A 230686-nucleotide genomic window follows, 5' to 3' on the forward strand; every position below is an offset into this window, starting at 1 on the left:
GTCCACCCGGCTTAAGGTGAAGGCCAGCATGGAGGCACTGACCAGTCCGAGCAGAGTCCCGATAACCGTGCGCAGTACCGAGATTTTGAAGCCGGTAATCAGGCCGGAGAAGGCGAAGATCGTCTCATAATTCTTGAAGGTGAACATCCGGGGATAGATCGTAATCCCACCCTTGATGCTGTCCGTCGAGTCATTGAAGGAGATCGCCAGTACATTCAGAAAAGGGTACAGCGTAGCAACGGTAACCACCGTAATCGCGAGATAGACAACCAAATCGAAGATGCGGTCCGACCAGGATGCCGCAGCCAGTTTTTTAATCATGAGCAGGGCCTCCTATATGATGCTTTCCTTGGTTATTTTTTTGAAGATGCCGTTGGCCGTAAAGAGCAGAATTACACTTACCACGGAATTGAAAATATTAATCGCCGTCCCGAAGGAGAACCGTCCCATTCCCAGCCCGTAATTCAGGGCATACAGGTCAAGGGTCTGCGAGTAGTCACGCACCAGATTGTTGCCGAGCAGGAACTGCTTCTCGAACCCGATGCTGATCAGATGGCCGATGGACATAATCAGCAGGATCACGATGGTACCCCGGATGCCCGGAAAAGTAATATGACGCACCTGCTGGAGCCGGCTGGCTCCGTCCACCCTGGCTGCTTCGTACAGCTCCGGCCCGATGCCCGAGATGGCGGCGAGATAGATAATGGTATTCCAGCCCGTCTCCTTCCAGACATCCGAGGCGGTGACAATGCCCCAGAACAGATTGCCCTTCGCCATGAACTGGATCGGCTCACTGATGATATGAAGACCCATCAGCAGGTCATTGACTGCGCCGTTGTCCGTGGAGAGCATCTTGGTAATGATCCCGGCGGCAACCACCCAGGACACAAAGTGCGGCAGATACGACACCGTCTGAACGAAGCGCTTCAGCACCTGCAGCCGGACCTCATTCAGCAGAATAGCGAAGATAATCGGAATGATAAAGCCTGCCAGCAGTCCCATAATACTCATGGCCAGCGTATTGCGCAGGGCGTTGAAGAATTGCTCATCCTGGAAGAGCTCCCGGAAGTACTGGAGGCCGACCCATTTTTGCTCGAAAAAGGATTTGCCCGGCTTATACTTCTGGAAGGCCATCATCCACCCCCATAACGGAAGATAGCTGAAGACAAAGGCCCAGAGGACAAAAGGAACAGCCATCATATAGAGGTATTTCTGCTGCCGGAATTTCCCCCAGAAGCTGGAGGAGGATTTCTTCGGCTCCGGCTTCATCGCGGTGGTAATCGCTTTCATTTATGTCCCTCCTTCGATATAGCTTTATCATAATCTGCCGCTAGGACGGGAAACACCCGAAGATTTAAGTGTAAAAACAGGGGGAAATCAGTCTTTTTCGTAAGCGCTTTCTGAAAAAACATTCTCCGGCTCCTTTCTCCGGTAAGCGGAGGGGGAGGTGCCTGTGATTTTTTTGAACTTCTCACGGAAATAATCGACATCGCTGAAGCCGACGCTGCTGGCTGCCTGATGGATTTTGCAGCCCTGGTCCAGCAGCTCCTTGGCCTTCTCGATGCGGATCGTATCCAGATAGGTATTGAAGGAGCAGCCCATGGTGCTCTTGAACAGCTTACCAAGATAGGCACTGCTATAGGTGAACACATCGGCCAGCGTCTCCAGCTTCAGATTCTCGTCATAGTGCCGGTGGATCAGATCGACCATCCGTTTCATCAGGACATCCATATCGTCGCGGATAATCCCGCCAGCATATTCCTCCAGCAGACCTGTGATATAGCGCTGGAGCTGGGGGAGGGAGGTATGCCTGTAGATCTGCTGAATCTGCTCCTCCATCCGGCTCTGCGCAGCGCTAAGCTCCTTATAATGAACGGAGAGCTTGCCAGACATGGAGGTGACGGCCCGGACATAATAGGATTTCACCGCCATCTCGGATAAGCCCGCAGCAGCCATAAGGTCCCCTGCTTCCTGGATCAGGGCAGAGATTACGCTGAGATTGCCGGTATCCAGGGCGAAGTACAGCCGGTCCATCACGGGAGCGAGCCTGCTCTCCGTATCCTGGGGGTTTGCAGGCAGCCCCTGCTTCAGCTTGAGCGAATCCGGTCCGATCATCCCCGGCTCATCATAGAAGAAATGATCCTTCATCCGCGCCAGCGCCGACTGATGCGAGACCGGCAGCTCCCTCAGACTGTCCACCATATCCCCGGCAGTGATGATGCACTCCAGTCCTTCTGCGGCAGCAGCCTCACGGATCTGCAGGGCCATCCGTTTGCTTACCAGCTCCTTCTGGAAAGAGGGCTGCAGCAGCACCCCGAGATAAGAATCGAGCGCGAAAACGATGCCCCGGCTATTGTCCTCGAAGCTTGACGTCAGCCGGGACTTGACGCTGCTGGAAGGTCCGTTGTCCGCATGATCCTGGAGCAGCAGCCGGATCAGCACGATCTGGTAGGAATCCCAGAGCAGCCCTGCTTCCAGCGCCGACTCCATCAGCGCCGGGGCGGGATGCAGACCGCTCTCCATCAGCAGGGATTGAACCAGCATCTCCCGGCTCCAGACCTTAACAGCCTCATTATTCTTGCGGTGCGTCAGCCGCGCATTCAGTACGGTGGACAGGCCGGTAAGATACAGCTGCAATTCCTCTTCATCGACCGGCTTAAGCAGATAGTTATCGATATTGTAAGACAGTGCACGCTTGGCATAGCTGAAGTCGGCATAGCCGCTCAGGATGAGAATATGCAGCTCCTCATGATCCTCCCGCAGCTCGCCGATCAGCTCCAACCCGTCCTTCCCGGGCATACGGATATCGACAATCATCAGATCCGGAGAGTACAGCTTAGCCTTATGCCTGGCTTCAACCGCGTTGGCAGCTGTATCCACTACCCGGTAGCCCAGACTCTCCCAATCCAACAGAGTAACAAGCCCTTCGCGGATAGACAATTCATCATCAACAATTAACACACTATACATAGGAATCACTCCTTATAGGGATGGCGAAGCTGATCTGTGTGCCGTATCCGCTCTGGCTGGACAGAACCAGGCCGCATTCCGGGCCGTAGGTCAGCTTCAGCCGCAGATGGATGTTACGCATTCCGATACTGTGGGTCTCATAGTCATCGTTGTTGTCCAGCATCTGTCGCAGCTCTGCGAGCCGGGCCGGCGGGATTCCGGTTCCGTTATCGGAGACCTGAACCTTAAAGCTGCCCTCCTCCACCCGGATATCTACCCGGACCATTCCGCCGTCCATCCGGTCCTCCAGGCCGTGAATGACACAATTCTCCACCAGCGGCTGAATAATAAGCGGCGGTATCCTAAGGGTATTCGCTGCCGGATCTACATACAGCTCGTAGGCCAGCCGGTCATTGTAGCGGAATTTCTGGATGACCAGGTAGCAGTTCACGGTCTCCAGCTCACTTTGCAGGGTGATTCTGCCTCCGCCGACCTCTAAGTTCTTGCGCATCATCTTGCCCAGCAGCCGGACTACCTGCGCAATATCGGTCTGGCCCCGGGTGTGGGCCTTCATCCGGATCGACTCCAGGGCATTGAACAGGAAATGGGGGTTGATCTGGCTGGCCATCATTTTGAATTTGATCTCATTCTGCTTCAGCAGGATGGCATTCTTCTGCTGGTTGGATTCCTGCACCTCGCTCATCAGGTCGTTGATATTGCGGACCATGTGGTTAAACTGCCGGGCCAGCTGGCCGATCTCATCTTTGCCGTCGATCACCAGCCGGGCTTCCAGATTCCCGGAAGCGACCTTGGAAATATGCTTGCTGAGGTGCAGCATACGTCCGGTGAGCAGCCGGGAGAAGTAGTAGATTAGGATGATTGCAAGAAATAGGGAGGAGATAATGACGGAAGAAGCCAGGGAAATAATCCGGTTAGGTTCACTTACAATGCTCTCAACGGAGAAAATAGAGATAATCCGCAGACTGTTCAGGCTACCCTCAGGATGCCAGTCTTCGATCAGCATTTTGAAGGATTGCCCGTCAATCGTGATATCCGCAGGCCCGTGCCCGGCAAGGGTGGACAGCGGCTTCAGGTTGATTTCGTGCAGCGACTTGCCGAGAGTGCCCGCCCGGTTGGAGGCCACAATATTATCGTTCTCATCGACGATAAAGGTCTCGAAGGTCTCCTGCTTCAGGATGCTGCTGAGCTGATCCGAATTGACATTCACGACCAGTACACCGGTTGTGCGCTGCTTGAGGAAGTCTACCTTGCGGATCAGGCTGAGATAATACTGGCCGTTCCGGCTGTCAGGAATATAACTCCAGAACGCCAGTCCCTTCTGGGCGAGGGCGAGCTGGTACCACGGCTCCCGGGTAACCGCTTCGTCAGCCTGGAGGAATTCCCAGTTGTTGAGCACCGTCGGGTTGTCGATATACAGCCGGATGCTGGAGATTTCTTTGTACAGGCGGACGAAATCCCGGAAGTCGGGATAATCCCAATAGGCCTGCACCACATCATAGACTGATTCGTACCGGTGATTCGCAGCCTCCTCCAGCCGGCTGTCATTGGACAGGCGGTAGACGATATCCACCGGAACGTTCAGCATCTCACTGGTCCGTTTTTTCACACGGTCGACATTCGCCGTAATCTGCTTCAGCGCATTGTTCATCGCCATATTCCGCAGTTCACTGGTCAGAAACACCCCCACAATGAGCACCGGAATCAGGACGACGCTGCCGAAGGAGAGGAAGAGCTTGGTCCTGAGCTTCAGGTTGTTCATGAAGGTGATGATACGGGTATACACGAATGAAATCGCCTCCGTAAGCACAATTATAATAACGCTTACAATAGAGTATAGCGCGAAACAGTCAGCCAATATATGTCATGAAAATATTTTTTTGATAAACTTTACGGCTCCGAATTCCGATGATAAAGGGATCTGAACATCAATATTGGATAAATATTGAATACTTATTGGGAATAGCAAAATTAAATCAGGAGATTGAATAATGTATGCTATTTTTCGCATACATTCAGGCCGGATTGCCTTGATGCTAGCAAATGTATGTTGTTTTCCGCATACATTTGGCCCGAGCACCTGTGCGCTAGCAAAAATATATGCTGTTTTTGGCATACATTCGGGCCGATTGCCTGTGCGTTAGCAAATGTATGCTGTTTTCCGCATACATTCGGGCCAGATTGCCCTGGTGCTAGCAAATGTATGCTGTTTTTGGCATACATTCGGCCGGAGCGCCTGTTGCTGAGATTTAGAATTCCGTATTTTTACAAGGGGTTGTAAATCTATGATTCAGTGAATTTGTATAACATAACTTACAATTAAGTAGTTTGTACGGCGGGAGGGTGAAGATGGCATCAACAAAGCTAGTATTTAACGAAGATGAAGTCCGGCGCCTGCAGACGAAGATAGGTCAGGTGAGCCAAGACACCAACCGGCTGTACCTGCAACTGAAGGGCCAGTCCAGCGGCTGGGGCGGCATTCCCATGGGTGATCATATGGTCAAGGCCCAGGTCCTGATCAATGAATTAACCGTCGAAGCGGAGAAATTAGAGGATATCATCCGGGTTGCCTTGAGAGGCGTCTCGGAGCTACAGGAAGAGAATAAACGGCAGGCGGACAAGCTGACGGGGCAATTTAATCTGTTGCTCGCAGCCTTCGGAAGCTTGGGGCTGCAATCAGCCGCCGGACGGGTCTCTATCCCTGAATTTGTGCAGCGAAGTGCGACGAATCTCATCACTTCGATTGCCGCTCTATCGGGAAAAGATGAACTCAGCAGAGACCCGGTGGTGCAGCAGCTCAGGAATGTCATTCAAACCTCCGGCCTCTTGACCGTAGAAAGTATCGCTGCACAAAGTAAGCTGAACGATATCTTCGCGGCGCGAAATGAGATCGCTAAGGCCCAGGTGGCATTCAAGGTGTATCAGGCGTTCGGCAATCAGGCGCAGATGGAGGCTGTTCACGCTCAGGCCGAAGAGTCCCGGTAGAAGCTGGCTTCTCTGGGCGTAGCTAAGATCTACTATGAAACGGGTAAGGATCTAAGCGGCTATTACCGGCAAGCGGCGGTCACCGCCTGCGCGTATGATCCGTCGATTACGGCGGATTCAGTCCCCTTACTACATAACGAAGAATATCTGCTGCTCCTTCGGCTGGCGATGGAGAAGACTGCCGCCGGAGCGTATGCGCGGAGTCAGCTCGCGGGGAAGCGGCAGGAGATCCAGCTTGCAGCGGCGCTTAAGCAGGTTCAAGAGCAGATCGAAGTGGATCGGCGATTGAACGGGCCGCCGTTCACCCTGCCGGATGGCACGCCAATTACCGCAGACAACAAGGAAAATGAGACTACGTGGGACTTTTATCAGGCGAAAGTCTATGTACCGAATGAATATCTCACCCCCATGTACACCAGTTATCTGGGGTGGCTGGATAACACGTATGGCCTCACGAAATGGGAGAGCAAGGTCCGTCAGTCGGGAGATGTAGTGCTGGCATTTACCGAAGGATTGGTAAAAGAAGTCGCCATGGGTGTGGCGGATACGGCAACCCTTGCCTTCAAGCTAGTGGTGGACCCGGTCAAAACCACCACAGAAATGAAGCGGCAAGCGCAATATCTCATCGAGCATCCGGAAGTGCTGGTGGAGGCGGCGAAGATGGCGTATCATCAGTTTGACGAAGGTACACCCGAAGAGAAGGCGAAAATGCTGGGCTCGGTCGCGTCGATTCTGGTCCCCGGATTCCAGGTCACGAAGGCTGGCAAAGTGGGGAAAGTTCTGGGCGAGGTAGAAGACGCCGTCAGCCAAGCGGCGAAGGAGGTTCTGCAAGGGATCAAGCAGAAGCTTCCGAATCTGGGTCCGGTGGTGCAGACGCCGGAAGGGTTTGTTTTCAAAATAGGAGAGATTCCCGATACTCCAGCCTTGCCGAAGACGCCGGTGCAGCAGCGGTATATGGATGGTTTGGAGGATGGGAGCGGTAAGATTGATGGGACGGGTAAAATTCATCCTAACGGGACGCCTAACCCAACGCACAATGCTAAGGGTGAACGAATTGATAATGTAGATGTTCCTAAAGCGAAATTCACTTCCGTAACTGAGTATATGAGACAAGAAGATGCGGCAATAAATATGTATAAAGATTTTAAAATTATGAAAAATGATACGAGTGACATAGCTAAGAACACAGGTTGGAAGGAAGCTGATATTCAGCAGATTAAGAATCATCTATTCATTGAAAAGCATAAATTTGATAATGGTGAAGTAAGGCTATTTGATCCAAATTATCAACAAGCTTTAGCGTGGGAACGATTAATGAAAGGGAACTATAATAAGAATGACATCTCATTGCTTAACCATGAATTGTTTGAATCTAAGTACATGAAAAAGCATGGAGCTTCCTACGAACAAGGACATGCAGAAGCTCAAAAGTATTATAATTGGTCAGATAGCGTATTCGAAGAATGAGGAGGAGATAAGCATGGCTACATACGTTTTATTGGTAAAGGAAGAAGAAACAGAAGATTTTGTAGTGTATAAATTTGGTCCTGATAAAGATAGATTGGGGAAGTTAAGGTTGGACAAAGTTAGTGGAGAACCTGAAGAGCTTGAGAAGGTTCCAGATACGAATACTAATTTTTATTATTTTTCTGCGGCTTCAAAACTAATTAGAATACTTAAACAAGGAGATGGAGTTTTTCCTGATACAACGTCATATGCTTCTTGAGTTAGGGTAATTTAATCAAAGTTATTGTCCTTACATGGGGCTACCCAGTGCCGAATGAATTCTTGATAAAAAAAGCCATCTATTTGCGTTTGAAATCATATAGAGGACTCAGATTTAGAACCCGCAACTTTTTTTACAAGTTATAGCTTGGAAGAGTTTCTAAATATGTTAACCGAATGAGTCCTGCAAAAATCCTGTAATACTATTGTCACAATACGAGCTAATGTTTCGTATTGTGGCTTTTTCATTCTGTGACATGGATGGCGGCGGTAAATGAAATAGACCCTACCCAGTGTCGAATGAATATCTTACTCCGATGTATACGAGCTACGTGGGGTGGTTTAATCAGACGTATGGGCACGAAATAGGAGACGACAGTGCAGACGCCGGAAGGGTTTGTTTTCAAGATAGGAGAGATCCCCGATACTCCAGCTTTGCCGAAGACGCCGGTGCAGCAGCGGTATTTGGATGGGTTGGATGGGAAGAGTGGTAGGGTTGAGGGGACGGGTGAAGGTAACAAACCTAACCTTTATGATAAGGCTGGAGATTATAAGGGCGGTAGAACTCAGAAGGAATTGGATGACTTAGCTCGAGATCCAGCAAGTAATGGGAAAATAGAACCTAAAAATATCAGGGAAAGGGAAGTTGGATTAGCAGTAGAAGAAAGAGGTCAATTGGGAAAGCTAGTACGTGATCCTCAAGCAGAAAATGGAGCAAAGTTTATTGATACTTCAGGTTTAAAGTGGGACGTGAAAAGCTTTGAATCATACCCAAGTGGTGACAATGGAATTCCTATAACAAATCCCCAAAAGGGTGCCTTTACTATCAAGCAAGGTATGAAAAAGTTGCAAAAAGAATTTGATAATGGGAACAACGTAATTATTGACACAAGAAAAATGGAGCCTGAGCATGTTGAACAACTCAAGAAAGCAATTGATGAAGAAGGAGTAACAGATAAAATAATATGGTATCCTTAAGGAGTGAGAAAATGGAAGGGAATCTTAATAGGAAGTTTGATTTGCATAAAAAGTGGGTTGAGACAATTGGTAAAGAAGGCGAAATGTTAAAGTTAGATGAAGTGGACTTAAGAAGTATTGATTTATCCGATGTATTGCTTGAACAAGCATATTTAATTGAGTGTACTTTTGATGATCTCAGACTGGAAAATATTGATTTTCACACATCATTATTAGCCTCGTCAACATTTAAAAATGCATATTTAGATAAATGTGATTTTTATAAATCAGATCTTAGATATACGGATTTTACCAACTGCGTCATTAAAAATAGTAGATTTAGTAAAGGTGATTGTTGGGAAGCAATATTTAGAAATGCATATTTACTAGATTGTAATTTGATTAATGTATCGTTTTACTTAACGGATTTTAGTTGGGCAAGACTAGAAAATATAGATATAAGTGTAGCGGCATTTGAAGAAACATTATTAAGCGGAGTGACTTTGAAAAATATTAAAGGTATAGAAGAAGCTCATATTAAAAGTATTAATATTGGTACGTTGGAGAAGCCAATTTTGTTGAAATCAGATGAAGCGAAGAAATGGATGTTAGAAAAATGTGAAGTAAGTGGCTAAGAGGAATTGGCTACCAGTGCCGAGTGAAATAGGTAGCAATGCTCAAACAGGTCATTATGGTCAGATGCTACCATGATTGACCTGTTTTTTATTTACCGCCACTCATGCGCATCAAGCACCACCGTTAAGCTAGAGAGAGAGAGAACAAAGTCAAGCAAATTCGACTTTTCATGCCTGTTTGAAGATCCCGTATCCCCCTAATCCGTTGGTCACATGCACAATACATTTCGTCCGTTCATCAATATTCTTTTCCTCCCCCCAGACCTTATAATGAGAGCGTGTTCAACAAGTTGTTAGGGGGAACTTTGAAATGGAAGGATTAATCATTGGTTGGTATGGGGCGCTTGCAGGGCTGGCAATAGCCATTATTCTGATCCTTAGAAAATTGAATCCGGTCTACGCTCTATTCCTGGGTGCCATTGCAGGGGCGCTGATCGGCGGAGCCAATCTCGAACAGATCGTGAGTGTTCTTGTAAGCGGTACACAAAGTGTAATGGGCACGGTGCTGCGGGTGCTGGCCGCCGGTGTGCTCGCTGGTGTGATGATGGAGTCGGGTGCGGCTGAAGCCATAGCCCAGGCTATTGTCCGAAAGTTCGGCGGAAGCAAGGCCATTCTGGCCCTCGCGCTGGCAACTATGGTCATTACGGCAATGGGCGTATTCATCCCGGTAGCGGTGCTGATTGTGGCTCCGATTGCTTTATCCGTAGGCAACAAAATGGAGATCTCGAAGCTGGCGCTGCTGCTGGCCTTGTCGGGCGGGGGGAAGGCAGGTAACATTATCTCACCGAATCCGAATACGATTGCTGCTGCGCGCGGCTTTGATCTTGATCTGAGTAATGTCATGCTGGCAGGCGTGATTCCGGCAATCTGCGGATTAATTGTAACCGTTATCTTAGCAACCCTGCTGAAGAAAAAAGGCGTCATGGTTACCACGGCAGAAGCTGCAAACGGTGCAGACAACGCGAATACGGACGCTTACCCGCCGCTCAGCAGAGCTATTGTGGCTCCGCTTGTAGCCATCGTTCTGCTTATGATTAATCCGATCGGCTCCATCTCCGGGATCGAACCGTTAACCAAGCTTAAGGTGGATGCGCTCTATATTCTGCCGCTGGCGGGGATTATCGGGATGCTGGCGATGGGACAAGGCAACAAGGTGCTGCAATATACATCCTCCGGCCTTAGCAAAATGACTGCAACCATCCTGATCCTGATCGGAGCAGGCGGCATCGCCGGTCTGATCTCCGCTTCCGATCTGTCCGCCCAGGTGGTGCATCTGATTGAGCTGTCCGGGATTTCCGGGACGTTCCTGGCACCGATCTCAGGGATATTGATGGCTGCGGCTACCGCTTCAACATCCACAGGTGTTATTGTTGCTACGGGCTCCTTCGGGCAGGCCATTCTGAATATGGGCACGGCTCCGCTGGCTGCTGCTGTGATGGTTCATACCGGAGCTACGGTCATCGACTCGCTGCCGCAGGGCACTTACTTCCATGTAACAGCGGACAGTATGAAAATGTCGATCAAAGAGCGCATGGGGCTCATCCCGTATGAGGCCATCGTTGGCGGCACGATGACGATTGTGGCTACGCTGGTTTACGGATTTTTACTTTAAGATCAATATTATAGATGAGGTGTGGAAATGAGAGAGAGAACCTTTGTACTGGCGCCGGATTCCTTCAAGGAGAGCATGACCGCAAAAGAAGTATGTACAGCGATGGAGGCCGGACTCCGTAAGATATACCCGGAAGCAACCTATATCCATGTTCCGATGGCGGACGGCGGGGAGGGAACCGTGCAGTCCCTTGTCGACGCTTCCGGCGGAGACATTCATTATCTGGAAGTTGCAGGACCGCTGGGACAGCCGGTGACGGCACAATTCGGGATTCTCGGTGACGGCCGGACGGCGGCAATCGAGATGGCTTCGGCCAGCGGCATTCAGCGGGTGAACAGGGCGGAGCGGAATCCGCTGATCACCACCACCTATGGGACGGGCGAGTTGATTCTGGAATGTCTGAACCGTGGTATTCGCAAAATCATCATCGGCATCGGCGGCAGCGCCACCAATGACGGCGGTGCCGGAATGGCCGAAGCGCTTGGCGCCCGATTCCTGGATGAAGCGGGGGACTTACTTCCGCGCGGCGGCGGCAGCCTGGGACGGCTGGCGAGTGTAGATGTTAGCGGGCTAGATGCGAGACTGCAGCAGGTTCAGCTCATCGTTGCCTGCGATGTGACCAATCCGCTCTGCGGAGAGCAGGGGGCTTCAGCCGTATTCGGTCCGCAAAAAGGGGCCACGCCCGATATGGTGCAGCAGCTTGACGCCAATCTGGCCCATTATGCGGCGGTGGTGAAGCAGCAGCTTCACAAGGATGTACGCGACCTTCCCGGAGCCGGTGCAGCGGGGGGATTGGGCGCGGGTCTGATGATCTTTACACGGGCCACGCTGCAGAAGGGAATCGAGATCGTGATTGAATACACAGGGCTTCAGCAGAAGCTGGAGCAGGCGGACTTCGTCTTCACCGGAGAAGGCGGGATTGACTTCCAGACCAAATTCGGCAAAACGCCGTACGGCGTAGCCCGCACCGCCAAAGCCAGCGGCAAAAAAGTCATCGCCCTGGCCGGGTATATCGGCGAGGGAATCGAGACGCTCTACGCCGAAGGGATCGACGCCGTCTTCGGCATCGTTCCCGGCGCTTCGAGCCTGGAGAAGCTGCTGGCTGACGGCCCCGCCAATGTCGAGCGGACCTGCGAGAATATCGCCAGGCTGCTGAAGCTGGCCGAATAGAATGTGAGAACAGTGCCCCGGGAATAAAATTTCCCCGGGGCCACTGTTTTGTGGTGGAGCAGCTGAAGGCTGCCTAGTTGTTGCATCGGCCTCTTGATTGGAACAAGTGGAAAAAGAGCATCTAATTCTCACTAATCCGCACATTGGAGGATTTTAGATGGAAAAAGTACAACTGCTGTGCCCGAAACCTGCGTTCGGTGGGGGGCTGGGCTGAATTAAATGCCTTTTTTCCAATTAAACTCCCCAGCCTGTCATTCAGCCGGAAATTAGATGTACTTAATCCACCTATGATCGTGCTGAAATTTTAGCTTATAGAAGAAGCACTTAAGAAATTAACAAAAAGCAAAAAGAAGCAGAGGGGAAATTTGGAACTGGAGGAGCGTTAGCGACCGCCTTTGTGTTTGGATTTCTACCGCGAGGAGCGTTTGAAATCAGGAAATCCAAACACAAGAGCGGCCGGAAGTCCAAATGTTCACCGCAGCGACGACCAGGCTTTGAGTTCTAATCGCAAGTGCTTCTTTTATAGTATCTACTTATACAGCGCCAGCAGCTCATGCGTAAGCTCGAAGAGCTGCAGCAGGTTCCTCGGGTCCTTGCCGGTGATGCTCTCGATCCGCTTCAGGCGGTATTGCAGTGTATTGCGGTGGATGTTCAGCTGCTCAGCCGTCTGCGAGACGCTGCAATTGTGATTGATGAAGCTGCGGAGCGTCTCCAGCAGATCGGCGGTATCCTCCAGCTTGATCGCCGTGCCGGGCTTGTCTGACAGGCTCGACTGGCTGAGCTTCACCAGGAATTCCGCGTCCTCGTAGCGGATCGATTGCGCAGCAGGGCGGAGCGCCAGAAGAACGCCGAGAGCAGCTTTGGCTTGGCGGTAGCCCTCCGCGATGCTGGTCTCCAGCCGGCTTGAGGCCAGCAGGAGCTGAGGCTGGTTATACAGCAACTGCGCAATCAGCGGGCTGCAGTCCGGCCGGTTCTGGACCAGGATTACCCACGTATCCCCGTCGAGCTGGAAGGACGGATGCAGGAACAAGAGCTTTGCCTCATCCAGCTCCGGCTGCACATGCTTGAGATAGAGTACGGTGGTCTTCAGCAGAAGATCGATCTGATAGGCCGCGGCTTCTTTTCGCAGCTTCTGGGAGTACGCTCCCTGATGGTCAAGAAGCATCTCCAACAGAGCCTTCTTGCGATTGGCTTCGCTGGCCAGATGCTCCAGCGTATTTCTTTGTTCAATGAGCAGCGATACCGTGGTTCTAACGATATTGCAGAAGGGCCGGACCTCTTCCGGGCTGCCGGAGATTCCGATTACACCTACGCGGGTGTTGCCGATGACAATCGGTTCGTTGGTGCCCTTTTTCTCATATCGCCCATCCTCCATGACTTCGACCCTCTGCCCGGTGGACAGCGCCTCGACAGCCCCCCGATGAACGGTGCCCACCCTTGCCTTATGCCCGCTGCCGATGATGATCCCCTCATGATTCATGATGTTGATATTATAGGGGATGTCCATCATCATCTTGTCTACAATCTCCTGCGCCTGCTTCTCGGATAGCTGAAACAACCGGAACGCCCTCCTCGTCTTGAGCGGGTAACCGCCTATATTGCATCTCAATCACTCATTGTGCATCTGAACAAAATTATAGACCATCCTTCACCGCGAAGAAAGGAGGAACCGCACTAAGAGCCTTGCAAGGAACCTCACGCGAAATTTTACGAGGGAAACGTACAAGCAGCCGCACTAGGAAAAGCACAAAGCACCGCCCAGCACCAAAAAAGCCAGCCCCAATGCGGGCTGACCTTAATAGAAGGGGGGATTGTGAAAAATAAGAATGGATGAGTCCGCGCTATAAATATCGCTTACCCTTGGGCAATACCCGCCTGGCTGAAAATCAGCTTCAGCTTTTCCTCATGCTCCGTACTCCATACCCCAGGCGAAGCCAGGCTGAAGGTGGATACCGGTACGCCAGACAAGCGGACGGCTTCCTTGATCGAAGCGATGAACGGGTCATCGATGGCATACAGCGCCGGAATCTCAATCAGCCGCTGCTGGAAGGACAGCACTCCGGCTAAGTCCCCCTGCTTGAAGCTGTCGTACACACCCAGCATCAGCTGCGGAGCGAAGTTGGCACTGGCAGCGATCGCCCCGTCTCCTCCGGCAGCCAGCGTAGGCAGCAAATATTCGTCGAAGCCGCAAAAGACGGAGAAGTCCGGACTAACCGCCTTAACCTGCATAATCATCTGGCGGATATGGCTAAGCTGATCCACGGTATCCTTGATGCCGAGTACATTCGGATAATGTGCGGCTAGACGGGCCACGAAGGCCGGAGTCAGATCCTGGCCGGTCATGGCCGGGAAGTTATACAGCATGAGCGGTACATCGACCGCTTCCAGCACAGCGGCATAATGCGCGAACAGGGCGTCCCCGTTCAGCTTGTAGTAATACGGATTCATAATGACGATGCCGGTAGCTCCATGCTCAGCAGCATGGCGGGAGAGCCGGAGGGTCTCAGGGGCCGTGTTGCTGCCGGTGCCGATCCAGGCCGGAAGACGGCCATTCGTATACTCCAGGCATAGCTCTGCGATCTCTTCACGCTGCTCTGCGGTGAACAGGGTGAATTCTCCGGCCGTTCCAAGGAAGAACAGTCCGTGAACCCCTTTGGCGATCAGGCTGTCGATCAGCAGCTTCATTCCGTCACGGTCGAATTTCCCGGCGGAATCCAGAATGGTCGGGACGGGAGGAATGACACCTGCATTCGGGTGGCTAAGTTTCATTTTATTTTTGCCTCCTGGTTTGGTATTATAAACATATGATTATTATAGTGAACTTGGAAGGCTTAATCAATGGATTTATGAGAGGGGAATGAAGGTGTGGACCAGAAGTACTGGGTTCCGGCATTAGAACGGGCTGATCTGATTCTTAAGGCCATCTCAAGACAGACCGGAGCGCTTAAGATGACAGACCTCTGCGAGGAGACCGGCATTAACAAAAGCTCGATGTTCTCGCTGCTGCGCACCATGGAGACTCTGGGGTGGGTGGTGAAGGATGCGGGCGAGAGGTATGTGCTTGGTGCCGGAATCTCCTATTATAATACCGTCTATAATGATTCGCTTAAGCAGAATATGAATCTGGTAGAGCGGTTCCTGGCAGAGTCGGTGCAGAGTGTCGGAGCGGTAGGGGAGACCTTTCAGCTGTCGGTGCTGGACCGCGATGAGATTATTTACCTGGCCAAGCAGGAGGGGCAGTCCCTGGTAAGGCTGGAGTCCAGCCCTGGGATGCGGTTTCCGGCCCATGCGACTGCAATGGGCAAGATGATGCTGGCACTGCTGCCGGAGGAGGAACTGGAGCGGCGTTATCCGGGTAAAATGCTGCCTGCGGTCACTTCCCGCACGCTGACAGACTGGTCTGAGTTCACCGCAGCCCTGGCTGAGATCCGCAAGACCGGCTATGCGCTGGATCAGGAGGAGATTATCCAGGGCATCAGTTGTGTGGCTGCACCGGTACTGGATGCCTCAGGCAAGGCTGTTGCCGCTGTCAGTACTTCGATGCTTCAGCATGCCTTCACCGCGAAGCAGGAAGCTGCGGTCCGGGAGGTAACCCTGCTTGCGGCGAAGCTCTCGTTGTCATAGACATCTGGGCATATTCATTCTGAGGGAGAGAAGGGATTCATATGAAATTGACCGTACAAGAGATTATGAAGGAAGACATCATTGAAGCTGTTCCGGTACATACCGCTGCGGAAGGTCCGGCAGGCCAGCTGCCGATCACCGGGGAGGTGCTGCGGAATGCACCGAGCGGAGAGATTTTTGGCATGACACAGAATGCCGGGATGGGCTGGAATCCGCTGCTGCTGAACCGGCCCCAGTACCTGATTCTCGGAACGATGGGCGGCATCCGGCGTGAGGACGGCACTCCGCTGGCGCTCGGATACCATACCGGACACTGGGAGATCGGCGTGATGATGGAAGAGATTGCGGAGGAGCTTACCGCGAATGAGGGGATTCCGTTCGCCGGTTATGTCAGCGATCCCTGTGACGGCCGTTCCCAGGGAACCACAGGCATGTTCGATTCCCTGCCTTACCGCAATGATGCGGCCATCGTGCTGCGGCGGCTAATTCGTTCACTTCCTACCCGCAAGGGTGTGCTTGGCGTAGCTACCTGCGACAAAGGCCTGCCCGCCATGCTGCTGGCCCTTGCCGGTATGCATAAGCTGCCGGGAATTATCGTTCCCGGCGGCGTGACTTTGCCCCCGATAGAGGGAGAGGACGCAGGCAAGGTGCAGAGCATCGGGGCACGGTACAGCAACGGGGAGCTGTCCCTTGAAGAAGCGGCGGATCTCGGCTGCCGGGCCTGCGCGACGCCGGGCGGCGGTTGTCAGTTCCTCGGTACGGCGGCTACCGCCCAGGTCATTGCAGAGGCGCTGGGTATGGCGCTGCCGCACTCGGCACTGTCCCCTTCGGGCCAGCCGATCTGGAAGAATATCGGCCGCCAGTCGGCCCGGGCTCTTCAGCATCTGGACCAGAACGGAATCGTCATGAGCGACATTCTGACAGATCAGTCGATCCAGAATGCGATGGTGCTGCACGCTGCCTTCGGCGGCTCCACGAATCTGCTGCTGCATCTGCCGGCCATCGCCCATGCCGCCGGATTGAAGGTTCCGACCGTCGAGGACTGGAACCGGGTGAACCGGATGGTTCCGCGCCTCGTCAGCGTACTGCCGAATGGTCCGGTACCGCATCCGACAATTCGGGTGTTCCTGGCAGGGGGCGTTCCTGAGGTGATGCTCCATCTGCGCAAGCTGGGACTGATTGACGAGTCCGTGCTGACGGTGACCGGGCGGACACTGGGCGAGAATCTGGATTGGTGGGAGAGCTCAGAGCGCCGGACGGAGCTGCGCCAGCGGCTGCTGGAAGCGGACGGCGTAGATCCGGATTCCGTGATCATGAGCCCGGAAGAAGCCAAGCGCCAGGGCATGGCGTCCACCATGACATTCCCGGTCGGGAATCTCTGCCCGGAAGGCGCAGTCATCAAATCGGCCGCGATCGATCCTGCCGTTCTGGACAGCGAGGGTGTATATCGCCATACCGGACGAGTGAAGGTGTTCACCACTGAGCGGGCCGCTATCCGCAGCATCAAGCTGGGCATGGTCCATGCCGGGGATATTCTGGCTGTCATCGGCCGCGGGCCGAGCGGGACCGGGATGGAGGAGACCTACCAGCTCACCTCGGCGCTCAAGCATCTGCCCTACGGCAAATATGTCACGCTGATCACGGATGCCCGTTTCTCCGGCGTATCCACCGGTGCCTGTATCGGCCACATGGGTCCGGAAGCGCTGGCTGGCGGCACGCTCGGAAAGCTGCGCGATAATGACTGGGTGGAAGTGCGGATCGATACGGTGACTCTGGAAGGAAGCGTGAATCTGGTGGGCGAGGGAGATGAGCCGCTGACCAAGGAAGCGGGAACGCTGATTCTGGCTTCGCGGACACCGCATCCGGGCCTGGCAGTAGACCCGGGTCTGCCGGAGGACACCCGGCTGTGGGCTGCGCTTCAAGCGGCCAGCGGCGGAACCTGGAAGGGCTGTATCTACGATACCGACAAAATCATTGCCTTACTGGAAGCGGGACGGCAAGCATTGGAGGAGAAACTATGAGCCGACATCTGATTCATAATCCGATTCTGCGCGGATTTCATCCGGACCCGTCGATCTGCCGGACTGGAGATGACTATTACATTGCTACTTCAACCTTTGAGTGGTTCCCCGGCGTGCGGATTCATCATTCGCGCGATCTGGTGAACTGGCGGCCGCTGACCTATGCGCTGACCCGCAGCTCGCAGCTCAATATGGAGGGGGACCCCGATTCCGGCGGTATCTGGGCACCTTGCCTCACGTACGACAATGGACTCTTTTATCTAATCTATACCGATGTCAAAAGCCGCCAGGGTGCCTTCAAGGATACACCTAACTATCTGGTGACTGCGGAGAATATCGAAGGCCCCTGGTCTGAGCCTGTATACCTGAACAGCAGCGGCTTCGACCCTTCACTATTCCATGATGAAGACGGGCGCAAATGGCTGGTCAATATGCTGTGGGATCACCGCACCGGCCGCAACAGCTTCGCAGGTATTGTGCTCCAGGAATATTCGGTGGAAGAGCAGTGCCTGGTCGGACCGGTTACTCCGATCTATAAGGGAACGGAGCTGGCCCTAACCGAAGGCCCGCATCTGTACCGCAAGGACGGCTGGTATTATCTGATTACGGCTGAGGGCGGTACGCAGTATGATCATGCGGTGACCGTAGCCCGCGCCAAGCAGATTGAAGGTCCCTATGAGACCGCTCCGGTTAATCCGCTGCTGACCTCGGCAGGCAACCCTGATCTGGCGCTGCAAAAAGCAGGCCATGCCAGCCTAGTAGAGACGCAGACCGGCGAATGGTACATGGTCCATCTGTGCGGCCGTCCAGTCAAGGACAACTACTGCAACCTGGGCCGGGAGACGGCGATTCAGCGCGTCGAATTCACCGCCGACGGCTGGCTGGCCTTGTCCGGGGGCGGAAACGCTCCATCGCTGACGGTGGAGGGACCGGATCTTCCGGCGCATCCTTTTGCCGCAGCCACTCCGCGTGACGACTTCGAGGCTCCGCAGCTGGATGTCCGCTGGAGCACGCTCCGCGTGCCGGCTGATGAATCCTGGCTCTCGCTTCAGGAGCGTCCGGGCTATCTGCGCCTGAAGGGCAGGGAGTCGATGAGCTCCATGCACCACCAGAGCCTGGTCGCCCTGCGCCAGCAGGCCTTCCGTTGCAGCGCCGAAACCTCGGTCGACTTCGAGCCGCAGCATTTCCAGCAGATGGCTGGTCTGATCGTCTATTACGACACGAAGGATTACCTCTATCTGCGGATCACACACGATGAAGTCCTCGGCAGAACCCTGGGACTCATCCGCTCCAAGGATGGAGTCTATGAAGACACCCTGACGCCTGAAGTGCCGCTGCCTGCCGGAGTAAGCGTGGCGCTTAAGGTCGTCATCGATGGCGAGTTCGCCCAGTTCTATTACAAGGTTAGCGAATCCACTTGGGAGCAGATCGGCCCGGCCCTGGAAATCTATCATCTGTCCGATGACTTCCCGGCCTACATCCGCTTCACCGGCACGTTCATCGGCATGTGTGCCCAGGACCTCAGCGGCACGCTGCATCCGGCGGATTTTGATTACTTTGAGTATCTGGAGCAGGAGTAGAACAGCGGAAACATTAAACACTAGAAAGACCAGGAGCCGTTCTCCTGGTCTTTTTGGTGTGATATAGGTATAGGCCACCATGCCGTGTAGCCAAACCGGTGAATTGAGTCAGACTGCGGAAATGAAGAGCATAAATACCGTTGAATTTCCCGAACTAAGCCAAGCCGCGAAAATGTAGTGCATTAATGCACTTGAATTTCCTGAATTCAGCCAAATGGTGGAAATGAAGAGCATTAATACCCTTGAATTCTCCAAATCTAGCTAAATCACAGAAATAAGGTGCATTAATACCCTTGAATTCTCCGAATGGACTCCAATCGGTGAAATTAGGAGTATTAGTGCACCTGAATCCCCCAGCGCGGGCCAGCTCCCACAGTCTATTGTAAGATGTACATTAGAACTCGATACTTAGCTATACAGGAGAATGCGGCACTTAGCTAAGCGCGCGGCTTGGAGTGTACGTTCCCCACCGGCCATCCTTACAACGCTCACCACCCAAAAAAAGGCCTGGCCCTCCTTGTTCAAGGATGGCCAGACTTTTTACTTATGTTCGCGCCCACGCGCCCACAACTCAGGCCGTGTACTTCTCCAGCGTAGCCCTTACCGCACCCGGACCAGCCAGCATCTCGGTGAACATGCCCTCGATAGTCCCGCCGAGTCCGGCGGCGTACAGGTCCACGCCGAAGATAGCCTGATCCTCCAGTACCGCGCGCACGCCAGCGGCCGTGGCAGCATCCGCGCCCAAGGCAACGCCTTCAAGCCGCGCTTGCAGCGATTCCAGCAGCGGGTCGGAACTGAGCATGAATGCAGCGCCTTCATCGTTCACGCCCAGCAGATACCGGCACCACGCGGCAATCGCCAGCGGGATGGCCGTTAACTGCGCGGGGTCAAGATCATCCCGCCGGATATACGACTTGATCGTCTCGCCGAAGCGAATGCCGACCTTCTGTGAAGTATCGGTGGCGATCCGCTGCGGAGTGTCAGGGATGAACGGGTTGGCGAACCGTTCCTGCAGCACCTCGTCCAGGAATTGCTTCGGACTCAGGATGCCGGGATCAACCACAACCGGCAGGCCTTCCTTGTAGCCGATGGTCTCCACGAGCTTGCGAAGCGTGGCGTCCTTCATCTCATCGGCAATGAGCGTGTAGCCGAGCAGACAGCCGGTTACCGCCAGCGCCGTATGCAGCGGGTTGAGGCAGGTGGTTACCTTCATCGTCTCCACGTTGTTAACCGTGTCGCGGTCCGTGAAGATCACACCGGCTTCTTCAAGCGCCGGACGTCCGTTCGTGAACTTATCCTCAATGACCAGATACTCGCTGATCTCCGCGTTAACGAAGGGAGCAGTGTACGTGTTCTTGGAGGTGACGATCACATCCATGCCGCCGATTCCCTGTTCCAGCAATGCTGCCTGGACGGATTCGGACGGGCGCGGGGTGATTTTGTCGATCATGGACAGCGGGAAGGTGATCTTCTGCTCATCCTCCAGGTAAGCCACGAACCCTTCCTCTACAAGACCTTTGGCGGCCCATTCCTTGGCGATGGTAACCATGCCGTTCTTCAGCTTGTCGCCGTTATGCGAGCAATTGTCCATGCTGACGAAGGTCATCGGGTACTGGCCCTTCAGGTAACGCTTGTAGGCGAAGGATGCCACGATGCTCATCGCATGAACCGGATGTTCCGGCCCGCCGGCGATGTCTTTCTGCACAATACCAAGGTACTGTCCATCAGGACCGGTCAGCGAATAGCCCTTCTCCGTAATCGTGAAGCTCGCCATCTGCAGGCTGGGATTCTCGAAAATCTCAGTCAGGCGGCTGTAATCCGCTTCCCGCGTCTTATCTGCAGTGATGCCTTCGACGATGCTGCTGACGATCCGCTTCTGGAAGTCGCCGGCTGCATTCATCAGTACCAGCAGAGTCAGATTGTCATAAGGCTGGTAGACCTTGTCGATCATCTCGAAGTCAAAAGTCTCGGCGGCGATAATGCCGGTGTCAGCCTTGCCGCTGTCCAGCAGCTTCTGGTGCGCATTCGCCACGAAGCCTCTGAAAATATTCCCCGCCCCGAAGTGAACCCACTCCGGCTTCGCAAGCGTATTCTGCGCTACCGCTGCGAAATCGAACTGCGGCAGCTCTACCCCTGCGGCTTCCCAGGCTTCCCGGTCCGCGATGCTGCTTCTGCTCAGACTCAGCATTTACTTGGCCCCCTTGACATTCTCCAGGCTGTCCCATACGCCGAGCAGATACATGATGCCCATCGCTCTGTCGTAGAGGCCATACCCCGGACGGCAGTTCTTTTCCTCGCCCCAGAGATGTCTGCCATGGTCCGGACGCACATAACCGGTGAAGCCGCTCTCATGATACGCCTTAACAACCTCTGCAACATCTACGCTGCCGTCACGGCCCCGGTGGGATACCTCAATGAAGTCGCCGTTCTCGAACACCTTCACATTACGGATATGGGCAAAATAAATCCGGTCACTGAACTCGCGGATCATCGCCGGAAGATCATTCTCCGGGTTCGTTCCAAGCGATCCGGTACAGAAGGTCAGGCCGTTATACGGGCTGTCCACCATGTCGAGGAAGCGGCGGATCGTATCGCGGCTGCGGATAATGCGCGGCAGTCCGAAGATCGGCCAGGCCGGATCATCCGGGTGAATCGCCATTTTGATATCCACTTCTTCACACACCGGAATGATGCGCTCCAGGAAATATTTCAGGTTGTCGAACAGCTTATCTTCGGTAACGTCAGAATAGGCCGCGAACAGCTCATCCAGCTTGGCCAGCCGCTCCGGCTCCCAGCCGGGCATCGTGAATTGTCCGGCACCCTTCAGGATGCGGTCTACCATCTCACGCGGATTGTCGGTAATGGCAGCCTTTTCATAAAAGAGGGCGTTCGAGCCGTCCGGCAGCTCCTTATACAGCTCAGTGCGGGTCCAGTCGAACACCGGCATGAAGTTGTAGCAGATGACCTTGACGCCAACCTTGGCCAGCTTGCGGATCGTATCGATATAGATGTCAATGTATTTGTCGCGGGACGGCAGTCCAATTTTGATATCATCATGAACGTTGACGCTTTCAACAACCGCTGTGCTGAAGCCCTTGGCTGTGATCTGATCGGCAACCTTCTGGATGTCTTCCATCTCCCAGACCTCACCTGCCACCTTGTGGTGCAGCGACCAGACGATGCCCATAACGCCCGGGATTTGACGAATGTGGTCAAGAGTGATGTTGTCATTGCCCTCGCCGTACCATCTCCAAGTCATATTCATTGTTATTTTCCTCCTTAAGTAAGATAAGCATAAATACAAATGATAACCTTCCGAAGCCTTGTGACAATTGACCTTACAGAACCAGCGTTACATGTGGCATAATCTTGTATACAAGACTCAATTCGTAATGATCATAGAATATGCGTTCATCTTTGTCAATGAAATTCATATCCCTTTTCTATATAATGGGGGGAAGAACAATCCCGAACAGAAAGTTGGTCTATTCCATGACTTCCAAAAAAGAAATAATAGCCTACCTCAAGCAAGAGATTCTCTCCCTTGAGCTGAAGCCGGGGGCGATGATCAGTGAGACGGCTCTGTCCGAGCGCTTCCAGCTGTCGCGGACGCCGATCCGTGATGTGCTGAAGCAGCTGTCCCTGGAGCAATATGTCGATATTTATCCCAAAAAAGGCAATCTCGTATCCTACATAGACCTGGAGTCCGTGGAACAGATTATCTATCTGCGCAATGTGCTGGAGAAGGAGATTATGAAATCGCTGGCCGGGAATATCCCGCTTAAAGGGCTGCATGAGCTGAGGGACAACCTTGCGCAGCAGCAGAAGTGTATTGAGCAGGCGGAGGGAGCAGAGGTGTTCCTGCAGCTTGATGACCAGTTCCACCGCACGATGTTCGGACTGGCCGGGCGCGAATTCCTGTGGGGTGTGCTCCAGCAGTTCAATGTGCACTACATCCGCTATCGCAAGCTGCATATGCTGAAGGACGAGAAGCTGGCGGCGATTCAGCAGGAGCATCAGCAGCTGCTGGATTATATTGTGAAGGGGGACACCGCCGGGATCAACGAGCTGCTGCACCACCATCTGCGGGCGGATATCGACTCCAAGAACCTCCAGGAGCATTTCGCCACGTATATCAAAAAATAGGGCTGGCCTTCATCAAGCACCGCCCGCAATAGCGCATAAAGCCCGCCCTCATCAACGATGAAGGCAGGCTTTTACTAAAAATATAAGAACTTATATGTTGCACACGATAACTTATCCTTCTATTTCTCGCTGAAACGGTACCGTCCTTTAAAAGGACGGCGAAGCCGCTTCTACTTGATATAAAGCCGTACAGGCTCCGCGCTCTGCCTAGCTCCTGCCCTCGCGGTATTCCCGCGGTGACTGGCCGCTCCAGCGCTTGAACTGTCTGCTGAAATGGGCGATATCGCGGTAGCCGAGCAAGCCGGAGATCTGGCTGACGCTCAGGCTGTGGTCACCCAGCAGCACCTTGGCTTCATGCAGCATCTGCTCCGACAGGTAGACGCGGGGGGAGAGGCCGAATACCTGACGGAAGACACGGTAGCAGTGCGAGGGGCTGATCCCCAGCTCAGCGGCGATGTCGTCAACGCCATAATGGCTGTCATAGGGCACCTCCTGCGTGAACTGCTGATAGACCAGGCTCTGGAGGCGGCTGCGGATCTGGTGGGCCAGCTCGATCCGCTCATAAGTGCCCGGGGAGGAATTGTCAGCCTCCAGGGAGAAGACCTCCCAGAGCTGGGCGAACAGCTCGAAGACGGCAGACTGCAGCCTCATGCGCTGGGAGATCGTGATGCTGCCGGAGCCGGAGGTGGAAATCTCCACCAGCCTGCTGAGGAGCGGTCCCAATCTGTGGGCAACATTGCTCTCTGAGGTGAATAATACATGATTCAGCCGGCTGAGAAGTGAAATGAACAGCTTGTCATCAATATCGAAATGGATGCAGAAATAGGTGAAGGCCCCGCCGTTTCCGCTGCGGCTGGAGTGGATGTCGCCCGGCCTCAAGAGGACCAGATCCCCGGCGTGTTGAAGGTAGCTGTGGTTGTTGACGGTGAGCAGCTGCTCTCCTTCAAGCACATAATTGAATTCATATTGGGGATGGGCGTGCTGCGGATAATCCCATTCCCCGCTCACCTTGCGCAGATGCATGCCGAACAGGTTGAGCGTGGTTTTCACATCCGGGATGATAGTTTCACTAAGGCTTTGCCCCGGGACCGGCGGTTCAAAAGCTGCAACCAATAGGATCGCCCCCTGATACTTTGCGTTCTCATGATAGGGATGTTCAGGCTGTGTGCCTGTTTTATCCGTTATTAGTATACAGGATTCTGCTTGATTTGGGTAAATATTAGCGTGATTTGACAATGTTCCGGGGCTGCGGCTGCGTGGTAGGATGAACCTGAATGAAATCTAGTATACAAGATGTATGCAGAGGAGATGTGGACATGAGACAACAATCCGGGAATGAGTATGCTGCACAATATGACAGCGGATACAATGCGTGGCTAAGCTATCCTAAGCTTCAGCAAGGCCCCCTATATAAGCAATATGCGAAATGGTGCGGGGCGGTATCCGTTACAGAAGCCGGGGAGACCATCCAGGCTGCACTTCAGGAATGGACAAGAGGCATTGCCTCGCTATTGGACCTTGAGGCTGTCTCCAAGCCGCAGCCGGAAGATTTCGGTGTGGCCTTCGGCACCTTCACGGGTGATCATCCACTGATCCAGGGTGTGTTCGAGGACAAGACCGTCCAAGCTGTAGGAGCAGAAGGGTTCGCCATCCGAACCAGCCAGTCCCTTAAATGCATCGCTGTAGGGGCTTCCTCCCAGGCAGGTGTGTTATACGGCGTCTTCCATCTTTTGCGCCTGATTGCCAGCGGCAAGGACATTGAGAATCTGGATGAAATAGTGAATCCTGTGAATTCGCTGCGGATGATTAATCACTGGGATAATTTCGACGGCAGTGTGGAGCGCGGCTATTCCGGCAGATCCTTCCTGTATGAGAATAACCAGTTCACGAAGGATATGGACAGAATTACAGACTATGCGCGGCTGATGTCTACCGCCGGCATCAACGCTATAGCGATCAACAACGTGAACGTTCATGCGCTGGAGACGCTGTTTATCTCTACTTATCTGCCGGATGTGGCCAGAATCGCTGATATCTTTCGCATCTATGGCATCCGCCTGTACCTGTGCGTGAACTTCGCCGGACCTATGCATGAAGGGGAAGTAGGCACCGCTGATCCGCTGGATGCCGGCGTGAGGGAATGGTGGAAGTCGAGAGCCGCAGACATCTATGCTGCTATTCCCGATTTCGGCGGCTTCGTGGTCAAGGCCGATTCGGAGAACCGTCCCGGCCCGTTCACTTACGGACGGAACCATGCAGACGGGGCCAACATGCTGGCGGAAGCCCTGGAGCCTTACGGCGGCATCGTGATTTGGCGCTGCTTTGTATACAACTGCAAGCAGGACTGGCGTGACCGCAAGACGGATCGGGCCAGAGCGGCCTACGATCATTTCAAGCCGCTTGACGGCCAGTTCCATGATAACGTCATTCTGCAGATCAAGAACGGCCCGATGGATTTCCAGGTCAGAGAGCCGGTATCTCCGCTCTTCGGTGCCCTGGAACGGACGAACCATGTGATCGAATTCCAGATCGCCCAGGAATATACCGGACAGCAGCGCCATGTCTGCTATCTCGTTCCGCAGTGGAAGGAGATTATGGAATTCGATACGCAGGCCAAGGGCGGTCCGGCCCCTGTTAAGCGGATCGTTGACGGATCGCTGTGGGGCAACCGCCTGAGCGGAATTGCGGCGGTATCCAATGTGGGCAATGACAAGAACTGGACCGGCCATCTGCTGTCCCAGGCGAATCTCTACGGCTTCGGCCGGCTGGCCTGGAATCCTGAGCTGAGTGCGGAGGAGATTGCGGCCGAATGGATCGCCTTGACATTCGGCACGGACACAGCGGTTGCCGGAGTGATCAGCCGGATTTTGCTGGACTCCTGGGAGATCTATGAGTCTTATACATCGCCGCTTGGCGTAGGCTGGATGATCAATCCCGAGCATCACTACGGCCCGAATGTGGACGGCTATGAATATTCAATGTGGGGCACCTACCACTATGCCGATCATCAGGGAATCGGCGTAGACCGGACCGTGGCGACAGGCACAGGGTACAGCGCCCAGTATATGGGCAGCAACGCCGTACGTTATGATTCCCTGGAGGAATGCCCGGATGAGCTGCTGCTGTTCTTCCATCATGTGCCGTACACTCATGTGCTGCATTCCGGCAAAACCGTGATCCAGCATATTTACGATACGCATTTCGAAGGTGCAGAGCGTGCCGAAGGGCTTCTGGACGCATGGGGCGGACTGAAGGGCAGCATCGCAGAAGGCCTGTACACTCAGGTGGAGGAACGCCTTAAGGGGCAGGCGGCTCATGCCAAGGAATGGCGTGACCAGATTAATACGTATTTCTACCGCAAGAGCGGAATTGCAGATGCATTAGGCCGGACCATCTACTAAGGGAGCGTCTGCATTCCGGACGGCCCTGGCCTGTCTTTTGACAGGCCAGGAACTCATTTGGCTAACATCGAGGAGGAGTAGATCTCATGACACTGACTTTCAGTGATGTGATGGAGCACTTGAATGCAGGGGTACAGCTGCCCGTGAATACGGTGGATAAGCTTACGCCGGACGCTGCGGGAACAGAAGTGCAGGGAATCGTGACTGCCTTCGCCGCTTCGCAATATGTGGTGGAGCAGGCGGCCCGGCTTGGCGCCAATCTGGTGATCACGCATGAAGGTGTATTTTATAGCCACCAAGGACAAGAGAGTGCGCTGGAGCAGGATTCCGTCTACCAGGAGAAGTCTGCACTGATTACAAGCAGCGGGGTAGGCATCTACCGCTTCCATGACACAATACACCGTTATACGCTGGACGGAATCGTGGAAGGACTGTTGAAGGAGCTGGAATGGGAAGCGTATGTGGAGCGGCATCTACCCGAGGTGTCGATCCTCTCCATTCCTGAGATGACCGTTTCCGGGGTTGCAGAGTATCTGAAGCAGAAGCTGAATATCCCTTATGTCCGCGTTGCCGGGAACCTCTCCGCCTCCTGCTCCAGAGCGGGAGTACTGGTCGGCTACCGGGGAAATGGCCATTCGGTCATCCCGATGTATGAGCAGGAGTCGCTTGATCTGGTCATCGCCGGTGAAGGCCCCGAATGGGAGGTGCCTGAGTATATCCGCGATGCGGTCCGGCAGGGCAAGGACAGGGCGCTCATCATGCTGGGCCATGCCGAGAGTGAAGCGCCGGGAATGAAGCTGCTGGCAGAGCGGCTGAGCCTGCAATTCCCGGAGGTGCCGGTGCATTACATTCAGGATCAGCCCGTGTTTCAAATCCTATAATTAGCGTAGCTTAGAGATATCCCGAACCGCCCGCCACGGCTGTTTGGGATATCTCTTTGTACTTGTTTCGGAAACTATGATTTCCTCCTATTGTAGATAAGATATGTATAGATTTGGGGATAAGTATTCTTTGAATAAATTGTAGAATGACTTTGGTGCTGAAGGTATGCTTAGAACTGAATAGCAATTGGCTGGTACAGCGACATACGGACCAAAGGTATGTGGAAAACAGTATACATTATGTTCGCAAGCAGGCACACGGACCGAATGCATGTGGAAAACAACATACATTTGCTCGCAAGCAGGCACACGGACCGAATGTATGTGGAAAACAGCATACATTATGCTCGCAAGCAGGCACACGGACCGAATGTATGTGGAAAACAGCATACATTATGCTCGCAAAGCAGGCACACGGACCGAATGTATGTGGAAAACAGCATACATTTGCTCGCAAGCAGGCACACGGACCGAATGTATGTGGAAAACAGTATACATTTGCTCGCAAGCAGGCACACGGACCAAAGGTATGTGGAAAACAGCATACATTATGCTCGCAAGCAGGCACACGGACCGAATGTATGTGGAAAACAGTATACAGCACAGGGTTCTATAAACGCGACTAATATAATAACGCTACTGACATAACGTTGTCAGTAGCGTTTTTTATATGTTTTGGGGTCCCCGCAAAGTACCTGAGTTATCATCGAAGCTAAATCCTCACTTTGTGGGGTTATTTCATCAGGGGCAGTCCTGCCTCCGCCGCTCATTCTCCGCCAGAATATCCTTGATGGTGTTAGCGTCCTTCTTATCTGCGATCAGTATGCCTTCGGGACCGGCTATGGCGACTATGCCGGAGACACCAATGACATGCAGCGGCACCTCCAGCTCGTTAATAATATGACTGTTCCCGCATTCTCCCCATAGCCCGCCTACTCCAATAACCTGCGATGGCAGCCGGTCTGTCAGCGTATCCCAGCTTCCCAGGTCGGACCATTCCCCTTCATGCCTTACGACAACCGCTTTGGTGCTGCGTTCTGCCACTTCCTTGTCGAAGCTGCGGACCGGAAGCCCTGGATACTGCGCGGTTAATGCTGTGATTTCCACAGGCAGCCCCAGCCGCTCCAGATGCTCCAGCAGGAAGCCGAGCCGCGCAGCGAACACCCCGCAATTCCATAAGGCCTTCTCCTGCATCAACTCCAGGGCTTTAACCTTATCCGGCTTCTCTGCAAAATTTAATACCGGAGCATACCCGCCAGAGTCCTCCTGTGCCGGGACAACATAGCCGTATTGCTCTGAGGGATACGAGGGCCTCGTTCCAAGCAGGAGGAGTTCGGCCTCAGATTCGGCCAGAATAGCCCCGAATTGATGGAACTGGCGGAAGAAATCATCATCCGCATACATGTCGGCCGGAGCGATACAGATGACGTCCTCCGGCTGTGCCTTTCCGGTGGCAAGCAAGTGCAGCGCGCCGAACGCGGCAGCAGTAAAGGTGCCGCGCTTGCACGGCTCACCGATTACCGGATATTTACTCCCGGTGTACCGCTGTAGGAGGGCTACCTGCTCCTGATGGGCCACAAGCAACAGGGATTCATCCAGTCCGGCCTGACTGAGCTGACGGCATACCCGCCCGATCATGGATTCTGTGCCCCCGCCCGGTGCAGGCAGGAGCTGCAGGAACATCTTGGAGCGGATGCTGCCGGACAGGGGCCACAGCCGCTGGCCGGAGCCGCCGCACAGAAGAATAGTATGCATCACGTTTCTTGCCTCCTTAAGGCTTGCCCGGAGTGGAGTATCCCTTGCGCTGGTGGAAGGAGAGCGAACGGTAAGACCCGGCGTACTTCCGGATTTGCGCCTCAGTCAGCGAGCCCGCCGGGGTCTTCAGGGCTTTATTATTGGCATTCTTGAGCAGCACAGAGGTACGGTTTGCGCTGTACACGTAGTTGGCATAAGTCTCGAATTCGGAGAAGCCGAACTGCCGCTTCTTGTTGATAGAGTGTAGAATAGCCGCGTGCCAGGACATGCCGTGGCGGGCTGCTATTTTTCGTTTGAGACTGGCCAGCTTCGCAGAATCAAACAGCATGTAGTGGGTCACGAACGACTTGGATGAAGGGGCAGGGGCACCGAGCAGCTTGCGGTAGGTGCGGAAATATTCCGGCTGGCTCCAGTTGCGGCAATAGAAGATGCTTTTCCCGCCGGAACGGAAGCGATGGGGACGGATGAGCACCGTATCTGCATCAATGACCAGGAAATACTTCTCACGGCACACCTGATCCCCATTCATCTTGAGCAGCTGCTGATACAGCCAGCCTGACCGGTTCCAGCGGGAGGAGGAATAGCGGATCGCTTTTTTGGTGAACGGGAGGACGGTGGTTTCATTGACGAAGACGCAAGCTTTCCGGGAGCACAGCTGTCTGATTCTACTATTCTCCGGCGAGACAATATAGATATTGCTGATAGAATGCTGGACATAACGGCGAAGACTATCAATCACATAAGGGAGGGTGGCGAGATCCTTTTCGATAGCAGGAATCAGGACATCAATCGGTGGAGCGCTTGAGGTTGCACTTACAGCAGCAAGGGACATAGATTCATCTCCATACATATATTGACATTTGATCGTCTTCACTAGCGTATGCCTGCTGAGCTGCTATGGAGAGGGCAATTATCCTGCACAAGTTAATCTTTCTATACGGGGCAAATGATATATTCCACGGCACCTCCGGCGGCATAGGATGCAGTGAATATGTAATTTTATGTTAAAACGGAGCGTTGGCTCCCAGCCCGGACAGGAGAGTGCATAAGTGACAGCCAAAAAGGTTCAGTCAGGTCAGAGCAAATGGTATAAGACACAACTGCTGCTTAAGAACGAGACAATCAAGGCTTTCATCCCCGATACCCGGAGATTTAACCGGCGTAATCTGGAGCAGATGATACACGGCTATGGAATGATCTATATCAAGCCGGAACGGGGAACGTATGGCATGGGTGTGATCCGCGCGGAGCGGAAGGACCGGCAGGGATATATGTATCAGTATGAGGAGACCGTGCGCCGGTTCGCTACGTTTGAGGCTTTTCATCACAGTCTGGCGACAAGAATCGGGAAGAGGAGCTATCTGCTGCAAAAAGGTATCCACCTGCTGAAGCATCACGGGCGCCGTTTCGATATCCGGGTGATGGTGCAGCTCAGTCCAAAGGGCGTATGGGAAGCTACGGGGATTATCGGCCGGCTCGGGCACCCGCGCAAAATTGTGACCAATTATCACAGCGGCGGCAAACCGACCGCAGTGGAGCATTTGCTCTCCACCCATCTGTCTGCGCAGCAGCTTGTGCAGCTTAAGGGGGAAATGAACCGGCTGGGCACACGCATAGCGCGGCAACTGAAAAAGACTTATCCGCACCACCGGCAATTCGGTGTAGATGTCGGACTAGACCACTCACTGAAGCCGTGGATCATTGAAGTGAATATGAATCCCGATCCCTATATTTTTAATCAGCTGAAGGATAAATCCATGTACCGCAGAGTGATGCGTTACCGGCGTTTGGGCTTGACCAAATAATACGATATGCCAAAGGAAGGCCTGCCAAGCTGTGCAAGGCCTTTCTTTGGCATAAGGCTGTGATGTGTAATCTTACTCCGGCATAGCTAAATCCCGCTGTCTTATAGTAAAATAAGATAAATTCAAATACATAGAAGTTATTGTATGCTGAACCAGCTTATGCTTGCGTCCGGCGGGCAATAATGAGCAGAAAAGGCGGCTGAATATAGCTAATGAGAAAAAGTGTTGTATTTAAAGCGGTTTCATGTTACTTTATAGTCAATAAAAACGTTTTTATCAAAAAGGAACATTGATATGGCTAAGATAACGATCAAAGATGTCGCACGGGAAGCCGGGGTCTCCATCTCCACGGTCTCCAACGCCCTGAATGATGTGGATGTGCTGAGCCCGGAGACCAAAGCCCATATTCTGAAGGTGGCCCAGCGCCTGAATTACGTGCCGAATCTGAACGGCAAGCTGCTGAAATCAGGGACCACGAAGATGCTGGGGTTCTTCACGACAAGTGTGTCCGGTCCGTACTTCTACAAGCTGGTAGAATCCATGTCCCGTCAGTGCGACCGCCTGGGCTATGGCCTGAATGTATTCGTCACCAAGGACAAACAAGTCATTATGAGCAATATCCTCGGACGGCGGGTGGATGGTGTCATTATCTATGAGGAGCTGGGCATCGACGAGCAGGACATTGCCGCTATGAAGAAAGACAAGATCAAGGCGGTGTTTCTGGACCGGGTGCTGGAGGATGAAGGCATGGGCAGCATTATCTTTGATTCCTACGAATCAGGCTATGAGGCTACGAAGTATTTAATTAGCCTGGGGCATAAGCGGATTGCCTATATCTCCGGCGTGGATACGATGTTCGACAGCGTGCAGCGGAAGGAAGGCTATCTGGCCGCGCTGCGTGAATACCAGCTTCCGGTGGAGGAGGATTTTATCCTTCAGGGGTATTTTGAGGAGGACAGCACCTATAATGCCGTGAAGTCTTACCTCCGTCTGCATCCCGCGAGAGTCCCTGACGCCTTCCTGGCCGGCAATGATATCAGTGCCATGGGCTGTATTCAAGCGCTCAAGAGCTATGGGTATGAAGTGCCGCAGGATGTCAGTGTGATGGGCTTCGATGATATTGATATCGCACCTTATTATTCGCCGCCGCTCACGACGGTAAGGAATCAGATTGCAAGACAGGGCATGCTGGCGATTGATCATCTGGTCCGCATGATTCAAGACAAGGAGCAGGGCGCAGCACAGAAGCTGCAGGGCGAGCTTGTCGTAAGAGGCTCAAGTCATGTGAAGCTGGAGCGGAAGGACCGCAGATAGAGGGTAGCGGGTGAAACTGATTTTACAGGAGGGGGATTTTTTGCGCCAAAATAAAAACGTTTTTATTGCCTTGAGCAACCAGTTGAGCACCAACGTGATATCTCAATGGATAGGGGGACAAGATCATGAATAAACCATCAGCGTCTACTGCATCAGCTTCCATCCCGCCAGTGATCCCGCCGTCCGCCAAGAAGCCTGTGGGGCAGCGGATCAAAGAATTTGTAACCGATTACAAGAGGCAGTGGGAGATTCAGTCGATGGTGCTGCCGGGCATTATTTTTATGATTATTTTCTGCTACATACCGATCTACGGGCTGACGATTGCCTTCAAGAACTACACGGTCATTGATACCTTGTCCACTGCACCCTGGGTGGGGCTGGACAACTTCCGGATCATTCTGTCGGACGAATACTTCTGGGATGCGGTCATCAATACGCTGGGCATCAGCTTCCTGAAGCTTGGGATCGGGTTCATCATTCCGATTATTCTCGCCATTATGATCTACGAGCTGAACATGGGCCGCTTCAAAAAATTCGTCCAAACGATCTCCTATCTGCCGCATTTCCTGTCGTGGATCGTCCTGGGCGGGATGCTGATCACCTGGTTCTCCACCTCGGGGCTGTTCAATGAGCTGCTGCTGAATCTCGGGCTGATCTCGAAGCCGTCCAACATCCTGCTGGATGCAGGCAAGTACTGGTGGATTGCCACGTTGTCCGATATCTGGAAGGAAGCCGGCTGGGGCACCATTCTGTATCTGGCGATTATGGCCAAGATTGACCCCACCTACTACGAAGCGGCCCGGATTGATGGAGCCGGCCGGCTGCGTCAGATCTGGAATATCACCCTTCCGAACATGAAGGCGATCATCAGCCTGAATCTGATTTTGACGGTAAGCGGCCTACTCGGCTCGAATCTGGATCAGACGCTGGTCTTGATGAACTCCCAGAACCGGGAGAAAGCAGAGGTCATCAACTCTTATGTCTACCGGATGGGGATGACGCAAGGCGATTTCTCTTATGCAACGGCTGTCGGCCTCGGTGTCTCCATTGTGTCGGTAATCCTGCTGCTTATGGCCAACAAGGTCACCAGTAAATTGAACGATAATCAATCCGTGTTGTAGAGGGGGCGTTAGAGTGAATCGGAAGGTCATACGGGAAGATCTCGACAGCCGGATCTTTGATGCGGTGAATAAGGTGCTGTTGGTCTGCTTCATGGTTATTATCCTCGTTCCCCTATGGAACGTAATTATCTCCTCCCTTAGTTCGGGCAGGGCGCTGGCCGAGGGCGGATTCATCTTCTGGTCCAAAGAATTCTCGCTGGAGAATTACCGGGCGGTCTTCAATGACAGCACGATCGGTCGATCCTTCGTTGTCTCGGTCGCCAAGACGTTCATAGGGGTGATCACCCACGTGTTCTTTTGCGCAATGATCGGCTACGGTCTCAGCAAAAGATACATCCGCGGCCGCAAGCTGTATGTGGCGATGGGCGTGATCACGATGTTTTTCTCCGGCGGAATGATTCCGACGTATCTGCTGATCAAATCGCTCGGGCTGCTGAACAGCTTCTGGGTGTATATTATCCCGGCATTATTCAGTTATTACGATGTGGTGATTCTGATGAACTTTTTCCGGAACGTGCCGGATTCGCTGGAGGAGTCGGCCAAGATTGACGGGGCGGGGGACTGGCATATTTTCCTCAAAATCTTCATTCCGCTGTCCATGCCTGCGATGGCTACCATCGCCCTGTTCAACGGGGTGGGACAATGGAACGACTTCATGACCACGAAGCTGTACATTACCGATCAGGCGCTCTACCCGCTGCAGATGAAGCTGTATGAGATTATTGTGCAGTCGCAGACCCAGTCCATGCAGAATATCGGAGGCTCCGTCGTCATTGAGACCACTACCAAAGGCGTTCAGCTGGCCACCATTGTCATTACCACACTGCCGATTGTTGCGATGTATCCCATTCTTCAGCGGTACTTCATCTCGGGCATGATGCTGGGGGCGGTCAAGGAGTAGAAGAGGTTCACTACATTATAGGAGGTCAAGAAGATGATCAAGATGACTAAAGTTCTCGGCACAAAAACGCTAAAACCCGCGCTGCTCCTGATGGCGGCTATGCTGGTGGCGGCAGGCTGCAGCTCGGGCGGCGGCTCCACTAAGGCGGTAGAGGTGTCCCTGGACAATCGGTATACGGTAGACCCGGAGACTCCGGCCTGGCAGCTCGATAAGAAAGAGGAGACTACGGACTTAACCTGGTATGTGAACGCAGACTGGTGGAATACGGACTTCGGCAAGGATGTAGTCACCAAGAAGATCAAAGAGGATCTGAACATCAATATCAAGTTCATTACCGGGGACGATACGAAGCTGAATACGTTCTTCGCGGGCGGCGATATGCCGGATCTGCTGACGATCTTCGACTCCAATTCCCCGGTTGTGCAAAAGGCCTCCACCTGGGCGCTTCCGCTCAATGAGCTGGCGGAGAAGTATGACCCGTATTTCAACAAGGTGGCCGCTGCCGACACGCTGAACTGGTTCCAGCTGAAGGACGGCAAAACCTACGGTTATCCGAACTATTCCAATACACAGGCGGATTATGACAGCGGCAATATTCCGGCAAAGACGGCTTTTGTCATCCGCAAGGATGTGTATGAAGCGCTGGGCAGCCCTGACTTCGGGACCCCGGAGGCCTTCCAGAAGACAATGAATGAAATTAAGAGCAAATTCCCGGACATGATCCCCTTCGGGTTCAATGCCATCGGGGAAGGGACCGGCTCGCTCGGGGATGCGCTGCAGGATTTCATCGGCGTTCCGCTGGAGACGGAGGACGGCAAGTTCTACAACCGCAATCTGGATGAGGATTATCTGACCTGGCTGCGGACGCTGAATGCCGTGTACCGGGACGGGGCGATCAGTGATGACAGCTTCGCAGATGACGGAACCGGCTTTGAGGAAAAGGTGAAGTCCGGCAAATACGCAACGATGCTGCTTGACGGTACTCCACAGCAGGGCGGCAATTTGCAGATTTTCATGAGTGCCAATCCCGGCAAGGAGTATATGGCTGTTGACGGGCCGCAGAGCACCGTAGGGCATCAGCCGACCCTCAATCAATCCGGGATTACCGGCTGGATGATCAATTACATCACCAAGAATTGCAAGGACCCGGCCAAAGCGATTCAGATCTTCACGTATCTGCTGAGCGAAGAAGGGCAGAAGCTGATGAACTACGGGATTGAAGGTGTAACTTATAAATCCAATCCCGACGGTACGGTTGAGCTGCTGCCGGAAGTGAAGGACCTGCAGCTGAATAATGCGGATAAGTTCAAGAAGGACTACCGGATGGGCGAATTCATGTTCTTCGGACATGACCGCCACAAAGCGCTGAGCAAGGATGCCTTCCCCGAGTCGATTAAGCAGATGCAGGAATGGGGCAAGGGCAAGCTGAAGCCGCATTTCATCCTGGAGAATATTAACCCCGATCAGGGGACGGCGGAGGCCCGCGGCCAGACGGCCATTAATACGAACTGGAACACCACGCTGGTCAGCATGATCCGTGCCAAGGACGAGGCAACCTTTGACAGCATTCTGGCGGAGCATAAGGCCTTCCTGGACAAGAACAACTGGAGCAAAATCGTAGAGGTGCGCAGCGAGAAGATGAAGGCCAATAAGGAAAAGCTGGGCATTAAGTAGGCAAGGCGCAAGGGAGGGCCCGTTTTGGGCCCTTTTATATAAGAAGATGGAGGGATAACACATGCGGGAAATGATCATGTACCAGTCCAGCGGAGAGAACGAGCTGTTTATAGAGCAGTCTGCAGCACAGCTGCCTCAGATTTCTGATGATGCAGTTACGGTCACCGTAGACATTGATGCGAGTAAGACCTATCAGGAGATGGATGGCTTCGGGGCTTCCTTCACCGACTCGGCCGCCTACCTGATCCATCAGGTGCTAGGCGCAGAGCAGCGGACGGAGGTGATGCGGAAGCTGTTCGATCCGCAGGCGGGGATCGGCTTGTCGTTCCTGCGTAATCCCATGGGCGCATCGGATTATGCCAGAACGGTCTACAGCTATAATGATCTGCCTGAAGGCGGGAGTGATCCAGAGTTGGCCGGATTCTCCATCGCCCACGATGAAGCGGACATCATTCCTCTGGTACAGGAGGCACTCAGGCTTAATCCTGAGCTGAAGCTGATGGCCTCACCCTGGAGTGCGCCGGGCTGGATGAAGACCAGCGGCTCGATGATCGCCGGGCGGCTGAAGCCGGAGCATTACGGAGTCTATGCGGATTATTTTGTCCGCTATATTCAGGCCTATGCCGCTCATAGCTTACCTATCTATGCTGTCACTGTGCAGAACGAGCCGCTCTATGAGCCGCAGCATTACCCCAGTATGCTGATGCTGCCGGAGGAGCAGCGGGAGTTCATCCGGGACTATCTGAAGCCTGCGTTCAGGCAGCACGGGCTGGCCGCCAAAATCTTCTGCTATGACCATAACTGGGACCGGCCGGATTATCCGCTGTCTGTGCTGGAGGCAGCCGGGGCAGAGGTGGACGGCGTAGCCTGGCACTGGTACGGCGGGGCGGCATCTGCACAGTCGGTGGTGCAGGCGGCCTACCCGGATCATGAGGTCCATTTCACCGAAGGCTCCGGCGGGGAATGGATTCCCCCGTTCGAGCAGGCCTTCTCCAATGTGATGCGTACGGGAATTGAGATTCTGCGGAATCACAGCAAATCGTTCGTGTTATGGAATATGGCCTTGGATGAACAGAACGGCCCTACGGTGCCGGGCTTCGGGGAGAGCACCTGCCGTGGGGTAGTTACGGTCAACCAGCAGACCCGGGAGCTGACGTACACCCTGGACTATTATACACTGGCACATTTCAGCAAAGTGATCCGCCCCGGGGCATTGCGCCTGGAGTCTGCGGCGAGCCGGGAGCATCTGCGTTCGGTTGCCTTCCGCAACGCGGACGGCTCGCTAGCGGTCGTCCTGTTCAACGACGGAGAGACCCCGGAGACCGTGGCTGTGCGGCTGGAGGGGGAAGAATTATTGACCCTAGATATCGCTGCGAAGGGTGCGGTTTCTGTTAGAGGGGGCAGGTAAGAGGAAGTAGCGGTTTAGTGTAGAAGAAGACTAAGGCTGCCGGGATTTTCCCAGGCAGCCTTAGTCTTTTTTGGAGAGAAGCAGGGAAATATCGCCCTGGCGGAATGTAATCGGAAAACCGATTACAATGCACTGTCGCGAGGTACATGGACCGAATGTAATCAAAAAACCGATTACAATGAGCACACACGGAGGACGTGGTCCAAATATAATCGGAAAACCGATTACAATGCGCTGTCGCGAGGCACATGGGCCGAATGTAATCGAAAAACCGATTACAATGAGCACAGGGGGTACGTGGTCCAAATGTATTCGGAAAACCGAATACATGCGGTCAACGCGATTTTTCTAATTACTGTTTACCTTTGAAAATGCCCGCGATCTCATCCAGCAGCCGGTCGAGGGTAATCGGGTCATCGAAGTTATATTTGCTGTCGAAGGTGTATACACGGCCTTCCTTGACGGCAGGGATCGCTTTCCATAAGCCGCTGTCCATCAGCGCGCTCTGTCTTGCAGCCGTCTTGCTGCTGGTGTCGGTAAGGAGGAACATATGCTTTCCAATATACTGTGGCAGCACCTCGTCAGAGATGGTTACGAACCGTTCTCCGGCATCGACCAGCTTCTGTACGCCTTCTGCCGGTTTGAAGCCAAGCTGTCCGTACAGCGTTTCATTCAGACCCTTGCCGCCCATAATGTACAACTCGGAGCCAAGCACCAGCAGGGAGGTAGCTGTATCGCCTTCAGTCAGATTGAGCTGCTTCTTCACGGAGGCAACCTTCGCCTGGTAATCATTGAACCAGCGGTCCGCAGCTTCCGTGCGGCCGAACAAGTCAGCGAGCTGCCGGACACGCTCCTCCGTCGGGAAGGTGCCGTCAAGGCCAACTACTACGGTTGGTGCGATTTGGCTTAACGCTTCAATCCCGGTCTCATCCCAGTCGTCGAAGATAATCAGGTCCGGTGACAAGGCAAGGATTTTCTCAGGGGAGAAAGGGTAGCCGATATCTTCAATCCCTTCGAGCAGATCGGGGTAAGCCACCTGAGTGCCGATGACGCTTAGCGAAGCTCCTGCAGGCTTAATCCCCAACGCCAGCAGGTCACCCGGATTACTGCCGACATATACAATGTGCTGCGGATCAGTTGGGATTTCAACCTCTCTTTTTTTGTAATCCGTGTACAATCTTGTTGTAGCCGCAGCTTCGGTTGCCGCCGGACTGGCCGCAGGGGACTCAGTTGCAGCAGCCGTAGATGAGGCGGCGTTATTCGTGTTGTCTGACTGGCCGCAGGCTGCCAGGATTAAGGTGAGGATCAGAAGGGTTAACGGAAGAAATATCTTTTTTGTGCTCAGCATAGGTGATGCTCCTTTATGATAAATTTTTCCATAAAACAACCTGTTTTCGCAGACAAATGGACACCAGTGCACTTATGTACCTTATGTACGGAGATTAAACAGGTAAATGCCTGCTGGAGAGGCAATAAAGAATCTATTCTAGATAATGATTATGATAATCATTATCATTTAATTATAATAGAGAGGAATAAGAGAGTTGTCAATCCTCAATATGACTCATCAACAGCCACCGCGCACAATCGGCTTACAGCACAAAGACGCCTCTACACCATCCATATGGTGTAAAGGCGTCCTTTTATATAAGTGTACCTAGAGTACAGGATGCGGATACAGATCTTTCTTATATTCATTCGGAAGGCTAACTTAGTAGGAAGTATTCCAAGAAGATTAAGGCCTAACCACCTCATCATACCCGGCAGTTCCAGGTTCGCCTGCATTTTGAGGGATTCCCTTCAAATGTTCGTTGAAGAAATCCAGTACCAGCCGGTTTACAATTTCGTTGCTTCGCGCACTATCAATGCTGCCCGTCATTCCGGTGAACTTCAGCAGGCTTGAATAGAGCTGCAGATCTGTAAAGTTGTAGTGTGCTGTGCCTTTGATATAGAGCCTGCCGCCCCCGTTCAGCCTGGCATCATTCATTATTTTCTCCTCGGCATCGATGTCAGGATCTGTATTCTGCTTCTTCACGTTATAGTATTCCTCTGACTCTATGAACAAAAACGGTTTGCTCATTTCCGGCCCGGTAAGGGTATACAAGGATCCATCCATGTCAATCCCGGCCTTCATTGCTGGAACTGAGAACATCGCCTCGTACGCAGCCGCTCCCCCGAAGGAGTGACCTATCACCCCGATTTGTTCTGCATTTATGTAATCTGCGAATTGCTGCTTCAGTTGGCCGAGGACAAAGCGGTTATCGCCGTTCCATATGTTGCCCAGTTGGGTGCCGGTTCCTGTGAAATTATCGGCGCTTAAAGAGTCATTAAACCCGGTAACTGTGCCGTCTGGAAACAAGGTCGCTGTTGAACTGTAGGTATGATCTACAGCTGCTACAATATAACCGTTTGATGCCAGATTCTCTGCAAGCGAGGTATGCAGAAGGCTGGAGGAACCGAGGCCATGATTGATCAGGATCAGCGGATAAGGTCCTTCAGAGCGAAGCCAGTCCGCATCAGGATAAGCATTCGTATGAATGTAACGCCAATAATCCAGGGCGAAGGAGGGGACTCTCAATGATCCGGCAAAAGCGGACATCAGCTTCCGGTTGCTTTGACGGTCACCAGGGAGCCAGGGAGCAGTGTGCATCCCGTGCTTCACAGCGGCTGGATACCAGACATAAACCATCAGCTCTCTTGAATCCCCCGGATCTGGCGTCTGAGGTTCTGGCCGGCTGCTGTCGGTGAGATGAAGAGTCTGCACACCAACGGCATAGGGCCCTTCCGGAGCGGGAAGCTCCACAACCGGGAGAATGGAAGACAGCACTGCCGAGCCGATCACCATGAGTAGACCTGCAGCTACAGAGCAGCGTTTCAGCAAGCGGAAAATAGATGTTCCGGAGGTTTTTCCACTAGACAACAGTTCCTGCGAACGGCCTCTAATGATTCCTGAAATGCGGATGAACATGCCAAGAAGTACAATTACATACACGCCCGCCATTTGCCAACGGTACCCTTCGAACCAGAGCTGTGCAGCACATAATGTAATACTAACCGCAGTTAATCCCATTTGTACCTTGAGAGGTAATTTGCGAAACACAAAGCTTAGCATAAATAATAGGGTTGACACGGTTAATATAATCTCTAATACTCTCATAATATAGCTCCTATCATTACACTCATAATAAGACCGTACGTTTCTTACATTCAGCCTATCTAAAAGCATAATAAAAATGTAGTACGCCAACTTACGTTCTAACGGTTACTTCTCTAGTTTAACATGGAGGAGCCGGCAGATTCTAATACAGTAGATTTCCGATCAGGTATAGCCAAATAGAATCATCGGCAAAGAGGCACGGACGGCTATAAAATGATAGAATAATAGTCATAGTCTTAAATACAGGGAGTGAATTTCTTATGAAAAAGATTGCTGCCGGAGTCATCGCCGGAGCGATATTGATGATGGGGGCGCAGGCGCTGGGCGCTTCTGCAACACTAGTAGGAAAGGCTATTCAGGCGGAGTATAGCGTGAAGGTGTACGGGAAGAAGCTGGCCGATCCGGCCATCGTAATTGACGGAAAAAGCTATGCTCCCGTTCGCGCAATCGGAGAATTAGCCGGGTTCAAAGTTACTGTAGAGGGCAAAACGATCAGCCTGGTGGAGAAGACGGGGACGGATTTGTTCTCATCCAGCGATAGACTTCCCACTGCGACTCCTGTGCCGGTTGCAACGCCGGATCCTGCATTGACCTTGACCAAGAGCAAGCTGGAAGTTATAGACGCTAAAATTGATATTGCAGTCAACAATATTCTGACGACCAGCAGCGAGCTGAAATCAAACCCCGGCAGCGCCGAGCTGAAGCTGAAGCTTGAGCAACACAAAGCGGAATACGCCGACCTGCTGAAGCAGAAGGATCTGGAGCTGCAGAAATAAACGGAAGCCGAGTGTAAGAAAAGAAGCAGGAACAGGGTGCCAAACAGCCGTGGAGAAAGTTGATCATGGCCGGCGGGTACCCTTTTTGGCGTCCATGGGCTTAAGAACAGACCGTGCAGCGTAGCGGAAGGAAGCCGGATACTTCACGGAAATTCTGATCCGACGGCAATATTCTCAGCACCGTATTGTCTGTCCGGATGCCGCATGCTATATTTTGACGGTAAAAGGAATCCAGCTTCGCGGAAAGGAAGCAGCCTATGATGAAGGGGACCAGTCTCCGAATCCGGCTCCTGGTCATTATGATGTGTCTGACCACATTGCCGGTGCTCACTGTCACCACCATTGCCACCTACAACACGCGGCAATCCGTTGAGAAGGAAATGATCAATGCGAATGATTCCCGGATGCAATGGGCCGACCAGTATCTGGAGGAGCTGATCGAACAGCTGGATACCCTGTTCTACACCCTGCAGATTAATCCGCAGCTTATGGCCGGACTTACGGATACAGACAGTCTGGACGCCGCTACCCAGTACCGTTCGCTGAACAATATCCGTGAAGCCATAACCTCGCAATTCTATACAAACTCCCGGAAGATAGATGAGCTGACGCTATACTTGCACGAGAAGCTGAAAGCCATTTCCGTTGACTTTGTCAATAGTGGAAGCGTTTCCCCGCTTAATATTCACACGGGTCCCTGGAGCCGGCTGTCGCGTGAGCCGGTCAATATGTATTTCAAACAGAACGGCAGCGGGATCTATGCGTATCACGGCATCAACAGGTTTGAGGATCACCGGTTACTCGGAGGCATAGGGGTGAGGATTAACGCAGAGGTGTGGGAGGAGGTCAGCCATATTCTCCAGTCCGAGGCCGAGAGCTCGGTCTTCCTGCTGAATGATGAAGGGGAGCTGCTCTCAGGTTCGACGATGTCCGAGAGCTCCGGTGATATCGGCAGGCGGCTGCAGGAGCTGAATATCTCTGAGCATGGACTGGAATTCCGGCAGAAGGACGGTTACTTCTTCTTCATGAAGACAGTGGCGGAAGGCCAGCTCACCCTTGTGAAGGCCATACCGTTGACTACTGTCGCCAGCAGCGCAAGGCCTACGATTGCTGCCGGCTTCCTGACCGGCGGGTTATTCGTCATCGCCTCTATTCTGCTGTCCATCCTGTTCTCGCTGCGGATTACCCGCCCCATTGTCGGTCTGGCGATGTCGATGCGCAAGGCGCATGTCAGCAACTTCGAACAGCATTCTGTGCAGAGCCGCGATGAGATCGGGCTGCTGGAACGCGGCTACAACTCGATGATGGAGCGGATCAGGGAGCTGATTGAGGTAGAGTACCGCCAGGAAATTGAGGTCAAGAATGCCCAGCTGCTTGCCCTTCAGGCGCAGATCAATCCGCATTTCCTGAATAACACGCTTCAGCTGATCGGGGGGATGGCACTGTCGAGGAATGCTGATGATATCTATAGCATTACCCGGGTGATTGGCGATCTGCTGCGGTATTCCATCAGCCATGAAGGCGGGCTGGTGAAGCTGGAGGAAGAGCTTAAGCATGTGCGCAATTATGTATTCATTCAGGAGAACCGTTTCCTCGGACGCTGCACCGTAGTGATGGAGGCAGACGAGTTCTCCCGGTTCAGCCTGCTGCCGCGATTTACGCTGCAGCCGTTGGTGGAGAATGCCTTTGAGCATGGCCTGCAGCCGCAGCGGGGACACTGGAAGCTGATCATCCGGATCAGGACCATCGGCAGCCGCACCGTGTTCATGGTGAAGGACGAAGGGGTCGGCATGGCGCCGGAGCGGCTCGGGGAGATCCGTGCTGCGCTTAGGGGCAATGTCACGATGGCGGCTGATCCCGCGGCACAGTCGGGGGAGCCTCCGAAGCGGAGAATGGGGATCGGACTGAGCAATGTCCATTCGCGGCTTGTGCTGCAATTTGGAGAGAACTATGGAATGAACATATACAGCAAGGCCGGAGCGGGAACACTGGTTGTGATCCGGTGGCCTGCGGCCGCAGAGGGGGAAGAGCGAAATGCTGAAGGTACTGATAATTGACGATGAGCCCTGGTCCAGACAGGTGGTGAAATCGCTGGGTGCCTGGGAGGAGCACGGAATGCAGGTGATCGGCGAGGCGGAGGACGGAATAGAAGGGCTTGAGCTGATCGAGGCATTGCATCCCGGGCTCGTCATCACCGATATGCGGATGCCCGGACTGGACGGGGTGGAGCTGTTGGAGAGGCTGAACCGCCAGTACCCGGAGGTGCAGATTATTGTAATGAGCGGGTATGACGATTTCGTCTATCTGAAGCAGGCCATCCGCTCGAAGGCGGCTGAATATTTGCTGAAGCCGGTGGACCGGACGGAGCTGAACCATGTTCTCTCAGAATGCGCGAAGGAACGGGAACGGCAGCGCTTAACCGGGTCGCCCTTAATGCTCATGGAGCAAGCGTTGATGGAGCATTATCTCGCCTACCGCCAGCGGATCTATGACCAGCTGCTGGCGCTGAACAAGCCGGCGGTGAGAGAGGAGCTGGAGAAGCTGGGACGGGAGCTGGAACGCTCGGTGCTGCAGCATCAGCTCGAAGCGATGCTTGAGCGGACCTCCCGTGATCTGCTGCTGCTTGCCGGGGAAGCCGCCAAGACAAGCGGGGTGGACCCGGCGGCGGATCCGGTTCCGACGGATAAACCGTGGCCGTCGGTCCAGGCCATGGTGACGGGGCTGGGCGATCACTTCACAGAGCTCGTCAACACGGCTCTGGAGCAGCGCAGGAACCGCATCAGGCTGGATCTGGCGGAGGTTGAGGATTATATCCGCGGCCACTTTCATGAGCCGCTGTCTCTGGAAGGAATCGCGGCGCATTTCCTGGTGACGAAGGAGCATCTGAGCCGGGCCTTCAAGGCCGCAACCGGAGACACTGTAATCGAGCATATCACCTCCTTGCGGATGGAACGGGCAAGGGAGCTGATTGCTGCGCGCGATATGCCGATCAAGGATGCCGCCGCACTCTGCGGTTATGAGGATCTGGCTTACTTTTACCGTGTCTTCAAGAAGCACTTCGGCATTACTCCCGGTGAGCTGCGGAGCGAGAAGTGAATTTTGCGGATGATAAATAAAAATGAAAGCGTATCAATATAATACAACTCCCGATGTTAATATCCTTAAAAGACGCTGCTCCCTGTATCCCCTACACTAAAGAGGCAAAGATAACAGAAGGGGGTAACAGAGATGAAGAAAGCGCTTAATACGGCAATGACACTGATGCTTGTTCTGGGAATTGTATCGGGGTGCAGCTCCGGTGCGAATGGAAATACGGCAAGTGACAGCCCGGATTCCACGCCGGCGGGGAGTGCGGCTGCGGCGACAGAAGGCCCGGCCCGGCAAGTCGAGCTGAAGGTATTTATGAGCTTCCCGCGCTTTAAGGATCAGTTCGATAAGTACTTCGAGCAATTCAAGGCCAAGGAGCTGGCGGAGAAAAATATTGATGTCACCGTGAAGCTGGAGATGCCGAACCCGGATCAGGCCAAGCAGATTCTGGAGACCCGCATGGCTTCGAATGATGCACCGGATGTATTCACCCTCCATGCGATCGCGGATGTGCCCCGGTATTACAAGGCCGGCTATCTGAGCGATCTGTCAGATCAGGCTTTCGTACCGAAGCTGTATGACAGTGTCCGGGATACCGTTACTTATGATGATAAAGTCGTAGCTCTGCCGCTGGAGAGCCTGTCCTGGGGCTATCTGTACAATAAGCAGATCTTCAGCGAGCTCGGCATTCAGCCGCCGCAGACGCTGGATGAGATGAAGGCGGCGATAGACAAGCTGAATGCAGCCGGGATTAAGCCGTTCGAGCTGAGCTTCCAGGAATCGTGGATTCCGCAGCTGATGATGGCGCTGTCTCTTGGCGGCATCGTCTCCTCCGAGCATCCGGACTGGGTGGACAAAATGAACAAAGGCGAAGCCTCTTACGCGGATGTGAAGGATGTCTTCAACATAATTGATCTGATTATGGCTAACGGCACGGATAAACCGTTCGAGGTGGGCAGTGCGGCCGGCTCTACAGATTTTGCAAACGGCAAAGCAGCGATGTGGGTGCAGGGACCCTGGCAGGCGGAATCCATCCTCAAGGCTAATCCTGACATGGAATTCGGGGTAGCTCCGCTTCCTGTAAGCAACGATCCGGCGGCTACACAGATTAATCTGGCGACCTCCACCTCACTGGCCGTATCCCCTAACAGCAAGAATAAGGAAGTGGCGCTGGATCTGTTAAATTATGTGCTTGATGACAAGGATTCTTCGGCGCTGTTCGAGGAACTGAAATTTAATCCGGTAGCGAAGCAGCATACCTACAATACCTACCCGTGGGTAACCGAAGCCAGCTCCTATGTCTCTGAAGGCAAGGCTTATCTGGATCTGTCGCTCCCGAATGGTGTTACCGATGAGACAGCCAAGCTGCTACAGAGCTATTACACCCAGGGGGTAACTCAGGAAGAATTCATCAAGACACTCGACAAGACCTGGGCTAATGCGGTAAAAGTAGGCAATTAAGGGATTCCCAGAAACAGCATAGGAGTGATTGAGATGAGTGGAAGCCGTGCAAGAAGACGTTCCTTCATCCTGCTGGCCTTCGTGTTTCCCGCGCTGCTGTTCTACGCCGTATTCATGCTCGCTCCCGCCTTCGGCGGGGCATGGTACAGCTTCACGGACTGGAACGGACTGAATCCCGCCTACCATCTGGTGGGATTCTCCAATTATATCGAAGCGCTGACGGATGATGCCTTTTTCATTGATTCAGTCTGGTTTACCCTGAAATTTGTAGTGGTAATGGTTGTAATGCAGAATGTGCTGGCGGTCCTGCTGGCGGTCCTGATCGAATCACGCAGCCGGAGCAAGGCCTGGTTCCGGACGATCTTCTTCATGCCCAACATGATCAGTATGATTATCGGCGGCTTCATGTGGCTGTTCATCTTCACCAAAGCTTTGCCTTATATCGCTGAGCATGCAGGACTCGCCTTTCTGGACCAGTCGTGGATCGGCGATCCGAAATATTCTTTTCTGGCGATTGTCATTGTCTCCCTGTGGGGCGGCGTTGGCTATCTGATGGTGATCTATATTGCAGCGCTGCAAGGGGTGCCGGACGCGCTTAAGGAGGCGGCAGCAATCGACGGTGCGAACAGCTGGCAGACCTTCCGCAGCATTACGCTGCCCATGGTCTATCCTGCGGTAACGATTGGAATATTCGTGACGCTGAATAGCTCCTTCAAGGCATTTGATGCCGTGTTCGTGCTCACGGGGGGCGGACCGGGGCGGGCGACGCAGGTCATTGCCCTGAATATTTTTGAAGAAGCGTTCAAGATGAGCAGCCGCTACGGCTACGCCAGTGCCAAGGCAATGATCCTGTTCCTGGTAGTTCTGGTAATCACGCTGATCCAGCTGAGCCTTATGAAACGAAGAGAGGTGGAGGCATGAGCACGGTCCGGGTGAATTCCACACTCAAGCCGGGTACGGCGGCACGGCGCAGAATCTCTTCGGTAATCATTATTCTGGTCCTGCTGGCCGGGGCAGTAATTACGCTCTTTCCGATCTATATGGGCGTACTGAACTCTCTGAAGACGGAAGGGGATATGATGAACAATATTCTCGCCATTCCAGGGCAGCTGGAATTCGGCAATTATAGCGATGCTTTTGAGAAAACCAATTTCCTGCGCAGTCTCAGCAACACCGTGGTGGTCGCGGTTACCGGCCTCACCGGCATCATTCTCTTCTCGTCCATGGCTGGCTACAAGCTGTCCAGAACACCCGGCAGACTGAGCACGTTCCTGTTCAATCTGTTCGTCCTGTCGATGCTGATTCCGTTTCATTCCATCATGATCTCGCTGAACCGGATCTCCATGAAGCTGGCAGTTCAGGGCTCAACGGTCGGTCTCGGCCTGATCTACATCGGGCTTGGAGTGTCGATGGCCATCTTCCTGTACCACGGGTTCGTCAAATCGATCCCCCGGGATCTGGATGAAGCGGCGGTGATCGACGGGTGCGGGGAGCTTAGGCTGTTCACTACGATTATTTTTCCGCTTCTGCTGCCGATTACGACAACTGTGGCGATTCTCAACCTCCTGTGGATGTGGAATGACTTCCTGCTGCCGCTCTTGATGCTCACGGATGCCGATCAATATACACTGCTGCTGTCCACCAATATGCTGTTCGGGCAGTACGGCAATAATGACTGGGCTGCGATTCTGTCTTCGCTTGTGCTGACCATGCTGCCCGTTGTTGTGCTGTATCTGCTGCTGCAAAAATATATTCTGAATGGCATCGCTGATGGCGCTGTCAAAGGGTAAAGAGGAGGAAATACAGATGATTCACCGGGAAGACCATGAAGTAAGCGGGTTCCTGTACGCAGACGGACACCGAATCCGAAACGGGGAAGGACGCGAGCTGCTGCTGCGCGGTGTAGGGCTTGGCAGCTGGCTGCTTCCGGAAGGCTACATGTGGCGTTTCCCGGAGCGGGGAGACCGTCCGCGCCGGATCGAGGCGATGATTACCGAGCTGATCGGTCCGGAGGACGCGGAGGTATTCTGGGAGACCTACTATGACCGTTACGTGGCCGAAGCGGATATCGCGCGGATTGCGGAAGAAGGCTTCAACTCCGTGCGGATTCCGATCAATGCGCGGTATATCCTGGGGGGAGAAGGGGACGGGGCCTGCTGGCACGAGGAGCATCTCCAGCGGCTGGATCGGGTTATCGGCTGGTGCAGGGATTATAGAATCTATGCGATTCTGGATCTGCACGGAGCACCCGGCGGCCAGACGGGAACGAATATTGACGACTCTGCACAGGATCTGCCGGAGCTGTTCACGGATGAGCGCAACAAGCAGCTGACCGTCGCCATCTGGCGGATGCTTGCGGAGCGGTACAAGGACGAATGGATCGTCGCAGGCTACGACCTGCTGAACGAGCCGCTGCCGGAGTGGTTCGCTGAGCATAACGATCAGGTGATGCCGCTGTACCGCGAGATTATTGCAGCCATCAGGGAAGTGGATGCCCGGCATATGATTATTCTCGAAGGTGTGCACTGGGCGACGGACTGGTCGATCTTCGAAGAGAAGCCGGGCAATGAACTGCCGGACCAGAATCTGATGCTGCAGTTTCATAAGTACTGGAACAACCCTGATACCGAGAGCATTCAGAAGTATCTGGACGCCAGAGAGCAGCTGAATGTTCCGCTGTTCATGGGGGAGGGCGGAGAGAACAACAAGGACTGGTACGCTGGCGCTTTCCGCCTGTTTGAGGATCACGGGATCTCCTGGAACTTCTGGACCTGGAAAAAACTCGACACGGATAATTCCCCCTGCTCCATCGTCCTTCCGCAAGGCTGGCACAAGCTGGTCAGCTATCTGGAGGGAGGCGCGAAGCCGGAGCGCGTGGAGGCTCAAGCGATACTGGACGAATATTTGCTCAATCTGAGCCTGGAGCACTGCATATACCATGCTGATGTGGTCCGCTCGCTGTTCCGGCGGCTGCCGGTGCGGATTCCCGCTATTTTTTATGGTTACAAGGGGAGCGGTGTCAGCTTCGGGCGCGCTCCCGGCAGGCAGGCGGCGGCAGGTATCAGCTACCGTGAAGGGGACGGCATGGATTTCCGCTTTGTGGAGGGAAATCGTACGGCCCCCAATTTCCAGCATGGACGCGGCGAATCCTGGCAGCCTGAGGAGAGGCTGTGCGTGGAGCTGGCGGAGGGGGACTGGGTGGCGTATACCTTCACTGTTCGGGATTCGGAGCGGCTGAGTCCGCAGGATTGGCGGGAGTCACTGGAGCCGGAGGGATCGAAGGACTGGCGAGAGTCGCGGGGCTCGCAGGACTCGCTGGCTCTGGAGTTGCGGGTGCTGATGGGCGGGCCGGAGAATGAGCTGCTGGTGAAGCTGGACGGTCAGGAGATCGGCCGGGTGAACGGCTGCGGGCAGGATTGGCAGACGAGGCGGATCATAAGCGGCGGACGGCTGGAGGCAGGAAGCCATGAGCTGACTGTCAGCACTGCGGCTGGCTCTGCGACTATCGAGTGGCTGGATTTGCGGTAGTGCGAATATGCAGCAGAGTGTTGGAGCAGTGGTCAAGCTTTCCGGACCGGACTAATGAAGAAGCTAATATAGCACCGATGACTTCACTCTTTTAATCCTTCAGGCCTCATCTTGCCCATCCACAATTTAAAGACTGATGCTCTACTAGCATCAATGATTGTAATAGTTACCGGGTCCGTAGATTGCGTTTTTGCAGTTTACGGGCCTGTTTCCTGTAGTAGATATTCATCTATGTTGAAGATGATTAATATGAAATTCTGCCCATAATACAAAATGTTCAACATTTACGTCTACAGTGCTTCATGTAAGTCTCCACGATAACGCAAACAGGATGTGGATTGATGAATAGCGTAGTGCGAACTGCGTTTGACGTATGGAGCAGGGCAGCAAGGGAAGAAGCCGGATATTAAAATTCAGGAGACTGGAATTCAGAGGACTAATTTGACTGGCACAAGGATTTGAGAAAACGCTATACATCTTTTAATAACACGTGTTATACTCTCGGTGAGGTGCTGATATGGGCAAAAAAAGAGTAACCAGCTTTGACGTAGCCAAGCGGGCTGGCGTGTCCCGCAGTGTAGTGTCTGCCGTACTGAATGATACTCCCGGCATCGGGGTTGGCGCGGAGACGCGCGAAGCCGTACTAGAAGCCATCCGCGAGCTGAATTACCATGTGGACGCCGGTGCACGCAGTATGAAGACAGGAAAGAGCATGACGCTTGCCGCCTTTGGAGATACGCGCCATCCGTTGTTTACCCGGCTGCTGGAGGGCATGCAGCGGGAGTGTGAGCTCAGCGGGTATCATATATTGCTCTGCTCTCCGCGTCATAAGGGAAACGCCAATGGTCGGGCCGAGCTGCTGGAGCTCTATCATCAGCGGAAGATTGACGGGATTGTGACGCTTGATCACACGAGTTATGGTGATCTGGAATGGGCAGCCAAGATCGAAGCTGCCGGGATTCCGTATGTTTCAGTGGAAGGGTACGCAGAGGTGCCGGGTGTATATTCGGTATTAGCCGATTATTCAGGCAGCGTGGAGACCGCGCTGAACTATTTGCTGCGGGAAGGTTCAGCGCAGCAGCCTGGTCCGGCCTACGCTGAGATATACCATGGGGATAGCGCGGATAACTGGGCGGAGCGGAACCGCCGCGATGCCTATACCGGCTGGTGCAAGGCACATGGACTGCAGCCCGTGATAATTCAACTGGATGAGCAGCAGGGAGACTGGGCCGGGTGCCTGCAGCAGCTGGCGGCGGATAACGGCCGGCCCTATGCGCCGCTGCTGGTCAACTGGTCGAGCGCCATACCCGATCTGTACCGGGCAGCGCACAAGCTTGGCCTGCGCATCGGCGAAGATGTACGGATCATGGCGGCAGACAATACGATTCAGGGCCACCGGCTTAGCCTGCCATCCCTAAGCTGCGTGGAAATCCCCTACGTCAGCATGGGCGAGGAGGCAGTCCGCTGCCTTCTGAAGCAGATGAACGGGGTCATGGAGAAGGAACAGGCGGACAAGATTTGGCTGCCTGCGATATTGCGTGCGGGAGAAAGCGCGTAAGTGCTTGTTTTGATGTTCTTTCTCTGCTGAAATGATGTATGAAAACTAGGATTGGGTTCTTTGGAGCTGAGGGATCAGAGGGATAAATCCCTCTCAATCCGCCAGATACAGACCGCAGGAGGAAATGAGGAGCAAAAGTGCACCTGAACTCACCAGGTGCAGGCCGGGGAGCGGCACCGTCAATTGGTGGCCGGCCGCCATAATGTTTGTTTAATAACACGTGTTATATAAGGGAGGAGAACGGAAATGAAGATGTTCTGGACAGAAGAGAAGCTTGGCGCGCGGTTGAGAGAGCTGGAGAGTTACAGGTACCGTGAGGGGATTACGCTTGAGGAGTGGCAGGTTACTGAGGATCTGGAGGGGGCTAATGGTGCCTATCCGCCTGTACTTGATGGTGACAGGAAGCTGCGAACCGGGGAGCATTGGACCGGCTATGATGCTTATCTGTGGCTGCACCGCAAGGTAACCGTTCCAGCCGAGTGGCAGGGTAAACGTGTTGTCGGGCTGTTCGACTTCGGCCGGACCGGCGGGGGCAATAACAGCGGGTTCGAGTCGCTGCTGTACCTGGACGGGAAGCCTTATCAGGGCGTGGACTCTAACCATCAGGAAGTGTTCCTGGAAGACGACGCGGCCGGCCGGGAGCTGGATTTCACCTTTCGCTTATGGTCGGGCCTGAACGGAGACGGTCAGCTGATTCCGCAGGAGCACAAGATCAAGCGGGCAGAGCTGGCCTATCTGGATGAGGCTGCCGACAATCTCTATTATACCGGCCGGGCTGCGCTTGGAACCATCAAGCAGCTTCCGGACAGCCAGATCGAGAAGCATGAGCTCTTAGCGGCCTTGAATAAGGCCTTCAACAGGCTGGACTGGTCCAGACCCGGCAGTGCGGAGTTCTATGCTTCAGTCCAGGAGGCAGAGTCAAGCCTGCTTGAAGACCTTTCCCACCTGGAACGGGAGCATCCGGTGACGGTAACTGCCATAGGCCATACACACATCGATGTGGCCTGGTTATGGCGCCTGACCCACACCCGCGAGAAAGCAGCCCGCTCCTTCTCCACCGTACTGCGGCTGATGAAGGAGTTCCCGGAGTATATTTTTCTGCAGACTCAACCTCAGCTCTATGCTTATATCAAGCAGGATTACCCGGAGATCTATCAGGAGATTAAGGAGCGTGTGGAAGAGGGACGCTGGGAAGCCGGAGGGGCGATGTGGCTGGAAGCGGACTGCAATCTGACGAGCGGTGAGTCGCTGGTGCGGCAGATTCTGTACGGGACAAAGTTTTTCCGCGAGGAGTTCGGGGTGGACTGCAAATACCTATGGCTGCCTGATGTGTTCGGCTATAGCTGGGCGCTGCCGCAGATTCTGCGCAAGTCAGGCATTGATACCTTCATGACCACCAAGATCAGCTGGAGCCAGTACAACCGGATGCCGCATGATACGTTCCAATGGAGAGGGATTGACGGCAGCGAGGTGCTGACCCACTTCATCACCACACCGGAGGGACCGGATTCGGGGGCCTGGTATTACACCTATAACGGCCTGATCGAGCCTTTCTCTGTGCAGGGCATCTGGGAACAGTACCGGGACAAGAACCTGAACCGTGAGCTGCTGTTGTCCTATGGTTACGGGGACGGGGGCGGCGGTGTGAACCGCGAGATGCTGGAGATGCGGCGGCGGCTGGATACGATGCCGGGTCTTCCACAGGTGAAGACGGGCCGGGCAGCGGAATACTTCGAGCGTCTCCATGAGACGATCGATGCTACGGAGGAGTATGTGCATACCTGGGACGGGGAGCTATATCTGGAGTACCACCGGGGAACTTATACCAGCCAGGCCTATAATAAAAAAATGAACCGCAAGCTGGAGCTGCTATACCGCGAAGCGGAATGGCTGCAGATGCTCTGGGCGGCGGAGAGCGGCGGATTCGGCCAGTATCCTGCGGACGCGCTCCTGGAAGGCTGGCAGATCATTCTGCGCAACCAGTTCCACGATATTATTCCCGGCTCCTCCATTCATGAGGTGTACCAGGATTCCCGGGTGGAATATGCCGAAGCAGAGCAGCTTGGCCTGGCAGCGCGGGAGGCTGCGGCAGCAGGGCTTGTCGGCCTGACGTCTGCGGGTTCGCCTGCAGCGCATGTTGGTCTTCCTACGGCGTCTGCTGAGGGTTCGCCTGCAGCATCTGCCGTTCTCTCTCCGGCGTCTGCCGAGGGTTCGCTTGCGGCGCAAGCTGACCTCACTCCGGCGGAAACCCCGGAGCAGACAGAATATACGCTGTTTAACAGCGCCTTCTTCACTGCTCCCCGGCTGGCAGCCGTGCCTCACGATGCAGAGAATGCTGTCTGGACGGACGCTGAGGGTAACCGGCTGACTGCACAGCGCTCAGGCGGGCAGTGGCTGGTGGAGACGTCGGCGGTCCCGGCAATGGGGAGCGCAGTGATTGTGGCCGCTGAGCCTGGCGGTTCCGAAGCCGCTCAGCCGGAACCTACCCTTCCTTTCCACTGGCAGGATTCCACACTAACCACTCCTTATTATATTCTGGAGTGGAATGCATCAGGACAGCTTAGCCGGATCTTCGACCGCAGCGCAGAACGCGAGGTACTGGCACCGGGCGAATGCGGCAATGTGCTTCAGGTCTTCGAGGATAAGCCAAAGATGTTCGATGCCTGGGATATTGATCTGTACTACCAGGAGAAGATGCGGACCATCAGCGATCTGCGCTCCGTCAAGCTGACCGAATGCGGCCCGCTCCAGGCTGTGCTGGAATTCGTCTGGAGTTATATGGATTCCACCATCATCCAGAAGGTCAAGGTGTATGCCGGAAGTGCGCGCATTGATTTTGAGACTTACGTAGACTGGCATGAGCAGCACCAGCTACTCAAAGCGGCCTTCTCTGTGGCCGTGCGGGCTACGGAAGCCACATACGATATCCAATTCGGTAATGTGAAACGGCCGACTCACTGGAATACAAGCTGGGATTACGCGCGGTTCGAGAGCGTGGGCCATCAGTGGGCGGATCTGTCGGAGCGGGGCTACGGGGTCAGTCTGCTGAACGATTGCAAATATGGCTATGACATCAAGGATCATACGATGCGGCTGTCGCTGATCAAATCGGCAACCAGCCCAGACCGGCTGGCGGACCAGGGAGAGCATAACTTCACGTATGCCCTGCTGCCGCATGAGGGGGACTGGGTGACTGCGGGCACGGTACAGGAAGCATGGGCGCTGAACCAGCCGCTCCTGGCCGTGGAAGGAGCCTACACCGCCGGAAGCGGTAAATCCTTGATTACCTGCGATGCCCCGAACATTGCCATCGATGCCGTGAAGCTGGCCGAAGACGGCAGCGGCTGTATCGTCCGGCTGCATGAGTTCACCGGAACGCGCTGCACAGCGGATGTCAGCAGCGATTATGCCGTCTCCTCCTGGCAGCTGCGCGATCTGATGGAGCGGCCGCTGGAGACTGAGACAGTGGACGGACCCGCGATACGGCTTGATTTCAAGCCCTATGAAATCCATACGGTTCATGTGGCTTTTGCCTAATACTTAAGCCGGGGCTGCCCGTCCAAGCAGGTTAATATACATTTAAAAGGCCGCCATTTCGGCAGGGGAGTTTTCACTACACCCTGCCGAAATTGGCGGCCTTTTTTGAACATATAACTGTTCTTGTCCGCTTACATCTGTTTAATCAGCTCTTCAAGCTCAGCAACCAGACTTTTGGCAAGCTCAAAATTATTATCCTTCAGCGCCAGTTCTACCCGGGTTTCGGCTGCTTTCTTCTTCTGCTCCAGCTCCAGATAATCTTTATCGAAATGCCGGGCATAAATCATCTTCTTGAATTTCTTGATCGTCATCTTGCGGACCGTCTTATCGTCAATGATCAGCACATAGTCCATCCCGTTGACTACGGAATAGAAGTCATGGGAGATCATGAGAATCGCGCCCTTGTACTCCTGGATGGCTTGGTCCAGAGCGATTTGCGTGTAGGTGTCCAGATGGCTAGTCGGCTCGTCTAGCAGCAGGACGTTGGCCTTCAGGGCAGACACCTTGGCCAGCTGTAACAAATTCTTTTCGCCGCCGGACAGGGCTGCTATTCTCTGGTTCACGATCTCGCCTTCAAAGCCGTAGCCTGCCAGATGGGAGCGGATCTCATCATACGTAGCCATCCCGGCCTCGATGAATTCTTCCAGCAGGGTGTTGGAATCGTTCAGCACTTCGCCTTGAAGCTGGGACAGATAAGCTACCGCAGCCTCCGGGCTGAGGGTTATAGAGTCGTGTTGGCCCCGCGCAATATCGCGCAGCAGGGTTGTTTTGCCGGTACCGTTCGGACCGATCAGGGCGACTTTATCACCAGCATTCAGCTCGAAGCTAACCTTGTCCAGCAGCAGCTCATCGAAGGCCGCCCGGTAATCCTGGACTGTCACTACAGGAGTGTCAGTGTCCTGCGGCTCATGCACCATCCCCAAATGAATCTGCGGCTGCTTAATGTCCACGAACGGCGCTTTGATTCTGCGGGCCTCCAGTCTTTCCTGGAACTTCACTCTCGCTTTCAGCGCCCTCCCTCTGGAGGCTTCTGAATTATACGTGGCGATCGCCCGGAGGTTGTCGATAATCACATCGTTGCGCTCAATCTCTTCCTGTTCAGCGAGGGCCAGCTCCTGCAGCTCTATTTTGGTCTGAAGGAGGGAGAGGTTGTATTCCAGGTAGCGGCCGTCAAACTCTTGGAGCTCCTTATTCTCAAGGTGAATGATTTTGTTAAAACAATGGTTAAGCAAATAACGGTTGTGCGTAACCACCAGCAGAATTCCCTTATGAGAGTTAATCAGCTGCCGGAGCGCATTCAGGTTCTCGAAGTCCAGGAAGACATCCGGCTCATCCATAATCAGGAAGTCGGGGCGGTTCAGCATTTCCTTCATTACCTGAACAAGCTTGAATTCCCCGCCGCTCAGCTCGGATACCTTGAGATCCCTGCGCTTCATGAGGTCTGCCAGATTCAGCTTTTTATGAATAAGACTCTCGTAATCATCTCCGCCCAAAGCCTCAAAAGCGTCCAGAGCCAGTTGATACTTCTCCAGCAGCGGCTCAATATCCGCCGAGGTCTCCATCTCAGTGCAGATGAGCTGTATTTCCTCCTGTAGCTTAATGAAAGGTCCGGCTATATATTCAAACACGGTGGTGTCTAGAGACTGGTCAGGCTTGGCGAACTGGCTCACATACCCGATGCTGCAATCAGGCTCCATCTCTATTGTACCGTCGAACAAATATCTGTTCCGGTCGATGAGGATATCGATCAGGGTGCTTTTTCCGCTGCCGCTGGTTCCGATAAAAGCGCAATGCTGCGCCTCTTCGAGCGTAAACGAAATGTCAGTGTAGAGCTCTTTTTGCGGGAAGGAGAAGGACAGGTGTTGAACTTTAATCATAGGACTACCTTTCTGTGTAGCTGGAATGGAGTTTACCGTTGATAGCCTAACACTATTTCCTAATAACATCAATGATTCCGCGTTAAAGTTGTTCCTCCGGGTTCACCGCTTCCATCTGTTTCCTTCCCGGTGTTTGCCGGTAGATCCCCGGTGTGGTACCGATAATCCGCTTGAACACCAGATTGAACGTTGACGGATCGCGGTAGCCTACCTGCTCTGCAATGAGGTGAACGGGCGAATTGGGCTGCTGGACCAGCAGCAGACAGCTTTTCTGAATCCGGACGTTCTGCAGGTACCGGTAGAAGGTCTGCCCGGTATGCGCCTTGAACAGCCGCTGAAGATGCCGTTCACTCCAGTCGAAGCTGCGTGAGAGATGCGTCAGGGTAATCTCCTGCACATAGTTCAGGTGGACATAATTCAGAATCTGCAAAAATTGCGTCTGCTTGCCCAGCGGAAACTGAATCTCATCATGCTCCAGCCTGTAGATACTGATCAGAAGCTGAATGAACAGGGTCAGCAAATAGCTGTCCGAGCCGCTCTGCGGCAGGTGAAGCTCACGGTGAAGCGCCAGAAACAGGTTCTCTATGGAACCATTCAGATCCGTCAGGGAGAAGGAAGGCAGCCGTTGTTCTCTGATCTGCTCCAGGTAGGAGGCAATCGGCGGGTCTTGAATCACGCAGGCAAGACGGTCCAGCAGCTCCGGCTTAAACAAACAATTGTACACGACGAGCGGCTCGCGCAGAGAGCTGGGTGAAGACGGACGGAAGACATGGGACACGCCGACAGGAATGAAGTGCAGCTGGCCCTTGCCGGTCGGGTGAGCCTTCTGGCCGATATAATGAAAGCCTTTGCCCTCGGCCACGAAGGTCAGCTCCATGAAGTCATGGGAGTGAAGCGGAAGATCATAGGTCTCGGTAGCGCGGTTCACATATAACTGGAGATTGCCCCGGAAGAAATACTCCCCTTTTAGCGTATGGTTGGCCGAATCCATCAGTTCCCTCCTCCAGATGGTATAAAGTCCTTTTTACCCCGGTGAAATGTCCATATTGCAGGTCATGCAAACCATGCGGAATCCTATAATTGTAATAGAAAGCGCATCATATATACAGGTATACAGGATTAATCCTATAAAAGGTGAGGTGTATTCAATGATAGCTATCCAAAAACCGCGAGTGGAGTACCAGGAGAATCCGCTGGGACTGGATATCCGTAACCCGAGAATCAGCTGGCAGCTGCATGCGGATGAGCGCGGTGTGAGGCAGCAGGCGTATCAACTACAGGTGGCAGGTGCGGCGGATTTCGGGAGCGTATGGTGGGACTCGGGCAGAGTGGAGTCTGGTGAATCTCTCCATATCGAGCTGAAGGGGCTGGAGCTGCAGTCCAGGCAGATTTATTATTACCGGGTGAAAATATGGGATCAGCACAACCGCCCTACGGAGTGGTCACAGGCGGCCTGGTGGGAGATGGGGCTGCTCTCGCCGGAGGAGTGGACCACAGAATGGATTACGGCTCCCTTGGCCTGCCTTGCGGAAGATGCGGAGCAAAGTCCGCTGCTGCGCGGCTGCTTCCAGGTGGACCGGCCGCTCGCCCGGGCCCGGATCTATGTGACCAGTCTCGGGCTGTACGAGCTGGAGCTGAACGGCGTGCGGGTCGGAGATACTTATCTCAATCCCGGGTGGACCAGTTACAGCCACCGCCTGCAATATCAGACGTATGATGTAACGGAACAACTGGTGGTTGGGGACAATGTGGCCGGAGCTTGGCTCGGAAACGGCTGGTACAAAGGGAATCTCGGCTGGGAGCACAGGAAGCATATCTATGGCAGCCGCACAGCGCTGCTGTTGCAGCTTCATCTCACCTATGAGGACGGCACGGAGCAGATCATAGGGAGCGGTCCGCAGTGGAAGGTGTTGCCCGGCCCGCTGCTGATGTCGGAGCTGTATCACGGGGAGACCTATGACGCCCGCATGGCGCAGCACGGCTTCAGCGCGCCGGGGTATGACGACACACTGTGGACACCGGCCGAGATTCTTCCGTATGCCAAGAATATTCTGCTTGCACAGGAGAATGATCCCGTCCGGGCGGTCCAGGAATTGGCACCTGTTGCTCTCATCCGCACTCCGGCGGGGGAGACGGTGCTCGATATGGGCCAGAATATGGTCGGCTGGCTGCGGTTCACCGTAGATGGCGCGGCGGGTCAGGAATATCAGCTGCGCCATTTCGAGGTGCTGGATCAGCAGGGAAATGTATATACCGAGAACCTGCGGACAGCCAGGCAGACCGTTACTTATATCGCCGGAGGCGGGGGCCGGGAGAGCTTCCAGCCGCGTTTTACCTTCCAGGGCTTCCGGTATGTCCAGCTGATCGGCTTCCCGGACCCGCTGGATCTGCAGGACTTCACAGGCGTGGTGCTGCATTCCGATATGGAGCCGACCGGCACCTTCACTTGCTCCGATGCACTGCTGAATCAGCTCCAGCACAACATCCTCTGGGGGCAAAAGGGCAATTTCGTCGATGTGCCGACCGACTGCCCGCAGCGGGATGAACGGCTGGGGTGGACCGGCGACGCACAGATGTTCATCCGCACGGCGGCGTATCTGATGAATGTGGCACCTTTTTTCAGCAAATGGCTGGGGGATCTGGCTGCGGATCAGCGGGAGGATGGCGGCGTTCCCTACGTGATTCCGCATGTGCTTGGGGAGGAGGCGCATTCCTCTGCAGCCTGGGGCGATGCGGCGGTCATCTGTCCGTGGACGGTCTACCAGTGTTACGGGGATAAGCGGATTCTGGAGCAGCAGTACAGCAGCATGAAGGGCTGGGTGGAGTATATCCGCCGCCAGGGTACGGATGAGTTCCTGTGGAATACCGGCGACCACTTCGGAGATTGGCTGGGTCTGGATGCCAAGGCCGACAGTCATGTGGGTGCAACGGACCGGAATTATATCGCAACGGCCTTCTATGCCTATTCGGTCCAGCTGATGGAGAAGACGGCGAAGGTGCTGGGCAGGATAGAAGATGCGCAGGAATACTCGCAGCTTCATAGCCGGGTCAAAGATGCGTTCAACCAAGCGTATATCCTGCCAGCGGGGGAGGAAGGGCCAGCTACCCAAACAGCCTGTGTGCTGGCATTAATGTTCGGACTAGTGGAGGGGAGTACGAAGGACCGTACGGTAGCGAGACTTATACAACTGCTGGAAGCGAGCGGGTATCACCTTACGACCGGCTTCGTCGGCACGCCTTATCTGAGTCTGGTGCTGGCGGATGCGGGACATTACGAGGCTGCCTACAAGCTGCTGCTCCAGACGGACTATCCATCCTGGCTGTATCCGATTACCCGCGGCGCAACTACGATCTGGGAGCACTGGGACGGAATGAAGGAGGACGGAAGCTTCTGGAGTGCGTCGATGAATTCCTTCAACCACTATGCTTATGGGGCGGTAGGGGATTTCCTGTACCGCTATGTGGCCGGGATCGAGCAGACAGAGGAGGGGCCGGGCTATAAGCAGTTCCTGATCCAGCCGTATCCGGGAGGCGGACTGACCTCGGCTGCTGCCAGTCTGGAATCCATGTACGGGACGATCCGCTCCGAATGGACGATAGATTCCGGGACAATCGAGCTGATCGCCGTGATTCCGCCGAATACCTCAGCTACGGTGCTGTTGCCGGATGCCTTGCTGGCCGAAGTGTCGGAGACAGGAATGGCGGCTGGGCAGCCGCTTCAGCAGGTCCCAGGCATTCATTCCGCTGAGCAGCTGGCACAGGTGGTGAAGGTTACACTTGGCTCCGGGGAATACAGATTCCAGTACCCTTTGCGGAAGTAAGTGCGTGTAGACGGGCTATTTCAGCCATACTAACAATGATAGGATGCAGAGCCTTCGGAGTATGGGGCTCTGTTTTTTTATTGTACTGGAAAGTGTGAACACATTGTGCCGGTGCGAGTTGCGTGTGGGCCAAATGTAATCGAAAAACCGACTACATTGCGCCGGATGATACTGTGCGGACCAAATGTAATCGAAAAACCGATCACATTGCGCCAGATGATACTGTGCGGACCGAATGTAATCGAAAAACCGACTACATTGCGCCGGATGGTGCTGTTCGGGCCAAATGTAATCGAAAAACCGACTACATTGCGCCGGAAGATACTGTGCGGACCAAATGTAGGCGAAAAACCGAATACATTGCGCCAGATGATGCTGTGCGGACCAAATGTAATCGAAAAACCGATCACATTGCGCCAGATGATGCTGTGCGGGCCAGATGTAATCGAAAAACCGATCACATTGCGCTGGATGGTACTGTGCGGGCCAAATGTAATCGAAAAACCGATCACATTGCGCTGGATGATACTGTGCGGACCAAATGTAATCGAAAAACCGACTACATTGCGCCGGATGATGCTTTGCGGGCCAAATGCAATCGAAAAACCGATCACATTGCGCTGGATGATACTGTGCGGGCCAAATGTAGGCGAAAAACCGAATACAATGTGCCGAGGCGGACGTAAGCGGGCTGCCTAAAGACAACATTGCTGTGTTCACTTGTTATCCTTCCCCCCGCCCCTTGCATTCCCTCCACATAAGGGTTATCATAGACAAATGAAGTCTGTAATTGCGGACATAGTCCATAGGTAAGGTGGAATAAGACATGAAGTACTCCAAAGCAACGAACTACGCCCTGCACACGATGCTGTTCCTGGTGGCGCACACTCCCGATAAGCCGATGGGCGTGCAGCAGCTTGCCGAGCGGCAGAATGTATCGCCAACGTATTTATCCAAGATTCTGACCAAGCTGGTCAAGGCTGGGCTTATCGAGTCTGCATCCGGTGCGAATGGCGGGTATCGTCTGCGGCGCAAGGGGAACGAAATCTCGTTCCTGGATATCATCCATGCCATTGAAGGCACAGCGTCGCTGTTTGACTGCGCCCTGGACCATCCCAGCGAGTGTCTGATTCAGCAGGAGATGGTCAAGGCCGAAGGGCAGATGGAAGACTATTTGCGTAACAAAATGATGTCCGAGCTTGCCGGGAAAATGCTGTCCATGCATTAAGCTATGGCATCTTGCTGCGTCAAACTGTGTGCTGCTATTTCCCGCTGCAACGGATACCGTCCCTTCAGGGGCGGTATAGCCGTTGCAACTTAGCGGGTATTATAGATATTCAAAATCTTTTAAGTCTGTGTAATTGTATTGCAGTTAAGACAATCAAGACACTCAGGAGAGGATGAATTAGTAATGAATAACGGATTATTCGATGCAAGCGTATGGGAGAAGGCCTGGAAGGAAGATCCCAAGGCAATGGCCAACAAGTTCAAGGCGATGGGCATGAACCCGCACACGAGCTTCGATCATAAAGCGCAGGTGTTCAATGAAGAGGTATTCAGCAGTGCCGGGCGGGACCGGAGTGAGCGGATTATCGGCTGGATGGAAGGCCAGGGTGTGGATTTTAACGGGTTGACTGTTCTCGATGTGGGGGCGGCTTCGGGCGGGTTCACGGTTCCTTTTATCGAGCGGGGGGCCAAGGTTACAGCAGTAGAGCCTAATGTTCCCTTGGCGGAGCTGTTCCTGAAGAACACGGCCGGAGCGGCTACGGGACAGGTGGAGCTGGTGCATGAAGCATTCGAGAATATCGACATTGCCGCGCGGGGCTGGCTGAATGCCTTCGATCTGGTCTTCGTGTCCATGTGTCCTGCGGTCTTCGACTGGGAGAGCACGGAGAAGGTGATCAGTTGTGCCCGGAAATACTGTTATATCAGCACCTCGGCAGGTGTGCAGGAGCATAGCCTGATGAATGAAGTATTGCCGCTGCTGACGGGCCGGGAGGTTCATGCAGAGTCCTCGGATATGGCTTATCTGACTCAATTATTATATTTGAAGGGCTATTCCTATGAGACGATCATTACCCGCGAAGCGAAAAGCAAGGAGCTATCACTGGAGGCAGCAGCCGCAGAGGTGATGGAGATGCTGCCGCTGCATCATCTGGACGGGGGAGAGGCTACCCGCAAGGCAGTTACGGATTATCTGCACACGGCATACCCGCAGCAGCAAGTCGTTGTCCGCCAAGGCGGACGGTTCGGCAAGGTGCTGATCAAGCTGCAGGACCTGAATATGTACAGCCGGGCCGTTGCCGGAACGTCCGGGAAATCTGCCGATTCTGTGAAGCGTTGAACCGGAGCACGCCATCCCCTGCACATGAGATTGTCTTTCCCGGGAAAGATGCTATCATAGAGAATAGGTCCCTGCGCGGGATCTATTTTCTTATATGGGAGGACTGAGGGCTATGAGCAGGAACAAGCGTATTTTCGAGCATGACCTGATGAAGAAGGTAGGTGAAATCTACTATGAGCCATAGTCTCAGAACAGTTTCCTTACGCGAGGAGCTGGTGCAGCAGCTGGTCTATCTCGATGAGCATAAATTCTCCATTCTGGACAGGGGAACATGGGAGTCCCCGGCTGAGCGGGCAGAGGTACAGGCGATGATCAAGCGTTATCAGGAGACGGTGGAGCGGATTCTGTCCGGTGACAACGATGCGCTAGAGCGTTCTATGGTGCTGGTCGGGTCCCGGGTGTCGCTGCGGATCGGCCAGGAGACGCTTGATGAGCCGTACCGGATTGTCATCCCCGGTGAAGCCGAGCTGGATGAATTCTGCATCTCACTCTGGTCGCCCATGGGCAGAGGGCTGATTCTGGCATGCCCGGGAGAGACGGTAACGATTCAGACTCCGTTCGGCAGCGATGAAGTCTTGATTCTTGATAATCGGTACGAGTGAAGCAGATTGCTGACAAAAGAGGCGTCCCTGATCATCCTGCGATGATGGGGGACGCCTCTTTGCCTTAGACCATGCTGCTGCGGCCAGGAGCTATAGTTCTTCGATTTCCTGCAGCCAGAGCGCGGCGGAAGCATCGCTTGGCATGCGCCAGTCGCCGCGCGGCGAGAGGCTGACCGTACCGACCTTCGGTCCGTCCGGCAGGCAGGAGCGCTTGAACTGCTGGGTGAAGAAGCGGGTGACGAACACCTTCAGCCAGGCGGTTAGCTGCTCCTTAGGATAGGCTTCGCCGAAGGCGTGCTGGGCGAGATAGAGCATTTTGCCGGGAGAAGCGCCTGTACGCAGCATGTAATACAGGAAGAAGTCATGCACAATGTAAGGGCCCAGAATATTCTCGGTCAGCTGGACAATCTCTCCGGTTGCCGAAGGCGGCAGCAGCTCCGGGCTGATTCCGGTCTCGATAATGCTGTAGAGATACTTGCTCACCGTCTCGTGTGCTTCGTGGTCCGCATACCAGGCGACAACATACTGGATCAGCGTCTTCGGAATGCCCGAATTCACGCTGTACATCGACATATGGTCGCCGTTATAGGTACACCAGCCCAGCGCCAGCTCGGACAGGTCGCCCGTGCCGATGACAATCCCGCCGTTCTTGTTGGCGAGGTCCATCAGAATCTGGGTACGCTCGCGGGCTTGTACGTTCTCGTATGTCAGGTCATGCACCTCGGGGTCGTGGCCGATGTCCGCGAAATGCTGGAGGCAGGCCGCCTTGATGTCAACGACCTTCATCGAGGCGCCGAGTGCCTTGATCAAGCCTACCGCGTTGTCGTACGTGCGGCTGGTCGTGCCGAAGCCCGGCATTGTGACCGCCAGCACATCACTGGCCGGACGCCCGAGCAGCTCCATAGCCCGCACGGCAACCAGCAGCGCAAGCGTAGAGTCGAGGCCGCCGGAGATGCCGATCACAGCCTGCTTGGTGCCGATGTGGCGGATGCGCTTCATCAGACCGGAGGTCTGGATCGAGAGAATCTCCTGGCAGCGTTCGTCCCGCTGGAGCGGATTGCCCGGCACGAACGGGTTGACGCCTACGCTTCGTTTCAGCTCCCGCCGGGTGCTGCTGCTGAGCGGCGCAGCGTAGAGAATCTCGCGGTAATTGCGTCCGCCCTTGCCGGCCCGGAACGTTCCCATCACGGTGCGGGAATACTGCAGCCGCGGCAGGTCAATGTCGGCGGTAATCATCCGGCTCTCGTGGGTGAAGCGTTCCGATTCGGCCAGCAGCTGGCCGTTCTCCGCGATCAGCGAATGTCCGCCGAAGACAACGTCTGTTGTCGACTCGCCGGTATTACAGCTGGCATAGACATAACCGGCCACACAGGAGGCAGACTGACTGCCGACCAGCTGGCGGCGGTAATCAGCCTTGCCGACCAGCTCGTTGCTGGCCGACGGGTTGAACAGCAGCGTGGCCCCGGCCTGGGCCAGCAGGCTGCTTGGCGGCACCGGCACCCAGAGATCCTCGCAGATCTCCACACCGAACGACAGGTTCCCGTCACTCTCACAGGCAAAAATCAGATCATTGCCCACCGGCACCGCCGATCCGCCGATCCGCAGCTCGGTCACCTCCAGCTCCTCGGCTCCGGCGAACCAGCGCGGCTCATAGAATTCGCTGTAGCCGGGAATGCAGGTCTTGACCACAATCCCGAGAATCCGGCCCTGCTGGAGGACAGCGGCACAGTTAAACAGCCTGCTCTTGATGGAGACCGGCAGACCGGCAATGACAATCATCCGGTGCTCTGCCGTTGCGGCTGTAATCCGCAGCAGCGCCTGCATCGCGGATTCCAGCAGCCGGGGCTGGAGGAACAGGTCCGCACAGCTGTAGCCGGTGATGCACAGCTCCGGGAGTACCAGGTACTCCACCTCCTGGGTGCTGGCTGTATTGATGGCTTCAATTATCTGGTCTGCATTGAATACGCAGTCGGCCACCCGGAGCTCCGGGGAAGCGGCGGCGACTCTTGCGAATCCGTAATTCTGCATTCATTTCACCTGTCCTTTACCTGTCCATTATAGAAGTAGACTATCTAATAATTGTACCCATGAAATGGCATTGGTAACAAGCAGGGATTATCACAAGCGCTTCCATTTGTCTTCTCGCGGGTATAAACTAAACAGGGATGAAACAGCCAGCTATGATGAATGAGCGATAGAAGAGGAAGGGAGCAACCCGCTATGCCATTAGCAGGACCAGAATTAGTCGAAGAAATCCGCAGCACAGAGGTGCCTTACGGCTGCCTGGCGGTCTGGTTTCTCGGACAAGCCAGCGTTATTGTCAAGGGCGCAGATGTAACCGTATATATTGACCCGTATGTATCACCGAATCCGGACCGCAGCTTCCCGCCGCCGGTTGCACCGGCAGATATTAAGAATATGGAGGTCTGCCTGATTACCCACGACCATTCGGATCATCTGGATGAGGAGGCCCTGCCCGTGCTTGCCGGGCTGAATCCGCAGGCGCAGTTCATGGCTCCGGCGGTCTGCCTGGAGCGTCTGCAGGAGCTGGGCATCGGCAAGGAGCGCCTCACCGCTGCCCTGCCCGGTCAGGAGGCAGAGCCCGCACAAGGCTTGAAGGTATATCCGGTGGCAGCGGCGCATGAGCAAATGGACCGCGATGAACAGGGCAATCCCAAGTATGTCGGCTACATTCTGGAGCTGAACGGGGTCACGCTGTATCATGCCGGGGACACCGTGCTGTTCCCTGAGCTGATTGAGGAGGTAGGCAGCCGGAAGATCGATCTGGCGCTGCTGCCAATTAATGGACGCGATTATTACCGGGGAAGCCGCAATATCGTCGGCAATATGAATTACCGGGAAGCGGCGGAGTTCGCGGCGACCTCAGGCTTTGAGACTGTGGTGCCGCTGCATTATGACCTGTTCGCCGGCAACGCCGAGAATCCGGGCTATTTCGTGGATCACCTCTACCGCCACTTCCCGGAGCAGAAGTTCCATATGATGGCCAGAGCGGAACGGTTCGTGTACGTGTCAGCGCAGGCTTTTAAGCGTGAACGTTAAGACTTATTGTGAATCCGCAGGGTAGAGCAGGGAGACCTGATACTTGGCAAGGAACTCGATCCATTCCTCAGACGGCCGCTGATCGGTGACGATATAATCGACCTTGTCGAAGCTGAAGAGCCGGATGAAGGCGATCCGGTCGAACTTGGAATGGTCAGCCAGCAGGACCACCTTGCTCGCCTGCTGCTGCATCAGCACCTTAAGCTCGGTCTCCGCCTCGTTGGAATCACAGAGTCCGCCGTTCATGGAGAGTGCCTTGCAGCTGAAAATAGCCACATCCACATTATATTTCAGGATGGTCTGCGAGGCCGTAGGCCCTACGAAAGAGCTGGTCTCCGGCCCGAGCAGGCCCCCCGTGGAGATGAGCTTTTGCCCGGAATGCTGGAATTCTGACAATACCGCCAGGGAATTGGTGATGATGGTCAGATTTTTTTTGTCCTCGACGATTCTCCGCAAGCCTTCAAAAGCCGTTGTGCTGGTGTCCGTCATCACACTGTCCCCGTCATTAATCAGCTCCAGCAGCCTTGCCGCAATCATCCGCTTCGCTTCAATGTTGACCTGATGCCTGTGCGAGTAAGAGGGGTCCTCGTTGGTGTGGACGTTCAGAATCGCCCCGCCGTAATTCTTCTTGGCAATGCCCTCCTTGTCCAGCCGGTCGAGATCGCGCCGGATCGTCTCCTCCGATACACCGAATTTCTGCGCCAGATCCGCAACGTGAACCTTCTTATGCCTGTAGAGCTCATTAATGACCAGATCCCGCCGTTCAAAAGCCTTCATATCATGCCCACCCTTACGTTATGTAGTTGTATACAGTTTACTATAATCTGCTGCCTAACATAAATCCCACAATCACAAACAATTCCACAGTTCATCGAAATTATATCACATAAAACCACACAAAAACCAAATTTGAAGTGTGGAATAGTGTTGACTTTGCAGGTAAGTGATTCTATGATGTAGAGGAAATGGAAAGCTTGCGGCGAAAGACAAGAGGGTGCAGACCGCAGAGGCTGTATTTGGTAGCGCTTACTAATCGGAGCTATAGCTCCAGTGTAATGTTCTCATACTATCAACTTACCATTCGGGGAGGAACAGCAGTGACAGCAAATTATCCGAAGATTGGAATCCGGCCGACAATTGATGGCAGAAGACGCGGGGTGCGCGAATCGCTGGAGGCGCAGACGATGGGCATGGCGCAGCGCGTGGCGGCATTTTTGCAGGAGAATGTAAGGTATCCTGATGGCTCTCAGGTGGAATGTATCATTGCCGATTCTACGATTGGCGGCGTGAAGGAGGCTGCGGCGGCGGCGCAGAAGTTCGCGGGTGCAGGTGTAGGCGTATCCATTACAGTCACCCCGTGCTGGTGCTATGGATCGGAAACGATGGATATGGATGCGACAATCCCGCATGCGGTATGGGGTTTCAACGGAACGGAGCGCCCCGGGGCGGTATATCTGGCGGCAGTTCTGTCTGCTTATGCGCAAAAAGGCATTCCGGCCTTCGGCATCTACGGAGAGGATGTCCAGGAATCCAGCAGCGAGGAGATCCCGGCGGATGTTCAGGTGAAGCTGCTGCAGTTCGCGAAGTCCGCGCTGGCGGCTGCTCTGATGAAGGGGAAGTCCTATCTGTCGATGGGCTCCGTGTCGATGGGAATCGCCGGTTCTATTGTGAACGAGCAGTTCTTCCAGGAATATCTCGGCATGCGCAATGAATATATCGATATGTCCGAATTTGTACGCAGATTTGAGGAAGGGATCTATGATCCCGAGGAGTTCACGCGGGCGCTGGCCTGGGTGAAGGATAACTGCCGTGTGGGGGCGGATAATAACCCGCAGCATCTGCAGCTCAGTGAGGACGTTAAGGAAGAGCAGTGGGAGACAGTTGTCAAAATGACGCTGATTGCCCGTGATCTCATGACCGGCAATCCGCAGCTTGCAAAGCTTGGCTTCGAAGAAGAAGCGAGTGGTCACAATGCCCTGCTGGGCGGCTTCCAGGGCCAGCGGCAATGGACCGACCATTTCCCGAACGGCGACTTCATGGAGACGATTCTGAACTCCTCGTTCGATTGGAACGGCAGACGGGCGCCTTATATCGTCGCCACTGAGAATGACAGCCTGAACGGGGTGACCATGCTGTTCAATTACCTGCTGACGAATACGGCGCAGATCTTTGCTGATGTGCGCACCTTCTGGAGTCCGGCTGCCGTGAAGCGTGTGACCGGGTATGAGCTGGAGGGAGCAGCGGCAGGCGGCCTGCTGCATCTGATTAATTCCGGTTCGGCAGCGCTGGATGGCACCGGCGAGCAGAGTATTGACGGCAAGCCGGCGATCAAGCCGTTCTGGGACATCACGGATGAAGAGGCGGCGGCCTGTATCGCGCAGACCCAGTTCCGTCCGGCTTCCCAGGAATATTTCCGAGGAGGCGGCTTCTCGACGGATTACCTCACCCGTGGCGGTATGCCGGTCACCATGGCCCGGCTCAATCTGGTCAAGGGTCTGGGACCTGTACTGCAGCTGGTGGAAGGCTACACGGTGGAGCTGCCGGGAGAGGTGCATGACACGCTCGACCAGCGGACGGACCCTACTTGGCCGACAACCTGGTTCGCACCTAAGCTGACCGGCAAGGGCTCGTTCCAGTCTGTCTACGATGTGATGAACAATTGGGGCGCCAATCACGGGGCGATCAGCTACGGGCATATCGGTGCGGATCTCATTACGCTGGCCTCGATCCTGCGGATTCCGGTCAGTATGCATAACGTGGAAGAATCGCGGATTTTCCGCCCGCGCGTCTGGTCGCTGTTCGGCACAGAGAATCTGGAGAGTGCCGATTACAGAGCCTGCCGCAACTTTGGCCCGCTCTACTAATCCTCCAGGTGAAGAGGTGGGAAGATGATAGAGACGAAGACGCAAGTGATGGAGGTAACCGGTAACCAAGGAATCCGGCTGCTGGCCATCGACCTGGGAGCCAGTTCCGGCAGAGTGCTGCTGGGAAGCTACAGGGACGGGAAGGTGACGGTGGAGGAGATTCACCGCTTCCCTAACGGACCGGTAGAGGTCAACGGACATTTGCACTGGGATGTGCAGCGGCTGCTTGAGGAGATCAAGCAAGGGATTGCAGCGGCTGCGGCAAAGTATGGCCCTCTGCGCTCTCTGAGCGTGGATACCTGGGGAGTCGACTATGGCCTGCTGGATGAGCAGGGCGGGCTGCTGGACGCTCCGCATCATTACAGGGATCAGCGGATGGCAGACATCGCTTCAGTGCTGGAGGCTGCGCTGCCTCCGGCAGAGCAATTCAAGCTGACGGGCAACCAGTCGAGCCCGATTAATACGGTGTATCAATTGTTTGCCGATCTTATGGCGAAGCCGGAGCTGCGGACAACTGCCAGACAGCTCCTGATGATGCCGGATCTGTTCCATTATATGCTCAGCGGCGTGGCCGTGGCCGAGCAGACCATCTGGAGCACCAGCGGCCTGCTGAATCCGCAGTCCACAGCGCCTTCAGCCGAAGTGCTGCGCAGGCTGGAGCTGCCGGTTACGCTTGTGCCCCGGCTGGTTCCGGCAGGCACGGTGCTGGGGGAGCTCCGGCCCGCGCTCCAGGAAGAGCTGGGCAGCGGTCCGCTTAAGATCATCGCCGGAGCCTCGCATGATACGGCTTCGGCCGTGGCGTCCATTCCTTACGGCGGCTTCGGCTCTAGCTACGCTGAGTCCAGCAATGCCGATTCTCGTTGCGCTGATCCTGGCATTAGCGATCCAGACCGGATCGACGGATTCAGCGATCCGCTGCCATCCGCTGCATTCATCAGCTGCGGAACCTGGTCGCTGGTCGGCCTGGAGACAGCGGAGCCCGTATTAAGCGATGCCGCCCGGGCCAGCGGCTTCACCAACGAGAGCTGCTTCGGCGGCACGAACCGGCTGCTGAAGAATATCACCGGCCTCTGGCTGCTCCAGGAGACCCAGCGGAGCTGGGCTGAAGCGGGGGAACCGCTGAGCCATCAGGAAGCCGCCGAGCTGGCCGGGCAGCTGGACCGGCCGGGTGCATGCATCGCCATGCTGGACCCGAACGATCCGCTCTTCAGCACGCCGGGCGATATGCCGCTGCGGATTGAATCCTACTGCATCCGCACCGGACAGCCGGTGCCGCAGACCCGGGCGGAGATCATCCGCTCGATTCTGGAGAGTCTGGCCCGGTCTTACGCGGATACGATCCGCGAGCTGGAGGCACTCACCGGCCGTCCGGTGCGCTGCATTCACATGGTCGGCGGCGGCATTCAGAACAAGCTGCTGTGCCAGCTGACGGCGGATGCCACCGGCAAAGAGGTTATTGCCGGACCGGTAGAAGCGAGCGCGATCGGCAACCTTTTGGTGCAATTGACGGCGCTCGGTGCTGTCGATCCCGCAGAGGTCCGAAGGGTGGCAGCCCGGTCCTGCTCAACGCTCCGGTACCAGCCGTCTTTAACACATCAGAACTGATAAGCTTCATACAGTAATCAACTAGCAATCAACTAGCAATCAACTAGCAATCAACTAGCAATCAACTAGCAATCAAGTAGCATTCAAGGGGGCAATTATGAATAATCACGAAGAAGAATTACGGCGCCTAATCTGTGATATCGGCCGGAATCTGTTCAACAAGGATTTCATCGCGGCCAATGACGGCAATATCTCCGCCCGCCTGTCGGCCACCGAGGTCATTACTTCGCCCACCGGAGTCAGCAAAGGCTATCTGCAGCCGCATATGCTGGTCAAAGTCAATCTGCAGGGAGAGATACTGAATGCAGCGGAGGGCTACCGGCCGTCCACGGAAGTGAAGATGCACCTGAAGATCTACAACGAGCTGCCGGAGATGGGCGGGGTGGTGCATGCGCATCCGCCGTATGCTACCGCTTTTGCCATCAAGGGTGAAGCGCTGGACAAAATGATGATGCCGGAATCCGTCATTGCCATGGGGGACATTCCACTGGCGGTATACGGGACGCCTTCGACCGATGAGATCCCGGATTCGCTGACTCCCTTCCTGGGCAAGAAGACCGCTGTGCTGCTGGAGAGCCACGGGGCCCTGACCTGGGGCAAGGATGTAATGGCTGCTTATATGAACATGGAGCGGCTTGAGTATACGGCGAAGCTGACCTTCCTGACCCGCATGATCGGGGGAGAGCGCGAGCTGCCGCCGCACCGGATTGAGGAGCTGGTGGCGCTGAGATCATTCTACGGGATGTAAGGAAGACGGGAGGAGATAAGAATATGCTCAAAAAAATACCCAAACTGCTCTCCCCCGAGCTCGTCCGCACCCTGATGGAGATGGGCCACGGGGATGAGCTGGTGCTGGCGGATGCTAATTATCCGGGACATGCGCTGCATTCCCGGGTGCTGCGGGCTGACGGGATCGGTATCCCCTTGCTGCTTGACGCCATCCTGGAGCTGCTACCGCTGGATCATTATGCTCCGGCTCAGGCGGCCTTCATGGCTGTAGTGGAGGGAGACCCCACAGTCCCTGTGATATGGGACACGTACAAGGAGATTCTCACCCGGCATGATCCTGCGGTGCAGGTGGAGTATGAAGAGCGTTTTGACTTCTATGACCGCTCCAAGCACAGCTACGCCATTCTGATTACAGGGGAAGAGGCGCTCTACGGGAATATTATTCTCAAAAAAGGTGTGATTTCCCCCGAGGCCGGGGAATAGCAGCCTCAAGCAACAGACCGCCCGGTTAACTATGGGCGGTCTTATTGCTATACCTAGAGCGCGCTGTTTAAGCGCGCTGCTTAGTGGAGCGCTCGTTTAGAGCAAATACCCTCAAATAACTCAAATGTTGCAAGTTATGCAACTTGGCTACCCCGAAACCGGGGCTTGCCAGAGGATTGTTGCAGGAAATGCAGGAATGTGCAGGCCAGGATGCTTAGTGAGAGGAGGATTCCTGCCTTTTGTGCAACAATTCCAGCTATGAGTGTGTAAGTTGGGGGAGAAGCTGCAATTTGTGCAAGATTACCCTCATCAAGTACCCAACATCCATCTGCAGAGCACTTTTGTTAAACCTCGTTATACATTCTCCGCAGGTATTGCGCGCTGGCCTTGAGATGTTCCTCTGGAGTGCTCTCCAGCAGGCCCTGGATATGCGGGCGCTTATATTTCATGTAGCGGAGCAGCGGGGCGAAGTTCAGCATCCCTTGTCCGGCAGGAACGATGTCGATGGTGCCGTTCTTGACTGTGAAATCCTTCAGATGCAGAACCGCGATCCGGTCTCCGAGGAGCTCCAGCGCTTCTGCCACAATCTGCTCCTGCTGAAGGTAATTCTCTGGGGTCATCAGATTCGCGGCATCCAGTATAATTTGCAGGTTATTGGACGCCACGGTATCCAGCAGACGCCGGGCTAACGGGGCCGTGTAGAGCGGGTGGTTGACGCCTGCCTCGATGCCTACAGTTACTCCGAAGCGTTCGGCCTCAGCAACCATGGCACTGACGGAGTCAATCACTTGTTCAAAAGCCTCCTCCGTGAAGTTATCCGGTGTATACCCCTGACCCACACTGCCGGTCTCTGTCCCTACCAGACTTGCGCCGAAGTCACGGGCCAGCCGCAGATGAGTGTTGAAGTCGCTCAGCGCCTGCGTGCGCTTGGCAGGGTCAGCATCAATAATGTTCACATAACAGCCAAGGACAGCAATCTTGATACCTGCTTGTCTGAAGGCATCGCCATAATAGGCAGCAGTCCCCGGACTCAGTGCGCCAAGCTCAGCCACACTCTCCGGAAAAGATTTATGTAACGCCAACTGAATCGCCGGGAAGCAATGCTCCTTCAGCTTATCTATTAATTGCGGCAGCGGACACCGCTTGAAGTCATGGGCACGGACGCCCAGGTGAAATGGAACGGTCATTAAAATAGGCCCCCTTGTGTTAAAGATACTGGTCTTTCCTGCAAAATGAACTCATCAGCACCAGTTTTATCCCAGTCTGTAAGCTATTTTGCGATAGCTAAACATCTATAGTATTTGGTTTATCTATGGATACAGTCACAAGCGAGCGAATCATTATAATCCCCGATAATGTAGTTAAGAGTAGCTGAATCTCCACTATTTCTAAAAATTCTATAAAGTATGACTGATGGCGTCCAAACCATATTCCCCAAAAGTAATAAGGAATAAATGTAATGACAGCAAGTGCGGTTCCAAATACAAATAAGCCGAAATTAATTTTGAGTTTTCTTTTAGTAAATATTGTATAGATGTGTTTCCATTCAATTATGATTCCAAACAAAAAAAACATGAGACTTCTTTTGATGAAGATTAATTCATTTCCAATATATATACCAGATAACTTATAAATCTTTTCACTATAAAACTTCATCATTACTATTGTTAAACACATCAAAATAAGCGAAGACAACTTAAGTATTTGATTTTTTTTCAATTTATGACCTCCAGTATTTTATAAAAAGAAGGAAAGGTTTATACCTTTCCTTCAATAGTTCACTTAATTAGGAACAAGGTCAAGTGCTTCTTCAAGTAGGACTTTATTTTTCTTGTAAGTTTCTGAATCTGTAGTATAGACAATTTCCCCTTCCTCGTTGGAAACGGTTACAGTATAATTTTCAGCTTTCCAAGTCCCTTGCTTTTTCTTTAGTTGAATTTCTTCCCATTCTTTAAAATCCTCTTTTTGCTCTTCTAAGTTTGCAGCATTATTCTCTGTAAATGTATTCTTGTTTGTTGATACGGAGCTACCTAATAATTGAACATTTCCAGTTGACCCTACCTCTGGACTTAGTCCGTTAAATAAATCTGAAGTTGGAGTGGATAGCCCCGAAATGAAATGATAATTCTTATTGATAAAATAATACTCAGGAGTCCAGTAATACCAGTTAGCTGGACTAGCTTTATATTTCCAGTCAAGATATACCCGTATTCTCTTATCGGGAGTCAGCCATCCCATTCCTAATTGAGAATTTCCAAAAATAATTGTAGTATCAATTGTTCCATCAGATTGATATGCATGATTGACTGTCATGTTAGCTTTAGTATCACTGTCGCTCCTATAATAAATATCATCGAGTGAAACATATGAATTTTTATACCCAATAGTATAATAATAAGCGTAAGTGTTTGAGTTATGATTGTTTTCAATATATAAGTATGATCCAGCAATAGAATTGGTACCAAGTCCTACCGTATTTCCAAAAGTCATGTTGACTAAAGTCCTGGGGCCAGAAACTTCTGTGTTAAATGTTTTTAATGAAGAGTTGTAGTTATAAGAGCTTGAATAATAAATTCCATTACTATCTTGAGGGCTGATAGCGCTTACATGACTTCCACCCAGCAATGACAAACTTAACAAAGAACTTAAAAATAAACGTTTCGGCTTAACTGACATTCAATTACCTCCTAGATATATATTTGGTTCAAATAAATAATATAATATTTTTATGTAATAATAATGGACCTAAAGTATTTATTTACCAAAAATGGGTGTCGAAAAATGTAAAATTAAATGTTTTTATAAATTTAAATGCATAAAATTATTTTATTTGAGCAGATGCTATCAAATTAACTATTTTTCCTCAGAGTTTTTGATGTGAGTTTTGTTTTCAGCTTAAAGATATCAATCTTAAGGCCAGTTTAAATTCACCAAAAAGGAGCATACTAGTGTCGTTTGAGGTTCCTATAAATTTAAGGTCCCTGATTATTTAGAGGGAAGGAAACCTCGTATTCTCCGCAAATCAGGCCGCCTGTGTCCGAAAGTGGTCACAGGCGGCCTGATCATGCTGACTGAGGATTGAAGCCGCATGTAAGAATGGCCAATTATGTGCGCTACGTTTGCAATGTACACAGGCTAATGCATAACCTAATCTGCGCGACACACTTGCCTGCTTCCCCTAGCTACACCCGCAGATACGGATGCAGCTGCTTCAGCTCCGCACACTGTGTGAGCGCTTCGGCTACCAGCGCTGCGATCTGCTGCGCTCCGGATTGGGAGAAATGCGTGTCATCGGTAATGCCGTCCGGGTAGTTGGGGCGGGCACCCGGCGGCAGGTGCATGAACAGCCCGGCTGATGCTTCGGTCCCAAGTCTGCGGTAGAGCTGCTGGGAGGCGGAAAAAATATCAAGCAGAGGTGTTCCAGTCTCCCCTGCAACCTCCCGCATAACCTGTGGATAGAGTCCGACAGCCTGCGGGTCCGGTTCCCCGTCCCTAGTGAAGCGGCGGCGGCTCACGGAGGTCAGCAGCACAGGGAAGCTGCCCCGGCTGCGGGCGGAATCAATGAATACCTGCAGATTCTCGCGGTATTCGGTATCCGGCTCCGTGTAACGGAGAGGGTCCTCCAGCTTCTGGTCATTATGGCCGAACTGGATCAGCAGGAAATCTCCGGGGATGAAGTCCCGTTCCATATCTGTCAGCCTTCCCTCAGCCAGGAAGGAGCGTGTGCTCCGTCCGTTGATAGCCCGGTTCTCAATCCGCACCTTCCGGCTGACATACTGCTGCAGGTATTCGCCCCATCCGGCCATCGGCCATTCCCCGCCGCCCTTCTGGGCGGCGGTAGAGTCTCCGGCGATATAGATAGTCGGCATCTTCAGCATGCCTCCATCTAGACGGTCACTCCGGCTTCGCTGCCGGCAATCTGGAAGCCGAAATACCCGGCTGCGTTATTGTAGGAGATATCCCGGACCATAGCCCCCAGGACGCCGAGGTCATCCGGCGCTTCCCCGCGTTCGGCGAGTTCACCGAGCAGTCCGCACAGGACCCGGCGGAAATATTCATGCCGGGTATACGACAGGAAGCTGCGCGAATCGGTCAGCATGCCGACGAAGTTGCCGAGCAGGCTGCCCTCAGCCAGCAGAGTCAGCTGCTGGCGCATGCCGCTGCGCGTATCGTTGTACCACCAGCCGGAGCCAAGCTGGAGCTTGCCGGGGGTATCCTTCTGGTAACAGCCCAGCAGAGCGAGCAGGGCAGGGTAGTCGCCGGGATTCAGCGAGTAGAGGATCGTCTTCGGCAAGCCGCTGCCGCTCTCGGCCCGGTCAAGCAACTGCGACAGCGCTGTGGTCAGCGGCAGATCGTTGATGCCGTCATAGCCGGTATCCGGTCCAAGCCGCTGGAACATCGGCGTGTTATTGTTGCGGTAAGCATGCAGGTGAAGCTGCATGGTCCAGCCCTTGTCATGATAGAAGCCGATCAGCGCGGTCAGCAGCTCTGTGCGGTAGCGGGTGATTTCCTCCGGTGACAGCGCAGCTCCCTGCATTCTTTTGGCAAAAATAGCTTCCACCACCTCAGGCGCAGCCGCTTCGTAACGCAGGACATCCAGCGCATGGTCCGACAGGCGGCAGCCCTGCTCGTGGAAGAAGGCAACCCGGTTACGCAGGGCATCCAGCAGTCCGGCATAGCTCTTGACCGGCAGGCCGGAGGCCGACTCCAGCTTAAGGGTCCAGGCGGCGAAGCCTTCGGCATCGATGTTCAGCGCCTTGTCAGGACGGAAGGTCGGGAACACCTGGAAGGCGGTCTCACTCCCCTGCAGCAGCTTGTGATACTCCAGGGAATCTGCCGGATCATCGGTGGTGCAGATCACCTTGACACCGCTGCTGCGGATTAGGCCGCGCCGGGTGAAGCCCGGTTCAGCCAGCTTCCGGTTGACCTTCTCCCAGATGGCCGGAGCCGTGGCTTCAGTCAGCAGCTCCTCTACACCGAAGAAACGGCGGAGCTCCAGATGAGTCCAGCTATACAGCGGGTTGCCTACTGCCTTAGGCAGCGTACGGGCCCAGGCCAGAAATTTATCATAATCAGAGGCGTCACCGGTAATATGCGATTCAGGCACGCCGTTCGCGCGCATCAGCCGCCACTTGTAATGATCGCCGTACAGCCAGGCTGCGGTCAGATTCTCAAAGGGCTGGTCCTCATAGATTTCGCGCGGGTCCAGATGGCAGTGGTAATCGATAATGGGCATGGTTTTGGCGTGATTATGAAAGAGTAGCCGTGCTGTTTCGCCGGACAACATGAAGTCCTCGTTTAGGAACATGAGTAGGATCTCCCTTTGAATGGATTGGAATAAGTTCTACAAGGTAACGCCTGTTTTGAAAATAGCCAGCTCACGCACTTCATTCTGCTCGTTCCGTGTTTTTTGGCCGCTGGCGACAGCAATAATATACGTGATGAATTCCTCCAGCACATCGGCCATCGGCGTTTCCAGCAGGGGACCTGCGTTGAAGTCCATCCAGTGGCCTTTTTTGGCAAAAAGGTCATTGTTCGTTGCTACCTTAACCGTAGGCACGAAGCTGCCGAAAGGCGTGCCTCGGCCGGTGGTGAACAGCACAAGCTGGCAATCGGAAGCGGCAAGCGCAGACGCAGCGACCAGATCGTTGCCGGGAGCCTGTAAGAGGCTCAACCCTTTTTTGCGCAGCTTCACGCCATACTGCAATACATCCACCACCGGTGACGATCCGGCCTTCTGGGTGCAGCCGAGCGATTTGTCCTCCAGCGTGCTGATGCCGCCGGCCTTGTTGCCCGGAGACGGATTCTCATAGACAGGCTCGCCGTAAGAGAGGAAATACTGCTTGAAGTTATTGATCAGCGAGACGATATCATCATAGACCTCCTTGCTCTCTGCACGGGCCATCAGCACCTTCTCCGCACCGAACATTTCCGGCACCTCCGTCAGCACTGAGGTTCCGCCCTGGGAGATGATGAAGTCGGAGAATGCGCCCAGCAGCGGGTTGGCCGTAATGCCGGAGAATCCGTCCGAGCCGCCGCATTTCAGCCCGATGTTCAGCTCACTGAGCGGAACCGGCTCACGGACGTCGTTCGCAGCGGCTTCATACAGCTCCTCCAGCAGCACAAGACCAGCTTCCAGCTCATTGCCTACCTCCTGGGCCACCAGGAACTTAACCCGGGACCCGTCATAATCGCCCAGCATGCTGCGGAACTCGGAGACGATATTGTTCTCGCAGCCAAGGCCGAAAACGAGTACACCGCCTGCATTGGGATGATTAACGGCATCAAGCAGAATACTGCGGGTCATGCGGTGATCATCGCCCAGCTGGGAGCAGCCGTAAGGATGCTTCAGCACGGTCAGGTTGTCGAATCCGCCAAGATCGGGATGCTCGGCCTTGAACTCCTGAAGCATCTGCTCGGCAACGCCGTTCACACAGCCCACGGTCGGAATAATGAACAGATCATTACGGATGCCCACCTTGCCGTTACTCCGCCGGTACCCCTGGAAGGTCAAATCACGGCGCGGATAAATCACCGGATGGACATCAGGCACATACTCGTATTCTTCCTCGCCGGACAGATTTGTTTTGATGTTATGCGTATGAATCCAGTCGCCTGCGGCAATCGGAGCCGTGGCATGGCCGATCGGGGAACCGTATTTGGTAATGATGTCTCCGCTGCTGAAACCGGTCAGGGCAATCTTATGACCCTGCGGAATCTCCTGGGCGGCCTGAAGCGTTAGTCCGTCTATCGTCAATTCTTCTCCGGCAGCAATCGACCGTAAGGCTACAGCTACCGTATCTCTCGGGTTCATTTTCATTAAGTTCTTCATGTTGGCCCTCCTAAAAGTTTGTAAGCTGCGCTTCCCTGTGCTTCTTGGTACAAACGCGCTGGTTCAGCGGACAAGTTCCTGTAATGCTGCGCGGGAATCTTCAAGCTCCAGCTGCTGCAAATGGGCGGCAACCGCATCAGCCAGTCCCGGCAGCAGGGTAAGATCCTGTCCCCACAGGCTGCTGTCGCCAAGAATGGTGTTCACGAAGCTGGCCGGCTGGCTCCAGGCCTGATCGAACACTGCCAGTACCTCTGCGCCGTCCTGCCGGGGAATACGGTCTCCCCGGTAGCTGAGCAGCAGGGCGGCGAAGGCGAGAGTCATCCGCTCCGGAAGCTTGCCGCGTTCCTGCTGGTAGCGAAGCAGAACCGGGAGCAGGCGAGCCTTGAATTTGGAAATGCTGTTGAGTGAGATGGAGGTCAGCTCATGGCGGATGAACGGATTGCGGAAGCGCTCCTGTACGGCATCGGCGTAGGACAATAGTTGCTCGGCAGGCAGATCCAGCATAGGGATCAGCTCCTCTTCAATCAACTGCTTCACGAAGCGGGAGAAGGTACCGTCATTCATGACGTCTTCAACCGTCTCAAGACCGGCAAGCAGGCCCAGAGGGACCATAGCGGTATGCGGTCCGTTCAGCAGATGAACCTTGCGTTCGCGGTAAGGCGTCATATCCGGTGTCACCACGACATTCAGTCCGGCCTTAGCCAGCGGCAGGCGCTCTGCCAGAGATTCCGGTCCTTCAATGACCCAGAAGAGGAACGGCTCTGCGGTTACCATTACGTTATCGAGATAGCCGAGCTCAGCTTCGAGAGCAGCAGCCTGGTCACGCGGATAACCAGGGACAATCCGGTCCACCAGACTGCAGCAGAAGGTATTCTCGGACTTCAGCCATTGCAGGAATTCTGCGCCAAGATTCCAGTCAGCCGCATAATGTTCTACGATCTCCTGTAATTTCTCGCCGTTGCGGTCAATCAGCTCGCAAGGAATAATAACGAAGCCTTTCTTGCCTAGCTCGAAGCGGCGGTGGAGCAGCGCTGTCAGCTTGCCCGGGAAGCTCTTAGGGGGGACATCGTCTGCGCGGTCGCCTGGAAGATAGGCAATGCCGGCTTCGGTAGTATTGGAGGTGATGAACTCCAGATCATCATTCTCGGCGAGCGCGAGATAAGCTTCATAATCCATGTATGGATTAATCACCCGGCTGACCGAGCTGATAATTTCGCGGGAATTGACGGTCTCGTTGTCCATGATGCCATTAAGCAGCACGGTGTAGAGGTTGTCTTGAGCGGCCATCAGATCAGCTACGCCTCCGGTTCCCTGAGCAATGGGCTGAATGAGGACAGCGCTTCCGTTGAACAGACCCTGATTGTTCATTTGCTGCAGCTGCCAGTCTACGAACGCACGCATGAAGTTGCCTTCGCCGAACTGAATCATCCGTTCCGGATGGAGGGTTAGCCCCGGGTGAGTGCTTCTGGATAAACGGTTTGTCATAGTGGTCATGATCTCCTTTAGAATACAGTGATAAATTGCACACGTTAACATTTTATTTTAAGCAAGATCCGGAATTCCCTCTCTTGTCCAGGAAGGCTCCGTATCTGCAGAAAATAGCGGGTGGGTTGAAATAGAGTTATACTCCTGCAACCGTATCCCTTACCACCAGCGAAGTCTTAACGAACAGCTGCTGCGGCGGGGTCTCCGGCTGCTGAAGCAGCTCGATCAGCATGGTAATGCCCAGCTCACTGATCTCGGCAATCGGCTTGCGGACCGTGGTCAGGGCAGGATTCGTATAGCGGGCGAACATCATATCATCGAAGCCGATCAGTGAGATCTGCTCCGGCACCTGCACCTTGTGGGCATAGCAGGCATTCATGGCGCCTATCGCCATATCATCATTGGAGCAGAACACAGCCGTAGGCCAGTCCTCCAGGCTAAGCAGCTTGCTCATTGCCGCATATCCGCTCTCAATGCTGTAATCTCCCGGGGCAAAATAATCAGGATTCAGCGGAAGCCGGCCTGCAATCAGACTGTCCAGGAAGCCCTGCTTACGTTCGCTTGAGGACTTGAAGCCGGGCTTGCCTTCAATAATAGCCAGCTTGCGGTGACCCTGCTGCACAGCATAATCAATCGCTTCCTTGACGCCTTCGCGGTCATTGGCGACCACGTTCATGATGCCGGGGTCCTCCAGCTGGCGGTTCAGCACCACTAGCGGAATGCCCGTCTTCTTCACATGATAGATGAAGGCATTGTCTTCATCGCTCTGGCTCATGACCAGAATGCCGTCGAAGCGCTGCGGCTGAATATTGCTGAAATGCTGCACACCGTCGATCCCGTTCACCGTCAGATTATAGTTCTCATCGAGAATATGCGTAATGCCTTTGATGGCATCCACCAGGAAGCTTGAGGAAGTCCCCTGCTCAATACTGGAGAAGAACAGGCCGATGATGAACGATCTCTTGGTGACCAAGCTCTTGGCACTGTAATTTGGCACATAATTCATTTCGGCGGCGATCCGTTCAATCTTATCCCGGGTGGCCTTCTTGATCAGCGGGTTGCCGTTCAGCGCCCTCGATACGGTAGTATGGGACACACCGGCAACACGGGCAATATCTTTGATGGTAATCATAGGTTCTCCCCGGGTACATGGAATTGTTAACGATTTCAGTTTAGTTCTCCAGCAGTGTCAAGTCAATAGTTTATTGGAATGCACACGTTAATATTTTGTGAAAAGTCAACGCAAAAACAGACCCGGATCAGGGTCCAGGGTCTGCGTTTGAAGAGGGGAGGAAGGATCACAGGCGAGCGCTGCTTCTCCTCTGATGAAGAGACCCCGAAGCCTTCTCAGGCATGGTTGTGCTGGAATTTCGTAATATCGCGGGCGTAATGCGAGGTGGTGCCGTCGAATCTTTTCAGCCGGACATACTCATCAGAGAATTTCTCAACGACTCCGCTGCCTACCTGGGAGTACATTCCGTCAGGGTCAAGCTGGAGGGCGGATACGAAGGTCTGTGACAGTGCGGCTACGAAAAAATCAATGTTTTTAACAAGTGTCTGTGGCAAAAGTCCCAGTCCTTTCATGAGGTAGTACATCGTCAGCGGGCAAAAAAACTTAAACCTTATTGTACGACAGGCTGCCGGATTTGAACATAGGCTATACTTGGTGTATATATATCCAGCCGAAAGTTGACACAGGGATGTCCGGTTCGTATGGTAAGCTCTCATTATAAGAGAATCCAATTACATCAGCAGGAGGAATTCAAGAATGGCCGAACCCCTGAAAGCAATGTACAACCAAGAATTCCTGCACAGCCTGGGAATGAAGATTAAAGCCGTCTACAGTTCGTTCGAGCTAGGCCGCTTCATGGCTGAGGCGATGAGGGAGCCGTGGGAGGAGCTGGAGCTGAAGGCACGGATGCGGAGGATTACAGAGACACTGGGCAGCTGCCTGCCCCCGGCCTATGAGGAAGCGCTGAAGATATTGTATGCGATAGATAAGGACTGTGTCGGCTTCCCGTATCTGATCTTCCCGGATTTCGTGGAGGTGTATGGCGGAAGTGAGGAGCACTGGGAGCTGTCGATGGAGGCGCTGGAGCGGTTCACCCAGAGGTCCTCGGCGGAATTTGCCGTCAGGCCGTTCCTGCTGCGTGATCCGCAAGCGATGATGGACCAGATGCTGGTCTGGGCGGAGCATCCGGGGGAGCATGTGCGGCGGCTCGCCAGCGAGGGCAGCCGTCCCCGCCTGCCCTGGGGCCAGGCATTGCCGATGTTCAAGCGCGATCCGTCTCCGCTATTGCCGCTGCTGGAGAAGCTGAAGGCTGACCCGTCACTCTATGTGCGCAAAAGTGTAGCCAACAACCTGAACGATATCGCGAAGGATCACCCTGATATCGTGATAGCTACCGCCCGCCGCTGGCTGGGCAGTAATGTAAATACGAACTGGATTGTGCGGCATGGCTGCCGCTCTCTGATCCGCAAGGCGGACCCTGAGATCATGGAGCTGTTCGGATATGCCCCGGAGGAGAGCGGCACCCCGCTGGTCAGCTCGGCTGTCCTAACGGCCGAACCGGCCGAGCTGCGGATTGGGGAGCACTGTGAGCTGCAATACACTCTGACGATCCGGGAGGGCGGTCCGGTGCGCATCCGCATTGAATACGGAATCAACTTCGTCAAGGCCGGGGGCAAGACCTCGCGCAAGCTGTTTCTGTTATCCGACAAAACCGTGCCCGGCGGTACCAGACTCTCCGGTACAAGGACCCACCGCTGGGCCAACCTGACTACACGGAAGCACTATCCCGGAGAGCATACCCTTGTGCTGCTTGTGAATGGGCGGGCTGTAGCCGATACCTTACTGCTGCTTGAGCCGGAGTTATAAGGCAGAGATCTTAGAAGTATCCATACCCAAACAAAGCGGATGTTCCGGCAGCCAGTTCATGGCTTCCGGGACATCCGCTTCTCTATGGGTGCTATTATCCGCTAGGCTTGGCTCTGGCTGCTAGTCATGAATATTCCCGGCCATTTTCAGCCGTTTGGCAATCTCCTTGAATTCCTCGGCAGAGATGCCCGGTGCGAATTCTTCCTTCACTTCCGGGGCCTCGGGGATAGGGAAGCCTTCCGGTACGCCCTGAATGACCTCAAGCGGAAGCCCGTCCTCGGGGTGAGTACCCTTCCAGATCTGGTCAATGGAGCTGAAATCCTTATCGCTCCAGGTGTACAGCTTCGTATGAACGCCTTTTTCCTCGTACTTTCTGGCTTCATTGAAAGCTTTGTTGTCCAAGGAAGGAATGGGCACCAGCTTGGTAACATTGACGCCTGTGGCAATCTCCAGCGCCTTGGCGTATGCGACCACGTGAACACCTCCACGGACAAGCAGGAAGCCGACTACCGCCCGGGCTGCAGGGTGGTCGGTCATTTCGTAGACCTTCATTTTATGGGTTCTGGCCCCGCACTCCAGGAAGAAGTTATGAAGCAGGTCCTCCACCAGATTACCGCTGTTGAACACATTGGCTCCGGTCCATGGATTGCCCATCGAATCGAACGGCATGGCCCCCTGTGCGCCTGCCAGGAAATGATAAGACAGCCGTGCGTCTTTGACATCCGCAAGCGGTGTGGAATCCGGTTTCTTATAAGCCGTGGAACCTCTTAGACATTTGTTCACGGCGTGGGAGACCAGCTCAACATGGCCCAGCTCTTCGGCGGTAATGCTCATTACCAGGTCGTAGAAGGGCTTCAGCTTGTCCTTGGAGCGGAAGTTGAAGGACTGGTACAAGTAGTTATTGAGTGTTGACATTTCACCGAATTTGCCTCCGAGCAGCTCTTGTACGGCTGCTGCAGCATTAGGATCTGGTTTCTCGACGTCCGGGATTTCAATCATAATCTCATCCATACGTGTGAACATGGTGATCATCATCTCCTCAGCAGTAGGTGTAAGCATACTTGTCTATTTTACACCTATTTCCATTTTTTCAAACATCACCGCTGAGGAAGCTGGACATGCAGTTCATGATTGTTCTTCGGCTGCTGCGAGGCCATCTCCAGAACATAGCTTCTCGTTCCGCTTGCCGGGGCGTCCTGCCAGAGCCGGTAGCCTGCTGTGGCGGTCACGGCGGCATTGCCCGCACTGGCAGAGCCTGCGAAGTAATTCTCGTTCAGCCTTCCGACAACGTCAGCCATTTGCTTCAGCTCAGTCTCCGTATAACTGGCGTAAGCGGGATCTTCAGCCAGACGGGAATAACTCCGGGTCGCAGACCGCTTGCGGAAATTGGCTTCACTGTAGGCCCTGAAGCCCAGCAGATTCGGATCGGTATTGCCGGTGGCTGCTGCCCATTGCTCCATCCCTAATCGCTGTGTGCTGTAATCCAGAGTCTGACGGGCGGAGGAATAGGTTAAGAGTCCGTATTGATGGGGAAAAACAGATAAAGCAATGCTGGCGATGTCATAGATACGCTCCCCGTCATGGCTATATTCACTGATGTCCTGAATGTGTATATGCCCGCTGAGAACCGTCCGTACACCACTCTGCATCAAGGCATCTGTAACCTTGGTATGGTCCTCTACAGTGAAGCCCTCCTGAATGAATTCACTGTGATTCAGCAGGCTGTGATGCATGACCGTCACGAGCTGCGCGCCTGCGGCAGCGGCCTTTGCGCCGCAGGCGGCGATCCATTCCAGGGTCTGGTCACTGACCCGGCCCTCCAGCTGGGGATGGCCCAGCGCTTTATTGTCCTCATACTGTGCAGTATCCAGCATGAGCAGCCATAGCTCCTCTGACGGGGCAGCCAGATAGCTGAGCGAATCCTCGTCTTTCAGCAGGGCCTCATCATAACCGAAGCTGCCATAGATTTGGCGGAATGCCTTGGCGCTCACGGAATCTGTGGCGTATTGGCGCTTATCGCGGAAGCTCCGGGCCCAGGGATTCCGGATGTCATGATTGCCCGGGATCACATAGATCCGGGTTCCGGTGTCTTGCTCAATGCGCTTCAGATGTCCGGCCAGCTCCTTATGGCTGGCTTCTTCCCCGTTGTTGCTGAGATCCCCGCTGATAATCACCACATCCGGCTTGCGGATTCCGATATCATAGCCCAGCGCCTCTAGCATTTCCTTGCTGTAGCCGAGCTGCTTGCCGTCACCGGCAGCCAGAAACTGCTGGAAGGCAGGCCCGAGGTCCCTAAGCTCCTGCGCTAAATAATGGGTGTCGCTCGTCGTCAGAATCCTCAGATCATGGCCGGACTGAATCCGGTATTGCGGCTCCGGCTCCGCTACATCCTGTCCGCCGCAGGATGAGAGCATCAGGAGCAGAAGAGGAAGAATAGCATACTTATGGATGAACTTCATTAGGCCAGCACCTCTTTTCGCGGGCAACAACAAGAAAAAGGGGTATTCTCCCCGGCCGCTTGCCCGAAGAGGAACCCCCCGCACCCTGCCGCATTATTTTTTCACTTCGGTGACGCCGGTTACCTTACCCTGATCAGCTGCCGTATAGGTAGCCTGGTACTTGGCATCGGAGAAATAGACATTGCCTTCAATGGTGGCATTCACGACGGCGAAGCCGTCAGCCTCCACATAGACATCACCCACAAAGGTCCCTCCCTGAATCCGGGCATTCTCGCTGCGGATCGTCAATTTGGGGGCGGTGAGCTTGAAGGAGTTCGTGATGTTGTGATCGGCATCCTGGGTATAGAGCGCGATTTTGCGGGCAGGTTCTTCCTTGTTAATGAATTGTCCGTCCACCACAAGCTCCTCCGAGAAGCTCAGGTCTTTCAGGGTGGCTGCAATCCAGGTGCCGTCCTTGCTGATCGCCTTCTTGAAGGCTTCGCCGTTGTCGACCACCGAAGCCGAAGTGACTGCATCCGGGGCAGCGGTAGCCGCCGTATTGCCCGTGTTTGCTGCTGTGCCGGTGTTGCCTGCATTTTTGTTTGCGTTGCCGCATCCGATAAGCAGGGTCAGGGTGAATGCTGCAAGTACTACTGCGAACTTTCTCATTGTGTTAACCTCCTTGGGGTGTGTAAGGGTGAGATATTTACCGATCGTTCTATAAATGGTAAAATAGACCGCGAAAGGAGCATGATCATGGCGCGAAGCAAAGAGTTTGACATTGATGATGTATTGCTCAAGGCAATGACGATTTTTTGGCAGCAGGGCTATGAGAAGACGTCCATGCAGGATCTTGTAGCCGGCATGGGAATTCACAAGCGAAGCATGTATGACACCTTTGGAGACAAGCATACCTTATATATAAAAGCGCTGGAGCGCTTTGCAGCCCTTCAAAGCTCCCGGCTGGAAAGCCGGATCGAGGGCATCACCTCTGCCAAGGCTGCCATCCGCCTCTTATTCGAAGCCACAGTTTACAGAAGTGAAGCGGAGCCGAAGGGCTGTATGCTGGTGAATACGGCAGTGGAGCTGTCGGCTCATGATCCGGAAGCTGCTGAGCGGGCCAATGAGGCTTTTTTGAATACCGAGAGATTAATGGAACAGCTGATCCTGCATGGACAGGAGACCGGAGAACTCTCCTCCCGGCATGCGGCTCCGGCGCTTGCTGCTTATCTGCACAATGCCCTGGTTGGACTGCGGGTTATGGTCAAGGCAACGAGGGATGCGGGCAAGCTCCAGACCATTATTAATACTACGCTGGCTGTGCTGGACTGAGCTGCCGTATTAGTATGAACGCGCCTGCCGGTATTTATCCAAATAGATATTCGGGCTGGCAGCAGGCGTGTGAGTGTGTTCAGGCTTCAATATGAACGCGGTATGCATTACAATAGGTTTCTGGATAAGGTTACACCGGCAGGAGGGAGCAACAGGAATGGCTAAGCAGAAATACTACGTTGTATGGGAAGGCAAGCAGCCCGGAGTCTACAATACATGGGCGGAATGCCAGGCGCAGACGGATCATTATACCGGAGCGAAATATAAGTCCTATGAGAGCAAGGCGGCGGCTGAGACAGCCTTCAAGGCAGGCTGGAAGGGCAACTGGGGAACCGGTGCGGCAGCTTCAGGGGCGTCCGGCACAAGCAAATCAGGCAAGTCCTGGAGCCGGAGTGCCGGCGTGGAGACATCTGAGGAGATTGATTATGACAGCATCTCCGTGGATGTAGGCACCCGGGGGAATCCCGGACCGGTCGAATACAAAGGCGTAGATACCCAGACCGGGGATGTGATTTTCTCCTGCGGTCCGATCCGTAAAGGGACTAATAACCTCGGAGAGTTCCTGGCGATTGTGCATGCTCTGGCTCATCTTAAGCAGGAAGGCAGCAGCAAGACGGTCTACAGTGATTCTGTCAATGCAATGAAATGGGTCAAACAGAAAAAGGTGGCGACGACCTTGCCCCGGGATGCCTCTACAGAGGAGATCTGGCAGCTGATTGACCGGGCGGAGAGCTGGCTGCGCAGCCATACTTATGACAACAAGGTGCTGAAATGGCAGACGAAGTCATGGGGCGAGATCAAGGCGGACTATGGCCGCAAATAAGTTCCTGTTATTCTGGTTAATAACAGGTAATGAAACAATACTAATAGCAGGGGAATTGGGAGGAGAACCGAATGTTTGGCAACGATTGGGATGAAGTGCTGCAGGAAGAGACGCAGAAGCCTTACTTTGAGGAATTGCGCTATGCCCTGGCACGCGAGTACAAGCAGTATACAGTCTATCCCCCGAAGGACAAGCTGTTCTCGGCGCTGAAGCTGACGCCTTACAGTAAGACCCGGGTAGTCATTCTCGGACAGGACCCTTATCACGGCGCAGGACAGGCCCATGGCCTTAGCTTCTCGGTAGAGCCGGGTGTAAGGATTCCGCCGTCTCTGCGCAATATCTACGCTGAGCTGCACAGTGATCTCGGGTTGGAGGTGCCGGGCCACGGATCGCTGCTGCACTGGGCGGAGGAGGGCGTGCTGATGCTCAATGCCGTACTGACAGTACGCGAGGGCCAGCCGAATTCGCATAAGGGGCTGGGCTGGGAGACCTTCACGGATGCCATTATGGAGAAGCTGAACGAACGGACGGAACCGATGGTCTTCATCCTGTGGGGCAGCCATGCCCAGCTTAAGGGCGCGGTAGTGGACCGCAGCAGACACAAGGTGATCCAGTCCCCGCACCCGAGCCCGTTCTCTGCACACCGCGGATTTCTCGGCAGCCGCCCGTTCTCTCAGGCCAACCAGTATCTGGAGCAGCATGGGCTTAAGGGCATAGACTGGTCCATACCGAAGGTATAAGTAGTTCAGGCACAGGGAAGGGCGTGGAGCCATGAAGCATTGGGTTGGCAGACCGGTCATTATGTACTGCGGCGAGCAGCCATATACGATCATGAAAGGCGTTCTGCGCAGATGGGATCTTGCAGCTTCGGTAGCCGTCATTGGGCATCAGGAGATTGCCGTCCCTTTCCGCGATATTGTGTACATCAAGGCTCTGGCTCCCAAAGAGAGGGCTTTGCCCCCGGTTCTCCATTCGGTCGGATATATTATGAGAGAACGTCTGCAGTTTGATAATGCCGTCTATTTCAAATCAGCGGTTACGGTCTGGAAAGGGGACCAGCTGGTTGCATTCAATGCGACGATCATCGCACATACCAAAGGCTCCGTGACGCTGCGTGACGGGCAGAACCTGCCTAAGGGCAACCACACTTTCGTGGTCCGCTCGCTGCGGGGATGAAGTCCAGATACATTCAAGCGTGTACATTGAAAAGCCCTCCGGCGCGGAGATCATCAGCGCCGGAGGGCTTTTTATTAAAAGATAAGAATTTATATGTTTTGGGGCCCCCGCAAAGTACCTGAGTTATCACCTACGCTAAAGGGGGCTGTCCCAAAAGCCATGAAATGGCTGCTTGGGATAGCTCTTTATTTTGTAGTAGGATCAACGTGAGCACTTGGGTGGACGCTGCGCGAACGGACCGTTGTTCCAATCGCTGTGGTCTCCAGATTTTTTTCATTCCCCTTAGCGGTGAAAATCCGGAGACCAAGGCGACCGCTGCCGCTTTTACACAATCGTTCCGTCCTCTCCGCTGTTTAAGTGGGAAAAGTTTCTTCAAATCTTTCTAAAATCACAAAAAGAAACCTCTCTTTTGTTAAAATGGAGTTACCACACAACCATTTCAAAGGAGAGGTTTCTTTGTACATTCAATATACCATGGACCAACTTTGCTTGCCAATGGATCTGGAAGAAGATATCCCGGGAAATCACCTCGTTCGCGTCGTGAATGCCGCCGTCAATCGGCTGGACAACGCCATTTTTGACGCGGCCTATCCCGGCGGCGGCCGTGACAGCTACCATCCTAAAATGCTCACCAAAGTCATCATCTACGCTTACACTCAGCGAATCTATTCGTCTCGCCAAATCGCCAAAGCGGTCCGGGAGAACATTCCCTTCATGTGGCTGGCCGGACGGCAGCGACCCGACTTCCGCACGCTGAATCGCTTCCGTTCCCAGCGGATGAGAAATGTCCTCGAAACGGTATTTACCGCCGTGCTTCAGTTTCTGGCTAACGAAAAATACGTGTCTCTGGAGCATTATTTTGTGGACGGAACTAAGATCGAGGCGAATGCCAATCGCTACACCTTTGTCTGGAGCAAAGCGGTCAGCAAACACAAAGCGAAACTGCAAGATAAGGTGCAGGCCCTATTCGCTGACATTGAAGCAGCCGAAGAGCAGGAAGAACAAGAGAATCAGGGCAAAGATCTGGCTGAACTCAGCACGGGTTCGGAAATGGACAGTGAGAAACTCGAACAAGCCGTGCAAAAGCTTGAAGCTCAGCTTGCCGAAAAACCGAAAGACAAGCCCCTAAACAAGACGGTTCGGTCGTTGCGTAAGGATTTGCTCCCTCGACTGCAGAAGTACGAACAATATCAAAAGCTGCTTGGGGACCGGAACAGTTTCAGCAAGACCGATCCCGAGGCAACGTTTATGCGGATGAAAGAAGATCACATGCGAAATGGCCAACTGAAGCCAGGTTACAATCTACAGATCGGGACCGAAAACCAATTTATTTTAACCTACAGTCTCCATCAAAGACCGGGTGACACCCGCTGTTTAGAACCACATCTGGAAAAAACAAAGCAATTCCTCGGGAAACTTCCAAAGACGGTCATTGCAGATGCCGGCTATGGAAGTGAAGAAAACTACGCCTATCTGGAAAAGAGCGAGCTACAGGCCGTCGTGAAATACAGCACCTACCACAAAGAAAAGAGCAAAGCCTGGAAAGCCCAGGTCGGAAAAATCGAGAACTGGACCTACGACGGATCCGAGGATCGCTGGACGTGTTTAGCTGGACACCCGCTGTATTTCCAACGAGAGAGCAAGGAAACCACAGAGAGTGGATACGAAATTAAGAAGCGTCATTACCAAAGTCAAAGCTGCGGAGGTTGTCCGTTAAAAGAAAACTGCACGAAGGGAAGCGGAAACCGGGAAATCGCAGTCAGTTTGGAGCGGCTTAGATACCAGAAACAGGCGAAAGAAATCCTCCGAAGCGAGGAAGGCTATCTATTGGCCGTACGTCGAATGACGGAGCCGGAAAGTGTATTTGGACAATTAAAGAATAACCGGGGCTTCCGGCGCTTTCTGCTTCGCGGCATGGAAAAAGTGACGCTAGAGGTCGGTTGGCTTTCGCTTGCTCACAACCTGCTGAAGCAAGCAGCGAATGACCAGAAACGCAAGGGAGCGATCCTCCAATAACGGAGAATCGCTCCCTTTCTTACAAATTAATCTTTTAAGAAGGCATGGGATTTTTCCCCACCAGTAGAGTATCTACTTTTGGGACAGCCCCTTGTTTTAAAATATAGAATTTATCCTGAATTTCGAAAGTAATCTTCTATAAAAACAAAAAAAGGGCTCGAACCTTTGGTAGAATGGTGTTTACGACAACAACATCACCCAAAGAGAGGAGCACCTTTTAGGTGAAGTCTACCACATCTATTTCTAAAATCAAGACCGAATTTTCTCTGGCTCAATCGACAAGCATCGGAGGAAGCAAAATCTTCCTCGAATATCTCGAAAAAATCAAACTGCGCCAGGTGCTGCACACCGTATCCGGAGGCAAAGCCCGCAATGCGCGGTTCCCCGTGCACCACATTCTGCTGTATCTCATCATCGGCTGGGTCTTAGGCTGTGAGCGTCTGTTTCACTTTCGGAGATGGCAAAAGGACTCCCTGCTTAAGCGTTTTCTCGGTGGACGCTGTCCGCACCACTCCCTGCTGTACAAGGAACTGGCTCGACTGGCCAAACGGAAGCCCTCTGTCCCCTTGGAACTCCGGCAAGTAAATCTCGAAGTGATTCGGCCGGTTCTGCCCTCCAAGCTCATTCTCGATTTGGATTCCACCGTGGAGACGGTCTATGGGAATCAGGCCAAGGCCGCCAAAGGAGTGAACTCGCATAAGCCGGGTCGCAAAAGCTACCATCCCTTGCTTGCTTTCGAGGGACAATCCCGCGTATGCCTGAATGCCGTATTACGCGGCGGAAACGTTCACTCCTCCACGGAGGCGTCTGTTTTTCTGGAAGAGACCTTTAGCCTCTTGGGCCAGCACTCCGTCCAGTATGCCCGGTTTGACAAAGGCTTTGGCGGCGAAGACTTTTATTCGCTCTGGGAAGAGCGGCAGATTGGCTATGTGGGCAAAATCAAGTGGACGAAGCGACTGGCCGCAGAAGTCGCTGCCTGTCCGTACTGGACACGCTACGTCGACGAAGACTGGATCCTGGAAGGGCTCACCCTTTGGTATCCTGCGACTTCTTGGACAAAATCCAGGCGAGTCGCCGTCATCCGCAAAGCGAAAGTCATTCAAGACGACCAAGCTTGTCTCCTCCTGGATACCGACTGGGAATACGAAGCGATGGTCACCAATTTAGACTGGGAATCCATCGATTTGTGGCGTTTTTACAACCAGCGGTGCTGCATGGAGAACTATATCAAGGAAGCCAAGCGCGGGTTTGCCATCGACAAAATTGCAACAAGCTCCTTCGACGCCAATGAAATCGATTTGCTCGTCAAATTGCTCGCATACAACCTGTATGAGCGCTTTAAACGAGATTGCTGTGAACCGGTTCATCACGGGTATACGATCGCAAGGTTTCGTCTGGAATTCTTTCAGTGTGCAGCGACGCTGGTGAGTCACAGTCGAACCACCGTCCTCAAATTGACGAAGGAATTTGCAAACCGCTACGCCTGGAAACGAATAGAATCTCGAATCGCCCAGCTCGAATGAAGGCTTCTAAAATTTAACATGGAAATTCAGATGCCTGGTCTTCTGGGGTGGGGGGAGTTGTATGCAGAACCATGATTTTGGAATATCCCCCCTGTTAACACACCCTGATTTTTACAGGTTTTTCGAACGGCCAGTCTTTGGTTTCCTTGCTATTACACACTTTCGAAATTCAGGTTTATATGTTGGACACGATAACTTATCTTTCTATTTCTCGCTGAAACGGTACCGTCCTTTAAAAGGACGGCAAAGCCGTTTCCACTTGCTATACCTTATCGTCCTTGACGATCTCAATCTCAATCCCCGGCGGAGCACCTGGCTCGGGTACGGGTTGATCCACCCGTTCGGCGACAATGATCTCGTAAATGCGCAGGAAGATGATTTTGATAATCATATAGACCGGAAGCGCAATGAGGACGCCGATCAGTCCATAGAAGTCGCCCCCCACGAGTACAAGCAGCACTGTTGTGAGCGGGTGAACATCCAGCGACTTGCCATAGATGACCGGTGACAGCACGTTATCCTGAATCTGCTGCGCGATCAGAATGACGACCGCTGACCAGATCGCGAGTGAAGGCGATTCGATGAACCCCACGATAACAACGGGAACCGCCGCCAGCAGCGAGCCCACATAGGGAATGAAATTCAGCGGGATGGAGATCACGGCGAGCAGCAGAGAATAAGGCAGGCCGATCAGCAAAAATCCGATGTATAGCAAGATGCCCAGCACCACATTAAGCAGGACACGTGTAACGATGAAGCCGCTGAGTGCAGAGTCGATATCCTTGAACATCTCCTGGCCTTCCTTGCGGTATTTCTTCGGAATCAGGCCCTGAAGAATCGGGGACAGCTTGTGCCCGTCTTTCAGCATGTAATAGAGAATAATTGGCAGGGTAGCGATAACCACGACAATACTGGAGATCACTGTGATCAGGTTGGACATCGAATTGGTCACCCAGTTAATGGCACTGTTCACATACTCCGTCAGGCGTGTGGTCACATCCGTGTCACCCTTGAAGAAGCGGGAGAACGACGGATCATTCTGGAGCTTGTTGAACTGGTTTTGTATACCCTCGACCAGATACGGCGTATTGTCGATGAAATTCTGGATTTGCTCGCGCAGTGTAGGCCAGACCAGCACCCAGAATAAGACGAACAGTCCGGTGAACACAAGATAAATCAGCAGGACGGACAGCCCGCGGTTAACATTTTTGGTCCCCAGATAGTTGACAATCGGCCGCAGAAGATAATACATAAAGCCCGACAGCATCATGGGTACGAGCAGCAGTTGAATGATAGATACCAGCGGTGTGAACAGAAAAATGACCTTCGAGCCCAGGTACAGAATCGTCAAAAAGGCGATAATGGCCAGGCAGGTCCGAAAATACTTGCTTTGAAGCACAGCAGCCCCCCCTATCTCTTAAGTTATGTTTATGTATACGTATCTTTATAACCCAAATAGAAGAGATTGATTCAGGCCAGACCGGGAGCCGCCGCCACATGCGGGATTCAAGCCACAGGCAGAGTGGTAATATCGCAGTAGCAGAGTGGTAATATTGCAGTAGCAGGAATTGGAGGGATGCCGCATGCCAACATTGGTATTGGGGATTTTTGGACACCGGAGTGATGCGGTGCTGGCGATCAAAGAATTGAAGAAGAATGGGATCAAGGCGAAGCATATCTCAGCTGTCACGAAGCAGAAGAATACGCTGGAGATCATCAGCAAGGATGCCGCGATTGGAGATGTGGAGACGGGGCAGGGGAATAATGGCTTGTACGGTACAGCCCGCGGGCTTGGGGTAGGCCTGGATATGGTCGCGGATTCTGCGGTCGCAGCAGGTCCGGCAGCCCGCAAGCTCGCGGGGGCGGATCTGGAGACAGACGGCCTTGCGGTCAGCCTGATCGGAATGGGGATTCCGCAAGATGACGCGGAGGCGTATGCGGAGCATGCTGATCTGGAGCATATTATTGTCATTGTCCTTCTGCCCGAAGAGGAGCTGCGGGAGAGAGTGCAGACCATATTTGCGAAGCATGATGTCATACCTTTGAAGTAAGTGATGGGTTCGGAAAAGATAAGGGATCAACGCAGCCGGCGGGACTTTCGTCTGGCTGCTTTTTTTTTGCGGTTCTGTACGAACAGCACCGGGTCGATGCCGGCCCCTACCTGTCCGCCTGTTTCCTTGGTCACCTGCTTGGCTTTTACCAGAGAGAAAAAAGCAAACAGTTCCCCGAGCACGCCGAAGCCGGCAGCAATAATCGCATAATCCTCTGCACTGAGCTCCTCGGTTTCTACTGGGCCGTCACTGCCGCCCCCTCCGTGGCCGTTAATGCCGCCGTTGCTGCCATTACCGCCGTTACCTCCCGCGCTGCCATATCCGTTGTTATTGTAATAGGCCATCTCCTGTTCACCCGCTTTTCCCCATATGTAATATAAATATGTCGCTCGCTGCCATTGTGAAATGGGCAATCGGGAGGTAATTTACCGCACTGGATCATATAGTTACAAGGTTGAAATGAGCATAAATGAGCAGAGCATACGCCAATTCTTACATCAGTAGTGTATCCGGCTGGAATAGTAGCCTCTTTACAGTTCATGAAAACGCTGTTACAATCATAAATGAGCACAAACGATCAACATCAGTCACGAGTGATTTGAATCCAGTCATCTTATCTTTCAATTCAGTAGTTACTGTATATATAGGAATCCGGCAGCGGGTAGCTGCACATCCTAAGGAGTGAGCTGCATGTTTGAAGAAGAACGCAAACGGATGATTCTGCTGTTTGTCGAGAAGCATACAAGAGCCTCGGTTCAGGAGCTGGGCCAGGAGCTGTCCGTCTCGGAATCGACCATCCGCCGGGACCTCAAGGAGCTGGAGGAAGCGCGGCTGCTGAAGCGTACGCATGGCGGGGCGGTATCCCTGCAGAGTGTGAACTTTGAAGCGGCGGTTCCTGACAAGGAAGACCGGTTCCTGGAAGAGAAGCTGCGGATTGCCGGGAAGGCTGTGGAGATGATTGAGGATGGTGATGCCATTCTCCTTGACGGAGGTACCACCACCCTACAGATTGCCCGGGCGCTAAAATCGTTCCGCAATCTCAAGGTCATTACCAACTCAATCATGGCGCTGAACGAGCTGAAGGACTGCCGCCATATTGAGGTGTCTATTACAGGTGGGATGCTAAGGCCGGACACCATGGCTTTTGTCGGACCGATGACCGAACGCTCGCTGGATATGGTTCGGGTAGATAAGGCATTCCTCGGCACCAACGGGCTGGATATCCGCGAAGGGATTACGACCCCGAATATGCTGGAAGCGGCCACCAAGCGCAAAATGATTGCTGTAGCGAAGCAGACGATCCTGCTGGCCGACCATAGCAAAATTGGGCAGATCTCCTTCTGTAAGGTCGCAGATCTGCAGGAGATGGACCACTGCATTCTGGATACGGGGATACCGGATAGCTTCCGGAGGCAGCTTGAGAAGCTGGATGTGGATTATACACTGGTGTGACGGGATGGGAAGACAAACATTATAAATGAGGGATGAATGATGATCTATACTGTGACACTCAATCCTTCCGTCGATTATATCGTGGAGGTAGAAGAGTTAACACTAGGCGGACTCAACCGGATGAAGCGCGATATGAAGCTGCCCGGCGGGAAGGGAATCAACGTATCCCGCGTTCTGAAGCAGCTGGGCGTTGAGAATACGGCAACCGGATTTCTGGGCGGCTTCACCGGCGGCTACATTGATACCTGGCTGGGCCAGGAGGGGATCTCCGGCGACTTCGTTCATATTGCGGACGATACCCGGATCAATATTAAGCTTAAAGCAGGCCAGGAGACGGAGATTAACGGGGCCGGTCCTGTCATTACGGAGACCGAGACGGCTTCGCTGCTGAACAAGCTGGAAGCCCTGAAGCCAGGTGACATAGTGATTCTGTCAGGCAGCACGCCACCTTCGCTGGGCGGAGATTTCTACAGCAGGCTGATTGCAGTATGCAAGCAGAAGGGTGCGGAGTTCGTTATTGATACGACCGGGCAGGCCTTGCAGGACGCCTTATCCCAGGGACCGCTGCTGGTCAAGCCGAATCACCATGAGCTGGCAGAGCTGTTCGGAGTTCAGATCAGCACCCGGGAGGAGATTATCACTTACGGACGCAAGCTGCTTACGGGCGGCGCCAAGCATGTACTGGTCTCCATGGCTGGCGAAGGCGCATTGTTCATTACTGGGCAAGAAGTCTTCCACGCCAGCGCTCCTAAGGGCCAGGTTAGGAATTCAGTAGGTGCGGGAGATTCGATGATTGCCGGATTCGTGGGCACCTTGTCGCTGACAGGGAATGTGCTGGAAGCATTCCGTGCCGGTGTGGCTTCAGGAAGTGCCACAGCGTTCTCCGATGATCTGGCAGACCGGGCATTAATTGAAGAGCTTCGTCCGCTTATTGCCATATCTCAGCTATGAATAAGAGAGGTTAACAGGTTCAAGTACATTCGGGGAGTTGAGAATTGATGAAAATTACAGATTTGATGATACAGGAAACGATGATTATGGAGCTGCAGGCTACAACGAAGGAAGGAGCCATTGACGAGCTGATTGCCAGTCTCGCGGCCAGCGGACGCATCACGGATGCGAAGCTGTTCAAGGAGAAGATTCTGGAACGGGAAGCCCAGTCCAGCACAGGCATCGGCGGAGGTATTGCCATGCCTCATGCCAAGACCAAGGCAGTTAGCGAAGCAACAGTAGTATTTGCGAAGAGCAGCGCCGGAATTGATTTCGCCTCCCTGGATGAAGCGCCGGCCCATATATTCTTCATGATCGCCGCGCCGGACGGAGCTGGAAATATGCACCTGCGAACACTTGCCGCACTGTCCAGGTTGCTCATTGAAAGCGAATTCATCGAACAGCTCATGGGTGCGAAGACACCTGCCGAGGTGTCCGCCTTATTCGATGCCAAGCAAGCGGAGGCGGAAGCCCAGGCAGAAGCGGAAGCTAAGGCAGCGGCGGTGAAGGATGCTGCACCGAAGGCAGCTGCGCCGCAAGCTGAACCGGCACGGATGATTACCGGGAACCCCGATTCACAGAGCTTCGTTGTTGCTGTAACAGCATGTCCTACTGGAATCGCCCATACCTTCATGGCTGAGGATGCTCTCAAGAAGAAGGCCAAGGAGATGGGGGTCAATATCCGTGTCGAAACCAATGGCTCAGAGGGTGCGCAGAATGTGCTGACCGCAGACGAGATCGCCCGGGCCAGCGGGGTCATTGTTGCCGCCGACAAGAACGTGGAGATGGAGCGCTTCAGCGGCAAGCCTGTGCTTCAGCGACCGGTTAGCGACGGTATCCGCAAGTCAGAGGAGCTGATCCGGATCGCAGTTGCAGGAGATGCACCTATCTACCGCGGCTCTGGACGCAATGAAGAAGGCTCAGCACCTGTGAAGTCCGGTTCTATTGGAAGCAAAATCTACAAAGACCTGATGAACGGCATCTCGCATATGCTGCCGTTCGTAGTCGGCGGAGGCATTCTGCTGGCGATCTCCTTCCTGATTGAACAGGTGGCCAGTCCCGACAATGCGCTGGTCAAGCTGCTGCAGAGCATCGGCGGCGGTGACGGAGCCTTCCACTTCCTGATTCCGATCCTTGCCGGATTTATCGCGATGAGCATCGGTGACCGGCCTGCGCTGATGCCGGGTATGGTTGGCGGTCTGATGGCCCTTAACTCCAATTCAGGCTTCCTCGGCGGTCTGGCTGCCGGGTTCCTGGCTGGTTATGTAGTGGTAATGCTCCGCAAAGCCTTCTCCGGCCTGCCGCGCACACTGGACGGTCTGAAGCCGATTCTGCTCTATCCCGTATTCAGTTTGCTAATTACCGGCGCGGTTATGTTCTTCCTGTTCGATCCGTTATTCAGCTGGATTAACGGAGGACTGACCGATGCGCTTAACAATCTGGGTACCGGCAACAAGATTCTGCTGGGCTTGGTGCTTGGCGGGATGATGGCCATTGATATGGGCGGTCCATTCAACAAGGCAGCCTACACCTTTGCCATCGGCGTGTTTACGTCCAGCGGCAATACAAACGGAATGATGATGGCAGCAGTGATGGCCGGAGGGATGGTGCCTCCGCTGGCGATTGCCTTGGCAACCTCGTTCTTCAAGAATAAATTCACGGAGACCGAACGCAAATCCGGTGTAACCAACTATGTGCTGGGCTTGTCGTTCATCACCGAAGGGGCCATTCCGTTCGCTGCGGCTGATCCGCTGCGGGTACTCACCTCTTGTATTCTGGGCTCTGCCGTAGCTGGCGGGCTTACCCAACTATGGAACCTCAACGTTCCCGCACCGCATGGCGGTGTGTTCGTAGCCTTCCTGTCCAGCAATGCCGCGCTGTTCCTGTTATCTGTGCTGATCGGTTCCGTGATTTCCGGTCTGATCCTGGGGCTCTGGAAGAAGCCGATCACAGCAAAATAACGTATCTTGCCTTTCCCTGAAACCGCTTGGGAGTAGAGACAGACCTCTGCTCCCAGGCGGTTTTTGCCATTTAGAGCCTAAAACAGGGCTGTTTTACGCTTGTCCCTCCAATTTGGTGTCTTATTTCGGTATAATTAACAATAGATATACAGAGAAGGCAAAGGAGAATGCGAAATGATTCTGCACAGAGGTGAGGTCTTATTCCGCCAGGGTGACGGCGGCCAGAACCTGTTCAAGGTGAAGAGCGGACTGTTCAAGGTCACGAGACTGCATGAGAACGGGAACATGGTATTGTTCAACCTGCTATATCCGGGTGAGACCGTTCCGCATCATTCCCTCATTTCGCCGAAGGAGGCGCATGGAACCGCAGTGGCAATGATGAAGAGTGAGGTTGAGCTGATTCCGGCTGCAGAATGGTACCGGGAGCTGAGGGAGAATCCAGAGAAGGTGATGGAGATCGCCCTTTTGCTTCAGGAGAAGGTGCGGTTCATGCAGACGAGGCTCGATCATCTCACCGTTGGAACGCCGGGGGAACGGATGGCTCTGCTGACCCGCTGGCTGACCGAATATACTCATGGCGCACAGCTTACAGATCTGCTGACACAGGAAGAGATCGGACAATTAATCGGTGTCCGCCGCGAGACCGTCAACCGTCTGCTGCGGAATCCGGGCTGATTGCTTATTTTTAATGGAAACTGTTTAGAGTGGCCCCTCCGCGTGGTATAATCTATTCAGAACATATCAAATTAAAGAAAGGATCAGGATACCATGTGTCCCCGAAGGACGATTCCCCAAAGGACGATTTGGAAACGTTATGATCTGTCTTATACTTAGCTTCCCTGTAGAATGTGCGCGAACCGTTGTTCATTGACGAAGCCGCTTCTGCGAAGGGAAGGGAGTATTGTATGCGAAGGAGCAACATCTCCTCCGGTATAACCCCTCGTAGAGGCTGGCACGAACGTCTAGCCGCCATATACGATAAGGGGAGACCGAGTAATGAGGAAACAAGACAGTGGCATGAGTTTGCCGCTCCGGTTAGCTATTATTTTGACCGGAACACTATTGCTTGCATTTACGTATTATCACATTAATTATCAGAACCACTTGACCGAAGGCGGATTCGTAGGCTTGTCGCTGCTCGGCAAGTATGTACTGGGGATTTCACCATCACTTAGCATCCTGATTTTGGACATTCCGGTACTCATCATCGCAATCATCTTCAAAGGAAAATCATTCGTAGTGAACACCTTCATATCCGTAGTGGCCTTCACGGTATTCTACGGGCTGATGGAACGCTATTCCGGCTGGGTTATTGACCTGCAGGATAACTTGCCGGTTGCGGCGCTGTTGTCCGGGGTATTGACAGGTCTGGGCGCAGGAATGGTCCTGCTGGGCGGCGGGGCGAGCGGCGGGGACGATATTTTGTCCGTGCTGATCAGTGAATGGAAAGGTATTAAGGTAGGAACCGTATTTATCCTGATGGATGTAATCGTTCTGGCTTTCTCCCTCTTCTATATGCCGTTAAGAGAAACCCTGTACACTGTGATGGCTGTAGTTGTAGCCGGTTATGTAATCACTTTTACAACCTCTCTGGGCAGACGGAAGCTGGTTCAGGCACCTAAGATTCCGTCCGCACTTGCCAAGACTCAGGAAGGTACAGTGAATGTGAATAATGCAATGTGAACTCCGTGAACCACGGGGATGATAAAAGGTCAGCGGACTATCGTCCGGCTGGTCTTTTTTTTGTTGATTAGGAAATTATGATTTTCGTCCGGCGTGGATAAGTTGTGCATAAAGTTATGGATAAGTGTCTTAGAATATCGGCAGGATGACTATATTCTGGATCAGTAATAGGAATGACTTCGCTGCTTTCACCGAACATATGGATAGCGCGTGGTCATCTGGGCCGAATATGGTCGAAAAACCGATTACATTCGGTGCGGCAGAGGCGTGTGGGCCGAATATGGTCGAAAAACCGACCACATTCGGTGCGGCAGAGGCGTGTGGGCCGAATATGGTCGAAAAACCGACCACATTCGGTGCGGCAGAGGCGTGTGGGCCGGATATGGTCGAAAAACCGACCACATTCGGTGCGGCAAAGGCGCGTGGGCCGGATATGGTCGAAAAACCGACCACAATGGGGATGCCGCAGGCATTTTGTTGTGCGGTAAGATTAGTCCGTAGACTGCTTCACCGCGGACAGCAGCAGGAACATCGGACGCCGCGTCTCCTCCTGCCAGGCCGGATTCTTCTCCAGCATCTCAGGGGTCGGCTGCAGCTCCGACATCTCCTTCAGGACGAAGCCTGATTCGAGCAGCGTACCCAGGTAGGTGGCTGTGGTCCGGTGGTATTTGGCAACCTCGTGTTCGAGAAAATCAGCCAGCCTTAGCCCTTCGAGATGGTAGTTGTCCACGGGCCAATGCTGCTTCTCCCCGTCCGGGCTGTAATGCCAATCCTGCGCGGCGAGGGCGGTGAAGATCGGATGCTCTACAGAGAAGACGAAGGCTCCCCCGGGCTTCAGGCAATGCCGGACCTGGCGGCAGAGACTGCCGAAATCTTCAATATAGTGGATCGCCAGCGAGCTGATCACGGTATCAAATTGCTCTGCCCCGAATGCGGCATCCTCAATCGCGAGCTGGAGATACTCAATCTTCGGGTCGTCTGTCATCGCGCGGGCACGCTCCAGCATATTGGCGGAGAGATCTATGCCTACGACGGAAGCCGCCCCCTGCTCCAGGGCATACCGGCAGTGCCAGCCGAACCCGCACCCCAGATCAAGCACCCGCTGGCCCGCCAGATCAGGCAGCAGGGTACGGAAGACCTCCCATTCTCCGGCAGCCTCCAGTCCGCCCGTAGAGCGGGGCATCTGGCTGTAATTCGCAAAAAAACCCGCGTCGTCATACTTATTTTGCTTCATTCATTGAACCTCCCACATCCTTTTATTACAGAAAGTATAACGCAGATGGGACGGGGGTGCAGCCTTGAGAATGCTTTATTACCCTTGGGTCCGGTAGCGGATAATCAGCAGGACTACCGTTGTTACAACGGCTAGTGATAAGGAATTGGTGATCAGAAAAGCAAATCCGACCCCCTGCGCGGCCAGGTTAACCGCATAAGCCTCCATAAGTGCGATGCCCAGCAGCATCAGCAGGTAAGCTTTCAGACTGAGATCTGCAACAGAACGGGTCCTGAGGATCTGCACAATCTGCGGAATCCAGCCTACAGAGAGAATAAGACCGCCAACCAGCTGCATAACTGTGAACACCATTCATACACCCCGCTATTCTTAATTTCGTATTAGTACGATGTATGCTCAGGGGGAGAGGGAGGTTCAGACAAAAAACCGCCATCCCTCGGGAGGGACGGCGGGTTCACCCGGCAGGCATCTGCCCGGGTCTAGGATTGCTTCAGCTGGATAAGCTGCTCCAGCAGCTGCTGCGTGTCGTCTACAGGAAAGGCTTCCTGCAGCACTTCATGAACGGTCTGCTTCGCCCGGTCAACCTTGTCCTGCCCAATGGCAGTCAGGGACGTATAGATGCTTCTGCGGTCTGCCTCGCAGGACTTGCGCTCCAGCGCTCCGCAGCCCTTGGCTTCGAAGCGGCTGACCAGCCGGGACACAGCACTCTGGCTAAGCCCGACCATCGATTCCAGCTGCTGGAGCTTCAGCTTTTGCTCAGGGGCTTCGGACAGAAACAGCAATACATAGAATTCCTTAAGCGATAACTCATAGTTCTCGGTCAGCTTCGCTTCAAGGACTGCGGCCACCTTCATCTGTATCAGAGAGAGCGATAACCAGCTGTTAATCAGATCATTTGAAGGGGGGTTAGTCATGTCTTCATCCTCCCGGTGTATACCTCTAATGAATAGTAGTTGTTATACAGTATACCATCACCATAGGCAAGCTGCTGACGAATTGTCCTTAACGCGGGAATCCTAATGCGTACTGCTTAGGTATATTTGCGTCTTTGCGCAGCGTCACACCGGCTTCCAGCGTCCAGTAAGGATTACGGAGCATTCCCCGGCCCACCGCCACCAAGTCAGCTTCTTCATTGCTAATGACGGCGTTGGCAAGAACCGCTTCATCCAAGCGGCCGACAGCAATCACCGGTACGTTCAGCTCCTGGCGGATCGTTCTGGCCAGCGGTAACTGATAGGCTGCATGGTTGCCCGGTCCATTCTCTGCGTCAACGGCTCCTTCACCGCCTGAACTGATATGGAAAATATCGGCCCCGGCTTCCTTATAGGCTCTGCTGATCTCCAGACCCTCTTGGAGGCCGTAGCCGCCTTTCACATATTCTTTGGCGGAAATCCGCATGATCAGCGGCATATCCTCAGGCATTACGCTCTTGGCGGCAGCGATCACCTCCCGGCCAAACAAGGTCAGATCCTGTCCGTATTCATCAGTCCGCTGGTTGGTCAGCGGCGAGTGGAACTGGTGAATCAGATAGCCGTGGGCGCCGTGCAGCTCAATAGTGTCGAACCCGGCCTGAACTGCACGCGCTACGCCCCGTTTGAATTTCCGGACCATGTCTTTAACTTCTTCTGTTGTCAGGGCATGAGGAGTCTTGGACTTGCCGTCAAAAGGTATAGCGGAAGAAGAGACAGGAACTTTGGCATCCTCCGCCTTGCGTCCGGCATGGGCCACCTGAATTCCGATTTTGGCTCCATGGGCATGGCTGGCTTCTACAATCCGCGCCAGCGCAGGAATCTGCTCATCAGACCAGAGGCCCAGATCATAATCGGTAATCCGGCCGTCCGGGTCCACATCAGCCATCTCGACAATGATCAGTCCGGTGCCGCCGACAGCGCGGCTTACATAGTGGTTGTAATGCCAGTCGTTAGCGATTCCATCTTTATTGGTAACTGAATATTGGCACATGGGCGGCATCACAACCCGGTTCTTAAGTTTTAAGCTTTTATACTCATAGGGGGTGAACAGATCTTTCGTCATCCTTCTCGCTCCTTCGGTTTGCATGGGATTGTTAATTATAAATGCATGCGCATGCATATAAATATAAAGTGTTCCTTCCGGACTGTCAAGTCAGCGTTATGAATTAAAATTTGCAATACTGCAAGGGGATTGTAAGATTCAGAAATAGCTGTGCGAGTTTACAATTATTATATTGAAAATAATAAAGGGGGATCGCCATGGAGCTGCTGACCATTGTCAAAGCAATCATTCTGGGCATTGTAGAAGGGCTGACCGAATTTGCTCCGGTATCCTCGACAGGCCATATGATCATCGTTGATGATATGTGGCTTAAATCGCAGGAGTTCCTGGGGAAATACACTGCCAACTCCTTCAAGGTAGTAATTCAATTAGGCTCCATTCTTGCAGTCGTCATTATTTTCCGTAACCGGTTCATTGATCTGCTGGGCCTGAGGAAGCTTAGCCGCCAGGATCTGGCCGTAGTGCCGGAAGGGCAGCGGCAGGCTCCGGTTGAAGGACGGCTGAAGCTGACGCATATCCTCGTTGGACTGCTGCCTGCCGGTATTTTCGGATTTCTGCTGGAGGATTACATCGATGAGCATCTGTTCTCTACCTTTACTGTGCTGATTGGACTTGTGGTAGGAGCGTTGTTCATGATCTGTGCTGACCGTTTTGCGCCTGCGAATGCCCGGACTGAGAGTGTGGACCAAATTACATATAGGCAGGCGCTATCAGTCGGATTGATTCAATGTATCTCCCTGTGGCCGGGCTTCTCGCGGTCGGGCTCGACGATATCCGGCGGGGTTCTGCTGGGCATGAGCCACCGTGCGGCAGCCGATTTCACCTTCATCATGGCGGTGCCCATTATGGCCGGTGCGAGCCTGATTTCACTGCTGAAGAACTGGCAGTATTTTACGCTGGATGCCTTGCCGTTCTTCATTGCCGGGTTCATCAGCGCCTTCATATTCGCACTGGTATCGATGCGTTTCTTCCTGAAGCTGATTAACCGGATCAGGCTGTTGCCCTTCGCAATCTACCGGATTGTACTTGCCGGTGTGGTCTATCTGATCTGGTTCTGATTTCGCCGGGACTCCATGTCTAAGCTGCTCCTCCTTAATGGGGGTGCAGCTTTTTTTGGCGTTTTGCTATAGGGAATCTGTATAGCCGGATTGCGTGGAATCTGTTGCGGGGCGCGGTAGGCGTGCAGTAAGATGGCATCAGATTAAGGCTTGCAGGCATAAGGGCAGACAATTATACAGAGGAGTGGACACCTATGAGTAAAGGAATCAAGACAAGCAGCCTCGGTTATCCGAGAATCGGCAAGAACCGTGAATGGAAGAAATTATTGGAGGCTTATTGGGCCGGCAAAATCGATGAGCAGAGCTTCCGCTCGCAGATGGAGGATATTCAGCTTCAGCATTTGCAGACCCAGCAGCAGGCCGGAATTGATCTGATACCGGTGGGCGATTTCACCTTCTATGACCATGTGCTGGATACCGCCGCTATGTTCGGGATCGTACCGGCGCGTTACGGATATAAGGGCGGAGAGATTCCGCTTGATCTGTATTTTGCAATGGCGCGCGGCAATGCAGAGGCCCCGGCCTGCGAGATGACCAAATGGTTCAATACGAATTATCATTACATTGTGCCTGAGATCGGCAGCCTGACTCCGGTATTGACAGCGAATAAACCGCTGGCTGCCTACCGCTTCGCCAAGGAGCGGGCAGGCATTGAGGGCAAGCCGGTTATAGTCGGACTGTATACCTTCCTGAAGCTGTCCAAGGGCTTCCCGGCAGCAGACATCGCTGCCGTTGCCGCACGCTTCCTCCCGCTGTATGTGCAGCTGCTGCAGGAGCTGAAGGCGGAAGGAGTGGCCTGGGTACAGATCGATGAACCTGCGATTGTTACCGGCTTAACGGCTGAGGATACCGCACTGCTCCAGAACATTTACAGTGAGATTGCTGCGGCCGTACCTGGTCTGAACCTGATGCTGCAGACGTACTTCGAAGCTGCGGAGCCGCTTGAAGCATTGCTAGCGCTGCCTGTGCAGGGTCTCGGTCTTGACTTCGTCCATGACGGCGGCAAGAATCTGGAGTCGGTTGCACGCCTCGGGTGGCCGCAGGATAAGACACTCGGAGCCGGTATCCTTGACGGACGCAACATCTGGCGCGCTGATACCGATGCCAAGCTGGAGCTGGTAGCTAAGCTGCTGACCTATGTGCCTCAGGAACAGTTAATTCTCCAGCCAGCGTCAAGTCTGCTGCATGTGCCTGTAACGGTTGAGGGCGAGGTCAAGCTGAAGGCTGCGGTCAAGAATGCCTTGGCGTTTGCCAATGAGAAGCTGGCCGAGCTGGTTCTCATTGCGGCAGCCGCGAACGAGGGAAGAGAGCGTTATGCCGCCGATCTGGAGCGCAGCCGTGAGGTGCTGGCCGTATTCCGTGCTCTGCCGGAGCGCGGGCGTGAGGATGTAGCCGAGCAGGTGCATGCCCTTGCCCAGCTTCCGGACCACCGCAGCCTTCCGTTCGCCGAGCGTGTGAAGGTTCAGCAGGAGAAGTGGCGTCTGCCGCTGCTGCCGACCACGACCATCGGCAGCTTCCCGCAGACGGCTGAAGTCCGCCAGGCCCGTCTGAAATGGCGCAAGGGAGTCTGGAACCAGGAGCGTTATGACTTGTTCATCAAGCGGCAGATCGCTGAAGCGATTACGCTTCAGGAGGAGCTTGGTCTGGATGTGCTGGTACACGGGGAATTCGAGCGTACGGATATGGTGGAATTCTTCGGAGAGAAGCTGGCCGGCTATCTGTTCACCGCAGGCGGCTGGGTTCAGTCCTATGGCTCACGCTGCGTGAAGCCTCCGGTAATCTATGCCGATGTTGCTTTTATTGAGCCAATGACCGTCAAAGAGAGCGTGTATGCCCAGTCACTGACGAAGCTGCCTGTTAAGGGAATGCTGACCGGTCCGGTCACGATCCTTAACTGGTCCTTTGTCCGCGATGATCTCAGCCGGGAGGCGGTGGCCGGACAGATCGCCCTCGCCCTGCGTCATGAAGTATCCGCACTCGAGGAGGCTGGTATCGAGATGATCCAGGTCGATGAGCCGGCGATCCGCGAAGGCCTGCCGCTGAAGGCGAGAGATCATGAGTATTACCTCAACTGGGCGGTGAAATCCTTCCGGACCGCCACGAACCATGTCAAAGACACCACGCAGGTGCATACGCATATGTGCTACAGTGAATTTAACGACATGATCGGTTCGATCTCGGCGATGGATGCGGATGTCATCTCCATTGAGACCTCGCGCAGCCATGGTGAGCTGATCGTCAGCTTTGAGGAGCAGGAATATGACAAGGGGATTGGACTGGGTGTGTATGATATCCACAGTCCGCGCGTACCGGTGGTAGAGGAGATGACTTCGGCCATCGAACGTGCGCTGCGCGTTCTGGATGTCCAGCAGTTCTGGATCAATCCTGACTGCGGACTGAAGACTCGGGGCTGGGAAGAGACCACAGGCGCACTGCGCAACATGGTGAAGGCCGCGGTCCTGGTAAGAGAGCAGCACGGCGCAGTGACCCGTTAACAGACGGCATTGTTCCGCCTAAGTTGCTTAGATTTGCACAACAAAACCACTGCAAGCCTGAGAGTATAGTCTCCGGCCCGCAGTGGTTTGTTTTTTGCAGGAAACACTTGATAATAATTCTCATTCTTGATAGAATGAGAAAAGAAAGAAGGAACCTGTGGAGGGCTCCTTCATATTCTGTAAAGATTCATTATTTGCTTTCGAAGGTTTTGCAATCTGTTTCCTCAGATTGTGTAGGCTGCTTGGAGCTGTGGTAAGCAACGAAGATGGACTCAGCGTTGCATTTGTTCTCTTCAGCCCAGTAGGTGCAAGAATTAACTGCGCACAATACGTCTTTTGCCATGAGGGTTCACCTCCTCTTGTAGTAGTAGGCATCATAAATCGGCAAGAAATCAATTACAGCTGCCCGGGCAAGGTGGAGCTTGTCCGAATAGCGCCATAACCTTATTCTATGCGAATAGGGTTTTTGGTGTTTTTTTGCCGTTTTATCATCGTAATTGTAACAAATAAAGAGGCAATACGCAAACAGGACCACACTTGGCTATCTATGGCTGAATGGTCTTATTTGTTATTTTCCGTAAATGGCTGCAACCTTCCAGCTTTTGGAACGTCAAGAGGGATAAGCGCGGAACGGACCGATACAGATAACGGCCTTTCGCCGCGGAAGCTGAAACACAGGAAGCAGTATACAATTACACTTGATGGAGGAATGAGCATGCGAAAATGGGGTCTGCATTACTTGTTGTATCTAGTGGTTGTAGCCGTGGTTCTAACGGGCTGCGGCGCGTCGAGTAGCAATTCAGATTCGGCAGCGAACTTAGAAAGCGGGTTCAGCAATCAATCTGCTTCAGACGGTTCAGCGGAGAGCGCGCCTGCTGCGGTGGAGGCCAAGGAGGATAGTCTAGCTAACACGGCGATGGCCGTTAATGATCAGTCTGCAGTTAAGGGCGGCGGCGGAAATTCGGCAGTCCCTGTGGCGGGGGCTGAGCAAGGGACAGATGCTTCTGCCGGATTCACCGGCACTGATGTGGTAGCAGGGCTGAACAAGAAGCTAATCTACAAGGCGAACCTCAATATGGAGGTAAGCGACTACGGGGCAGCGCAGACTGAAGTGCGGAACATGGTTACTCTGGCCGGGGGCTATATTATCGAATTCTCAGAGAACATGTCTGAATATGAACAGGGCGGAACCTTTATCCTAAAAGTGCCTGCGGCGGGCTTCTCTCCGTTCCTGAACAATCTGGAGAAGATTAAGCATGAGAAGCTCCAGAGAAGCATCCAGGGGCAGGATGTGTCGGAGGAATATGTGGACCTGGAGTCACGTCTTAAGGCGAAGCAGATGATGGAGGCGCAGTATATTGATTTTATGAAAAAAGCGACCAAACCGGCTGATCTCGTCCAGTTCGCCAACCAGCTTGGGGAAATTCAGGAGCAAATCGAACAGATCAAGGGCAGAATGCGGTATATCGATCAGAACGTATCTTTCTCTACAGTGGAGCTTCGCCTCTACCAGACGGAGAAGAGTCTTACCCTTACACAGACTAATTCCGAGGGGCCGCTGGGTGAACGGGCTTCGGAAGCGCTCAAGAGCAGCATGAAGGCGTTGTCTGTGATGTTCCAGTGGCTTGTTGTTGTACTGGCGGCTGCGCTCCCCGTCCTGCTGGTAGCTGGAGTGGTGGTGGCGCTGGTGCTCTGGTTACGGAAAAGCTTCAAGCGGCGGCAACCTGCACACCCTGAACAGGCACGGCTGGGCGGCAACCGTCTGCCGGGCCGGGAATCGCAGCCTCAACCTGAAGCGGCACCTGTAGTATCGGCCGCAGCGGATGAAGAGAATACGGATAAGCAGAACAAGTAGAGCGGGCTGTACGAATAAAGATAGGATCATTTATGTAAAGAATAAAGCCTCCCTACCCGTGAATCCGGGCTGGAGGCTTTGTTTTGTTCAGGAAATTATGATTTTTTTCTGTTGTGGATAAAGTATGTGCCCGAATGTATGTCAAAAACAGCATACATTCGAGCCACACGTAAGTTATGCAATTTATGAAGCTATAGCTTGAGGCAAGCCGGGATCTCCAGCCTTAAGCATGCTGGAAGAGCACACGGTACTCGCCATAGCCTTCCTTCTCCAGGTCTTCTTTGGGAACAAAGCGCAGAGCTGCCGAGTTGATACAGTACCGCAGTCCGTTCGCTCCGGGGCCGTCATTGAATACATGGCCCAAGTGGGAATCCGCTGTCTTGCTGCGTACCTCAGTGCGGACCATCAGGTGGCTGAGGTCGGTTTTCTCCTTGACCACATAGTCCCGGATCGGACGCGTGAAGCTCGGCCAGCCGCAGCCGGAATCGAACTTATCTTCTGAGCTGAACAGTGGCTCCCCGGAGACAATATCCACATAGATCCCGTCTCCGTGGTGATCCCAGAATTCGTTGCGGAATGGAGATTCCGTAGCGCTGTTCTGCGTTACTTCATATTGAAGCGGTGTCAGGCGCTCCTTCAGGCTCTGCGGGTCCTCTTTGTGCGTCCAGTGAGCTTCAATGAATGCTTCCCGGCCCGAACCCTTCCGGTAACGCTTGTAATGGCCGGGATTCTTGTGGTGATAGCCCTGATGATATTCTTCGGCTGGGTAGAAGGGCTTGGCCGGAAGAATAGGCGTCACAATGGGAGCGGAGAAGCGTCCGCTGGCCTGAAGAGCTGCCTTGGAAGCCTCTGCCTGCTGGCGCTGCTCCTCCGAATGGGTGAAGATTGCCGTTCCATAGGAAGTGCCGCGGTCATGGAATTGCCCTCCGGCATCGGTAGGGTCAATCTGTTGCCAGAACAGCTCAAGCAGCTTGCTATATGGGAAAATATCCGGATTGAACGTAATCTGCACCGCCTCAACATGTCCGGTAGTTTCCGAGCATACTTCCTCGTAGGTCGGATTCACGGTATGTCCGCCTGTATAACCGGAGATAATCTTGACAATGCCCGGAAGCTCTTCAAAAGGGGATACCATACACCAGAAGCATCCACCGGCGAAGGTGGCTTGTTCGGTCTTGAAATTTATAGAATCAGCTTGAAATTCACTCATTGTTATCCCTCCATCTGTAGAATGCAATTAAATAGATCACAATTTAATTATAAATCAAATAGAGGCTTACTGCCAGCATACCGGAAATTCTTGAAGCGTCAGCGGCCCGCAGAAGGACGGCGGCGCATGGATAATCCGGCTACAGCCAGTACGGCAATATACACGATTATAGCTACAGCTGCACTTCGCGGGTGCTGGAACATCTGTCCTCCGAGGAAGGCGTAGAGGGCGATGCCGGGAATTTTGCCAAGTGCGGTGGCTCCAAGATAGCTCCAGAAAGGCAGTCCGGCGGCACCGGCGTAGATATTCACAGCCATCTGCGGAATGAACGGTGCCAGCCGGGCAATCACTACGGATGCAAAGGGACGCTGCTCCACAGCGGACACAAATCTGTCCAGCGCCGAAATACTGCTTAGATAGGCCATAGATTTGCTCCGGAACATGGATGCAACGACTCCATAGACAAGGGCTGCCGCTATTGTGGTAGCACTCCAGCAGATTAACGCTCCTGCGAAGCTTCCATAGGCATACCCGAACAATCCGATAATCAGCTTGTAGGGCAGGACCGGAAATAAGGCCAGCACTGTGGCGGCGAGCATGGACAAATACAAAGGATGATCCTCTCTAAGCCAGGCCAGGAGTTCATACCTGTAGATAAACGCGAGGATTATGCACGAAACATACAGAACAACCGTTAGCCATTTTCTCATTATACTATGCCCCTTCTTCACTCCATCCATTTCATCATACTGAAAAAAAAGCAATTAAAGCAATTATTGAAGCAAAGATCATTGTTCCCGCAGCATGTCACGGTATAATACATCTATAAGGGAATAGAAATTCCCCCAACATGTAAGGGAGATGCTGCTGTAATGAAACTACCTGTCCGTAAAAGAGTGGCAATGATCGGCATAGGCGATATTGCCCGTAAAGTCTATTTGCCGCTGCTCTCCCGGCATGATCAGGCCGAGGTGGTGGGAGTGCTCAGCCATTCTTCTGCTACGGTCGAGCGGGCAGTCCAGGCTTATCGCCTTCAGCGGGGGACAACCGAGCTTACGGAGCTGCTGTCCTGGGATCTGGATGCTGTGTTCATACATAGTCCTACAACTACGCACTATGAGCTGGTTACCTCTTGCCTGGAGCATGGGGTGTCCGTGTATGTGGACAAGCCGCTCTCCTATGATCTGGAGGAATCCCGCCGGATGGCAGAGCTTGCTGAGAACAAGGGGCTGCTGCTGGGAGTGGGTTTCAACCGCCGCTATGCCCCGATGTATGCCGCCGCCAAATCCTGGCTGCATAAGGCCGGAGGCATCAGCCAATCCACCGCTGTCAAACACCGGACGAAGCTGCAGCAGGGCAGCAGCCATGAGACGATCCATGATGACCTGATTCATATGCTGGATCTGCTGCTCTGGCTGTCCGGCGGGGATTATGAGCTGCTGCACACCAGCCTGAGGGCTGATGCGGAGGGGCGGCTTCTGCACGCCTCGGGAATGCTGGGCTGGGAGAATGGGACCACCGGCCATTACAGCATGGTCCGGGATGCAGGGGCCGATCTGGAGAAGCTGGAGCTGCACGGACATGGCAGGTCGGTGGAGGTGACAGACATGGAACGGGTTATATTATATGAGCAGGGCTCGTTGCCGCGCACGCAGAACTTCGGCAGCTGGGATACCATGCTGGAGCGCAGAGGCTTCAGCGGAGCGGTCAGCCATTATCTCAGTAATATAGCGACACCGGAGCAATGCGGTATTTCCGCTTCGGCCGTATTGCCGAGCCATGAATTAGCAGCAAGATTAAGCCGCTGAGCGGTCAGCATCGCAGCAGAGAGGAGAACAACATGGAGGATTATGACAACAAGTCGATGGAAGAGAGGATTATCGAGAGCTACAAGCGGGACGAGGAAATGATGATTCTCGTATTTGCCCAGTGGTGTGTGAATAATAAGCTGGACCCGCATGCCCTGTATCTGCAGGCTTATCCGCAGCAGGAGGGCAATCAGGCGCTGGCCAATGCGCTGGCCCTGACGGTATCCGCGGAGGAGGCCGGGTTCATCTCCGATGATACGGTACTGGGTGTACTCTCCCTCTACAGCAACGATGATCTTGCCTATGTGGTTACAGAGGCCATCCAGCTAAGACGCAAGGCAGAAGACACCAAGGATTGAGAGCGTAAATATAATAATAGTGGTTAATGAACTTTTTTTTGGCAAACGATGTTCATTCCAGAATAAATGTGGTAAAATTATATATACTAACTAATTGTAAGCTTCATAAGTGAGAGGTGATAACCATGGAAGAACATCAACTGACGATGTGCCCGAGATTTGAGACGGCTTTTTCGTTTCTGGGCAAGCGTTGGAACGGACTCATTATTCAGACCTTGATGAGCGGCCCCAAGCGGTTCAAGGATATTTCCGGACTGATTCCGTCAATGAGCGATAAGATGCTGTCCGAGCGCATGAAGGATCTGGAATGCGAGGGCATTCTGGTACGTCATGTGTACCCGGAGACACCGGTGCGCATTGAGTATGAATTAACAGTGAAGGGCCGTGCGCTTGAGCCGGTCATGCAGCAAATCCAGTCCTGGGCCGAGAGCTGGGTGGAGTAGCAGTACCGTAATATATTTTTGATGACAGCCTCTTGCCGGGTATCCGGGTAAGGGGCTTTTCATATGCTGTTCTGCTTGAAATATAAGAATTTATAGGTTTCACACGATAACTTATCCTTCTATTTCTCGCTGAAACGGTACCGTCCTTTATAAGGACGGCAATGCCGTTTCCGCTTGTTTATGCAAATTTTGCCCAAATAAACCTTGCACTTAGGCCCTACCTGTGTAATATAATAGAACATACTAAATATTACGGATGTGTGGAAGCGTTAACAAAAGTAGGAAAAGCCCAGGGTTATGCGGCAGACGGATGCTTACGAGATGTGTTTTGGACGATGCTGATGGAAGGAAGCGGAGGGCTCACACAACTTTTAGGAGGCGAGGACCATGACCATCACCTTGTTTTCCCGGGAAATAACCTATGGAAAAAAGGATGTCGCCGAACTGGAGACTGCTTCGATTAAAGTACAGCTGATCTATGACAAGGTGCTGTTCATGCTTCATAACCATCTCCCGGATTCTCTGTGGGATGCGTGGATCGGTGTGCCGTATGAGATCATTTCTTCTCTATATAAAGGGGATAATGACAGCGGGAGCGTGTTTCAGAAATGGATTCAAGGCCCGTCCGGCTGGAAATGTATCGGTTGTGAGCGGCATTGCCTGGAGCCGGTAACGGCTAAGGGAGGGAGTGGCTCAAATGCTCAGCGCCGTTTTACTTTTCATAATGGAATTAGCCAGAGCATGGTACTTCAAGCTGTAATCTGGTCTATGTATGAGAACACGCGGCTGCTCCAGCCTTACTTGGGGGAGGAGGCTTTTCTGAGTGAGGAGGATATGGAGCTGATCTCTGTATATTTCGTGCCCACCTACCTTACCCCGGCACCGCTGAGCGAATTGAACAAACCGGCCAAAGAATACAAGGATAAGAACATCAGAGTGTATCAGGAATGGATCTCTGCCCCCGATCTGGTGTTGCAGTGGAACGGTGGCCTGACCGAAGGCAGATGGATGACGGGTGTATATGTGGATCATTCGCGGTTCGCCGGACTTGGCCCCTACCTAAAGGATGCGCAGGGCAAGCGGACTTATATGCAGGCGACGGTTCGATAGAAAAGGTGAAGCTCGAAAAAAGAGTGGAACTTGAAGCCAGGTCGTCGCTGCGGTGAACATTTGGACTTCCGGCCGCTATTGTGTTTGGATTTCCTGATACAAACCGCTCTTCGCGGTAGAAATCCAAACACAAAGGCGATCGCTCCGCTCCTCCAGTTCCAAATTTCCCCTCCGCTTCTTTTGCTTCAGCAGCACAAGCCACTCTACTCCGCCCGGTTATTCCTCCGTCGGATCAAGTACACGGTGCTTAAGATGACCAGTCCTGCTGTAACGGAAATGACCAGAATCACCTTCCCGTTCGCACCGCTGTTTGCTGCTGATTGAGCGGTTGGATTCACGAAGGTAACAACAAGGATGCAGGCTGCCACCACGGTCGCCAGCAGTGCACCCAGAACGTTTTTCCCTTTTGCTCCGCCCTGTGCTCCGCCCGGTCCCACATATGCACCGCTCCAGATCAGCCGTACGACATAGGAACCCACACCCAGCATGAAAATTGCGTAATTACTAAGCGGATATTCCAGCCACTTCATTCCGTAGTTTTGCAGCGCCATGTCTGCCAGCAATAAGAATGCCATCAAAAGAAATGCCTGATTCCCCGCCTTGTGCCGCTGCTGCAATTGTCTCTCATCCATGTTCGTTCTGCTCATCCTTCGTTCCCTCCCAAAATAATTGATCCAGCGTCTTCCCAAGGGTTACACAAATGTCAATGCACAACCTCAGGGTGGGGTTGTAATCACCATTCTCAATCGCGATAATTGTCTGTCTTGTGACCCCCACAGCATCTGCCAGCTGTTTTTGCGACATGTCTTTTGCTGCTCTGGAGGCTTTGAGCCTCAGATTCTTCCCCATTCCCTCACCTCACGCATATTGTAAAATATATAAAACAAAATGTCTAGTATATTTTACATAAGGTGGCTAGAAGTTCGCGTTCATTAAAATTTGTTATATTCAGTGCGTACAATCACAAGTTCCGCCTAAGGCCAGTGATAAGGTGTAGAAGTGAAAAGAAGCACAAACCTACTTCTAAACCTGAGGAGGGGCCAACATGGCGTCCAATCAATTAAACGATACAACAATTCATCCCGGGTTCACCCCGGAAGCAATGGTCAGAGATATTGTTCTGCAGTTCCCCAAAGCAGCTGATTATTTCAAGGCACAACGGATCGATTTCTGCTGCGGAGGTGCCAAGCCGCTGGCTGAAGCCGCTGCCGAGAAGGGTCTTGATCCGGCAGCAATGGTGCAGGAGCTGAACAAGCTGCAAGAGCAGCATCCGGTGCTCGAAGAGGATACCGCCTTGAACGAGGCTTCGTCTGAGGAGCTGGTGGATTATATTGTGAACAAGCATCACCGTTATCTGCGTGAAGAGCTTCCGCTAATCAGTCAAAATGTAACCAAGGTGTTCCGCGTTCACGGTGAGGATTCACCGCACCTCGGAGAGATGCACCGTCTGTTCAATATGCTGCGTGAAGAGCTGCTGCAGCATACAGCGAAGGAAGAAGAGAGCGAATTCCCTAAGATGCTGGCCTACACCCAGAACCCAACCGAAGAAGGACTTGCGGAGCTGCGCGGACTGCTGCATAATTTGGAAGCTGAGCATGACGGGGCCGGAGAGATTCTACGCGAGCTGCGCAGAGTTACTAATGACTACACACCGCCCGCACATGCCTGCACGACTTATCGCCTGACGTATGCCCGGCTTGAAGAGCTGGAAGGTATGACCTTCGAGCATGTGCATCTGGAGAACAATATTCTGTTCCTGCGTTATCAATAGGACCTGCTGCATTGGATAAGTCCCTTCGGGGACTTTTTACTTTTTCTTCCGGCAGAAATGATTTGAGAACCCTTCCTCTATGCGTTATCCTTAAAGAGTCCGGGAAAATACATATGAAGGCGGTGCCGTGGGATGTCCACGAAATGGATGCGCTTCATGCTGTGCCTTCTCTTGCTGGCCGCGGCAAGCGGTTGTGGCTTGGGATCAGAGAATGGCGGCAGCAGTAACGGAGGCCAGGGATTAACCTTTTCAGTCAAGGTGGGTGACAGTGAAATGGCCGGAAGCTCGGCCAGATTGCTTAACGAAGCTTACGTGGTTGGGAATTCAATAATAGAGCTGTTCAGAAAGAGCGGCGTTGTTACATTTTCAGCGGATGGAACTAGTATTCTTGAGGTGAATAAGGTCTCCCTGGGTGAGGACATGAACTGGGAGATTCAGGTGAACGGCAAGAAGGTTCAAGAGCTGAATACAACCCTGGAACCGGGTTCAGCCATTACGATGTCAGCAGGGCCTGCCGGAACCGGAAAGATGTTTCAGCCTGTCATCATCACTGTGAACGGGGGGAGCGAGCAGCCGGAGCTGACACATTCGCATGTGCTTTCTTTTATGCAGGATATGTCCGTCAAGGGACTGCTCAAGAACAGCGGTATGGTTCGGCTTGCCGAGGATAACCGGACGGTGCTTACTGTTATGGATTATACCCCGCTCAGCAGCGAGGAATGGAGACTGAAGGTCAACGATAAAGGCCTGCTCGGTAATGGAGTGGACATGAAGCTCAGTCCGCAGGACAAGCTGGAGATCTCTCTGGTACTGAAATAAGTGAATGAATGGATATCTGTGCGAAACTGCATGGGTATCCGTTTTTTTTGAATAAAATATCTCTGTGCTTCACGCCATAAGTTGTCCTATGAAAGAACGCGAGAAGTCATCTCCACTTGTGTGAAAAAATTCACATACCGTGTGACTGTGGTCACACTTGTCATGGAATTGGGGACAGTATAATTTCTCTATCAGGTAAAGTTATTGAAGAAATCAGAGTTTCTGAAGGAGGGTCTACCAGTGGCAGCGGAAAGAGAAAAGTTAGTGCTGATTGGGAATGGCATGGCGGGAGTAGGCACTATTGAGCAGATTCTGAAGCTGGGCGGCGCTTATGATATTACTGTCTTCGGCAGTGAGCCGCATCCCAACTATAACCGGATTATGTTGTCCTATGTACTTGAAGGCAGCAAAACGATTGAAGACATCATTCTTAATGATCTTGGGTGGTATGAGGATAATCATATTACACTGTATACTGGCACGACGGTTACCCGGATCGATGAACAGAACAAACTAATATTGACCGATAATGGACTGGCGGTTCCTTACGATAAAGCAATTATTGCCACAGGCTCGAATTCTTTCATTCTCCCCGTACCCGGCAGCACCAAGGATGGGGTAGTCGGCTTCCGCGATATCGCGGACTGTGATGCGATGCTGGCAGCAGCGAAGCAGTACCGCACGGCGGCTGTAATCGGCGGAGGATTGCTAGGTCTTGAAGCTGCGAAGGGCTTGGTCAATCTGGGCATGGAGGTTACCGTTGTGCATCTGCTGGAGGATCTGATGGAGCGTCAGCTGGACCGTACCGCTTCTTCCATGCTACAGGCAGAGCTTACGCGTCAAGGTGTGAAATTCGCCATGGGCAAGCAGACGGTAGAACTGACCGGCGAAGAACGGGTGACCGGACTGCGCTTCAGTGACGGCAGTGAGCTGCCCGCAGAGTTTGTAGTGATGGCTGTTGGAATCAAGCCGAATGTCCAGCTTGCGAAGGACAGCGGAATCACCGTTAACCGCGGGATTGTAGTTGACGATTATATGCAGACTTCTATGGCTGATGTGTATTCTGTCGGCGAATGTACAGAGCACCGGGGAACCTGCTACGGACTCGTCGCACCGTTATTCGAGCAGGGCATGGTTCTCGCCAAGCATCTGTCAGGTAGTCAGACTCCAGGCTATGAAGGTTCAGTTGTAGCAACCAAGCTCAAAATTTCCGGGGTAGATGTATTCTCCGCTGGTGAATTCACCGAAACACCGGAGCATACCGTCATTTCTGCCAAGGATGAATGGAAGCGAACCTACAAGAAGATTTTGCTTAAGGATAATGTGATTGTCGGTGCTGTTCTGTTCGGTGATGTAACGGAATCTGCCAACCTGCAGAAGCTTGTGAAAAACAGCACAGAGATGACCAATGAAATCTATGATGAAGTTATGGGCACGAGCTGCTGCGGCGGAGGCGGAGCCAAGAAAGGCATGTCTGTTGAAGCGATGGCCGATGAAGAAATCGTCTGCGGCTGCAACGGCGTAACCAAAAAAGCGATTGTGGATGCTGTTACGGAGAACGGCTTCACTACGGTGGATGAGATCAAAGCCTGCACGGGGGCAACCCGCTCCTGCGGCGGCTGTAAGCCGGTGGTAGAGCAGATTCTGCAATTCGTTCTCGGAGACAGCTTCCAGCAGAGCGCCAAGCAGGGAATCTGCAGCTGCACCTCGCTTAGCCGGGATGAGATCGTAGCCGAGATTACGGCTAAAGGCCTCCGGACCACCAAGGAAGTCATGCATGTCCTGGACTGGAAGCAGGCAGAAGGCTGTTCGAAATGCCGTCCTGCAGTGAACTATTATCTGGGTATGATCTACCCTGACACTCATGAGGATGAGAAGGAGTCACGGTTCGTCAATGAACGGATGAGCGCCAATATTCAGAAGGACGGAACCTATACAGTTATACCGCGGATGTATGGCGGGGTGACCACTCCTGAAGATTTGAAGCGGATTGCCGATGTGTCCCTGAAGTATGATGTGAAGGTTGTGAAGGTAACGGGCGGACAACGCCTGGACCTGATCGGTGTCAAAAAAGAAGATGTGCCTAAGGTATGGGAGGAGCTGGATATGCCATCCGGCTATGGATATGCGAAGTCCCTGCGTACGGTGAAGACCTGTGTGGGTTCGCAGTTCTGCCGCTTCGGCACACAGGATTCTATGGGGATGGGCGCTATGCTTGAGCGTAAATATGAGCGGTTGGATATGCCGGCCAAGTTCAAGATGGCGGTTAACGGCTGTCCGCGCAACTGTGCAGAATCCTGCACGAAGGATATCGGGATTGTCGGCAACGACGGCGGCTGGGAAGTATTCATTGGCGGCAACGGCGGGATTAAGCCACGGATCGCAGATGCCTTCTGCAAGGTGAAGACCGACGAGGAGCTGGTTGAGGTCTGCTCCGCTGTCATCCAGTACTACCGTGAGACCGGCAATTACCTGGAGAGAACCTCCGAATGGGTAGAGCGCATGGGTCTTGAGCATATCCAGACTGTGGTTATGGGCAATGACGACAACCGTAAAGAGCTGGCGGCACGTATTGACTTTGCCCTGGCCCAAGTGAGTGATCCTTGGCGGAAAATGCTGAATGATAAAAACACCCGCACCGCGCTGTTCGAAGAGACACAGGTATAGTCTAAAGGGAGAGGGAGAGAGCATAATGGAACGAAGCAATCGGGAGTATACGATAGGCGCAGTGGAAGAGTTCATGCTGCAGATCGGCCGGGTAGTTCATGCAGGAGAGGTGGAATTAGCCATATTCCGCACATCGGACGGCGCAGTCTATGCGGTCCGCAACCACAGTCCCCACCCGAAGGGCGGTCCGCTCGCGGAAGGCATCGTATCAGGCTATTATTTATATGATCCGCTGCATGACTGGAAGATCGACCTTCGTACCGGAGAGGTTCAGGCACCGGACCGGGGGCAGGCAGAAGTCTATCCGGTTACAGTAGAGGGCGGAGTTGTTAAGGTCACTCTGCCTGCGGCAGTAACAACCCTAAATTAAAGGAAGAGCAGGTGCGGATATGTTTACGCAGAGCGTAGAGAATATCGTTGAGACAGCCGTAGGGAAGCGCGACAAAATGAATGAGAGTCTGCCCAAATATTTTTTGGCGGCCCTCCTGGCAGGAGCATATGTGGGGATTGGAATTATTCTGATCTTCTCACTGGGGGCACCGCTGGCGGCGATTAAGTCACCGTTCCAGCCGCTGATTATGGGGGCATCCTTCGGGATTGCCTTGACCTTGGTTGTATTCGCAGGTTCAGAGCTGTTCACGGGAAATAATATGTTCTTCACGGTAAGCACGCTTGCCGGGAGAACTACGATCTGGGACACGGTGAAGAACTGGGTCCTGGTATTCCTCGGCAATGTGGCCGGTGCTGTGGTGTTGGCGCTGCTGATTCAGGGATCGGGCCTCTTCAAGGCAGCGCCTGCCGAGCATCTGATCTTCGCAGCCGCCGCCAAAAAGATGAGCCTACCGTTCTCGGAGCTGTTCTTCCGCGGCATCCTCTGTAATTGGCTGGTCTGCCTGGCGCTGTGGATGTCCTCCCGCACCAAGAGTGAAGCGGCGAAGCTGGTCCTGATCTGGTGGTGTCTGTTCGCCTTCATCGCGAGCGGCTATGAACACAGTGTAGCGAACATGACGCTGCTCAGCGTAGCCGTGCTGCTGCCGAATCATCCAGAGACAGTGAGCATCGCCGGCTGGCTGCATAATATGATTCCCGTTACACTTGGTAATATCATCGGCGGCGGTGTCTTCGTAGGGATGGCCTACTGGCTGATCTCGCCAGTACGGACTCCGCGTAACGTATCAGCTCCTCCTCAGACTAAGAAAGCAAGCTAGATCCAATATCAAGCCCCGCAGCTACTACACGGCTGCGGGGCTTTTTTGCCGCTCTATCCCTGCTATAATAGGGATAATTCTTACCAGGAGGTTATTTTCATATGAATATATTGATTCTAGGTGCCACCGGCCGGGTGGGGAGCCACATTGTTACCCATGCTCTTCAGGATGGACATCATGTTACAGTACTGGTCCGTAACCCGGAGAAGGTTCAGCCTCCCCATGCCAACCTGACGATCCTCCAAGGTAATGTTCTTAATCAAGAAGATGTCGCCCGGGCAGTGCAGGGAAATGATGTAGTGATTAGTGCATTGAACACCGATGGGACAACCACGCTTACAGACAGTATGCCTTTTATCATTGAAGCCATGTATCAGGAAGGGATAGAGCGTATTATAACCGTAGGAACTGCGGGCATTCTTCAAAGTGAGCTTTCCCCGGAACTCCTGCGTTACCAATCCAGCGAATCTAAACGCAGGTCTACCCGTGCCGCAGAAGACCATGAACAAGCCTATCGCTTGCTGGAGCGATCGAACCTTAAATGGACCATTGTGTGCCCAACCGCCCTGGTGGAAGGAGAACGTATGGGGACCTATCGTGTGAGACGAGATATTTTGCCCGGAGTCGGTTCTGAAATATCTATAGCGGATACAGCGGAATTCACTTATAGTCAAATTGATGCTAGCGATTACATAAGAGCCCGTGTGGGTATAGCTTACTGATAAGGGGAAGTGGGCAGAAAAAAAGACGCCGGTCAGGGCGTCATGACCACTCTATTAAATTTTTTGGGTCAGATATGTTTCAATGAGGTGAATAGAGGGTATTATTGATAGGAAATTAAATTCGGCAAATTTCATTGGGACATAATTCGCAGTGGCAGATTTCTTGAAGCATCGCCAGATCCTTGATGACGATCATGCCATTCTCATACTCCACCGCATCTTTTTTGCGCAGATCACTAAGCATCCGGTTAACGCTCTCACGGGTAGCGCCGATCATGTTGGACAGATCTGTATGCGTGATTTTTTTGTTGATTAGAATGCTGTCGCCCGTCTTCTCACCATAGGTGTTGCCAAGACGGATCAGTGTGGAGCAGAGTGCGCCCGGTTTGCCGTACATCATCAGATCGCGGAATTTGGTCTGTGTGAGACGGTGATGGATCCCCATCCATTTCATGAAGTCAATGGAGAAGTCGCAGTGCTGGCAGATCAGAATCTCCAGATCCTTCTGCTCGATCACGCCAACCTCACTCTCTTCAATGACTTCGGCCGTGAAGCTATGCTTCGTGCTGAAGAACGGGTCAGCCTGACCTACCATATCGCCAGCCTGATACATATACAGAATCAGTTCCTTGCCTTCGTCTGTAGATTTGGTCAATTTCACACGTCCACGCTTGATATAAAACAGTTTATCCGAGAAATCGCCTTCCCAGAACAGGTGTGATCCTTCAGGGACTACACGTTCCTTCATGGTGACCAACAGGCGGTTAAAGTTCTGCTCGGAGAAACAGTTTGTATTGCCGCGGGCTTCGATAACATTATAATGTTCCTTTATCATAATCGACATCCCCTTTATTCCCTCAGTTTTTCAGTAAATTTTAAATTAATTATACCTTGAAATTCCTCTTTATGGGTAAGTATTTTCGTATAAAAGTGTCGAATTTTTAACATTGTGATAAATTTCACTTCATTTGTGTGAGAAAGGTTATGTTTTTAGACGCACGATAGGCTTTCTTACATGATTTACAGAATATTATATCAGTTGCCACCTGTTCTGGATAGATGCAGAGGGGGGCGGCTTTTTTGCGTTTGTCGTCCGTATTCCATATGATCCGTACAAATGCACATAACTCGCTTACAGGCGGACCTTGGTCACGGGCGGGCTTAGCGATACTCTGGAACTAAAGTGTCTGTTGTTTCCGCTGTGTGAGCGGAGGAGCGGACCAAGCCTCACTTAGCGAAGGAGAGTTTCAATTATGGCAAAAGTAGCAGATCCCTATCTGAAGGTCGATCCCTGGGCAATTATTGAGGAAGGCTTTGATCCGGAACGCAACCGGACTTCGGAATCTATTTTTTCACTGGGCAATGAGTATATGGGGGTACGGGGGTATGCGGACGAGGGCTACAGCGGCGATTCCTTGCCGGGCAGCTATTTCAACGGGCTGAATGAGCAGATGGAGGTTGGCAATCATTATAAAGGCATTATCCGGTCGCTGCGCTACATGGTCAATGCCGTGGACTGGCTGCATATCCGGATCTCGGTGGACGGTGAAACCCTGGATCTGGCGCACTCCCGCATAGAGGCGTATACACGCAGACTGGATTTCCGGACGGGGACCTATACACGGGAGTTCATCTGGCTGATGGCGGACGGGAAAAAGCTGAAGCTCTGCTTCACACGCCTGGTCAGCATGACTCTGTCCCATCTGGGACTGCAGCAGATTAGCTTCACCGCGCTTAATTTCACGGGTAAGGTAGATATTAGTACTGGCCTTGACTTCGGCATGGTTCATGAGGAACATGGCCAGAGTATGTGGAAAGAGCAGCAGCGCGGCGGGGAAGGAGCAATAACTGCCATTATGGCCCGTACGCTGACAACCGGAAATCAGCTGTTCTCGGGCTTTGTCCTGAAGTCTTCGCAGGCGCTGCATACGGAGCTTGTGGAAGATGACCGGTATATCGGGCGGCAATTCTCACTTATGCTGGCTGAAGGGGAGCCTGCTTCCTTCACGAAGTTTGTGGTCAATGTGACAGGCACGGATGCTGCCCCAGCTGCAGACCGTCTCTGGACAAAAGGCATGGAGCTTGCAGCAGCGGCGGATCGGCTGGAGGAGGAAGAGGTGGTTGCTGACCAAGCCTCCTATTGGAGCAGCATCTGGGCAACCAGCGATATCCGGATTGAGGGCGACCCGGAGAATCAGCAGGGCATCCGTTTTTGTATTTTTCAGCTGTATCAGACATATCACGGGGACCATCCCGGGTATAACATCGGTGCCAAAGGGTTAACCGGCGAAGCTTACCGGGGGCTTGCCTTCTGGGATACCGAGTCCTACTGTCTGCCGTTCTATCTGTTCAATAACCCGAAGGCGGCCCGCAGTCTGCTGGAATTCCGCTACAAGACGCTGCCTCAGGCGCTCCAGCGCGGGAAGGATGTGGATTGCGCGGGCGCATTCTATCCGATCGCCACGATTGACGGGACAGAGAGCTGTGACCTGTGGCAGCATTCCAATCTGCAGCTTCATGTCGGGACGGCGGTCGCCTACGGCATCTGGCATTATGTGAAGAACACCGGCGACCTGGAATTCCTCTACAGCAAAGGCGCCGAGATGCTGATTCAGATCAGCCGTTTCTACGCAGCCCGCGGCCAGTGGGGTCAACGCACCGGGGAATACGGATATTTCGGCGTGATGGGGCCGGATGAATTCCAGCTTATGGTTAACAATAACTGCTACATCAATCTGTTGGCTCAGAAGTTATTCGAATATACGCTCGAAACAGTAGCTCTCATGAAGGTGGAGGCGCCCGAAGAATATGCGGCGGTTATAGCGGTTACTGCACTTCGCGAGGAGGAATTGGCTGACTGGGGCCACAAGCGTGCCCATATGAAAATCCCGTTCGATCCCGGCAGCGGCATCTACGAGGAGCATGACGGATTTTTTGATATGCCGCATATCGACATTCATTCGATTCCGGTTGCGGAATTCCCGCTGTACTCGAATTGGTCGTATGACCGCCTGTACCGTTACGATATGATCAAGCAGCCGGATGTGCTGATGTTCATGTTCCTGTACAACGGACAGTTCTCCCGCGAGACCAAGCTGGCGAATTATGAATATTATGAACCGAGATGTATTCATGAGTCCTCGCTCTCGCCGTCGATTCACTCGATTCTGGCCAGTGAGCTGGGCAAATCGGAGGAAGCGTACCGGTTCTTCGAGTTCGCCACGCGCCTGGATCTGGACAACTATAACCGCAATACCCGGGAAGGGCTGCACACCACATCGATCGCCGCAGCGTGGATGAACATCGTCTACGGCTTCGGGGGGATGCGCTCGGATGGAGATTGTCTGTCCTTCCGGCCGGTGCTGCCGCAGAAGTGGACCGCTTACAGCTTCCAGGTGATGTGCAGGGGCGTACTGCTGGGTATTACGGTAAATGCAGAGTCGGTTTCCTTCAGAGCAGTCAATGGCGGAAGCACAGAGGTGCTGATCTATGATCAGCGGGTGACCGTAGATAAAGCAGGAATCGAGCTTCCTCTCGCTGAAGGGATGACTGTGTAATGGACTGGACGGTAAGTGAGCGCAGCTTCGAGCCTGGGCGGATTACGGCGAACGGCAACAAATTTATGACCGGCAATGGCTATATGGGCTTCCGGGGAGTCCTTGAGGAGTTCGGGAAGGAGCAGCTTGCGGCGGTTACATTGGCCGGAGTGTATGACCGGGCGGGCGACAAATGGCGCGAGCCGGTGAACGCCCCGAATGGGCTGTATACGGTAGTCAGCGCCAACGGCTGCAAGCTAAATGTGTTGGATACCGAACCATTGGCTCATACTCAGAGCCTGGATCTCCGCTCAGCTATCCACCGGCGGGAGACAACGTTCAGCATCCCGGGAGGCGGGACGCTGACCCTGACCGCCGAGCGGTTCGTCAGCATGGATCAGCTCCATCTGCTGGCCGCCAGATGGACCCTTCACTGCACCGCCGACTGCCGGATAGAGATTACTACAGGAATCGATGCCGCAGTGTGGGATATCAACGGCCCCCATCTGCTGGAGCAGCAGAGCAGCTCTGCCGGTGGGGTGCTGCTGTCAACAGCAGTTACCGGGGAGCTGGGGCAGCAGGTGGCGGTGGCGGAGCTTATAACGTTCGGTACGGCTGAACAGGCGAAGCGGGTTGACGGTGTTATCGAGCTGGATGGAGGAACCGCACTGCGCCATATTTCTATAGAAGCTAAGGCAGGTGAGACTTATACATGGTGCAAATATGCAGCCGTGTTCACCGGTCTGGATGGCGAAGGCGATCCTGCGGAAGGCGGACCTGACGAGCAGGCGGTGCAGACCGTCCAGGCAGCGGTCGCTACAGGGTATCCCGGCCTGCTGGAGGCGCACCGGCGCAAGTGGGCGGAGCGATGGTCACGCAGCGATTGTGTCATTGAAGGCGATGAGGAGGCGCAGTTCGCGCTGCGGTACAGTATGTATCAGCTGCTGATCATTGCACCGACGAAGTCGGAGAAGGTCTCAATTCCCGCGCGCGGCTTGTCCGGGCAAGTCTATAAGGGCGCAGTATTCTGGGATACGGAGATGTTCATGCTGCCTTTTTTCCTGCACAGTGATCCTGGGATTGCCCGCAATCTGATGATGTACCGCATCCACACGCTGGACGGTGCGCGGCGGAAGGCGGCGGAGTACGGATATTTGGGCGCTTTTTATGCCTGGGAGAGTCAGGATACGGGGGATGATGCCTGCACTCTGTTCAATGTGAACGATGTATTTACCGGGCGCCCCATGCGGACCTATTTCCGCGATAAGCAGATTCATATCAGTGCAGATGTCGTGCATGGACTCTGGCAATACGTGACCTTCACGGGAGACGACAGCATCCTGGCGGACGGCGGGGCGGAGGTGATCTGGGAATGTGCGCGTTTCTTCTATTCCTATGCTTACTATAATCCTGTAAAGCGGCGTTATGAGCTGCTGGATGTTACCGGCCCGGATGAATATCATGAGCGGGTGAATAATAACGCATTTACGAGCGCCATGGTTCAGGAGACACTGAAGATTGCCTTGCAGACAGCAGAACGGTTGCAGGACAAATATCCGGCTGTGTATAACGGTCTTGCTGAATCGTATGCAGACGGGCCGTTACTGGATGAGTTCACAGCAATGCTGGCACAGCTCTATGTTCCTCAGCCGGACCCGGATACGCTGGTGATTGAACAATTCGACCGTTATCTGCAACTGGAGGATGTGTCTCTGGCTGAGCTGAAGGCACGGATCATTCACCCGAATGAGTACTGGGGCGGAGGCAACGGGCTGGCAACAACCACAAGAATCCTGAAGCAGGCCGATGTGGTGCTCATGCTTCATCTGTTCCGGGACAGATTCAGCAGGGAAGTGAAGCAGGCCAACTGGAAATTCTATGAGCCGCGAACCGAGCATGGCTCCAGCCTCAGTGCGTGTATCTATGCGCTGGCTGCAGCGGATATCGGCTTGCCGGATTGGGGATATCCGTATTTCATGCGCACTGCCACCGTAGATCTAACCGGTGAATCGAAGCAGTATGTTGGTGACCTCTATATTGGCGGGACGCATCCGGCGGCGAACGGGGGCGCATGGATGGCTGTGGTTCTTGGCTTCGCGGGTGTGCGATTTGATGGCCAGACCGTCACCCTTAAGCCTTCTCTGCCGGAGACCTGGAGTTCCATTGAGCTGCCGGTAATCCTGCGCGGAGGCAGCTTCCGGCTGCGGATCGGCCGCGAAGAGATCACGGTTACGGCAGCGCCGGGCAACAGCGAAGCGGTAAGCTTCGCCGGGTTCGGCGGTGAGGCGGTGCCGTGCCCTCCCGGTGCGATCCTGGAGTTAGCGTCTGAGTCCAATCAGAGAGGAGCATGACAATGATGCTGGAGCATATGAAGGGCGCTATCTTCGATCTGGATGGCGTGATTGTAGACACGGCGAAGTATCACTATCTGGCCTGGCGCTCGCTCGCCGGGGAGCTGGGCTTCCCGTTCACCGAACAGGACAATGAGCGGCTCAAGGGCGTCAGCCGGATGAGATCCCTGGATATTCTTCTTGAGATTGGCGGCCTTGAATACAGCGAAGCAGAGAAGCTGGCGATGGCGGAGAAGAAGAACCGCCTCTATGTGGAATATATCTCCGGTCTGGATGAATCAGAGCTGCTGCCCGGAGTCAGAGCCTATCTGAATGCGCTCAGAGCACGCGGCGTGGCTATTGCCCTTGGCTCTGCGAGTAAGAATGCGGAATTCATACTGGATAAGCTGAATATTGCGGGGCTGTTCGACGTTGTTATTGACGGCAATAAGGTAGCCCGGGCTAAGCCGGACCCTGAGGTGTTCCAGTCTGCCTGCCGGGAACTGGGGCTGCAGCCGCAGGACTGTGTGGTATTCGAGGATGCCGAGGCCGGAGTAGCCGCCGGCAAGGCGGCAGGAATGCAGGTGGTCGGCATCGGGAAGGCTGAAGTGCTGAAGGCAGCGGATCTGGTGATATCCGGATTGCATGAATTGTAAGACCTTGATAGAATGGCCCTTGAGGAACTTTTTTCCTCTATTATCTATTCTATTATAGAAGGAAAGCTTGAGGGATGATGATGGAAACGTTGTTGCTATGGCCTGAAGGTGCGCCTGGAGCGCTGGGAGCCAGTGAAGAGGATCAGCCTGCGATCACACCTTATTTAGTTGTAGGCAAAGGGAATGCCGTTGTTCTGGTCTGTCCGGGAGGCGGGTATGCGATGCGTGCCGACCATGAAGGCGGTCCGGTTGCGGAGTGGCTGAATACACTCGGAATCTCAGCATTCGTGCTGCGTTACCGTGTTGCGCCTTACCAATACCCAAGTGCGCTGCTGGATGCGCAGCGGGCGCTGCGTACGATCCGCTTCCGCGCGGACGAATTCGGCATTGACCCAGACCGTCTCGGTATTCTGGGCTTCTCGGCGGGCGGACATCTCGCTTCTACCGCCGGGGTATCTTATGATCTGGGCAATCCTGATCACCCGGAGCCATTGGAGCGGCTGTCCAGCCGTCCTGACCGCCTCATTCTATGCTACCCGGTTATCTCGATGACCGAAGGAGTCACACATCAAGGCTCGAAGGAGAATCTGCTGGGAGCCATTCCTGATGCGGAGCTGTCGCTTAAGCTCAGCAGCGAGTTCCAGGTAACCCCGGACACGCCGCCAACGTTCCTCTGGCATACCTCGGACGATGATTATGTTCCGGTGGAGAACAGCCTGCTGTTCGCCGCAGGTCTTAGCCGTCATAAGGTTCCATTTGATCTGCATATCTATGCGCACGGTGTACACGGTCTGGGCTTAGCCCCTGAAGAGCCGCACACCAAGACATGGACGGATGCCTGTGCTTCCTGGCTGCAATTGAACGGGTATACCAGAGCGTGAACTTCTGCTTCAATGTCCGTGTCCAAGGATAGGGTGATACGAGAGACTCAGGAAAGGCAGGTACATATTATGGAGCTTAGATTTCAACAAGTGAATACAGCGGAAGAGACCGCTGAGGTTGCCTTGTTGGCGGCAGAGATATGGCGCGAATATTATATCACCCTTATTACTTCCGAGCAGATCGAGTATATGCTTGGCAAGTACCAGTCGGTTCCAGCGATTACGCAGCAGATCCATGAGCAGGGTTACGAATATTACTTAATCCATAGCGGGGAAGGCTCCACGGTGGGGTATATGTCGGCCAGACAAGTGGAAGGGAAGCTCTTCCTGAGCAAGTTCTATATAGGCAAGGAGTACAGGGGGCGCAGCTATGCCAGCCAGGCGTTGGTCTTCCTGGAGAAGCTGTGTCAGGAGCGGAACCTGACTCATATTTGGCTAACGGTCAATCGTGATAATGAATCAAGTATTGCGGTCTATACAAGAAAGGGCTTTCGGACCCTTAGGGAACAAGTGGCAGATATCGGGAGCGGATTCGTCATGGATGATTACATTATGGAAAAAGAAATCCCGGTCCCCTGAGAGAGGAACAGCTTATTCATGAACAAGGATTCATCCTATAACCAATCGGTGACTTATTGGAAACAATACCAAAGATTTTTCCATGAAGAAATGCAGGTCCATGCAGGATATCTGCCGACAGAGGAATGGATGATCTGGAATAATGCCCATATTCATCTGGACCGTATGCCTGCTCCAGATGCACCATTAAAAATTATTTTCATTCATGGCGCTGGAGGCAATGGAAGATTGCTCGCGCCTTATGCGCGCATGCTGCAAACCTATGGTTATGAAGTTGTCTCTCCGGATCTGCCTCCCTATGGTCTAAGCTATACCGATTCAGGGGGATCATTGGATTATCAACTCTGGATTGACATCCTGAATGAACTGATCGAACAGGAGCTGAAACGGGACGGCAAGCCTGTTATTCTGCTGGGCTCCAGTATTGGCGGCATGTTGGCTTATCACACCGCAGTACAAAGTAAGCAGGTCAAAGGGTTGATTGCAACGACATTTGTGGATACGAGTGATGTGAAGGTTCGTGATCAGCTAGCTCCCAACAAACTCATTAGCCGGTTAGGGGGATTTTTAATGAACAAATTCCCTTTGGTGTTAGATTCCTTGCATATCTCTGTGAATAAAGTATCCCGGATGAAATGGATCACGAACAACGCTGAACTGACCAGACTCATTATGAATGATCCTCATGCGGCAGGAACAAAAATCCCTTTACGCTTATTAAGAACCTTTCTAAATATGAAACCGGTCCTGAAACCTCAGCAGTTTGACCTTTGTCCGGTATTACTCGTTCATCCTCAATTAGATCCTATGACGCCTTACCGTTTCAGCAGACCATTTTATGACCATCTTAAAGGCAGGAAAGAATCTGTGATTCTAGAGGGTGCAGGTCATTTTCCGATTGAACAACCGGGGCTGGAGCAGATGATTGCTGCTGTGCTTGCTTTTTTGAGAACAGTAAAGGAAGAATTACAGCTAGCATAAGCCGTCCGGCTCAATGTGATCAGGATGAGACACTATAAAACCAGTCCAACACGGGGTGTTCGTGTGTGGGCTGGTTTTCACTTGGCTGAAAAACTCCATACAAATAGACATAAACAACTTTGAAATAAACCTGTGTAAGCGCTTGTAGGTTTGTTAAAATATAAGAACTCATTTGTTTCACACGATAACTTATCCTTCTATTTCTCGCTGAAACGGTACCATCCTTTAAAGGGACGGCAACGTCGTTTCCACTTGTATTATTGAAACTGGAGGTGAATCCAGATGTTGTCCATGCTTGTAAAACCCATTGTCCGGCTCAGTGTTAAGCAGCAGTTGATTCTGCTGTTCCTGATCATGATTACGCCTATTCTGATTCTGAACAGCTACGGCAACTACAAGGCAGAGGAGATTCTGAAGCGTCATGTGACCAATGCCTATGTGGAGCTGAACAAGCAGAATTTCGCCATTATTAACAGGGACATCGATACGGTGAACAAAATCACGACCACCGTCATCCAGAATCCGGTCCTGCAGCAGCTCAATATGAGCGGGAATGATACGGTGCTGGAGCGGGTGGAACGTTATGAGACCATCGAGAAGCTGCTCGGCAGCTATTCGCAGGGAGCGGAACGGGGTGACGGGATTTACTACTCGCTGTATGTATATGATCCCGATAACTACTACTTTTTCGCTCCCAATTTTCCGCAGGTGAAGAAGGCGGGGGTTTATTTTTTCTCCAAGGAGGAACGGCCGTACTGGTTCGAACAGGTGGTGCAGCAGAAAGGCCGCGGTACCCTGATGTTCACCGAGAAGCTGAGTCCGCAGGCCGAAGATCTGAAGACGCTTACGTATGTCAGGGCTGTCAATAATATTTACCGCGGGGAAGGAACGCTCGGCGTGCTGGTGGTGACCAAGATGGAATCGAAGATCGGTGAATCGCTAAGGTCCATCTCACTGCCGGACGGGGAAATCTATCTGACGGACATGAGCAACCGTGTGCTGGCCTCCACCACGAATTCAACCGGAGAGGTGATCGTTCTGCCGGACGGTTCGGAGGCGGGAGATCCGGAGGGAACCGAGGATATTATCACTGATGACTTCATCTATGTGGTGAACAACAATCATGCCTTTGAGCAAAAGCTGGTCTACAAGGTACCCGTCAAATCCCTGCTCCAGCAGCAAAACGAAATGAAACGCGTCATTCAATACATAACAGTGGCCTATGCGCTGTTCGGATTGATCATCATTACCTACTTCTGGCGTTCGCTGATGACGCCTTTGCAGAAGCTGGCTTTTTTTGTGCGCAAGTATGAGCCGGGCAACCGTGTGCCTGAGACTCCCCGCAGAGGAAGCAACGATGAGGTCAGTGTGCTGATTAACGCCACGTATGATATGGCCCGCAGGCTCAACAGCCTGATTATGTACAAATACCAGATGGAGCTGAAGCAGAAGGAATCGCAGCTGCAGCTGCTCTATCAGCAGATCAACCCGCATCTGCTGTACAACACTCTAGAGAGTATTTATTGGAAAAGCTCGCTCGAAGGCAACGTGGAATCCGCGGAAATGATCAAGGAATTATCCAAGCTGATGAAGATCAGCTTAAGCCGGGGCCGGGAGCTGATCACGCTCGAAGAGGAGCTTGAACATGCCGGTGCCTACATCAAGCTCCAGCAGCACCGGCATGATTATGTGTTCGCCGTTATCTGGAATATCGCTCCCGGGACGACCAGGAATCTGATTCCCAAGATCACGCTGCAGCCCCTGATCGAGAATGCGATTATCCACGGGGTTAAGCATATGGAGGAGGACGGCGAAATCATTATTACCTCTGTGCTGGAGGATGGCCGGATTCGGATTACCATTGAGGATAACGGCTATAAGCAGGTCGATTATAAGGCTATCGAACAGATACTCAATGATGACAGCCCGAACCCGGTTAACGGCTACGGCATCCGCAATATCCATCAGCGTGTGCAGTTGCACTTCGGCGTGGATTACGGGATCAGCTATAGACCGCGCGAGTGCGGAGGCACGATAGTAAGTGTGATCCTTCCGAAGTCAGAGACTATAGAGTAGAGGAGAGAATACGGTGTTCAATATACTGGTTGTTGATGATGAGCCGCTCATTTGCAAAGGACTGAGCAGTCTGCTGGCTGCTTCCGGGCTGGATATTGACCATATCTATACGGCCGGCAGCGGGTATGAGGCACTGGATTGTATCCGCATGGAGGAGATTGATCTGCTTGTGACGGATATCCAGATGGGGGCGATGAGCGGGATCGAACTGATGCAGCATGCCAAAATGACCAGGCCCTGGATGCAGACGATCGTCATCTCTGCGCATGAGACCTTTCAGTACGCCCAGATGGCCGTCCGGCTGGGTGCGAGAGACTATCTGATCAAGCCGCTGAACAGTGAGCAGTTCCTGGATTCGGTGCGCAGTGTCGTCCTGAAGATGAATAGACCGTCGCCGGAGCTGGCCACATATATGGATGGGAATGGAGACCGCTTCCGCCTGGAGGAGCCGCTTCCCGAGTACAGTGAGCTGCTGAACAGTCTGCTTACGGAGACTGCGGCGGTGCTGGGGGCAGAGGAGAAGCGGCGCAAGCTGGATGAGCTGAGGCTGCAGGGTCCGTATTTTGCGGTGATCAAAATCAAGCTTCCCCTGCCGCAAGACCGGCCTGAGCAGAGGTACACTATCCGCGATCATAGCCTGCTGCGTTACGCTGCCTTGAATATTGCCAAGGAGCTGCTGGATCAGGAGTGGAATTCCACTGCCTTCTATTCGCCGGAGCAGGAGATTACGGTCATCATCCAGTGGGATGAGCAGAGCTACGAGGAGCCATCCACCGGCCAGCTGAGCCGCCTGGAGGTGCTGGGCCGCAGCCTCCATTACAATATTAACCGCTATTTGCAGCTCCGGGCTGTCATCGGCATCAGCCAGATTCTGAAGGGGCTGAGCTTCATGGATGTGCTGAACCGGCAGGCCTCGAAGGCGATCCTCTGGAACAACGAGCATGCCGATCATTATGTGTTCTATTATGGGGATTTCAACTGGAACAGCTATGCTGCTGATCCGTCACCCGAGGAACTGCATACGCATAGCAATCTGATCGTACAGAAGGCGAAGCAATACATTGACGGGAACTACGCCCAGAAGGGTCTGACGATCCATGAAGTAGCGAAGAAGAATCATGTCAGCCCTAATTACCTGAGTTATCTGTTCAAGAAGAATACAGGCTATAACCTGTGGGAATATGTCATTAAGCTGCGGATGGAGGACAGCCGGGAGATGATTCTGAACACTGATCTGCGGCGGTATGAGATTGCGGAGCGGGTGGGATACGAGTCGCCGGAGCATTTCAGCAAAATTTTCAAAAAATACTACGGGCTCAGCCCCAGCGAACTGAAGAAGTAAGAACGCTTACGATTGCCATAGATATAGACATGTTAAGTCTCTCCCTCATTTCCTACAATGAAGACAGGAGGCGCTTTCCCATAAAGTGCTGAAAGACGACAGGAATGAGGGAGCCGGAATGAATCAGTCTGCTGCGTTACATGATCACCTTCCAGCGGAGCTGGAGAGCAAGCCGTACAAGCAGAACCGCTGGAAAAAGAATTATTGGGGCGTGATGTTTCTTGTCCCCGCATTGATTATCTTCATTATGTTTATGTGGGTGCCTATCTTCAAAGGGTTCCTGTACAGCTTCTACACCGTTGATTTCGTCAAAGGGAATACCTTCGTCGGCCTGGACAATTATGCCAGGGCACTTACTGACCCCGATGTGCTGATTGCTGTCAAAAACACCTTGTACTATATGCTGCTCTGCCTGGTGATCGGCTTCTGGGTTCCGATTGCCTTTGCCATTGCCATCTCCGAGCTGCGGAAATTCGGCGGGTTCGTGCGCGTTGCTGCGTATTTGCCATATGTCATGCCTGCTGTAGTCCTATACGGGCTGTGGCGTTGGCTGTATGATCCCGTTGGACCGATAAATGCGGTAATCGGCAGCACCGGAGCGGAGCAGATCGCCTTCCTGACCGATACCCGGTGGTCGATGATCTCGCTGGTCTTCATGGAGACCTGGCAGCAGTTTGGCTCGGGGATGCTGATCTATCTTGCTGCGGTGCTTAGTATTCCCCGGGACTGGTATGAAGCCGCCGAGATTGACGGAGCCGGAGTCTGGGCCCGTATCCGCCACATCACACTGCCTTCGCTGCGCAATCTGATTCTGCTGATGCTGATTCTTCAGGTGATTGCCACCTCTCAGGGCTACCAGTCACAGATGGCCTTGCTGGACGGGGGGCCGAACAATGCTACCCTGACGTATGCGCTGCTTATTGTGAAGTATGCTTTTACCAGACTGGATTATGGTACGGCGACTGCGCTGGGGATGCTGATGTTTGTTGTTCTGGGCGGTTTGGGCATTCTTCAGTTCAAGCTTAACAAGGAGGACAACTAGCATGAAGAGCGCAGACAGAGGTATTCTCTCGGAGCATGACCTGAAAAAGACCAGCAACAGGGTGGTCTACGGAATTATGGTGCTGTTCATTGTCCTGATGATATTCAGCATGCTGTACCCCATCCTCATGACGATGTTCAACGGGCTGAAGTCGAATATCGAGGTCAATTCTTTTCCGCCGCATTTTTTTCCGCAGGAATGGCATTTCGGTAACCTGAAGGATGCGCTGGATTACATCGATCTGGCCATGTTTCTGCGGAACACGCTGTATATTTTTGCAGGGAATATGGTCGCCACTCTATTTGTACTGGGACTCGCGTCCTTCAGTATCTCACGGATGAATGTGCCTTACCGCAAGGCCTTCTATTTCTTCTTCCTGATGACGCTGTTCATTCCGGCCACGAGCTATATGATTCCGAACTTTGTCAATCTGAAGGAGCTGGGCCTGCTCAATCAATATGCGGCCTTCTGGCTGCCGGCAGGCGCGAACACGTTCTTCTTCCTGCTGCTTAAGAATTTCTTCGACGGGATTCATCCCGAGATTCTGGAAGCCGCACGGATGGACGGGGCTTCGGAGCCGAGAAGCTTCTTCACCATCGCGGTGCCGCTGTCGGTTCCGATTTTTGCAACACTGGCGATCTTCATCTTCTCCACAGCCTGGAATGACTGGTTCTGGCCGTCGCTGGTCATGCATAGTGAGGAGAAGTATACGCTCGCTACCGCCATCTATAAGTACGTTATCAATGTAAAAGCGCTGAACACGAACATCAAATTCGCAATTCTGTTCATTGTCTCTCTGCCGCCGATCCTGGTGTTCCTGGTCTTCCAGAAGTTCATTATGCGCGGAGTTTCATTGTCTGCGGTCAAAGGCTAAGCAGGAAGGATGAGGTCCGGTAGAGATCGTAAACCTGCACATGAAGGGGATATAAATACACCTCGTTTGTAAACGGTTTCTCTTTTAAGATGAATTTGTAAGCTCATTATGATATGGAAAAGGGGAGTTACCATGCGTAAAGTTTCCAGCGTATTCGCCTGTCTCCTGGTCACGGGGACCTTATTGTCCGCTTGCGGCGGCAATAATAACGGCAACAAGCCGGCGGCTGACGGGGGAGAAGCGACACCTGCACCAGCAGCGACCCAGGCGGCGGAAGAGTCAGCCACTCCGTCTGCAGCACCGGCTGACGATATCACCCAGAGAAAGGTAACAATCAAAATCCACTATCCTACGCCTGACCTGACCGAGGTGAGAGCGCAGGAGGATGACAAAATCAAGCGGTTCCAGGAAGTCTATCCGAACGTGGAGATCGTCAAGGACGACTGGCAGTATAATGTAAGCGAGATCGGAGTGAAGATGGCTGCGAACGAAGCGCCAACCTTCTTCAACACGTATGCCACCGAAGCCAAATTCCTGATTGAGAAGGGCTGGGTTGCCGACATCACCGATCTGTGGAACAACTATGAGTTCAAGGATCAGATCAATCCTGTGCTGCAGAACCAGTTCATCATTGACGGCAAGGTGTATGGGGTTACCCAGAAGGGTTACGTCACTACAACAATGATCAACAAGAAGATGCTGGATGACAAAGGTGTAGCCGTACCTCCAATGGATTGGACCTGGGACGACATGCTGAACACAGCCAAAGGAGTGGCCGATCCCAAGAAGGGGATCTCCGGGATTGCCCCGATGGGTAAAGGCAACGAAGCCGGCTGGAACTGGACCAACTTCCTGTTCGAAGCAGGCGGGGAGATTCAGAAGATTGAGGGCGGCAAGGTGGTGGCCACCTTCAATTCCGAAGCTGGTGTTAAAGCGCTGGACTTCTATAAAAAGCTGAGATGGGAAGCCAAAGCGGTTCCCCAGGATTGGGCGCTCGGCTGGGGCGATGCGGTAGGTGCCTTCCAGCAGGGCCGTACCGCGATGGTGATGGCCGGATCTGACGGTGTCATTGAACAGGCGCTTAATCAGGGCGGGTTCAAGCCTGAGGATGTGCTGACCTATCCAATGCCTGCGGCTGAGAAAGGCGGCAAGCATACCGGTGTTCTCGGCGGCGACTATCTGGTCATCAACCCTAATGCCAGCAAGGATGAGCAGGAGATGGCCTTCCGTTATATTACCTTCGACTATTTCTCGGATAAAGGCCTGGAAGCGCTCGATGCCATTCTGCAGCAGCGCAAGGCGGACGGCAAATACTTCATTCCGCCGCTTCTTGATTACTATGCTGCCGATTCCGACTTCGGCAAGAAGACCAAAGCAGTGTATGACAAATACTCTGATATTGTATATCAATACAATACAGATATTATGGCTCTGCTCGACGGCAAGCCTGAGGCGCAGTACAATACCCAGGACTACTATGCAACCATGTCCAATGTCATTCAGGAGCTGTTCGCCAAGGAAGGCACGGACTCCAAGGCCCAGCTTGATGCAGCAGCCGCAACCGTACAGAAGAAATTTTTCGATACCATTAAGGTAGAGTAGCCTGGGATGTCTCTTTCTAGACTTAGGGGAAGAGATGAATAAGGGGGGCAGCAGAGATGCTGTCTCTTTTTTTATAAAAATATAAGAATTTATAGGTTGCACACGATAACTTATCCTTCTATTTCTCGCTGAAACGGTACCGTCCTTTAAAAGGACGGCAAAGCCGTTTCCACTTGGCAGAAATTTATATTTATATTCACCGTCAGAGTGAGTCTGTAGAAAAGCGACGGATGAACCGAAGTGGAGGCTTGGCATTCATGAGCAAAATTCCCGAAGCCCAACCGGCATTTCAAGGCAAGATGGGCCATCAACGCTGCAGACTATCGTATTTCGTTCGCAGAATAGACAAATATTAATTAAATATTACATATAATGTGGAAAAAATACCGGTAAATGATCGAATGAAAGCGCTTTGAAAACAACTCAAAAAAAACTTTAAACTTTGTGAAAGATTTCACTATACAAGGTGAAAAGGATGTGCTAAGATAAATGTATAGAAAGAAACAACCTAAAAATTGACAGGAGGACGAGGGAGATGGCAGTTAAAAACGAAGTCGCCGCCCAAGTGAAACAAACCACCGCTGAAGAGTATATTCAGGTTTTGGTGGATAAAGCAAAGAAAGCCCACGAAGCGTTCATGGGCCTGGATCAAGAGCAGACAAACACAATCGTTCATGCAATGGCGCTGGCCGGACTCGACAAGCATATGTACCTGGCAAAACTGGCTGTTGAAGAAACAGGACGCGGAGTATACGAAGACAAAATTACAAAGAACATCTTCTCCACTGAATATATCTGGCACGGTATTAAGTACGACAAGACTGTAGGCGTTATTGAGGATAACGCTTATGACAGCTTCCAGAAGATTGCTGAACCAGTCGGAATCATTATGGGTATCACACCGGTAACCAATCCAACATCCACCACGATGTTTAAGGCTTTGATTTCCGCTAAGACACGTAACCCTATTATATTCGGTTTCCACCCGTCAGCGCAAGAGTGCAGTGCGGCAGCAGCCAAAATTCTGCATGATGCAGGCGTAGCAGCAGGCGCACCTGAGAACTTCATCCAATGGATTGAGCTTCCTACGATGGACAAAACAAACGCACTGATGAACAATCCGGACGTTGCACTGATTCTGGCAACCGGCGGATCGGCAATGGTCAAGGCAGCTTACAGCTGCGGCAAACCGGCACTCGGCGTAGGCCCTGGTAACGTGCCTGCCTTCATTGAGAAGAGTGCTGATATTGATCAGGCTGTAACAGACCTTATCCTGTCGAAGACTTTTGATAATGGTATGATCTGTGCTTCCGAGCAGGCAGTTATCATTGAAGAAGCCATCTTCGATCAAGTGAAAAAGAAAATGATTGCAAACGGCTGTTACTTTGTGAACAAAGAAGAAGCAGCTAAGCTGACCAGCGGCGCAATGAACGTAGAGAAATGTGCAGTTAACCCGGCTATCGTTGGCCAATCCGCTGTGAAGATCGCTGAAATGTGCGGCATTCAGGTTCCTGCCGGAACGAAGATCCTGGTAGCTGAGCTTGAAGGTGTAGGTACTAAATATCCATTGTCCGCTGAGAAGCTGAGCCCGGTTCTGGCTTGCTACAAAGTGAAGAATGCTGACCAGGGTATCGAGCGCGCAGCTCAAATCGTTGAATTTGGCGGCATGGGCCATAGCTCGGCTATCCATTCCAACAACGAAGAAGTAATCATGAAGTTCTCCAACCGTCTGCAGACCGGACGTATTCTCGTCAACTCGCCATCGACTCACGGCGCAATCGGCGACATTTACAACACTAATATCCCTTCATTGACACTGGGCTGCGGATCTTACGGACGCAACTCGGTATCGCAGAACGTCACTGCAATCAATCTGATCAACGTGAAAAGGGTGAATCGTCGTACCGTGAATATGCAATGGTTTAAAGTACCTGACAAGATTTACTTCGAAAAGGGAGCCACTCAGTACCTGGCCAAAATGCCTGATATCACACGCGTTGCTATCATCACTGACCCAGTAATGGTTAAACTGGGGTATGTTGAAAGAGTTGAGCACTATCTGCGTCAGCGCCAGACTCCTGTAGCGATCGAAGTGTTCTCGGAAGTTGAACCGGATCCATCGACTACTACTGTAGAAAAAGGTACAGCTATGATGAACAGATTCCAGCCGGACTGCATCATCGCACTCGGCGGTGGTTCCCCAATGGATGCTGCCAAGGGCATGTGGCTGTTCTACGAACATCCGGATGCAGACTTCAACGGCCTGAAACAGAAGTTCATGGATATCCGCAAACGGGTATACAAATTCCCTAAGCTCGGCAACAAAGCGAAATTCGTTGCCATTCCAACCACTTCGGGTACCGGTTCTGAAGTAACATCGTTCGCAGTTATCACAGACAAGACAACAGGCAATAATACCAAGTATCCGCTCGCTGACTATGAGCTGACTCCAGACGTAGCAATTATTGACCCTGAGTTTGTCTACAGCCTGCCTAAGACTGCAGTTGCCGATACAGGCATGGACGTATTGACACATGCTATCGAAGCTTATGTATCTGTAATGGCCAGTGACTATACCGATGGTCTGGCAATCAAAGCCATCCAACTGGTGTTCCAGTGGCTGGAGAAATCCGCACTGCAAGGTGACAAGCTGGCCCGTGAGAAAATGCACAATGCTTCGACGCTTGCCGGTATGGCCTTTGCCAACGCGTTCCTGGGGATTAACCACAGCTTGGCACACAAATGGGGCGGACAGTATCACACTGCACACGGCCGTACCAATGCGATCCTGATGCCGCATGTTATCCGTTACAATGCCAAGAAACCTACGAAGTTTGCTTCGTTCCCTAAATATTCGCACTTTGTAGCTGACGAACGGTACGCAGAAATCGCCCGTATTCTGGGATTGCCTGCACGCACTACCGAAGAAGGCGTAACCAGCCTGATCAATGCAATCCGCGACATGAACAAAAAACTCGGTATCGAAGAATCCTTCTCGGCTCTTGGTTTCGATCCTAAGGACTTCGAATCCCGTGTAGACTATCTGGCTGACCGTGCATTTGAAGACCAATGTACTACTGCCAATCCTAAAATGCCGCTGGTCTCCGAGCTTGCTGATGTATACCGCAACGCATTCTACGGCAAATTCGATAATTAATTAACGGTTGCCTGGCAAAGAATAAGGTTAAAGGTTAATATGGGACTGGATGGAAGTGACAAATATCACCGAAAGAGTGATATTTGTCACAGTCCTTTTTCAGAAAATAAACTAAAATGTTTATATAGACAACGATCCCCGTTATGAAGATGTGATTGTGAATTTTATAACAACTATTAGCCTCGGGATCACGAGACACGGGATTAACCTTCAAGCCCGCGATCTCTACAAATATAATAAATATAAATGGAGGGATTTAGCATGTCGGTGATTGAAAAAGAAGTATTAGAAGCAAAATCAGGTTGGAGAAATTTCACAAAAGGTGTCTGGGCCAAGAAAGTTGACGTTAACAACTTTATTGCCAAGAACATCAAGCCTTATGAAGGAACTGAAGATTTCCTGGTTGGACCTACCAGCAATACAACTGAACTGTGGAAGATTATCTCCCAGCTGAGCAAGGAAGAAAGAGAAAGAGGCGGCGTATGGGACGTTTCCCTCGATACTGTCTCCACCATCACTTCCCACGCTCCTGGCTACATTGACAAGGATAAGGAACAGATTGTCGGCGTTCAGACTGACGCGCCTTTCAGACGTTCCATTCAGCCGTTCGGCGGTATCAAGATGATGATCGATGCTACTAAGGCATACGGCTTCGAGCTTCCGCAGAATATCGTTGACATGTTCACGAACATCCGCAAAACGCATAACCAAGGCGTATTTGATGCATATACACCAGATATGAGAGCTGTGCGTAAATCCGGCGTAATCACAGGCCTTCCTGATGCTTATGGCCGCGGACGTATCATCGGCGACTATCGCCGTATTGCTCTGTATGGTATTGATTTCCTGATTAAAGACAAGAAGCAGCAACTGGCTGAGCTTGAAGTTGACTCCATGACAGAAGATGTTATCCGTCTGCGTGAAGAGCTGTCCGAGCAAATGCGTGCTCTTGGCGAACTGAAACAAATGGCTGCAGCTCATGGTATGGACATCTCCAAACCGGCTACGAACTTCAAAGAAGCTACACAATGGGTATACTTCGGTTATCTGGCAGCTGTTAAAGAACAGAATGGTGCGGCAATGTCCCTTGGACGCGTATCTTCCTTCCTTGATATCTATGTTCAACGCGACGTTGAAGAAGGTACTCTGACTGAAGAGCAAGCTCAAGAAATCGTTGACCATTTCGTAATGAAGCTGCGTATCGTGAAATTCCTGCGTACGCCTGACTATAACGACCTGTTCTCCGGCGACCCAACTTGGGTTACAGAATCCATCGGTGGTATGGCTGAAGACGGCACAACCCGCGTAACCAAGAACAGCTTCCGCTTCCTGCATACCCTGTACAATCTGGGACCTGCTCCAGAACCAAACCTGACTGTACTGTGGTCCGAGAAGCTTCCTGAAGGCTTTAAGAAATATTGTGCCAAAGTATCTATTGAGACCAGCGCTATCCAATATGAGAACGATGATGTAATGCGTCCATACTGGGGTGAAGATTATGCGATTGCCTGCTGCGTATCCCCAATGCGTATCGGTAAGCAAATGCAGTTCTTCGGTGCCCGTGCCAACCTGGCTAAGGCTCTGCTGTATGCGATCAATGGCGGTAAAGATGAGAAATCCGGTGCTCAGGTAGGTCCTGAATATCCTGCGATCACTTCTGAATACCTGGATTATGATGAAGTAATGAAACGCTTCAAACCAATGATGGAATGGCTGGCTAAGACTTATGTCAATACGCTGAACATCATTCACTATATGCATGACAAATATTCCTACGAACGTATCGAAATGGCGCTGCATGACCGCGACATTCTGCGTACTATGGCTTGTGGTATTGCCGGACTGTCCGTTGCTGCTGACTCCCTGAGCGCAATCAAATACGCTAAGGTTAAGCCAATCCGCAACGAAGAAGGCATTGCTATCGACTTTGAAACTGAGGGTGAATTCCCTTGCTACGGTAACAACGACGACGCTGTTGACGGCATTGCTGTTGAACTGGTTGAAACCTTCATGTCGATGATCCGCAAAAACAAAACGTATCGTGATGCTGTGCCGACTCAATCGGTACTGACTATCACTTCAAACGTTGTATATGGTAAAAAGACTGGTACTACTCCTGACGGACGTAAAAAAGGCGAACCATTCGCTCCTGGTGCTAACCCAATGCACGGACGCGACAAGAAGGGCGCACTGGCATCCCTGAACTCTGTTGCCAAACTTCCTTACTCCGATGCACAGGATGGTATCTCGAATACCTTCTCCATCGTTCCTAAGGCGCTGGGTAAAGACGAAGATTCCCGTAAGTCCAACCTGGTCTTCATGATGGACGGATATTTCCACAATAACGCTCAGCACTTGAACGTTAACGTATTTAACCGTGAGCAGCTGCTTGATGCTATGGATCACCCAGAGAACTATCCACAGTTGACCATTCGCGTATCCGGCTATGCTGTTAACTTCATCAAGCTGACCCGTGAACAACAGATGGATGTTATCAACCGTACATTCCACGATTCCATGTAAGAAGCATTCTTGTTCTACAAGAACTGAAATCAATCAAAGAGCTGCCGCCCTTGCAAGAGGGCGGTACACTCTTGTCTGAAAGTGGTTAAAATTTTAAGTTTTTTTTCGAAAGGATGACATCTCATGCTTAAAGGACATATCCACTCTTTGGAGACATTTGGAACGGTGGATGGCCCGGGTATCCGCTTCGTGCTTTTTATGCAGGGCTGCCTGCTCAAGTGTCAATACTGCCACAACCCGGATACATGGGAACTCAATGAAGGCAAGGAAATGACCGTCGAGGAAGTACTGGCGGAAATTGAGCCTTACCTGAATTATTATAAAACGTCCGGCGGCGGCCTGACCGTATCCGGCGGTGAACCAACCCTCCAGGCGCATTTCGTGAAGCAGCTGTTCACCGAGGTGAAGAAACGCTGGAATCTGCATACCACGCTTGATACCAATGGCTATAATGATGGATCGAAAATCAGCGACCTGCTGGATGTTACTGACCTGGTGCTCTTGGATCTGAAGCATATTGATGATGAAGCGCATATCAAGCTGACCGGTAAGTCCAACGACCGTACCTTGAAGCTGGCCCGCTGGTTATCCGATAATAACCGTAAAATGTGGATTCGCCATGTCTATGTTCCAGGCATTCACAACAAGGAAGAGGATCTACAGAATCTTGGACGGTTCATTGGCACACTTAATGGAGTAGAGAAGTTCGAAATCCTGCCTTATCACGTAATGGGCATCTACAAATGGAAGGAGCTTGGCCGTCCCTATGAGCTTGAAGGGGTAGAGTCACCTTCCGATGAAGAAGTGCAGCGTGCGTACCGGTTGATTGAAGAAGGCCGTATGCAGACCGCATTGGTCTAATTGCATATATTAATTATCGAAAGCGAAGCTTCTATTCTGAGGAGTTTCGCTTTTTTCTATGTCAGGAAACCTGACTGAATCCGCTTCCATTAGAGGATTTTATCCCTATTGAAGATGAATCTTAACCTTACGGTAACAAATCTGGTTTTCTATAATAAGAGTTGTAAGGGAAACCATTAAATAGGGAGGGTCACCCGTAATGAGAAAAAGTCTAACACTGCTGTTGTCCCTGATGTTCGTTAGCTCGGCGCTGCTGGCTGGCTGTGGAGGCAACAAGAATAATGCGTCTCCGACGACAGAGCCTGCTGCGACGGAAGAGGCTGCTGCTACCAATGCTGCCGCAACGGAAGAACCGGCTAATGCTGAGCCTTTTGAAATGACGATCCGTCATACCCAGGTTGGAGCGGACAAACAGAAACGACTGGCTATTCTGGAGGATGTGGTGGGCAAGGTGCAGGCGGATGTGCCTGGACTGACCTTCAAGCTTGATGGAGTAGATTCGGATGTGAACCGAAAGGAAAAGCTGCGCGGTGAAATGGCGGCTGGTAACCCTCCGGAGATTTTTGACCTGTTCGGCAGCCCGGACTCCAAAATCTATGCCAAAGAAGGCAAGCTGCTGGACCTGACCCCGATCCTTGATGAATTAGGCATCAAAGACAAGTTCTCCAATCTGGACCCGTTCACCTATGAAGGCAAAATCTACGGCTTGCCGATCGGCGGCTCTGGAGAAGGCTTCTTCTATAATAAAGAATACTATACCGGTAAGGGCTGGAAGGCTCCAACGACCTTCGCCGAACTGGAGAAGCAGCTGGCCGATATTAAAGCGGATGGTAAAGTGCCGATGGCCGGTGCCTCCAAAGCAGGCTGGGTACCGCTGATGCTGGCCAACCATCTCTGGTCGCGCTATGCCGGACCGGATGTGACCGCGAAGTTCGCTACCGGTGAAGCGAAGTGGAATGATCCGAATGTTATCAAGGGCTTGGCGAAATATAAGGAATGGGTGGATAAAGGCTACTTCAAGAAGGGAGAGCTGGGCTTCGAATATGCTGAATATACGACCCAGTTCACCAGCGGTGAAGCCATCCTGATGTATGACGGGACCTGGAAGTCTTCCGTGTTCAAAGCCGGCCAATCCGGCGAAGGTCTAATCGGCAAGGTCGGCTTCTTCAATATTCCGGCGGTTGAAGGCGGAGTGGGGGATCAGACGGCGCTGATGCGCGATGTGAACAATGGTTATGGCTTCTCGGCTTCGGCGGGTGAAGATGAGCGGCAGCTTGCAGCAGTGAAATCCTTCATTAAGAATATGTTTAATGAAGAGATGCAACTGCGCGGTCTGGTAGAGGACGGAGTCCTGCCTGCCATGAAGATTGATCAGGCTGTGCTGAACAAGAACATTACGGATGATCTGATGAGTGAGATTGTCGCGGTATTGAACAGCTCCCAGTCCTCCTTCCCGGCCTTTGACTCGTTGGTTCAGGCGGATGTCACCACTGAAATCAGTAATATCCAGATTCAGAGCCTGATCGGCGGGCAGACGACTCCTGAGAAGATGGGCGAAGCGCTTCAGAAGATACAGGAAGAGGCTAATGCAGCGGTGGAATAAGAGACGGTGAACTGTATGTGCCCTGGTGCTTGCTCCAGGGTGCATTTTTCAAAAGAAAGCAATATGGAGGTAGCTATGAATAAGGCACTGAGAAATCCTCTGGTGTTCATTCTGTTCGTTATTCCGGCACTGGTGCTGTTCATTATGTTCTTCATCTATCCGATCTTTAGTTCGATCTACTATAGCTTCACCAGCTGGAACGGTGTATCCGAGACGGTCAAATACGCCGGAGTGGATAACTTCAAGAAAGCGCTGGGAGATGAACGCTTCTGGATTTCTGTGAAAAATAACGGGTGGTTCATTCTCTTCTCCGTAGGCATACAGGTGCCGCTGATTGTGTTCTTCTCCTTACTGATTGCGAATGTGAAGAAGCTGAAGGGACTGTACAAGACGGCGGTATTCATGCCATCCATTATGTCTACCGCAGTAATCGGGATTCTCTGGGGCTTCATCTATGAGCCGAATATTGGCTTGTTCAACAAAGTGCTTGGCCTTGTCGGCATTGAGCCGGTCTACTGGCTGTCGGATGAGCGGTTCGCCATGCTGTCGATTCTGATTACAAATGCCTGGCAGTGGACCGGATTCTACATTGTGATGGTGCTGGCGGCGATTCTCTCCATTCCCGGTGAGCTGGATGAAGCAGCGGCCATCGATGGCGCTACAGGGTTCCAGCGGGCTACACGCATCACTCTGCCGCTGATCGTACCGATCATCTCGGTGGTGATTATGCTCTCGATTGCCGGAGCGATGAAGGCTGCAGATATCGTCATTGTTATGACCAAAGGCGGTCCGGCGGGCTCAACCGAGGTGATGGCCACCTATATGATTAAGTATGCGATTACCAATTTCAAATACGGGTACGGCAATACGATCGCTGTTCTGATCTTCTTGTTCACACTCGTGGTAACCGCCCTCTACCAGCTGGTGTTTGCCCGCCGTACGGAAAGGATTGAATACTGATGCCGCGCCCGCTGAAAAAAAGTCTGCCGCACATCGCCCTGCTGGGGTATCTGGTGATTGTGCTGTTTCCGTTCCTCTTCGTCCTTTTCTCTTCGGTGAAGAAGGATAATAATGCGATTGCCCTCAACCCCTTCGGCATTCCGAAGAGCTTCGAATGGTCAAACTACGTGGAAGCCTGGGTGAATGCCAAGATCAGTACTTATTTTTTCAACAGCTTATATATTTCGGTTCTGGCCTCTGTAGTGTCTATTCTGCTCGCGTCTATGTTCGCCTTCGCGGTCACGCGGATGCGTCAGGGGAAGTGGAACGGCATCCTCTTTTCGCTGGTCCTGATCGGGATGCTGATTCCAAATAATGCGCTGATGCTGCCCATCTATACGATTGTCCGCAAGCTGCATATTCTCAATACCCACTGGGCGCTGATTATTCCTTACATTGCTAATGCGATCCCGTTCACGATCATTATTCTGGCGGCCTTCATGCGTTCGCTGCCCAGTGAAATTGAAGAAGCGGCGGTCATGGATGGCTTGAAGGCCCCGGGTATATTTGCTAGAATTATTGTACCTTTGACAGTTCCGGCGATGGTTACGGTATTCATTGTTAATTTCCTGGGAAATTGGAATGAGTTCCTGCTGGCCAACTATTTCCTGTCTAATGACGAGCTTCGTACGCTCCCGGTGGGGATGGTCCAGTTCCGTGATCAGTATCAGATGAATTACGCACAGATGTCGGCGGGGATTGTCTACAGTGTGGTACCGGTTATAGTGATTTATGCGGTTCTGCAAGAGAAGATTATTGAAGGCGTCACCGCAGGCAGTGTAAAAGGATAATATCAATCATGTCAGGAGCAACAGCCGATGAATCTGCGCTACAAATTGTTTACGGCATTCTTAGGCCTGATTATCATTCCGCTGTTCATTCTTGGCATGATTATGTTCTTCGTGACTTATAATTCCATTGAGAAGAAATACAGCCAGCAGTCCGAATATTCGCTCAAAGCGATCAGTTACAGCATTTCTAATGTGTTCAAGGATATGGACAATGTGACTGACAACGGAATTGCCACCTCGGTCTTTCATATGGCACTCAGTGCGGATGATCCCTCCAAGCAGGATTTAACCGATGCCGAGCAGCTCAGCCTGAATGCCAGCCAGCGCAATTTCCGCAGTCTGCTCTATAATCATCCGTCAATCAGCTATGCTTTCCTGTATAATTTCAACGGAAAAGGGAGCTCGGAGATCGTGTCGGTCTTCAACAAGGAGAACTTCCGCACCCTGCCCTATGATAAGTTCAAAGGCAGCGAGCTGTACCTGGAGGTCATGAAGCTGAACGGGGTTCCGAAATGGCTGGCTCCGCATGAGTACCCTGAGCTGACCGGGACGGAGGCTGTATTTACGCAAATCCGGCTGATTAAGGAGCTTAGCTTCTTTCAGAATATCGGCATTCTGGTGGTGCAGATCAAGAACTGGGAGTTCGAGTCGATTTTTCGCAATCTTAAGATTGGCGGCACCGACCAGAAGGTGTCTTTCATGCTGGTTAACGATGGCGGGATGATTCTGCTGGACCCGGACAGGCAGCTGGACGGGCAGGATTTCCGCGGCTTCACCACGAAGGAGATTACGTTTAAGCCCGGCTTTCAGAGCTTCAAGACACAGTTCGGCGGCGAGAAAAGCATTCTGTCGGTCTACCATCTCAAGGAGTATCCCTGGAGTCTGGTCTCCATCACTTCTTGGGATACTTTGTCTCATGAGGTGACGGTGTTCGCCCGCTGGTTCGTCGTAGTGATGTTCCTGTGCCTTCTGGGCGCTGTCATCTTCAATCTGTTCTTCATGAACCGGATTACAGGCGGGATTGCTGTGATCGTGCGCTTCATGCGCCGGGTGGAGGACGGTGACCTTACTACCCGTGTCGAGGAGAAGGGCAACGACGAGATGACGCTGCTGGCCAGAGGCTTCAATGATCTGATGGACAAAATCAATACATTGTTCAGCCGGGTTCATGTGGAGCAGCTGCGCAAGAATCAGGCGGAAATGCGTGTGCTGCAGGCCCAGATCAAGCCGCATTTTCTGTTCAATACCCTGGAATCGATCAATGTGCTGGCTGTGCAGAATGAAGGCCGCAAGGTCAGTGAGATGGTCTACCGGCTGGCGAGTATTCTGCGGATCAGCATTCAGGACAGGGATGAGATTACGCTGGAGGAAGAGGTTAAGCATCTGCGCAATTATCTGGATATCCAGAAGTTCCGGTTCGAGGATCTGTTCGATTATGAGCTTGAAATTCCGCCAGAGCTGCTTGGCTGCGGGATTCTGAAGCTTACGCTCCAGCCGCTGGTGGAGAACAGCATTCAGCATGGTTTTGAAGGGATCGGGTATAAGGGTCTGGTGAGTGTCAAGGTGTGGGAGACCCATGGCAATCTGGTGCTGCGGATACAGGATAACGGAATCGGGATGACCCCGTCTCAGCTATCGATATTTCAATACATGGTGAATGACGCGGCAGAGCAGCAGCCGGAAGGCAAGCCTGGGCAGGGCATTCATCTGGAGCGGCGAGGGTTGGGTGTACGAAGTGTTGCGGACCGGATACGGATCGAATACGGCGACAGATATGGGATATTCATATGTGCAAGTCCTGGAGAAGGAACGATCATCCAGTGCGTCATTCCGAAATACGGGCAGGGGGAAGGCCATTATGCTAAAAGTATTATTGGTTGACGATGAAACGCCTATTCTGAGCAATCTCAACACTGTGCTGCCCTGGCAGGAGATGGGGATGGAGGTTGCGGGGATGGCCCGCAGCGGCATGGAGGCGCTGCGCCTTGCTGAGGAGCAGCCGCCGGATCTGGTGCTATGTGACATCCGTATGCCGGTAATGGACGGACTGACGTTCATCGGCAAGCTGCGCGAGATGGGGCTGGAGAGCGAAGTGCTGCTGCTCAGCGGCTACCAGGAATTCGATTATGCGCGTGAAGCCATCCGGCTGGGTGTGAAGGAGTATATCTGCAAGCCGATTCATTACGGGGAGCTTGGCGACAAGGTGCGGGAGATCGGTTCGCGGATTCGCAGCAGGCAGTATAAGGATAAGTTGTACAACAGCATCCCGTTGTTTCAGGAAGTGCCTGTGGCTGATGAGCCAGCCAAAAAAACACCGGAGCAGCTGATGAATCAAGCCGCACAGTTCGTTACAGAGCGGCTCCATGCGGATCTCGGCATTGATGAGGTGGCGAATACGATTGGCATCAGCAGCAGTTATTTCTGCCTGCTGTTCAAGAACCGCTTTGGGGTAACCTTCGTGGAGTATGTCACCCAGCAGCGGATTGAAGCTGCCAAATTCATGCTCGCCAGCAGTGATAAGAGCATCACGGCCATCAGCTCGGGCGTCGGTTATCAGGAGCGCCGTTATTTCACCAAGGTGTTCTTGAAGCAGACGGGAATGACCCCCAAGGAATATCGCAGCAGGTTCAGGACGGCTGAAGCACAGTAAGTCTGCTTTTCCAGTAATTAGGGCTGTCCCGCAAAGCCGTGAAATGGCCTTGCGGGACAGCCCTCTGTTTTTTTAAAGCAGGAACCGACCACGATCTCTTGTCAACAATTATCCGAATGATTGCCTTCTATAACTGTCAGCAAGTCTACAGCAGCAGTACGCGGTTTTGGAGCAGGCTTGTCTTGGGGATCGAAATATCCCATATGCAAGGTGCCAACGATTTTCTCGTTAGGAGTTACACCTGCTGCTGACCGAAATGAGGAATCTTCATTAAAAGCAGTGGTCTTCCATACCACGCCGATTCCTTGTTCCCAGGCCAGCAGCTGAATGTTCTGAATCAGAGCGGCAGTTGCTGCCAGGGCCTCCTCCCAGGCTTTTGGAGGAAGAGCGCTATGCATGATCACGATGAGGTGGACCGGAATCCGCCTGCAATACGTATCATGTATCTGTGCACCGAATTGTTGAACGAATGCTTCCGGGCGTGTCTTCAGAATAGCGTCGGCAAATATTGTCCGGCCCTCCCCTGTGAACAGGATGAATCGCCAAGGCTCTTTTTTGGAATGAAAAGGTGCCCATACCGCATTGTCCAGCAAGTTGAGCAGTGTGCTCCGGGCAATGGGCATTCCATTAAATTCCTGTATGGTTCTTCTGTCGCGTATCGTTCGTATGAGCAGGCTGTCAGGAGTGGGAGTCATGGCTCGTCCCTCACGATTCCGGCAGGTAGGCATTCGAGATTTCATCGATAACCTTGCTTAGTCCGATTGGGCCATAGCCGGCAAACCACAGATTTGCATCACCGATATACACATGTTTGTTCTTGACAGCTGTAAGGTTGGCCCAGATTGAAGTGCTCATAATATTATCCAGAGCCGTCTGATTACTGTCACCTGGGCGAAGAATGATGAACATACGGTCAGGATTCAGTTCGGGAAGTACTTCTTCGGAGATGGCTACATTCCATGAGTCCTTGAAATCTATACCTTCTGTGGAAGCGGGGGTTAGTCCCAGAGGGCCGAAGAGCGTAAAATTATCTCCCGGTTGAATCAGCTGCAATTGCTTGTCCTGTATTCGCATATAGGCGACAGTCTCAGTGGCAGCAGTGGCAGCCAATTCGTTCCTTACCGCAGCTATCTTTGATTCATAATCGGCGTGGACCTGATCAGCCACAGTTTCTTTTCCGAAGATTTCTGCCGTTTGCCGGAATCGGGTCCAATCATCTTCATTTTCATTGTCGAAAAGTATCGTTGGCGCAATCCTTGATAGCTGCTCATAGTTCGCTTCGTTCAGTGTCTTAGAAGCAAGAATGAGATCCGGCTCCGCTTCGAGCAGTGCTTCTAAGTTAGGTGCTTCTCCTGAGCCAATAACGATAGTATCCTTCATTTGGTCTGACAGGTATTGGGGGAATCCCAAATCGTTGTATGTAACCATTGCATGAGGTTCAATTCCAAGTGCCAGCAGATGGTCAGCAAAAACATAAAGCATGCCCGCAACCTTTTTCGGATGTGCCGGAATTTCTATATCTCCCTTAATGGTTGAGATGATACGGGTATCCGTATTTTCAGCCGTCTTGGCAGGTACTGGAGAGGTGGAACCGGCAACCGCCGAACCTCCATTATTCCCGCTGTTGCTGCATCCAACGACTAGCCCCAGCATAATTACTCCAAGCAGGCCGATGACTCCACGGCTAAATTTGTCTTTGAACTTTCGAGTATAAGGAAACACAAGCCACACACCTTTCGTAATTGATTTTGATAATCATTATCACAACTTAATTATAAGGAGTGGCATAGGTGGGTGCCATGGACAAAAATGCTCATCGCCTGGACATATGGCTCAGGAGCAACTCGCTTGAACGGCGCAGAAATAAATCGTGGGCTAGCGAGGTGTAACAGGAATAGAGACTTGAATCAGCGGCCTCGTAGACGTTTCCTTTTCGTACGGCATTTAACTCCCTCCATGCTTCTTGTGAAGCTAGCGAACGATGGATCAAATCACGCTGTGCGGAGTTACCCGATGTAAACAGAATCAGATGGTCAATGCTGCATTCCGAAAGCTGATCTGGAGTAAGAAGAATGGAATGCTCTACATTCAGTAATTGCCGGGGTCTCTCAAGCTGCAGATCTTTATACAGCACGGTACCCAAGTTACGGTTGCCGAACAGGCGGAAGCACCCGTTCTCATATTGCGCCACAGCAACTTTTTCGTCCTTCAGCTTTTCTCTGATACTGAGCCGAAGACTCTCAGCCAGCTCTTCGTATGCCTCAAGCCACTGCCGGGCGATCTCCAGACGGTTCACCGCTCTCGCAATTATCCGGAGATGCTCACGCCAATCCCCTTCAAATGGCACGGTACACGTTGGGGCAATATGGGGGAACAAGCCTGCTTTGTCCGGTTCCGCATAATCTGAATGTTCGAAGCTGATAATCAGCTCCGGCCGGGCATTTGCCAGTCTGCCGAGGTCGGGCTGATCATGCCCCAAGCTGATAACGTTATTCAAGCTATAGGCAGATCCGCGTGAATTATTAATCAATGCCGCATAAGGCGTTAAACCTAATGCCAGCAAATGAGAGGTGTAGGGATGGGCCATGGAGGCAATACGAGTGGACATACGGTGTTTTTTAACATATACAGATGGTGAAATGCCAATGGCTGATTTGAATTTACGGCTGAAATAGAACTCATCCTGATAGCCTACACGGTGCGCTGTGTCACGGAGCGTCATTTCAGAGCGGAGCAACAAATCACCCGCATGACGAATGCGGACAGAATTCAGATATTCCATCGGGCTCCGGCCCACCTGTTTTTTGAACAGCCGGGAATAATGGGCGACGCTCATTCCTGTCCTTTCGGCAAGCTGTTCTCTGGTCATGGGCTGCCCGAAATGACTTTCTATATAGGCTTTGGACTGGTCAATTATTGCAGTTGAGGGAGTGCGATGCTTAGCCTCCGAACTGTCTGGTCTCCATAACTGAAGCAGCAATTCCTGGAAACGGATAGACGACTCCATTCTTTCCCAGCTGCTGCCCTGCCAGCAAGAGCAGATCAGGTCAGTCTTAGCTAACGCTTCAGACCAATGGGCAGGCGGGAAAATATCGGCCTCCAGCTCTCCGCGCTGAAGCGTATGCTGTCCGTCCATAGTATACACATCAAAGGTAAAACAACAGTATTCCAGAGAGTGCTTCTCGTTCACTAACAAGCGCCACGGTGTATCAGGGAGCAGCAGCAGTACATCGCAAGAACCAAATTCAGAGCAATAGCCTTTAGCTTCAACTTCGCAGCTGCCCTTAATTCCTATGAGGAGGGTATGCCTGTCTGACTTATGTATTTCAGATTCAGATCCAGCCGGATTAACACAGCGGGCGTCGATAAGTTTGTATAACCCTTCAGATGGATTCATTTCAGCTTAAATACTCCTTTCACATGAAGTCTGCTACTATTATACTCTCCTGGTGACAGGTGGGGGCACCCCATTAATAATGGAGCTAATTGGATTTATATAGATCTTTCTTTACACAGAATGAAACTTTTCTCCGTTGCTTGCGTCTAATACTATGTTTTGTAAAATGAACGTGGCAAAATATGCTGACGTCCTGAAGAGGGCGGTTGCGTTTTTGCGGGGATTATAAGGTGGACAGAAAGCATTGAATATACTGCCTTATACACTACAATGGGAGCAGAAGGAGTCGTACAATGAATTTTAGGAAAATGTTCTTGGTAACAGTATTAGCTGTATCACAATTAGCAGCAGCCGTTCCGGCTTTTGCAGCTCCAGTCAGCACACAAACCGTAACAGGCCATGTTGCCGCAGCGGTGGATACTTCTGAAACACAGCTTCAGCCTGAGTCAACAGACCCGTTGCCTCCGTTAATGACTGAACCGCCTGCAGGTACAGTGGTACCCACACCAACACCTGTTCCTACAGCATCACCGGTTCAAGGCATTCCAGCAGTAACAGAGACTCCGGCTCCGGCTGCTACTGAGGTTCCAGGCGCAACAGCTGCTCCTGTGGACGGTACTGTGCCGACGGATGCCGTTGTGCCTACGGCTACTCCGTTAACGGATACGCCTGTAACCCCTAGCATGACTACTACCTCTGCTGCAGGGGCAGGCCAGCTTATTCTGATGATGAACAGCAACAAGATGTTCAGAAACGGAACGCCTTACACCGCCAATCAGCCGATGGCAGTCAAGAACGGCGTCTCCTACGTATCGATCCGCGCAATGGTGGAAATGGTCGGCGTTGCCTTTACCTATGACGCCAAAACCAAAGAGGTCATTGTGACCAAGGGTACCAGCATTATGCGGTTCAAGACCGACAGCAAAATCTATACCGTCAATGGTACCAAGTTCACTATGAAGGGACCGGCTTACCAGTTCAAAGGCACCTTCATGATTCCGTTAACGTCCATTACCTATGCACTTAATATTCCTTATACCGTGGACAATGTGCAGAAGCGGGTTATTCTTACGCTGAATACGAAGCCGACTGCCTCCTTCACAGTTCAGCCCAAAGAAATCTATGCCGGCGAGACTACTGTGAATTATGTTACCTACAGCTCTTCCCCGAACGGTACGCCGATTGTTGAAGAGCGTTGGAGCGACAACAAGCAGGATATCTATGATCAGCCGGGCTTCTATACGGTTATGTATTCGGTACGGGATGCCAACAACATGTGGAGTGACCCTTATCCGGTAACCATTCAGGTACTGCAGCCTAATCAGCCGCCAGTAGCCCAATTCACAACAGATAAAGAAGAATACAAAATGGGTGAGCCGGTAGTCCTGACCGATACCAGCTATGATCCTGAGAATGAAGAGCTGACCGCAACCTGGAACAATCGTTCCCTGGCGTACTTCACCCCGGGACCGCTGTCCATTCAGCTGACGGTTACGGACAAGCACGGTCTTAGCAGTACTTTTGAGAAGATGATTACAATCACCAATGAACAACTGTATACACAGGATGAAGTAACGAAGCTGTTCACCATTCCGGGGGATATCATCAGTATGGACGGCGGGATGATTCCGGCGCTCCCTAACCTACCGTATACGTTGTCGTCCGAAGGCTACACCCTGATCCGCAGTAACAGCCCGGAGACCGTTCAGACGGAAGGTGTACTGTACCGGGAGAGTTCAGTGGGCAATACGCGCTTCCTGGTGCATCATATGAACAATATGGCTACCAGACAGAAGCTCTATGTGATTGCAACGAATAACAACCTGTATCCGACAACTATTAATATTGAATATCTGGGAATTGCCGGACCGGTGACCTCACCGGAATATACTGGGAAAGTATCAATGGAGAAATACTTCAATTCCATGGTTACCGGCTTGGCCGAATCGCCAATTACCCTGCAGCCGGGGCAAAGTCTTCCGATTATGACAGACCTGAACAAAATCGCCATGAAGCCCAAAGACGTAATGTCGCTTAGCGCAGACCTGTCCAGTGATCTGCCGATTCAGTATAACGTAGTTATGGTGGAGCAGAGCAAAGATCCTGTCGCCGAGCTGCCTTATCTGCCGGTTCTTGACATTGACGGCGTGCATACCCGGGGAACATTCCCCGATTCTACCCGTATCATGAACGTGACGGAGCTGGTGGGTGCCACGCAAAGCAAGCTGCTTCTGGGCGACAATAAAATGGACAAAAACCTGGACGGCCTTGATCCAATGAATGGAACGTATGTTTCTAACGCCGGTAACTTCGGGGTACTGTACAAAATCGTATTGGATCGTGTTGCAGCAAACACGCTGATCACCTTCAATCCGCGCGGGGGTCCTTATCTGGGGCCGTTGATCGTAAACGGTACAATGGTGAACCTGCCCAATAAGGGCGTATTAGGCTTATCCTCAGACACGAATGCTGTCATCTACCGCACCGGAGAATATGAAGGGCGTGTGGAGATTGTGTTCTCCGTCGCCTCCGGCAGTAACCTGCCTGTGAACTTTGTCTTCACGCCGCTTCCGGCGAAAAAATAATTTCTTCTACAATACAAAACGGCAGCGCTCCTGATGGGGCGGCTGCCGTTTTGTAATCTGCCGGAAGTTCATGGATGTGGGCAGGCAACAGGCGCTTTTATTGACGGGGCAATGCTTTTGGGGCATTATAAAGAGAGTGCAACACAAACGATCTAATGTTATGGGAGATGAGCGAATGCTGTCGACAGATCAAATCCTGGAAGCCATGTCGGGGCAGGGGCTGCGAATCACCGATCAGCGCAAGACGCTTGCCAAATTATTCGGCGAGAATACGGGATATTTGTCTGCGAAGGATGTATATGAGCATATGGGCCGCAAGTATAGCGGGCTGAGCTTCGATACCGTCTACCGTAACCTGCGCGTTATGGAGGAGCTGGGGGTACTGGAGCAGATTGTATTTGAAGAAGGCGTCAAATTCAAGGCAAGCTGCAGTCAGGATCACCATCATCACCATATGATTTGTCTGCAGTGTATGAAGACGTACCCGATTCAATTCTGCCCGATGAATCTAACCGATCCGCCGGATCAGTTCCGGGTGGTCAAGCATAAATTCGAGGTCTTCGGCTACTGCAAGGATTGTGAGCAGGGAAGAGAAGAAGAGCCGGCAGGGGCCGCACGTAGCAAAGAGGGACGCTGAATATGGCTAACCTACGAAGAACGGTACAGGCTCCTATCCGGGTCTACCGCAAGTTCATTTCACCGCTCAAGCCCGCTACCTGTCGGTTCTACCCGACCTGTTCGGCTTACGCGCTGGAAGCGATTGAGGTCCACGGGCCGCTTAAGGGCTCATGGCTCGCTGCCAGGCGGATCGTCCGCTGTCATCCTTTCCATCCGGGAGGCCTTGACCCGGTGCCGCCGCGCAAAGAGCAGCCATCCGGGGACAAGCCGCTGCATACGACTTGACACAGGCCGCCGGGATGGGTATATTTTGAATAATAAGTGATATTCCGAGGAACGGATAAGTAGATGTGGACACCATTACAGAGAGCCGGGGCTGCTGGGAGCCGGTATGGGATGCCAGATTGAATATGGTCCGGGAGGAACTGTGTTCGAGCGGAAGGCCTGAAGCCGGGGTCTGCGTAAGCACACGGCGTGTTCCAGCGTTAATGGACAGTTCCGTTAAGGAACTGACGAAGCCTGCGCTCTGTGAGGAGCCGGGGAATGTTGGGTGGTATCGCGTGAGTTTACTCTCGCCCCATAGAGGGGCGGGAGTTTTTTGTGTGAAATGGACGATTAGGGATAACGAAGGGATGATGAAGTAATGAGTGAGAACAAAACCTTTTATCTGACAACACCGATCTATTATCCGAGCGACAAGCTGCATATCGGGCATGCGTATTCTACGGTAGCCGGTGATGCGATGGCCCGCTACAAGCGGCTGCGCGGCTATGAGGTGCGCTATCTGACCGGAACGGACGAGCATGGGCAGAAGATTGAAGAGAAGGCCGGGAATGCCGGGAAGACCCCTCAGGAGTTCGTGGACGGGATTGTAGTCGGCATTAAGGATCTGTGGAAGAAGCTGGACATCTCGAATGATGATTTCATCCGTACCACGGAGGAGCGCCATAAGAAGGTGGTTGCGGATATTTTTGACCGCCTGCTGAAGCAGGGGGATATCTACAAAGGGGAGTACGAAGGCTGGTACTGTATTTCTGATGAGACCTTCTACACGGAGACCCAGCTGGTGGATATTGAACGTGATGCTGACGGCAAGATTACCGGAGGAAAAAGTCCGGACAGCGGACATCCGGTGGAGCTGGTCAAGGAGGAGAGCTACTTCTTCCGCATGAGCAAGTATGCTGACCGCCTGCTGAAGTTCTACGAGGAGAACCCGGAGTTTATCCTGCCGGAATCCCGCAAGAATGAGATGATTAACAACTTCATCAAACCGGGTCTGGAGGATCTGGCTGTATCCCGTACGACTTTTGACTGGGGCGTTAAGGTAAAAGGCGACGAGAAGCATGTAGTGTATGTGTGGATTGATGCGCTTACTAACTACATTACGGCTCTCGGCTATGGCTCGGAGGACCGCAGCCTGTATGACAAGTACTGGCCTGCGGATGTGCACATCGTCGGGAAGGAAATTGTCCGCTTCCATACGATCTACTGGCCGATCATTCTGATGGCGCTCGGCGAACCGCTACCGAAGAAGGTCTTCGCACATGGCTGGTTGTTGATGAAGGACGGCAAGATGTCCAAATCCAAGGGCAATGTGGTCGATCCGGTGACGCTGATTGACCGCTATGGCCTGGATGCCCTGCGCTATTATCTGCTGCGCGAGGTTCCCTTCGGCTCGGATGGAACCTTCACGCCGGAGAGCTTCGTGGACCGGATTAACTACGATCTGGCCAATGATCTTGGTAACCTGTTGAACCGGACGGGGGCGATGGTGGAGAAATATTTCGGCGGCGAGCTTCCGGCTTATGCGGGTCAGGTGACCGCATTTGACGGTGAGCTTGAGGCAATGGTGCAGAGCACTTACGCCAAGGTGGAAGAAGCGATGGAGAAGATGGAATTCTCCGTAGCTCTGACTGCGATCGGCGCGTTGATCAGCCGGACGAATAAATACATTGACGAGACCCAGCCATGGGTACTCGCGAAGGAAGAGAGCCGCAGCGGGGAGCTGGCTTCGGTGATGAGACATCTGGTGGAGGGACTGCGCACCGCGTCCATTCTGCTCCAGCCGTTCCTGACCGGCGCTCCGGCGAAGATCTGGGAGCAGCTGGGCATTCAGCCGGGCGAGCTGACCACCTGGGAGAGCGGCAGGTCCTTCGGCCTGATTCCAGCAGGTACTAAGCTGGTGAAGGGCGACCCGATCTTCCCGCGCCTGGATGTGGCGCAGGAAGTAGCGTACATCGCCGAAGCGATGGGAGCCGGGAAGCCGGCCGCTGCAGAGGCGGCGCCGGGAGCGGTGACTCCGGAGGCGGCGGCTGCCGATCCGGAGGAAGAGGAGCATAAGGAAGAAATCGGCATCGACGATTTCGCCAAAGCAGAGCTGCGCGTAGCCCAGGTCATCGCCTGCGAGCCGGTGAAGAAAGCGGATAAGCTGCTGAAGCTGCAGCTGGATCTAGGTTATGAGCAGCGCCAGGTGGTATCCGGCATTGCGAAGTTCTACACACCGGAGGAGCTGGTGGGGCGCAAGGTGATCTGCATTGTGAACCTGAAGCCGGTGAAGCTGCGCGGTGAGCTGTCGCAGGGCATGATCCTGGCCGCCTCCAAGGGCGAGCAGCTGACCATTGCTACCGTGCCGGACAGCATGCCGAACGGAGCGATTGTGAAATAAGGCTGCCAAGAGCAACCGCATAATGACCGTACAGCAATCTCCGCAGGCCACAGGCAGCGGGGATTGCTTCTTTTTGCTCCAAGATAACCGGGTAGAAGGCAGCTTGCAGACTACGAAATGTAGATCGGAGTTGACTTATCGTAACGATTACTATTATAATTCTGATAGTAAATTTTACGATTTAAGGGGTCGATAGAGAAATGGTTACAAAAAGCTTGCAAAAAGGGCTGCTGCTCGCCACTGTCCTGTTGCTTACGCTGTCACTGGCCGCATGCGGACCGAAGAGCAACGGAAGCATTGTGGAAGGAAAAGTGAACGTTATAACTACTTTTTATCCAATATATGAATTCACTGCCGAAATCGGCGGCGAAGATGCCAATGTTATCAACCTGCTTCCTGTAGGGGTAGAGCCGCATGACTGGACCCCGCGCAGCCAGGATATCATAAGTACCTCCAAGGCGCAGCTGTTCCTCTATAATGGAGCTGGTCTGGAGGGCTGGGTACCTAATTTCCTCAAGAGCCTTGACCGTGACAGTAAGACTAAGGCTGTAGAGGTTAGCCAAGGGGTGAAGCTGATTACAACGGATGAAGACGATGGGCATGATCACGGCCATGAGCAGGAAGGTGAAGAGGCTGAAGCAGACGGGCATGGCGACAGCCTGCACACGGACCCGCATACCTGGGTAAGCCCGAAGTCGGCGCTTGTAATGGCCAAGAATATCAAGGATAGTCTTCAATCCGTTGATCCTGCGCATACTGAAGGCTATGAGGAGCGCTACCAGAAGCTGGCGGACCGCCTGAGCGCGCTGGATCTGAAGTTCACCGAAGAGCTGGGCAAGCTGCCTAACAAGGAGATTGTCGTATCTCATCAGGCATTCTCGTATCTGGCGCGTGATTATGGACTGTCGCAGCATGCCATAATGGGGCTGTCGCCGGATGCTGAGCCGCGCGGGCAGGATCTGGTGAAGCTGGCGGCGCTGGTTAAGGCAGAGGGCATCCGTTATATTTTCTTCGAGGAGCTTGTATCTGATAAGCTGGCTAAGACACTGGCAAGTGAGACCGGTGTATCCACGATGGTGCTGAATCCGGTAGAAGGGCTGACCGAGGCCCAGCAGAAGAACGGGGACAATTATTTCACCTTAATGGAGAAAAATTTGCAAAATCTCATTCTGGCCTTACAATAATAAGGAAAGTATAAGTGAAAGGCGGTACTTCACATGCAACCGGTATCCCTGGACTGCCATCAGCATATGATCGAAATACAGGATTTGTCCTTCTCCTACGGGGAACAGAAGGTGATCTCGAATCTGAATTATACGGTAAAAGAACGTGATTTCCTTGGTATCCTCGGCTCTAACGGTGCGGGAAAGACGACACTGCTTAAGATGATCGTCGGCCTTCTGCCTGCCACCAGCGGGGAAATCAAATTATTCGGCCAGCCGGTGCGGAGGTTCAAGGACTGGGAGCGGATCGGCTATGTGCCGCAGAAGAATGCGTTCAACCCGCTGTTCCCGGCAACCGTCCGTGAGGTCGTATTGTCCGGCCTGTACAACAACAAGAATCTGATCCGCCGCGTATCCAAGGCCCAGCACCGGCAATGTGAGGATGCGCTTGAAGTCATGCGGATTCAGGATATTGCCGAGAAAAGAGTCGGCCAGCTGTCCGGCGGCCAGCAGCAGCGTGTCTTCCTGGCCCGTGCGCTGATCAACCACCCGGATCTGCTGATTCTGGATGAGCCTACCGTCGGCATTGACGCCGAGACCCAGGCCGGATTCTTCGAGCTGATCATGCACATGCATGCCCATCACTATATGACCTTCCTGATGGTCTCGCATGATATCGACATGATGAAGAATTACCTGGGCAGCGAGCCCGTCCAGAAGAACGGTAAAATCAACTTCTACTGCCGCCACTCGCATGATGTGCAGGACTGCGCCGTCGATAATTTGCAGCACACCTTGTCTTGAATACGTCGAGCAGGTCGAATTAGTGCATCAATTGCATTTTGTACATTAGATTGCTCACTGTAGTGCTTAATTTCCGGTTCTATTGTAGTTTATACATTAGATTTTTGAGAATGGCCCTTTTCTATGCTGTTTTTCAAATTTCTAATGTACAAAATACAACAGAAATTAATTTTTGGCTTAAAAGTTAGAATTCTATTGTACATAGTGCAATAGATTTGCAGCAGCGTTCAGTTTATCATTTCTCAGGTCGTCCATTGTACAATATAGGACGGTCTATCACTTGGATTGTCCATTGTACAACATAGGACGATCCCTTAATCTTTTGACCTTAATCTACTGATCTTAATCTACTGATCTTAGTCTTGTGACGTATGTAGATCCCGCCTGCTGTGAAGCGTATCCCGCAGGGAGGCAAAGCGCTCTTTTCACCAACGTCCCTAAGCTGCGACAACCCCTCCTCCCACGCCAATTGCACTTCACGGGTGTCCAGAGGGCAGAGCCCTTGGGGCCCTCCCTTCCCGAAGGGAGGGTTTGGGAGGGATGGCTAAAAGCTTTTCCATTGAAAGGTTTCACATTTGAAAGGTAGGAGAACATCATCTTGGAAATCCTGTATAGTGATTTTTTCCAGCGGGCGCTGGCCGGCGGGCTGATGATTGGCATTACGGCGCCGCTGATCGGCGTTTTTCTGGTGCTGCGGCGTCTGTCTATGATCGGAGATACGCTGGCGCATGTTACGATTGCCGGGGTAGCGCTGGGCTTTCTGACGGGTTTTTATCCGCTCGGGGCGGGACTGGTCTTTGCGGTTGTGGCCTCATTTGCTATTGAGAAGCTGCGCAAAGCCTACAAAAGCTACGCCGAGCTGTCCATTGCCATCATCATGTCGGGCGGTGTAGCGCTGGCCTCCCTTTTTTTCACCCTGGGCAAAGGGTATAATGCAGATGTAATGAGCTATCTGTTCGGCAGCATCTATACGCTCAATACTACTGATCTTATCGTGGTGGGCATCGTAACGATTGCCGTTGTGGTCGTCGTAACCTTATTCTTCAAGGAATTCTTCCTGCTCAGCTTCGAGGAGGACGCGGCCAGTGTCAGCGGACTTCCGGTGAAGCTGCTCAATATGCTGATTACGGTGTTAACGGCTCTGGTAATCAGTACGGCGATCAAGATTGTCGGCTCGTTGCTGGTCTCTGCACTGTTGACCATTCCTGTGGCCATTAGTCTGCTGCTGTCACGGAGCTTCAAGTCTTCGGTTATTCTGTCCGTGGCGATTGCCGAGATTGCCGTGATTGGCGGACTGGTCATTGCTGGAGTATGGAATCTGGCTCCTGGAGCAACGATTGTTCTGTTGTTAATTGCACTATTGACCCTAACCCTCATCGGCAAAAAAGGGCTGCCAGCCTAACAAACAGGAGGATAACCGGCCGCCCTCAGCACCAACTACATAACTGTATCTGTACTGCTGCTACATGAAGTGACCCGAGTGACCCCGACTATGGAAGGAGATGCGCCCGTGTCCAACCTGAATGCAGGAATCGCTTTTGCCGCCGGAGTGGCGTCATTCATATCGCCTTGCTGCCTGCCGCTCTATCCTTCTTATCTATCTTATATTACCGGCTTATCGGTGCAGGAGCTGAAGAGCGGCAGCAACAGCAAAGAGGTCCGTCTCCGGACCCTCTCGCATACACTGGCGTTCATTCTGGGCTTCTCGGCAGTGTTCTATACGCTTGGCTTTGGAGCCGGCTTGTTCGGTGAATTCTTCAACGGCCAGCGGGATCTGATCCGTCAATTATCGGCGATCCTTATTATTGTCATGGGGCTCTTCCTGCTGGGCGTCTTCCAGCCGCAGTTCCTGCTCCGGGAACGCAAGCTGGAGCTGAGATGGAAGCCTGCCGGGTACCTGGGCTCCTTCATCTTCGGCATCGGGTTCTCGGCAGGCTGGTCACCGTGTATCGGACCGATTCTAACAGCCATTATCGCGTTGTCAGCCAGTGATCCGGGAACGTGGTTTACGATGATTACGGCGTACAGTATCGGCTTTGCACTGCCGTTCTTCGGACTGGCCTTTTTCCTGGGCGGGGCGCGCAAGATCCTGAAATACTCCAACCTGCTGATGAAGCTGGGCGGCGGTCTGATGGTATTCATGGGCATCCTGCTGTTCACCGACCAGATGTTCCGCATTACGATTTGGCTGCAGGGCATCACGCCGCGCTGGCTGATTTTCTAATTAGGGACTTAAGTGAAATAATCAATAGCCGCTTCCGGAAAATGTTCAAAAATCCGCTCTGTGATGAATTCGCGCAGGGCGGTTTGCTGTTCGTCCGGGTAGACATATTTATTCTGTCCCCATTTGCCCCATTTCTTCTTGCGCTTCTCGATGTCCATCTCCAGCTTCGACTTGGGATAACGCTTCTCGATGACGGTCTTGGCCGTCTTGGTGAAGCGGTGCTGGATCATCTCGAAGGTCAGCCCTTGGCCAATCCCCGGCGGCAGGGCATGCGCCAGCTTCTCCAATAGCTCGCTGTAGCCGTCTTCCCAGCCGTCATGCCAGATAATAGGGGCAATGATGAAGCCCAGCGGATACCCGGCACGGGCGATCTGTCCGGCAGCCTCAATGCGTTCCTCGAATCGTGAGGTGGCCGGCTCGAAGTTTTTGATCACATAGTCGGCGTTCACGCTGAAGCGTACACGGGTATGGCCGTTATGCTTCAGCTTAAGCAGCGGCTCGACATGCTGGTATTTGGTCACGAAGCGCAGCCGCCCGAGCGGCTCCTCCGCCATGAATTCGATCAGTTCCGTCAGCGAGCCGGTAATATGCTCAAGGCCGAGCGGATCGGAGGTACACGCCGCTTCAAAGGTCGTAATTTCGGGCGAACGTTCGACGATGTATTTTTTGGCTGCATCGATGATATCCCCGGTATTGACATAGACGCGGATGTAGGGCTTCGCTCCAAGCGTAGTCTGCAGGTAACAATAATGGCAGTGGCCCATGCACCCGGTGGCAATCGGAATCGCATAATCGGCAGACGGCTTCGACTGGTCAAAAGTGAGCGTTTTACGCAAGCCGACCACAAGCGTCCGTTTGGCGATTTTGTATTGCTCGACTTCTGTCTCGCCCGGCAGATTGGTAATCCGGTTATGCGAGGTCGTCATGCGGTAAGGAATATTCCGGGACTTGACCCATTCCATGATCCGCTCCCCTTTGGGATAATTGAGCGCATCGGGCTCGAAGAAAACCAGCTCCGGGATGAACAGTCCGGTGGGCTTGCGCTGTCTTTTGGCAGGAGGGCGTTCGGGTGTGATTAAGGTCATTATTTCACGCTCCTTCGGGATGAGGATACCGTTATTGTGCCAATCCGCAGGCGAATGGAATCATGGTAAACATCACTAAGCGGGGAAGCGGATGACCGGCAGGACTTGCCAAGGAGCGGCAGAAGCATGTATCATTGTTAGAGCAAGGCCCGGTCCCACCGTTACGCTCATTATAGAAAAGAGGTAAGCTAGAATGCCAACACCCAGCATGGAGGATTATTTGGAGCGCATATATAAGCTCATCGACGAGAAGGGTTATGCGCGGGTCTCGGATATTGCCGAGGGGCTGGAAGTCCATCCCTCCTCTGTGACCAAGATGATCCAAAAACTGGATAAGGACGAATATCTCATCTATGAGAAATATCGTGGGCTTGTCCTAACAAGCAAAGGAAAAAAAGTGGGGAAACGTCTTGTGGACCGCCATCAGCTGCTGGAGGAGTTCCTCGGGATTATTGGGGTACAGCAAGAGCATATTTATAAGGATGTTGAAGGCATTGAGCATCACTTGAGCTGGGATTCCATCACCCGGATCGAAACGCTGGTGGAGTATTTCCGCCGGGATGAAGCGCGTGTGCAGACCTTGTACGATATTCACCATGAGATAGCCAGCGATTCATAAACGTGGCTTTTTTTGTTTGATTAGCGCAACCTTTCCAGTTTTTTTACGTCAAAACGGATACCGTTCCTTTTTCACTAAGGAAGGATTCCGTTTACAAAAGAACGGCCTTCTCCCTGACCCAAGGACGAGAGGGCTATTTTTTTGTCTAATACAACTTCAAGACCTGGGAGGAATTATGAATTACCGTAAATGGATCGTAGGATTGCTCGTGATTATGCTATGTCTGCCTGTATGGACGCCGGGTGTGCGCGCAGCTTCTGTGCAAATCACCATTGAACTGGATGGGGAGACGCTGAATCCGGATGTGCCGCCGTATATTACACGTACCAACGTTACGATGGTGCCTGCCGGTGTGATTAGCCAGGGACTGGGGGCCGGTGTGAAATGGGATCAGGCCAGTAAGACAGCAACCATCAGCAAAGATAATAATATACTGCAGCTGACCAGCGGCAAAACAAGTGCCATCGTTAACGGGGCGTCTGTCCGTCTGGATACTTCTGTGCAGATCACACAGGGGCGGGTCATGGTACCGCTGCGGTTTGTAAGCGAGCAGCTTGGGCTTCAGGTACTCTGGGATCAGGCGACGAAGCATATTTCCTTATATTCCGGCAAGGAGATCGGCGGGCCTTCAACGCCTTCGGTGCCGTCAGTTCCGTCAGTGCCTACACCAACTGTACCACCTACGCCGTCTGTGCCAATACCAACGGTACCGTCACCAACCGTACCTTCTATTCCTGGTGCCAAGACCAGTAAGGCGATGAAGGGCGCCTGGGTATCCACTGTGTATAATCTGGATTGGCCCTCGACGTCTTCGGCAGGCAATCCCGACAAGCAGAAGAAGGAGTTCGACAGCCTGCTGGACAAGCTGAAGGCGGCCGGATTCAATAGTGTATTCGTCCAGGTCAGACCGTCTGGAGATGCACTTTATCCTTCACAGATCGTGCCCTGGTCCAAGGTGCTTAGCGGGACTCAGGGTAAGGAGCCCGGCTACGACCCGCTGGCCTATATGGTTAGCAGTGCCCACAGCCGGGGAATGCAGCTGCACGCCTGGTTCAATCCGTTCCGGGCTACGACAGACGCTTCTACCAGCAGTCTAGCCCCTAACCATGTAGCCAAGCTTCATCCGGATTGGATCGTCAAGGCGGAGAACAAGCTGTACATAAACCCGGGAATTCCGGAAGCTCGGCAGCATATTATTGACACGGTGATGGAGGTGGTCAGAGGGTATGATATCGACGGGGTACATCTGGATGATTATTTCTATCCGTCCAATGTAGCTTTTGCCGATGATACGGCCTTCAAGACCTTCAATTCACAAGGGATTAGCAGCAAAGGCAACTGGCGGCGGGATAATATCAACCAGTTCATCCGTCAGCTGGGGCAGGAGATTCATGCAGCGAAGCCGTCCGTTTCTTACGGGGTCAGCCCGTTCGGGGTATGGCGCAACAAAAAAGCGGACAGCACCGGCTCAGATACTACAGCAGGGGTGTCAGCCTATGATGACATGTATGCGGATGTGCGCACCTGGATTCAGAGCGGCTGGATCGATTATGTTGCCCCGCAGGTCTATTGGAGCCTCTCCTTCAGCGCTGCCCGTTATGATAAGCTGGTGGACTGGTGGGTGAACGAGGTTAAAGGAACGAAGGTTAAGCTGTATATCGGTCTTGCCTCCTACAAGGTAGGGGATACCAAGCAGACTGCGGAATGGCAGAGCGGAGATCAGATTATCAACCAGCTCAAATATAATGAGAAATACGATGAGGTGGCTGGCAGCATCCTTTTCCGGGCGAATGATATTGTGGTCCGTGACCCTTACGGGCTAGCCAGTCTGCTCAGCTTCTATTTCAAGAGTTAAGTCATGAATAGTCCCCCGTGCTCATAGATAACAATACATTCTATGGAACGGGGGTTTGCCATGTATGGAGATTAACGCGGTATTTGAAGGCGGGGGAGTCAAAGGAATTGCCCTGGCAGGTGCGGTGGAGGCGACGGAACGCGCGGGCCGTACCTTCGGGCGGGTAGCAGGAACCTCTTCCGGTTCGATCATTGCCTCGCTGCTGGCAGCGGGGTACAGCGGAGAGACCATGAGCCGGATTATCCGGCGGACACCGTTCACCTCCTTCCTGAAGCGGGGAGCGCTCTACAACACCGCCTTCGTTGGGCCGGCCTTGCGTGTGCTGCTCAAGAAGGGGCTGTACTCGGGCCAGGCGCTGGAAGCGTGGATTCGCGGCCTGCTGCTGGATAAGGGGGTAGTAAGATTCCGGGACCTGCCGCGCGGCAAGCTGCGGGTAATTACGTCAGACATCACCAACGGGCGGATTGTGGTGCTGCCAGATGATCTGGTGCTGTACGGGATCGAGCCTGACAGCTTCGAAGTTGCCAAGGCGGTGCGGATGAGCTGCAGCATTCCGTATTTCTTCGATCCGGTGATCCTGCGGCTGGCCGGAGAGGCGGCCCGGGGGAAATCGTTCAGCGGGCAGCTGGTCTATATGGTGGACGGCGGGGTGCTGAGTAATTTCCCGCTCTGGCTGTTCGATGAGAAGAAGGACGGCTTCCAGTCCCCCGGGCGCAGAACACCAACCATAGGCTACCAGCTGATCGGGAAGACGGCTCCACAGCCGCATCATATTACGGGGCCGTTCAGCATGCTGGAGGCGATGGTGGAGACGATGCTCTCCGCGCATGATGAACGGTATATTGAGACGGATAAATTCGTTCGTACGGTCAAAATCCCTACGCTGGGCATCTCCACCACCGAGTTTCATATCACGCAGGCACAGACTGACGCCTTGTATACGGCGGGCATCGCAGCCGGAGAAGAGTTCTTCGCTAACTATCGTCCGGCACCGCCTTCCTATACCTGGAGGGTAACCCTTCATCCCGCTGCTCCAAGGCGGTAACTAAACCACAACATATAAATTTTTATCTTACCAGAAAAAAGGCATCCCCACGTGATGAAATCATGTGGGGATGCCTTTTGCAGCTCTGCTTCGTTACATTCAGTATTCAGTGATATTTGGGCAACTGATCGTCATTCTTACCCTTACTGCCTTCGATGACCTGGAAGGGATAGCTTTTGCGCTTGCCCGGTGAGCCAGTGGTCTTGCGGATGCCGGCAACCTTGGACATCGTCTTGGCCGAAGGCTTAACCTTAGTGCGCGGACGTCCGGGTCCGCCTCCCATTCTGCCGGGGGCTACCTTGTAGGCGTAATACAACAATCCCAGCAGAATCAGGGGTAAGATGAAGATGGACAGGGCCATCAGGCCGCGTGCCATAATATCTACCATCAGGCCCCATACGGCAAGAGCTGTCGTAATCCAAAATATCAAAGCATGTCTGATCATTGGCTAATCATCCTTTCGCAGGATCCAAAATGCCGCCTGACACACTTGCCTCCGAATATCCCTTTGCTTCAATTGCAGCGTCCAGCTCCCGCATCCGGTTGAAGGAAGCGATCGACACCTCTACCATATCGTCCTTAGGTTCCTTGGTAGTCAACAGCTGCAGCCACAGGCCCGGGTATCCCAGATACTTAAGGCCGGGAATATCTCTTACCGCATTCGTGCCCTTCAGTACCTCGAACGAGATTCCGATGACTACCGGTAAAAGAACGATACGCTGAAGCACCCGTTCCATCAGGGAATTCCACGGGACGACCGAGTAGATAATTACACCGAGGATAATCGTCAGCATCATGAAGCTGCTTCCGCAGCGGTAATGCAGACGGCTGTATTTCTGTACGTTCGCTACGGTCAGCTCTTCACCGGCTTCAAAGGCGCTGATGACCTTGTGCTCAGCTCCGTGATATTGGAAGAGCCGCTTGATCACTGGCGTCTGCGAGATCGCCCAGAGATAGACGAGCAGGAGAATCAGCTTGATGCCGCCTTCCACAAGGTTGTGCAGAATATAGTTGTCAAATACATTTTTGAACAAAAAATCTTCTACGAATACCGGGACCAGCGTGAAAATCAGCTTACCGAACAGGAAAGACAGAATCCCCATTATAGCTACGCCGAAGATCATTCCGAGGCTCCAGCCTTCGTCCTTCTTCTTGTTCTTCGCCTGCTGCTTGGCAAGCTCTTCCGGCTCCGTCTCATCCTCGGCATAGGATTCTGCCGAATAGTTCAGATGCTTCGAGCCTTTGGCGCTGGAATCTATAATACTGACAATGCCGCGAAGCAGCGGAATCTTGCGCAGTTTAAGGACCCAGCTCTTATCGCTCTTCGGCACCTCCAAAAATGTAATCTCCTGATTCTTTCGTCTTACGGCTGTTACGTTGACATGCTTGCCGCCGAACATGACGCCTTCGATGACGGCTTGGCCGCCGTAACTGGGAGTTTCCTGGGACAACCAATTCACCTTCCCGTATATTGATATGATTTATATAATACATTGTAACTAATTTTTAAACACATTACTAGTTGGATTGCCTTTAGCTGTACATACTAGCTGTAGAGAGCGGAGTGGAAACCGGATTAACCCCATACCGAAAGAGAGGGAGCTCTATGAGTTCTTCAAGCAAGCACAAAAGCGTCCAGACGAATCCTTTTTATTTCTCCATTGAACTGGGTTATTTCGCCGGTTTAATCTGGGGAGGGTTGCACTGGCTGATGTATGTTCTGCACTTCACTAAGGTCATTCCGGGATTTTTGGCGGAGCCTTTTTTTAAGCATGAGTTTTTGGTGACGCCTGCCGGGTATTTGCTCGGATATTTATTTTTTATCATTCTGTCGGTACTCTCATCCCTAATCTATGTGCTGGTGTTCCGGAAGCTTAACGGGCCCTGGCCGGGGATGCTGTACGGGGTGCTGTGGTGGTCGGTCCTGTTCCTGGCTTGCTCGCGCTTATTCCTGCTCCAGCCGCCGTTCAAGCTGCCGTGGGACACGGTGATCAGCGAATTCTGTCTCTTCCTGCTCTGGGGATTATTCATCGGATATACGGCGGCCATCGAGTATACGGATGAACGCAAACGCGAACAGCAGACGAAGCTAGCCTAGGCCCTTCGAAAAAACTTCTCAGTTGGCCTGCCGCTATGGTAAAATACAATGTGGCTATTTCGAGAGGAGAATGAAAATGGGCAACAAGCGCGTCTCCAAGCTGCGTAAGGTTCTGCAGGAACTGGGACTGGATGCGATGTTAATTACCAGCGGATATAACCGCCGCTATTTGAGTGGGTTCACCGGCTCCTCCGGGTACGTACTGGTTACCGGTGATGACAGTTATCTGCTGACGGACTTCCGGTATATGACACAGGCCTCGGAACAGGTGAATGGCCTCAAGGTGGTACAGCATGACTCGAAATTCATTGACACCGTGCGGGAACTGCTGCCGAAGGGCGGACAAGTCCGTGTCGGCTTCGAGCAGGATGATGTGACCTTCAGTGCGTACACCGCTTATGCGGAGGCTCTTGCCCCGGCAGCCATGGTACCGGTATCGAAGGCTGTTGAGAACCTGCGCATGTTCAAGGATGAGGAAGAGCTGGCTGTGATGCAGCGGGCTGCCGATCTGGCAGACGCCACCTTCAGTCATATCCTGAATGTGATCAAGCCGGGCATGACGGAACGCGATGTCGATCTGGAAATGGAATTCTACATGCGTACGCATGGTGCAACTTCGTCTTCGTTCGATACAATCGTCGCTTCCGGTGAGCGTTCAGCTATGCCGCATGGTGTAGCGAGCAGCAAGGTTATCGGGAACAACGAATTCGTCACCTTCGATTTCGGCGCGCTCCTGGACGGTTACTGCTCCGATGTGACCCGCACGATTGCTCTGGGATCACCGGACCCTAAGCTGAAGGAGATCTACGATATTGTGCTTGAAGCGCAGCTTCATACGCTGGCGCATATCAAGCCCGGCATGACCGGCCGTGAATGTGATGCCCTGGCCCGAGATATCATCACCCGCTACGGGTATGGTGAATACTTCGGCCACAGCACAGGCCATGGTCTCGGGATGGAAGTACATGAATGGCCGCGCTTGTCCAAGCTGGCGGATGAAGTCATCCAGCCGGGGATGGTTGTCACCGTGGAGCCGGGAATCTATCTCTCGGGTCTTGGCGGCGTACGGATTGAAGATGATATTGTCATTACCGAGAGCGGCATCACGCTGCTGACACATTCATCGAAGGATTATTTGGTACTGTAAGACACTATCATTCAGTTCATTTATGGATTCCAGGAGGGATTTTTTGTGATTTCAGTTAACGATTTTAAGACAGGCCTGACCGTAGAAGTAGAAGGGGACATCTTCACCGTCCTAGATTTCCAGCACGTGAAGCCGGGTAAAGGCGCAGCCTTCGTCCGCTCCAAGCTGAAGAACCTGCGTAACGGCAATACGGTTGAGCGCACGTTCCGTGCCGGTGAAACCATTGGCCGCGCCATCATCGAGAACCGTGGCGTACAGTACCTGTATGCAAGCGGCTCTGAGCATGTGTTCATGGACAACGAGACTTATGACCAGTTCGAATTGACAGCCAAACAGCTTGAATGGGAGCTTAACTTCCTCAGAGAGAACATGACCGTGAATATCGTCAGCTACCAGGGCGAAATCCTCGGGATCAACCTGCCGACCAGCGTAGAGCTGAAGGTTACCGAGACCGAACCGGGCGTGAAGGGCAACACGGCTCAAGGCGCAACCAAAGCCGCTGTTCTGGAGACCGGTCATACGGTCCAGGTACCGCTGTTCATCAATGAAGGAGATGTTCTTCTGGTCGATACCCGCGAAGGTAAATATATCTCCCGCGCGTAGAGCCTTTTTGGATTTCAGATGTAACTTGAGGGCCTCCCCGCTTGATGCGGCGGAGGTCTTTTTGCTGTGTCAGGCTGGGGGAGAGGGAAGAAGTGAAGGGAAGAGGGATGAAAATGATGAAAGGGATAAATCCCTCTGATATAGTGGAATGTTAGCTGAACGGAGGGATTAAAGGGATAAATCCCTCAGATTAAGCTAAAAGTGGAGAGGAAGGGTAAATCAAAGGGATAAATCCCTCAGATTTGCAGAAAGCGTACGGCATATAGGGAAACAAAGGGATAAATCCCTCTGGCGGACGTCTCAGGTGGGGCAGAATGTGGAGTGAAGGGAGTAATGAGGTGCACTAGTGCCCCTGAATTGGGCCGGAGCAGGCTGGACGAGCGAATGAGGTGCACTAGTGCACCAGAATTGGGCCAAAGCGGGCTGGACGAGCGAATGAGGAGCATTAGTGCCCCTGAATTGGCCCAAAGCGGGCTGGATGAGCGAATGAGGGGTATTAGTGCCCCTGAATTGGCCCAAAGCGGGCTATATGAGCGAATGAGGAGCATTAGTGCCCCTGATTCCGGCTGTGAGGGTTCGGGGTTATGGCCGGGTTCATCAAAAATGGGCACTTTATTTTGTGAAACCATTAACGCATGTTATGATTTTCGTATTATACTGTGTTAAAGCATTAACCAAAATTTAAGCTACTTTAGAGCGAAATAGGGAGTGAATGGAACTTTGTCACTTTATGTCATGAAATTCGGGGGCAGCTCCGTCGGCGACATTGAACGTATGAAGCGGGTTGCCGGGCGGATCGCAGCCAAGCAGGATGAAGGACATCGCTGCGTTGTGGTGGTCTCTGCTATGGGAGATACCACAGATGATCTGATCGATCAGGCGAATCAGCTGAACGGTCAGCCCCCCGCACGCGAGATGGATATGCTGATGACTACCGGGGAGCAGATCTCCGTTGCGCTTCTGTCGATTGCGCTTCACGGAATCGGCCGGAATGCCGTATCCTATACAGGCTGGCAGGCCGGGTTCCGCACCGATGAGACCCACGGCCGGGCACGGATCAGTGAGATTGTTCCGCGCCGGGTGCTGGAGTCGCTGGAGCGGGAGCAGATTGTGATTGTAGCCGGCTTCCAGGGCATGACGCTGGATGGCGAGATCACTACGCTGGGCCGCGGAGGCTCAGATACGACAGCGGTTGCGCTGGCTGCAGCCATCAAGGCGGATGTCTGCGAGATTTATACCGATGTAGACGGAATCTACTCTACTGACCCGCGGATTGTGAAGACGGCGCGCAAGCTGAAGGAAATCTCCTATGACGAGATGCTGGAGCTGGCGAATCTCGGGGCAGCCGTGCTGCATCCGCGTGCCGTGGAATATGCCAAACGATATCAAGTGAAGCTGGTCGTAAGATCAAGCTTTAACCATAATGAAGGTACTGTGGTGAAGGAGGAAGCAAGCATGGAGCAAGGTGTAGTAGTTAGCGGAATTGCCTATGATAAAAATGTGGCCCGGATCAGTATTCTGGGAGTTCCAGATGTGCCGGGGGTACTCGCCCAGGTATTCGGCAAGCTGGCCGATGAAGGTGTGGATGTCGATATTATCGTGCAGAGCGGAGTGCAGAACAAGACGGCTGACTTCTCCTTCACTGTAGCGCTTGGAGATCTTGTGAAGGCCAAAGAGGTCATCGAAGGGCTGCACAGCGTATTGCCTTACCGTGAAGTGACTTCCGAGGACAGTCTGGTCAAGGTGTCGATTGTCGGCGCCGGGATGGTCAGCCACCCGGGGGTTGCCGCCAAAATGTTCGAGGTGATCTCGAATGAAGGCGTGAGCATCAAGATGGTGAGCACTTCCGAGATCAAGGTATCCTGTGTGATTGAATCCGGCAACCTGCAGCAAATCATCCAGGCGCTGCATACCGCCTATAACCTGGATACACAAGAGCAAGCCTTCGTTGGAGGTCCACAGGACCGCCGCTAAGCCTGCCGGAAGGTATCGTAATTACAAAAGAGTGCTGTTCCCCGCAAAAGCGGAGAACAGCACTCTTTTGTGTATCATACATAAGGATAGGAATGGCCTGCAGGATGCACTCGCTAGCTCAGCCGCCGGAACCTGCCCATAATCTCCACGGTCTCCAGCACGTTAACGAAGGATTTCGGATCGGTCTCCAGAATCGTCTTGCGCAGATCTGCCAGCTCATAGCGGGTGGTTACGGTCATCAGCATCGTATTGCCTTCGTGACTGTATCCGCCCTCGGCGTTCACAACCGTGATGCCGTGCGGCAGACTGGTCAGCCGGTTCAGCATTTTCTCGCGCTCCTTCGTGACGATGAAGCAGGTCAGCTTGATATGGCGGATGTGGATCATGTCCACCACCCGGCTTTTGACGAAGATACAGAGCATCGCGTACAGCGCGGAATCCCAGCTTTTGAAGAAGCCGAGACTTAAGATCACCAGACCGTCCATGACGAACAGCACGGTGCCCATGGGAATATCCCGCTTGCGGGTAATGATGGAGCCGAGAATGTCGAAGCCCCCGGAAGATCCTCCCGCCCGCAGAGAGAAGCCAACCCCTCCCGCAATAATCACCCCGCCGAAGATACTGGCCAGAATCGGGTCCTTGGTAAGCTTCACCACAGGGATCACGTTCAGGAACCAGGTGGTGGAGAGTACAGACAGCATGCTATAGCAGATGTACTTTTTGCCCACGGCGACGAAGCCCCAGATCAGGATCGGGAGATTGATGGCGAAATAATACAACGAAATATACTTTGGATGGGTCAAATACCCGATGATGGAAGCTGTCCCGGCTACACCGCCGCTTAGGAGTTGGTGCGGAATCAGGAACAGGCGGAGCCCGGCTGCTACCAGAAAGGCTGAAAATACAATAATCGCTACCTCTTTTACCTGTCTGCCTATCGTTCCTGATACAAGCGGTACTACGAAATTACGAACTTGCATGACTGTGATCCCCTTCTTTGCTGGTTATCTTTGGATACGGCAAAATTAAATTTATCATACCGATGATATTTTTTTATGGAGAGCGGCACTATGATATCTTTCACACCTCCTGAAATCTGTGCTAGTATCCCCATTTCTTCTTGTCTAAAGTCGCCCCCTTCCGCATATCCATGGATAACAGCTTGTTTGATTTGCAGTGAAAATGGCGGGCGGGCCCATAGATTTGGAAAAGGGAGTTGGGATATTTGGACAAGTATGTAAGCTGGATGTCGGCCCTGCGGCTGCTGTCTGGCAGTGTAGAGATTGCGGCGGCTTTGATTATGCTGAAGCTGAATCAGGTGGATAAGGCACTGGCTGTCAATTCGGGACTGGCGCTTGTCGGCCCTACGATTCTCATTCTGACCACGGCTGTGGGCCTTACAGGGATGGCAGAGCAGCTGTCCTGGGGGAAGCTCGGCTGGATTGGCTGCGGGGTGGCTATTCTCTTATTCGGGATTCTCAAGAAATGATAGATGATAGGCATAAAGCATAAGTACAAGCATAAATATGAAATAAAGCTATTTAGTAGAGGACAGCTTGGGGGTACCTGGTATGGCAAATGACTGGCTTCTGTTGTTTCCCGAAAAAGTAAGAGCGCTGCTCGGTGGCCTCCCCGCTGCGCTCCTGGACAAGGTGGAGGAGATTCGCGTCCGTGAGGGACGGCCGCTGGAGATCAACTATTCCGGCAAGTATCATTTCATCGGTGCCGGCGGCACCCTGACCCAGCTTCCCGGCGAGGCTTACCGGCCGGACCGGGAGGATACGCACCGGCTGCTGGACCTCATCAGCAATCATTCCCTCTATACGATGGAAGAGGAGCTGCGCAAGGGCTTCATCACGATTCCGGGCGGACACCGGATCGGTCTCTGCGGCCGGACGGTGCTGAGCGGGGGCGGCGTGGAGCATCTGCGTGATATTACCGGCTTCAACGTGCGGATTGCCCGTGAGGTGCACGGCATCGCCGACGGCGTACTGCCGTATCTGCTGGACCGGGGGCGGCAGCGTGTGATGCATACGCTGATTCTGTCCCCGCCGCAGCATGGCAAGACCACGTTGCTGCGCGATCTGGCCAGGCAGCTGTCGGCAGGTACAAGCGGCGGCCGGGAAGGCAGCCGGCCAGGGCTGAAGGTCGGCATCGTCGACGAACGCTCTGAGATCGCAGGCAGCCGCCGGGGAATTCCGGCCTTCGATGTCGGGCCGCGTACGGACATTCTGGACGGCTGCCCCAAGGCGGAGGGCATGATGATGATGATCCGCTCCCTGTCGCCCGATGTGCTGATCGCCGATGAAATCGGCCGCATGGAGGATGCAGAGGCGGTGACCGAGGCGCTGCACGCCGGGATCTCGGTGGTCGCTTCTGCGCACGGCAAGGAAGTGTCCGAGCTTGCCCGGCGGCCCGGACTTGGCGGGCTGCTGGAGCACCGGATGTTCGAGCGGTATGTGATACTGCACCGCGGAGCCTCTGGCTTGTCCTTCCGCATTCTGGACGCCCAGAAGCGGGGTCTGCTGCTGGTCTCGCCGGAGCAGCAGCCGGTGTCAGGGGGTGACCGCCATGCTTAAGCTGCTTGGCGCGGTACTGATCGTGCTGGCGGGAACCCTGGCCGGCTTCAAGCGGGCGGCCCAGTATGCTGACCGGCCGAGACATATCCGGGCCTTGATTGCAGCGCTCCAGCGGCTGGAGACCGAGATCCAGTACGGCTACACGCCGCTGCCGGAGGCGCTGCGCCGGATTGGAATGCAGACGAAGGAGCCGCTGCGGGCCTTCTTCCTTACGGCGGCGGAGGAGATGAACCCGCCGCATAACTACAGTGCGGAAGAGGCCATCCGGCGGGCGATGGAAGCCCACTGGAGCAGCGCATCGCTGCGGGGCACAGAGAAGGAGATCATCCGGCAGCTAAGCTGCACGCTCGGAACCAGTGACCGGCCGAATCAGAGCACGCATATTGCACTGGCTTTACAGCAATTGAAGCAGGAGGAGACAGCGGCCAGAGAAGATCAGGGCAAGTATGAGAAGGTGAGTAAAAGCCTGGGTCTGCTGCTTGGAGCATTGATCGTCATTTTGATCTTTTAGCGAGGTGCCAGGAATGAATATTGAAGTCAACGCGATCTTTCAGATTGCCGGCATCGGCATCATTATCGCCATGATCCATACGGTGCTTAAGCAGATGGGCAAAGAGGATATCGCCCACTGGGTAACGATTGTCGGCTTTATCATCGTCCTGTTTATGGTCATCCGGATGCTGGATGGGCTGCTGCAGGAAATCAAAACGATTTTTCTTTTTCAATAGGCTGGGGTTATGGAAATCATTCAGATTGTGGGAATCGGCATCTTGGCAACGGTCCTTATCCTCGTCCTGAAGGAACAAAAGCCGGTATTCGCCTTCCTGCTGACCACGGCGGCCGGCATCCTGATTTTCCTGTTCCTGATCGGCAAGATCGGAACGATTCTAGGTACGCTGGAGCGGGTGGCGGAGTCCTCCGGGATGGAAATGATCCACATCAAAACGGTGTTCAAAATCATCGGCATCTCCTATATTGCGGAATTCGGGGCGCAGATCGTGAGGGATGCCGGACAGGAATCGATTGCTTCCAAGATTGAGCTGGCCGGCAAGGTGCTGATCATGGTGCTGGCTGTTCCGATTATCAGCATTATTATTGAAACGGTCATGAAGCTGCTGCCTGCCTGATACAGCGGACATGCCGGACAAGTTGGAGTAGAGCGGAGGTGAGGGGAATGCAGGAGCATAGTATTTTTCGGCCGCCAAAAGGGGGAAAGGCGCTCCTGCTTCTGCCAGCCCTGCTGCTGGTGCTCCAGCTGCTTCTGCTGTGTGGAAGCACGGCAAGTGCGGCAAGTTTTGCGAATGCTGCAAGCGCGGGAAGTGTGGCAAGTACCGCAAGCGGGTCCCCTGTTCCTTCAACTCCGGCTACAGGCGGCAGCGGAGGCCCTACGTCTCCTGTTGACCAGTGGGTGAAAGGGCAGGTGGAGCATCTGCCAAAAGACAAAGTCGAGTCTTACTGGGACCAGCTGATGAAGGATTACGGTGGATTTTTCCCGGAGGGACGGACACCTTCCTTGATGGATATGCTGCTGCCGGGAGATAAGGGCTTAAGCTTCAAAAGCGTATTGTCCGGCCTGATGAACTTCATGTGGCATGAGGTGCTCTACAACGGCAAGCTGCTGGTCACGATTGTGATGATCAGTGTGCTGAGTATGATTCTGGAGACGCTGCAGACCGCTTTTGAACGGAAATCCGTCAGCAAGATCGCTTATATGCTCTGCTACATGGTGGTGCTGGTCATAGCTGTTAACAGCTTCAATGTCGCTATCGGCTATGCCAAGGATGCCATCGACCGGATGATCGACTTCATGATGGCTATGATTCCGCTGCTGTTCGCGCTGCTGGCCTCAATGGGCAATATCGTCACGGTGTCGGTGACCCATCCGCTGATCGTATTCATGATCCATACCGTAGGCACGCTGATTCATACGCTGGTCTTCCCGCTGCTGTTCTTCTCGGCGGTGCTGCATCTGGTGAGCGCCATGTCAGAGAAATATAAGCTGACCCATCTGGCGAATCTGCTGCGTAATATCGGGGCCGGGTTGCTCGGGGTGCTGCTGACGGTGTTTCTCGGCGTGATCTCCGTCCGGGGGATTACCAGCTCGGTTACAGACGGAGTGACCATACGCGCGGCCAAATATATTACAGGGAATTTCGTGCCGGTGATCGGTAAAATGTTCGCGGATGCCACGGACACGGTTATCTCGGCCTCGCTGCTGGTGAAGAACGCCATCGGGCTGTCGGGAGTGATCATTATCCTCTTCCTGTGCGCGTTCCCGGCAATCAAAATTCTGATCCTCGCCCTGATCTACAATCTGGCCGCCGCTGTCATGCAGCCGCTGGGCGAGACACCGATCGTGACCTGCCTGCAGACGATCGGCAAAAGCATGATTTATGTCTTCGCGGCGCTGGCCGCTGTCTCGCTAATGTTCTTCCTGGCGGTAACCATTATGCTGACTGCGGGCAATGTCACCGTGATGATGCGCTAGAACGAAATGACAAGGAGGTGCGCCATGTCCTGGCTCAGCAGTTGGCTCCATGAGCTGATTCTCGTCGTGCTGATGGCTGCATTCGTGGAGATGCTGCTGCCCAGCAAATCCATGGAACGCTACGCCAGACTGGTGCTCAGCCTGCTGGTTCTGCTGACAATGCTAAGCCCGATAATCTCTCTGCTGAAGGGGGATGCCAGCAAGGAGCTGACCGTGGCGATGCAGCAGCAGGAGAGAAGCGGGGGGCTGCTGAACAGAGCGGAGGGCGCACCGGATTCGCTGGACAAGATTCTGGCGGACGGGCGGATGCTGGCTGCCGGAGCCCGCGACCAGAGCCTGAAGCTGGCTGCCGAGGAAATCGCCGGCCAGATGCGCGACCAGATTGCCGGGAGCACCGGGCTCGGCGGGGTGAAGGTTACGGTGGCCCTGGCCATGGGCCCGAATCCAAATGCGCCGCTCGGCGAGGAGGTGCCGCTGATCTCCTCGGTCACAGTAGCGCTTCCGCCGGAGCAGAGCGCCTCTGGAGGCGCTGTCCAGGGTGGGGGCGCATCATCCCTCCCGTCAGTCGGGCCGATACAGATTAACCCTGTGGAGCCGGTCCAGGTCAGCCTGGAAGGCAGCGGGGGAGATGGTGAAGCGCAGGAAGCGTCATCCTCAGGTGGTTCGGCTCCGGCGTCCTCCTCTTCCGGGAGCGGCACTGAGGGAGTGCAGGAGACCCTGGCGGAAGAAGCCGGAACAATTATCCAGCTGCTGGAGAAGAACTGGAACCTGGACCCCGCTCTGATCAAGGTGCAAAGCAGCGGGGGCGGTACCGTGAAATCATAATTGAAGGAGGGAAATCAATGGGCAATTGGCTGAAAAAGCTGGAGCAGTGGGCCGGAGGCGGCAACGGCAGCCCGAAGCGCAGCCACACCTTCCGCTGGCTAATCATTATCGGCCTGCTGGGTGTTGCAATTATGCTGTTCAACTCCTTCGTGAATGTGAAGAAGCTGGACAACGAGAACACAGGGCGTGAACCGCCGGACAGCGGGACCTCGCAGACAGTCCTGCAGCAGGAGACCGGGAGCGCGAATTCTTTTGACAGCATCGAACTGGCGATGGAGAACCGCACGAAGGAGATTCTGGAGAAGATCGTAGGGGTCGGTACTGTGGATATCATGGTCACCGTAGATTCCACAGAGGAGATTATCGTGCAGCGCAATATGAACGACTCGCAGCAGCAAAGTGAAGAAACAGATGCCAGCGGCGGTAAACGCCATACCACACAGTACACCAGGGACGGCCAGATCGTCACTTACAGCCAGTCAGGGAACGAGGCTCCGATCATCACCAAGCGGGTGAAGCCTCAGGTACGGGGAGTTCTGGTGGTCGCCAAAGGGGCAGAGAACAAGGTCGTGCGCAGTCTGATTGAGCAGGCGGTTGAAAAAGGGCTTAACGTACCGGTCTACCGGATTTCTGTTGTCCCGCGCAAGCAGGAATAGGCATGTCTCCGGCAACCCCGGCATATGCTTTAACAGAAGAGGCTTGTACGATGCACACGACTCAGAGACGACAAGAGGGCTGGCAACAAAATTATAGGAGGTATAAACAATGAAGGGCAAAAGACAAACGATTTGGCTGGTTTCTATGCTCAGTTTGATGGTAGTGCTCTCTGCATATTATCTGTTCACGGAAGATACGGGGGCTCCCATCCCCAAAGAAACCGCAGGCAGTATCCAGGTGGATACTATAAAAGACGGAACGGGCGGCGGAACCGCGACTACGCTGGACAGCGGACTTGTCATCAAAGAGGTCAGCACGGACAAAGGAATTGCAGTAGGAACCGTGGATGACAGCAGCAAGACCACCAAGGATGAAGCAGCATCGACAGTGGCAACGGATGACAGCACGACTCCGGCCGTGATAGATGACAGCAGTGTGGTTGCTGACAGCAGTAACACTGCCAAGGATACAACTGCTGCAACGGACAAGGCGGCCACTACTACAGCTGATAAAGGTAAGGATACAGCTGGCAGCAAGGATACCAAGGAAAATAAGGACACCAAGGATACCAAGGACAGCAAAGACAGCAAGGATACGTCAGCCGCTGTAGACAAGACTCCGGCGAAGGACGACGAGGCGATTCTGGATGAAGTGGCTTCGCAAAGCGTATCGGCGAGCAGCCTGTTCACGAACTACCTGTACGAACGCGAACAGAAGAACCTGAAGGATCACAATGATCTGCTGGCGCTGATTAACGATATGGATAAGACACCGGCTGAGAATGCAGCAGCCCAGGAGCAGCTCAGCAAGCTGGAAGAGAAAGAGTCCAAGATTACCGGGATTGAAGAGAAGCTTCAACAAAAATACGGTGAGGCCATTGTGAAAGAAGAAGCCGGTGACGCCTACACGATCGTGGTGCTTAGCGATAAGCTGGATGTGAAGCAGGCGGTCGGCATCGTGGATTTTGTAATGAAGGAACTGAGCGTTACCCAGGACAAGATTAAGGTCCAATACGTCTCGGAGCAGTAAGCCAGCTGAATAAAACCAGGGAAAATAGAATAAAATGCCGAAAGAGCCCGGGCGCGTCCCAGGCTCTTTCCATTTCTAGCGTTTGTGATATAATACATAAAGTTATCGATGTATAGAAAAAGAAGATTACGCAGGCAGCGGTTACACAAGGTAGCGATTCAAGAGAATTACAGAGCATACCCGCGTTACGGGTATGCTTGTCAGAACGGATATCGTACCCTGCTCAGCCAGCGTCCCAAAATGGCTTCGAGAGAAAGCTGAAGGAGTGAACTACCCAATGTTCAAGTTAAGCGAGATTAAGGAATTGATTCAATTGCTGGACCAGACTTCCTCCGTGCACGAGCTGGAGATTGAAAGCGAAGGTATGAAGCTGGCTATCCGTAAACCGGATCGCTCTGAAGCTGAAGGAACAGTAATTCAGGCGGCTCCTTATACCTACCCCTTTACGCCAGCCCCGCAGCCGCAAAGTCCGCAGATTATTGCCCCTCAGGCTGTTAGTGAAGTTCCTGCTGCGGCGCAGCAGCCCGCAACCTCCGCTGAAGGCGCATTACATAAAATCGTCTCGCCGATGGTTGGGACCTTCTATAGTGCCGCTTCACCGGAGACGCCTTCCTTTGTTAATGTCGGAGACCGGGTGAATGAGAAATCTACGGTCTGCATCATTGAAGCGATGAAGCTGATGAATGAGCTGGAAGCCGAAGTGAAGGGCGAGATTGTCTCTGTCCTGGTTGAGAACGGCCAACTGGTGGAATACGGTCAGCCGCTGTTTCTGGTGAGAGCGGAATAATTGCCGCGAGAATGAAGAGGAGCTTGCAAGCTTCGCTAAACTTTGGGAGGAAACGCATGAACATTCAAAAAGTGTTGATTGCCAACCGCGGCGAGATTGCGGTCCGCATTATCCGGGCCTGCCGCGAGCTGGGTATTGCCACCGTGGCTGTCTATTCGGAGCCGGACCGCGATTCCCTGCATGTACGTCTTGCGGATGAGGCGTACTGTATCGGACCGATGCCCGCCAAGGACAGCTATTTGAACTTTACTAATATTATGAGCGTTGCCACGCTGACGGAATGCGATGCTATTCACCCCGGCTATGGCTTCCTGGCCGAGAACGCGGATTTCGCCGAGATCTGTGAATCCTGTAACATTACTTTCATCGGCCCGTCTCCGGATGCGATTACCCGGATGGGCGACAAGGCTGTTGCCAAAGAAACGATGAAGCTGGCCGGAGTTCCGATTATACCGGGCTCGGACGGGATTGTCGGTGACTTAGAGGAAGCCGTGATGCTCGGCCGTGATATCGGGTACCCGCTTATCGTCAAAGCTACGGCAGGCGGCGGAGGCAAGGGCATCCGCATCGCCGAGGATGAAGAGTCACTGGTGAAGCAGATTACAGCTGCCCAGCAGGAAGCGCAGAAGAATTTCGGCAACGCCGGAGTCTATCTGGAGAAATTCCTGACCGGCATGAAGCATGTGGAGATTCAGATCATCGCCGATAATCACGGCAACGTCGTCCACTTGGGCGAGCGTGACTGCTCTGTGCAGCGCCGCCGCCAGAAGTTGATCGAAGAAGCGCCTTGCGCCGTACTTACCCCGGAGGTCCGCGATGCGATGGGCCAAGCGGCGGTACGGGCTGCACTGGCAGTTAATTACTCGGGGGCAGGTACCCTGGAATTCCTGCTGGGTCCTGACGGACATTTCTATTTCATGGAGATGAATACACGGATTCAGGTGGAGCATCCGGTAACGGAGATGGTCACCGGCGTCGATCTCATTAAGGAAATGATCTCAGTAGCGGAAGGTAATCCCCTCTCCTTCACCCAGGAGGATATTGTGATCAACGGCTGGTCGATTGAATGCCGCATCAATGCCGAGGATCCTGAGCGTAATTTCATGCCGTCTCCGGGCAAAATCGGCTTCTATCTGCCACCGGGCGGATTTGGGGTGCGGGTCGACAGCGCGGCGTATCCGGGCTATACCATTTCACCTTTTTATGACTCCATGATTGCCAAGCTGATCGTCTGGGCACCGACCCGGGAAGAGGCTGTAGCCAAGATGAAGCGTGCACTGGCTGAATTTGCGGTGGAGGGCATACATACCACCATTTCATTCCACCAGAGACTGCTGGAGCATCCGGTGTTTTTGGACGGGAACTTCGATATCAAGTTCCTTGAGGAGTATGAAGTTTAGGACGGCTTCTCATGGTTTGTCATAAAGTTCGTCAAATGATATAGTATGTTTAATAAGAGGCGTACTGCCCGCTTGAAGTGCCCCTACAACTTTTTTGCTGGAAAGGTGTGAAGTCCAAATGAGTACATTGCCGACAGAATTTGAACGTACGGAAATCGGTGAAATCCAGATCGCTCCAGAGGTGATCGAGGTTATCGCCGGTTTGGCAACCGTTGAGGTGAAAGGTGTGGCCGGAATGAGCGGCGGTTTCGCCGGCGGAATCGTGGAGCTTCTCGGACGCAAGAACCTGTCCAAAGGGGTTAAGGTTGAGGTTGGACAGCGCGAGGCTGCGGTGGATGTGTCCGTAATTATCGAATACGGCTACCGTCTTCCGGAAGTGGCTGCTGAAATTCAGCGCAATGTTAAGCGTTCCATCGAAACCATGACCGGTCTGACCGTTGTGGAAGTGAACGTGCATATCCATGATGTGCAGTTCAAAAGCAATACAAGCATTGACAAGAGCGAGGACACGGATGCGGTTATCCGCGTGAAGTAAGGGTTCAGTTCTTCCATAAACCCCCGACAGTGCGTCGAGGGTTTACCTTAATTTAAGGAGGTTGTGAGACTCGTGGCCAAAATTCTGGACAGGCTTCTGCTGTTCCTGTACAGCTTAAGCATTGGAATACTATCTGTAACTGCCATCCTCCTCTTAAGCGGTGTCATTCCGGACAAGTATGAGATTTCGGACGGACCGGCGGTCTATATCGCTGCGATCTCGGTGGCGGTCATTCTGTTCCTGCTGAGCATCCGCTTCTTATACATCTCCCTGCGCCGCGACCGTGCTTCCCTGCCGTCTGTGGATCAGCGTACAGAGTATGGAGATATTCAGATCTCAATGGAGACCATTGAGAACCTGAGTCTGAAGGCTGCGGGCAAAGTGAAGGGCATCCGCGACCTGAAATCGCGCATCCGTGTCTCACAGGCGGGTCTTGAGATTATGATCCGGGCGGTCGTCGACGGTGAGCATTCACTGCCGCTGCTTACTACGGATGTACAGCGCCAGGTACATGATTTCGTACAGGAGACAACCGGAATTCCGGTTGCAGATGTGTCTGTATACATTGCTAACCTCACACAGGCACCAAGCTTCAAAAGTCGAGTGGAATAGAGGTGAGTTTCCCTTATGTCCTGGAGAGAAGTATGGGAAAGTCACGGGGGTAGAATTACCGGAGTTGCCTTCGGTGTCTTTCTCGGATTGATTTATCTGATTAGCGGTTTTTGGGATATGCTGTTCTTTGCACTGGTAGTGTTCATCGGATATACGTTCGGCAAACGAAAGGATACCGCGCAGGGTCCCCTGTTTCAATGGCAGGAGATCGCAGAGCGGCTGTCCGGACGCTGGCGTCCCTTCAAATGAACCGCGATAGTCTTTCTCCCGGAAGCCTGGAACCCGTTACTTTGAGTTGCTGACCTGCGGAAGAAAGGCTGCGCGGTTTTTTGCTGAAAAGGCAATATAAATTGCCCGGAGTGGGCTTTTTGAGAAAATTAAGGGTATAAATGCTCCTATATCAGCCTATGCGGCTGTTTATGTGAGGAAATGTAGTATAGAAGCTGGTCCGGTTATAATCGTTGTAATCTGTAACACCAAAACAAGAGGTTAGTTCGTAGGAGGAACACATGAAGAGACGTTTAGCGAGAGAAATTATTGTACAAAGCCTGTACCAGATGGAAATGAACGATGTAGAGGTTACCGAAGCGGTTGACATGCTGATTGAAGAAGCGGCAGATGAGAATGAAACCGAGCGCGTTATTACAGATGAGATTGAACTGAAGGCATATGTAGTTACGCATGTAAACGGCGTGTGGGAACACAAAATGGCGATCGACGATATGCTGGAGCATTATCTTAAGGGCTGGCAGATGAGCCGCTTGTCACGTGTAGACCGTCAGATTCTGCGTCTGGCTACCTTCGAGATGATCTTCGCCAGCGATGTGCCGGCCAAGGTGTCTGTCAATGAGGCGATTGATCTGGCCAAGCATTTCGGCACAGAAGATTCCGGTAAATTCGTGAATGGTGTCCTCGGTAAAATGATTCAGGATGTGGACACGCTTAGAGCTGAGCTGTAGTTCAGCTTCAGCTTCGGATTCAGATTCAGATTCAGATTCAGATTCACAGCAAGTGGCAGTAACAGGCTTATAAGCCTTCAATAGACAATAGGGGAGAGACTTACATGACAGCAGCGATTATCAGCGGTAAACAGGTATCGGACGACATTCGGATCGGGATTGCCCGGGAGGTTGCAGACTTAGCGGAGCGCGGCGTAAAGCCGGGTCTGGCTGTCGTTCTGGTCGGTGAAGATCCGGCTTCCCAGGTCTATGTGCGTAACAAGGAGAAGTCCTGTATTGAACTGGGCTTCCATTCCGAGGTGCACCGGCTGGATGCCGCTACCACCCAGCAGGAGCTGCTGGCACTGGTGGCAGACCTGAACGGTCGCAGCGATATTGACGGCATCCTCGTTCAGCTGCCGCTTCCGAAGCATATTGAAGAGAAGGCTGTGATTGACGCCATCTCGGTAGAGAAGGATGTGGACGGCTTCCACCCGGTCAATGTGGGGAACCTCGTCATCGGGGACGACAGTCTGCTTCCCTGTACACCTGCCGGGGTTATTGAACTAATCAAGCGGACCGGTACGGACATTTCCGGCAAACACGCGGTAGTGATCGGCCGCAGTAATATTGTCGGCAAGCCTGTATCCCTGCTGTTACAGCGGGAGAATGCCACAGTAACCATGTGCCACTCGCGCACAGCGAATATGGCTGAGCTTAGCCGCCAGGCCGATATCCTGGTGGTAGCGATTGGACGGGCCAACTTCATCGATGCTTCATTCGTGAAGCCGGGTGCGATTGTGATTGATGTCGGCATGAACCGTCTGGATACCGGCAAGCTTGCCGGCGATGTCGATTATGAGAGTGCCCGGGAAGTGGCCGGGTTCATTACGCCGGTGCCGGGCGGAGTGGGACCGATGACGATTACTATGCTTATGAGTAACACGCTGATCGCGGCCAAACGCCGCCGCGGCCTGAAGTAGGCCGGACTTATGGCGGCAGAGCGGCAGATCTACTCCATCAAGGAGCTTAACAAATATATCCGTATGAAGCTGGATTCGGATGTGCTGCTGTCCGACGTATGGATTCGCGGTGAAATCTCGAATTTCACCCATCACGGAAGCGGGCATATGTACTTCACGCTGAAGGATGAGAGCAGCCGGATCAAAGCCATCATGTTCGCTTCGCATAACTCGCGGCTGCCGTTCGTGCCGAAGGAAGGCACGAAGGTAATCGCCAGGGGAAATGTGACTGTATATGAACGGGACGGGCAATACCAGTTCTATGCAACACATATGCAGCCTGACGGAATCGGCAGCCTGTATCTGGCTTACGAGCAGCTGAAGAGCAAGCTGGAGAAGGAAGGCCTGTTCGCAGCGGAGCGCAAGCGTCCGCTGCCGCAATTCCCGCGCTGCATCGGAGTTGTGACCTCCCCGACAGGAGCGGCTGTGAGGGATATCATCATCACCCTGCAGCGGCGCTACCCGCAGGTTGCGATTGTACTCCACCCTGTACTAGTGCAGGGTAAGGGGGCTGGACCGTCCATTGTACAGGCCATACAGAACCTGAATGCCATGGGAGAGGCCGATGTGCTGATCGTCGGGCGCGGCGGCGGCTCCCTGGAGGAGCTGTGGGCCTTCAATGAAGAGGCCGTTGCCCGGGCGATTGCGGCCTCCGGGATTCCGGTCATCTCGGCCGTGGGCCACGAGACCGACTTCACGATCGCCGATTTCGCCGCCGATCTCCGGGCGGCCACCCCTACGGCAGCGGCGGAGCTCGCTGTGCCGAGCGCAGCCGAGCTGGCCGGGCAGCTGCGCATGGCCCGGCAGCGGCTGCGCCAAGGGCTGCTGCGCCGCTCGCAGCGCGGCGGCGAACGCCTCGCTGCGCTGCAGCGCTCGCTGGCGCTGGCCGGCCCCCGCCGGCAGCTGGCCCAGCACGCGCAGCGGCTGGATATGCTGCGCGCGGCCCTGCTCCGCGCAGCAGAGGCAAGGCACAGCCGCGCGCAGGGGCGCAGCGCGCTGCTGCACCAGAGCCTGCAGCGCTTCCATCCGCTTAGCAGCGTCAGCGCTGCCCGCCGGCGCACGGATGGCCTCACCCGTGAGCTGACGGCGGCCATGCAGGCGCGCCTTGCAGATAAGCGCGCGCGGTTCGGGGCAGAGCTGCGGCATCTGGATGCGCTTAGCCCGCTTAAGGTCATGTCACGGGGCTACAGCCTTGTGTATGACGAGAAAGAGCAGCATTTAATCAAATCGCTGAAGGAAGTAGAGCTTGGCGATGTGGTCAACATAAAGCTTAATGACGGACAACTAAACTGCCACGTATGGGGAATGAAGGAGGATGGCAAAGCGAATGGCGAAGGAAGCGGAACTGGATTTTGAGGGAGCCATGGAGCGCCTGGAGGGTATCGTGCGTGAGCTTGAACACGGTGACGTTCCCCTGGAGAAGGCGATTGATTTATTCCAGCAGGGAATGAAGCTCTCGCAGCTATGCGGCAGTAAGCTGGAGCAAGTAGAACGCAAGATTGAAATGATCACTGTGGAGGATGGCGAACTTCGCAAGAAGCCATTCGGCAACCGGCTGGAAGGCGATAGCGATGAGTCATTCTGAGCTTGAGCCATCGGGCGGTTCGGCAGCGGCGCAGAGCCGCGAACCGCTGGAGGAATATATAGCAGACGTTAGCCGCTGGGTTGCCGCTGCTCTCAGCGGAGTTGTACCGGAGCAGTGGGACGTTCCCCGGGTCCTAAGAGAGTCGATGGAATACTCACTGCAAGCTGGTGGTAAGCGCCTGCGGCCGCTGCTGGTCACCGCTGCCTGCGAAGCGCTGGGCGGCAGCCGTGAAGCTGCGCTGCCTGTAGCAGCAGCGATTGAAATGGTGCACACCTATTCTCTGATTCATGACGATCTTCCGGCGATGGATAATGATGATTACCGGCGCGGCAAGCTGACGAACCATAAGGTCTTTGGGGAAGCGATGGCCATTCTGGCCGGGGATTCGCTGCTGACCCATGCGTTCTACAGTGTGGTACAAGCCTCCCGTAAGCATGGCGTTCCGGCAGAGCGCGTGTTGTCCATCGTGGAGGAGCTGGCCGAGATGGCCGGCCCGCGCGGAATGGTCGGCGGTCAGGTAGCCGATATGGAAGGTGAGCAGGGCATGACCGACTTGCAGCAGCTTCAGTACATTCATCTGCACAAGACCGGCGATCTGATGATCTTCTCCTTGCTTGCGGGCGGCAGAATCGCCGGTGCGAATGAGCAGCAGCTGGAAGCCCTGCGCCGGTTCGGCACAGAGATTGGCCTGGCCTTCCAGATTCAGGATGATATTCTGGACCTCATCGGCGATGAGAGCAAGCTGGGCAAAAAAACCGGCAGTGATATCAAGCAGCAAAAAGTAACCTATCCGTATTTCATCGGGCTGGAGGCTTCACGCGCAGAGGTCAAGCAATTGACCGCAGCAGCGCGTCATGCGATCCTTGAGGGTGGGTTCCAGGACCCTTCCCGGCTGCTGGAAATTGCCGATTATTTGATGTCACGCGATCACTAAATGAAGTTTCGCAAACGGCTGTGTTTCGACAGCCGTTTCGTTTGTGTTATAATGGGGTTTATATTTTACAACATCTAGGAAAGCGGGGAATACTCGTGCTGCTTCCACAAATAAATGATCCTCAGCAACTTAAATCTCTATCAGTCGGGGAACTGGCTGCACTTGCGGAGGAGATCCGCCAGTTTCTGATCGAGAAGCTGTCTGTAACAGGGGGGCATCTCGCATCCAATCTGGGCGTCGTGGAGCTTACACTGGCCCTGCACTACTGTTATGACAGTCCACGGGACAAAATGATTTATGACGTAGGGCATCAGGCGTATGTCCACAAAATATTAACCGGCCGCCAGGACCGGTTCGATTCACTGCGCAAGTACGGCGGATTATGCGGCTTCGTCAAGCGTACAGAGAGCGAGCATGATGTCTGGGAAGCCGGACACAGCAGTACCTCATTGTCCGCAGCCATGGGTATGGCGATGGCCCGTGATTTGAAGGGCGGAGACAATAAGGTAATTGCCGTGATCGGCGACGGTGCCCTTACCGGCGGTATGGCTTTTGAAGCCTTGAACCATATTGGACATGAGGGCCGCAAGCTGATGGTTATCCTTAATGATAATGAAATGTCGATTGCTCCGAATGTTGGGGCTATGCATAACTATCTAAGCAAGATCCGTTCAGACCGTCATTATCTGCGGGCCAAGGACGAGGTCGAAGGCCTGCTGAAGAAAATTCCGGCCATCGGCGGACGTCTGGCGAAGACTGCGCAGAATGTGAAGGACGGTCTGAAGAACATGCTGGTGCCCGGTGTTCTGTTTGAAGAACTCGGATTTACCTATCTGGGACCCGTGGACGGTCATGATCTGGAGAAGATGATTGACACCTTCCATCAGGCGGATAATGTATCTGGGCCTGTGCTGGTGCATGTGCTTACCACCAAAGGCAAGGGCTACAAACCGGCGGAAGTCGATTCCTATAAATGGCACGGCATTTCCCCCTACAAAATCGAATCTGGCCAGGTGCTTCAAGCGGTCGGCAATCCGATGTACACGGAAGTCTTCGGACAGACGTTAATTGAGCTGGGGCATCAGGACAAGCGGCTGATTGCCGTAACACCGGCGATGCCGGGCGGCTCGGGACTTTTCCCGTTCGCCAAGGAATTCCCGGACCGGATGATTGATGTCGGGATTGCGGAGCAGCATGCCGCCACATTATGTGCGGCCTTGGCTATGGAAGGCATGAAGCCGGTATTTGCCGTCTATTCCACCTTTATGCAGCGTGCCTATGATCAGATCGTTCATGACATTTGCCGCCATAATGCCAATGTTATGTTCGCCATCGACCGTGCGGGCTTCGTCGGCGCGGACGGGGAGACCCATCAGGGCGTGTACGATATTGCTTTTATGCGTCATATCCCGAACATGGTGCTTATGATGCCGAAGGATGAGAATGAGCTGCGCCACATGATGAAGACGGCGCTGGACTATAATGAAGGACCGATTGCTTACCGTTATCCGCGGATTAACGGCACGGGTGTGGCTATGGATGCTGAGCTGCACAGTCTGCCTATCGGCACCTGGGAACGCCTGCGTCCTGGTGAGGATTATGCCGTGCTTGCCTGCGGCCCGATGGTTCAGGTTGCTGAAGAGGCGGCAGAAGTGCTGAAGCGTGAAGGGATTCAGGTTGGTGTGGTGAATGCGCGCTTCCTGAAGCCGCTGGATAACACCATGCTGCTTGATCTGGCACATGCCGGAACAGGGATGGTGGTGCTGGAAGAAGCGAGCCAGGCCGGCAGCCTTGGCAGTGCGGTGCTGGAGTTCTTTGCAGAGCATGAGATATATGATGCGCATGTCCACCTGATGGGCGTGCCGGATATTTTCGTCGAGCATGGGTCGATTAAGGAGCAACGCCAGGAAACCGGCCTTACCGTTGAAGCCGTGTGCGCACGTATAAAGTCAATGAAGGGTCTTAGCACTTATACCTATAAGTCAACTTCCACCTCGTAAGGGCAGGGGCGGAAGGAGGACCGAAGTGATCGGGAGATGAACATGGAACACCCTAAGGAACGAATTGATGTGCTGTTAGTGGAGCAAGGCTTCTACGACAGCCGGGAGAAGGCCAAGGCTGCCATTATGGCGGGGCTTGTGCTTGCGAACGAAGAACGGATAGAAAAGCCGGGGATGAAGGTGCTGCGCAGCTCTGTCCTAAGAGTCAAGGGAGCACTGCACCCCTATGTCAGCCGCGGCGGCTTGAAGCTGGAGAAGGCCTTGCGGCAGTTCGGCATCGAGCTGACCGGCCGTAATATGCTGGATATCGGCTCCTCAACAGGAGGCTTCACCGATTGTGCACTTCAGAACGGAGCGGCCCAGGTGTACGCGATCGATGTAGGACATAACCAGCTCGACTGGAGCCTGCGTAATGATGAACGGGTAACCGTAATGGAGCAGACCAACTTCCGTTACATGATCCCGCCCGATTTGAAGGGACCGGTACCTGACTTTGCAAGTATCGATGTCTCCTTCATTTCACTGAAGATCATCCTGCCGCCGCTTATGGCGCTGCTGAACCGTCCTGCTGATATCGCTGCGCTGATTAAGCCGCAGTTCGAAGCCGGCCGCGAGAAGGTGGGCAAGTCTGGAGTTGTGCGCGAACCGGCTGTTCACCGGGAGGTACTGATAAATGTACTGTCCATGGCAGCCGAACTGGGCTACACGCTTGCAGGACTGACGTATTCCCCCATTACCGGCGGGGAAGGTAATATTGAATTTCTGGCACACTGGAAGCTGCTGCCTGCAGAGGCTGCGGAGCAGACTTCTGCGGCTGAAGCACAGCCGAATAATTTCGCCGCGCTTGCCGACTCGGTCATTAAGGAAGCGAATGCAACCTTCAGCGCTGCGGGCCATGGAAACTCATCTAAGCGATGAGTTTCTTTTGCTGCCTAATATAAGAATTTATTGGTCTCCTTGAACCGGAAATTAGCGGCAGATTGTCAGACCGAAGCAGGATTTCACCCGCCCTCGCGCGAATAGATTCACCGAGGTGATAGGAGTGGCGAGCTCGGACAAGGCTGTAGTGGCACTTATGGGACTGGCGGCGGCAATCTTTATCCTTTATAGAATCTATATCTGGCTGCAGGGGTCCCCGGGTTCCTTCATGAAGGACCGGGTGCCGATCAACAAGGTCATTCAGTCCCATCCGTCCATCGCTCTGCTGGAGGATGCGGGATATGAGGTCATCGGCGGCAAGCTGAAGATTCCGCTGTCTTTTCAGGTGAATGGGGCACCGATGTACAGCAGGCTGTTCATTGATTATGTAGCCACCAGGAATGAGGAGCATTACTATCTGGTCATCCTGTCCCGCCCCCGCAAGGAGCTTGAATTCACCGGCAGCGGACTCCGGGACCACATCCTCCCCTATCTGCTGATCTACCCGGATTGCAGCGGGGTACTCTATGTGGATACGGTGAATTCCAACATTCATGTAATTAATTTCGGCAAGGACGACGGAGAATCCAGTTAAGCACTATATAAATACGGGAGGCAACAATGAAGGGACACAGGCATATCAAGATTAGAGAAATTATCTCGCAAAAGGAAATCGAAACCCAGGATGATCTGGTGGAGGCACTGCGTGAATCGGGTTTTCAAGTCACACAGGCTACCGTATCCCGCGATATCAAGGAACTGCTGCTGATCAAGGTTCCGATGGATGACGGGCGTTACAAGTATTCCCTGCCCACCGACCAGCGTTACAACCCGACCCAGAAGCTGAAGCGGGTGCTGGTGGACAACTTTGTACAAATTGACTATTCCGCGAATCTTGTGGTGATGAAATGTCTGCCTGGAACGGCCAATTCCGTGGCTGCGCTGATCGATAATATCGACTGGCCCCAAATTATGGGTACGATCTCAGGAGACGACACTATTCTGATAATCTGCCGCCAGCCGGAGGACAGCAAGGACGTTATTTCACAAATTATGGGCTATATATCGTAGTTCTGCTTACGGGCAGACAGGCAATCATCATGTCGGAGGTGCTGTATTCGTGTTAGAGACATTGTCTATACGCAATCTGGCCGTGGTTGAGGCGGTGGATGTGCATTTTTATCCGGGGTTCCATGTCCTTACAGGGGAGACCGGTGCCGGAAAATCAATTATCATCGACGCGCTCGCACTCATTGCCGGGGGACGCGGTTCCGCTGACTCCATCCGGTATGGGTGTGAGAAGGCCGAAATGGAAGCGCTTTTCAGCCTGCCGGGAAGTCACCCGGTCTGGGATACGCTGGAGCGGCTGGGCATCGGGGCAGAACGTGAGGAGCATCTGGTGATCCGCCGGGAGATTACCTCCCAGGGCAAGAGTACTTCGCGCGTGAACGGCCAGATGGTCAATCTGAGCATGCTGCGTGAAATCGGGGAGCAGCTGGTCAATATTCATGGACAGCATGAGCATCAGAACCTCTTGAAGGCTGAACGTCACCTGGGTCTGCTGGATACCTATGGGGAGGCGGTAATCGGACCGCTCAAAGCGGATTATCAGGAGAAATATACAGCCTTCGCCAAAGTGGAAAAAGAACTCCGGGAACTTCAGGAATCCAGCCAAAAGGCGTATCAGATGCTTGATTTGTACCGTTTTCAGCTGGAGGAAATTTCTGCTGCGGGACTAAAACCGGGAGAAGATGAATTACTTGCCGAAGAACGGGTAAAACTATCCCACAGTGAGAAAATGATGGATTCAGTATCCGGCGCATACGAGCTGCTGTATGACAGGCAAGGGCTGGAGTCCATTGGCAATGTAATCTCCAGGCTTGAAGATGCGGTGCGGTATGACGAGAAGGGTCTGCGGGCAGTCTTCGAGCAATTGCAGTCGGCTTATTACCAGCTGGAGGATGCGGCGTTTCAGCTGCGCGACTACCGTGAAGAGATCGAATTCAATCCGGCACGGCTGGAGGATATTGAGAACCGGCTGGATCTGATCACCGGACTGCAGCGCAAATACGGGGATAGTGTGGAGCAGATTCTGGAGTATTATCAGCAGATTGAGCGGGAGACGGATCTTCTGGAGAATAAGGACGAATATATTGAGAAATTAACGGCCAAACGCGATGGCCTGCTTCATATCTTAATGGAGTCAGCCGAAGCGCTAAGCGGAGCGCGGCGGCAGTGCGCGACGGATCTTGCCTCACAGGTCGAGGGAGAGCTGAAGGACCTGCAGATGGAACGGACCTCCCTCCAGGTGAAGATGGAGACGCTCGAAGATCCGCGCGGCATGGAGTATCAGGGACGGCGGTACCGTCTGACCCGGCAGGGGATCGACAGTGCTGAATTCATGATCTCCCCGAATCCCGGCGAGCCGCTGCGTCCGCTGGGCAAGATTGCCTCCGGCGGAGAGCTGTCGCGGATCATGCTGGCGATGAAGAGTATTTTTGCGCGGCATGATGCGATTCCTGTCCTTATCTTCGATGAGGTGGATACCGGGGTCAGCGGACGGGCGGCCCAGTCCATCGCGGACAAGCTGTATAAGCTGTCCTCCACCTGCCAGGTGTTCTCCATTACCCACCTGCCGCAGGTGGCCTGTATGGCGGATCATCAATATCTGATTGCCAAAAAAGTCGAAGACGGACGCACGATGACTGAGGTGGACTCCCTCTCGGCCGAAGGCCGCGTAATGGAGCTGGCCCGGATGCTGGGCGGTGTGGAAATTACCGAAAAAACATTGCATCACGCGCAGGAGATGCTGGGTCTGGCCGAGGCCAGCAAGGCAGCTGCAAGCTAAGCGGGACAATGATTGACAGTAATAAAAGCCTGAGGGCAAGGTTATCTTATAGGTACGCAATTGGCGACCACCTTTTTCGTCAAGCGAAAGAAGCAAAAGGGAGTGTGACAGCCATTGAAGCCTAACCTCAGGAAGTTAATGCCCGGCCTTTTATTTGCCTTCTTTCTCAGTTTATCAGGCATAACGGGACCCTCACAGATCCACGCAGCACCGCTTGAACATCAGCCGCTTAGGGCGGTACAGGGAACCGAGAGTGAACTTAAGGTCATCCCCGGAGGTCAGACGATTGGCGTGAAGGTGAAGTCGGCAGGCGTGCTGGTGGTAGGTCATCATCTGATTGAAGTATCGGAGCAGTCCAAGATTTCACCCGGCGAGAACAGCGGCATCCTGCCCGGCGATCTGATGATCTCCATCAACGGGGTGAAGCTGGACGAGGTATCGAAGGTAGCAAGGCTGGTCGAGCAAGCCGGCCGGAGCAATGATTCCTTAAGCATCGTCTACAAACGCGGCGGTAAAGAGCACACAGCTCAGCTAAAGCCCGCGTATGACCGCACAGACAAGGTGTGGCGGCTCGGGCTCTACATCCGTGATTCCGCAGCAGGTGTAGGGACCCTCACTTTCTACGCCCCCAAGCAGGGTGTGTACGGGGCCCTTGGGCATGTCATCACCGACATGAACACAGGTACGCCGATTGTGGTCGGCAGCGGCCATATCGTGCAGTCCAGCGTCACTTCAATCTCCAAGAGTCAGGATGGCGATCCTGGGGAGAAACGGGCCCATTTTCTGAAGGAAAGCCAGGTTCTCGGGAATGTGGAGAGCAACACGGATTTCGGAATATTCGGTAAAATGACCCGTAATCCTGAGCACAGCCTATATCAGGAGCCGATTCCGGTGGCCATGAGCACTGAAGTGAAGGAAGGACCGGCGCAAATTCTTACCGTTGTCGATGGTCAGCAGGTCGAACGCTTCAACGTAGAGATCATCCATGTGGCCCGTCAGCAGACCCCTGCTACTAAGGGTATGGTGCTGCGCATCACCGACCCGCGTCTGCTCGATAAGACCGGAGGGATTGTCCAGGGAATGAGCGGCAGCCCGATTGTCCAGAACGGCCGTCTAATCGGTGCAGTGACACATGTGTTCGTCAATGATCCCAAGTCAGGGTATGGCTGCTTCATTGAGTGGATGCTCAGGGACTCCGGTGTGGTTCAACAGGATCAGGAGCCTCAATACAATCTTAAGGCGGTTTAGCCTTAAGATTTTTTTGTCGAAGGGCAGCGATTATCCTCGAAACGTGAAACAAAATATTTAATTATAAATCAACACTGAAAAAAAATAAAGAAAAATAATTTTCGACAGAAGGATATTCAAACCTGATGTCGAAAGTTATAGGGAGAGAAGATGATCATTATTTTCTGAATAGCAGATATATAAGGAGGAAGTAGCCAGTGCAGAATATTGAAGTGTTGTTGGCCGATGATAACAGGGAGTTCACGAACTTGCTCGCCGAGTACATTACTGAACAAGAAGATATGACCGTAACAGGCATTGCCTATAATGGGGAAGAGGTACTACAGATGCTCAGCGGAGCACGTAAGATCCCCGATGTCCTTATTCTTGATATCATTATGCCGCATCTGGACGGCCTCGGCGTGCTGGAACGCCTGCGTGATATGGATCTGAATCCGCAGCCCAAGATCATTATGCTGACCGCTTTTGGCCAGGAGAATATTACGCAGAGAGCCGTTCAGCTTGGCGCCTCTTATTATATTCTGAAACCGTTTGACATGGAGGTTCTGGCGAACCGTGTGCGCCAGCTGGTCGGCACGCAGGGCAGTATGAGCACTTCCGGAAGCATGTCCGGCTATTCTTCTTCCAGATCTTCCAGTAATGTGGTTCCGCTGTCCAAGGGCAAGAACCTGGATGCGAATATTACCTCAATCATTCATGAAATCGGCGTCCCTGCGCATATCAAAGGCTATCAGTACCTGCGTGAAGCCATCACCATGGTCTATAACAACATTGAGATTCTTGGTGCCATCACCAAGACGCTGTATCCGGCTATAGCCGAGAAATTCAAGACCACGCCTTCCCGCGTAGAACGCGCCATCCGCCATGCGATTGAGGTCGCCTGGACCCGTGGCAACATCGACAGCATCTCCCACCTGTTCGGCTATACCATTAATATCTCCAAATCCAAGCCAACTAACTCGGAATTTATTGCCATGGTAGCGGATAAGCTGCGCATTGAGCATAAGGTGGGTTGAAGGGGTTAGGGGCAGGATAGATGATGGGATACTCAGTCTAGAGCCTGTACTGTGAATACCGGAATGCATAATAATAAATACCACTTGCTAATGGGAAATTGTATTCCCCAATAGCAAGTGGTATTTTGTTTCACTGGACACAGGTCGGATGTACACGAAAAGCCGAACACAATGGGAATGTAATGGAAAAACCGATCACATTTCGCGCGGCAGAGGCACGTGGCCCAAATGTAATCGAAAAACCGATCACATTCGGCGCTACATGGGCATGTGGCCCAAATGTAATGGAAAAACCGATCACATTCGGCGCTATGTGGGCACGTGGCCCAAATGTAATGGAAAAACCGATCATATTCAGTGCTGCTGCGATGATGTAGGGGCCTAACGCTAATGCTCTACAGCCCGTAAGATTGCAGGGAAATCCTGCAAGAAGTGCAGCAATGCTGCCTAATCGCAGCAACTTTTGTTGAAATCCTGCATGAAAAGCAACAAAGCCAGCGCTAACTTGCTCTAAAATGCCGGAATTTATGCAAATGAAGCAACAATGTACCGTAGCCAGTAACATTTTTTAGAGGAATCCTGCAAAAGGTGCAACAATCAGGCTCCATACAGTGGTCGGTGAGAAAAACTCTCAGAAATGGCGACAGATAGGCGGGAGTACCGTCATGAAAGGAATAAACACTTCAGAAAGCTTCCGATACCCGGCTACATTGTGTGGCTAAAAGGCATATGGGCTGGATGTATTTCACCAGAAAACGATGAGACACCCGCATCCTTCACCCGTTGGAGTGATATTGTTCTTCTTCACACAAATAAAGAAGCCCATCGCGAGGCTTCAGTTATATTGTTACGTTCTATTTGTCTAGGATGATCCTGAGCCAGTCGTCAATGAGTAACAGCCTCGTCTGCTGTCATGACTTGCGTGTGAGTCTGTAAACGCCAGTTAAAAGCGAATACAGAGCAACGAACGAGATAATAGCTATATAGTAAGGATTGGATTGAACAACGAAAATCAAAGGTATCATGATGATGAATATTGACAATCGTAATGTACCTTCACGTTTAGATTTAGACATTGAATACACATCCTTCTAAGCTATAGTGAGATAAATGAATTGGCCTTTTACATTGACTATATGCAACGTTATAATGTAAACTGTAAGGGAAAAAGGGGAACGGTGTTGTGTCCGTTCCATTCCATATCATCAGGCTGTTGGAGCCTAGCGCTTACGTCTACGACTTTTTGCCGAAGTCCTAGACGTTTTCTTTTTGCGTACTTTCTTGTGTTTGTCCTTAATTTCAGCAATGTCTTTGATGATTAGACGAACGAAGGATAGTACTGCAATGATGACTGAAAGCTTTTGCCATGTCTCCAAGGGAATCACCTCCCTCCCTTACATCTATAATCATACTTTAAACAGTATCAGCTGGAAAGTATTATATATAAAAGATACTGAAGCTGCGTCAACTGAGTGAATAACAAATCAAGTCACTCCTTCATGGAGTGGCTTTTTTTAGTTTATAATGAAGGGATACGCAAAGGAGGTGGGAGAAATCATAGCGCAGATTCTTTTAGGGATCTGGATGCTCACACAAGCGGCTTGTCACTTTTTTGGACTTGATGTGTTCCTTCGGCAATCCGTTAGGGATAGTTTGAGTAAGGAGGCGCGGGCCTCTTTTCAAAGAGGGATGGTCCTGCCCTATCTCATATTAGGGATGACTTTTATTGGAATGGGGATTGTTGAGCGTAAGGCGGTCCTGTCCATGCCGCTTTTCCTGGGACTCTATATTATATTGTGTGCGGCGTCCTTGGCCGGGGTATTAAGGAATAACAAAAAACACTTGGGTCATTATATGTAGTGAATCTATAGCAGCTAGTTACCGGATTGGATGCCCCCGGAGCGTCGGAGACTGCGGTGCAGCTCCGGCTCTTTGCTTGTGACAGCAGCAGAATCATTTTTGCTTCAGCTCCTATATTGATTCGATAATTCCTGCAGCAGTCTTCCTATTTGTCCTCGTAGAGCCACAGGCTGGCGTACATGGGCTTCCAATCCGAATCCCAGAAAAAAATGGGCTGCCCAGTTCAGATAGGACTCACTTATGTGCGTATCTATAACGCCTGAACCATCCTCATGCACTTCAATCGACTGGGACAGCCATATCTCAGATTGGCAGCGTCTAACGCCCTCAGGCGTCAGCTCCACTACCAGTTCCACCAGATCCCTGTCCTCCATCTGCATCACCCAATGGCGAATATTGGCCTCCTCGGATGCAATATTGTAGGTCAGATTGTTATCTGCCGCTGGTAGACACGTTTTCACCCGATCTACACGGAAGACCCGCATATACTTGGCTACCCCGCAATACGCCCGGCAATACCACAATCCATTCACTGTATACACACCAAGAGGTAGAATGTCTCGCTCACTCCGTTCCTTGGCTTCATAAACAATATGGACGGTCTGTTGCTCCAAAGCCGCTTCCAGTAAGTCTCTTAGACAAGGAAGGTCCAGATCATGGGGAGGTATCCAGAACACCAGACTCTCTTGCATCCGTTGAATCGCTGCTTTCCTGTCCGCTGTCATGTAATGCATGAATTTTTGCAGTGCGGTGTTGACCTCATCGTCGAACGGGAGGGATTTATAGTTCTGAAGCGACTGGCAGGCAAAAAACAAAGCCATCGCCTCAGGCTCCGTGAAGCTGATCGGCGGAAGTACCTTTTCGCGCAGGACGCGGTAGCCCCCGTGAGCCCCCGGTTGGGAATACAGAGGCACTCCCAGCTCACTCAGCTCCGTCAGATCGCGGATCATGGTCCGCCGGGATACGCCGCACTCGTCAGCTAACTCCTGTATTGTAAATTTCCTGCGTTCATTTACCAGCATAATTAATTGGATGAGGCGTTGTGCTTTGTTCACTTTCATACTCCCTTGGGAATTAAATTTGGAATAGTGCCATGGTTTGGCACTATTCTTCTTTATACTAAACCATATTAGTGAAGTCAAGCCTACGACACAGCTAACAATAACATTAGAGGAGCAATGAACATGACACAAGCAACAACACCCTATGTACTGGAATTGGTTGTATTTCATTTAAAAGAAGACACAAACGAGGCCAGTTTCCTCGAAGCTGCACGGACCTTAACCCAATTCCTACACACCCGGATTCCCGGGTTTAAGTCCCGCAATCTGATGCATACCGCAGACCATACCCAATGGACCGATATGATCTACTGGACAACAATGGAGACGGCGCTGGCAGCGATGGAACAGCTTCATGCTGCACCGGAGTTTCGTGAGTTTGCCGGTATGATCGACTCCCAGGGCATTCAAATGATGCATCTCACTGTGGCAAAATCCGCTTCCGGGAATGCTAAGGAGGACTCAGCTCATGCATAAAGTTACTGTGATTGGCCTCGGAGCCATGGGAGCAGCGATCGCCGCAGTACTGGTAGAGCAGAATTACCAGGTTACGGTATGGAACCGCACCCCTGCAAGAGCGGATGCACTTATCCGTCGAGGGGCCGTTCTCGCATCCAGTGCAGCTTCAGCCATAGCTGCCAGTCCGATCACGATCATCTGTGTAGCTGATTACCACGTGTCCACAAGCATACTGGACCAGGAGCCCGTGAAGTCCGCTCTGGCCGGCCGTGTGCTCATTCAGCTCAGTACCGGGAGTCCGCAGCAAGCCCGTGACCTTGAAGCGTGGGCCGCTGGACTGGGGGTGGCATATCTTGACGGAGCTATTGTGGCATCACCGCCGCAGATGGGCAGCGCGGGAGCTACAATCTTCGCCTCAGGCAGCATGAGCGCATGGGGACAGAGTGAGTCGCTTTTACAAAAGCTGGCCGGAAACGTATCTTATCACGGTGAACAAGTCAGCGCAGCAGCATCGACCGACTTGGCCTTCCTGGCCTATCTGTTCGGCTCTTATCTGGGGTTTTTACACGCGGCACGCATTCTTGAAACGGATGACTTATCTGTAGAGGCTTTTGGTGCAATGATTGCCCAGGTATCGCCGGTGATCGGTGAGGTGATGAAATATCAGGGCACGGTCATCCAGAACAACAGTTACAGTCAACCCTTAAGCTCGCTTCAAATGTCCATGACAAGCATTGAGCTGCTTACGCTTCAAGCGCGTGAATCTGGCATCAATAACGAATTTCCCCGGTTCGCTGAAAATCTGTTCCAAAAGGCCCTTCACGCTGGCTATGGGAGCGAGGAAGTCGCGGCTTTGGTTAAGGTACTACGCTAATAATAATTCTGTAAAAGAAACCGACCAAGCCATTGCTTGGTCGGTTTTGTTATAAATATAAGCTTATATTTCATATACCTTAATTAACGGACTGGTTGCCCAGACTGCTCAGGTAAGCATCGGCTTCTTGATATGTAGGATAATGCACGGCGAATTTGCCGAACAGTCTTTTCATTTGCATTTTCCAGACCGGGGAATCTGCAACGTATACCCAGCCGCCTACCCCTGCTTCTATCGCGCGGTCACCGGTGGGAGCGAGCATTGCGGCTACTTCAGGAGAGAGCACGGTTGGGGAACCTGTCACATCAGTTACTCCGGTAAAGCCTGGCTTCAGCTGCTTCAGAGCGTTCTCAAAATCTGCTATGTAGGCGGGTACGTCACTCTCAGTCAGGCCGTAGGCTTTAACGATCACCTGGTTTTTTGCAAGATTGACTTCCATTGTGTAAGACATGAACATTCCTCCAGTTGTGGTATTAAGTTTACATTAGGTTATATCGGATAAGATTGGGGTCTATTTGAGAGAATAAGGAAAACGGATTAGAATGGTTCTCATTTATGGAAAATAACCCCATATATTAAGGGGATATGGAGGGTTTTACGCTTCTCGCCTAAAGAATTTACACAAACAATTGTTATTATGAAACACAAATTGTTGTCTTGTGTTATGATATAGGTAGAGGTGGCTCTTATGAACGATTTCGATAATTACCCCGATGAGCTGGGGAATTTCATCCGGCACTTCAGGAAGGCCCGGGGGTTAACCCTCAGGGGGCTGGAAGAGAAGAGCGGCATCAGTTATTCACAGCTCAGCAAGATTGAACGGGGAGAGAGTATCCCGCTTAAGGATAACCTGGATAAGATCATTGAAGCACTCGGAGGGGATCTCAAGAACCGGATGTATCATTTGGCCGACTATATGCCTGATATTGAGTACATCAAGACGCTGAAGCAGGGCTACAAGCTGCCTAAGCATAATCAGTCCCAGGACTACATTTACGAGACGGCGTTCAACAAGCTGAAGGAATTCCGGGCGAAGGAAGACAAAGAAACGTCATATGTTTCCTTTGATTCTGACGAGGTCATCGTATATGAGACGGAATATGGGGCAGGAATGGTTATAGAGAAGATCGAGAAGTACAACCTGACCGATGTGCTGAACGATATATTCGAGGGAAGTCTGGACAGCCTCCGCAGGCAGCCCCGTCAGGGACGCCAGGCTTTCTTATTCGGAGAATGGCTGCGTGAAGGCATCTATGAGCTGAAGGAAGAGGAACAGGACCAGGTGATTCAGGCCTTGAAGGAATTCACCCAGTTCAAAGTGCAGCAGATTAAGGGCGTGTATAAGTAATGAAGTGCCCGGCTTAGCGTGCTTGCAAAATGAATAATGTTGCCCTTATTTGCAGCCATCTATTCATCTTGATCCATAAACAAACTACAAATGGTTAGACAGAAAAGGGGATAAGAAACATGAGAATCAATATGAAGTTCACCAGCAAAGGGAAAGCGGCCATCGAGAATTTCAACAACGAAGAGCTGTTGGAGATTTTTGCAAGATACATCAAGACACTGACCAAAAAATACGATATTGAAGTAGATGTGCCGCTTGAAGTGAATCAGAATATCGTTGCCGATGGAACCGTGATTGCTATGGCCCAGAACGTCAAATGTGATGCCGAGACCTTCTTCAAGGAGCTGGGACGCGATATCAAGGTTCCCCTCAAGAAGCGGCTTGGCGGGAAGCTGGAGAATGTGTTCAAGACCGAAATTATCGAGTAGGCGTAAGCTTGTTACACACCAAAAACCATCCCCGCACATTGTGGAGGATGGTTTTTTGGCATCTGTGGAGGTATATCCTATGGGTGGAGAGCTTCGCATTCTAATGATGTTGGGTACCTGAAAGATTCCGCGTGGTGAGAACATTCCTGATAATCTGGATAAAATCCGGTGAAGCCTTGGCTTCCAGCGCCAATTCGTAGATGTTCATTAATTGTTCGTCAGACAATAGCTCAAGTGATGAGGGGCGCGGAGAAGGATGAAAGTAAGTATCCATTGTATTCCTCCATCATGGTTGAGAGTAGTGGAAAAGATAATCAAGATATTAATGAAATGCTTCTATGTAAATGGTACCATCTGGAATATAATCCGTCTGCTGTCATTCGCCCTCTGAATTTATCTTTACATAAGTTGGATAATATGTGATAATAGTTGATTTTGTTTCTCGTAGCCTTTCATGACTACAAAAAAGCAGCGAACCTATAAAAAGGATCGCTGCTCTCTTTACACTCTATGACTGTGGTTCGTTCTTATGCGAAGCCAGAAATCTGCGGATACGTGGTTCCTTGGATTCAGATACCGTTGCAAATTGTTCCCCTTGATTGAACAGAACAATCTTCCGTTCCGGATCATAACCGTCAATATTGCCAATGTTGACTACATTGCTGCGGTCAAGACGTTCAAAGCCCATTTCTCCGTAAGCTATGTACAAATCGGAAAGAGTGGTAGGGAGAACAAATTCGCCTTCTTTCGTATGGACAAATATCGTATTCTTATGGTTAGAGAAATACAATATCTCCTCATCCTCAATATTGCGGGATGAGCCGTCGTTTAGTAAGACACGCATGTACTCCCCATCCTTGTGTAATTACTTACGTAATTCTTTTGGTGCTTCTGGGCTGTGAATCGCTGGTTTCATGATTGAAACAAAAAAACGCGCTGATCCGGCAAGAGCGGATGAAAGCTGTTTTGCGATCGTTTTTCTCAATGTGTCTGCCTCCTTGTCCAGGGAATTACTGTTAATGACTGGACCAAAAAGGCCAATCCTAGCACAGTTGATTGAAGAAAGAAATTAGAGGAGACCATTACTATAGAAACCAACTTCAAAATAGGATAAATTGAAGCGGGGATTCTTGCGTTTTTATCAGGGTTTGGAGCGAATAAAATCATGATGAGTAAACTGGCTGAGTTAGCAATCCAAAGGCCGAATTCTGAAAATGCGATTAAAGAAGGGAGTAGGGTACTTAATAAAGTAGTGACAATATTACATGCCATAGCTATTTTTAAATGAAACCCGCCAGAGGCGAGACGAAGGAAACAGAAGCTTAACAGAAAGGTTAAACATGCTGTTAAACGGCCGGCAATAAGGCCTAAAACTGCTGTACTTACTATGATTAACAACGTATTTAAGATAATGCCAAGCGCATATTGCATGATTTCTATGGAATGAGTTTCCTCGGGATTAGCATTTTTAATTGTGACTGCAATTCGATTAGCTAATAAATTCATTGTGCGTTCGATCCTTTTTATATGAAAGATATAGGTAAGCATAGAGCAAAACAGCATAAATCATGGGCATAAGGAAGAAATATTGTGAATATTTTTCTGTTAGGATCACCAATAATATAACAAAGATTAAGGAGGGTGCACTTAGAATTAAAATTTTAATTTCACGTAGTTCAATTTTAACTTTGACATTTTGTTTGTCAGGCACAAAGTCAAATCCTTTTTTCTTCTTGCCGATATAAGTTCCAATAGTTATAGCTGTGGTAGCAGAAATAAATTGAAGGATATATACAGCTATTGACGTATAAGGTAATCCAACTTGATACAGTCCTATTAATTTCATAAAGAGATAGCATGAGGATTGAATGAACATATAGGCAAGGTATGTCAGGCCTGTCATAGAAACAGCGTAAAAAATATGAATTCGAAATAAAAGCCAGATAAAGCAGAAGGTCAATAAATATTGAAAGAATACATCTGTTAGCACCATTTCATAGTCATTACGGAGAACAAACGAGACAAATGCCATTAATGTAGAAGCAAATATCATTTCCACAGGATAAACATCAATCTTAAAGACCTTGAAAGCCAAATAAAACATTGCTGATGTTTCTAAAATAGAAAATACCATATAAAGCACAAAATCCAGCATGCTTACACTCCCGGGAAATAGATTAACAAATCTGTAATCCTGGTGATATTATACATAATAGGCTAAGATACAACAACAGGTTTTGACACAATCCGGCAAATATTTCTTAAAAATTGGTTTGGAGAGGGGTTTTTACCATGAATCAGCGTCCTGCGCAAGGAGAGTATACCGAATTTCAGTCCAGATATATTACACTGGTGCCGCCGGAAGGAGAACTTCGCGTCATTCTAAGAGAGCAGACTCAGGAGGTGCTGGCTCTGCTTGGCGGGCTGACAGAGGAGCAAGGGGCCTACCGCTATGCCCCCGGGAAGTGGAGTATCAAGGAAATGCTAGGGCATCTGACGGATAATGACCGTATTATGTCTTACCGCTTGCTGTGTTTTGCGAGGGGAGAACAGGCGCCGCTTCCGGGCTATGAAGAGAATGATTATGCGGCTGCCGGGGCGTTCGACCGCTTCACGCTGCAAGAGATGATTGCGCACTACCGGATCGTCCGCGAGTCCACCTTGGCGCTGGCAGACAGTCTTGCGGAGGACGACTATACCCGTACAGGGAATTTTGGCGGGACTGCCATGTCTGTGCGAGCTCAGCTTTGTCTAATCATCGGACATGAGCTGCATCATCTGCGTATTCTACGTGAACGTTATCTGAACTAAAGGGAGGTGACGCATGTGGGCTTACTAAGCGGCATCTGGCATTTCTTCGTCCCGAGGGAGCGCACACTAGTGTACTCCACTTTCGATCAGGGACAATATCTCCGGGTCAAAAGCCGCCTTGCAGCAGCAGGCATCCCGCACCGTTCCCGGATTAATGGCGGAATGAGAGAGACCACACGGCGTGCTAACTTCGGTGGGAAGGCTACGATCCAGCATGATCTGTTCGTCCGTAAGGAGGATGAGCACAGGGCGCTTCAAGCGGTTCAATAGACTGGCACACAAAAAAACGCATTCTGGCCTGTTGAGGGCTGGAGTGCGTTTTAATGTTCTGTTTTAGGGTATTTTACAATGGAGGATTCTTGTGGCATTTACGGCAGACCGGGTAATAGGCTTCATTGCCGCCGATCTGGATCTGTTTGCCGCTGTATACCGGCTTGCCGTTCTCGACCCGCAGCGCCATGGTGGCTTTCCGTGCGCAGAACCAGCAGATGGTCTTCATTTCTTCGATCTTGTCGGCGTAGATCAGCATATATTTGCTGCCTTCGAACAGATTGTTCTGGAAATCATTTTTGAGGCCGAAGGCCATCACCGGAATGTCAAGCTCATCCACAATACGCACCAGCTGCAGGATGCACTCCTTGCTCAGGAACTGGCACTCGTCTATCAGTACACAGTGCGGCTTCGGCAGACTGCTGCTGACAATGCTGTAGATATCGGTCTGCTCGTCGATAGGAATGGCCTGCTTGCGCAGTCCGATCCGGGAGGAGATGTATCCCACTTCATCCCGGTTATCAATGGAAGGTGTGAAGAGGAGCACCGACTTGCCCTGCTCTTCATAATTATGTGCAACCTTGAGAATCTCAATGGATTTGCCGCTGTTCATAGCTCCATACCTGAAAAATAATTGTGCCACGTCCATCTATCCTTTCACTGTTCAGCTAATCTGCTACACGACCAAAAAATCGACCTTACTAGAGTATCATACTCGGGGCCGGAGTAGCCAGTGCAAACATTGCTTCCGCCCGGGATGTGCTATAATGAACGCAATTGTGTCTTCAGCAGGGTAATATAGTGAACAGAAGGGAAGTTAGTCAGGTGACAGAGAAATTGGAGCAATATAAGGAACAGATCCATGCGCTGAAGGAGAAGGGGGAGCTCATCCCCGATACGGAGAATTTACTGGAAGACATGCTGGCCGAGCTCACCGAGCTTAACCGCAGCAACAAGGCACTGCGCCGGGTCATTTTGAAGTCGGGACAAGGCTCTGCCATGTCTACCCGCCTGCGGGATGCGCTCTACGAATAAGCAAATGGGGTATCTTCGATGAAGCTAATGTTGACTTTTCTTAAAAAATACCGTGTCGCCGCCATTGCCGCGCTGGTCATGATGCTGATTGAGCTGGCCGTGGAGCTGTCGCAGCCGCTGCTGATCTCCAAAATCATTGATGACGGTATCCGGCAACAGGACACGGCTGTCGTCTGGCTGTGGGGCGGGGTGCTGGTAGGGAGTGCCGCTGTGGCGTTTCTGGCGGGAATACTCAGCTCCTTTTTTGCGTCGCATGTCAGTCAGGGGTTTGCATTCGACCTGCGTGACAAGCTGTATGAAAAGGTACAGTCGTTCTCTTACGATATTTTTAGCCGCTTCCCTACCTCGTCCCTGATCACCCGCCTTACCGGGGATGTAACACAAATTCAGGATACGATATTCATGGGGCTACGGTTCATTACCCGTATTCCGCTGGTTGTGATCGGAAGCGTGATTATGGCGCTTGTTGTACATATCAAGCTGGGGCTGCTGCTGACCGTGACGCTGCCGTTTTTGGTGATTTTCATGATCTGGCTGATGCGCAGAGCGTCCGAGCTGTTCCGCAATGTGCAGAGCCGGCTCGACGGCGTGAATGGTGTGATTCAGGAGAATTTGACCGGAATCCGGCTGATCCGTGTATTTGTGCGGATGGGCCATGAGATTGGACGGTTCGCAACATTCAGCGGAGAGCTGATGAGATCGACTATTGCTGCGCTGCGGCTTACCGAGACCTCAACCCCGTTCATTATGATCATCGTCAACGCCGGTATTCTGGCCGTGTTATGGTTTGGGCGGATAGAGATCTCTACAGGGGATGCGACGCTGGGGCAGACGGTTGCTGTCATTAACTACTCGCTGCGGACAATGGGAGCGCTGTCAGCGCTATCCTGGATTATGGTCAGCTTCTCCCGCGCACGGGCGTCTTCGGGACGGGTCACTGAAGTGATGGCGGCAAGCGATGGCCCGGGCGAGCTGGGTATGGCTTCTGGAGAAGGTCTTGCGTCAGCTGTTCAAGGCAAGGTTGAATTCCAGCAGGTCAGCTTCAGTTATGCCGGCAGTGATATTAAGGTGCTTGACGATATCTCCTTCACAGTGCAGCCGGGGGAACGCGTGGCGATTATGGGCGCGACCGGCTCAGGCAAATCCTCTCTGGTAACGCTGATTCCCAGGCTATATGAATGCGGCAGCGGGACCATCCTGGTGGACGGACAGAAGCATACAGAGATGGATATGCAGACCTTACGGGGTTCGATTGGCTATGTACCTCAGGAGGTACTGCTATTCACCGGCTCGATCCGGGAGAATATAGCCTGGGGAAATGCAGCGGCGAGTCAGGCAGAGATTGAGCAGGCAGCAGCGGCAGCGCAGATTCATGACACAGTTGCCGGGCTGCCGCAGGGCTACGATACTGCCCTTGGGCAACGCGGAGTTAATCTGTCGGGCGGGCAGAAGCAGCGTCTGAGCATTGCAAGGGCGCTGGTGCGCAGACCGGCGATCCTGATTCTGGATGACAGCACCAGTGCGCTTGATGCGGTGACGGAGGGGCTTTTACTGGCGGAGCTGAAGAAGTTATCCTGCACGACCTTCCTGATCACACAGAAAATCAGTTCCACCGCCTCGGCGGATCTGATTCTGCTGCTGGACGAAGGCCGGCTGATTGCGCAGGGGACCCATTCTGAATTAATGGACCAATCCGCGCTGTACCGCAAAATCTATCAATCGCAGACAGGGGAGGGGCAGCATGTTCAAAGCACTCATTGAGCCGTTCCGCTATCCGAAGCTGGATGTAGGCCACGGCGAAGCCAAGGTCTTCGGGGCGATGGGCAGCCGGAAGCCGAAGGCGAAGGCCAAGAACTGGTCTGGCACATTAGGACGCATATGGAGTTATCTCGCTGAACGCCGGACAAAGCTGATACTTGTGCTGTTCATGGTTCTACTAAGCTCAGCTTTGTCGCTCCTTGGACCCTACCTGATCAGCCGGGCAGTGGACGACTATCTGGGCGGGGAGGGCGGCAGAACGTGGGGCCTCTTCCTGCTGGTGCTGGCGCTCGTCTACCTGCTGAATTCCCTGGTCTCCTGGCTGCAAAATGTCTGGATGATCGAAGTGGCCCAGGAGACGGTCTACCGGATGCGGACGGATCTGTTCTCGCACCTGCACCGCTTGCCGATCTCCTTCTTCAACCGCAGGCAGCAGGGAGAGATTATGAGCCGTCTGACCAATGATATCGAGAATATCAGCTCGACGCTGAACAGCTCGGCGATTCAGATTTTTTCCAGTATTCTGACGCTGGTGGGAACGGTTGGCGTAATGCTATGGCTCAGCCCGCTCTTGACGCTGCTAACCTTCATTGTGGTGCCGCTGATGATGCTGGGGATGCGCTGGATTACCCGGCGGACCGGACCGCTGTTCAAGGAGCGGCAGCGGAATATGGGTGAGCTGAACGGGTTCATCGAAGAGACCTTGTCCGGGCAGCGGATTATCAAAGCCTTCTCGCAGGAGGAGCGGGTGATTACCGGCTTCAGAGAGCGCAATACACGGATTATGCTGTCGGGGTATTGGGCCCAAGCGATTTCAGGCTTCATTCCCAAGCTGATGAATGGTCTGAACAATCTGAGCTTTGCCATCGTGGCCGGAGTCGGGGGGCTGCTTGCGATCCGCGGGCTGGTGACGGTGGGGATTATTATCGCTTTTGCCGAATATGCCCGCCAGTTCACCCGGCCGCTGAATGATTTGGCGAACCAATGGAACACGCTGCTGTCGGCGATCGCCGGTGCGGAGCGCGTCTTCGAGGTGTTGGATGAAGAGACGGAGGCCCGGGATGAGGGCGCGGCGGTGAAGCTTGCGCATGTTGAGGGCGCTGTGAAGTTCTCGGAGGTCTCCTTCTCCTATGATGGGGGGGCAGATACGCTGCAGGATATTTCATTTGAAGCGAAGCCCGGTGAGATGATTGCGCTGGTCGGACCTACCGGTGCTGGAAAAACGACGCTAATCGGCCTGCTGTCCCGCTTCTACGATCCGAGCCGGGGCAGCATTACGCTGGACGGGCGGGAGCTGTCAACGGTCACCCGTGAGAGTCTGCGCAGCCATATGGCCTTCGTCCTCCAGGACTCCTTCCTGTTCAAAGGTACGATCCGCGATAATATCCGCTACGGCCGGCTGGATGCAACCGATGAAGAGGTGGAGGAGGCTGCGAAGCTGGCCAATGCCCATGCCTTCATCATGAGACTCCAGGACGGCTACGACCGGATGCTGTCTGTGGACGGCAGCGGTATCAGCCAGGGACAGAAGCAGTTGCTGGCTATTGCCCGGGCAATTTTGGCGAATCCGTCTATGCTGGTGCTGGATGAGGCGACGAGCAGCATCGATACGGTGACCGAGATCAAGATTCAGGAAGGGCTCCAGGCGCTGATGCGTGGCCGGACCAGCTTCGTGATCGCCCACCGGCTGGGCACGATCCGCGCAGCCGACCGCATTCTGGTGCTTGAGGGCGGACGCCTGCTTCAGCAGGGCTCGCATGAGGAGCTGCTCCGGCAGGGCGGCCTCTATAGTCAGCTGGTGCGGGGAAGTAAGGAAGCGGCTGGGGAGTAAGGATGAGGGATGGTTGAGGCATGGTGAGGGTGAGGCAATGAAGTGTAACGCTGATGCTGGCGCTGATGCTGGCGCTGATGCTCACGCTAATGCTGATGCTCACGCTAATGCTCACCCTTGCGTTGAAGGTTGTACGTAGAGGCTACGGCGGTGGAATTGGTAAGGTAACTGTATTTTGTGCAGTAGAAATCTCATTTTTGAGTGGAAAATGGTATTCTACTGTATTTGGTACATTAGATTTTGCTGATTTGAGCAGAAAAGTGGGGGTTGTTCGAATTCTACTGTACGAAGTGCAATAGCTTTTGAATTCTGCTGGAGATTACCCTTTTCTGTTGTACATTGTGCAATTGTGCTGTTGGTAAGCTCTAATATCGTACCACATACCTGTGAACCGTATCTCTTATCTCGCGGATAGTTGTATTTCGTGCAGCTATAATGCTGCGGATTAACGAATAAGCTGGCATAGATGTATTCCGTACAACTAAGATCAGGCACATTAGTCTTTAAACGCAATGTAGAGATTTATAAGTGTACGAAGTGCAGCTAAAACTCACAATGGGCCTGATCCGAGCATTTTAGTTGTACAAACTGCACTTAAGTAACAGGCACGTAGCAATTGAGCGACAGACTCGTAGCGCACTCTCACAGAGTACAGCGTGCGGTTCACGCGGCGTCTGGTGTGAACCGGGAGTCCTCCAGTTAAAAGTTCGATAGCTAACAACAAGGGGATGCCTTAGCAGCCGGTTCGTTCATGGCTTGAGGCATCCCCTGTTTCAATGGAATATAATTAGGAGCGGGCTTCGGAGGACGGGGGCTGCTGTGCTTGCTGCTTCTCCCTGAAGCGGGGGCCAACGTAGTTCTTTTTGCGGTCACGGGTCAGAATCCAGCCGCCGAGGAAGGTCATGCCCGCCAGGAATAAAAGCAGGCCGCCGCCGAAATGCAGCCACGCGAACACCGGAACGACCGAGTCGTCTCCATGCATCGCGAAATAGTTGAACAGATCATCTTTCATCATAAGGAAGCCCGTCATCGCCAGGAGGCCGGGGATCACCAGAATAAGGATGGCAATGAAGCGTGAAATCAGCAGTTTCATCACAGTCGCTCCTCTTCGCAGCCGTTTGAATTCACCCATATGATAACGCTTTAACCTGCAAAAGTCCATGAATACATGACGTTTATAAGTTTTGAATTACTCCCGAAAGAGAGTACAATATAATAGATTGAACTGAATTCAAGAGGAATGACTGGAGGATACATATCATGACAATGACCTGTGATGTGGCGATACTTGGGGGAGGCACCGGCGGTTATGTGGCAGCGATCCGCGCTGCGCAGCTGGGCAAATCCGTTGTCGTTATTGAAATGGACAAGCTGGGCGGAACCTGCCTGCACCGCGGCTGTATTCCCAGCAAATCACTGCTGCGCAGTGCAGAGGTATTGGCTGAAATCAACGAGAGCGAAAGCTATGGTATAGAGACTACGGGCACCAAGCTGGTGTTCCCCAAAGTGCAGCAGCGCAAGGAAGCGGTAGTAGAGCAGCTACATCAGGGGGTGCAGTATCTGATGCGCAAGCACAAGATTCAGGTGCTGAAGGGCAAAGGCCGGATCATCGGGCCTTCGATCTTCTCCCCGCGAAGCGGCGCTGTAGCTGTAGAACTGGAGAATGGCGAGATGGAGACCGTGGTCTCTACGAATCTCATCATTGCTACCGGCTCGCGTCCGCGCGTTCTGCCTGGTCTGGTGCCTGACGGCAAGGTGATTCTGAGCAGTGAAGAGGCGCTTACGCTTGAGGAGCTACCGGCCTCGATTATTATTGTGGGCGGCGGGGTAATCGGAGTGGAGTGGGCATCCATGCTGGCTGATTTCGGAGTGCAGGTGACTGTCGTCGAGGCAGCCGGGCAGCTGTTGCCACAGGAGGATGAAGAGGTGGCCCGCGAGCTGCTGCGTCTGCTGAAGAAACGCGGAGTCCGGGTGCTCACCGGAACAACGGTGGATGCCGAGACCTGCACAGTGTCGGAGACAGGGATTACGATTGAAGCCCGCAAGGGGGAGCAGAGCCAGAGTCTATCGGCTGATAAGCTGCTCGTATCCGTGGGACGCGTGGCGAACATCGAGAATCTCGGACTGGAAAATACAGATATCCGTTTCGATACAGGTGTCATTGCGGTGAATACCAATATGCAGACGGGTGAACCGCATATCTATGCGATTGGCGACTGTATTGGCGGACTGCAGCTGGCCCATGCGGCCAGCCATGAAGGCATCCGTGCGGTCAACCATCTGGCGGGCGAATCGCTCCATCCTTATGAGACTCATCTGGTTCCCCGCTGTGTCTATACACGGCCGGAAGTGGCAAGTGTCGGTTACACAGAGAAGGAAGCGAAGGAGCTCGGCCGTGAGACGGTGACCGGCAAATTCCCGTTCTCCGCCATCGGCAAAGCCATTGTCTACGGCATGAAGGACGGCTTCGTGAAGGTGGTGGCTGACGCGAAGAACGGGGATATCCTCGGCGTGCAAATGATCGGCCCGCATGTGACCGATCTGATCGGCGAAGCGGCGCTGGCCCAGATCCTGGATGCTACACCTTGGGAGGTCGGGGAGGCTGTACATGCTCATCCGACACTGTCGGAGGTGCTGGGCGAGGCGATGCTGGCGGTGGATGGAAGAGCAATCGGATTCTAGCGTGCGATAGAGAGCTTAACAAGAAGGCCGGAGGGAGCGGAAGGCGCGTAATGCGCCGATATCGCTCCATACCGGCTATATTTGTTCGGTTCCAGAGCCTTGCCTTGGCGGAGGGATTTTGGCTTTTCTTTTTGCCACGAAAAAGATTATAATGGATTTAGTACCTGGTGATAGGATCAGGGCATATATATTTAGTATTAGGGTCAACCCGCCTGACGGACGCATCCTGAACCTGTTAGAGATAGCGGGGCTGGAAGCTGAGCGCCGGCAATACTTTTTAGGAGGTACCTCTTATATGGAATCCCAAGGTACTGTAGACACCGTTAACAGACATAAGCAGCTTGGACTCACAGACGGCCAGGTTATCGATATGTACAGATTCATGCAGCTCGGACGGAAATATGATGAGCGCAGTCTGCTGCTGCAGCGTGCGGGCAAGATCAATTTCCATGTATCCGGCATCGGGCAGGAGGCGGCACAGGTCGCGGCGGCATTTGCACTGGACCGGGAGAATGACTATTTCCTGCCCTATTACCGGGACTATGCGTTTGTCCTCTCTGTCGGAATGACCACGCGCGAGCTGATGCTCTCCGTCTTCGCCAAGGCGGAAGATCCCAACAGCGGCGGCCGGCAGATGCCGGGCCACTTCGGCAGCAAGCGCCTGCGGATTGTAACGGGCTCAAGCCCGGTCACGACCCAGGTTCCGCATGCGGCAGGCTTCGCGCTGGCGGCGAAGATGCAGAAGAAGAAGTTCGTCTCCTTCGTTACCTTCGGGGAAGGCTCCAGCAACCAGGGGGATTTCCATGAAGCGTGTAACTTTGCCGGTGTGAATAAGCTGCCTATGATTATTTTTTGCCAGAACAATCAGTATGCCATCTCGATTCCGGCCCACAAGCAGCTTGGCGGCAAGGTCAGCGACCGTGCGCTCGGATACGGCTTCCCCGGCATCCGGGTGGACGGCAATGATCCGCTGGAGGTCTACCGTGTGGTGAAGGAGGCCCGGGAACGTGCGCTTGCCGGTGAAGGCCCGACCCTGATTGAAGCGATGATGTACCGCCTGTCGCCGCACTCCACTTCGGATAATGATCTGGCTTACCGGACCCAGGAGGAAGTCGATGAGAACTGGGCAAAAGACGGCATCGCCGCGTTCCGCACCTATCTGACCGGACTCGGTCTATGGAGTGATGAGCAGGAGCGTGATTTGGCTGCCGAATATAATCTTGAACTGAAAGAGGCTATAACCTACGCGGAGAATGCGCCGTTCCCGAAACCGGAAGATACGCTGCTGCATGTCTACGATGAATCCGGCCTGAAGGGGGGCGCTTAAGCCATGGCGATGATGGAATATATCGATGCAATCCGGCTGGCGATGAAGGAAGAGATGGAACGTGACGAGTCGGTGTTCGTGCTGGGTGAGGATGTCGGCGTGAAGGGCGGCGTCTTCACAACAACCAAAGGCTTGCAGGAGCAGTTCGGCGCAGAACGGGTGCTGGACACACCGCTTGCGGAATCTGCTATTGCAGGGGTGGCTATCGGTGCTGCAATGTACGGCATGAAGCCGATTGCCGAGATGCAATACTCGGATTTCATGCTGCCCGCAACGAACCAGATTATCAGCGAAGCCGCCAAAATCCGCTACCGTTCCAATAATGACTGGAACTGTCCGGTCGTCATCCGTGCGCCGATCGGCGGCGGCATCTTCGGCGGGCTGTACCACTCGCAGTGTCCGGAGTCGATCTTCTTCGGCACGCCGGGACTTAAGATTGTGGCTCCTTATTCGGCTGCAGATGCCAAGGGCCTGCTCAAGTCCGCTGTCCGCGATCCTGATCCGGTGCTGTTCTTCGAGAACAAGAAGTGCTACAAGCTGATCAAGGGCGATGTGCCGGAAGGCGACTACACAGTGCCGATTGGTGAAGCGAATCTGCTGCGTGAAGGCAGCGATATTACGGTGATCGGGTATAGCCTGCCGCTGCATTTTGCGATGCAGGCTGCTGAGGAGCTGGAGAAGGAGCATGGCCTCACCGCGCATATTCTGGATCTGCGCACCCTCCAGCCGCTGGACCGCGAGGCGATTATTGCCGCTGTCCGGCAGACCGGCAAGGTGCTGATTGTCCATGAGGACAACAAGACCGGAGGCATCGGCGCTGAAGTGGCGGCGATCATCGCCGAGCATTGTCTGTTCGACCTCGATGCGCCAATCTTCCGCTTGTGCGGACCCGATGTCCCGGCGATGCCGATCTCACCGCCGATGGAGAAATTCTTCCTGCTCAGCAAGGACAAGGTCAAGGCTGAGATGCTGCGTCTGGCGCAGTACTAAGTTCAATAATTCATCCTGCCTGGACACCGCGACTGGGACCCGGGCAAGAATGTTGCAGAAAGTGCAGCTTTAGATACGAAATAAATAGTGGATTAGGCAGAATGCTGCAGGAAATACAACAATATGTCCGCTTAGCCGCCCGAATGAAGAGAATTGCTGCGTTTTGAGCAACATTTTTGATTTTGGGCAGATTTGTATGAGCGAATGTTGCATTTAGTGCAGGATTTGATGGCTGACTATCCGTTCGGGGGCCAGGAGGCTAATGCTTACAAAACAAAGCCTATGCTTCCGATGCTAGTTTTGTACGAAGTAAATTCAAGAAGTCCACGCTTACAAACCATTAAGGAGTGACATTATGTCTGACAATACAACGCTGACGGATGTAATTATGCCGCAGCTGGCTGAATCGCTGGTCTCGGCGACCATCGGGAAGTGGCTCAAGCAGCCGGGCGATCCGATAGAGCAATATGAGCCGATCTGCGAACTGATCACCGATAAGGTGAACGCAGAGCTGCCGGCCACAGTGGACGGCACGATGGCCGAGCTGCTGGCCGAAGAGGGCCAGACGGTCAGCGTCGGCGAGATCATCGCCCGCATCGCAGTGGCTGGCTCCGCTGCGCCAGCCGCTGCAGCCCCGTCACCGGCAGCTTCCGGTGACGCCCCAGCCCCAGCGGCTGCCCCGGCTGCGGCAGGCGGCACTGCCCCGCAGGCGGCCCACGCCGCCGCGCGGCCGCCCATGCCCGCTGCGGCTTATGACGCCGCAGCTCCAATGCGGGCCCGTTACTCTCCGGCTGTGCAGACGCTGGCCGCCGAGCACGGCATCAACCTGGCGGCCGTGCCGGGCACCGGCCTGGGCGGACGTATCACACGCAAGGATGTGCTCACGTTCCTGGAGAACGGCGTCTCCGTCCAGCCGCCGGCACCCGCAGCAGCCCCTGCTGCTGCGCCTGTACCTGACGCCCCCCCTGCACCCGCTGCGCAGCAGCCTGTGTTCCAGCCGGTTCAGGATGAATTTCAGCCGGTGCGCAATTCCGGCCTGCACCTCAGCGAATCGCCGAAGATTCCGACGATTGAGATCGAAGGCGGACGGGGCAGCAGCTCGGAATATCTGATCGACGTTACGCCGATCCGTAATACGATTGCTACCAGAATGCGCCAGAGCGTCTCGGAGATCCCGCATGCCTGGACGATGATCGAGGTCGATGTGACCAATCTGGTGGTGCTGCGCAACAAGCTGAAGGATGAGTTCAAGCGCAAAGAGGGCATTAACCTGACCTATCTCGCTTTTCTGATGAAGGCGGTGGTCAGTGCAATCAAGGATTACCCGATCATGAACTCGGTATGGGCCGTTGACAAAATCATCGTCAAACGCGACATCAACATCTCGCTGGCCGTAGGCACAGAGGATTCCGTCATGACGCCGGTCATCAAAAAAGCCGATCAGAAGAATGTCGCCGGGCTGGCCCGCGAGATCGACGAACTGGCACTCAAGACACGGGAGGGCAAGCTGCGCCTGGACGATATGCAGGGCGGTACGTTCACGGTGAACAACACCGGCTCGTTCGGCTCGATTCTGTCTTACCCGATTATCAACTATCCGCAGGCGGCAATTCTGACTTTTGAATCCATTGTCAAAAAGCCTGTCGTCATCAACGATATGATTGCCGTACGTTCGATGGCGAATATCTGCCTGTCGCTGGATCACCGGATTCTGGACGGAGTCATCAGCGGACGGTTCCTGCAGCGCGTGAAGGATAATGTGGAAGGCTACACCCCGGAGACGAAGCTCTACTAAGTAAGGCGGCTGCGGACTCCTGGGACAGGGAGAATGAGAAGCAAAGGGGAACTTACGATGATGGAGAACCTGAACCTAAGCAAACTTACAGTTACCATTCTTCCGGTGATGGAGTACGGAGCGGCCTGGGAGCTGCAAAAGGAAGCGGTGCATGCGATTGACGCGGGCACTGCTTCCGAGCAGCTGATTCTTTTGCAGCATCCGCCCACATACACCATCGGTTCGCAGAATCATCCGGAGCATCTGCTCCTCAGCGGGGAACAGCTCAGGCATCAGGGAATTGCGCTGTTTGAGATTGACCGCGGGGGAGATATTACATATCACGGGCCCGGCCAGCTGGTCGGGTACCCGCTTTTGAAGCTGGGCGAGAACGGCAAGGTTGATCTGCATGGCTATCTGCGCAAGCTGGAGTCGGTGATTATAGCGTATCTGGAGGCCTATGGCATTACGGGAACCCGCAAGCAGGGGTATACCGGGGTGTGGGTCGGTGATGAGAAAATCTGTGCCATCGGCGTAAAGTTCAACAAGTGTAAATTCCGCCGTGGGTTTGTTACCAGTCATGGCTTCGCCTTCAACGTATCGGCCGGGATCGGGCAAAGCGGCTTCACAGGCATTATCCCTTGCGGTATTGCGGAATACGGAGTGACCTCGCTTGAGGAATGCACAGGGCGCGCTTTTGACATCGGGACGGTTGCTGAAGAGCTGGTGCCTTATTTCCTGGAGCAGTTTCCGTATAGCCAAACAGCGCCCGGGGAACCGGACGCTGTTACTTAAGCGCTAAGCGTGATTAACCTGCGAGGAACGGTTCGATGACGAACAGCACCGTAGAGGCGATCATAGCGAACAGCATGATGTAGATGATAATGCGAAACCATTTTTGTCGTTGCATGAGTGACTCCTTTGAGATTAGTTTAAGTTATGAGCATAAGCCCACAATTGAACGCAGTACAACCATTGTAACGTATCTGAGAAAGAGAGGGAAGTCCATATGATATCAGAAGACCGATTGATCCATGAGTTCATGGAGCTTGTCCAGATTGACAGTGAGACCCGGAATGAACGGCAGATTGCCGATGTGCTCAAGGAGAAGTTCAGCAGCCTGGGGCTGACTGCGGTGGAGGACGATTCGCAGGAGAGAACGGGGCACGGAGCCGGCAACCTGTTCGTGACCTGGCCTGCTGACAGCGGAGTGAGCGCGCCGAAGCTGCTGTTCACCTGCCATATGGATACCGTGGTGCCCGGCCAGAAGATCAAGCCTGCCTTGGGGGAAGACGGCTGGATTCGAAGTGATGGCAGTACCATTCTTGGAGCGGATGACAAAGCGGGACTAGCTGCCCTGTTCGAAGCGATCCGGGTCATTCAGGAGCAGAAGCTGCCGCACGGCCAGATTCAGTTCGTCATTACGGCAGGCGAAGAGTCCGGGCTGATGGGCGCACGCGCCATGGACCCGGCACATCTGGATGCAGATATGGGCTTCGCGCTGGATTCCAACGGAGAAGTGGGAGCCATCGCGATTGCAGCACCGGCACAGGCGAAGGTAACGATGCAGATCTTCGGCAAATCCGCCCATGCAGGCGTGAACCCGGAGGATGGTATCAGCGCCATTCAGGTAGCGAGCAAAGCGATCTCGGCTATGAAGCTTGGACGGATTGACAACGAGACGACAGCGAATATCGGCAAGTTCGCCGGCGGCGGACCGACGAATGTGGTCTGCGATCATGTGCAGTTGGATGCGGAGGCCCGCAGTATTGTGCAGGAGAAGGTAGAGAAGCAGATTGCCTCTATGCGTGAGGCGCTGGAGACTACCGCACGCGACCACGGTGCGCAGAGTGAATTCCGCAGCGAGATGATCTATCCGGCGTTCAGCTTTAATGGGAATGATCCGGTTGTTCAATTGGCTGACCGGGCGATCACTTCGCTGGGTCTGACGACCCGGCTGTTCGCTTCCGGCGGCGGCAGTGATGCCAATGTGTTCAACGGGCTGAACGTTCCGGTTGTGAATCTGGCGGTTGGCTACGAGGATATTCACACCACGAAGGAGCGGATCAAGGCCGCAGACATCGTCAAGGTGGCCAGCCTGGTTGTAGCCATTGTGGCCGAGAGCCAGAAGGGCTAATCTGATTAAGATACTGTGCAGGAGGAACCCGTTCATGCCAAGGCTAATACCAAGGCGGTCTGCTGCCGCATAACAAATAATAAATAGGAGCTGTTTCCGGGATGATCCGGGAGACAGCTCCTTCTTATACCCTGGAAGATCATAGACGCTGACCGGAAGAACGAAGCGGCATTATCCAGCCTTGGAAGCTTTGATCCGCGAATCTGCCTGGAGCAGCAGGATGTAAGAGAGGGGCATATCGCGCCCGTATTGCTTCATCCACCCGGCCATTACGGCCATAATCTGTTCCGGTTTACCTACCATTGTAACTGCGGATGAGCTTGCTTGGACAAGGATGTTATTCATGCCTGCATTCCTTCTTTCTTCTTAAGTTTGCTATAATACACCCTATGCATAACGATGCCAAAGGAGACCACAAATCTATGAAAAAAGATGAAATAAACCGCAACCCCGCATTGGATGAAGAAACATTGTCAACGAAGCCGATTTTTGCAGGCCACATTATTTCGCTGCAGGTGGATACCGTGAGGCTTCCTGACGGCAACACCGCAACCCGCGAGGTCGTGAAGCACCCTGGAGCTGTAGCCGTGCTGGCCTTGAACCAAGGTAAAATGCTGGTCGTGGAGCAGTACCGTCAGCCGATGCACCGTACCGAGGTGGAGATTCCCGCAGGCAAGCTGGACCCGGGTGAAGATCCTCTGGCGGCTGCGGGCCGTGAGCTTCAGGAGGAGACCGGCTTTCATAGCGGGGGGCTGAAGCTGCTGAAGTCGTTCTACACCTCTCCCGGCTTCGCCGACGAGATCATTCACCTCTATGTGACCGAGGATGCCCAGCCGGGCGAGATGGCGCTGGATGAGGATGAGTTCCTGGAGGTCTCCGAGCTGACGCTGGAGGAAGCCTACCAGTACATTGCGGACGGACGTATTGCCGATGCCAAGACGATGATGGCGGTCTATGCCTGGCATCTCTACACGCTGACAGGCCAATGGCACTAGCGGCGGAGCTCAGAAGCGTCTACTGCGATCTGCATGTGCATATCGGACGGACTTCGGAGGGCCAGGCGGTCAAAATCAGCGGCAGCCGTGATCTGACCTTCGCCGGGATTGCCCGGGAAGCGGCGGAGCGCAAGGGGATTGGCCTGATCGGCATTATCGACAGCCACTCACCGGGCGTGCTGCGTGATATTCATACCGCGCTGGATTCCGGTGAAATGACGATAGCCGCAGGCGGCGGAATTGCGTACCGGGGGACGACGATCCTGCTGGGAACCGAGATTGAGATCCGCGAGCCCGGGCGGCGGGAGTGCCATGTCCTGGCCTTCATGCCGGACCTTGGAACGATGGAGGATTTCAGCACCTGGATGAGCGCCCATATGCGTAATAGGAATCTTAGCTCCCAGCGCCTGTACGCCCCTTCAAGGGTGCTGCAGGACGAGATTACCGGGCGGGGCGGACTGCTGATCCCGGCCCATATTTTCACGCCTCATAAGGGGCTCTATGGCTGTGCGGCCGAGCGGATGGCTGAGTTATTCGATCTGGACCGTATCGCGGCGGTGGAGCTTGGCCTCAGTGCGGATTCAGAGATGGCAGGGTATATCTCGGAGCTTGACCGTTACAGCTTCCTGACTAATTCCGATGCCCATTCTCTCGGCAAAATCGGCCGCGAGTACAATGTCATCGAGATGCGGGAGCCCTCCTTCGAGGAGCTGAAGCTGGCGCTCCGGCGCTCGGAAGGACGCAGGGTCAGCGCCAACTTCGGGCTGAATCCCCGGCTGGGCAAATATCACCGGACCTATTGCGGCGGCTGCGGCAGCATCATCGATGAAGCCTACAGCACCTCGGAGCGCTGCCCGTATTGCGGCAGTCCGAAGCTGGTCCAGGGTGTGCTGGACCGCATTCTGCACATTGCCGACCGTCCGCTGCCGCAGGTTCCGGAATATCGGCCTGCGTACCATTACCAGGTGCCGCTGGAGTTCATTCCCGGCCTCGGCAAGCGTAAGCTGAACCAGCTGCTGGAGGCTTTTGGCACAGAGATGAACATTCTGCACCGGGCTGCGGAAGCCGAGCTTGCCGCTGTAGCGGGAGCGGAGCTGGCCGGGCTGATCGTGCTGGCCCGTACAGGACAGCTCGTGCTCTCCTCGGGTGGCGGAGGCACCTACGGCAAGGTGCTCAAGAACTAAGGACAAGTCATAGATCAGGACATTCCCTCATATGGTGTAACATGTGACCGGAAAGGGGAATGTCAGGGTGCGCAGTCTAAAGCTGATGGTGAAGGAACAGACGCCTCTATATATTTTTGTCGCGGTATTATTTCTGGTCGGGGTGGTCTTCGGAGCGCTTATCGTCACTGCGCTTACGCTGGATCAGCAGCAGGAGCTGGGCGATTACTTAAGCAATTTCTTCGTGACGGTCGATCAGCAGGGACTGCCTGCCGCGCAGGATTCATACTGGAGCATCGCCGCCTTTCATCTGAAGTGGGTTGGCTTGATCTGGGTGCTCGGCTTGTCCGTGATCGGACTTCCGGGCATTCTGATTCTGGATTTCCTCAAAGGCGTGCTGATCGGCTTCACCGTCGGCACTCTCGTCAGCCAATACTCCTGGCACGGCATGCTGTTCGCCCTGGTCTCCGTCGCTCCGCATAATCTGGTGCTGATTCCGGTGCTGCTGGTATGCAGCGCGGCGGCCCTCGGTTTCTCCCTGCTAATGATCCGCAGCCGGGTGCTGGGACAGCAGCGCCGCACGCAGGTGACTCATCCGTTCATGATGTATACGCTGCTCTCGCTGGGGATGGCGCTGCTGGTGATGGGAATCTCGGGCTTCGAGGCTTACGTGACTCCGGTGATGATGCGCTGGGTGACGCCTCTTCTGGTGTCGGCCGGATGAGGAAGAATTTTCAAATATGGAGGATCTGTGAATGAATGGGCCAGCCCTGTCGAGATGCTAAAACCGTTTGACTTCTTAAAGGAAATCCCCCTATAATGGAAGAAGTGGCTTGAAGCCCGGTGTGGTAATTTTCCAAGGGGGAGGCAGACAATGGAAGCCCGAATAGACAAGATTAAGCAACAACTACAATCCCAAGGATACAAGCTTACACCTCAACGGGAAGCGACCTTAAGAGTTCTCCTGGAGAACGAGGATGATCATTTAAGTGCGGAAGATGTATTCATGCTTGTGAAAGAAAAGGCGCCCGAGATCGGTCTTGCCACCGTGTATCGTACCCTGGAACTGCTTAGCGAGCTTCATGTCGTGGAGAAGATCAATTTCGGAGACGGTGTGGCCCGCTATGATCTGCGTACAGATACGGCGAAGCATCATCATCATCATTTGATTTGTGTGCAGTGCGGAAGTATGGATGAGATTCGTGAGGATTGGCTCGGACCGCTGGAAGAGCGACTGGAGCAGGAATACAACTTCACGGTGGTTGATCATAGACTTGATTTTCACGGAATATGCCACCGCTGCAAGGATAAGAACCCGGCAGAGGACAATACTCCCGAATAAGCGTATATAGAACGTGGACTTAAGAATGCTTCATTGCGATATTCCTAAGCTCATCTTCAGATGAAGCATGACCGCGCAAGCTCTCCCCCGGCTGAATGGCTGGAGGGGAGCTTTTTGATTGCCGGGAGAGCAAGGAAAGTGGGCTGCGGCGGGAAATGAAAGGGATAAATCCCATTGAATTCGCTGAAAGTGGGCTGGAAGGGGAAATGAAAGGGATAAATCCCATTGAATTCGCTGAAAGTGGGCTGAATGAGGGAATGAAAGGGATAAATCCCATTAAATCCGTTGAAAAGTGTGCTGGACGGGGAGATTAAAGGGATAAATCCCATTAAATTCGCTGAAAGTGGGCTGGACGGGTAGTTGAAGGAGAGTAATGAAGAGCACAAGTGCCAATGTCATTAAGATAAGTTCAAAGATAAGTTTGGAATTAATAAAGAGAATCCAAAACGGTATGGGGAAACGTCCTATGCCGTTTGTTTTTGGTGTAAGGAAGGAAAAAAGCGCATAGCAAACAAAGCGGATGGAAGATCCACTTAAAAAAATGTTCATGCGAACCGAATTATGCTACTCTGTAGACGAAGCTAATGGCGGATTTGCTACGTATTCTGCGTGTATTCCTTTGCCCAGGACGGGTGAGACGAATCGGCAAAATATTTTTGCGAATCAAAGCTTCCACATCAGGCGGGGGTCCATCGCCCTTGGAGCGCAGGAAATGTCTACAGACGTGAACGGCCACCGTGAAGTTGACTTGGTAGAGGTGCCGTTTATCCTTTTGGGAAATGACTACGTGCGAGGTAATCATTTCAGCGAAATTGTAGAGGATCATTCTTGCGAAGATCTCTTGGGTAATGGACTCTTGCTTCTTTGCGTGAAAATGGGTCAGACCGATGGTGTATTTTAAGGCCCGGAAAGAGGTCTCAATCCCCCATCGCAGGTGATACAGTTCCCGGAGTTCATCCGGTGAGAATTCAGCAGCCGGTAGATTGGTAATGACGGTTTCATAATCGCCACTGGGCAGGAGGAAACGAACCACCCGAAAGGAAATCGGGTAAAACAGGTTCTTTTGCATGTCCAGAAAATCAAAGCTAGAGGTGGCCGGAAGAATTTTATAGATTTCGGGGTGATCCCTGAACGCTTTCGTTCGTTTTTTAGTCAGCGTCAGGTGAATCTCCTGATCAAACGCCCCTTCAAAGGTCAAGTGCAAGCCCGAAAGAATGCCATTCGAATGCAAATCCTTGACCCGTATGACGTACTTCCATCCTTTCCGTTCCAGATGCGCGAACGTATTGTAGCTTTCCAATCCTCGATCCGCCAACACAATGACGTTCCCCTGAATAGGGGACCGATCCACCATCGTGGACAGCGCCCTTCCTTCGTTGCGCAGCTTTCGAGGTTGAAGGATGGCGTCCACGTAAAGCCGGTTACAGAGGTCATAAGCAGCGTTCAAGTGCAGAAGGTTAAAGCCTTTCGAGTGGGGCTGACTTTGAGAATAGGTCAACGGGTCCGCAGGATCTGTTGCAATATGCAGATCGGAACCGTCAATGGCCAATAATCGATAGCCTCGATAATCCTTGAATTCCGTATGGGACGCGGTAAAGGTGTGAAACAAAGATTCGACCGCAGACGGCAAAATTTTATTTCTTTGCTGAACAAAAGCAGAAGAAGTTGCGGTGTTAACGTCATAGCCCTGCGATTCCAACAGTTCCTTATAGAGGCTGTTGCCGCCCATAAAGATCAGGGTTTGCATAACCATTTCAAAGGGTAGTTTTTTCGTTCGGGTAAAATCCTTTCCCGGGTTTCTGACGTAAGGCGCGGGGGCAGCCGCCATCTCACGGATGAGAGATGTCAGTCTGTCTTTCAGCGAATTTGCATAAGCATTCATTGGCGTAACCTCCTCGTTTTTTCAAGGGGCTTCGCCACACGTTTTCTACGGATTGTCAAGATTTTTTTTGTGCAAAAAAAGAGCAGGCTATCTTTTCGATAACCTGCCTTTTTTTCTTGTTTTTGGCTCTATATCTTAACTTAATGACATTGGCACAAGTGCCCCTGAATTCAGCCCAAGTACGCTATATTGAGCAAATGAAGAGCATTAGTGCACCTGATTTTGGAAAACATGGACTAAACAGGCGAATAAGGTGTAAAAGTGCACCTGATTTCGGCAGAGCCGTCTCAGTGAGAGCGGCCAGGGAGCCAAATATTACTTAACATACATAACACGTCCCTCCGGCGCATAAAGTGAAGGACGAGTTCTGCTCACATTCCTTCTGCCCGCATTCTTTCTACTCACCGCATTTGCCTGCACTTACCCAAGTGTAGCAGAAGGGGGAGCATATGCAGGATGATGATGCAGATGCTGATATCATTTTGAGGAGGCTGCCTGGATGATTATTTCTCTGCCCCGCACGGTGCGCCGGCTGTATTTCATGACGATGCTTGTGGCGGTAAGCTGTGTGCTGTATTATGTTTTGAGCTGGGTCAGCGAATGGATCAGCCCGGCCCGCAATGTTGAGATTCCGGAAGGAACCGCCGTCCGGGCGTTTCAGGATGTCCAGTATGGGGAACAGGGGATAAGTGCGGGGGATCGCCTGCGCCTTTTTTACTGGTACGGGGAGTAACGGGACGGATTGCAGGATTAAGGGAGAAGTATGTCGAATCAATCTATAGCATGTCATGGAACAACGCTGTTCCGGCTGCTGGATCTCAACCCGCTGCGAAGCCGCATGAAGCAGCCTGAGTCTGACAGGAGCGTGAATTGATGAAGTCATACTTACAGCCGTTTATGCAGTATTTGTCCGGGGACAAAGGATTGTCTCCTAGTACGCTGGAATCCTATGGACGGGATATTTCGCAGTTTCTGGAGTTTACGGAAGAGCGGGGCCTGGACGCGGCCGAAGATATTAGAAGAACGCATATTATGCTCTATCTGGGTGCCCTGCGCGGAGCAGGGAAGGCAGCAGCCACGGTGAACCGGAATACGGTATCGCTGCGCGCCTATTTTCATTTTTTGCTGAAGGAACGGCTGATTGTCCAAGATCCAACGCTGGATATGGAAGCCATGAAGCCGAGTCACAAGCCGCCGGTCATTCTCAGCATTGCGGAGATCGAGCGTCTGCTGGCGGCTCCGGATGAAGCTGCTCCCCAGGGGATGCGCGATAAGGCTATGCTGGAGCTGCTGTATGCGACGGGTATCCGTGTGACGGAGCTGATCTCGATGAATGTGGAGGATGTGAACACATCCTTGCGGTTCGCACGCTGCAGCGGCGCCTCCGGCAAGGAGCGTGTGGTCCCGATCGGCGTGATTGCGGCTGATTGCGTAGCCCGTTATACCTCGGGGATGCGGGACAAGCTGCTGCGTGCGAGCCGGGAGGAGCCTGCGCTGTTCCTGAATAGTCTGGGCGGACGGCTGACCCGTCAGGGCTTTTGGAAAATCATCAAAAAATACGCGCGTGAAGCTCAGATTGAGCAGGACATCACACCGCATACTCTGCGCCACTCCTTCGCTGCGCATCTGCTTGAAGGCGGGGCGGACCTGCGCTCTGTGCAGCAGATGCTGGGCCATTCCGATAGTTCGACCACTCAGATCTACAGCGGAATTGCCCGCAAGAATATGAAGGAGGTCTACGAGAATCATCATCCCCGGGCGAAATAGCCGGCTGTACAGGGATGAGGGACCTTAGGAATACGGGCGGGCGTATCGGATTGGGCCGAAAAGATGCTTTTTGTGAGTAAGAAAGTTATGATGGAATCATACTGAAGAAATCGCTCCCGGGAGAGGTTCTCCCGGAGTTTCTTCATGCTTAGAGCAGACGACAAGATTAGGCAAACTATAAAAGGAGTGAAGACGGCAATGTCCTCATTTAAACGCATCGGATTTATTGTTCTGGACAGTGTAGGTATCGGTGAAGCGCCGGATGCCGCTAATTTCGGAGATACAGGCTCCCATACGCTGGGTCATATTCTGGAACGGGTTCCGGGTCTTAAGCTTCCGAATCTGCAGCAGCTCGGGCTGGCGAATATTGCCCCGCTGCCGCCGCTTGAACCGGTAACGGCACCTACAGGCTACTACGGTAAAATGCAGGAGGTATCCGTAGGCAAGGACACCATGACCGGACACTGGGAGCTGATGGGGCTGAAGATCGAGGTTCCTTTTAACACCTACTTCGACGGCTTCCCTGCGGAGCTGATCGAGAAATTCGAAGCGGCTACCGGACGCAAGGTCATCGGCAACAAGCCGGCCTCCGGCACGGAGATTCTTGTGGAATACGGCGAGGAGCAGATGAAGACGGGCGCATGGATTGTCTATACTTCAGCGGACAGCGTGTTCCAGCTTGCGGCACATGAAGATATTATCCCTCTGGAGGAGCTGTACAGCGCCTGTAAAATCGCCCGTGAGCTGACGATGGCTCCCGAGTTCTCCGTAGGCCGTGTGATTGCCCGCCCTTATGTCGGCGAGCCGGGGAATTTTGTGCGTACACCTAACCGCCATGACTATGCGGTGAAGCCGCCGGAGCCTACGGTGATGAATGCGCTGGAGGATATCGGCAAGGATGTGATTGCTGTCGGCAAGATCAATGATATTTTTACCGGTGAAGGGGTAACCGCAACCTATCCGACCAAAAGCAATGAACACGGCATCCAGATTACGATCGACGAGCTGCGCAAGCCGTTTAACGGATTCCTGTTCACCAATCTGGTGGACTTCGATTCCCTCTACGGCCACCGCCGTGATCCGGAAGGCTACGGCCGTGCGCTGGAGGTATTCGATCAGGCGCTGCCTGAGCTGCTCAGTACGCTCGGTGAGGATGATCTGCTGATCATCTCCGCAGACCATGGCAATGACCCGATCCATGCCGGAACGGACCACACGCGCGAGTATGTGCCGCTCTTGGTCTACAGCCCGAGATTCAAGACTCCAGGCAGCCTGGGCATCCGCCAGACCTTCTCGGATGTGGCCGCCACAATCGCCGATAACTTCGGGGCGAAGGCTCCGCAGTACGGGACAAGCTTTTTGTCTGAATTACAGTAATCACACCACAGCTTGAACTGGATTTTTTGAAAAAAGAAGGAGTGTAACCCATGACCACTATAACCTCAAGCAAAATTCAAGAAGCCGCCGTATATATCAAAGATAAATGCACCGTCGCCCCTGAAATCGGGCTGATCCTGGGCTCCGGCCTAGGCATTCTGGCGGATCTGATCACAGATGAAGTCGTTATTCCTTATCATGAGATTCCTCATTTCCCGGTGTCCACGGTTGAAGGACATGAAGGCGAGCTGCTGATCGGCATGATCGAAGGCCGCCGCGTGGTCATGATGAAGGGCCGCTTCCACATGTATGAAGGCTACGGCCCTGAGGTTACAGCCTTCCCGGTACGGGTAATGAAGGAGCTGGGCGTAACCAGCCTGCTGGTCACCAACGCTGCCGGTGGCGTCAACACCGAATACACACCGGGCGATCTCATGCTGATTACGGACCATCTGAACCTGACCGGACGCAATCCGCTGAGCGGACCGAATGACAATGCGCTGGGCGTACGGTTCCCGGATATGTCCTCGGCTTACAGCCCGCGTCTGATTGCAGCTGCCAAGGAAGCTGCCGCCGCACTGAATTTTGAGTTCAAGGAAGGCGTATATGCGGGTCTGCTCGGACCGAACTATGAGACGCCTGCTGAGATCGTGATGCTGCGCCGCCAGGGAGCAGATGCCGTAGGCATGTCCACCGTATCCGAGACCATCGTTGCCCGCCATGCCGGGATTGAAGTGCTGGGTATTTCCTGCATCACCAACATGGCAGCCGGTATTCTGCCGCAGCCGCTGAATCATGCAGAGGTGATGGAGACCGCTGAGCGTGTGCGCGAGCAGTTCCTGAAGCTTGTGCTTGCTTTTATTCCCAAGATGTAGGTACTGCTTCACATACGCGTTATTCTATACACAATCCATATCCGGGAGGATCAATCGATGACAACACCAACAACAGTCCCATACGGCACCCAGGTTCAGGAAGCCGCTGCATATATTCAATCCAAATTCGGCGGTTATACACCGGTAATCGGCCTTATTCTGGGTTCAGGTCTTGGCGACCTGGGCGATCAGATCGAAGATGCAGTCTACCTGCCTTATGAAGAAATTCCGCATTTCCCCCATTCAACGGTAGAAGGCCATGCCGGAAGATTCGTGATCGGTAAGCTGGAAGGCAAGGATGTTATGATCATGCAGGGCCGTTTTCACTACTATGAAGGTTATGAGATGCGCAAGGTAGTTCTTCCGGTCTATGTAATGGCTAAGCTGGGCATCGGCACGCTTGTCATTACCAATGCTGGCGGCGGGATGAACAGAGCGTTCAAGGCAGGCGACCTGATGCTGATTACCGACCACCTCAATATGACCGGCGACAACCCGCTGATCGGACCGAATGATCCGGAGCTGGGCGTAAGATTCCCTGATATGTCCAGTGCCTATGACCCTGAATATATTGAGCTTGCGAAAAAGCTTGCCGACGGAGTTACAGGTGTGGACGGTGAAGCGCTTGTCCTGCAGGAAGGCGTATATGCCGGCATCAGTGGCCCTACTTATGAGACCCCGGCTGAGCTGAAAATGCTGGCCTATCTCGGCGGCGATGCCGTGGGAATGTCCACCGTGCCGGAGGTTATCGTGGCCAGTCACAGCAAGCTGCGCGTGCTCGGCATTACCTGTATCACCGACATGGCGATTGGCGATGAGCTGGAGCCGCTCACCCATGAGCAGGTGGTAAAAGTGGCGAACCTGACCAAGCCAAAATTCATCGGACTGGTGCGCTCCTTCGTCCGTGAGGTACAGATCTAATGCGTGCTGTTGATCTTATTCAGAAGAAAAGAGACGGCGGTGAGCTTAGCCGCGAAGAAATAGCATTTCTGATTCAAGGCTACAGCAAAGGGGAAATCCCGGATTATCAAATTTCCGCCTGGGCAATGGCCGTGTATTTCCGCGGAATGAACGCGCGGGAGACCGGCGACCTGACCCTGGAGATGGCGATGTCCGGCGACCAGGTTGACCTTAGCCCGATTGCGGGCATCAAGGTGGACAAGCATTCTACCGGAGGCGTGGGCGACAAGACGACAGTTGTGCTGGCACCGCTGGTCGCGGCGGCCGGAGTTCCGGTAGCCAAAATGTCC

The 230686-nt window shown here is 53.0% G+C and carries 211 protein-coding genes (2 of these 211 only partly in view); 149 read left to right on the plus strand and 62 right to left on the minus strand.

The genetic code is table 11. The features are described from left to right. The 4 genes from MHH78_RS12545 to MHH78_RS12560 all read right to left on the minus strand — a co-directional run. On the minus strand, positions 1 to 321 hold the beginning of the coding sequence (locus MHH78_RS12545) for a carbohydrate ABC transporter permease (protein WP_341167591.1). The gene continues 579 nt to the left of window position 1, outside the view; 321 of the gene's 900 nt are visible here — the first part of the coding sequence; it begins with the start codon at positions 319 to 321; the stop codon falls past the left edge of the window. A 12-nt stretch (positions 322 to 333) separates the two neighbouring features. After that, positions 334 to 1290, minus strand: coding sequence for an ABC transporter permease (locus MHH78_RS12550; protein WP_076081235.1), 957 nt, complete (start codon positions 1288 to 1290; stop codon positions 334 to 336). Between the two features lie 87 nt (positions 1291 to 1377). Beyond that, positions 1378 to 2970, minus strand: coding sequence for a response regulator transcription factor (locus tag MHH78_RS12555; protein ID WP_341167592.1), 1593 nt, complete (start codon positions 2968 to 2970; stop codon positions 1378 to 1380). After that, on the minus strand, positions 2963 to 4753 hold the full coding sequence (locus MHH78_RS12560; protein WP_341167593.1) for a cache domain-containing sensor histidine kinase: 1791 nt from the start codon (positions 4751 to 4753) through the stop codon (positions 2963 to 2965). Before MHH78_RS12560 ends, MHH78_RS12555 begins: the two co-directional genes overlap by 8 nt. Before the next feature lie 563 nt (positions 4754 to 5316). On the opposite strand from MHH78_RS12560, the gene MHH78_RS12565 reads away from it, so the two are divergent. From MHH78_RS12565 to MHH78_RS12595, 7 genes are all read left to right on the plus strand, one after another. Continuing rightward, positions 5317 to 5952, plus strand: a complete 636-nt coding sequence (locus MHH78_RS12565) for a hypothetical protein (RefSeq protein ID WP_341167594.1) — start codon at positions 5317 to 5319, stop codon at positions 5950 to 5952. A gap of 168 nt (positions 5953 to 6120) precedes the next feature. Next, positions 6121 to 7419, plus strand: coding sequence for a hypothetical protein (locus MHH78_RS12570; protein ID WP_341167595.1), 1299 nt, complete (start codon positions 6121 to 6123; stop codon positions 7417 to 7419). 13 nt (positions 7420 to 7432) lie between these two features. Further along, on the plus strand, positions 7433 to 7678 hold the full coding sequence (locus MHH78_RS12575) for a hypothetical protein (RefSeq protein WP_341167596.1): 246 nt from the start codon (positions 7433 to 7435) through the stop codon (positions 7676 to 7678). Positions 7679 to 8055: 377 nt separating this feature from the next. Beyond that, entirely contained in the window at positions 8056 to 8655 is a 600-nt protein-coding gene (locus MHH78_RS12580; protein WP_341167597.1) for a hypothetical protein, read from the plus strand. Between the two features lie 11 nt (positions 8656 to 8666). After that, positions 8667 to 9269 (plus strand): pentapeptide repeat-containing protein, encoded by a 603-nt coding sequence (locus tag MHH78_RS12585; RefSeq protein ID WP_341167598.1) that lies wholly within the window; start codon positions 8667 to 8669, stop codon positions 9267 to 9269. A 310-nt stretch (positions 9270 to 9579) separates the two neighbouring features. Then, positions 9580 to 10881 (plus strand): GntP family permease, encoded by a 1302-nt coding sequence (locus tag MHH78_RS12590; protein ID WP_341167599.1) that lies wholly within the window; start codon positions 9580 to 9582, stop codon positions 10879 to 10881. A gap of 27 nt (positions 10882 to 10908) precedes the next feature. Beyond that, positions 10909 to 12051 carry a glycerate kinase family protein gene (locus tag MHH78_RS12595; protein WP_341167600.1) on the plus strand — a complete coding sequence of 381 codons (1143 nt, stop codon included), beginning with the start codon at positions 10909 to 10911 and terminating at the stop codon, positions 12049 to 12051. Positions 12052 to 12580: 529 nt separating this feature from the next. Here MHH78_RS12595 and MHH78_RS12600 read toward each other — a convergent pair. Both MHH78_RS12600 and MHH78_RS12605 read right to left on the minus strand, forming a co-directional pair. Continuing rightward, positions 12581 to 13609 carry a CdaR family transcriptional regulator gene (locus MHH78_RS12600; protein ID WP_341167601.1) on the minus strand — a complete coding sequence of 343 codons (1029 nt, stop codon included), beginning with the start codon at positions 13607 to 13609 and terminating at the stop codon, positions 12581 to 12583. Between the two features lie 296 nt (positions 13610 to 13905). Continuing rightward, positions 13906 to 14820, minus strand: a complete 915-nt coding sequence (locus MHH78_RS12605) for a dihydrodipicolinate synthase family protein (protein ID WP_341167602.1) — start codon at positions 14818 to 14820, stop codon at positions 13906 to 13908. 96 nt (positions 14821 to 14916) lie between these two features. Between MHH78_RS12605 and MHH78_RS12610 the strand changes: the two genes are divergently transcribed. From MHH78_RS12610 to MHH78_RS12620, 3 genes are read left to right on the plus strand one after another with little or no spacing between them, the layout of a single operon-like run. Next, on the plus strand, positions 14917 to 15675 hold the full coding sequence (locus tag MHH78_RS12610; RefSeq protein WP_341167603.1) for an IclR family transcriptional regulator: 759 nt from the start codon (positions 14917 to 14919) through the stop codon (positions 15673 to 15675). A 41-nt stretch (positions 15676 to 15716) separates the two neighbouring features. Next, positions 15717 to 17696, plus strand: coding sequence for a YjhG/YagF family D-xylonate dehydratase (locus MHH78_RS12615; protein ID WP_445668045.1), 1980 nt, complete (start codon positions 15717 to 15719; stop codon positions 17694 to 17696). Continuing rightward, positions 17693 to 19276, plus strand: coding sequence for a glycoside hydrolase family 43 protein (locus MHH78_RS12620; RefSeq protein WP_341167604.1), 1584 nt, complete (start codon positions 17693 to 17695; stop codon positions 19274 to 19276). Before MHH78_RS12615 ends, MHH78_RS12620 begins: the two co-directional genes overlap by 4 nt. Positions 19277 to 19847: 571 nt before the next feature. Here the strand turns inward: MHH78_RS12620 and MHH78_RS12625 are convergent. Then, positions 19848 to 21464: a mannitol dehydrogenase family protein gene (locus MHH78_RS12625; protein ID WP_341167605.1), complete on the minus strand. Its 1617-nt coding sequence runs from the start codon at positions 21462 to 21464 to the stop codon at positions 19848 to 19850. Beyond that, on the minus strand, positions 21465 to 22541 hold the full coding sequence (gene uxuA, locus MHH78_RS12630) for a mannonate dehydratase (RefSeq protein ID WP_341167606.1): 1077 nt from the start codon (positions 22539 to 22541) through the stop codon (positions 21465 to 21467). It abuts the gene before it with no gap. 227 nt (positions 22542 to 22768) lie between these two features. Here uxuA and MHH78_RS12635 point away from each other — a divergent pair, with 227 nt between their 5' ends. Continuing rightward, entirely contained in the window at positions 22769 to 23422 is a 654-nt protein-coding gene (locus tag MHH78_RS12635; protein ID WP_341167607.1) for a GntR family transcriptional regulator, read from the plus strand. A gap of 207 nt (positions 23423 to 23629) precedes the next feature. Here the strand turns inward: MHH78_RS12635 and MHH78_RS12640 are convergent, their stop codons facing one another. Then, positions 23630 to 24535 (minus strand): AraC family transcriptional regulator, encoded by a 906-nt coding sequence (locus tag MHH78_RS12640; protein ID WP_076081211.1) that lies wholly within the window; start codon positions 24533 to 24535, stop codon positions 23630 to 23632. A gap of 203 nt (positions 24536 to 24738) precedes the next feature. On the opposite strand from MHH78_RS12640, the gene MHH78_RS12645 reads away from it, so the two are divergent. Both MHH78_RS12645 and MHH78_RS12650 read left to right on the plus strand, forming a co-directional pair. After that, positions 24739 to 26823, plus strand: coding sequence for an alpha-glucuronidase family glycosyl hydrolase (locus tag MHH78_RS12645; protein WP_076081209.1), 2085 nt, complete (start codon positions 24739 to 24741; stop codon positions 26821 to 26823). Between the two features lie 86 nt (positions 26824 to 26909). Then, entirely contained in the window at positions 26910 to 27704 is a 795-nt protein-coding gene (locus MHH78_RS12650) for a Nif3-like dinuclear metal center hexameric protein (RefSeq protein ID WP_341167608.1), read from the plus strand. Positions 27705 to 28445: 741 nt separating this feature from the next. Here the strand turns inward: MHH78_RS12650 and MHH78_RS12655 are convergent. After that, positions 28446 to 29459 (minus strand): sugar phosphate nucleotidyltransferase, encoded by a 1014-nt coding sequence (locus MHH78_RS12655; RefSeq protein WP_341170323.1) that lies wholly within the window; start codon positions 29457 to 29459, stop codon positions 28446 to 28448. Between the two features lie 16 nt (positions 29460 to 29475). Further along, positions 29476 to 30291 (minus strand): DUF6492 family protein, encoded by an 816-nt coding sequence (locus MHH78_RS12660; protein ID WP_341170324.1) that lies wholly within the window; start codon positions 30289 to 30291, stop codon positions 29476 to 29478. A gap of 217 nt (positions 30292 to 30508) precedes the next feature. Here MHH78_RS12660 and MHH78_RS12665 point away from each other — a divergent pair, with 217 nt between their 5' ends. The 6 genes from MHH78_RS12665 to MHH78_RS12690 all read left to right on the plus strand — a co-directional run bounded on the left by MHH78_RS12665 (position 30509) and on the right by MHH78_RS12690 (position 37682). Further along, complete coding sequence (locus MHH78_RS12665; protein WP_076081201.1) at positions 30509 to 31264, plus strand: YheC/YheD family protein; 756 nt, start codon at positions 30509 to 30511, stop codon at positions 31262 to 31264. Between the two features lie 294 nt (positions 31265 to 31558). Next, a complete protein-coding gene (locus MHH78_RS12670) occupies positions 31559 to 32578 on the plus strand; it encodes a LacI family DNA-binding transcriptional regulator (RefSeq protein WP_339249683.1) in 1020 nt (339 codons plus the stop codon). 125 nt (positions 32579 to 32703) lie between these two features. Beyond that, entirely contained in the window at positions 32704 to 33699 is a 996-nt protein-coding gene (locus MHH78_RS12675; RefSeq protein WP_341139657.1) for an ABC transporter permease, read from the plus strand. A gap of 13 nt (positions 33700 to 33712) precedes the next feature. After that, positions 33713 to 34600: a carbohydrate ABC transporter permease gene (locus MHH78_RS12680; RefSeq protein ID WP_341167609.1), complete on the plus strand. Its 888-nt coding sequence runs from the start codon at positions 33713 to 33715 to the stop codon at positions 34598 to 34600. Positions 34601 to 34633: 33 nt separating this feature from the next. Then, a complete protein-coding gene (locus MHH78_RS12685) occupies positions 34634 to 36274 on the plus strand; it encodes a sugar ABC transporter substrate-binding protein (RefSeq protein ID WP_341167610.1) in 1641 nt (546 codons plus the stop codon). A gap of 61 nt (positions 36275 to 36335) precedes the next feature. Further along, complete coding sequence (locus MHH78_RS12690; protein WP_341167611.1) at positions 36336 to 37682, plus strand: glycoside hydrolase family 30 protein; 1347 nt, start codon at positions 36336 to 36338, stop codon at positions 37680 to 37682. A 352-nt stretch (positions 37683 to 38034) separates the two neighbouring features. Here MHH78_RS12690 and MHH78_RS12695 read toward each other — a convergent pair whose 3' ends face one another. Beyond that, the gene (locus MHH78_RS12695) at positions 38035 to 39030 is read right to left on the minus strand and encodes an ABC transporter substrate-binding protein (protein WP_341167612.1); all 996 of its coding nucleotides are present in this window, start codon (positions 39028 to 39030) and stop codon (positions 38035 to 38037) included. Positions 39031 to 39417: 387 nt separating this feature from the next. Then, positions 39418 to 40839: an alpha/beta hydrolase family protein gene (locus MHH78_RS12700; protein WP_341167613.1), complete on the minus strand. Its 1422-nt coding sequence runs from the start codon at positions 40837 to 40839 to the stop codon at positions 39418 to 39420. A 260-nt stretch (positions 40840 to 41099) separates the two neighbouring features. Between MHH78_RS12700 and MHH78_RS12705 the strand changes: the two genes are divergently transcribed. From MHH78_RS12705 to MHH78_RS12745, 9 genes are all read left to right on the plus strand, one after another. Continuing rightward, complete coding sequence (locus MHH78_RS12705) at positions 41100 to 41615, plus strand: hypothetical protein (protein ID WP_076081184.1); 516 nt, start codon at positions 41100 to 41102, stop codon at positions 41613 to 41615. 257 nt (positions 41616 to 41872) lie between these two features. After that, positions 41873 to 43672, plus strand: a complete 1800-nt coding sequence (locus tag MHH78_RS12710) for a sensor histidine kinase (RefSeq protein WP_341167614.1) — start codon at positions 41873 to 41875, stop codon at positions 43670 to 43672. Next, positions 43650 to 44711, plus strand: a complete 1062-nt coding sequence (locus MHH78_RS12715) for a response regulator transcription factor (protein ID WP_341167615.1) — start codon at positions 43650 to 43652, stop codon at positions 44709 to 44711. Before MHH78_RS12710 ends, MHH78_RS12715 begins: the two co-directional genes overlap by 23 nt. Positions 44712 to 44843: 132 nt before the next feature. Continuing rightward, positions 44844 to 46163: an extracellular solute-binding protein gene (locus MHH78_RS12720; RefSeq protein WP_341167616.1), complete on the plus strand. Its 1320-nt coding sequence runs from the start codon at positions 44844 to 44846 to the stop codon at positions 46161 to 46163. Positions 46164 to 46196: 33 nt separating this feature from the next. Further along, the gene (locus MHH78_RS12725; protein ID WP_341167617.1) at positions 46197 to 47084 is read left to right on the plus strand and encodes a carbohydrate ABC transporter permease; all 888 of its coding nucleotides are present in this window, start codon (positions 46197 to 46199) and stop codon (positions 47082 to 47084) included. After that, positions 47081 to 47953, plus strand: a complete 873-nt coding sequence (locus MHH78_RS12730; protein WP_341167618.1) for a carbohydrate ABC transporter permease — start codon at positions 47081 to 47083, stop codon at positions 47951 to 47953. Before MHH78_RS12725 ends, MHH78_RS12730 begins: the two co-directional genes overlap by 4 nt. Positions 47954 to 47969: 16 nt before the next feature. Further along, positions 47970 to 49691, plus strand: a complete 1722-nt coding sequence (locus tag MHH78_RS12735; protein WP_341167619.1) for a glycoside hydrolase family 5 protein — start codon at positions 47970 to 47972, stop codon at positions 49689 to 49691. A gap of 517 nt (positions 49692 to 50208) precedes the next feature. Beyond that, complete coding sequence (locus MHH78_RS12740; protein ID WP_341167620.1) at positions 50209 to 51249, plus strand: LacI family DNA-binding transcriptional regulator; 1041 nt, start codon at positions 50209 to 50211, stop codon at positions 51247 to 51249. 252 nt (positions 51250 to 51501) lie between these two features. Further along, on the plus strand, positions 51502 to 54786 hold the full coding sequence (locus tag MHH78_RS12745; RefSeq protein WP_341170325.1) for an alpha-mannosidase: 3285 nt from the start codon (positions 51502 to 51504) through the stop codon (positions 54784 to 54786). A gap of 131 nt (positions 54787 to 54917) precedes the next feature. Here MHH78_RS12745 and MHH78_RS12750 read toward each other — a convergent pair whose 3' ends face one another. Further along, positions 54918 to 56663 (minus strand): ABC-F family ATP-binding cassette domain-containing protein, encoded by a 1746-nt coding sequence (locus MHH78_RS12750; RefSeq protein ID WP_341167621.1) that lies wholly within the window; start codon positions 56661 to 56663, stop codon positions 54918 to 54920. Between the two features lie 82 nt (positions 56664 to 56745). Then, positions 56746 to 57654, minus strand: coding sequence for a helix-turn-helix transcriptional regulator (locus MHH78_RS12755; RefSeq protein ID WP_341167622.1), 909 nt, complete (start codon positions 57652 to 57654; stop codon positions 56746 to 56748). A 157-nt stretch (positions 57655 to 57811) separates the two neighbouring features. Here MHH78_RS12755 and MHH78_RS12760 point away from each other — a divergent pair, with 157 nt between their 5' ends. Then, a complete protein-coding gene (locus MHH78_RS12760) occupies positions 57812 to 60484 on the plus strand; it encodes a glycoside hydrolase family 78 protein (RefSeq protein WP_341167623.1) in 2673 nt (890 codons plus the stop codon). 77 nt (positions 60485 to 60561) lie between these two features. On the opposite strand, the gene MHH78_RS12765 is transcribed toward MHH78_RS12760, so the two are convergent. Further along, on the minus strand, positions 60562 to 61098 hold the full coding sequence (locus MHH78_RS12765; RefSeq protein WP_341167624.1) for a hypothetical protein: 537 nt from the start codon (positions 61096 to 61098) through the stop codon (positions 60562 to 60564). Between the two features lie 212 nt (positions 61099 to 61310). Here MHH78_RS12765 and MHH78_RS12770 point away from each other — a divergent pair, with 212 nt between their 5' ends. The 3 genes from MHH78_RS12770 (at position 61311) to MHH78_RS12780 (ending at position 63430) form a co-directional block, all read left to right on the plus strand. Then, positions 61311 to 61712 carry an Rrf2 family transcriptional regulator gene (locus MHH78_RS12770; RefSeq protein ID WP_036731737.1) on the plus strand — a complete coding sequence of 134 codons (402 nt, stop codon included), beginning with the start codon at positions 61311 to 61313 and terminating at the stop codon, positions 61710 to 61712. Between the two features lie 183 nt (positions 61713 to 61895). Further along, entirely contained in the window at positions 61896 to 62828 is a 933-nt protein-coding gene (locus MHH78_RS12775; RefSeq protein WP_051478586.1) for a class I SAM-dependent methyltransferase, read from the plus strand. A gap of 173 nt (positions 62829 to 63001) precedes the next feature. Next, positions 63002 to 63430, plus strand: a complete 429-nt coding sequence (locus MHH78_RS12780) for a GreA/GreB family elongation factor (protein WP_036731739.1) — start codon at positions 63002 to 63004, stop codon at positions 63428 to 63430. A gap of 90 nt (positions 63431 to 63520) precedes the next feature. On the opposite strand, the gene MHH78_RS12785 is transcribed toward MHH78_RS12780, so the two are convergent. Further along, the gene (locus tag MHH78_RS12785) at positions 63521 to 65458 is read right to left on the minus strand and encodes an NAD(+) synthase (RefSeq protein WP_076079972.1); all 1938 of its coding nucleotides are present in this window, start codon (positions 65456 to 65458) and stop codon (positions 63521 to 63523) included. Positions 65459 to 65650: 192 nt separating this feature from the next. On the opposite strand from MHH78_RS12785, the gene MHH78_RS12790 reads away from it, so the two are divergent. After that, on the plus strand, positions 65651 to 66490 hold the full coding sequence (locus tag MHH78_RS12790) for an MBL fold metallo-hydrolase (protein WP_341167625.1): 840 nt from the start codon (positions 65651 to 65653) through the stop codon (positions 66488 to 66490). Between the two features lie 3 nt (positions 66491 to 66493). On the opposite strand, the gene MHH78_RS12795 is transcribed toward MHH78_RS12790, so the two are convergent. After that, positions 66494 to 67267: a DeoR/GlpR family DNA-binding transcription regulator gene (locus tag MHH78_RS12795; protein WP_340939381.1), complete on the minus strand. Its 774-nt coding sequence runs from the start codon at positions 67265 to 67267 to the stop codon at positions 66494 to 66496. 278 nt (positions 67268 to 67545) lie between these two features. Here MHH78_RS12795 and MHH78_RS12800 point away from each other — a divergent pair, with 278 nt between their 5' ends. The 4 genes from MHH78_RS12800 (at position 67546) to fucU (ending at position 72171) form a co-directional block, all read left to right on the plus strand. Then, positions 67546 to 69354, plus strand: coding sequence for an L-fucose isomerase (locus tag MHH78_RS12800; RefSeq protein ID WP_341170326.1), 1809 nt, complete (start codon positions 67546 to 67548; stop codon positions 69352 to 69354). Positions 69355 to 69378: 24 nt separating this feature from the next. After that, on the plus strand, positions 69379 to 70959 hold the full coding sequence (locus tag MHH78_RS12805) for a rhamnulokinase (protein ID WP_341167626.1): 1581 nt from the start codon (positions 69379 to 69381) through the stop codon (positions 70957 to 70959). 97 nt (positions 70960 to 71056) lie between these two features. After that, positions 71057 to 71707 (plus strand): class II aldolase/adducin family protein, encoded by a 651-nt coding sequence (locus MHH78_RS12810; RefSeq protein ID WP_340993636.1) that lies wholly within the window; start codon positions 71057 to 71059, stop codon positions 71705 to 71707. A 23-nt stretch (positions 71708 to 71730) separates the two neighbouring features. Beyond that, a complete protein-coding gene (gene fucU / locus MHH78_RS12815; protein WP_340939384.1) occupies positions 71731 to 72171 on the plus strand; it encodes an L-fucose mutarotase in 441 nt (146 codons plus the stop codon). Positions 72172 to 72515: 344 nt separating this feature from the next. On the opposite strand, the gene MHH78_RS12820 is transcribed toward fucU, so the two are convergent. The 9 genes from MHH78_RS12820 to MHH78_RS12860 all read right to left on the minus strand — a co-directional run bounded on the left by MHH78_RS12820 (position 72516) and on the right by MHH78_RS12860 (position 82054). Further along, entirely contained in the window at positions 72516 to 73358 is an 843-nt protein-coding gene (locus MHH78_RS12820) for a sugar phosphate isomerase/epimerase family protein (RefSeq protein ID WP_341167627.1), read from the minus strand. Between the two features lie 97 nt (positions 73359 to 73455). Then, positions 73456 to 73890 (minus strand): hypothetical protein, encoded by a 435-nt coding sequence (locus MHH78_RS12825; RefSeq protein WP_341167628.1) that lies wholly within the window; start codon positions 73888 to 73890, stop codon positions 73456 to 73458. A 63-nt stretch (positions 73891 to 73953) separates the two neighbouring features. Continuing rightward, positions 73954 to 74847, minus strand: coding sequence for a hypothetical protein (locus tag MHH78_RS12830; RefSeq protein WP_341167629.1), 894 nt, complete (start codon positions 74845 to 74847; stop codon positions 73954 to 73956). A 506-nt stretch (positions 74848 to 75353) separates the two neighbouring features. Further along, positions 75354 to 76040 (minus strand): rhamnogalacturonan acetylesterase, encoded by a 687-nt coding sequence (locus tag MHH78_RS12835; RefSeq protein ID WP_341167630.1) that lies wholly within the window; start codon positions 76038 to 76040, stop codon positions 75354 to 75356. A 17-nt stretch (positions 76041 to 76057) separates the two neighbouring features. Continuing rightward, positions 76058 to 77479: a glucuronate isomerase gene (uxaC, locus tag MHH78_RS12840; protein ID WP_341167631.1), complete on the minus strand. Its 1422-nt coding sequence runs from the start codon at positions 77477 to 77479 to the stop codon at positions 76058 to 76060. Positions 77480 to 77515: 36 nt separating this feature from the next. Then, complete coding sequence (locus MHH78_RS12845; protein ID WP_341167632.1) at positions 77516 to 79003, minus strand: UxaA family hydrolase; 1488 nt, start codon at positions 79001 to 79003, stop codon at positions 77516 to 77518. Positions 79004 to 79066: 63 nt separating this feature from the next. Beyond that, positions 79067 to 80488 carry a tagaturonate reductase gene (locus tag MHH78_RS12850; RefSeq protein ID WP_341167633.1) on the minus strand — a complete coding sequence of 474 codons (1422 nt, stop codon included), beginning with the start codon at positions 80486 to 80488 and terminating at the stop codon, positions 79067 to 79069. Positions 80489 to 80624: 136 nt separating this feature from the next. Then, positions 80625 to 81620: a LacI family DNA-binding transcriptional regulator gene (locus tag MHH78_RS12855; RefSeq protein WP_341167634.1), complete on the minus strand. Its 996-nt coding sequence runs from the start codon at positions 81618 to 81620 to the stop codon at positions 80625 to 80627. A gap of 215 nt (positions 81621 to 81835) precedes the next feature. Further along, positions 81836 to 82054, minus strand: a complete 219-nt coding sequence (locus tag MHH78_RS12860) for a hypothetical protein (RefSeq protein ID WP_036698535.1) — start codon at positions 82052 to 82054, stop codon at positions 81836 to 81838. A gap of 202 nt (positions 82055 to 82256) precedes the next feature. On the opposite strand from MHH78_RS12860, the gene MHH78_RS12865 reads away from it, so the two are divergent. After that, positions 82257 to 83366, plus strand: a complete 1110-nt coding sequence (locus MHH78_RS12865) for a hypothetical protein (RefSeq protein ID WP_341167635.1) — start codon at positions 82257 to 82259, stop codon at positions 83364 to 83366. Between the two features lie 120 nt (positions 83367 to 83486). Here the strand turns inward: MHH78_RS12865 and MHH78_RS12870 are convergent, their stop codons facing one another. From MHH78_RS12870 to MHH78_RS12880, 3 genes are all read right to left on the minus strand, one after another. Beyond that, the gene (locus MHH78_RS12870) at positions 83487 to 84389 is read right to left on the minus strand and encodes a manganese catalase family protein (protein ID WP_036731772.1); all 903 of its coding nucleotides are present in this window, start codon (positions 84387 to 84389) and stop codon (positions 83487 to 83489) included. 74 nt (positions 84390 to 84463) lie between these two features. Next, positions 84464 to 85825 (minus strand): metallophosphoesterase, encoded by a 1362-nt coding sequence (locus MHH78_RS12875; protein ID WP_341167636.1) that lies wholly within the window; start codon positions 85823 to 85825, stop codon positions 84464 to 84466. Between the two features lie 93 nt (positions 85826 to 85918). Next, entirely contained in the window at positions 85919 to 86473 is a 555-nt protein-coding gene (locus MHH78_RS12880; RefSeq protein ID WP_341167637.1) for a hypothetical protein, read from the minus strand. Between the two features lie 87 nt (positions 86474 to 86560). Between MHH78_RS12880 and MHH78_RS12885 the strand changes: the two genes are divergently transcribed. The 6 genes from MHH78_RS12885 to MHH78_RS12910 all read left to right on the plus strand — a co-directional run bounded on the left by MHH78_RS12885 (position 86561) and on the right by MHH78_RS12910 (position 92674). Then, the gene (locus MHH78_RS12885; RefSeq protein ID WP_341167638.1) at positions 86561 to 87136 is read left to right on the plus strand and encodes a TetR/AcrR family transcriptional regulator; all 576 of its coding nucleotides are present in this window, start codon (positions 86561 to 86563) and stop codon (positions 87134 to 87136) included. Positions 87137 to 87293: 157 nt separating this feature from the next. Then, complete coding sequence (rnhA, locus tag MHH78_RS12890) at positions 87294 to 87959, plus strand: ribonuclease H (protein ID WP_339249633.1); 666 nt, start codon at positions 87294 to 87296, stop codon at positions 87957 to 87959. A gap of 71 nt (positions 87960 to 88030) precedes the next feature. Further along, entirely contained in the window at positions 88031 to 88699 is a 669-nt protein-coding gene (gene ung, locus MHH78_RS12895) for a uracil-DNA glycosylase (RefSeq protein WP_076079956.1), read from the plus strand. Positions 88700 to 88730: 31 nt separating this feature from the next. Beyond that, positions 88731 to 89135 (plus strand): hypothetical protein, encoded by a 405-nt coding sequence (locus tag MHH78_RS12900; protein ID WP_076079955.1) that lies wholly within the window; start codon positions 88731 to 88733, stop codon positions 89133 to 89135. 456 nt (positions 89136 to 89591) lie between these two features. Then, positions 89592 to 91151 carry an IS1182 family transposase gene (locus MHH78_RS12905; protein WP_341167639.1) on the plus strand — a complete coding sequence of 520 codons (1560 nt, stop codon included), beginning with the start codon at positions 89592 to 89594 and terminating at the stop codon, positions 91149 to 91151. A 221-nt stretch (positions 91152 to 91372) separates the two neighbouring features. Beyond that, entirely contained in the window at positions 91373 to 92674 is a 1302-nt protein-coding gene (locus MHH78_RS12910) for an IS1380 family transposase (RefSeq protein ID WP_341167640.1), read from the plus strand. Between the two features lie 262 nt (positions 92675 to 92936). Here MHH78_RS12910 and MHH78_RS12915 read toward each other — a convergent pair whose 3' ends face one another. Next, positions 92937 to 94073: an AI-2E family transporter gene (locus MHH78_RS12915; RefSeq protein WP_341167641.1), complete on the minus strand. Its 1137-nt coding sequence runs from the start codon at positions 94071 to 94073 to the stop codon at positions 92937 to 92939. A 184-nt stretch (positions 94074 to 94257) separates the two neighbouring features. Here MHH78_RS12915 and MHH78_RS12920 point away from each other — a divergent pair, with 184 nt between their 5' ends. Further along, positions 94258 to 94725 (plus strand): hypothetical protein, encoded by a 468-nt coding sequence (locus tag MHH78_RS12920; RefSeq protein ID WP_341167642.1) that lies wholly within the window; start codon positions 94258 to 94260, stop codon positions 94723 to 94725. 26 nt (positions 94726 to 94751) lie between these two features. Here MHH78_RS12920 and MHH78_RS12925 read toward each other — a convergent pair whose 3' ends face one another. Continuing rightward, entirely contained in the window at positions 94752 to 95069 is a 318-nt protein-coding gene (locus tag MHH78_RS12925; protein WP_341167643.1) for a hypothetical protein, read from the minus strand. Positions 95070 to 95415: 346 nt separating this feature from the next. Here MHH78_RS12925 and MHH78_RS12930 point away from each other — a divergent pair, with 346 nt between their 5' ends. The 5 genes from MHH78_RS12930 (at position 95416) to MHH78_RS12950 (ending at position 100811) form a co-directional block, all read left to right on the plus strand. Beyond that, on the plus strand, positions 95416 to 96177 hold the full coding sequence (locus MHH78_RS12930; RefSeq protein ID WP_036731798.1) for a DeoR/GlpR family DNA-binding transcription regulator: 762 nt from the start codon (positions 95416 to 95418) through the stop codon (positions 96175 to 96177). Positions 96178 to 96216: 39 nt separating this feature from the next. Next, positions 96217 to 97128, plus strand: coding sequence for a 1-phosphofructokinase (pfkB, locus tag MHH78_RS12935; protein ID WP_341170327.1), 912 nt, complete (start codon positions 96217 to 96219; stop codon positions 97126 to 97128). Positions 97129 to 97175: 47 nt separating this feature from the next. Beyond that, complete coding sequence (locus tag MHH78_RS12940) at positions 97176 to 99128, plus strand: PTS fructose transporter subunit IIABC (protein ID WP_341167644.1); 1953 nt, start codon at positions 97176 to 97178, stop codon at positions 99126 to 99128. Positions 99129 to 99302: 174 nt separating this feature from the next. Continuing rightward, entirely contained in the window at positions 99303 to 99803 is a 501-nt protein-coding gene (locus tag MHH78_RS12945) for a Crp/Fnr family transcriptional regulator (RefSeq protein ID WP_341167645.1), read from the plus strand. Between the two features lie 321 nt (positions 99804 to 100124). Beyond that, positions 100125 to 100811 (plus strand): YitT family protein, encoded by a 687-nt coding sequence (locus MHH78_RS12950; protein ID WP_036698508.1) that lies wholly within the window; start codon positions 100125 to 100127, stop codon positions 100809 to 100811. Between the two features lie 490 nt (positions 100812 to 101301). Here the strand turns inward: MHH78_RS12950 and MHH78_RS12955 are convergent, their stop codons facing one another. The 4 genes from MHH78_RS12955 to MHH78_RS12970 form a co-directional block, all read right to left on the minus strand. Then, entirely contained in the window at positions 101302 to 102045 is a 744-nt protein-coding gene (locus tag MHH78_RS12955) for a class I SAM-dependent methyltransferase (protein ID WP_341167646.1), read from the minus strand. 78 nt (positions 102046 to 102123) lie between these two features. Then, complete coding sequence (locus MHH78_RS12960; protein WP_341167647.1) at positions 102124 to 102396, minus strand: PQ-loop domain-containing transporter; 273 nt, start codon at positions 102394 to 102396, stop codon at positions 102124 to 102126. Between the two features lie 128 nt (positions 102397 to 102524). Beyond that, a complete protein-coding gene (locus MHH78_RS12965; protein ID WP_341167648.1) occupies positions 102525 to 102959 on the minus strand; it encodes a MarR family winged helix-turn-helix transcriptional regulator in 435 nt (144 codons plus the stop codon). 88 nt (positions 102960 to 103047) lie between these two features. After that, positions 103048 to 104079 carry an NADH:flavin oxidoreductase/NADH oxidase gene (locus MHH78_RS12970; protein ID WP_341167649.1) on the minus strand — a complete coding sequence of 344 codons (1032 nt, stop codon included), beginning with the start codon at positions 104077 to 104079 and terminating at the stop codon, positions 103048 to 103050. Between the two features lie 197 nt (positions 104080 to 104276). Between MHH78_RS12970 and MHH78_RS12975 the strand changes: the two genes are divergently transcribed. Next, on the plus strand, positions 104277 to 105137 hold the full coding sequence (locus tag MHH78_RS12975) for an undecaprenyl-diphosphate phosphatase (protein WP_341167650.1): 861 nt from the start codon (positions 104277 to 104279) through the stop codon (positions 105135 to 105137). Between the two features lie 194 nt (positions 105138 to 105331). Beyond that, entirely contained in the window at positions 105332 to 107632 is a 2301-nt protein-coding gene (gene metE / locus MHH78_RS12980) for a 5-methyltetrahydropteroyltriglutamate--homocysteine S-methyltransferase (protein ID WP_341167651.1), read from the plus strand. A gap of 190 nt (positions 107633 to 107822) precedes the next feature. On the opposite strand, the gene MHH78_RS12985 is transcribed toward metE, so the two are convergent. Then, positions 107823 to 107975, minus strand: coding sequence for a DUF1540 domain-containing protein (locus MHH78_RS12985; RefSeq protein ID WP_076079942.1), 153 nt, complete (start codon positions 107973 to 107975; stop codon positions 107823 to 107825). Positions 107976 to 108347: 372 nt separating this feature from the next. On the opposite strand from MHH78_RS12985, the gene MHH78_RS12990 reads away from it, so the two are divergent. Beyond that, on the plus strand, positions 108348 to 109487 hold the full coding sequence (locus MHH78_RS12990) for a DUF4349 domain-containing protein (RefSeq protein ID WP_341167652.1): 1140 nt from the start codon (positions 108348 to 108350) through the stop codon (positions 109485 to 109487). Positions 109488 to 109710: 223 nt separating this feature from the next. On the opposite strand, the gene msrA is transcribed toward MHH78_RS12990, so the two are convergent. Together msrA and MHH78_RS13000 are read right to left on the minus strand one after the other, a co-directional pair. Beyond that, positions 109711 to 110697: a peptide-methionine (S)-S-oxide reductase MsrA gene (gene msrA, locus MHH78_RS12995; protein WP_341167653.1), complete on the minus strand. Its 987-nt coding sequence runs from the start codon at positions 110695 to 110697 to the stop codon at positions 109711 to 109713. 98 nt (positions 110698 to 110795) lie between these two features. Beyond that, complete coding sequence (locus MHH78_RS13000; RefSeq protein ID WP_341167654.1) at positions 110796 to 111407, minus strand: TVP38/TMEM64 family protein; 612 nt, start codon at positions 111405 to 111407, stop codon at positions 110796 to 110798. A 162-nt stretch (positions 111408 to 111569) separates the two neighbouring features. On the opposite strand from MHH78_RS13000, the gene MHH78_RS13005 reads away from it, so the two are divergent. From MHH78_RS13005 to MHH78_RS13020, 4 genes are all read left to right on the plus strand, one after another. Next, a complete protein-coding gene (locus tag MHH78_RS13005) occupies positions 111570 to 112505 on the plus strand; it encodes a Gfo/Idh/MocA family protein (RefSeq protein ID WP_341167655.1) in 936 nt (311 codons plus the stop codon). A gap of 32 nt (positions 112506 to 112537) precedes the next feature. Beyond that, positions 112538 to 112864 carry a hypothetical protein gene (locus MHH78_RS13010; protein ID WP_036698498.1) on the plus strand — a complete coding sequence of 109 codons (327 nt, stop codon included), beginning with the start codon at positions 112538 to 112540 and terminating at the stop codon, positions 112862 to 112864. A 125-nt stretch (positions 112865 to 112989) separates the two neighbouring features. After that, positions 112990 to 113307 carry a winged helix-turn-helix transcriptional regulator gene (locus MHH78_RS13015; RefSeq protein ID WP_036698497.1) on the plus strand — a complete coding sequence of 106 codons (318 nt, stop codon included), beginning with the start codon at positions 112990 to 112992 and terminating at the stop codon, positions 113305 to 113307. 387 nt (positions 113308 to 113694) lie between these two features. Further along, on the plus strand, positions 113695 to 114417 hold the full coding sequence (locus MHH78_RS13020; protein ID WP_076079937.1) for a hypothetical protein: 723 nt from the start codon (positions 113695 to 113697) through the stop codon (positions 114415 to 114417). Positions 114418 to 114620: 203 nt separating this feature from the next. On the opposite strand, the gene MHH78_RS13025 is transcribed toward MHH78_RS13020, so the two are convergent. Further along, positions 114621 to 115064, minus strand: a complete 444-nt coding sequence (locus tag MHH78_RS13025; RefSeq protein WP_341167656.1) for a DUF6773 family protein — start codon at positions 115062 to 115064, stop codon at positions 114621 to 114623. After that, the gene (locus tag MHH78_RS13030) at positions 115042 to 115266 is read right to left on the minus strand and encodes a helix-turn-helix transcriptional regulator (protein ID WP_341167657.1); all 225 of its coding nucleotides are present in this window, start codon (positions 115264 to 115266) and stop codon (positions 115042 to 115044) included. Before MHH78_RS13030 ends, MHH78_RS13025 begins: the two co-directional genes overlap by 23 nt. 226 nt (positions 115267 to 115492) lie before the next feature. On the opposite strand from MHH78_RS13030, the gene ric reads away from it, so the two are divergent. The 6 genes from ric to MHH78_RS13060 all read left to right on the plus strand — a co-directional run bounded on the left by ric (position 115493) and on the right by MHH78_RS13060 (position 121604). Next, positions 115493 to 116188, plus strand: coding sequence for an iron-sulfur cluster repair di-iron protein (gene ric / locus MHH78_RS13035; RefSeq protein WP_341170328.1), 696 nt, complete (start codon positions 115493 to 115495; stop codon positions 116186 to 116188). Between the two features lie 132 nt (positions 116189 to 116320). Continuing rightward, complete coding sequence (locus MHH78_RS13040) at positions 116321 to 117007, plus strand: hypothetical protein (protein ID WP_341167658.1); 687 nt, start codon at positions 116321 to 116323, stop codon at positions 117005 to 117007. 240 nt (positions 117008 to 117247) lie between these two features. Next, positions 117248 to 119674 carry a nitrite reductase large subunit NirB gene (gene nirB / locus MHH78_RS13045; protein ID WP_341167659.1) on the plus strand — a complete coding sequence of 809 codons (2427 nt, stop codon included), beginning with the start codon at positions 117248 to 117250 and terminating at the stop codon, positions 119672 to 119674. A 25-nt stretch (positions 119675 to 119699) separates the two neighbouring features. Beyond that, complete coding sequence (gene nirD / locus MHH78_RS13050; RefSeq protein ID WP_036731853.1) at positions 119700 to 120044, plus strand: nitrite reductase small subunit NirD; 345 nt, start codon at positions 119700 to 119702, stop codon at positions 120042 to 120044. Between the two features lie 19 nt (positions 120045 to 120063). Next, complete coding sequence (locus tag MHH78_RS13055; RefSeq protein ID WP_341167660.1) at positions 120064 to 120882, plus strand: formate/nitrite transporter family protein; 819 nt, start codon at positions 120064 to 120066, stop codon at positions 120880 to 120882. A 101-nt stretch (positions 120883 to 120983) separates the two neighbouring features. After that, positions 120984 to 121604 carry an NAD(P)-dependent oxidoreductase gene (locus MHH78_RS13060; RefSeq protein ID WP_341167661.1) on the plus strand — a complete coding sequence of 207 codons (621 nt, stop codon included), beginning with the start codon at positions 120984 to 120986 and terminating at the stop codon, positions 121602 to 121604. A gap of 115 nt (positions 121605 to 121719) precedes the next feature. On the opposite strand, the gene MHH78_RS13065 is transcribed toward MHH78_RS13060, so the two are convergent. Further along, positions 121720 to 122439: a Crp/Fnr family transcriptional regulator gene (locus MHH78_RS13065; RefSeq protein WP_245368069.1), complete on the minus strand. Its 720-nt coding sequence runs from the start codon at positions 122437 to 122439 to the stop codon at positions 121720 to 121722. 418 nt (positions 122440 to 122857) lie between these two features. Between MHH78_RS13065 and MHH78_RS13070 the strand changes: the two genes are divergently transcribed. The 19 genes from MHH78_RS13070 (at position 122858) to MHH78_RS13160 (ending at position 150087) form a co-directional block, all read left to right on the plus strand. Beyond that, positions 122858 to 125161 (plus strand): glycoside hydrolase family 65 protein, encoded by a 2304-nt coding sequence (locus MHH78_RS13070; RefSeq protein WP_341167662.1) that lies wholly within the window; start codon positions 122858 to 122860, stop codon positions 125159 to 125161. Beyond that, positions 125161 to 127491, plus strand: coding sequence for a glycosyl hydrolase family 65 protein (locus MHH78_RS13075; protein ID WP_341167663.1), 2331 nt, complete (start codon positions 125161 to 125163; stop codon positions 127489 to 127491). The genes MHH78_RS13070 and MHH78_RS13075 overlap by 1 nt, the downstream gene beginning before the upstream one ends. A gap of 5 nt (positions 127492 to 127496) precedes the next feature. After that, the gene (gene pgmB / locus MHH78_RS13080) at positions 127497 to 128126 is read left to right on the plus strand and encodes a beta-phosphoglucomutase (RefSeq protein WP_341170329.1); all 630 of its coding nucleotides are present in this window, start codon (positions 127497 to 127499) and stop codon (positions 128124 to 128126) included. An 80-nt stretch (positions 128127 to 128206) separates the two neighbouring features. Continuing rightward, complete coding sequence (locus MHH78_RS13085) at positions 128207 to 129007, plus strand: alpha/beta hydrolase (protein ID WP_341170330.1); 801 nt, start codon at positions 128207 to 128209, stop codon at positions 129005 to 129007. Between the two features lie 69 nt (positions 129008 to 129076). Further along, the gene (locus MHH78_RS13090; RefSeq protein WP_341167664.1) at positions 129077 to 129586 is read left to right on the plus strand and encodes a GNAT family N-acetyltransferase; all 510 of its coding nucleotides are present in this window, start codon (positions 129077 to 129079) and stop codon (positions 129584 to 129586) included. A gap of 18 nt (positions 129587 to 129604) precedes the next feature. Further along, complete coding sequence (locus tag MHH78_RS13095; protein WP_341167665.1) at positions 129605 to 130567, plus strand: alpha/beta hydrolase; 963 nt, start codon at positions 129605 to 129607, stop codon at positions 130565 to 130567. Between the two features lie 282 nt (positions 130568 to 130849). Continuing rightward, positions 130850 to 132643, plus strand: a complete 1794-nt coding sequence (locus MHH78_RS13100; protein WP_341167666.1) for a cache domain-containing sensor histidine kinase — start codon at positions 130850 to 130852, stop codon at positions 132641 to 132643. 13 nt (positions 132644 to 132656) lie between these two features. After that, positions 132657 to 133985, plus strand: a complete 1329-nt coding sequence (locus MHH78_RS13105) for a response regulator (RefSeq protein WP_341167667.1) — start codon at positions 132657 to 132659, stop codon at positions 133983 to 133985. 214 nt (positions 133986 to 134199) lie between these two features. Continuing rightward, positions 134200 to 135027, plus strand: a complete 828-nt coding sequence (locus tag MHH78_RS13110) for a carbohydrate ABC transporter permease (RefSeq protein WP_340958025.1) — start codon at positions 134200 to 134202, stop codon at positions 135025 to 135027. A 1-nt stretch (position 135028) separates the two neighbouring features. Next, the gene (locus tag MHH78_RS13115; RefSeq protein ID WP_341167668.1) at positions 135029 to 135901 is read left to right on the plus strand and encodes a carbohydrate ABC transporter permease; all 873 of its coding nucleotides are present in this window, start codon (positions 135029 to 135031) and stop codon (positions 135899 to 135901) included. 132 nt (positions 135902 to 136033) lie between these two features. Continuing rightward, on the plus strand, positions 136034 to 137503 hold the full coding sequence (locus MHH78_RS13120; RefSeq protein WP_036731872.1) for an ABC transporter substrate-binding protein: 1470 nt from the start codon (positions 136034 to 136036) through the stop codon (positions 137501 to 137503). A 535-nt stretch (positions 137504 to 138038) separates the two neighbouring features. After that, complete coding sequence (gene adhE / locus MHH78_RS13125; protein ID WP_036731873.1) at positions 138039 to 140660, plus strand: bifunctional acetaldehyde-CoA/alcohol dehydrogenase; 2622 nt, start codon at positions 138039 to 138041, stop codon at positions 140658 to 140660. Positions 140661 to 140921: 261 nt separating this feature from the next. Further along, the gene (gene pflB, locus MHH78_RS13130; RefSeq protein WP_076079923.1) at positions 140922 to 143183 is read left to right on the plus strand and encodes a formate C-acetyltransferase; all 2262 of its coding nucleotides are present in this window, start codon (positions 140922 to 140924) and stop codon (positions 143181 to 143183) included. Between the two features lie 123 nt (positions 143184 to 143306). Then, positions 143307 to 144044: a pyruvate formate-lyase-activating protein gene (gene pflA / locus MHH78_RS13135; RefSeq protein ID WP_036731876.1), complete on the plus strand. Its 738-nt coding sequence runs from the start codon at positions 143307 to 143309 to the stop codon at positions 144042 to 144044. A gap of 199 nt (positions 144045 to 144243) precedes the next feature. After that, positions 144244 to 145647 carry an ABC transporter substrate-binding protein gene (locus MHH78_RS13140; RefSeq protein WP_341167669.1) on the plus strand — a complete coding sequence of 468 codons (1404 nt, stop codon included), beginning with the start codon at positions 144244 to 144246 and terminating at the stop codon, positions 145645 to 145647. Between the two features lie 75 nt (positions 145648 to 145722). Then, the gene (locus tag MHH78_RS13145; RefSeq protein ID WP_076079921.1) at positions 145723 to 146607 is read left to right on the plus strand and encodes a carbohydrate ABC transporter permease; all 885 of its coding nucleotides are present in this window, start codon (positions 145723 to 145725) and stop codon (positions 146605 to 146607) included. Next, on the plus strand, positions 146607 to 147437 hold the full coding sequence (locus MHH78_RS13150) for a carbohydrate ABC transporter permease (protein WP_209871210.1): 831 nt from the start codon (positions 146607 to 146609) through the stop codon (positions 147435 to 147437). The genes MHH78_RS13145 and MHH78_RS13150 overlap by 1 nt, the downstream gene beginning before the upstream one ends. A 27-nt stretch (positions 147438 to 147464) precedes the next feature. After that, positions 147465 to 149318, plus strand: coding sequence for a cache domain-containing sensor histidine kinase (locus MHH78_RS13155; protein ID WP_341167670.1), 1854 nt, complete (start codon positions 147465 to 147467; stop codon positions 149316 to 149318). Beyond that, positions 149296 to 150087, plus strand: coding sequence for a response regulator transcription factor (locus tag MHH78_RS13160; RefSeq protein ID WP_341167671.1), 792 nt, complete (start codon positions 149296 to 149298; stop codon positions 150085 to 150087). Before MHH78_RS13155 ends, MHH78_RS13160 begins: the two co-directional genes overlap by 23 nt. A gap of 101 nt (positions 150088 to 150188) precedes the next feature. On the opposite strand, the gene MHH78_RS13165 is transcribed toward MHH78_RS13160, so the two are convergent. The 3 genes from MHH78_RS13165 to MHH78_RS13175 all read right to left on the minus strand — a co-directional run bounded on the left by MHH78_RS13165 (position 150189) and on the right by MHH78_RS13175 (position 153484). Then, on the minus strand, positions 150189 to 150815 hold the full coding sequence (locus MHH78_RS13165; RefSeq protein WP_445668093.1) for a nitroreductase family protein: 627 nt from the start codon (positions 150813 to 150815) through the stop codon (positions 150189 to 150191). Then, positions 150793 to 151809, minus strand: a complete 1017-nt coding sequence (locus MHH78_RS13170) for an iron-siderophore ABC transporter substrate-binding protein (RefSeq protein WP_339249561.1) — start codon at positions 151807 to 151809, stop codon at positions 150793 to 150795. Before MHH78_RS13170 ends, MHH78_RS13165 begins: the two co-directional genes overlap by 23 nt. A gap of 91 nt (positions 151810 to 151900) precedes the next feature. After that, on the minus strand, positions 151901 to 153484 hold the full coding sequence (locus tag MHH78_RS13175) for a helix-turn-helix domain-containing protein (protein ID WP_341167673.1): 1584 nt from the start codon (positions 153482 to 153484) through the stop codon (positions 151901 to 151903). A gap of 293 nt (positions 153485 to 153777) precedes the next feature. On the opposite strand from MHH78_RS13175, the gene MHH78_RS13180 reads away from it, so the two are divergent. The 8 genes from MHH78_RS13180 (at position 153778) to MHH78_RS13215 (ending at position 163543) form a co-directional block, all read left to right on the plus strand. Further along, the gene (locus MHH78_RS13180) at positions 153778 to 156069 is read left to right on the plus strand and encodes a copper amine oxidase N-terminal domain-containing protein (protein ID WP_341167674.1); all 2292 of its coding nucleotides are present in this window, start codon (positions 153778 to 153780) and stop codon (positions 156067 to 156069) included. Positions 156070 to 156244: 175 nt separating this feature from the next. Continuing rightward, positions 156245 to 156706, plus strand: coding sequence for a Fur family transcriptional regulator (locus MHH78_RS13185; protein WP_036731890.1), 462 nt, complete (start codon positions 156245 to 156247; stop codon positions 156704 to 156706). A 2-nt stretch (positions 156707 to 156708) separates the two neighbouring features. Further along, positions 156709 to 156972, plus strand: a complete 264-nt coding sequence (gene yidD, locus MHH78_RS13190) for a membrane protein insertion efficiency factor YidD (RefSeq protein WP_341167675.1) — start codon at positions 156709 to 156711, stop codon at positions 156970 to 156972. A 358-nt stretch (positions 156973 to 157330) separates the two neighbouring features. After that, entirely contained in the window at positions 157331 to 159352 is a 2022-nt protein-coding gene (gene metG / locus MHH78_RS13195) for a methionine--tRNA ligase (protein ID WP_341167676.1), read from the plus strand. Between the two features lie 200 nt (positions 159353 to 159552). Then, complete coding sequence (locus MHH78_RS13200) at positions 159553 to 160536, plus strand: metal ABC transporter solute-binding protein, Zn/Mn family (RefSeq protein WP_341167677.1); 984 nt, start codon at positions 159553 to 159555, stop codon at positions 160534 to 160536. 33 nt (positions 160537 to 160569) lie between these two features. Next, positions 160570 to 161319 (plus strand): metal ABC transporter ATP-binding protein, encoded by a 750-nt coding sequence (locus MHH78_RS13205; protein WP_341167678.1) that lies wholly within the window; start codon positions 160570 to 160572, stop codon positions 161317 to 161319. A gap of 598 nt (positions 161320 to 161917) precedes the next feature. Continuing rightward, positions 161918 to 162721, plus strand: a complete 804-nt coding sequence (locus tag MHH78_RS13210) for a metal ABC transporter permease (protein WP_036731899.1) — start codon at positions 161918 to 161920, stop codon at positions 162719 to 162721. A 90-nt stretch (positions 162722 to 162811) separates the two neighbouring features. Then, positions 162812 to 163543, plus strand: a complete 732-nt coding sequence (locus MHH78_RS13215; RefSeq protein ID WP_445667833.1) for a cytochrome c biogenesis CcdA family protein — start codon at positions 162812 to 162814, stop codon at positions 163541 to 163543. 8 nt (positions 163544 to 163551) lie between these two features. On the opposite strand, the gene splB is transcribed toward MHH78_RS13215, so the two are convergent. After that, entirely contained in the window at positions 163552 to 164628 is a 1077-nt protein-coding gene (gene splB / locus MHH78_RS13220) for a spore photoproduct lyase (RefSeq protein WP_339249545.1), read from the minus strand. Positions 164629 to 164821: 193 nt separating this feature from the next. Here splB and mntR point away from each other — a divergent pair, with 193 nt between their 5' ends. The 3 genes from mntR to MHH78_RS13235 all read left to right on the plus strand — a co-directional run bounded on the left by mntR (position 164822) and on the right by MHH78_RS13235 (position 168147). Beyond that, entirely contained in the window at positions 164822 to 165247 is a 426-nt protein-coding gene (gene mntR / locus MHH78_RS13225; protein WP_036698430.1) for a transcriptional regulator MntR, read from the plus strand. 175 nt (positions 165248 to 165422) lie between these two features. Beyond that, positions 165423 to 167102, plus strand: coding sequence for a family 10 glycosylhydrolase (locus tag MHH78_RS13230; protein ID WP_341167679.1), 1680 nt, complete (start codon positions 165423 to 165425; stop codon positions 167100 to 167102). Positions 167103 to 167166: 64 nt separating this feature from the next. Further along, positions 167167 to 168147, plus strand: coding sequence for a patatin-like phospholipase family protein (locus MHH78_RS13235; RefSeq protein WP_341167680.1), 981 nt, complete (start codon positions 167167 to 167169; stop codon positions 168145 to 168147). A 106-nt stretch (positions 168148 to 168253) separates the two neighbouring features. Here MHH78_RS13235 and MHH78_RS13240 read toward each other — a convergent pair whose 3' ends face one another. Then, positions 168254 to 168592, minus strand: a complete 339-nt coding sequence (locus tag MHH78_RS13240) for a hypothetical protein (protein ID WP_036731908.1) — start codon at positions 168590 to 168592, stop codon at positions 168254 to 168256. Positions 168593 to 168599: 7 nt separating this feature from the next. After that, entirely contained in the window at positions 168600 to 169547 is a 948-nt protein-coding gene (locus MHH78_RS13245; RefSeq protein ID WP_445253495.1) for a DUF1385 domain-containing protein, read from the minus strand. Between the two features lie 206 nt (positions 169548 to 169753). Here MHH78_RS13245 and MHH78_RS13250 point away from each other — a divergent pair, with 206 nt between their 5' ends. The 4 genes from MHH78_RS13250 (at position 169754) to MHH78_RS13265 (ending at position 173969) form a co-directional block, all read left to right on the plus strand. Then, a complete protein-coding gene (locus MHH78_RS13250; protein ID WP_076079906.1) occupies positions 169754 to 170245 on the plus strand; it encodes a YqhR family membrane protein in 492 nt (163 codons plus the stop codon). Positions 170246 to 170321: 76 nt separating this feature from the next. Continuing rightward, positions 170322 to 171392, plus strand: coding sequence for a M24 family metallopeptidase (locus MHH78_RS13255; RefSeq protein ID WP_036731914.1), 1071 nt, complete (start codon positions 170322 to 170324; stop codon positions 171390 to 171392). Between the two features lie 45 nt (positions 171393 to 171437). Further along, entirely contained in the window at positions 171438 to 171995 is a 558-nt protein-coding gene (gene efp, locus MHH78_RS13260; RefSeq protein WP_036731916.1) for an elongation factor P, read from the plus strand. Between the two features lie 720 nt (positions 171996 to 172715). Then, entirely contained in the window at positions 172716 to 173969 is a 1254-nt protein-coding gene (locus MHH78_RS13265) for an aspartate kinase (RefSeq protein WP_036731918.1), read from the plus strand. Between the two features lie 113 nt (positions 173970 to 174082). On the opposite strand, the gene MHH78_RS13270 is transcribed toward MHH78_RS13265, so the two are convergent. Further along, the gene (locus MHH78_RS13270; protein ID WP_341167681.1) at positions 174083 to 174949 is read right to left on the minus strand and encodes a YitT family protein; all 867 of its coding nucleotides are present in this window, start codon (positions 174947 to 174949) and stop codon (positions 174083 to 174085) included. A 245-nt stretch (positions 174950 to 175194) separates the two neighbouring features. On the opposite strand from MHH78_RS13270, the gene MHH78_RS13275 reads away from it, so the two are divergent. From MHH78_RS13275 to spo0A, 26 genes are all read left to right on the plus strand, one after another. Then, positions 175195 to 175458 carry a YqhV family protein gene (locus MHH78_RS13275; protein WP_425355101.1) on the plus strand — a complete coding sequence of 88 codons (264 nt, stop codon included), beginning with the start codon at positions 175195 to 175197 and terminating at the stop codon, positions 175456 to 175458. Positions 175459 to 175540: 82 nt separating this feature from the next. Beyond that, positions 175541 to 176548: a stage III sporulation protein AA gene (gene spoIIIAA, locus MHH78_RS13280; RefSeq protein WP_339249531.1), complete on the plus strand. Its 1008-nt coding sequence runs from the start codon at positions 175541 to 175543 to the stop codon at positions 176546 to 176548. After that, positions 176541 to 177059, plus strand: a complete 519-nt coding sequence (gene spoIIIAB, locus MHH78_RS13285; protein WP_339249529.1) for a stage III sporulation protein SpoIIIAB — start codon at positions 176541 to 176543, stop codon at positions 177057 to 177059. Before spoIIIAA ends, spoIIIAB begins: the two co-directional genes overlap by 8 nt. Before the next feature lie 13 nt (positions 177060 to 177072). Beyond that, positions 177073 to 177276 carry a stage III sporulation protein AC gene (gene spoIIIAC, locus MHH78_RS13290; RefSeq protein ID WP_020426549.1) on the plus strand — a complete coding sequence of 68 codons (204 nt, stop codon included), beginning with the start codon at positions 177073 to 177075 and terminating at the stop codon, positions 177274 to 177276. 9 nt (positions 177277 to 177285) lie between these two features. Continuing rightward, positions 177286 to 177675, plus strand: coding sequence for a stage III sporulation protein AD (gene spoIIIAD / locus MHH78_RS13295; protein WP_036698407.1), 390 nt, complete (start codon positions 177286 to 177288; stop codon positions 177673 to 177675). A gap of 47 nt (positions 177676 to 177722) precedes the next feature. Further along, complete coding sequence (gene spoIIIAE, locus MHH78_RS13300) at positions 177723 to 179036, plus strand: stage III sporulation protein AE (protein WP_341167682.1); 1314 nt, start codon at positions 177723 to 177725, stop codon at positions 179034 to 179036. Between the two features lie 24 nt (positions 179037 to 179060). Then, the gene (spoIIIAF, locus tag MHH78_RS13305) at positions 179061 to 179861 is read left to right on the plus strand and encodes a stage III sporulation protein AF (protein WP_341167683.1); all 801 of its coding nucleotides are present in this window, start codon (positions 179061 to 179063) and stop codon (positions 179859 to 179861) included. A 17-nt stretch (positions 179862 to 179878) separates the two neighbouring features. After that, positions 179879 to 180517: a stage III sporulation protein AG gene (gene spoIIIAG / locus MHH78_RS13310; RefSeq protein ID WP_036731930.1), complete on the plus strand. Its 639-nt coding sequence runs from the start codon at positions 179879 to 179881 to the stop codon at positions 180515 to 180517. Between the two features lie 109 nt (positions 180518 to 180626). After that, a complete protein-coding gene (locus MHH78_RS13315; protein ID WP_076079901.1) occupies positions 180627 to 181547 on the plus strand; it encodes a SpoIIIAH-like family protein in 921 nt (306 codons plus the stop codon). A gap of 277 nt (positions 181548 to 181824) precedes the next feature. Next, the gene (gene accB, locus MHH78_RS13320) at positions 181825 to 182334 is read left to right on the plus strand and encodes an acetyl-CoA carboxylase biotin carboxyl carrier protein (protein WP_036698397.1); all 510 of its coding nucleotides are present in this window, start codon (positions 181825 to 181827) and stop codon (positions 182332 to 182334) included. Between the two features lie 56 nt (positions 182335 to 182390). Beyond that, the gene (gene accC / locus MHH78_RS13325; RefSeq protein ID WP_036698394.1) at positions 182391 to 183734 is read left to right on the plus strand and encodes an acetyl-CoA carboxylase biotin carboxylase subunit; all 1344 of its coding nucleotides are present in this window, start codon (positions 182391 to 182393) and stop codon (positions 183732 to 183734) included. Positions 183735 to 183852: 118 nt separating this feature from the next. Then, on the plus strand, positions 183853 to 184269 hold the full coding sequence (locus MHH78_RS13330) for an Asp23/Gls24 family envelope stress response protein (protein ID WP_036698392.1): 417 nt from the start codon (positions 183853 to 183855) through the stop codon (positions 184267 to 184269). 72 nt (positions 184270 to 184341) lie between these two features. Then, on the plus strand, positions 184342 to 184881 hold the full coding sequence (gene amaP / locus MHH78_RS13335; RefSeq protein ID WP_341167684.1) for an alkaline shock response membrane anchor protein AmaP: 540 nt from the start codon (positions 184342 to 184344) through the stop codon (positions 184879 to 184881). Positions 184882 to 184896: 15 nt separating this feature from the next. After that, positions 184897 to 185130, plus strand: coding sequence for a DUF2273 domain-containing protein (locus tag MHH78_RS13340; protein ID WP_036698387.1), 234 nt, complete (start codon positions 184897 to 184899; stop codon positions 185128 to 185130). 260 nt (positions 185131 to 185390) lie between these two features. Continuing rightward, on the plus strand, positions 185391 to 185840 hold the full coding sequence (gene nusB / locus MHH78_RS13345; RefSeq protein ID WP_036698385.1) for a transcription antitermination factor NusB: 450 nt from the start codon (positions 185391 to 185393) through the stop codon (positions 185838 to 185840). A 104-nt stretch (positions 185841 to 185944) separates the two neighbouring features. Then, positions 185945 to 186802 (plus strand): bifunctional methylenetetrahydrofolate dehydrogenase/methenyltetrahydrofolate cyclohydrolase FolD, encoded by an 858-nt coding sequence (gene folD, locus MHH78_RS13350; RefSeq protein ID WP_036698383.1) that lies wholly within the window; start codon positions 185945 to 185947, stop codon positions 186800 to 186802. Between the two features lie 9 nt (positions 186803 to 186811). Then, positions 186812 to 188197: an exodeoxyribonuclease VII large subunit gene (gene xseA / locus MHH78_RS13355; protein ID WP_341167685.1), complete on the plus strand. Its 1386-nt coding sequence runs from the start codon at positions 186812 to 186814 to the stop codon at positions 188195 to 188197. Further along, positions 188169 to 188426 carry an exodeoxyribonuclease VII small subunit gene (xseB, locus tag MHH78_RS13360; protein WP_036731943.1) on the plus strand — a complete coding sequence of 86 codons (258 nt, stop codon included), beginning with the start codon at positions 188169 to 188171 and terminating at the stop codon, positions 188424 to 188426. Before xseA ends, xseB begins: the two co-directional genes overlap by 29 nt. After that, positions 188413 to 189360: a polyprenyl synthetase family protein gene (locus MHH78_RS13365; RefSeq protein ID WP_341167686.1), complete on the plus strand. Its 948-nt coding sequence runs from the start codon at positions 188413 to 188415 to the stop codon at positions 189358 to 189360. The genes xseB and MHH78_RS13365 overlap by 14 nt, the downstream gene beginning before the upstream one ends. Before the next feature lie 95 nt (positions 189361 to 189455). Next, positions 189456 to 191360 (plus strand): 1-deoxy-D-xylulose-5-phosphate synthase, encoded by a 1905-nt coding sequence (dxs, locus tag MHH78_RS13370; RefSeq protein ID WP_341167687.1) that lies wholly within the window; start codon positions 189456 to 189458, stop codon positions 191358 to 191360. A gap of 42 nt (positions 191361 to 191402) precedes the next feature. Beyond that, positions 191403 to 192278: a TlyA family RNA methyltransferase gene (locus MHH78_RS13375; protein WP_341167688.1), complete on the plus strand. Its 876-nt coding sequence runs from the start codon at positions 191403 to 191405 to the stop codon at positions 192276 to 192278. 124 nt (positions 192279 to 192402) lie between these two features. Then, positions 192403 to 192873 carry a hypothetical protein gene (locus MHH78_RS13380; protein WP_235192067.1) on the plus strand — a complete coding sequence of 157 codons (471 nt, stop codon included), beginning with the start codon at positions 192403 to 192405 and terminating at the stop codon, positions 192871 to 192873. A gap of 26 nt (positions 192874 to 192899) precedes the next feature. Continuing rightward, positions 192900 to 193349: a transcriptional regulator AhrC/ArgR gene (gene ahrC / locus MHH78_RS13385; protein WP_036698370.1), complete on the plus strand. Its 450-nt coding sequence runs from the start codon at positions 192900 to 192902 to the stop codon at positions 193347 to 193349. Positions 193350 to 193398: 49 nt separating this feature from the next. Then, positions 193399 to 195126, plus strand: coding sequence for a DNA repair protein RecN (gene recN, locus MHH78_RS13390; protein ID WP_341167689.1), 1728 nt, complete (start codon positions 193399 to 193401; stop codon positions 195124 to 195126). Between the two features lie 138 nt (positions 195127 to 195264). Next, positions 195265 to 196374: a SpoIVB peptidase gene (gene spoIVB, locus MHH78_RS13395; RefSeq protein WP_081751394.1), complete on the plus strand. Its 1110-nt coding sequence runs from the start codon at positions 195265 to 195267 to the stop codon at positions 196372 to 196374. A gap of 197 nt (positions 196375 to 196571) precedes the next feature. Next, positions 196572 to 197390 carry a sporulation transcription factor Spo0A gene (gene spo0A, locus MHH78_RS13400; protein WP_340827354.1) on the plus strand — a complete coding sequence of 273 codons (819 nt, stop codon included), beginning with the start codon at positions 196572 to 196574 and terminating at the stop codon, positions 197388 to 197390. 130 nt (positions 197391 to 197520) lie between these two features. Here spo0A and MHH78_RS13405 read toward each other — a convergent pair whose 3' ends face one another. Further along, a complete protein-coding gene (locus MHH78_RS13405; protein ID WP_341167690.1) occupies positions 197521 to 197955 on the minus strand; it encodes a hypothetical protein in 435 nt (144 codons plus the stop codon). Between the two features lie 1399 nt (positions 197956 to 199354). Beyond that, on the minus strand, positions 199355 to 200311 hold the full coding sequence (locus MHH78_RS13410; protein ID WP_341167691.1) for a helix-turn-helix transcriptional regulator: 957 nt from the start codon (positions 200309 to 200311) through the stop codon (positions 199355 to 199357). Positions 200312 to 200434: 123 nt separating this feature from the next. Here MHH78_RS13410 and MHH78_RS13415 point away from each other — a divergent pair, with 123 nt between their 5' ends. Together MHH78_RS13415 and MHH78_RS13420 are read left to right on the plus strand one after the other, a co-directional pair. Next, complete coding sequence (locus MHH78_RS13415) at positions 200435 to 200788, plus strand: hypothetical protein (protein WP_341167692.1); 354 nt, start codon at positions 200435 to 200437, stop codon at positions 200786 to 200788. After that, entirely contained in the window at positions 200781 to 201644 is an 864-nt protein-coding gene (locus tag MHH78_RS13420) for an NAD(P)-dependent oxidoreductase (RefSeq protein ID WP_341167693.1), read from the plus strand. Before MHH78_RS13415 ends, MHH78_RS13420 begins: the two co-directional genes overlap by 8 nt. 79 nt (positions 201645 to 201723) lie before the next feature. Here the strand turns inward: MHH78_RS13420 and MHH78_RS13425 are convergent, their stop codons facing one another. Beyond that, entirely contained in the window at positions 201724 to 202095 is a 372-nt protein-coding gene (locus MHH78_RS13425) for a hypothetical protein (RefSeq protein ID WP_076086725.1), read from the minus strand. Positions 202096 to 202332: 237 nt separating this feature from the next. On the opposite strand from MHH78_RS13425, the gene MHH78_RS13430 reads away from it, so the two are divergent. After that, positions 202333 to 202992 carry a helix-turn-helix domain-containing protein gene (locus MHH78_RS13430; RefSeq protein ID WP_340752765.1) on the plus strand — a complete coding sequence of 220 codons (660 nt, stop codon included), beginning with the start codon at positions 202333 to 202335 and terminating at the stop codon, positions 202990 to 202992. Positions 202993 to 203111: 119 nt separating this feature from the next. Next, complete coding sequence (locus MHH78_RS13435; protein ID WP_036698353.1) at positions 203112 to 203420, plus strand: hypothetical protein; 309 nt, start codon at positions 203112 to 203114, stop codon at positions 203418 to 203420. Between the two features lie 100 nt (positions 203421 to 203520). Here the strand turns inward: MHH78_RS13435 and MHH78_RS13440 are convergent, their stop codons facing one another. From MHH78_RS13440 to MHH78_RS13460, 5 genes are all read right to left on the minus strand, one after another. Next, complete coding sequence (locus tag MHH78_RS13440) at positions 203521 to 203694, minus strand: sporulation histidine kinase inhibitor Sda (protein WP_083685839.1); 174 nt, start codon at positions 203692 to 203694, stop codon at positions 203521 to 203523. A gap of 234 nt (positions 203695 to 203928) precedes the next feature. Then, positions 203929 to 204264: a LytTR family DNA-binding domain-containing protein gene (locus MHH78_RS13445; protein WP_341167694.1), complete on the minus strand. Its 336-nt coding sequence runs from the start codon at positions 204262 to 204264 to the stop codon at positions 203929 to 203931. Between the two features lie 21 nt (positions 204265 to 204285). Further along, positions 204286 to 204405: a cyclic lactone autoinducer peptide gene (locus MHH78_RS13450; RefSeq protein WP_209871137.1), complete on the minus strand. Its 120-nt coding sequence runs from the start codon at positions 204403 to 204405 to the stop codon at positions 204286 to 204288. Continuing rightward, positions 204402 to 204926 carry an accessory gene regulator B family protein gene (locus MHH78_RS13455; RefSeq protein ID WP_341167695.1) on the minus strand — a complete coding sequence of 175 codons (525 nt, stop codon included), beginning with the start codon at positions 204924 to 204926 and terminating at the stop codon, positions 204402 to 204404. The genes MHH78_RS13450 and MHH78_RS13455 overlap by 4 nt, the downstream gene beginning before the upstream one ends. Further along, entirely contained in the window at positions 204910 to 205575 is a 666-nt protein-coding gene (locus MHH78_RS13460; RefSeq protein ID WP_341167696.1) for a hypothetical protein, read from the minus strand. The genes MHH78_RS13455 and MHH78_RS13460 overlap by 17 nt, the downstream gene beginning before the upstream one ends. A gap of 137 nt (positions 205576 to 205712) precedes the next feature. Here MHH78_RS13460 and MHH78_RS13465 point away from each other — a divergent pair, with 137 nt between their 5' ends. Both MHH78_RS13465 and MHH78_RS13470 read left to right on the plus strand, forming a co-directional pair. Then, positions 205713 to 206231 (plus strand): DinB family protein, encoded by a 519-nt coding sequence (locus tag MHH78_RS13465; protein ID WP_341167697.1) that lies wholly within the window; start codon positions 205713 to 205715, stop codon positions 206229 to 206231. A 15-nt stretch (positions 206232 to 206246) separates the two neighbouring features. Next, a complete protein-coding gene (locus tag MHH78_RS13470; protein WP_341167698.1) occupies positions 206247 to 206501 on the plus strand; it encodes a hypothetical protein in 255 nt (84 codons plus the stop codon). Positions 206502 to 206574: 73 nt separating this feature from the next. Here MHH78_RS13470 and MHH78_RS13475 read toward each other — a convergent pair whose 3' ends face one another. Next, positions 206575 to 207144 carry a thymidine kinase gene (locus MHH78_RS13475; protein ID WP_341167699.1) on the minus strand — a complete coding sequence of 190 codons (570 nt, stop codon included), beginning with the start codon at positions 207142 to 207144 and terminating at the stop codon, positions 206575 to 206577. A 182-nt stretch (positions 207145 to 207326) separates the two neighbouring features. Here MHH78_RS13475 and MHH78_RS13480 point away from each other — a divergent pair, with 182 nt between their 5' ends. From MHH78_RS13480 to MHH78_RS13495, 4 genes are read left to right on the plus strand one after another with little or no spacing between them, the layout of a single operon-like run. Next, positions 207327 to 207536, plus strand: a complete 210-nt coding sequence (locus MHH78_RS13480; RefSeq protein ID WP_341167700.1) for a hypothetical protein — start codon at positions 207327 to 207329, stop codon at positions 207534 to 207536. Positions 207537 to 207554: 18 nt separating this feature from the next. After that, positions 207555 to 209297, plus strand: a complete 1743-nt coding sequence (locus tag MHH78_RS13485) for an ABC transporter ATP-binding protein (protein WP_341167701.1) — start codon at positions 207555 to 207557, stop codon at positions 209295 to 209297. After that, positions 209278 to 211125, plus strand: a complete 1848-nt coding sequence (locus tag MHH78_RS13490; protein WP_341167702.1) for an ABC transporter ATP-binding protein — start codon at positions 209278 to 209280, stop codon at positions 211123 to 211125. Before MHH78_RS13485 ends, MHH78_RS13490 begins: the two co-directional genes overlap by 20 nt. A 53-nt stretch (positions 211126 to 211178) precedes the next feature. Continuing rightward, on the plus strand, positions 211179 to 211424 hold the full coding sequence (locus tag MHH78_RS13495; protein WP_341167703.1) for a hypothetical protein: 246 nt from the start codon (positions 211179 to 211181) through the stop codon (positions 211422 to 211424). A gap of 488 nt (positions 211425 to 211912) precedes the next feature. Here the strand turns inward: MHH78_RS13495 and MHH78_RS13500 are convergent, their stop codons facing one another. Beyond that, entirely contained in the window at positions 211913 to 212218 is a 306-nt protein-coding gene (locus MHH78_RS13500) for a DUF2627 domain-containing protein (RefSeq protein ID WP_076086477.1), read from the minus strand. Between the two features lie 167 nt (positions 212219 to 212385). Between MHH78_RS13500 and lpdA the strand changes: the two genes are divergently transcribed. The 5 genes from lpdA to lipB all read left to right on the plus strand — a co-directional run bounded on the left by lpdA (position 212386) and on the right by lipB (position 218693). Next, positions 212386 to 213807 (plus strand): dihydrolipoyl dehydrogenase, encoded by a 1422-nt coding sequence (gene lpdA / locus MHH78_RS13505; RefSeq protein ID WP_341167704.1) that lies wholly within the window; start codon positions 212386 to 212388, stop codon positions 213805 to 213807. A 295-nt stretch (positions 213808 to 214102) separates the two neighbouring features. Next, positions 214103 to 215134 (plus strand): thiamine pyrophosphate-dependent dehydrogenase E1 component subunit alpha, encoded by a 1032-nt coding sequence (locus MHH78_RS13510; protein WP_076086471.1) that lies wholly within the window; start codon positions 214103 to 214105, stop codon positions 215132 to 215134. A 3-nt stretch (positions 215135 to 215137) separates the two neighbouring features. Beyond that, a complete protein-coding gene (locus MHH78_RS13515; protein ID WP_341167705.1) occupies positions 215138 to 216124 on the plus strand; it encodes an alpha-ketoacid dehydrogenase subunit beta in 987 nt (328 codons plus the stop codon). 355 nt (positions 216125 to 216479) lie between these two features. After that, the gene (locus MHH78_RS13520) at positions 216480 to 217919 is read left to right on the plus strand and encodes a dihydrolipoamide acetyltransferase family protein (RefSeq protein ID WP_341167706.1); all 1440 of its coding nucleotides are present in this window, start codon (positions 216480 to 216482) and stop codon (positions 217917 to 217919) included. A 60-nt stretch (positions 217920 to 217979) separates the two neighbouring features. Beyond that, a complete protein-coding gene (gene lipB / locus MHH78_RS13525; protein WP_341170331.1) occupies positions 217980 to 218693 on the plus strand; it encodes a lipoyl(octanoyl) transferase LipB in 714 nt (237 codons plus the stop codon). Between the two features lie 13 nt (positions 218694 to 218706). Here lipB and prli42 read toward each other — a convergent pair whose 3' ends face one another. Beyond that, on the minus strand, positions 218707 to 218808 hold the full coding sequence (gene prli42 / locus MHH78_RS13530) for a stressosome-associated protein Prli42 (RefSeq protein WP_143803916.1): 102 nt from the start codon (positions 218806 to 218808) through the stop codon (positions 218707 to 218709). A 99-nt stretch (positions 218809 to 218907) separates the two neighbouring features. Between prli42 and MHH78_RS13535 the strand changes: the two genes are divergently transcribed. Then, positions 218908 to 220035 (plus strand): M20/M25/M40 family metallo-hydrolase, encoded by a 1128-nt coding sequence (locus MHH78_RS13535; protein WP_341139743.1) that lies wholly within the window; start codon positions 218908 to 218910, stop codon positions 220033 to 220035. 171 nt (positions 220036 to 220206) lie between these two features. Here the strand turns inward: MHH78_RS13535 and MHH78_RS13540 are convergent, their stop codons facing one another. After that, positions 220207 to 220380: a hypothetical protein gene (locus tag MHH78_RS13540; protein ID WP_340827352.1), complete on the minus strand. Its 174-nt coding sequence runs from the start codon at positions 220378 to 220380 to the stop codon at positions 220207 to 220209. Positions 220381 to 220457: 77 nt separating this feature from the next. On the opposite strand from MHH78_RS13540, the gene MHH78_RS13545 reads away from it, so the two are divergent. From MHH78_RS13545 to fur, 4 genes are all read left to right on the plus strand, one after another. Then, the gene (locus MHH78_RS13545; protein ID WP_051493868.1) at positions 220458 to 221030 is read left to right on the plus strand and encodes an NUDIX domain-containing protein; all 573 of its coding nucleotides are present in this window, start codon (positions 220458 to 220460) and stop codon (positions 221028 to 221030) included. Next, positions 221021 to 222214, plus strand: coding sequence for an endonuclease Q family protein (locus tag MHH78_RS13550; RefSeq protein WP_341167707.1), 1194 nt, complete (start codon positions 221021 to 221023; stop codon positions 222212 to 222214). The genes MHH78_RS13545 and MHH78_RS13550 overlap by 10 nt, the downstream gene beginning before the upstream one ends. A 67-nt stretch (positions 222215 to 222281) precedes the next feature. After that, positions 222282 to 222917, plus strand: a complete 636-nt coding sequence (spoIIM, locus tag MHH78_RS13555; RefSeq protein ID WP_076086458.1) for a stage II sporulation protein M — start codon at positions 222282 to 222284, stop codon at positions 222915 to 222917. Between the two features lie 150 nt (positions 222918 to 223067). Then, a complete protein-coding gene (gene fur, locus MHH78_RS13560) occupies positions 223068 to 223535 on the plus strand; it encodes a ferric iron uptake transcriptional regulator (protein WP_036732017.1) in 468 nt (155 codons plus the stop codon). A 559-nt stretch (positions 223536 to 224094) separates the two neighbouring features. Here fur and MHH78_RS13565 read toward each other — a convergent pair. Next, a complete protein-coding gene (locus MHH78_RS13565; RefSeq protein ID WP_076086935.1) occupies positions 224095 to 225417 on the minus strand; it encodes an IS4 family transposase in 1323 nt (440 codons plus the stop codon). A 499-nt stretch (positions 225418 to 225916) separates the two neighbouring features. Here MHH78_RS13565 and MHH78_RS13570 point away from each other — a divergent pair, with 499 nt between their 5' ends. The 6 genes from MHH78_RS13570 to MHH78_RS13595 all read left to right on the plus strand — a co-directional run. After that, positions 225917 to 226150, plus strand: a complete 234-nt coding sequence (locus MHH78_RS13570) for a DUF4227 family protein (protein WP_341167708.1) — start codon at positions 225917 to 225919, stop codon at positions 226148 to 226150. 140 nt (positions 226151 to 226290) lie between these two features. Next, entirely contained in the window at positions 226291 to 227184 is an 894-nt protein-coding gene (xerD, locus tag MHH78_RS13575) for a site-specific tyrosine recombinase XerD (protein ID WP_341167709.1), read from the plus strand. A gap of 198 nt (positions 227185 to 227382) precedes the next feature. Beyond that, complete coding sequence (gene deoB, locus MHH78_RS13580) at positions 227383 to 228561, plus strand: phosphopentomutase (protein WP_076086447.1); 1179 nt, start codon at positions 227383 to 227385, stop codon at positions 228559 to 228561. 50 nt (positions 228562 to 228611) lie between these two features. Beyond that, positions 228612 to 229436, plus strand: coding sequence for a purine-nucleoside phosphorylase (locus MHH78_RS13585; RefSeq protein WP_036732029.1), 825 nt, complete (start codon positions 228612 to 228614; stop codon positions 229434 to 229436). A gap of 57 nt (positions 229437 to 229493) precedes the next feature. After that, complete coding sequence (locus tag MHH78_RS13590) at positions 229494 to 230357, plus strand: purine-nucleoside phosphorylase (protein ID WP_341167710.1); 864 nt, start codon at positions 229494 to 229496, stop codon at positions 230355 to 230357. Continuing rightward, a protein-coding gene (locus MHH78_RS13595) for a pyrimidine-nucleoside phosphorylase (RefSeq protein ID WP_341167711.1) crosses the window boundary here: on the plus strand, positions 230357 to 230686 show its start. Its footprint extends 1002 nt past the window's final position; 330 of the gene's 1332 nt are visible here — the first part of the coding sequence; the start codon lies at positions 230357 to 230359; its stop codon lies beyond the right edge, outside the window. The genes MHH78_RS13590 and MHH78_RS13595 overlap by 1 nt, the downstream gene beginning before the upstream one ends.

The organism is Paenibacillus sp. FSL H3-0333 (assembly GCF_038002805.1).
GTDB classification, from domain to species: Bacteria; Bacillota; Bacilli; order Paenibacillales; family Paenibacillaceae; genus Paenibacillus_AQ; species Paenibacillus_AQ silagei.

Excerpts from the sequence above, each read along its gene's own strand:
- MHH78_RS13565 (WP_076086935.1), bottom strand. The coding sequence starts at position 225,417 with ATGAATGCTTATGCAAATTCGCTGAAAGACAGACTGACATCTCTCATC.
- MHH78_RS13330 (WP_036698392.1), top strand. The coding sequence starts at position 183,853 with ATGAGTACATTGCCGACAGAATTTGAACGTACGGAAATCGGTGAAATC.
- MHH78_RS13085 (WP_341170330.1), top strand. The coding sequence starts at position 128,207 with ATGGAAACGTTGTTGCTATGGCCTGAAGGTGCGCCTGGAGCGCTGGGA.
- MHH78_RS12695 (WP_341167612.1), bottom strand. The coding sequence starts at position 39,030 with ATGCTGAGCACAAAAAAGATATTTCTTCCGTTAACCCTTCTGATCCTC.
- MHH78_RS13340 (WP_036698387.1), top strand. The coding sequence starts at position 184,897 with ATGTCCTGGAGAGAAGTATGGGAAAGTCACGGGGGTAGAATTACCGGA.
- MHH78_RS13460 (WP_341167696.1), bottom strand. The coding sequence starts at position 205,575 with ATGCTGGATTTTGTGCTTTATATGGTATTTTCTATTTTAGAAACATCA.
- rnhA (WP_339249633.1), top strand. The coding sequence starts at position 87,294 with ATGGCTAAGCAGAAATACTACGTTGTATGGGAAGGCAAGCAGCCCGGA.
- MHH78_RS13485 (WP_341167701.1), top strand. The coding sequence starts at position 207,555 with ATGAAGCTAATGTTGACTTTTCTTAAAAAATACCGTGTCGCCGCCATT.
- MHH78_RS13490 (WP_341167702.1), top strand. The coding sequence starts at position 209,278 with ATGTTCAAAGCACTCATTGAGCCGTTCCGCTATCCGAAGCTGGATGTA.
- MHH78_RS13040 (WP_341167658.1), top strand. The coding sequence starts at position 116,321 with ATGTCCACGAAATGGATGCGCTTCATGCTGTGCCTTCTCTTGCTGGCC.
- spoIIIAG (WP_036731930.1), top strand. The coding sequence starts at position 179,879 with ATGGGCAATTGGCTGAAAAAGCTGGAGCAGTGGGCCGGAGGCGGCAAC.
- MHH78_RS13365 (WP_341167686.1), top strand. The coding sequence starts at position 188,413 with ATGAGTCATTCTGAGCTTGAGCCATCGGGCGGTTCGGCAGCGGCGCAG.
- spoIIIAF (WP_341167683.1), top strand. The coding sequence starts at position 179,061 with ATGTCCTGGCTCAGCAGTTGGCTCCATGAGCTGATTCTCGTCGTGCTG.
- MHH78_RS12820 (WP_341167627.1), bottom strand. The coding sequence starts at position 73,358 with ATGACCGTTCCATTTCACCTGGGCGTCCGTGCCCATGACTTCAAGCGG.
- MHH78_RS13240 (WP_036731908.1), bottom strand. The coding sequence starts at position 168,592 with ATGATCAGACATGCTTTGATATTTTGGATTACGACAGCTCTTGCCGTA.
- accC (WP_036698394.1), top strand. The coding sequence starts at position 182,391 with ATGAACATTCAAAAAGTGTTGATTGCCAACCGCGGCGAGATTGCGGTC.
- MHH78_RS13145 (WP_076079921.1), top strand. The coding sequence starts at position 145,723 with ATGAATAAGGCACTGAGAAATCCTCTGGTGTTCATTCTGTTCGTTATT.
- MHH78_RS13435 (WP_036698353.1), top strand. The coding sequence starts at position 203,112 with ATGAGAATCAATATGAAGTTCACCAGCAAAGGGAAAGCGGCCATCGAG.
- MHH78_RS12655 (WP_341170323.1), bottom strand. The coding sequence starts at position 29,459 with ATGCATACTATTCTTCTGTGCGGCGGCTCCGGCCAGCGGCTGTGGCCC.
- MHH78_RS12760 (WP_341167623.1), top strand. The coding sequence starts at position 57,812 with ATGATAGCTATCCAAAAACCGCGAGTGGAGTACCAGGAGAATCCGCTG.
- MHH78_RS12920 (WP_341167642.1), top strand. The coding sequence starts at position 94,258 with ATGCCAACATTGGTATTGGGGATTTTTGGACACCGGAGTGATGCGGTG.
- MHH78_RS12645 (WP_076081209.1), top strand. The coding sequence starts at position 24,739 with ATGAGACAACAATCCGGGAATGAGTATGCTGCACAATATGACAGCGGA.
- MHH78_RS13455 (WP_341167695.1), bottom strand. The coding sequence starts at position 204,926 with ATGAATTTATTAGCTAATCGAATTGCAGTCACAATTAAAAATGCTAAT.
- MHH78_RS13175 (WP_341167673.1), bottom strand. The coding sequence starts at position 153,484 with ATGAATCCATCTGAAGGGTTATACAAACTTATCGACGCCCGCTGTGTT.
- MHH78_RS13150 (WP_209871210.1), top strand. The coding sequence starts at position 146,607 with ATGCCGCGCCCGCTGAAAAAAAGTCTGCCGCACATCGCCCTGCTGGGG.
- MHH78_RS12565 (WP_341167594.1), top strand. The coding sequence starts at position 5,317 with ATGGCATCAACAAAGCTAGTATTTAACGAAGATGAAGTCCGGCGCCTG.
- MHH78_RS13140 (WP_341167669.1), top strand. The coding sequence starts at position 144,244 with ATGAGAAAAAGTCTAACACTGCTGTTGTCCCTGATGTTCGTTAGCTCG.
- MHH78_RS13065 (WP_245368069.1), bottom strand. The coding sequence starts at position 122,439 with ATGATAAAGGAACATTATAATGTTATCGAAGCCCGCGGCAATACAAAC.
- MHH78_RS12925 (WP_341167643.1), bottom strand. The coding sequence starts at position 95,069 with ATGGCCTATTACAATAACAACGGATATGGCAGCGCGGGAGGTAACGGC.
- MHH78_RS13420 (WP_341167693.1), top strand. The coding sequence starts at position 200,781 with ATGCATAAAGTTACTGTGATTGGCCTCGGAGCCATGGGAGCAGCGATC.
- MHH78_RS13570 (WP_341167708.1), top strand. The coding sequence starts at position 225,917 with ATGATTATTTCTCTGCCCCGCACGGTGCGCCGGCTGTATTTCATGACG.
- MHH78_RS12855 (WP_341167634.1), bottom strand. The coding sequence starts at position 81,620 with ATGATTACCATCAAAGATATTGCCCGTGTTGCCGGTGTGTCCCATACT.
- uxaC (WP_341167631.1), bottom strand. The coding sequence starts at position 77,479 with ATGTTCCTAAACGAGGACTTCATGTTGTCCGGCGAAACAGCACGGCTA.
- MHH78_RS13585 (WP_036732029.1), top strand. The coding sequence starts at position 228,612 with ATGACCACTATAACCTCAAGCAAAATTCAAGAAGCCGCCGTATATATC.
- MHH78_RS12870 (WP_036731772.1), bottom strand. The coding sequence starts at position 84,389 with ATGTTCACACGTATGGATGAGATTATGATTGAAATCCCGGACGTCGAG.
- MHH78_RS13025 (WP_341167656.1), bottom strand. The coding sequence starts at position 115,064 with ATGAGCAGAACGAACATGGATGAGAGACAATTGCAGCAGCGGCACAAG.
- MHH78_RS12710 (WP_341167614.1), top strand. The coding sequence starts at position 41,873 with ATGATGAAGGGGACCAGTCTCCGAATCCGGCTCCTGGTCATTATGATG.
- MHH78_RS12745 (WP_341170325.1), top strand. The coding sequence starts at position 51,502 with ATGTTCTGGACAGAAGAGAAGCTTGGCGCGCGGTTGAGAGAGCTGGAG.
- MHH78_RS13545 (WP_051493868.1), top strand. The coding sequence starts at position 220,458 with ATGAAAAAAGATGAAATAAACCGCAACCCCGCATTGGATGAAGAAACA.
- metE (WP_341167651.1), top strand. The coding sequence starts at position 105,332 with ATGAGTAAAGGAATCAAGACAAGCAGCCTCGGTTATCCGAGAATCGGC.
- MHH78_RS12755 (WP_341167622.1), bottom strand. The coding sequence starts at position 57,654 with ATGGATTCGGCCAACCATACGCTAAAAGGGGAGTATTTCTTCCGGGGC.
- pflB (WP_076079923.1), top strand. The coding sequence starts at position 140,922 with ATGTCGGTGATTGAAAAAGAAGTATTAGAAGCAAAATCAGGTTGGAGA.
- MHH78_RS12950 (WP_036698508.1), top strand. The coding sequence starts at position 100,125 with ATGAGGAAACAAGACAGTGGCATGAGTTTGCCGCTCCGGTTAGCTATT.
- MHH78_RS12990 (WP_341167652.1), top strand. The coding sequence starts at position 108,348 with ATGCGAAAATGGGGTCTGCATTACTTGTTGTATCTAGTGGTTGTAGCC.
- MHH78_RS13110 (WP_340958025.1), top strand. The coding sequence starts at position 134,200 with ATGTTTCTTGTCCCCGCATTGATTATCTTCATTATGTTTATGTGGGTG.
- MHH78_RS13250 (WP_076079906.1), top strand. The coding sequence starts at position 169,754 with ATGAGTTCTTCAAGCAAGCACAAAAGCGTCCAGACGAATCCTTTTTAT.
- pfkB (WP_341170327.1), top strand. The coding sequence starts at position 96,217 with ATGATCTATACTGTGACACTCAATCCTTCCGTCGATTATATCGTGGAG.
- nirD (WP_036731853.1), top strand. The coding sequence starts at position 119,700 with ATGGAACGAAGCAATCGGGAGTATACGATAGGCGCAGTGGAAGAGTTC.
- MHH78_RS13495 (WP_341167703.1), top strand. The coding sequence starts at position 211,179 with ATGCTGGCGCTGATGCTGGCGCTGATGCTCACGCTAATGCTGATGCTC.
- spoIIIAE (WP_341167682.1), top strand. The coding sequence starts at position 177,723 with ATGCAGGAGCATAGTATTTTTCGGCCGCCAAAAGGGGGAAAGGCGCTC.
- MHH78_RS12880 (WP_341167637.1), bottom strand. The coding sequence starts at position 86,473 with ATGAGAAAGTTCGCAGTAGTACTTGCAGCATTCACCCTGACCCTGCTT.
- pgmB (WP_341170329.1), top strand. The coding sequence starts at position 127,497 with ATGCTGGAGCATATGAAGGGCGCTATCTTCGATCTGGATGGCGTGATT.
- MHH78_RS13425 (WP_076086725.1), bottom strand. The coding sequence starts at position 202,095 with ATGTCTTACACAATGGAAGTCAATCTTGCAAAAAACCAGGTGATCGTT.
- MHH78_RS12835 (WP_341167630.1), bottom strand. The coding sequence starts at position 76,040 with ATGCCGACTATCTATATCGCCGGAGACTCTACCGCCGCCCAGAAGGGC.
- fucU (WP_340939384.1), top strand. The coding sequence starts at position 71,731 with ATGCTCAAAAAAATACCCAAACTGCTCTCCCCCGAGCTCGTCCGCACC.
- MHH78_RS13155 (WP_341167670.1), top strand. The coding sequence starts at position 147,465 with ATGAATCTGCGCTACAAATTGTTTACGGCATTCTTAGGCCTGATTATC.
- MHH78_RS13515 (WP_341167705.1), top strand. The coding sequence starts at position 215,138 with ATGGCGATGATGGAATATATCGATGCAATCCGGCTGGCGATGAAGGAA.
- MHH78_RS12785 (WP_076079972.1), bottom strand. The coding sequence starts at position 65,458 with ATGCAGAATTACGGATTCGCAAGAGTCGCCGCCGCTTCCCCGGAGCTC.
- MHH78_RS12750 (WP_341167621.1), bottom strand. The coding sequence starts at position 56,663 with ATGATTAAAGTTCAACACCTGTCCTTCTCCTTCCCGCAAAAAGAGCTC.
- MHH78_RS13375 (WP_341167688.1), top strand. The coding sequence starts at position 191,403 with ATGGAACACCCTAAGGAACGAATTGATGTGCTGTTAGTGGAGCAAGGC.
- MHH78_RS12590 (WP_341167599.1), top strand. The coding sequence starts at position 9,580 with ATGGAAGGATTAATCATTGGTTGGTATGGGGCGCTTGCAGGGCTGGCA.
- MHH78_RS12930 (WP_036731798.1), top strand. The coding sequence starts at position 95,416 with ATGTTTGAAGAAGAACGCAAACGGATGATTCTGCTGTTTGTCGAGAAG.
- MHH78_RS13030 (WP_341167657.1), bottom strand. The coding sequence starts at position 115,266 with ATGGGGAAGAATCTGAGGCTCAAAGCCTCCAGAGCAGCAAAAGACATG.
- MHH78_RS13075 (WP_341167663.1), top strand. The coding sequence starts at position 125,161 with ATGGACTGGACGGTAAGTGAGCGCAGCTTCGAGCCTGGGCGGATTACG.
- MHH78_RS13060 (WP_341167661.1), top strand. The coding sequence starts at position 120,984 with ATGAATATATTGATTCTAGGTGCCACCGGCCGGGTGGGGAGCCACATT.
- MHH78_RS12550 (WP_076081235.1), bottom strand. The coding sequence starts at position 1,290 with ATGAAAGCGATTACCACCGCGATGAAGCCGGAGCCGAAGAAATCCTCC.
- MHH78_RS13255 (WP_036731914.1), top strand. The coding sequence starts at position 170,322 with ATGGGCAACAAGCGCGTCTCCAAGCTGCGTAAGGTTCTGCAGGAACTG.
- MHH78_RS13405 (WP_341167690.1), bottom strand. The coding sequence starts at position 197,955 with ATGTTACTGGCTACGGTACATTGTTGCTTCATTTGCATAAATTCCGGC.
- MHH78_RS12830 (WP_341167629.1), bottom strand. The coding sequence starts at position 74,847 with ATGTCAGTTAAGCCGAAACGTTTATTTTTAAGTTCTTTGTTAAGTTTG.
- MHH78_RS12715 (WP_341167615.1), top strand. The coding sequence starts at position 43,650 with ATGCTGAAGGTACTGATAATTGACGATGAGCCCTGGTCCAGACAGGTG.
- lpdA (WP_341167704.1), top strand. The coding sequence starts at position 212,386 with ATGACAATGACCTGTGATGTGGCGATACTTGGGGGAGGCACCGGCGGT.
- MHH78_RS13440 (WP_083685839.1), bottom strand. The coding sequence starts at position 203,694 with ATGGATACTTACTTTCATCCTTCTCCGCGCCCCTCATCACTTGAGCTA.
- mntR (WP_036698430.1), top strand. The coding sequence starts at position 164,822 with ATGCCAACACCCAGCATGGAGGATTATTTGGAGCGCATATATAAGCTC.
- MHH78_RS12660 (WP_341170324.1), bottom strand. The coding sequence starts at position 30,291 with ATGTCCCTTGCTGCTGTAAGTGCAACCTCAAGCGCTCCACCGATTGAT.
- MHH78_RS12620 (WP_341167604.1), top strand. The coding sequence starts at position 17,693 with ATGAGCCGACATCTGATTCATAATCCGATTCTGCGCGGATTTCATCCG.
- MHH78_RS13215 (WP_445667833.1), top strand. The coding sequence starts at position 162,812 with ATGGAAGGAGATGCGCCCGTGTCCAACCTGAATGCAGGAATCGCTTTT.
- MHH78_RS12945 (WP_341167645.1), top strand. The coding sequence starts at position 99,303 with ATGATTCTGCACAGAGGTGAGGTCTTATTCCGCCAGGGTGACGGCGGC.
- MHH78_RS13315 (WP_076079901.1), top strand. The coding sequence starts at position 180,627 with ATGAAGGGCAAAAGACAAACGATTTGGCTGGTTTCTATGCTCAGTTTG.
- accB (WP_036698397.1), top strand. The coding sequence starts at position 181,825 with ATGTTCAAGTTAAGCGAGATTAAGGAATTGATTCAATTGCTGGACCAG.
- MHH78_RS12955 (WP_341167646.1), bottom strand. The coding sequence starts at position 102,045 with ATGAAGCAAAATAAGTATGACGACGCGGGTTTTTTTGCGAATTACAGC.
- adhE (WP_036731873.1), top strand. The coding sequence starts at position 138,039 with ATGGCAGTTAAAAACGAAGTCGCCGCCCAAGTGAAACAAACCACCGCT.
- MHH78_RS12970 (WP_341167649.1), bottom strand. The coding sequence starts at position 104,079 with ATGACGAAAGATCTGTTCACCCCCTATGAGTATAAAAGCTTAAAACTT.
- MHH78_RS13520 (WP_341167706.1), top strand. The coding sequence starts at position 216,480 with ATGTCTGACAATACAACGCTGACGGATGTAATTATGCCGCAGCTGGCT.
- MHH78_RS13180 (WP_341167674.1), top strand. The coding sequence starts at position 153,778 with ATGAATTTTAGGAAAATGTTCTTGGTAACAGTATTAGCTGTATCACAA.
- xseA (WP_341167685.1), top strand. The coding sequence starts at position 186,812 with ATGGCGGCAGAGCGGCAGATCTACTCCATCAAGGAGCTTAACAAATAT.
- spoIIIAD (WP_036698407.1), top strand. The coding sequence starts at position 177,286 with ATGGAAATCATTCAGATTGTGGGAATCGGCATCTTGGCAACGGTCCTT.
- MHH78_RS13410 (WP_341167691.1), bottom strand. The coding sequence starts at position 200,311 with ATGAAAGTGAACAAAGCACAACGCCTCATCCAATTAATTATGCTGGTA.
- MHH78_RS12885 (WP_341167638.1), top strand. The coding sequence starts at position 86,561 with ATGGCGCGAAGCAAAGAGTTTGACATTGATGATGTATTGCTCAAGGCA.
- MHH78_RS12675 (WP_341139657.1), top strand. The coding sequence starts at position 32,704 with ATGAATAAACCATCAGCGTCTACTGCATCAGCTTCCATCCCGCCAGTG.
- MHH78_RS12690 (WP_341167611.1), top strand. The coding sequence starts at position 36,336 with ATGCGGGAAATGATCATGTACCAGTCCAGCGGAGAGAACGAGCTGTTT.
- lipB (WP_341170331.1), top strand. The coding sequence starts at position 217,980 with ATGGAGAACCTGAACCTAAGCAAACTTACAGTTACCATTCTTCCGGTG.
- uxuA (WP_341167606.1), bottom strand. The coding sequence starts at position 22,541 with ATGAATATGACTTGGAGATGGTACGGCGAGGGCAATGACAACATCACT.
- MHH78_RS13535 (WP_341139743.1), top strand. The coding sequence starts at position 218,908 with ATGATATCAGAAGACCGATTGATCCATGAGTTCATGGAGCTTGTCCAG.
- MHH78_RS12985 (WP_076079942.1), bottom strand. The coding sequence starts at position 107,975 with ATGGCAAAAGACGTATTGTGCGCAGTTAATTCTTGCACCTACTGGGCT.
- MHH78_RS13200 (WP_341167677.1), top strand. The coding sequence starts at position 159,553 with ATGGTTACAAAAAGCTTGCAAAAAGGGCTGCTGCTCGCCACTGTCCTG.
- MHH78_RS12735 (WP_341167619.1), top strand. The coding sequence starts at position 47,970 with ATGATTCACCGGGAAGACCATGAAGTAAGCGGGTTCCTGTACGCAGAC.
- MHH78_RS12780 (WP_036731739.1), top strand. The coding sequence starts at position 63,002 with ATGAGCCATAGTCTCAGAACAGTTTCCTTACGCGAGGAGCTGGTGCAG.
- MHH78_RS13055 (WP_341167660.1), top strand. The coding sequence starts at position 120,064 with ATGTTTACGCAGAGCGTAGAGAATATCGTTGAGACAGCCGTAGGGAAG.
- MHH78_RS12570 (WP_341167595.1), top strand. The coding sequence starts at position 6,121 with ATGGAGAAGACTGCCGCCGGAGCGTATGCGCGGAGTCAGCTCGCGGGG.
- metG (WP_341167676.1), top strand. The coding sequence starts at position 157,331 with ATGAGTGAGAACAAAACCTTTTATCTGACAACACCGATCTATTATCCG.
- MHH78_RS12555 (WP_341167592.1), bottom strand. The coding sequence starts at position 2,970 with ATGTATAGTGTGTTAATTGTTGATGATGAATTGTCTATCCGCGAAGGG.
- MHH78_RS12730 (WP_341167618.1), top strand. The coding sequence starts at position 47,081 with ATGAGCACGGTCCGGGTGAATTCCACACTCAAGCCGGGTACGGCGGCA.
- MHH78_RS12800 (WP_341170326.1), top strand. The coding sequence starts at position 67,546 with ATGTTCTCATACTATCAACTTACCATTCGGGGAGGAACAGCAGTGACA.
- deoB (WP_076086447.1), top strand. The coding sequence starts at position 227,383 with ATGTCCTCATTTAAACGCATCGGATTTATTGTTCTGGACAGTGTAGGT.
- yidD (WP_341167675.1), top strand. The coding sequence starts at position 156,709 with ATGGCTAACCTACGAAGAACGGTACAGGCTCCTATCCGGGTCTACCGC.
- pflA (WP_036731876.1), top strand. The coding sequence starts at position 143,307 with ATGCTTAAAGGACATATCCACTCTTTGGAGACATTTGGAACGGTGGAT.
- MHH78_RS13020 (WP_076079937.1), top strand. The coding sequence starts at position 113,695 with ATGACCATCACCTTGTTTTCCCGGGAAATAACCTATGGAAAAAAGGAT.
- MHH78_RS13120 (WP_036731872.1), top strand. The coding sequence starts at position 136,034 with ATGCGTAAAGTTTCCAGCGTATTCGCCTGTCTCCTGGTCACGGGGACC.
- MHH78_RS12575 (WP_341167596.1), top strand. The coding sequence starts at position 7,433 with ATGGCTACATACGTTTTATTGGTAAAGGAAGAAGAAACAGAAGATTTT.
- MHH78_RS13445 (WP_341167694.1), bottom strand. The coding sequence starts at position 204,264 with ATGCGTGTCTTACTAAACGACGGCTCATCCCGCAATATTGAGGATGAG.
- fur (WP_036732017.1), top strand. The coding sequence starts at position 223,068 with ATGGAAGCCCGAATAGACAAGATTAAGCAACAACTACAATCCCAAGGA.
- MHH78_RS13230 (WP_341167679.1), top strand. The coding sequence starts at position 165,423 with ATGAATTACCGTAAATGGATCGTAGGATTGCTCGTGATTATGCTATGT.
- spoIIIAC (WP_020426549.1), top strand. The coding sequence starts at position 177,073 with ATGAATATTGAAGTCAACGCGATCTTTCAGATTGCCGGCATCGGCATC.
- MHH78_RS12720 (WP_341167616.1), top strand. The coding sequence starts at position 44,844 with ATGAAGAAAGCGCTTAATACGGCAATGACACTGATGCTTGTTCTGGGA.
- MHH78_RS12595 (WP_341167600.1), top strand. The coding sequence starts at position 10,909 with ATGAGAGAGAGAACCTTTGTACTGGCGCCGGATTCCTTCAAGGAGAGC.
- MHH78_RS13205 (WP_341167678.1), top strand. The coding sequence starts at position 160,570 with ATGCAACCGGTATCCCTGGACTGCCATCAGCATATGATCGAAATACAG.
- MHH78_RS12700 (WP_341167613.1), bottom strand. The coding sequence starts at position 40,839 with ATGAGAGTATTAGAGATTATATTAACCGTGTCAACCCTATTATTTATG.
- MHH78_RS12775 (WP_051478586.1), top strand. The coding sequence starts at position 61,896 with ATGAATAACGGATTATTCGATGCAAGCGTATGGGAGAAGGCCTGGAAG.
- MHH78_RS12725 (WP_341167617.1), top strand. The coding sequence starts at position 46,197 with ATGAGTGGAAGCCGTGCAAGAAGACGTTCCTTCATCCTGCTGGCCTTC.
- MHH78_RS12810 (WP_340993636.1), top strand. The coding sequence starts at position 71,057 with ATGAATAATCACGAAGAAGAATTACGGCGCCTAATCTGTGATATCGGC.
- MHH78_RS13550 (WP_341167707.1), top strand. The coding sequence starts at position 221,021 with ATGGCACTAGCGGCGGAGCTCAGAAGCGTCTACTGCGATCTGCATGTG.
- MHH78_RS12635 (WP_341167607.1), top strand. The coding sequence starts at position 22,769 with ATGACTTCCAAAAAAGAAATAATAGCCTACCTCAAGCAAGAGATTCTC.
- xseB (WP_036731943.1), top strand. The coding sequence starts at position 188,169 with ATGGCGAAGGAAGCGGAACTGGATTTTGAGGGAGCCATGGAGCGCCTG.
- MHH78_RS13510 (WP_076086471.1), top strand. The coding sequence starts at position 214,103 with ATGGAATCCCAAGGTACTGTAGACACCGTTAACAGACATAAGCAGCTT.
- MHH78_RS12705 (WP_076081184.1), top strand. The coding sequence starts at position 41,100 with ATGAAAAAGATTGCTGCCGGAGTCATCGCCGGAGCGATATTGATGATG.
- folD (WP_036698383.1), top strand. The coding sequence starts at position 185,945 with ATGACAGCAGCGATTATCAGCGGTAAACAGGTATCGGACGACATTCGG.
- MHH78_RS13430 (WP_340752765.1), top strand. The coding sequence starts at position 202,333 with ATGAACGATTTCGATAATTACCCCGATGAGCTGGGGAATTTCATCCGG.
- MHH78_RS12805 (WP_341167626.1), top strand. The coding sequence starts at position 69,379 with ATGATAGAGACGAAGACGCAAGTGATGGAGGTAACCGGTAACCAAGGA.
- ung (WP_076079956.1), top strand. The coding sequence starts at position 88,031 with ATGTTTGGCAACGATTGGGATGAAGTGCTGCAGGAAGAGACGCAGAAG.
- MHH78_RS12685 (WP_341167610.1), top strand. The coding sequence starts at position 34,634 with ATGATCAAGATGACTAAAGTTCTCGGCACAAAAACGCTAAAACCCGCG.
- MHH78_RS13465 (WP_341167697.1), top strand. The coding sequence starts at position 205,713 with ATGAATCAGCGTCCTGCGCAAGGAGAGTATACCGAATTTCAGTCCAGA.
- MHH78_RS12845 (WP_341167632.1), bottom strand. The coding sequence starts at position 79,003 with ATGAAGAACTTAATGAAAATGAACCCGAGAGATACGGTAGCTGTAGCC.
- ahrC (WP_036698370.1), top strand. The coding sequence starts at position 192,900 with ATGAAGGGACACAGGCATATCAAGATTAGAGAAATTATCTCGCAAAAG.
- MHH78_RS12875 (WP_341167636.1), bottom strand. The coding sequence starts at position 85,825 with ATGAAGTTCATCCATAAGTATGCTATTCTTCCTCTTCTGCTCCTGATG.
- MHH78_RS13090 (WP_341167664.1), top strand. The coding sequence starts at position 129,077 with ATGGAGCTTAGATTTCAACAAGTGAATACAGCGGAAGAGACCGCTGAG.
- MHH78_RS12975 (WP_341167650.1), top strand. The coding sequence starts at position 104,277 with ATGGAGCTGCTGACCATTGTCAAAGCAATCATTCTGGGCATTGTAGAA.
- MHH78_RS13000 (WP_341167654.1), bottom strand. The coding sequence starts at position 111,407 with ATGAGAAAATGGCTAACGGTTGTTCTGTATGTTTCGTGCATAATCCTC.
- MHH78_RS13245 (WP_445253495.1), bottom strand. The coding sequence starts at position 169,547 with ATGTTCGGCGGCAAGCATGTCAACGTAACAGCCGTAAGACGAAAGAAT.
- MHH78_RS13270 (WP_341167681.1), bottom strand. The coding sequence starts at position 174,949 with ATGCAAGTTCGTAATTTCGTAGTACCGCTTGTATCAGGAACGATAGGC.
- MHH78_RS12770 (WP_036731737.1), top strand. The coding sequence starts at position 61,311 with ATGAAGTACTCCAAAGCAACGAACTACGCCCTGCACACGATGCTGTTC.
- MHH78_RS13160 (WP_341167671.1), top strand. The coding sequence starts at position 149,296 with ATGCTAAAAGTATTATTGGTTGACGATGAAACGCCTATTCTGAGCAAT.
- MHH78_RS12740 (WP_341167620.1), top strand. The coding sequence starts at position 50,209 with ATGGGCAAAAAAAGAGTAACCAGCTTTGACGTAGCCAAGCGGGCTGGC.
- spoIIIAA (WP_339249531.1), top strand. The coding sequence starts at position 175,541 with ATGGCAAATGACTGGCTTCTGTTGTTTCCCGAAAAAGTAAGAGCGCTG.
- MHH78_RS12900 (WP_076079955.1), top strand. The coding sequence starts at position 88,731 with ATGAAGCATTGGGTTGGCAGACCGGTCATTATGTACTGCGGCGAGCAG.
- MHH78_RS13235 (WP_341167680.1), top strand. The coding sequence starts at position 167,167 with ATGGAGATTAACGCGGTATTTGAAGGCGGGGGAGTCAAAGGAATTGCC.
- spoIVB (WP_081751394.1), top strand. The coding sequence starts at position 195,265 with ATGCCCGGCCTTTTATTTGCCTTCTTTCTCAGTTTATCAGGCATAACG.
- MHH78_RS12965 (WP_341167648.1), bottom strand. The coding sequence starts at position 102,959 with ATGACTAACCCCCCTTCAAATGATCTGATTAACAGCTGGTTATCGCTC.
- MHH78_RS13500 (WP_076086477.1), bottom strand. The coding sequence starts at position 212,218 with ATGAAACTGCTGATTTCACGCTTCATTGCCATCCTTATTCTGGTGATC.
- prli42 (WP_143803916.1), bottom strand. The coding sequence starts at position 218,808 with ATGCAACGACAAAAATGGTTTCGCATTATCATCTACATCATGCTGTTC.
- MHH78_RS13005 (WP_341167655.1), top strand. The coding sequence starts at position 111,570 with ATGAAACTACCTGTCCGTAAAAGAGTGGCAATGATCGGCATAGGCGAT.
- msrA (WP_341167653.1), bottom strand. The coding sequence starts at position 110,697 with ATGAGTGAATTTCAAGCTGATTCTATAAATTTCAAGACCGAACAAGCC.
- MHH78_RS13115 (WP_341167668.1), top strand. The coding sequence starts at position 135,029 with ATGAAGAGCGCAGACAGAGGTATTCTCTCGGAGCATGACCTGAAAAAG.
- MHH78_RS12850 (WP_341167633.1), bottom strand. The coding sequence starts at position 80,488 with ATGACAAACCGTTTATCCAGAAGCACTCACCCGGGGCTAACCCTCCAT.
- MHH78_RS12625 (WP_341167605.1), bottom strand. The coding sequence starts at position 21,464 with ATGCTGAGTCTGAGCAGAAGCAGCATCGCGGACCGGGAAGCCTGGGAA.
- MHH78_RS13590 (WP_341167710.1), top strand. The coding sequence starts at position 229,494 with ATGACAACACCAACAACAGTCCCATACGGCACCCAGGTTCAGGAAGCC.
- MHH78_RS12790 (WP_341167625.1), top strand. The coding sequence starts at position 65,651 with ATGCCATTAGCAGGACCAGAATTAGTCGAAGAAATCCGCAGCACAGAG.
- nusB (WP_036698385.1), top strand. The coding sequence starts at position 185,391 with ATGAAGAGACGTTTAGCGAGAGAAATTATTGTACAAAGCCTGTACCAG.
- MHH78_RS13415 (WP_341167692.1), top strand. The coding sequence starts at position 200,435 with ATGACACAAGCAACAACACCCTATGTACTGGAATTGGTTGTATTTCAT.
- MHH78_RS12865 (WP_341167635.1), top strand. The coding sequence starts at position 82,257 with ATGGCCGAACCCCTGAAAGCAATGTACAACCAAGAATTCCTGCACAGC.
- MHH78_RS12615 (WP_445668045.1), top strand. The coding sequence starts at position 15,717 with ATGAAATTGACCGTACAAGAGATTATGAAGGAAGACATCATTGAAGCT.
- MHH78_RS13010 (WP_036698498.1), top strand. The coding sequence starts at position 112,538 with ATGGAGGATTATGACAACAAGTCGATGGAAGAGAGGATTATCGAGAGC.
- xerD (WP_341167709.1), top strand. The coding sequence starts at position 226,291 with ATGAAGTCATACTTACAGCCGTTTATGCAGTATTTGTCCGGGGACAAA.
- MHH78_RS13015 (WP_036698497.1), top strand. The coding sequence starts at position 112,990 with ATGGAAGAACATCAACTGACGATGTGCCCGAGATTTGAGACGGCTTTT.
- MHH78_RS12585 (WP_341167598.1), top strand. The coding sequence starts at position 8,667 with ATGGAAGGGAATCTTAATAGGAAGTTTGATTTGCATAAAAAGTGGGTT.
- MHH78_RS12670 (WP_339249683.1), top strand. The coding sequence starts at position 31,559 with ATGGCTAAGATAACGATCAAAGATGTCGCACGGGAAGCCGGGGTCTCC.
- MHH78_RS13165 (WP_445668093.1), bottom strand. The coding sequence starts at position 150,815 with ATGCCTACCTGCCGGAATCGTGAGGGACGAGCCATGACTCCCACTCCT.
- MHH78_RS13185 (WP_036731890.1), top strand. The coding sequence starts at position 156,245 with ATGCTGTCGACAGATCAAATCCTGGAAGCCATGTCGGGGCAGGGGCTG.
- MHH78_RS12940 (WP_341167644.1), top strand. The coding sequence starts at position 97,176 with ATGAAAATTACAGATTTGATGATACAGGAAACGATGATTATGGAGCTG.
- MHH78_RS12960 (WP_341167647.1), bottom strand. The coding sequence starts at position 102,396 with ATGGTGTTCACAGTTATGCAGCTGGTTGGCGGTCTTATTCTCTCTGTA.
- MHH78_RS12795 (WP_340939381.1), bottom strand. The coding sequence starts at position 67,267 with ATGAAGGCTTTTGAACGGCGGGATCTGGTCATTAATGAGCTCTACAGG.
- MHH78_RS12605 (WP_341167602.1), bottom strand. The coding sequence starts at position 14,820 with ATGAAACTTAGCCACCCGAATGCAGGTGTCATTCCTCCCGTCCCGACC.
- MHH78_RS13100 (WP_341167666.1), top strand. The coding sequence starts at position 130,850 with ATGTTGTCCATGCTTGTAAAACCCATTGTCCGGCTCAGTGTTAAGCAG.
- spoIIIAB (WP_339249529.1), top strand. The coding sequence starts at position 176,541 with ATGCTTAAGCTGCTTGGCGCGGTACTGATCGTGCTGGCGGGAACCCTG.
- MHH78_RS12650 (WP_341167608.1), top strand. The coding sequence starts at position 26,910 with ATGACACTGACTTTCAGTGATGTGATGGAGCACTTGAATGCAGGGGTA.
- MHH78_RS13070 (WP_341167662.1), top strand. The coding sequence starts at position 122,858 with ATGGCAAAAGTAGCAGATCCCTATCTGAAGGTCGATCCCTGGGCAATT.
- MHH78_RS13540 (WP_340827352.1), bottom strand. The coding sequence starts at position 220,380 with ATGAATAACATCCTTGTCCAAGCAAGCTCATCCGCAGTTACAATGGTA.
- splB (WP_339249545.1), bottom strand. The coding sequence starts at position 164,628 with ATGACCTTAATCACACCCGAACGCCCTCCTGCCAAAAGACAGCGCAAG.
- MHH78_RS13095 (WP_341167665.1), top strand. The coding sequence starts at position 129,605 with ATGAACAAGGATTCATCCTATAACCAATCGGTGACTTATTGGAAACAA.